Below are 229,872 nucleotides of genomic sequence, written 5' to 3'. Positions count from 1 at the left end.
GTGGACGACCTGGGCATCACCCGGATCGTCGACCTCGACGGTCCGACGGATTCACCGGGTGTATCTGCCGAGCCAGTCCAGTAGCGCATGGCGCAAGGTGATGGTTCCCGCGGTTCCCGTGGATGCCGAGTCGCCCATGCCGTGGTCGAGTGCGGGCAGTTCGATGTAGCGGGAGGGGACCCCGGCAGCCCTCACCTTGTCCGCGAACCGCTTGACCGGGGCGGCGAGGACGAGATGGTCGGCGCCGCCCTGGACGATCAATGTCGGCGGCGACTGCGCCGTGAGGTGATTCGCGGCGTCGACGAAGCGGTAACGGTCCGGATAGGTCTCCGGCGATCCCCCGATGAACTGACGACCCGTGGCCTTGCCGAGAGCCGAATCCGCGTATGCCGCGGTGATGTCCACCGCCGGGTAGCCGCCGACGGTCGCGACGATCCTGGGCAGCTCGTCCGGTGTCCCGCACGTCGGCTTCAGGGTCTTCGCGGCGGTCATGTACGCGGCGTTGATCGCCAGGTTGCCGCCTGACGACTCACCGAACGTCACCACCCGGCTGGTGTCGAGACCGGCGGCCGCGCTGTTGCGCGTCACCCAGGTCAGCGCGCACCCCACGTCGCCGACCTGCGTGTCCCAGTTGTGCACGGTGTCCGAGGCGAGTCGGTAGTCCACGTCGAGCACGGCGTACCCGTGGTCGGCCAGGTAGCGGTTGTACGGGGTCGGGCCGGGCGCACCGGCGACGAAACCCCCGCCATGCGCGAAGACCACCACCGGATGCGGACCCGGGGATGTCGGCTCGTACAGATCGGCGTGGATCGGAGTGCCGTCGGGGCTGCCGACGACGACGCGACGGTCGGCCTTGGCGCCGAGATCGCCGCCCGGGCCGGGCGGGGTGAAGAACGCGAACCCCGCACCACCGTTGGCGACACCGACGCTGATGACGACTGCGGTGACCAGGGAGGCGACGACACCGAAGGTCGCGAACCCCGCTGCGATGGTGCGCCGACGGCTCAGCCCCGACGGACGCCATCGCCGCGGACGAACCGTCCGGAAGATCAGTGCGACCGACACGAGCGCGACGAGCACGTTGTAGATGCCGAGGTTGTCGCGCAGGAGGCCGACCGCCAGCCACAGAGACTGCAGGAAGCCCGCGTTCAACGTCCACGACATCCACGGCACCGGTGTCAGCGCGAGGAGCTGACCGACGACGACGTACAGCACCAGCACGACACCGATCACCGTGGCAAGGACCCTCGAGAACCTACGCATGCCCCCATGATGTCGTCCTCGTGTGTCCGGGCACGACCCGGGAGTCAGCGGACGCGCAGATACTTCTGGACGACCTGCAGGGCGGCGGTACCCGAACGCTCACCGGCGCAATGGACCACGAGGACCTTGCCGCCGTCGATCCCGACAAACCAGCCCGGCCCCTGGGGTCCGTTCGTCCCGACCAGCGCGCGCAGGCCCGGCGCCCCGGTCAGGTCGCTGGCATCGCCGCTCGTCGCCGTCTTGCGCATCGCCGCGGCGATGGCCGAGGCCACCTTCGCGTCGACCGGCCCGAGGTCGCCACCGGTGACGGTCGTGGTGACCCCGCGAACGAAGGTCGGCGCCACCGAACTCATCCTGGCGACCGCGACGCCCAGCGCACCCATCGACACCGGTGACACGGTCAGCGAGCTCGGGTTGTAGGACGCGGCGCTCACCGAGGCCGTCGTGTCGTTGTCCGACAACGGCATCGAGACCCCGGGGATCTTGTAGCCGACGCCGAGTCCGAGGCGGTGCAGCTGCTCCTCGGCCGCACCGCGGTCGCCGCCGGCGGCGGAATCGATGGCCGCGATGACCGGATCGAGCGTGGTGCCCGGCGTCGTCGACGTGGTCAGCGACATCCCGGCGGAGGTCGCCGCGTCGTTGGCCGCAGCGGCGAGGATGGCTCCCGACCGTGCGTCGAGCACCATCATCGTGGCCGGCTGGGCCACCTCGACCACCGAATCGACCAGGGAAAGCTGGATTCCCGAGTTCAGCGTCGTGCGCACGTCGGGTGAGGCCGGCCCCTGCGCACCGGCGAGCCGGTTGGTCGCGCCGTTCGGGGCGACCATCTGTACCGCCCACCCCGCCGTCGCGTCGCGGATGGCCTGCCAGTAGTTCGTCGTCCCCGCCGTCAGCGGCGAGGTGATGCGTCGGTCGGTGACGAGCAGGGCCGAGGTCTTGTCGACGTCGACACCGGCGACGCGATCCGGGTCGCCCGCCAGCACGGTCATGTCCGAGTCGCGCAGTGACACGACGGTCACCGGCTTGCCCGGGGCGGCCGCGAGCCGGTCGGAGATCACCCGGGAGGTGATCAGCGGTGCGATCGGGGCGATGACCCGGGCGAGATCACTTGTCGTGCGCGGGAGATCACGCGTCGTCGACGGGTCGATGACGATGTCGTTGACGGGCTGCAGCGCCATCCAGGGGCGGTTGGCGCCGTCGCGGACCGCCGGGGCGGGGGTGGCGTCGGTGCGGACCGCGGCCAGATGACCACCGGCCTGCATCCCCGAGGCCAGCAGGGTCGGCTCCCACTGGACACGCCATCCGGACGTCAGCTTCCGCGCGGTCCCCGACGTCTGGGTCGTGTACTCGCGGTCCTTGCCCAGGTCGTACCGCGTGGTCAGGTTGTAGGTCGCCGTGTGGTCGGAGTACTCCACCGGGTCGGTGACCTTCACCGACACCGTCGCGGCATGCATCCCGGACAGGGTCGCGCCGATCTGCTCGGCGGCCTGACCCGGCGCCGACGTCAGCTGCGCCGCTCGCGAGGCGTCCTGCGCGCCGAGAGCGGCGGCGAACGTGTCGAGCATGCGCGCCGACTCGGTCTTGGGAGCGTCGGTGAACACCCCGCACGACGCCAGCACGAGAACACCACTGACCACTGAGGCCGCGGCGATACGCGCGCGACCGGACACTGCCACATTCACGTCCCTCATTTCACTCTGGTCACATCACGAATGACACCGTTGGTGTTCCCGATTCGCTTACAGTCCCGTCACGAACGCATAACCAGGGCGAATGCACGTATGGGCGGTGCACGCGCTTGACACCAGATGTAGTGATCGGTCATTCTTCCCTGGTACCCCCGGGGGTATGTTTTTTCCAGCGCGGCGGTCTCGGACCGCCGCCTTTTTCGGCCGTTCCATATACCCCCACCCGTATTGAAGGAGACGCGAGATGACCATTCGAGATGCCCCTCCGTCCGAGGTCGAGCCCCGCGACGCCTCACGACCGGCAGGTCCGCTGGGACGACTCGGGATCACCATGTCCGATCACCGCCGCGTGGTGTTCACGGTGTGGGTGCTGCTGCTCATCGGATTGGGATCGTTGGCACCGTCGGTGTTCTCGTCGTTGGCCGGAGCCGGGTGGCAGGCCAATGGTTCGGAGTCGGTGCAGGTGCGGGAGCTCGCCCGGTCACATCTCGGTGGGAACTCATCGGCTGCGGTTCAGGTGGTCGTCCACTCCGACACCGCCGTCTTCGGCGACCCCGCCATGCTCCGAGCCGTCGACGGCATCGGCGACGTCCTGCGCGGCGACCCCCGCTTCGGCGAGGTCATCGCGCCGCAACCGGGCCAGAGCATCAGCCCCGACCGGCATACCGCGATCGTGATCGCCGGCGCCGCGGCCGACACCGACGCGATGGTCTCGGCCGTCGACGACCACAAGGCTGCGCTCTCGGCATTGTCGAGGGACGGCGTCGAGGTGTACCCGACCGGCGCGTCCGCCCTCTGGTCGGACTTCAACACCGCCAACCACGATGCGATGATCACCGCCGAACTGTTCTCGTGGCCGGTGACGCTGGCCATCATGGTCCTGGCGTTCGGATCGCTGGTCGCGGCCGGTCTGCCCCTGTTGCTCACGATCGCCGGCCTCGTCGCATCCGCGGGTGGACTGGTCCTGCTCAACGAGGTCACACCGATCTCGGTGTGGGCCATGAACTTCGCGATGATGTTCGCTCTCGCCCTGGGAATCGACTACGCGCTGTTCATCGTGTCGCGGTTCCGGGACGCGACCGGCAGAACCGATCCACGCACCGCGGTGCGCGAGACCATGGACACCGCGGGCAAAGCGGTGGTCCTGTCGGGCCTGACCGTGCTGGTCAGTTTGTCGGCGGTCCTGTTGGTGCCGGCACCTGCTGTGCGGACCATGGCGGTCGGGATCATGCTCGCGGTCGGCTTCGTGCTGCTGGCGACGATGACCCTGCTCCCCGCTGCGCTCGGCGGCCTCGGCAGTCGTGTCGATGCGGGGTCGTTGCCGTGGGCGCGCGACCGGGAACTGCGCTCTCCTGCGTTCACCCGGTGGGGAATGCTGATGCACCGCCACCCGTGGCCGTTCGGCCTGGCCGCTCTCGGCATCCTCGTCGCACTCTCGATACCGGTGGTCGGGCTGACGGTGGCGATGCCGTCGATCTCGGTGGTTCCGGAAGACGCTGCGGTCCGCCAGGGCTATTCGGTGGTCGCACAGGAGTTCGGCCCCGGGGCTCCCGGAGCACTGCAGATCGTCACCCCTGCAGCCGACGTCGCCGCCACGGTCGTCGCGGCCCACGGCACGGGCATCGCGTCGGTGACGCCTCCGCAGGCGGCGAGCGACGGTTCCGGATACGTCTTCCTGGAAGCCATACCGGCGGTCGACCCGTCGAGCCCGCGGATGGGGTCGATCCTCGACGGTCTGCGTGAGCGCCTTCCGGCCGACGCCCTCGTCGGAGGGGCCGCCGCGGAGAACCTCGATCTGCAGACCGCCCTCGACGACAACCTCCCGATGGTGGTCGGGATCATCCTGCTGCTCGGCTTCGTGTTGCTGCTCGTCGCTCTCCAGGCCCCGCTGATCGCGGTGCTGGGCACGGTGGTGAGTCTGCTGTCCACCGGGGCCGCGTTCGGCGTCGCTCGACTGATCTTCCAGGACGGCCACGGATCGGGGCTGCTGGGTTTCACACCGCAGGGCTTCCTCGACGGGTGGGGACCGGTGTTCTTCTTCGCGATGATCTTCGCCATCGCCATGGATTACACCGTGTTCCTGCTGGCCACCGCCAAGGAGCACTTCGAACGAACCGGCGATCCGGTGCAGGCGCAGGTCGATGGCCTGGCGCACTCCGGTCGCGTGATCCTCGCGGCCGCAGCCGTCATGGTCGCGGTGTTCCTCACCTTTGCGCTGTCGGATCCGTTGCCACCCAAAGAGATGGGCATCGTCCTCGGTGTCGCGGTCCTGCTGGACGCGACATTGGTTCGACTGATGCTGCTTCCCGTGCTGCTACGCCTCACCGGACGCGCGGCCTGGTGGTCGCCGTCCTGGCTGCGGCGCGTCCTGCCCGACATCCGCTTCGCCCATTGACACACCGGCCAGACCGGAACCGTTCGCCCCGACCATGGAGAAGACATGACCACCATCGCTCTGAGCACCACCATCACCGACACCGATGTCGAGACCGCCGTCGCGCGCACCACCGCGGCGCTCGCCGTGCACGGTTTCGGGATCCTCACCGAGATCGATGTCGCCGCCACGATGAAACGCAAGCTCGACGTCGACATGCCGCCGTATCTGATCCTCGGGGCGTGCAACCCGGCCCTGGCCCATGAGGCCCTCGAGGTGATGGCGCAGGTCGGTTTGTTGCTGCCGTGCAACGTCGTCGTCCGCACCGACCCCGCCGACGAGTCGGGGCGGACCGTCATCGTGGAGGCGATGAACCCGGAAATGATGGTGACCGCCACCGGTGAGGGCGGTCTGCGGTCGGTCGCCGAGCGTGCGGGCACGCTGCTCGCGGCCGCGATCGCCGACCTGGCACCCTGATCACATGCCCCCAGGGGTACTACCCTGAGAGGGACCACATGGAAGGAACCTGCTGATGACCGGTGACGACGAAACCCAGGCACTCGTACTCAACCGCCTCCGCCGGGCGCACGGCCAACTCGCGGGCGTCATCTCGATGATCGAGAACGGCCGCAACTGCAAGGACGTGGTGACCCAGCTCGCCGCGGTCTCGCGGGCATTGGACAAGGCCGGCTTCAAGATCGTGGCCACCGGCCTGCGGGAGTGCATCACCGGCGACGCGGCCGACAACTCCGAACCGCTGACCGAGGCGGAGTTGGAGAAGCTCTTCCTCGCGCTGGCCTGAGACACGTGGACACCGCATCGTCGCGCCTGGTCATCCGCTCGGACGAGCGCGCCCGGACCTCCACGGACTGGCTCGAGTCGCGCCATGGCTTCTCCTTCGGCGACCACTACGACCCCGACAACACCCATCACGGCGTGCTGCTCGCGTTCAACGAGGACGTCGTCGCGCCCGGCGCGGGTTTCGACACCCACCGGCACCGCGACATGGAGGTGCTGACGTGGGTGGTGTCGGGGACGATGGTGCACTCGGACTCCGACGGACACTCCGGCCTCCTTCATCGGGGTCTCGTGCAGCGGATGAGCGCCGGCTCGGGCACCGAGCACACCGAGCGCAACGACACCTGGTCCGATGCACCGGCCGCGGGAACGGCGCCCGCGCACCTCGTGCAGAGCTGGGTGATCCCCGATCGTCCTGGCGGCGAGCCGAGCTACCAGCAGCACGACGTGACCGCCGCGCTCGACGCAGGGGAACTGGTCCTCGTGGCCTCGGGCGATCCGGGACGCGGCGCCGCGATCGGCATCGGCAACCGCGATGCCTCCCTGCACGTCGGACGGCCGGCGGTGGGCGCCACGGTGGCGCTGCCCGTCGCACGGTTCGTGCACCTGTTCGTGGTCGCCGGGGAGGTCCGGCTCGACGACGGGACATCCCTCGCGTCCGGCGACACGGTCCGGTTCACCGACCACGGTGCGGCGTCGGTCACCGCCACCTCGGCCGCGGAGATCATGGTCTGGGAGATGCACCGTGGGCTCACCGATCAGGTGACCGGCACCTGACGGATCGCGAAACCGGTGCCAGGATGGTCGGGTGACCTCAGCGACTGACACTGCCAACGCCTCCGGTTCCACACCGCCCTCGGGCATCGACCTCGAGTGGGTCGACGAATCGGTGCGCGCCCAGGACGACCTGTTCGAGCACGTGAACGGCGTCTGGATCCGCGACCACGCCATCCCCGACGATCGTCCGCTGGACGGATCGTTCCTCGCACTGCGCGACGCCGCCGAGGAGAACGTGCGCGATCTGGTCGTCGAGTGCGCCGAGTCCGACGCGGCCCCGGGCACCGACGCCGCGCGGATCGGTGACCTCTACGCCAGCTTCATGGACTCCGAGCGTGCCGACGCCCTGGGCACCGACCCGATCCGCGCCGACCTCGACCGCATCGCCGCGGTCGACTCGGTCAGCGACCTGGCCGGCGTCATCGGCGGACTCCAGCGCACCGGCACCGGTGGCGCGATCGGCTTCTACGTCGACACCGACTCCAAGAAATCTGACCGCTACGTCGTGCACCTGACGCAGTCGGGCATCGGACTGCCCGACGAGTCGTACTACCACGACGAGAAGCACGCGCAGACCCGCGAGCAGTACGTCGAGCACGTCCGGAAGATGTTCGCACTGGCTGGATTCGACGACGCCGAGCGACGCGCGCAGACCGTCATGGCCCTGGAGACCGCGATCGCCGGACACCACTGGGACGTGGTCCGTCGACGCGACGCCGAGAAGTCCTACAACCTGCGCACCCTGGCCGAGGTGACCTCCGAGGCAGGGGGTTTCGACATCGCCGCGTGGCTGCGCGGACTCGGTGCCGATGATGCCGCGTTCGCCGAGATCGTGGTCGGACAGCCGTCGTTCGTCTCCGGGGTGGGCGCGCTGTTCGCCGAGCGCGACCTGGCCGAGTGGATCGTCTGGGCGCAGTGGCGACTGCTGCATTCGGCTGCGCCGTACCTGTCCGGCGACGTCGTCGAGGAGAACTTCGACTTCTACGGCCGGAACCTGTCGGGGACCCCCGCGATGCGGGAACGCTGGAAGCGCGGTGTCGGCCTCGTCGAGGGCGGACTGGGATTCGCGGTCGGCAAGCTGTACGTGGACAAGCACTTCCCGCCGGCCGCCAAGGCGCGGATGGACGAACTGATCGCCAATCTCGTCGAGGCGTACCGCCGCAACATCTCCGACCTGGACTGGATGAGCCCCGAGACACGGGAGCGGGCCCTGACCAAGCTGGGCAAGTTCACCCCGAAGATCGGTTACCCCGAGACCTGGCGCGACTACGACGGCCTCGAGATCGACCGCGCCGACCTGGTCGGGAACGTCGCGCGTGCCAACGCCTTCGAGCAGGATCGGGAGCTGGCGAAGATCGGTGGGCCGGTCGATCACGACGAGTGGTTCATGACGCCGCAGACGGTCAACGCCTACTACAACCCCGGTATGAACGAGATCGTCTTCCCGGCCGCGATCCTGCAGCCGCCGTTCTTCGACCCGGACGCCGACGACGCCGCCAACTACGGCGGCATCGGTGCGGTGATCGGCCACGAGATCGGTCACGGCTTCGACGACCAGGGCGCCAAGTACGACGGTGACGGCAACCTCGTCGACTGGTGGACCGACTCCGATCGCACCGAGTTCGGCAAGCGGACCCGGGCCCTGATCGAGCAGTACAGCACCTTCACACCCAAGGGTCTGGACGAGAAGTACACGGTCAACGGCGAATTCACCATCGGTGAGAACATCGGCGACCTCGGCGGCCTGTCGATCTCGTTGGCCGCCTACCGGATCGCCACCGAGGACTCCGAGCCGCCGGTGATCGACGGCCTGACCGGCCTGCAGCGGGTGTTCTTCGGATGGGCCCAGGTGTGGCGCACCAAGACCCGCGAGGCCGAGGCCATCCGACGGCTGTCCATCGACCCGCACTCCCCGCCGGAGTTCCGATGCAACGGCGTCATCCGCAACATCGACGCCTTCTACGACGCGTTCGAGGTCTCCCCCGGTGACGCGCTCTACCTCGAGGAGTCCCAGCGCGTCCACATCTGGTGAGACCAGCGGCTCACCGACCCCACGGGGACGCGGTCGTCAGTTCGCGCTGAAGTCGGTGAGCCCGTCGCCGGGGTCGACCCGACCGCCGACGGTGTTGCGCACGATGACCGGCGCACCCGTCGGCGCGTTGTCGTAGAACCACTTCCCGTCATCCATGCTGACGTTCAGGCATCCGTGGCTGGTGTTCGACCGGCCCTGCTGCGCCACCGACCACGGCGCGGCGTGCACGAAGATGCCGCCCGCGGAGATCCGGGTCGCGTACTCGACGTAGGTCCGGTAGCCCTCCGGGGAGTCGACCGGCACGCCGTAGGTCGAGCTGTCCATGAACATGTCCCGGAAACGCTCGCCGACGGTGTAGGTGCCGTTGGGGGTGGGATGGACGTTGCTGCCCATCGACGTCGGCATCGTCCTGACCATCGCACCGTTCACGGTCACGGTCACGGTGTGGGTGTTGTCGTCGGCCGTCGCGACCCATGCGTCACCGATCGTGAACGCGGACTTCGTCTTCCCGGCCTCGACGGTCACCCGGGTGTGCGCGGGCCACAGTCCGCTGTCGGGCTTCCATCGCACCTGCTTGTTGCCTGCCCAGTACAGATGACCCGCCACGGCCGGACGGGTGGTCACCCGGATGGCGCGTTGCGCGGCGTCCCGGTCGTCGATCGCGTCGTCGAAGGTCAGGATGATCGGCTGGGCGATCCCCACGGTCGCACCGTCGGCGGGCGTGAACGTCGGGACCGAGAAGTTGGCGCGTGCGAGCGGGGGCGGGGTCGACGGCGAACCCGGGACGGAAACGCCCGGGATGTCGGGGCCGCCGGGCCACAGGGGATCGGCGGACACCGCCGGAACGGCGACCGCGGTGGCGATCACCACCGCGCCGACGGCCACGAACGCGCGGACCGACCCACGCCACGAACCTGCGATGGTGTTCGGCATGGGGGTCACCTCGGTGTCACAGCCGCTGGCCGGCGAACAATGCAGGTCAGACGGTCGGCCCGCGTTGGCTCGGGGTCGACTCGTGTCGGCAGAACGGTCATTATCCGATCACCCGGCCACCGGCCCGGCACGCTGGCTACACTCTCACCACTGGCTTCGTCGGGAGCGGAGTCGTCGCCGAGCAATGGCCGTGTGCCTGGAACGAACAGTAGATGAGATGGACCAGTTGAGTCAGGAAGTCGCGGAAAAGACCGCAGGGGGAACGATCATGGAGACCATCGCCGAATCCAACGGTGAGATCGTCGACGCCGGTGTCCTGGCGCAGACGCCGCGCGCGGTCGACGTCACGCCGATCGCAGCCCTGCCCGCCCAGATGGCCGACATCGCCCGTCGCCTCCGGTCGGAGAGCAAGGACACCGAGACCATCCTGCGTGCCATCAGCATCTCGGCCGTCGAGTCCATCCCCGGCGCCGAGTACGCCAGCATCACGCTGGTCACCGGCGATGCGACCGTGGAGAGTCCGGTGCTCATCGGCGACCTCGCCCGCGAGTCCGACCGGCTGCAGGCCGAGCTCCGCGAGGGCCCGTGCATCCGGTCCGCACTCGACTCCGACACGGTCTGGATCAGCGACATGCGGTCCGAGGACCGGTGGCCCTCGTTCTCCCGGGCTGCGGCCGACCTGGGGATCCGGTCGATGCTGTGCTTCTGCCTCTACGTGGAGGGCGACAACTTCGGCGCACTGAACCTGCACTCCACGCAGGTCGACGCCTACGACGACGACTCCCGGTCGATCGGCAGCCTGTTCGCCGCACACGCCGCGATCGCCTTCTCCGCGGTGCGGGAGAAGGAACAGATCCGTGCCGCTCTGACCAACCGCGACATCATCGGTCAAGCCAAGGGCATGCTGATGGAGCGTTACACCCTCAGCTCCGACGAGGCGTTCCGACTGCTCGCGCGGCTGTCCCAGGACTCCAACACCAAGCTGGCCGACGTGGCCCTGCAGGTCGTCGACGCCGGTCCCGGCGAGTAACCGCTCAGCGTCGCAGTACGCGGCGGGCGACCCGCTTCAGCGCGGTAACCGCGCGGATCCGTCCGATGGTGATCCCGGTGATGACGGGCAGCACGATGCCCGCGGCCGGGATCGTGTCGGGCACGGCCCAGACGTCGAACGCATCCATCAGTTCGCCGTTCGACCACGCCTTCTTCACCGGTGTGACCCCCCGGCCGTGATGGATCCGATCCACACCGAGCTCGTCGTGGTGATCGACGATCCAGACCATCAGCTGGTGGCCGGGCTGTAGTCGGGCGTGGTCGGGGTCGAAGTGGGTGAGGTAGCGGGCCCAGGTGGTGCCGCACTTCACGGCGATGTCGTGACCGACCCAGACGCCACCGACGGTCACCCCGAGCACCCGCATCCGACCGGCGCGCGCCTCCCCGGCGAGTACCGCACGCACCAGCGTGCCGCGCTCGCCCTCGAGCCACTGATCCCACTTCGGTCGCGACTCGGCCCGTTTCGACGCCACCCCGACCATGACCTCCCACCGGCGGTCCAGGTCGGCCACCGTCTGAAGGAGCTCGAACCGGACATCGTCACCGGCGGTCTCGTATTTCGTGCGCACCGACCGCAGCTGGCTCAGCGTGCGTTTGCTGCGGACGTCGCGGGCGGTCCACCCCGGCTGCAACGCCAGTACGGGGATCTCGCTGACGACCCTCGCGTGCACGCGCCAGCGGGGGTCGTCGCGCAGTGCACCGAGCAGGTCGCTGTCGGCGGCGAGTTGGTCGAGGTGCAGGATCTGGCGGCGCTCGGCCAGCCGGTCCGCGAGTTCTCGGGCCGCCGACGCGTCGGTCGTGAGGGCGTCACCACCCTGCCCCAGTCCGTGGCTCATGAGTTTCGCGATCGACACCGGACCCACGCGGCGGCTCGCGAGCGCCGCCATCGCACGCAGCTCTCCCCGGTCGTGCACCGACACCAGCGTCGGTGTCACCGAACGCATCTCGGCCACCGCGGCGCTGTAGACGGCGCCGTCGGTGAAGCGGGCGCCCAGTGCAGCGGACAGTTGATCCCATTGATCGACAAGGTCGATTTCTTTGTTCCCCCCGGACACGCGTCCAGAGTAGCAATGGCAAAGAGAAGGTAAAGTCGCCGCTGGTCAGCGACCCAGGAACGCCAACACCGCGCTCTCGAACGCGGCCTTCGCCTCGATCATGACCCAGTGCCCGCAGCGAGGGAACACGTGCAGTTCGGCGTCGGGGATGGTCCGCATCGGCAGCAACGCCATGTCCGGCGGGCTGACGCGGTCGTCACGACCCCAGGTGAGCAGCGTGGGACAGGCGACCTTGTGCAGCATCGACCAGTACGGCGGGGTGTCGGACGAGGCCATGAACTGCTGCTGCATCTCGAAGGCCGCCGAGCCGTACATCGATCGGCCGGTCTCGAGGGCGTCGGGGTTGTTGGCCGCCTCCCACCGCTCGGCGATCAGCTCGTCGGTCACCAGCGACTTGTCGAACACCATGCCGCGCAGCCAGCGCACCAGCTTGTCCTCATCCGGCGCATCGGCGAACTCCTGCAGGAGCTGCAGGCCCTCGGTGGGCTGCGGACTGAACAGGTTGGCGCCGACGCCGCCGATGGTCACCAGCTTCGACACCAGCGCCGGCTTGCGGATGGCGAGGTTGACCCCGACGACACCGCCCATCGAGTTGCCGATGAACGCGGCCGATTCGATCCCGAGCGCCTTCATGAAGACGTTGACCGACTTCCCTGCGTCGAGCACCGGCATCCCGCCCCAGGCGTCGCTCACCCCGAACCCGGGGAACTCCAGGACGTAGCAGTGGTGATGGTCGGCGAAGGTGCCGAGGTTGCCGCGGAAGTTGCGCCAGCCGGTGACGCCGGGGCCGGACCCGTGCAGCAGGATCAGCGGCGGCCCCTCGCCGGCCTCGTGATAGCGCAGCACGCCGTAGTCGGTGGTCAGTTCCCGCGCGGTGCCCTCGAATGTCACGTCCACACCGACAGACTAGAACGTGTGTCAGTTCTGCGGTACCGCGGCCGCTCCGTAGGAGTACGCGTCGAGATCGAAACGACGGCTCGCCCACATCGTCTCGAGCGTGGGCGACGGGCGGAACGGGACGTCGCCGTGCACGTCGAAGTAGTAGCTGTTGGCGTTGCCGCAGCCGCCCTGGAAGAACACTTGGTTCTTCCGCCTGCCCAGCACCGACTCGAAATACTCCGCGTTGGCCTTCTCGGTCACCTCCACCCGCGTCGCCGCCTGTCCGCGTGCGTGCCGCAGCACCCGGACGATGTGGTTCGACTGGGTCTCGATGAGGTTGAAGTACGACGAGCCGTTGAAGCCGTAGGGGCCGAGGATGGTGAAGAAGTTGGGGATGCCCGGCACCGACACCCCCTGGAACGCCTGGAAGCGGTTCTCGTCCCACCACGTCTCGAGGTCCCGACCACCCGATCCCTGCACCGGGAACGGCGGCATGTTCCCGTGCTCGAACACCTTGAACCCGGTGGCGAGGATCAGGATGTCGACGTCGTGTTCGGTGCCGTCGACGGTCCGGATCCCGGTCGGGGTCACCGACTCGATGCCCGAGGTCTCCAGGGTCACGTTGTCGCGGTTGAACGCACGCAGATAGGCGTTGGAGAAGCTGGGGCGCTTGCAGCCGAGTGAGTAGTGCGGTGTCAGCTTGGCCCGGGTCTCCGGATCGGTGACCTGGTTGTTCAGGTGTCTACGCCCCATCCGCTCCCCCACCGTCGCGATCGGCACGATGCCGTTGAAGTGCGCCGGTGTCGGGAAGTTCAGCTCGACGAACGCCTGGCTCACCGTGCGCGCGACGCGTTTGAGTCCCGGGATCCGCCGCAGGGCCAGACGCGCCGGCCCGGGCAGGATCGCATCGGGTTTGGGTAGACACCAGATCGCGGTGCGCTGGAAGACCGTCAGGTGCTCGACCTCGGGCGCGATGGAGGGTATGACCTGCACCGCCGACGCACCGGTGCCGACGATCGCCACGCGCTTGCCCGCGAGGTCGACGTCGTGGTCCCACCGCGCGGTGTGCATCACGGTGCCGGCGAAGTCGTCGAGTCCGTCGATGGCGGGCGGCTTCGGCTGGGTCAGCACGCCGGTCGCGCCCACGACATGGCGTGCGGAGATGGTGTCGCCGGTGGCCGTGGTCAGGGTCCAGATGTCGGTCTCGTCGTCGAACACCGCGCCGACGATCCGCGTGTTGAGCCGGGTGTGTGAGTCGACGCCGTACTTGCGGACGCAGTGGTCGGCGTACTGCTTGAGTTCCTCGCCGGGCGCGTAGACCCGCGACCAGTCGGAGATCTGCTCGAAGGAGAACTGGTAGCTGAACGACGGGATGTCCACCCCGACACCGGGGTAGGTGTTCCAGAACCACGCGCCGCCCAGTCCGTCGCCGTCCTCGACCAGCAGGTAGTCGTCGAAACCGGCGCGGGCGAGGATGATGGCCGCGCCGATGCCGGAGAATCCACCACCCACGATCACGACTTCGTGGTCGGGCCCGGACTGTGCAACGTTGCCATTCATGAATGTCACTATTGCTGACCCCGCGTCGAAAGGAAAGCCCGCGGCGTCAGTCTCGGCGGGTACTTCGCGACTGCTGTTGTGCTGACTGTGTGGAAATCGCCGTCGACTGTGCCGGCGACCGCAATGCTGACTGTGTGGAAACCGCCGTCGAGTGTGCTGACATCGCACCGTGACCTGACAGACAAACAACGCACACTCGACGACGGGCTTCCGCACCGTCAGCGGCTCGAGAACCCGAGACACAGACATCACAAGCCGCCGACAGGGCGGAAACGCCGCATCGAGTGTGCGCAGTCCCGAACACACCTCGCCCGTCGCACCCAGCACACTCGATGGTCCTTTCCACCCAGTCAGCACACGCAAACCACAGCTGACTGTGTGGAAACCGCCGTCGAGTGTGCTGACATCGCACCGTGACCTGACATCCAAACAACGCACACTCGACGACGGGCTTCCGCACCGTCAGCGGCTCGAGAACTCAGCAAAACGAGACACAAGCCGCCGACAGGGCGGAAACGCCGCATCGAGTGTGCGCCGTCCCGAGGGCATCTCACCCGCCGCGACAAGCACACTCGATGGCCCGTTCCACCCAGTCAGCACCGCGGTGGCCTTTCCGCCCGGTCAGCACACGACAGCGGCCCGGCTCCTCGTGAGGAACCGGGCCGCTCGTCGAGCATCTGACGTCAGGTCAGATCAGTACTTCTCGCCCTTGGCTGCCTTGTCGACCAGCGACTGCGGCGGCTCGAAGTGCTTGCCGTATTTCGACGCCAGGTCGTTCGCGCGATCGACGAAGCCCTGCAGTCCACCCGGGTACTGGTTGATGTACTGGATGACGCCACCGGTCCACGCCGGGAAGCCGATGCCGAAGATCGAGCCGATGTTGGCGTCGGGGATCGACTCCAGCACGCCCTCGTCGAAACACTTCACGGTCTCGAGCGACTCGGCGAACAGCATCCGGTCGATCAGGTCCTGGAACGGGACCTCCTTGCTGCCCGACTTGAACTCGTCACGCAGGCCCGGCCACAGGCCGGTGCGCTTGCCGTTCTCGTCGTAGTCGTAGAAGCCCTTGCCCGCGGTCTTGCCGTCGCGGCCCTGCTCGAGCAGACGGTCGATGACCTCGTAGGAGCCGTGCTCGGGGAACTCCTTGCCGTCGGCCTTCGCACCCTCCTGCGTCTCCTTGCGGATCTTCTGCATGAGACCGAGCTTGAGCTCGTCCGAGAGCTGCAGCGGCGCTGCGGGGTATCCGGCCTGCTGGCCGGCCTGCTCGATGATCTGCGGCTCGACACCCTCACCGACGGCCGCGATGGCCTCGTTGATGAACGTGCCGATGACGCGCGAGGTGAAGAAGCCACGGCTGTCGTTGACGACGATCGGGGTCTTCTTGATCGCGAGGGTGTAGTCGATGACCTTGGCCAGCACCGCATCCGAGGTCTTCGCGCCCTTGATGATCTCCACCAGCGGCATCTTGTCGACGGGCGAGAAGAAGTGGATGCCGATGAAGTCCTCGGAGCGCTTGACGCCCTCGGCGAGGATGGTGATCGGCAGCGTCGAGGTGTTCGACCCGAGCACGGCGTCGGGCTCGACGATGTCCTCGATCTCCTGGAACACCTTGTGCTTGACGTCCACCGACTCGAAGGCGGCCTCGATCACGAGGTCGACACCCTTGAAATCCGCCGCGTCGACGGTCGGGTGGATGCGGGCGAGCAGCGCGTCGGACTTCTCCTGCGTGGTCTTCCCACGCGAGAGTGCCTTCTCCTCCAGCTTCTCCGAGTAGGCCTTGCCGCGCTTGGCCGCATCGAGATCGATGTCCTTGATCACGACGTCGATGCCGGCCTTGGCCGAGACGTACGCGATGGCCGCGCCCATCATGCCCGCGCCGATGACGCCGACCTTCGAGGCGGTCCACTTGTCGTAACCGTCGGGACGCGAGCCGCCGCCGTTGATGTGGTTGAGGTCGAAGAAGAACGCCTTGATCATGTTCTGCGCGACCTGGCCGGTCACCAGCGACACGAAGTAGCGGGTCTCGATCTCGGTGGCGGTGTCGATGTCGACCAACGCGCCCTCGACCGCGGCCGAGAGGATCGCACGCGGTGCGGGCATCGGGGCGCCCTTGAGCTGACGACGCAGGATGGCAGGCATCGCGGGCAGGAACTGCGCGACCGACGGGCTCGTGGGCGATCCACCGGGGATCTTGAAGCCCTTGACGTCCCACGGCTGCACGGCCTCGGGGTTGGCCTTGAGCCATGCCTTCGCGGCGGGCAGGAGTTCCTCGACGCTGCCGACGACCTCGTGGATCAGGCCGATCTCCTTGGCCTTCTCCGGACGCAGCCGGGGTCCCTGCAGCAGGACACCCATCAGGGCGTTCTGGATGCCGAGCAGTCGCACGGTGCGCGCGACGCCGCCGCCACCGGGCAGCAGACCGAGCGTGACCTCGGGCAGGCCGAGCGAGGCACCCTTGACGTCGGCCGCGATGCGGTGCTGCGTCGCGAGGGTGAGCTCGAGGCCACCGCCGAGAGCGGCGCCGTTGATGGCCGACACGACCGGCTTACCGAAGGTCTCCAGACGACGGAGGTTCTTCTTCATGTCGTTGGTGCGCTTGGTGATCTCGGTGGCGATCTCGACCTTGTCGCGTTCGCCGCGGTCACTGGTCATGTCCTTGAGGTCGCCACCGGCGAAGAAGGTCTTCTTCGCCGAGGTGAGCACGACACCGGTGATGTCGTCCTTCTCGGCCTCGAGGCGATCGACCGTCGCCGCGATCGACGTCATGAACAGGTCGTTCATGGTGTTCGCGCCCTGGTTCGGGTCGTCCATGGTCAGGACGACGACCCCGTCGGCGTCTTTGTCCCAGGCAATCATGTTGTCGCTCATGTGTTTCGAATGTCCTTTATGAGATGCAGTCGTGGAAGGGTGAAGCGCGATCAGACGCGTTCGATGATGGTCGCGACGCCCATGCCGCCACCGATGCACAGGGTGACGAGGCCGTAACGGCCGCCGCTGCGCTCGAGCTCGTCGACGACGGTGCCGAGGATCATCGCGCCGGTCGCACCCAGCGGGTGGCCCATCGCGATGGCGCCGCCGTTGACGTTGGTCTTCTCGTGCGGGATCTTCAGGTCCTTCATCCACTTCATGACCACCGAGGCGAAGGCCTCGTTCAGCTCGAAGACGTCGATGTCCTCGACGGTGAGCCCGGCCTTCTTGAGCACCAGCTCGGTGGCCGGCGTCGGGCCGGTGAGCATGATCGTGGGATCGCTGCCGGTCTGCGCGGTGGCGACGATGCGTGCACGCGGGGTGAGTCCGGCGCGCTTGCCCGCCTCGGCCGAACCGACGAGCACCAGGGCGGCGCCGTCGACGATGCCGGAGCTGTTGCCGCCGGTGTGGACGTGGTTGATCTTCTCCACGGCGTGGTACTTCTGCTTGGCGACCTCGTCGAACCCGGCCATCTCGGCCATGCCCGCGAAGGCCGGCTTGAGCTTGCCCAGCGACTCGACCGACGAGCCCGGGCGACGGTGCTCGTCGTGATCGAGGATCAGGACGCCGTTCATGTCCTTGACCGGGACGACCGACTTGGCGAAGTAGCCGGCCGACCATGCGGCCTCGGCGCGGTTCTGCGACTCCACGGCGTAGGCGTCGACGTCCTCACGGCTGAAACCCTCGAGGGTGGCGATCAGGTCGGCGCCGATGCCCTGCGGTGCGATGTAGAGGTCGTAGGCGGTGGCCGGGTCCTGGAACATGGCGCCACCGTCGGAGCCCATGGGCACGCGCGACATCGACTCGACACCGCCGGCGATCACCAGGTTGTCCCAGCCGGACGCGACCTTCTGGCCTGCGAGGTTGGTGGCCTCGAGGCCCGAGGCGCAGAAGCGGTTGATCTGGGTACCGGGGACCGTGTCGGGCAGGCCGGCGACGAGCGCGGCGGTCCGCGAGATCACGGCGCCCTGCTCACCGACCGGGGAGACGACACCGAGCACGACGTCGTCGATGTCGGCGGGGTCCATGTCCGGGAAACGGGTACGGAGCTCACCGATCAGACCGGCGACCAGGTCGACCGGCTTGGTTCCGTGCAGCGAACCGTTGCGCTGCTTGCCACGCGGCGTGCGGATCGCCTCGTAGATGAATGCGTCACTCATGGTGGGTGTTCCTCTCAGTTCCACTTCGGAACTCTCTACGTTTCCAACCGTGTTCGCCATAGGCTAACGCGCGATAACTTATTTGGCTATACCCGCTCGTCAGATACCTTCGCAGCCGTTCAATTCTGCGCTAGTGTCTGTTCACCATGTCCGCCATCCCAGAGCCCCCGGCCCTCTCGACGGCCCGCCGACCGGCTGATCGCAAGCGTCAGCTGATCGATCGGGCGGCTCAGTTGTTCCTCGAGCGCGGCTATCCCCAGGTGTCGGTGGCCGAGATCGCGCGGGCGGCCGGGGTGACGGGGCCGTCGCTCTACCGGCACTTCGACGACAAACAGGCGCTGTTGACCGCGGCTGTGCTGACCGGGGTCGACGATCTGGAGGCGTGTACCGACCGCGCGCTGTCCTCGACACAGCGATACGAGGCCGACGACCCGCGGCGGCTCGACGTCCTCGTCGACGCGATCTGCAACCTCGGCATCCGACGTCCGGAGGCGGCGGTGCTGTGGCGATGGAACGGCGCGTTCCTGTCCGACGAGCAGAACAGCGAGGTCGCCGCACGGACCACCGCCGTTCTCGAACGCTGGGCGGACGCGTTGTTCCTGGGCCGGGACGAGCTGAGCCCGTGGGAGATCCGGCAGCTTGCGTGGGCGGTGCTCAGCATCACCGGCAGCCTGTCGGTACACACGACGCGCATCCCGGCCGTGCGGGCCCGAGCGCAGCTGCGGACGCTCGTCGGTCGGGCCATCGCCCTGCGTCCGGCGACCGCACCGGAACTAACCGCGGTGACGATGCCCGCGGCCGAAGCCATCGGGCGCCGCGAGGAGATCCTCGATGCGTCGTCGGAGCTGTTCCAGCGCAGGGGTTTCGGCAACGTCGGGGTCGACGAGATCGGCGAGGCCGTGGGGATCACCGGGCCGAGCGTCTACAAGCACTTCCCCAGCAAGATCGCGATCCTGACGAGCATCGGCCGTCGCAGTGCGGCCCGACTCGAAGCCGGCGCGATGGCCGCGGGCACGCTGACCACCTCGCCGAGGCAGTTGTTGGCCGCGTTGGCCGAGTCCTATGTCGCCGTCCTCACAAGTACGCCGGATCTTTCTGTGGCCTTCAACAACGGCGCGGTGCTGCGCAATCTGGATGCGCGCGATCTGCTCGCGGCGCAGCACCATTACGTGGCACGCTGGATCGCGCTGGTCACCGAGATCGAGCCCGGACTCCCCCGGGCCGAGGCGGCGATCACCGTGCACGCGGCGTTGTCCATCGCCAACGACACGGTGCGGATGCGTCGGGGTAGAGAGCGACCCGCCCTTCCGGGGCAGCTCGCCTACCTCATGAAAGGCGTTCTGGGACTGTGACCGGCCCTGAATCCACCTCCGACGACGCCGCAGCACTCGATCGGCTGTCCCCGGCCCCGTCGACCAACCGGGCCGATGTCCCGGACCGACCCGACACCGGGCCGTCCGACGACCAGTTGAGCAAGGTCGAGGAGGTGTTGCTCGGCGGTCCGCGGATGTTCACCCGTGACCAGGCGGTCAGCGAGCTCGACATCGACCGCGAACTGGCGGACGAGATCTGGCGGGCCTTCGGTTTCGCCCACGACTCCCGCGACGAGGCCATCTTCACCGAGGACGACCTCTCCGCGATGGGTCTGGTGATCGTCGCCTACCGGTCCGCACCGCAGGGCTCGGCGGTCGCGGCGGCCCGCACCATCGGACAGACCATGTCGCGGCTGGCCGACTGGCAGGCCTATCGTCTCGACGAACTCGACCGCGACCCCGATTTCGACGCCAGCCTCGCGCAGATGGCGCTCGCGATGGGGCGGGTGCAGACGCTGATCTGGCGGCGACACCTCGCGGCGTCCCTGCGCAACCTCAACGCCGCGCGCAGCGGCGACGAGGGTGAGGGCCATGTGCTGGTGGTCGGGTTCTGCGACATCGTCGGTTACACGAGCCTGTCGCGGAAGATCGGCATGCACGAGCTCAACGGACTGCTGGAGTCGTTCGAGGTCAACGCCAACGACATCATCGCCCGGCACGGCGGTCAGATCGTGAAGACATTGGGCGACGCGGTGATGTTCACCGCCGACGACCCCACCGAGGCAACGCTCATCGGCCTCGAGTTGCACTCGCTGTCCGACCGTGACGAGATCCCGCCGCTGCGAGTCGGTCTCGCCTATGGACGCGTCCTCACCCGTTTCGGCGACGTCTTCGGCGAACCCGTCAACATCGCGGCCCGCCTCACCGGATCCGCGCGGCCCGGGAGCTCGCTGTGCGACGCCACCTTCGCCGACGCGGTCGACGACGACCGCTTCTTCTTCAAGTCGATCGGCTCACTGAGCGTGCGCGGATACCGCCACCTCAAGGCCCGCGTCATCGAGTACAACCGCAAGGCCGACTCGGACGAGTAGACCGACCACGTCGGCGATGTTCAGGCCGACCACGTCGGGGACGACCTCGACGGGTAGACGGTCACCTCGGAGGCCTTGACCGCGAGATGTACGGGTGTCCCCGCGGTCAGCCCGAGGTCGGCGACCGCCGCCCAGGTCAGCTCGGCGGCGATCGTGATCGCCGCACACTCGACGCGGGCCAACGCTCGATCACCGTGCGGGACCACCTGGGCAACGACACCCGCGAACACGTTGCGCGGACTGCCATGCGGCTTCTCCCGGAAGACGGCGACCGACCGCGGGGCGAACGCAGCCAGCACCGGCTCGCCGACCCGCACCCCGTGCGCCGGCTCACCGACGACCGTGACGCCCTCACCCGCAACGTGATCCGACCGCCACAGTCCGCCGACGAGGTTGAGGCCGGCCAGCCGCGCGGCGAAGTCGTTGACCGGATTCGCGAGGACGTCGCGCACAGGGCCGCGGTCGACGATCCGGCCCCCCGACATCACGAACGCGGTGTCGGCGAGACTCACCGCATCGACGATGTCGTGCGTGACGAACAGCGTGATGCGTCGGCGGTCGGTCAGCACCTCCCCGACCAGCGTCCGCAATCTCGCGGCGACATCGACGTCGAGTGCGGCGAACGGCTCATCGAGGAGCAGCACCTCGGGGTCGGCGGCGAGTGCCCGTGCCACCGCGACCCGCTGCGCCTGACCGCCGGAGAGCTGCGCCGGTTTGCGGTCGGCCAGGTCCACCACATCGACCGCCGCCATCCAGTCCTCGGTCCGCCTGCGTACCTCGGTCCGCCCGACGCGAGCGGCCGACGGTGCGAACGCGATGTTCTGACGAACCGTCATGTGCGGGAACAGTCGAGCCTGTTGGGAGAGCAGCGCCACGGACCGTCGGTGCGGGGCGACGAAGGTCGAGTCGTCCACGAGCACCCGATCGCCCACACGCACCGTCGCGGAGTCGGGGCGGAGGAGTCCGGCCAGCAGGTTCAGGACACTGCTCTTGCCCGCACCGTTGGGACCGAGCACCGCGACCGTGGCCCCCGCGGGCGCCTCGAAGTCGACATCGACAGCCGGGACACCGAGCTGCAGAACCGCGCTCAGACCGGTGCTCACACCGCGGCCGTTCGTCGCTGTCCGGGACGCCGTAGGTGGACAGCCACGACGACGACCAACGCGAGGACCACCAGCACGAGCGCGAGCGGCAGCGCCTGCTGCGGGTCGCTGATCTCGTCGACGTAGATCTTCAGCGGCGCGGTCTGCGTCACGCCGGGTGAGTTCCCCGCGAAGGTGATCGTCGCACCGAACTCCCCCATGGCCCGCGCGAAAGCCAGCACCACCCCGGACAGCACGGCCGGGAAGACCAGCGGCAGGGTCACCGTGAGCAGGGTGCGGGTCGGTCCGGCGCCCAGGGTGGCCGCGACCTGCTCGTACGACGAACCCGAGACCCGCAGCGCCCCTTCGACACTGATCACCAGGAACGGCAGGGCGACAAAGGTCTGGGCGAGCACCACCGCGGTGGTCGAGAAGGCGATGTCGATGCCCCAGACGGTGAGGTGCTCACCGATGAGGCCCTTGCGCCCGAACGCGTACAGCAGCGCGATACCGCCGACCACGGGCGGCAGGACCAGCGGCAGCAACACCGCGGACCTGATGACGCGCAACACCATTCCGTCGCTGCGGGCGAAGATTGTCGCCATCGGCACGCCGATGAGGATGCAGGCGATCGTGCTCGCGCCGGCGGTGCGCAGACTCAGCCCGAGGGCCTGCAGCGACGCCTCCGAGGTGATCGAGCCCCAGAAGTCGTCCCACGGCATGCGCTGCGCCAGCGCGATCGGCGGGATGATGATGAGCGCGAACCCGAGGACGGCGGGCACGTAGAGCCACGGTGGTACCGGTCGGAGACCCGACTGCGACGTCAATGCGGGGGCGTCACTTCGCGCCGAACCCCAGACCCTGGAGCACTCCGGTCCCGGTGGTGCCCAGCACTTCCTGGATGAACGTCGCCGCGGCGCCGGTGTTCTTCGAGTCCTTGACGGTCGCGATCGGGTACGAGTTGACCACCGACGCGAACGCGGGGTCGCCGACCGTGGCGACCTTCGACCCCGCCGCTTTCGCGTCGGAGGTGTAGACCAGACCGGCGTCGGCCTGGCCCGAGGTCACCTTGGAGACCACGCCGGTCACGGCGGTCTCCTCGCTGGCCGGTGTGATGTCGACGCCGGCGTTGCGCTCCACCTGGGCGGCGGCGTTGCCGCACGGGACCGCGACCGCGCACAGCACGGTGGTGACGCCCGGCTTCGCCAGGTCGGCCACCGAGGTGATCTTCTTCGGGTTGCCCGGCGCGGTGATGATCGTCAACACGTTCTTCGCGAAGATCTGCGGATCGACGGCCTGGTCGCCGAGGCTCGTCATGGTCTTCTGGTCGGCGGTGGCGATCACGTCGGCGGTCGCGCCCTGCTTGATCTGGGTGACCAGCGACGACGACCCGTCGAAGTTCAGCTTCACCGTGACCTCGGGATGCGCCTTCATGTAGTCGTCGGCGATCTCGGTGAAGCCCTTCTTCAGGGAGGCCGCCGCGAACACCGACAGCGTCGTCGACGACGCGACCGACGAACTCGCACCGGCGGAGCCCGAGGCGCCCGGCGTGCCGTCGGCGCTGTCGGAGTCCGACGAGCACCCGGCGGTCAGTGCGACACCTGCGGCCACGACGCCCACCAGTGCGGCAATCCGGATGAGTGGTGGCGTGGTGAATGACGCTGTCATTGGTCCTCTTTCGTGGATGTGTCCGGTCGTTCGACGATGACGGTGGTGGCCTTGACGACCGCGGTGGCGACGACACCGACCCGCAGGTCCAGATCACCGACGGCGTCGGTGCTCATCAGCGACGTGACCTCGAAGGGTCCGCACTGCATGGTCACCTGCGACATGACGGGGTCGGAGCGGACCGCGGTCACCAGGCCGACGAACCGGTTGCGGGCCGAGCGCTCCACGCCGATGCCGTCTGCGGCCGGCTCGGGCGCCCGATCACGAGCGAGCTCCGCCAGCTGCGCACCGTCCACGACGGCCCTGCCGGACGTGTCGGTTCCGCCGTTCAACTCGCCGCCGGCGACCCAGCGCCGCACGGTGTCGTCGCTGACCCCGAGCAGCTCAGCTGCCCGGCGGATCCTGATCTGGGTCATCTCACCCTCGTTGTCGTCGCATCTGCGGTTGTTCGCGGTCATCGTATCCGCATGCGCGAATCCGCGGGGGTTTCGTCGCCCCGGCCCGTCCCGGCACGACGTCGGGTCGGCGCGGGCGTCGGCTAGCGTCGGGGACCATGAGCCTGCGGATCCTGTTGACCAACGACGACGGGTGGGCCGCCCCCGGTATCCGCGCCCTGGAGGCGGGGCTGCGCGCCGCGGGCCATGAGGTGTTCACCATCGCGCCGGCCGAGAACCAGAGCGGTGCGAGCGCCCGCATCGGCGCCACCGGCAAGCTCACCGTCGTGCCGGCAGAGGGACACGACAACGTCTGGGCCGTGTCGGGCTCACCGGCGGACTCGGTGATCTTCGGGCTGTCCCACGTCCTGTCCGAGACCCCACCCGACATCGTGATCTCCGGCGCCAACGCGGGCGCGAACGCCGGTCAGGCCGTGCACTTCTCGGGCACGGTCGGCGCAGCCGTCTGCGCCACCAGTTTCGGCGTCCCCGCCATCGCGGTCTCCACCGACCTCGCCTGGGACCACACCGCAGAACTCGCCGACTTCGACACCACCACGCGCGTCACGGTGGCCCTCCTCGACTGGGGCACCCCGGCGGATCTCGTCCACGAGGGAACCGTCCTGAACGTGAACGTCCCCGCTCCCGACCACGAGCGGACGCCGGAGTTCGCCGCGACCCACGCCGACCGACTCCCGATGGGCCGCATGGGATACAGCGCCGGGGAGGACGACACCGAGTTCACGCTGACCTTCGCCGTGGGTCCACCCGCCGGGGAGGGCACCGACACGGCGGCGGTCAAGTCCGGACTGATCAGTCTGAGTGCGGTGGCGGTGACCGGTCTGCTCGACGACAGTGTCGCGGCCCACCTCCGACGTGTGGCCGCCGCCGACCTGTCGCTCTGACCCCTTTTTGCCGAAACAGCAAACAAGGTTGCTCTCGCGTGCGCGCGGCGGCACGCTCGGTGCTGTGCATGACTTCGATCAGACCTACTGGGAACGCCACTGGCGCGAGTCCCCGCTGCCCACCGAGCCCTCGCGCGTCCCACCCGCCAACCCGTACGTCGTCGACGAGACCCGCGATCTGACCCCGGGAACGGCGCTCGACGCCGGGTGCGGCGTGGGCGCCGAGGCCATCTGGCTCGCCGGCCAGGGCTGGGAGGTCACCGGCGTCGACATCTCCGCGACCGCTCTCGCGGCAGCCGACGACCGCGCCCGTGCCGCAGCGGTGTCGGAGCGGGTCAGCTGGATCGAGGCCGACGCGAGTGCGTGGGAGCCGTCGCAGCGCTGGGATCTGGTGATGACGAACTACGCCCACCCGGCGACCCCGCAGCTCGAGTTCTACCTCCGCCTGGCGCAGTGGGTGGCCCCCGGCGGCAGCCTTCTCATCGTGGGTCACCGTAGTGGCGACCACGGCCACGGCCACGGTTCACCCGATGGGACCGATCACCCACCGCACGAGGCGACCGCGACGGTCGAGGGCATCACGAGTCGTCTCGACCCGTCGATCTGGCAGGTCGAGACGGCCGCCGACCGCACCCGGACCACCGGTGGTGGTCACGGACACTCCGGGACGCTGCATGACGTGGTCGTGCGGGCGACACGGCGGGTCGGCACCGACGATCACCAGTAGACGCCGGGCACCAATCGCGCGATGCGCTTGGCGGACTTCGGAAGTCCCGCGTTCTGCAGGTTCATCGGCACTGGTGACTTCGACTTCGCCCGGTCGGTCTCGGTGGCCGGATCGGGCGCCTCACCCTTGGCCGCACTGGATTCCGGGAACAGCCGGTAGGCCTGGTGCAGCAGGGCGTTCTTGAACCGCGGCGCGAACAGTCCGGTGAACTCCGCGATGGTGCCCACCGGGGTGTCGATGCGGACCGGACGCTTCTCCATCGCCCGGATCACCATCTGCGCAGCATCATCCGGCGATGACGTCGGCATCGACTGGTAGATCGTGGTCGGTGCGATCATCGGCGTCCGCACGAGCGGCATCTTGATCGAGGTGAATGTGATGCCGTCGTCGTGGACCTCCGAGGCGATGACGTCACTGAACGCATCGAGCGCGGCCTTGCTCGCGACGTAGGCGGAGAAACGCGGGACCTTGGTCTGCACACCGATCGACGAGATGTTGACGATGTGCCCGAACCGTCGCTCCCGCATGCTCGGCAGCAGCGCCAGCACGAGCCGGACGGCACCGAAGTAGTTGACCGACATGGTGCGTTCGAAGTCGTGCATCCGATCGGTGGATCGCACGATCCCGCGTCGGATCGAGCGGCCGGCGTTGTTCACCAGGTAATCGATGTGATCATGTTCGTCCAGAACGGTTTTCACCATCGTGTCGACCGACTCGGTGTCGGTGATGTCGCACGGGTAGCCGTGGGCGTCACCGCCCTCGGCGCGGATCTCCGCCACCGCGGTCTCGAGGTCCTCGACGCCACGCGCCACCAGGATGACGCGCGCGCCTCGTTTGGCCGCCTTGTGGGCGGTGGCCAGTCCGATGCCCGACGAGCCGCCGGTGATCATCACCCGACGACCGGCGAGCTCACCCGCGGGATTGGGGCGCCGCGCACGGTTCGGGTCGAGGTTGTCGTACCAGTACTCCCACAGGACATCGGCGTAATCGGTGAACTCGGGCACCGACAAACCGCTGCCCGCCAACGCCTTCTGCGTCTCCTTCGAGGTGAAGACCGACGGGAAGGTCAGGTGGTCGATGACCACCGGTGGCACACCGAGCTGGTCGAGCACCAGGTCGCGGGCGATCTTCAGTCCGGGCAGTTCGCTCAGCCGCAGGGCCGGACCCGCAATCGCCTCCGGTACCGAACCGACGGCCATCGGGGCGCCTGCCGCGGCCGCGAGCGCGCCGTAGATCTCGCGTGTCGACTGGGGACGCGGGTTGACCAGGTGGAACGCGCGGCCGTCGAGGTCGTCACCGTGGACCAGCTCGACCATCGCCGCGGCGACGTAGTCGACCGGGACCACGTTGGAATTGCCGATCTCGGGGACCAGCGTCGGGAGCAGCGACGGAAGCGCTCCGAGCAGCCGCAGCGCGGTGAAGAAGTAATAGGGTCCGTCGATCTTGTCCATCTCGCCGGTCACCGAGTCGCCGACGACGATCGCCGGGCGGTACACCCGCCACCGCAGGCCGTCGGCCTCGCGGACCATCTTCTCGGCCGTGAACTTGGTGCTGTGGTACGGCGACGGCAACCCCTGCCCGAGGTCGAAATCGTCCTCGGTGAACGGTCCGACGTGGTCGCCGGCCACCGCGACCGACGACACGTGGTGCAGCGTGGCGTCGAGACGCAGCGCGAGGTCGATGACCGCGCGGGTGCCGTTGACGTTGGCGGCCTCGGAATCGGCTGCGCTGGCGGTCATGTCGTAGACCGCGCCCAGGTGGATGATGTGGTCGGCGTCCGGGGTGTCCTCCCCCAGGCCCAGCCCGGGCTGGGTCAGGTCACCCACGAGCGGGGTGACGCGGTCACCGCCGAGCCAGGATGCTGCGAGTCGCTCGATCCGCGGGACCGACGACGCTCGCACGAGCGCGTAGACCTGCGCCGCGGGTTCGCGTTCGAGCAGGCGGGCGACCACTCGGCGACCGAGAAAGCCGGTCGCACCGGTGACGATATAAGTGGACATCAGACCTCCGCGTCGGGATTCGAATTCGCAGTCCATGGTGGCGCATCGACCGCGTTCGCGTCAGCGAGTCGCGATATGCGCCTGTCGGTCGAATCGATCCTGCGCGTCGACGACGGACTCGATGTGTCGGGTGGTCCACCCGTACAGCGCGAGCATCGGTTCGTAGAGAGTGGTGCCCAACGGGGTCAGCCGGTAGGTGACGGCGACCGGCCCACTCGTCGCGACGAGGCGCTCCACCATCCCGTTGCGCTCGAGTGCGCGCAGCGTGCTCGTCAAGACCTTCTGTGAGACCCCGTCCACGCGTCGTCGAAGTTCGTTGAATCTGGTCGGACCCTCGTCGAGAACGCAGATCACCAGAACGGTCCACTTGTCGGCGATCTGGTCGAGGAGAAGCCGCGCCGGACAGTCCCTCTGCAGCGCCGACATGGTCGTCGGCGTCCGCTCCGCGGTCACCTCAGGGACACCTGGTGACGTCATAGTTTCTATTTAACACCACGTCTCCGACAGATACCGTCGATGCATGCCCACCAGAAGCTTCACCCCGTTCACCAGTGCGGTGCACTGGCCCGTCGGCCGTCAGACGTTCACCTCGGTCAGCGACGGCTACTACCAGACCGACCTCACCGTTTTTCCCACGTTCGATCGCGTCGTCGCCGGCGGTCTGCAGCGGGCAGCGAACCGGTCGGCCGAACCCCGCATCTCCCACAACGTGTACGTGGTGCGGGGCCCCGACCACGCACCGATGCTGATCGACACGGGGATGGGCGACGGGTGGGGATCCACCATGGGTCATCTGCCGTGGGCGTTGTCGTCGATCGGTGTCGGCGCCGACGAGGTGGGCACGGTGTTGCTGACCCACCTCCACCTCGACCACTGTGCCGGTCTCATCGATCCCGATGGCACGCCGCGTTTTCCGAACGCCGAGGTGATCGTGCACGCAGCCGAGGTCGACCACTGGCTCGGCGATGACCCCGAGCCACCGTCCGACGACGACCCACCCTGGGCCGCGGCGGTCACCCGGCAGGGCGCAGCTGCCGCGCTGGCGCCCTACCGAGATCGACTGCGCACCTTCGACTGCGAGCAGCTCGTCGCTCCCGGCATCACCGCCGTTCCGTTGACCGGACACACCCCCGGGCACAGCGGGTACCGGGTGGGCACGGGCTCCGACTCGATCCTGGTCGTCGGCGACATCGTGCACGTCCCTGCCGTCCAGGGCCCCCGGCCGGACGCCTCCGTCATCTTCGACGTCGATCCCGACGCCGCAGTGGACGCGCGCAGGACGTTGTTCGACGAGGCCGACCGAGGCGGTTTCCGGATCGCCGGAGCCCACACCGAGTTCCCGGGTGTGAATCTCGTCCGGCGCGTGGACGACGGTTACCGGCTCGTACCCGACCTGTGGGTCGGATCGATCGACGCGTGACGCAGGTAGATCTCAGTTGATGAGCACGCCGCGCAGGGCCACGTCGGCGATGAGGTCGGCCTCGTCGGGATTCAGGGGTGCGTGCCCGGAGACCAGACGAAAGATGATGGGGCCGAACAGGACATCGTTGACGGCCTGGAAATCCAACGTGGGGTCGACATCCCCGCGATCGATGCCCCGATGCCACGTCGCGAGAACCACCTCACGGCGGTGGTCGAGAAAGCGGGTACGCAGCAGATCTGCGGCCACCGGATCGGTGACGGCGGCCGCCAGCAACTCGGCATAGATCCGGCCCTGCGCGGTCGAGTAGAACTCGGCGACCATACGCATGTGGGCACGCAGATCACCTTCCGTGCTGCCGGTGTCAGGGGGCGTGACGGTGTCGGTCATGTGGTGAGCGAATGCCTCGACCGCGAGCGTCAACCTGTTGGGCCAGTGCTTGTAGAGCGTCGTCTTGCTGGCTCCCGACCGTGCACTGACGGCGTCTGTCGTCGCCGCAGCCAACCCTCCCTCGGCGAGCAGTTCGGCCGTTGCCTCGAGTACGGCTTCGTGCACCCGCCGCGACCGCGGGCGGTCGAGCCGCGACGACGGCTGTGGTGTGCCGCTCATGCGAATGCGGTGGCCGTCGCGATGGCACGGGTGGCATCCAGATCCGCCGAGACGGCGGCCATCTTGGCCTCTATCGCCGCCACCGCGTCGGCGCCCAGGGGGAGGCGCAACGGAGGGTCCGGACGCCCTGCGACGTCGACGATCGCAGCCGCTGCTTTGATGGGGTCGCCCTGCTGAGTTCGGTTGCGCGCGACCGCGCCATCTCTGGTGCGTCCCGAGGTGTCGGCGTAATCGGCGATGACCGCGTCCGCCGTGTCCAATGAACTCCCGTCGAGGAAGTCGGTGCGGAACACGCCCGGTTCGACCAGCGTGACCGCGATTCCCAACGGTGACACCTCGTTACGCAACGCCTCACCGAGGCCCTCGACCGCGAACTTCGACGCCCCGTAGATGCCCCAGCCGGCGCCTGGCTGACTGAGACCTCCCATCGAACTCATCATGATCAGGTGCCCCGAACGCTGTCGGCGCAGCACCGGCAGTACCGCACGCGTCACCGTCAACACGCCGAAGACGTTGACCTCGAACAACGCACGAGTCTCACCGTCCGACACCTCCTCCACCGCGCCGACCATGCCACGCCCGGCGTTGTTGACCACCACATCGATTCGGCCGAACCGTTCGACTGCCGACTCCACAGCCGCCGCGACCTGGGCCATATCGGTCACGTCGACCGCTGCGGTCATCAACCGATCGGCAGACCCGGTGACGTCGACGCGTTCGGCGATCTCCTCCGGGCGCCGCGCACACGCGACAACAGCATCACCACCATCCAGCACTTGCCGCACGATCTCGAGGCCGAATCCACGTGACGCACCGGTCACCATCCACACCTTCATGGTCTCCCTCTCGTCGATTGGAATGTACTGTACTGACAGTACGCATAGAGGCGGCTTCTCGACAATTCACATCAGCCATACCCTGCGGGCATCAGGTGCGACCGACGAGGTATTGGACGTCCACGCGACATCGCGGCACGGTGAGGTGGAACCAGTTGCGATGGAAAGGAATTGACATGAAGATCTTTGTCACCGGAGGCTCCGGGTACATCGGGCAGTCGATCATCGGCGAGCTCGTCCAGCAGGGCCACAGCGTGGAGGCCCTTGCCCGGAGCGAGCGCGCCGACACCGCGGTCCAGGCCCTTGGCGCCACCGCGGTTCGCGGCGGTCTCGACGACCTGGACGTCCTCAATCAGGCCGCCGCACGCGCCGAGGCGGTCATCCACCTCGCCCAGGCGTCGGGCGGAGACGAAGATCTGGCCGCCGCGGCGGCGATGCAGGACGGGATCGGCGCAGGGGTCTACATCCACACCGGCGGGAGCTGGGTCTACGGGAACACCGACGGTGTGGTCGACGAGACCGCGCCATGGAACCCGCCGGGGCTGGTCGCCTGGCGACGGCCAGTGGAGGACGCGGTGCTCGCGCGCGCCTCGGCGGGTGGACGGCCGGTCATCATCCAACCCGGTCTGCTCTACGGCGGCGACAACCGGCTGATCGAGGAGTTCTTCGTCCGACCGGGCAGAGACGGCGGCGCCCTCCCCTACATCGGCGACGGAGGCAACCACTGGGCGCTGATCCACGTCGACGACCTGGCTCGGCTCTATGTCGCGGCACTGTCGGCCACAGCGGGATCGGTGTACATCGGTGTCGGCGATGTCACCCCCACCGCGAAGGAGGTCGTCGAGGCCTGCGCGCGGGGAGCGGGACTCACGAACAAGACCGCCTCGATCACCCTCGATCAGGCGCGCACCGACATGGGGCCGGTTGCCGACGCCTTCGTCCTCGACCAGCAACTCACCTCAGCCAAGGCCAAGTCCGATCTCGGTTGGGCGCCCACGCACGGCGATCCGCTGGGAGAGTTCGCCCGCAGTTGAGACAATGGCTTCGGAGAAAGGGGATGGGGTGAGCGATGGACGTCGATCTGCGTAAGCTCCGCTATTTCGTCGCAGTGGCCGATGAACTGCATTTCGGCCGCGCTGCCGACCGACTGCACATCGCGCAGCCGGTGCTGTCCCGCCAGATACGGGCGCTCGAGGACGAGCTGCGTGCACCGCTGTTCGACCGCGATCGTCGCGGGACCACGCTCACACCGGCCGGTCAGCAACTCCTCGACGACGCGCGCCCTCTGCTGATGTCCGCCGATGCACTCACCCGCCGGGTGCGGGCGGCTGCCGACGGTGGCGCCACCTTCACCATCGGTTTCATGCCCGGCATAACGCTGACCTCGGTGGTCCAGGCCCTGCGCGCCAAGCATCCGGACCTGAGTGCCCGATTACTGCGGACGGGATGGGACAACCAGGTGGAGGTCCTGCACGACGGTCGCGCCGACGTCAGCATCGTACGACTGCCGATAGACCAGACCGGGCTCGAACTCCACCCTCTGTTCACCGAGCCGAGAGTTGCGATGGTTGCGACGAATCATCCACTGGCGGATCAGGAGTCCGTGTGCGTCGCCGACCTGGCGAACGACCACCTCCTGCAGGATCCCGATGCCGTCCCCGAGTGGCGAGACGTGGCGGTCGAGATCCGGACCGGTTCGCGGCCCGCGGTACCGGCAATCCACAGCGTGGAGGAAAAACTCGAACTCGTCGCCGACGGCACGGGTATCGCGATACTCCCTGCCTCCACCGCCGGCTTCTACACGCGGCGGGGTGTGGTGGCACTCGCGGTCGACGACCTCGGACCGAACCGCGTGGCGCTCGCCTGTCCGATCGAGAGACACACACCGCTGGTGTACGAGTTCATCGAAACCGCCCAGGCTCTGCTTCCCGAGTGACCGAGTAGCCCTGGGCTGCAACAGCAACCGCGCGACGCCGGCCGTCTCGATCAGCGCGGCGAGCGAGCCCAGGCGAGATCGACCGCGTGCTGCAGATGACCGCGCAGGGCATCGGTCACGTCGGCGACGGTCTCGCCCGCGGAGACCTCGCGTGGGCGCCCGAGCACGACATCGGCTCCGACCCGGGTGCCGTCGCGGTACGCGATGGCCATCGGCAAGATGGCGACCCGCGCCTGCGCGGCGATGCCCACGGCGATCTGCCCGACACCCGACGCAAGTGGCAGCAGCGTCGACGGGTCGATGTCGTTGCGGGTGCCCTCGGGGAAGACGGCGATGCTGTCGCCGCGGACACCGCGTTCGACGCAGACCGCGATCATGCGGCGACTGGCTGCCGCAGCGGTCTCGGGGTGATTGTCACGGGCGCGGAAGACGGGGATGCAGCCCATCATGTCGAGGTTCGCTTTTTGCTTCGGATCGTCGAACAGATCGTTCTTCGCCAACACCCTGATGTGGCCGATCAACCGTCGGATCGGCGAGCGCGCCACGGTGGCGGCGGCGATGTACTGGTCCTTGCTGGACAGGTGATTGATACAGATGATCAGTCGGACCTGTTCGCCGACGAGCTGTTTGATCTCCGATCGCGCGGTGTCGTCGAACGACACCCGGGGACGGAACTTCGCGGCGAGCGCGAAGTAGGCGAACGTCGCCTTCAGCCGTGGCTGCTGGTGATCGGTGTAGAAGTCGTAAACCTCGTCTGCGTTCTCCACCGTCACCTTCACGAAACCTACGGTACCGTAACCGGCTTTCTGCTCCGCGAGCGTCGGATTCTGCGGGCCCGGAGCGACGAGTGTGAGCAGACCGATGAGTTCCGTACACCCGCGTGGTCGGTATCTGCACACCCGCATCCTCGAGGAGAGCCCGATGCCAGCATCTGCCACAGACCACTCCGACCTCGGCGCCGCAGCGCCGAAAAACGATGGCCACATGTCCGACTCTGCCGCTAGGTTTGGCGGCATGTCCGCACCCGGTTCCGCCCCCGCGATCGAAGCCATCGACCTGGTCAAGAAGTTCGACGACAACACCGCGGTCGACGGGGTGAGCTTCACCGTCCCGCAGGGCTCGGTCCTGGGGCTGCTCGGCCCCAACGGCGCCGGCAAGACCACCACCGTCCGCATGATGACCACCCTCACCCCGCCCACCAGCGGAACCGCCCGGGTCGCCGGGTACGACGTCCGCGAGAACCCGGACATGGTCCGACGCAGCATGGGGCTCACCGGACAGGCCGCGACGGTCGATGAACTGCTCACCGGACGCGAGAACATCGCGATGATCGGCGGGCTCTACGGGATCTCCCGCAAGCAGCTCAAGAAGATCAGTGGCGAGCTGCTCGAACAGTTTTCCCTGAGCGACGCCGCCGACCGCACGGTGAAGTCGTACTCCGGTGGCATGCGCCGACGGATCGACCTCGCCGTGAGCCTGCTCGCCGCTCCCCCGGTGTTGTTCCTCGACGAACCCACCACCGGGCTCGATCCGCGCAGCCGATCCGAGCTGTGGGATGTCCTGCGCGGCCTGGTGAAGCAGGGGACCACGTTGCTGCTGACCACGCAGTACCTCGAGGAAGCCGATCAACTCGCCGACAACATCGTCGTCATCGACAAGGGGACGATCATCGCCGAGGGCTCGCCGCTGCAGCTCAAGGAGCAGGCGGGCAAGGCCAGCCTGGTGCTGACCGTCTCGCACGCCGACGACATCGCTCCGGCCGAGGCGTTGCTCCGCAAGACCGGTGGCGAGGTGTTCGTCGACCTCGGCGCACGGCGGCTCACCGCACCCGCCGACGGCCTGGCCGACATGAACCGCATCATCGGCTGGTTCACCGAGAGCGGCATCGAGGTCGACGACATCGGCCTCTCACGGCCCAGCCTCGACGACGTGTTCCTGTCCCTCACGGGTCATCGCACCGAAGACGATTCCCCCACCGACACCCTGGAGACCTCGGCATGACCACCACCGCAGCGGCACCGACCACACCGTCGACCCGACCCGACATCACCTCGACCAATCTCGCGCAGCAGTCGTGGATCATGGTCAAGCGCAACCTCATCCACACCAAACGCCAGCCGGAGATGCTGTCGGACGTCACGGTCCAGCCGATCATGTTCGTCCTGCTGTTCGCGTTCGTGTTCGGCGCCTCGATCACCGACACCGGCGGCGTCTCGTACCGCGAGTTCCTGCTGCCCGGCATCATGGGGCAGACGATCGTCTTCTCGGCGTTCATCGTCGCCGCGGGCATCACGTCCGACCTCGACAAGGGCATCATCGACCGGTTCCGCTCGCTCCCCATCGCACGGTCGTCGGTGTTGATCGGTCGCAGCATCGCCAGTCTGTTGCACTCGTCGATCGGCATCGCGGTGATGGCCGTGACCGGGCTGCTGATCGGGTGGCGCATCCGCAACGGCGTTCTTGACGCCGTCCTCGCGTTCCTGCTGATCCTGCTGTTCGGTTTCGCGATGATCTGGTTCGGCATCCTGGTCGGTTCGCTGATGCGGTCGGTCGAGGCGGTCAACGGCGTCATGTTCACGGCGCTGTTCCCGGTCACGTTCCTGGCCAACACGTTCGTCCCCACCGGCCCGATGCCCACCTGGCTGCGCGTGATCGCCGAGTGGAACCCGATCTCGTCGTTGGTGCAGGCCATGCGCGAACTCTGGGGCAACGGACCAGCCGCCGCACCCGGCGCGCAACTGCCGCTGCATCACCCGGTGCTCTCCACGGTGATCTGGGCGGTGGCACTCACCGTCATCATCGCGCCGTTCGCGCTGCGCGCCTACAACAAGCGCACCGCCGACTGACCGACGCGCCCGATCGATCGACGCCGCACCCCTCGCCTCACGGGGCGTGCGGCGTCGTCGGCGGCGGTAGGCTTCGCGCGTGACCCAGCCGTCGACCTCCGCGGACGAGCGTTCGGCCGTGCGCCTCTTCGCTCTCACCGACGCGGTGTTCGCCATCGCCATGACGCTCCTGGCGATCGACCTCAAGGTCCCCGAACTCGGCAAGGACGCAACCTCCGCGGAGCTGACCCGCGCACTCGGAGAGCAGTGGCCGAGCTACATCGCCTTCGCGTTGAGCTTCTATCTCATCGCGAAATACTGGGTCCGCCACCACCGGGAGATGCGCCACGTCGTCACGTGTACGCCGGCACTCGTCGGCCGCACCATCGCCCTGCTGTTCACCATCACCGCGATGCCGTTCGCGGCCGCCCTGCTCGGCCAGAACGGCGGTGCGGGCGGCATCGCCGTGGTCGTCTACTCCGGGGTGAACGCCGCCGCCCTGCTCGCACTGCTCAGCGTGGATCGCGAGTCACGTCGACTGACGGCCGACGAGGACCGGAGCCCGTCGAGCGCAACCGATCTGGTCTGCGACCTCGTCGCCTACCTGGTCGCCGCGCCCGCCGCCTACATCTTCAGCGGTCACGGCGTCGTGGCGCTGACAGTATGTCTGGTCATCGCCGGACGCACGGCGGGCGTGATGCGTCGTCGCCGGGAGCGGCACTCGGTCACGGCAACCCCGCCCATCGGGCCGACCGAATAGTTCGCAAGTCGGTCAAATCGATCGCACCGCTTGGTGTTTCGGTGTCGCTCAGGTAAGTCCTTAGGGACAGGTACCACCAGCGGCGCGGGACGGATGATTCGACATGGCGACGACGAGCAGCGACAAACTCGACTCCGATCAACGATCGGCGTTCGTCGCCAGTTACCTGGGCTGGACGATGGACGCCTTCGACTACTTCATCCTGGTCCTGGTCTACTCAGAGATCGCCGACGACTTCGGTGTCTCGTTGGAGAAGATGGCCTACCTGACGACGGTCACCCTGGTGATGCGGCCGGTCGGGGCATACCTGTTCGGCATCTGGGCCGACAAGGTCGGCCGCCGCACCCCGCTGATCGTCGACGTCTGCTTCTACTCGGTGGTCGGCTTCTGTTGCGCGTTCGCTCCGAACTACTGGGTCCTGTTCGCTCTGCGACTGCTGTACGGCCTCGGCATGGGCGGCGAATGGGGCCTGGGCGCCGCCCTGTCGATGGAGAAGGTGCCCGCACACCGCAGAGGGTTCTTCTCCGGCATCCTGCAGGGCGGCTACGCGGGCGGCTACCTCCTCGCGTCGGTCGCGTTCCTGCTCGTGCACTCCTGGCTGGGGTTGAGTTGGCGCTGGCTGTTCGCGCTGTCGCTCCTGCCCGCGCTGGTCAGCCTGATCATCCGGATGAACGTGTCGGAGTCGCAGGTCTGGGTGTCGACCAAGGCCACGCTCGAACGCAACAACACCTCGGTGCGCACGGTCTTCCTCAACCCGAAGGTGCTGCGTCGCTTCGTGTTCCTGGTCATCCTGATGGCCGCGTTCAACTTCCTCTCCCACGGCACGCAGGACATCTACCCGACGTTCCTCAAGTCCGACGAGAACCGCGGCGCCGGTCTCGATGCGACGACCGCGACGTGGATCGCCGTTCTCTACAACGTCGGCGCGATCATCGGCGGGTTCATCCTGGGATGGGCGTCGGACCGCATCGGGCGCAAGGGAGCGATCATCGTCGGCGCGGTACTGACGCTGCCGATAATCCCGATCTTCGCCTACTCCACCACCGCCGGGATGCTGTGTCTCGGATCATTTCTCATCCAGGCCGCGACGCAGGGGGCATGGGCGGCGGTACCCGCCCACCTGTCGGAGATGTCACCGAACGCCATCCGCGGCTTCTATCCCGGCGTCACCTATCAGCTCGGCAACGTCATCGCGGCACTCAATCTACCTCTGCAGCAACATCTCTCCGAGAAGTGGGGATACCCGATGGCGCTGTCGGTCACCGTCGCCGCGGCGGCCGTCGTGGTGGCGGTCCTCACCGCCGTCGGCAGTCAGGCCACCGCGGTCGATTTCACCGACGAACCCGATCGGGCCCCCGCTCTCACGCGGTGAGCGCGAGCGCCTCCAGCGGATCGCTGTAGATGGCATCCAGCGACACCGCGCCCGCGGCCTGCTGCTGCACCGACGCACCGGCGCGCGTCACGCGGACGTCGCGGTTCGGGGCGGCGGGGGTGTTGCGGACGGCCTTGGCGACCGCGGGCAATGTCGACGGGGAGTCGGTGAACGCCTGACCACCCAGGATCACGTGGTCGGGGTTGAAGATGTCCGCGACCAGCGACACCGCGCGGCCGAGGACCTCGGCGCGTTCGAGCAGGATCGCCGACGCCGTCGGGTCACCCGCGGTGGCCGCGGCGTGGACATCGTCGATGTTCTCGACGGACATCCCGGCCGCCCGGGCCGCCTCGACGACGCCGGTGTCACTCGCCGACGGCTCGAGCTGTCCGGTGCGGTGCGGGTCGAGCAGCGTTGTGGGCCCGCTGGGGAAGTGACCGATGACCGGCGGGCCTGCGGTCGGGGTGTAGACCGTGCCGCCGACGGTGAAGGCGATGCCCACCATCTCGCGGGCGTAGAAGTACAGGAAGCTGCCGCTCTCGTCCTTGGGGTTGACCAGCAGTTCGGCCGCGGCCATCGCCTCGACGTGCGACGCCACCGACACCGGCAGTCCGAGAGCCTGCGAGAGCACCGGTCCGACCGGGGCGCCGGTCCAGCCCAGGCGCGGATGGTCGACGAGACCGCCCTCCGAGACCCGACCGCCGATGGCGACACCGGTCCACAGCACGCGCTGGGCCGGCCACCGCGAGGCGAAGCGTCGTGCGCTCACGCCGATCGCGGTGAGGGTCTGCTCGGCGGAGTCGCCGGCCGGGGTCGGGATCTGGATCGCCCCGACCACCCGATGCAGCAGGTCATGGGTGGTGATCGAGGTGACCTTGAGTCCGATGTGGATGCCCACCGTCAGGAAGCTGTCGACGTTGAGCTCGAACGGGAGGCGAGGGCGACCGATGGCACCCGCCGGGGCCAGATCGGCGCGTTCACGCAGCAGGCCTGCCTTCAGGAGGGCGCTGACCTGGCGGTTGACCGTCGAGATGCTCAGGCCCGACTGGGCCGCGGCGTCGTCACGGAAGATCGGGCCCTGCAACCGTGCGGTACGCAGCACGACGGCCGACGGCTTCGTCGACAGGTGCAGCTGCGGGGTTGCGATGTGAATTTTCGGCGTCCTCGTGGTGAACGGCCCGGTTGCCGCTCCCGCGTTGAGGGCCCGCGAGCCGCCGTAGGCCAGCGGACCGGTCTGACGTGTGCGTCGCGCAGGCGACCGGGACGGCTGTTCGGTCGGACGGCGAGCGGCAGGCTGTCGCGTGCGATTGGAGAGGTGGTCGAGCGTCGTGGTCATGTCGTCCTCGTTGAATCTGCCACACCGAACGCGGAAAGCGCAGGTACGGGAGCGAATGTCTGAATCGCCGAGAGGCCGGGGATCGGCGGACTCGGGGTCGGGTCAGAACGCTCAACAACAGAAGAGACGCACGAACGGCAAACGGCAGCCCAAAGCGGTGATCACGTAGGTGATCTCCGGGATGTGCGACGTCGAGCTCGGCATGAACGCCAATCTAGCAACATGAACTGTCGGCGGCAAAGGTCAGCGCCGTCGCCGCGGGCTCGACACACCCGCAGGTAGACGCGCTGTGCGCGGATTCTAGCCAGCTCACAGCCCTGCCAACGGGTTGCGATCACGGCGATCCAAAGACCCGGGTCCCGCGTCCCGAGCGGTGAGACTGGTGGGCGACCTCGCCTGAATCACCGTTGTCCCCTCCTCGAGCCCCGTCTCGCGAAAGGTGTCTGTGTGTCTGTTCGTCTCCACTGGTTCCTGCCCACGTACGGGGACTCCCGGAACCTGATGGCCGGCGGCCACGGGTCGTCCATGTCGGGCGATCGCCCCGCCGACCTCCGCTACCTCAAGCAGCTCGCCGGGGCCGCCGAGGTCAACGGATTCGAGTCGGTGCTCACCCCGACCGGGCTGTGGTGTGAGGACGCATGGTTGTCGACGGCGATGCTCGTCGAGACCACCGAGACGCTCAAATTCCTTGTCGCACTTCGCCCCGGCCTGACCAGCCCGACACTGTCGGCGCAGATGGCCGCGACACTGCAGTGGCAGTCGAAGGGACGTCTGCTGCTCAACGTCGTCACCGGCGGCGAGTCGAGCGAGCAACGCGCGTTCGGCGACTTCCTGTCGAAGGACGCCCGCTACGAGCGGTGCGGGGAGTACCTCGACATCATCAACCGGCTGTGGACGTCCGACGAGCCGTTGTCGTTCAACGGCAAGCACCTGCGGGTCGAGGGCGCGTCGCTGGCCCGTCGTCCCGATCCGCTGCCCCCGATCTTCTTCGGCGGGTCGTCGCCAGCCGCGGGCGCTGTCGCGGCGGCGCACGCCGACACCTATCTCACCTGGGGTGAGCCGCCCGCGGCGGTTGCCGAGAAGCTGGATTGGATCCGCGGACTCGCGGCGCCGCTGAACCGGACGCCCGGATTCGGGATCAGGCTGCACGTCATCGCCCGGGAGACCTCCGAGGCGGCGTGGGCCGAGGCCGACCGACTGCTCAGCTCGCTGGACCCGACGGTGATCGAGAACGCCCAGGCGTCGTTGCGCCGATCCGAGTCCGAAGGTCAGCGTCGGATGCGTGACCTGCACGGCGGCGGGGACGCCTACGTCGCCGGTGGCGACGCCCGCACCCTGGAGATCTACCCGAACCTGTGGAGCGGCGTCGGTCTGGTGCGTGGTGGCGCCGGTACCGCTCTGGTCGGGTCGTACGACGAGGTCGCCGAACGCATCTCCGAGTACGCCGACCTCGGCATCGACCACTTCATCCTCTCGGGCTACCCGCACGTCGAGGAGGCGTACCACGTGGGCGAGGGCGTACGCCCGGCGTTGCGTCGGCGAGGCCTGCTCGATTCCGCAGAAGAATCCGTCGAGCCAGTTCGAGGCGCTTTTCTACCCACCCTGGAACCATCCGGCGCGTCGTGAGTCAGAGTGTAGAAGAGCATCAACGATCCATAGTCAACAAGAAAGAGTCGCAATGAGCACCGAGAAGATCGCGGACGAGGTCAAGTTCGCGTATTGGGTCCCCAACGTCAGCGGCGGTCTCGTCACCAGCGAGATCGAGCAGCGCACCAACTGGGAATTCGAGTACAACAAGAAGCTCGCGCAGACCGCCGAGCGCGTCGGCTTCGAGTACGCCCTGTCGCAGGTGCGGTACATGGCGTCCTACGGCGCCGAGTTCCAGCACGAGTCGACGTCGTTCTCGCTCGCGCTGCTGATGGCGACCGAGAAGCTCAAGGTGATCACCGCGATCCACCCCGGCCTGTGGCATCCCGCCGTGCTGGCGAAGTTCGGCGCGACCGCCGACCACCTGTCGAACGGCCGGTTCGCGATCAACGTCGTCTCCGGCTGGTTCTCCGGTGAGTTCAAAGCCCTCGGCGAGCCGTGGCTCGAGCACGACGAGCGTTACCGTCGCAGCGCGGAGTTCCTCGAGGTCATCCGCAAGATCTGGACCGAGGACAACGTCGAGTTCGCCGGCGACTTCTACCGCATCCGCGACTTCACCCTCAAGCCCAAGCCGCTCAACACCCCCGAGCGTCCGAACCCGGAACTGTTCCAGGGTGGCAACTCGTCGGCGGCCCGTCGCAACGGCGGCCAGTTCGCCGACTGGTACTTCTCCAACGGCAAGGACTTCGACGGCGTCACCGAGCAGATCGAGGATCTGCGCACGGTCGCCCAGGCCCACAACCGCGAGACCCGATTCGGTCTGAACGGCTTCATCATCGCCCGCGACACCGAGTCCGAAGCCCGCGACACCCTGCGCGAGATCATCGAGAAGGCCAACAAGCCTGCGGTGGAAGGCTTCCGCGACTCGGTGCAGCAGGCCGGTAAGTCCACCTCGGACGGCAAGGGCATGTGGGCCGACTCGAAGTTCGAGGACCTCGTCCAGTACAACGACGGGTTCAAGACCCAGCTGATCGGTACGCCCGAGCAGATCGCCGAGCGCATCGTCGCCTACAAGAAGCTCGGTGTCGACCTCATCCTCGGTGGCTTCCTGCACTTCCAGGAGGAGATCGAGTACTTCGGCGAGAAGGTCATGCCGCTCGTCCGCGAGCTCGAGGCCGCCGAGAAGGTCTCGGCCTGACAATGACCGCGGTCGCCGCAACCCGGATCGGATCACGCGAGCAGGCACTGGATTCCGCGCGCCTGCTCGCGGCACGATTCGGTCCGGGTGCGGCCGATCGCGATCGCCATCGTCGACTCCCGCACACGGAGATCGCCGAACTCGCCGCCTCGGGACTGCTCGCGATCACGGTCCCGGTGCAGTACGGGGGCGCCGGACTGCCCCCGTCCTCGGTGGCCGAGGTGTTCCGCATCATCGCCGCCGCAGACCCGAACGTGGCGCAGATCCCCCAGAGTCACTTCGTGCAGGCCAACCTACTGAGGCTCGCCGGCACCGCGGATCAGCGGCACAAGTTGTTCACGCACATCCTCTCCGGAGGGCTGCTCGCCAACGCCCACGCTGAACGCGACACGGCGCTGTCCAACCTCATCGAGACCCGGATCTCCCCCGACGGCAACGACTTCCGCCTCGTCGGGACCAAGTTCTACTGCACCGGTTCGCTGCACGCCGACACCCTCGCGGTGCTGGCCCGGCTCGACACCGATGCGGACGAACTACTCGCAGGCGAGTACACCGTTTTCGTCCGATCCGACGCCGACGGTGTCGAGATCATCGACGACTGGGACGGGATCGGGCAACGTACGTCGGGGAGCGGGACGGTCGTGTTCGACGATGTCGCCGTCGCCGCTGCCGATGTCATCGCCCGCGACGCCGCAGTCGACGCCCCCACGGGCTTCGGCGCGTTCTCACAACTCCTCCACGCCGCCATCGACACCGGGATCGCCGCCGGCGCACTGCATTCTGCGGTCGATTGTGTTCGCACCCTGTCGAGGCCGTGGTGGGAGGCCGAGGTCGAGCACGCAGCCGACGACCCTCTACTGATCCAACGCTTCGGTGAGCTCTCCGTGGTGGTCTCCGCTGCCGAGGCGACCCTCGAGGTGGCCGGTCGCGCCGTCGACGCGATGCAGCTCTCCGGCGACGATCCGGTACTGCTCGCCGCCGAGGCATCGGTGGCGGTCGCGACCGCAAAGGTCACCTCCGACCGCGCCGCCAACGAGGTGTCGAGCGCACTGTTCGAGGTGTCGGGCACGCGGAGCGCCGCCAACGACCTCAACCTGCACCACTTCTGGCGCAACGCGCGCACCCACACGCTGCACGATCCGGTCCGTTGGAAGTACCAACACCTGGGCCGCTACGTACTGCACGGAACACCACCGCCGCTGCACACCATCATCTGACCAGCGCACCACGGCTTCGATGACGTGTCGTCGGCGGCTTTCGTCGTCGTGCGTCGTTCGAGTTCACAACCGCTGACGGTGCGGAAGCCCCGCATCGAGTGTGCGTCGTTTTGCGGTCGTCTCACCCCGCGCTGTCAGCACACTCGAAGCGTGTTTCCACACAGTCAGCACCTCGGTCATCAGCACCCCACGGCCGACTGTGTGGAAACGTGCCATCGAGTGTGCTCACGGCACGACGTGACGTGCGAATCGAACAACGCACACTCGATGACGCGGTTCCGCACCGTCGGCGGCTCTCCGTCGTGCGTCGTTCGAGTTCACAACCGCTGACGGTGCGGAAGCCCCGCATCGAGTGTGCGTTGTTTTGCGGTCGTCTCGCCCGGCGCTGTCAGCACACTCGAAGCGTGTTTCCACACAGTCAGCACCCCGGTCGCTCGACGGCTCGCTTCCGCACCGTCGGCGGCTCGCCCTAACATGAGCGCTGTGGACGAACCAGCCCGAGATTCTGTCGTCGGTACCTGGGAGGCGCGGATCGAGGAGTTCTGGCGCACCGTGGATCTCGATAACCGGCAGGACGCGGTCGCACGGATGCAACGACTCGTCTCCGAGCGTGCACCCGACGATCCCGACGCCCGGTTCGAGATGGGTGGCGCGTACGACTCCTGCGGGTACGAGGAGGAGGCCGCCGTCGAGTATGCGGCCGCACGCGCACACGGTCTGGGGGGAGCTCGGCTCGCGCAGCTGAACATCCAACAGGGATCCACCCTTCGCAACATCGGTCGGGTGGACGACGCGGTGGCCATGCTGCGCGCGACCGAGCCCGACCCGTCCATCGGGGACGCGCGTGCAATCTTTCTCGCGTTGGCTCTGCGCGACGCCGGCCGACCGGACGAGGCAGTGCGAACAGCGATCGAGGCCCTGATCCCTCACCTACCCCGCTACCAGCGTTCGGCCGCCGCGTACGCGAGAGCGCTGACCGAACCGGATGATGAGGGGCGTTCACACACCGCTGACGGTGCGGGATTCTGAACGTCCTGACCACCACTTTCCCTGGTCGGATGTCCGGGTTCTGCCGTAATCTCTGCGCATGACCGTGCAGACCACGACGGATGACGATTTTCTCGCGATCACCGAGCCGTATCGCCGGGAGATCATGGCGCACTGCTACCGGATGATGGGGTCGCACCACGACGCCGAGGACCTGGTGCAGGAGACCTACATCCGCGCCTGGCGCGGGTACGCCGGATACGACCAGCGTGCGTCGGTGCGGACATGGCTGCACAAGATCGCCACCAACACGTGCCTCACGGCGTTGCAGACCAAGAAGAAGCGCCCGCTGCCGTCCGGGCTGGGCGGCGACGCCTACGACCCGACCGCCCCGCTCCTGCAGGACCACGAGGTCCCGTGGCTGGAGCCTTTCGCCGATCTCGACTCCGCGTCGCCGGCCGACACCGCCGACCCCGCAGCCGTGGTCGGGTCACGCGAGTCGATCCGATTGGCGTTCATCGCGGCCCTGCAGCATCTGCCGGAACGTCAGCGCGCGATCCTGATCCTGCGTGATGTCCTGCAGTGGCGCGCCGCCGAGGTCGCCGACACCCTCGACCTCACCGTCGCAACGGTGAACAGCTTGCTGCAGCGTGCGCGGACGCAGGTCAAACTGGTTGCTCCTGAGCGCGATTCGGTGTCCGAGCCGGACGAGGCAACCCAGCGAGAAACGTTGGAGCGCTACTGCGCCGCCTTCCAGAACTACGACGTCGACGCCATCGTCTCGATGTTCACCGACAAGTCGATCTGGGAGATGCCGCCGTTCACCGGTTGGTACCAGGGCGGCGAGCAGATCGGCACGCTCATCCGTCGCAACTGCCCGGCGGAGAAGGCGGGCGATCAGATCCTGCTGCCCACCACCGCCAACGGCCAGCCGGCGTTCGGGCTGTACATGCGGGGCGAGGACGGCGTCCATCGGCCGTTCCAACTGCAGGTGCTCGAGCTGTCGGCCGAGGGCAAGGTCGACCATGCGATCGCGTTCTTCTCCGACGACATGGTCGGTGACTTCGCGCGGTTCGGTCTCCCCGAGACCGTCGCTCCGATCGACTGATCTGACTCAGAACACACATCGGCCGCCGGGTGCGAAACCCGGCGGCCGATGTTGTTCGTGCGTGCTACCTAGAGGCAGCGAGAGATCACTTGGTGTTGACGGTGATCGTCGCGACGCCCACCAGCAGACCGGCCTTCACAGCGTCGGTCTTGAAGGTCTGGTTGAGCAGACCGGCGGCGGTCTCCGAGATGTGAACGGTGGTGCCGGTCAGGACCGCGGTGCCGTCGGCCTCGTTGGCCTGCAGCGGCTTCAGGGTACTGCCGTCCAGGTCGAAGACGATCGCCTGGGTGGCGGCGACCTGGCCGTTGACGGCGACGTCGGCCATCAGCTTCGAGGTGCCGGGATCGATGGTCAGGTTGGTGATGTCGACCTTGGTGTCGCCCGCGGTCAGCGAGAAGCCGGCGCCGGCGTGCTCGATCTTGCCCTGCACGTACGGCTGGATGCTGCCGGGCGTGTAGTAGGTCACGTTGCCGCCGGTGATCGGGAAGACCAGCGAGCCGTTCTCCAGCTTGGCTCCACCGACGACGCCGGGGGTGAGCTTGAGGGCGGTGAGGGCATCGGTGAAGCCGGTGTCCAGCGCAACCGCGGTGTCGCGGCCCGTCAGTGCCGGGATGGTCGCGACGGGAGCCGGGGTGCTCTCGGCGGCGGCCGAGGAGGCCGGTGCCGAAGCGGCGGCGCTCGAGGAGCTGCCCGAGTCAGAGGAGTCGTCGCTCGAGCAAGCAGCGGCGGGGAGGATGGCAATCGCGGCGATGGCGGCGGCCATCACGGTCTTGCGGTACTTGATCATCATTGGGTGATTCCTTCTTTTCACTCTGTGCCGCAACGAATCTCGTTGGCGACTGCGTTTCGAGTCATCGAGATCATGACAGCTCTGAAGCCCACCGAACGCAACGGCGCTCGATCGCAACGGAACCGACGCATCAGCACGCAACAATCAAAGAATTGCAACGAAACCGACGCAGGAAGCAGCTCCATGTTCGGTGTTCCACCGTGTACAGGCGGAGCAGCGTCTCCATGTAGGGCATTCGCAGCCGGTGCGGTAGCGGCTTGGTCGGGATACCGAAATAATCTGAGAATCCGCTAGCAAAACACTGAAGGTGCAGGTCAGAGGACATGAATCCGTTCAGGATTCGCCTGAGATCGCCGAAGGATCCATCCACACGACCTCCCAGACGTGCCCGTCGATGTCCCGGAAACTGCGGCCGTACATGAATCCGTGGTCCTGCGGGTCCTTCCACACCGACCCTCCCGCCGCGAGCGCGGTGTCGGTCAACTCGTCGACCTCGTCGCGACGATCCGCCGAGATCGCGAGCAACACCTCGTGGGCCGATGCGGTGTCGCAGATGTCGCCGACGATGAAGTCGATGAAGCGCGGCGTGTTGAGCAACATGATCGTGCACTGGTCGTTGAGCACGAGCGAGACGGTGTTCTCGTCGGAGAAGGCCTCGTTCACCGTCAGCCCGAGTCCGGTGAAGAAGGTGCGGGACGCGGCGACATCGGCGACGGGCAGATTGACGAACAGCATGCGGGACACGGCGAGCTCCTGGGTTCGAAGGGTGTGCGTTCACCGGTACTGACACCGTCGGCCCGGAGAACTCATCGGTACCCGACCCGGCGCCGGTGCGTTCATCCTTTGGCCGGATGCGCGCCACTCGGGACATGGCCCACTATGGACACACCATGGCCCTGATCTCCGACGCACCGGTCCGCCTCGCGACACGTCGTCCGTGGCTGCCCGGTGCCGTCCGCGCAGAGCTCGAGAACGATCCCCGGCCGTTGATCGGGAAGCGATCCCCGCGCGATGTCCTGGTCGATCTGCTGATGATCCTGCTGGCCGTCGGCATCGGACTGCTCGGTGCGGTTCCGCGGCTGCACGGCCACACGCTGAACCTCGTCGCCGACCTGGCGGTGGGAGCGGCGTGCTGCGTCCTGCTCCTCTGGCGCCGACGGTGGCCCGTGCCGGTGGCCGTTCTGATCAACCTGGTCTCGATCCCGTTCGCCGGGGCGGGCGGCGCGGCGTATCTCGCCATCTTCTCCCTGGCGGTGCATCGACCCCCGCGATACTCGATGGCGGTCGGCGCGCTCGGTATCGGCGCCGGGCTCGTCAACTACACGATCGTCGGAGTCGACAACGGGTTCCTCTTCAACGCGTTCTTCCTCGTCCTTCTCATCGCGGGCGCGATCGGCTGGGGCACCTCGATCCGCAATCGGCGTCAGCTGCTGATCTCGTTGGCCGAGCGGGCGCGACGGGCGGAGTCCGAGCAACGTGAGCGCCTCGCGGCGGCCCGAGCGGTCGAACGCGAGCGCCTGGCGCGGGAGATGCACGACGTGCTGGCCCACCGGATGAGTCTGCTGTCGGTGCACGCGGGTGCACTGGAGTACCGCCCGGATGCACCTGCCGCCGACATCGCGCGCGCCGCCGGCGTCATCCGCAGCGGTGTGCACCAGATGCTCGAGGACCTCCGCGACGTCATCACGATGCTCCGCGACGACTCCGAGGACCTCGCCGCACAGACGAACTCGTTGGCCACGGTGGACACCCTGTTCGACGAGGCACGCCAGGCCGGGAGTCCGGTGCACGCCCACGTCGAGGTCGAGCACGGCGACGAGGTCCCCGGTGTCGTGGGGCGTACGGCGTTCCGGGTCGTCCAGGAGGGACTGACCAACGCCCGCAAGCACGCGGGCGCGGTGCCGGTGAGCGTCGACATCATCGGCGGACCCGGCAGCGGCCTGTCGATCACCATCAGCCAGCCGCTCAACCACACCTGCGATCGGGAGAAGATCCCCGGTGCGGGTTCGGGCCTGGCCGGGCTCGACGAGAGGGTCACTCTCGCGGGCGGGACCCTCGAGCACGGCATCGTCGAACACCGTTTCGTCCTGTCGGCGCAGCTGCCCTGGGAGAAGGGAACCGTCGGTGTCTGAGCCGATCCGATTGTTGCTCGTCGACGACGAATGGCTGGTGCGGGCCGGACTGCGGACGATGCTCAGCGGCGAGGCCGACATCGAGATCGTCGGCGAGGCGGCCGACGGTGAGGACGTCCCCGACCTGGCCGTGCAGACGCACGCCGACATCGTCCTCATGGACATCCGCATGCCGCGGGTGAACGGTCTCGTCGCCGCCGAGCGGTTGCGCGCACTCCCCGACCCGCCGCACGTGGTGATGCTGACGACCTTCGACGCCGACGACCTCGTCATGCGTGCCCTACGCGCGGGCGCGAGCGGGTTCCTGCTCAAGGACACCCCACCGCGCGACCTGATCGCGGCGCTGCACTCGGTCGTCGCCGGCGACCCGATCCTCTCGCCGCAGGTGACGCGCCGGCTGATCGAGCAGGTCACCGACCCCGACCCGGACGACCGCAAGGTCCGTGCGACGAGTCAGATCGACGAGTTGACGCCGAGTGAGGTGCGCGTTGCCGTCGCCGTGGCGCAGGGGTCGTCGAACGCGGAGATCGCCCGCGAGCTGTTCGTGTCGATCGCGACGGTCAAAAGTCACATCTCGCACATCCTCGACAAACTGGGTTTCAACAATCGCGTGCAGATCGCCCTGCTCGTGCACGACGCGATGCCCGAGAAGATCGGTTGAACGGCGACGCGCGTCGGTAACGACGTGCGGGTACGCAGCGATACCACGTGATAGTCGGAAAACTTCTCAGCTCCACCTGGAGGTCACCCATGACCGAGTACTCCTACCCCGCCGCGATCGCGGCCATGTTCGCCGCCCTCGCCGCCGACAGCGTCGTCACCGAACCCCCGGCGACGTCCGCCGCCGCCGAACCCGACGTCGGCGGTCTTGGGATCCGCTGACCGCATCAGCCCCTGGCGTCCGTTCTGACCGGTTGTGCGACAACCGATTCGGACATCGTCGAGCCCTGGGCCGCCGGTGTGGTAGTCAGATGCGATGAAGAAGTTGATGCTCGTCCTGGTGATCCTGCTGGCGCCGGCGCTGATCGCCACCGGATGTAAGTCGTCGTCGGACTCCGCGTCGAGCAGCACCGCGCCGTCGGCGAGTGCCACCGCGTCGTCGTCGGACGGCGCGGACTGCCCGACGAGCAACACGACCTCGTTCGCGAAGACGAAGTTCGTGCTGCACAGCGGACTCGCGTTCGGAGCCTTCCACCGCTATCTCTACAAGCCCTACCGGGCGGGAACCTTCTCCAAGGGTGCCGACGGACGGGTGACCGCGTTCGTCAAGGGCGGTGTCGCGGCGCTGTTCATCAAACGCGAGGTCCGCCTGGCCTCGGAAGACGTGAAGGCCAACCCGACGTTGTGCAAGGCCATCGCGGCGCCCCTGGCCAAGATCGGCGACACGGTGCAGGACGCCTTCGACAAGGTCAAGGGTGGCGACGCGTCCGGGGTCGACTCGGTGAACTCCGCGATCAGTTCGATTACCTCGTCGTCGAGCAAGAACGGCGTCGACATAAAAGAGGACGACAACCCGAACATCGGGGGCTGAGCGAGCCGCTCAGGCCACCGCGCGCATCGCAACACCGGTCGGGCGGGCCGGGACTGCACGCGTCGTCATCTCGGTGAGCAGGTCGACCAGCTCACCGCCCAGCGACCGCGTGATCGCGCTGATGACCTCCGACGACGCCTCCTTGTGACCGCGTTCGATCTCCGAGAGGTAGGTCATCGAGACGCCGGCGCGTTCGGCGACGTCCTTCAGGGTCCGTTCCTGGCGACGACGTGCCGAGCGAAGGGTGTCCCCGAGCAGTTCGCGCATCAACGGACCCTCGGTGCGCGCCGGCGTGATCTGCTCGGCGGGAACCACGTGGAGATCTGCCATCGATGCCTCCGGTGTCTGCGATACGGGAATGCCCTCCAACCTAGTGGTGCCCCGCGCACTCGGCCCGTGTCATCCAGGGATTCCGCTCACAGCGGATTAACGCGTCGACCCGGCGGCGACGCGGGCGGTGAGTCCGTCGAGCAGGATCGCGAGACCGAAGTCGAGCTCGTCGTCGTAGAACGTCGAGTCCGCGCCCGAACGAATCTCCCGCGCCGCGGCGAGCAGCGCCGGATAGCGCGCCTCGTCGACGACCGCCTCGATGGTGGCCTCATAGGCGCCGTCGTCGGGTGATGCCGTTCCGTCCGGTCCGATGGCGCCGAGTTGGAGCGACTGCCGGACGTGATTACGGACGAAACCGTCGAGCACCAGCAGGGACGACATCTTCTCCTGCGCCGCGAGTGTGGTGCCGTCGAATGTGCGCACCCCGAGCTCGGTCCAGGCCAGGACGTGCGGGGTCATCGGGGGCTGATGCATGGGAACCGACACCACCCACGGGTGCGCCACGAGCGCGGCCGCGAGCGCACGCGACCACCGATCGGCACGGGTACGCCAATCCTCCCGGTCGGCCCAGCGCACCGCGGGCGGTCCGTACGCCTCGTCGAGCATGACCATCCACAACTCGTCCTTGGAATCGACGTAGCGGTACAGCGACATCGTCGTCATGCCGAGAGCGGCGCCGACCGCCTTCATCGACACCGCCTCGAGACCACTGTGGTCGGCGATCGCCACGCCGGCCGCGCCGATGTCCCGGATCCCGACACCGGGTTTGGGGCCACGGCGCACCTTCGTCTCGCGATCCCACAGCAGCTGGAGATACCGCGGCATGTCGGCGACATCGCTGGTCATGAGGCCATCGTAGCGAACTGCTTGCGCCGTACGCAGATGCGTCCTAACATCCGTGTACAAAATAAACAGATAACGTAATACACAGATAGGAGTTCACGATGTTCTCTCGACGATCGCCGTGGTGGGGCCTGGTCGCGTTGTGCCTGCCGATGCTGCTGGTGTCCATGGACGTCTCGGTCCTGTTCTTCGCCGTCCCCTACATCTCCGCCGACCTCGATCCGAGCCCGGCGCAACAACTCTGGATCTTCGACGTCTACGGGTTCGTCCTCGCCGGGCTGCTGCTGACGATGGGCGCGGTGGCCGATCGCATCGGGCATCGACGCCTGTTGCTGATCGGGGCCGTCGGGTTCAGCGCGGCGTCGATTCTCGCCGCGTACGCCGACAGCGCCACCACACTCATTGCGGCACGAGCGCTGCTCGGTGTCGCGGGAGCGACCCTGATGCCCTCGACGCTCGCGCTCATCCGGCACCTGTTCGACGATCCGCGCCAACGCACCACGGCGATCGCCACGTGGACGGCGGTGATGTCCGGCGGCGTGGCGGTCGGACCGATCATCAGCGGATTCCTGCTGGAGCACTTCTGGTGGGGCTCGGTGTTCCTGATCAACGTGCCGGTGATGATCGCGCTGCTGTTCGTCGGACCGTTCCTTCTGCCGGCGGGCACCGGAGACCCGGGTCGGCGGATCGATCTGCCGAGTTCGGCACTCGCGCTCGCGACCCTGCTGCCCGTGGTGGGCGGGATCAAGGCCACGGCCACCGACGGGTGGAGCCTCACGCACGGTGCGATCATCGCCGCCGGGGTGCTCGCCGGGGTCGGGTTCACCCTGCGGCAGCTGCGGGTCGATCAGCCACTCGTCGACCTCCGGTTGTTCGCCGATCGTCGCTTCTCCACCTCGATCTGGATCAACCTCATCGCGATGTTCGGCGTCATCGGCAACGCGATCCTGATGACGCAGTATCTGCAATCGGTGCTCGGCTACTCCCCGCTGACCGCAGCGCTCTGGAGCCTCGCGCCGACCGTCGCGGTCGGGTTCACCGCACCCGCCTCGACGATGCTCGCCGCGCGGTTCGGCAGGCCCGCGGTGATCAGCGGCGGATTGACGGTCGCCGCATCCGGTTTCGTGGTGCTCGCCACGACGACGGGGGCGTCCTCGTTGCCTGCCCTACTCGTCGGCGCAGGCCTGCTCGCGGCCGGCCTCGTCGCGACGACCGCTCTGGTCGCCGATCACATCGTCGGGGTCGCGCCCGCCGACCGCGCCGGGTCGGTCGCCGGTCTTCTGGAGACGACGAGCGAATTGGGCGGGGCCCTCGGCATCGCCGTCTTGGGCAGTGTCCTGAACATGCTCTACCGCAGCGGTTTCCACAGCGACGCTCCCGGCGTCGACGCATCGGCGCGTGAGAGCCTCGGCGGCGCCGTCGTGACAGCAGGCCGTGTCGGTGGTGAAGCAGGCGATCAAATCCTGCGTGCCGGACGAGACGCCTTCGTCGGGGGATTGCACGGGGCGGCCGTCGCGGGCGCGATCCTGCTCGCGGTCACGGCCGTCGTGGCCGGCCGACTGTTGCGCTCGCAGGTGGGCGGTGACGGTGCCGGATCGGCACCCGATGCGGACCGGGAGACCGCCACCTCGCGATGATGGTGGGCATGGGAGTCCTCTATATGGTCCGGCACGGTCAGGCCCGCGCGCAGGCGTACGGCGCAGGAGCGTGGGCCCAGGCGGAGGGCGGACTCACCGACCTGGGAGCCGAGCAGGCGCGCCGGGCCGGGTCGGCGCTCGCAACGCGGGTCGGTCGGATCGACCGCGTGGTGTCCGGCGACCTCGCCCGTCAGCGAGAGACCCTGGCGCGCATCGTCGCCGAGCTGCCGGACGCGGTGGAGCCGTCGATCGACGCCCGGTGGAACGAGTACGACATCGAGTCCATCCTGGGTGACCGCGAGCGGACGGAGAACGCGACCGAACGCGGGTTCCAGGCCCAACTCGACGGCGCGCTGTCGGACTGGATCGCCCGGATCGCCATCGGGTCGGAGACCTACGAGCAGTACCGGCAGCGTGCCGACGCCGCATTCGAGGAGCTCGCCCGGCACGCCGGGTCGGGTCAGACCGTCCTGGCGGTGTCGTCGGCGGGCACCATCGCCGCGATCATCGCCCGCCTCTGGGGCATCGACGACGACCGGTGGCTCGCCATCGCCCGCACGATGATCAACACGTCGGTCACCAAGATCCTGATCGGATCATCGGGCGCATCGGTCGTCTCGATCAACGACCACGCGCACGTCGATCAGGCCGACGACCGTCGGTTGATGACGTTCCGCTGACGTCGTCGACTAGTCGCGGGACTTGATCGCGGCCAGGCCGGCGGCCATGAACTCCGCGGTCGCCTCGGCGGCGTGCTCGGCACCCTCGCCGGACGACGACCCCTGCAGCGCGCGGTAGGCGATGCCCTCGCCGATGACACCGAGTTTGAAATCGGCCAGCGCGATGTAGAAGTTCCAGTGCGCCATGTCGATCCCGGCGATCTTCGCGTACCGCTCTGCGAGACCGTCGGCGTCGGGATAGCGGTCGCTGGTCCACGCCGCCGACAACCCCAACACCCGATCAAAGATCGGCTGTCGGTAGACGCACATCAGCGCGACGTCGGTGAGCGGGTCACCGAGCGTCGACATCTCCCAGTCCACCACGGCACGAACGACTCCCGGGTCGTCGGCGGCGAGAATGGTGTTGTCGACGCGGAAGTCGCCGTGCACGATCGAGTTCGTGCTGTCGGTCGGGGTGTTTGCCACCAGCGCCTCGGCGAGCCTTTCCACGTCGGGGAGCTCACGTGTCTTGACGAGGTTCCATTGCCGCGTCCAGGTTTTCACCTGTCGGGCGACAAATCCGTCCGGCCGACCGAACTCACCGAGACCGACCGCGCCGTAGTCGACCCGGTGCAGGTCGGCGAGCGCGGTGATCAGCGCGGTGACGTTGCGTTCCACGGTCGGATCATCGACACCGTCGAGGTCGGACGCGGACCGGATCACGGTCCCGTCGATGTATTCGACGACCGTGCACGGCGCCCCGAGGACGGTGCCCTCGGCATCGAACGCGATCGTCTTCGCGACCGGCACCGCGGTGTCCTGCAGCGCACGCGTCACCGTCCACTCGCGGTTCATGTCGTGCGCCGACGGCGTCAGACCGCTGGTCGGCGGACGCCGCACCACCCACTTCGTCGTCCCGTCGGTCGCGATGAACGTGAGATTGGAACGCCCGCCCGCGATCAGTTCGACGTCGAGATCGGCGACGACCTCGACCCCGGAGTCGACGAGGAAGGTCTTCAGTGCCGCGGCGTCCATACCCGGCAATGACGCGGTCATCGCACGTCCTGCGCGTCGATCGCCTTCTTGGCCCGGCCGACCGCCCGTTTGGCGATCGCCCAGCGGTGCACCTCCGACGGCCCGTCGTAGATGCGGAACGGTCGCAACTCCTGCTGCAGGCGGGCCAGCGGCAGGTCATCGGTGACGCCGGTGCCGCCGCACATCTGGATCGACCGGTCGAGCACGCGCGAATATGCCTCGGCGGCAAATGTCTTGGCGATCGAGGTCTCGTCACCCGCGTTGCGGCCGAGGTCGAGTTCGTGGCACGCCTTGATCAGCAGCGCCCTCGACGCCGACAGATCGATGACGTTGTCGGCGACCATCGCCTGGATCATCCCGAGGTCACCGAGTCGAGTACCGAACGCCTCACGGCGCGCGACGTAGTCCACTGCCACCTCGTGCGCCCGCACCGCGACGCCGAGCCACCGCATCACGTGCGTCATACGGGCGGGACCGAGTCGGACCTGCGCGTAGCGAAAGCCCTCGTTGACCTCGCCGAGCACGTTCTCGTCGGGGACGAACAGGTCGTGGAACTTGATCTCGCAGTGCCCGCCGATGCCGGCCTTGTCGATGGTGCCGACGTGCCGCACGATCTCGATGCCCTTGTCAGGTGCGGGTGCGAGGAACATCGTCGCTCCACCGCGCGATCCGGGCTCACCCGACGTGCGCGCCATGATGATGAAGAAACCTGCGCCGTCGGCACCGGTGATGAACCACTTGTGTCCGTTGATCTTCCAGCCACCGTCGACCTTGGTCGCAAGTGTGGCCAGCGCCGAGGGATCCGATCCCGCACCCGGGGACGGCTCGGTCATCGCAAAGGCCGAGCGCACGTCACCCGCCGACAACGGCGCGAGGAACTGCTGCTTCTGGCCCTCGGAGGCGATGTGGTCCAGCATGTGCACGTTGCCCTCGTCGGGCGCGTTGATGTTCAGAGCGAACGGACCGAACACCGACCGACCGCCGGCCTCGAACACCGGCGCGCGATCGGACATGTTCAGGCCGAGCCCGCCGTACTCGACCGGCGCGTGCGGCGCGAAGATCCCCGCGGCCTTGGCCTTGCCCTGCATCTCGATCCGCAGGTCGTCGCCGCCCGCTGCCTCGAGATCACCCTTGAACTCGTCCTCCAGGGGAAGGACGGTGTCTTTGATGAACTGCTCGGTGGCCGAGACGACCTCGGTCACCTCCGCGTTGTAGCGCAGATCGATGGCCATGACGCACCTCCTCGTGCTTCGTGTCGATGAACGGGCGGCCGCCGGTCTCGGCGCCGCCCCGGCAGGTCAGTCTCTCGGTGGGCCGACGTAGCCGGCCGTGTCCCGGGCGATCCGTCGGAAGCGCAGGACTATCTCCTCGGGCGACAATCGGCCGTCGGGCTTGTACCAGGTGGACACCCCGACGCACATCGTGGTGATGGCGCGGCCGGTGTCCTCGGGGACGCCGGTGACGAACACACCTGCCGCCACCCCGGCGCGGACCACCTCGTCGACCATCGTCTGCTGGTGCCTGCGCTGGCCGGTATAGATCCGGCGGTAGTCGGCATCGAGGCTGCGGATCTCGGTGGAGCCGATGAACGCCTGCTCGCGCCGGTGGATGTGGAACTGCAACAGTGCCTCGACGACGGCGTCGAACTGGTCCACCGGGTCGTCACCGGCGGCGGCGATGGCCGACTCGGTGCGCCACAACAGGTCCGACATGGTGCGCTCGAGCAGCCCCTGCAGCATCGACTGTTTGGACGGGTAGTGGTGATACAGGCCGGGGACCGACAGTCCCGCGCGCGCCGCGATCTCGCGGACCGAGGTCCCGTGATAGCCCTGGTCGGCGAACGCCGACAACGCTGCGGCGAGGGGAGCGGGGAGGTTGGCCCGGCCGTAGTCGCGCCAGGCCTCGGTCACGGCGGTGGGCGACTCGTCGGTCATGTGCCCAACTTAATGGTGCGCCGAATCCGCAGGCGAGGCGGCTGGCCCGAACGCTCGGTCGGTAGGCCGTCAGCCGGCGGTCGGACGGAGCGCTCGCACCGCCGTGCGGGTGGCCTCCGCGATCACGTTCGGGTCGGCGTCGAGGGTCGAGTCGTCCGGCCGGATCGTCATCACGGCCACCACGAGCGGCGCCCCACCGCCCGGCGGCCACGCGATCGCCACGTCGTTCGCCGAGCCGTGATCGCCGCCGCCGGTCTTGTCCGCGACGGTCCATCCCGGTAGCGCGGCGCGGATCTTCGCTGCTCCGGTGGTGTTCTGGATCATCCATTCGACGAGCTGGTCACGTTCGGGCTTCGCAGGCGCAACGGTCGCGTCGGGCGCCCCGAGCAGCAGCGTGCGCAGATTCGAGGCCTCGGCATCGGGAGTCGAGGTGTCGCGCGGGTCGCCCGGGATGGCGGTGTTGAGTTCGGTCTCGCGACGGTCGAGGCGGGTCACCGGATCGCCGATCGAGCGGGCGAACGCGGTCACCGCGCTCGGCCCTCCCAGTCGATCGAGCAGCAGATTGCCCGCTGTGTTGTCGCTGTACTGCAGCGCGGCGCGCGCTAGGTCGGCGACGGACATCCCGGTGACGACGCGGGTGCTCGTCACCGGAGAGTTCGAGACGATGTCGGCCGCGGTGAAGCGCACGATCTGGTCGAAGTACCCCGTCGAAAGGGGGTGCGCACGCAGCAGTGCCGCCACCGCGAGCACCTTGAACGTCGACAGCATCGGGAAACGCTCATCGTCCCGGTTGCCGATCGCCCGGCCGGTCCCGGTGTCGAGTGCGACGACCCCGATCCGCGTGCCGAACCGTTGCTCCAGGCCGGCCCAGTCCGGGGCGACGGTGGTCGGGGAAGACGCCGAGGACGAACCCGTCCCGGACGAGGAGTCCGACGGGGTTGCGCATCCACCGACCGCGACCGCGGCGACCACCGCGAGCCCGACGACCGCGACCCGGGGTGAGCAGGTCCACCGCACCGACGACATCACGGTGCGGCCTCCTCGGCGTGGTGGATGGTGGCTCTCGAATGGGCGCGGCACCGACTGCGGTGTTCTCGTCCCACTTCACGGTATAGCGCACGGGGGGCCTTGCGGCAAGACCCATGTGCTGCCGCACAATCATCCGGCCATCGGACATCGACACGGACGGACACCATGACGAACTCACCGAAACCCTTTGTCGTGCACGAATCGGGCGCCTTTCTGCACGGCACCCGCGCCGCCCTCTCACCGGGTGATCTGCTGGTCACCGGTCACGAGTCGAACTACCAGGCGGGACGTCGCCTGAAGCACGTCTACGTCACCCGCACGCTGGACGCGGCGGCGTGGGGCGCCGAGATGGCCACCGGCGACGGACCACCGCGTATCTACCTCGTCGAACCCCAGGGCGACATAGAGGACGACCCGAACGTCACCGACAAGAAGCTGCCCGGCAACCCCACCTGCTCCTACCGCACCGAAGAGCCGGTGCTCATCGTCGGGGAACTCACCGACTGGGAGGGCCACTCACCCGACCAGCTGCAAGCCATGCGTGCGGGTCTCGACGGGCTCCGTCGACGGGGACTCGACGTCATCTACGACTGAGCCGCATGACGTCCGATTCGACACGCGCGGGCGCATCGCGCAGCGTTGACGGCATGGCTTCCACCGACACCGCGACGACCGTCGAGCCCACCGGACACGGCATCAGCCGCGGGCTGGTGGCACTGTTCGCGCTCACCGCGGGCGTCACGGTGTCGGCGATCTACTGCCTGCAGCCGCTGCTCGAGGACATCCGCACCGACTTCGACATCAGCTCGTCGACGACCAGCCTCGTCGTCACCGCACCGCAGCTCGGGTACGCACTGGGCCTGTTGCTGTTGGTCCCGCTCGGCGACCGCCTCAACCGACGCGTCTTCGCGCCGTTGCTGATGCTCGCCTCCGCGGTGGCGCTGTTTCTCTCGGGTATCTCGCCGGGCTTCCCGATGTTGCTGGTCGCCTCGTTCGCGGTGGGTGTCTTCGCGGCCACCGCACAGGTCGTGGTGCCGTGGTCGTCATCGCTGGCGGCGCCGGCCGAGCGTGGTCGGGTCGTGGGAACCGTCATGAGCGGCCTGCTGATCGGCATCCTGCTGGCGCGCGTCGTCAGCGGGTTGATCGCCGGGCTCGGCGGGTGGCGCCTGGTGCTGTTCGTGGCCAGTGGCCTGATGGTGGCGCTGGCGGTCCTGGTGTTCGCGACGACCCCGGCCGACGGGCCGCGCTCGACCCAGCCGTACGGCCGCCTGCTGCTGTCGGTGGCGACTCTGGTCCGCGAGGAGGCGGTGCTGCGGCATCGGATGGCGCTGGGCTTCCTGACGATGTTCGGGTTCAGCGCCATGTGGACCTCGGTCGCGTTCCTGCTGGCGGGCTCGCGCGGCGAGGACTACCACTTCTCCGAGACCGTCATCGGGCTGTTCGGCCTCGCCGGAGCCGCCGGTGCCGCGGGCGCCCCGCTGGTCGGGCGTCTCGCCGATCGAGGTCGTTCGCGACTGGCGACGACGTCGGCGTGGATCGTCATCATCGTCGGGTGGGTCTTCCTGGGATGGTCGGGGGTGTCGCTGATCGCGCTGGTGATCGGACTGCTGGTCTTCGACCTCGGGATCCAGGCGTCACAGCTGTCGAACCAGACCGCGATCTACGCGCTCGCGCCGGACGCCCGCAGTCGGGTGACGACGGCGTACATGGTGACGTACTTCCTCGGAGCGGTCGCCGGATCGGTCTGCTCCGGAGTCGCCTACGAGGCCGGCGGGTGGCTCGCGGTGTGCGGCATCGGGGTCGCCGCCGCGGTGGTCGGGATCTCCCTGTGGGGACTGTTCGACCACCTCGAGCGCCGCACGGCCGCAGTCGCGCCGGAGGGCGTTGTCACCGGTTAACGTGAACGTCGTGCAGACCTTCGACGACATCGTGATCGGCGCCGGTCACAACGGACTCACCACCGCCGCCTACCTGGCACGCGTCGGACGCCGGGTACTCGTGCTCGAACGATCCGATCACGTTGGCGGCGCCTCGATCTCGGCCCGGACGTTCCCCGGGATGGACGCCCGGCTCTCGCGGTACTCCTACCTGGTGTCGCTGATGCCGCGGCAGATCATCACCGACCTCGACCTCGACGTCCGCCTGGTGCGCCGCCGCTATTCGTCGTACACACCGCTGCCCCGTCGCCCCGAGCTCGGCCTGCTGGTGGACAACGGTGACCCCGAGGCCACGCGGGCGTCGTTCGCCTCGACGACCGGATCCGACGCCGATCACGATGCGTGGCAACGGTTCTACGGTCGGATGGAACGGCTGGCGCAGCGGGTCTTCCCCACCGTGACCGAGCCGTTGCGCAGCGCGGACGAGTTACGGACGCTCGTCGACGACGACGAACTGTGGTCCGCGTTGGTCGACGCCCCGATCGGGCAGCTGATCGAGTCGACCTTCGCCGACGACACCGTGCGTGGCGTGGTCGCGACCGACGCGCTGATCGGGACGTTCGCCGATCTGCACGATCCGAGCCTGCGGCAGAACATCTGCCTGCTCTACCACCTGATCGGAGGCGGGACCGGCGACTGGGACGTCCCCATCGGCGGGATGGGTTCGGTCAGTGGCGCTCTCGCGCGATCCGCGGCGGCCGCCGGCGCCGACATCCGGACCGGCGCGCGGGTGGTCGCGGTGGACCCCGACACCGGCGTCGTCGAGTGGGACGGCGGCAGCGCGCAGGGGTCGATGGTGCACGCCGGGTGCGCGCCCACCGTACTGAACTCGATGCTCGACCGGCCGGTGATCACCGAGCCGACGCCGCAGGGTGCGCAGCTGAAGATCAACCTGCTCCTGAACCGACTCCCCCGACTGCGCGACACGACGGTCGATCCGATGGCCGCGTTCGCGGGCACCTTCCACATCAACGAGGACTTCTCCCAGGTGCAGTCGGCGTACGCGGCCGCTGCCGCCGGGCGGATCCCGTCACCGGCGCCGTGCGAGATCTATTGCCACACACTGTCCGACCGCAGCATTCTCGGCCCCGATCTCGACGACATGCAGACCCTGACGCTGTTCGGTCTGCACATGCCGCCGGAGCTGTTCTCCGAGCCGACCGCACTGCAGCAGGCGGTGGATTCCACGCTGGCGTCGCTGGACTCGGTGCTGGCCGAACCCATCGCCGATGTCATCGCGCGCGACGGCAACGGGCAACCGTGCATCGAGGCCCGGTCACCGCTCGACCTGCAGGACTCGGTGGGCCTGCCCGGCGGCAACATCTTCCACCGGTCGCTGCAGTGGCCGTGGGCTGAGACCGCCGACGAGGTGGGGACCTGGGGTGTCGAGACGTTGCACTCTCGGCTCACCATCTGCGGTGCCGGCGCACGACGCGGCGGCGGCGTGAGCGGCATTCCCGGACACAACGCGGCGCAGTTCGCGCTCGGGCGCTAGCTAGCCGGCGACGAGGCGGTCACCGTTGGCTCATGCGGGTGCGGGCGGTGTCGCGGCCCTTGCCCAGCTGCACCGACTCGCCGGCCTCGGCGAGACCCATCACGGGCATGTTGACGTAAACAGACTCGTGGTCGCCTGCGCCGACTCGGAACGTCTCGTGAAATATGCCGACATCACCGTTGTCGCCAATGGCGCGATTGAACGCGCGCCAGCTCTCCAGATGCGGGTCGTCGGCGTTGCGGGCGAACGCCTCCAGCTGCTCGAAACTGCGCCAGTACTGCACCAGCGTGATGGTTCGTCCTCCCATGGACATCCGGACACCGAGCAGGCCCTTCTCCGGGTGCGCCCGGAGGTCGCCCAGCATTCGGGGCATCGCCCGGAACGGTCCGATCCAGGAACGTACCTTCCACAGCTTGTTGAAGCGGATTCCGATCAGGAAGACCACGAAGTCTCCCTCAATGCTGGCGGTTCGTCGCCCGTGGCGTACGGGGTTCTGCGGCATGACAGGCCTCCTGAATCACAACGGATAGCGACGCTATCCGTTTGATAGATAGTGCTACTATCCGTTCTGTGATGTCAAGGCCCGGCCGGTGAAGATCTCTGAGCTGAGTCGTCGCAGCGGCGTGAGCGTGGCGACGATCAAGTACTACCTCCGGGAAGAGGTGCTGCCTGCCGGTGAACCGACATCGAGCAACCAGGCCTCCTACGACGAGGGCCACATCCGTCGACTCCGACTCATTCGGGCACTCATCGACATCGGCGGACTCTCCCTGGCCAGGGTCCGCGACGCCCTGGCCGCGACCGAGAACGACGAACTGCCCCTGCACGACGCGTTCGGCGCGGTGATGCTCGGGCTCGACGACCCGGGCACGATCGCCGCCGCCGACGACACCTTCGGCGAGGTACGTGACTGGCTGGCCGAACGCCGGTGGACGATCGCACCCGATGCACCGGCCACGCGACGACTGGCGGAGTTGATCGACATCCTGCGCGAATTCGGCCTACCGGTGACGGCCGACAGTTTCACCGCGGCCGCCGACAGCGCCGAGGCCACCGCGATCGACGAGGTGCATTACGCGCACGACCAACCCGACCGGATCGCCTCGGTCGAGATGATGCTCATCGGCACGGTCGTCTACGAGCGCGCGATGGCGATGGTCCGCCGTCTGGCGCTCGAGGCCGCCAGCGCCCGAATCGAGAACAGCGCCCGGATCGAGGACAGCGGCCGACGCTAGGTTCCGCAGAAGGTCTGGAAGCCCTCACCGAACTCATCCGGTGCGGGTTGCGCGTAGGCACCGAGAGCGGGGTCGGCGTCGAACGGCCGGGTGATCACGCTCAGCAGCATCTGGAACTTCTCGATATCACCCGCAGTCGCTGCGCGTAACGCGATGTCCACCAGATGGTTTCGCGGGATGTAGATCGGGTTGACGCGATCCATCGCGTCTGCGGTCGCCGACTCGGTGTCGGCGAGGGCCCCGCGCCAGCGCGACAGCCAGGGCGCGATGGCGTCACGTGGGATCAAATCGTCGAGGGGACGCGGATTGCCGCGCAGCTCCTCGGCCAGTGCGCGGAAGGTGCCGGTGAAATCGGCACGGTGCTCGCGCATGACGGCCTGCAGATCGTCGACGAGGCTGTCCTCGTCGACGGCGATCCCGATCTTCGCGCGGAAGTGCTGGACGAGGCGGGCGTCGTGCCGGTCGAGGAAGGTGGAGAGGATGTCGGTGAGTGCGGTGATCGCCGCGTCGGCGTCCCCGGTCTCCGGGTCACCGCCGATCTGCTTGGCGACCAACGGGATGAGCGACTCGGCGAAGCGCGCAAGATTCCATCCGATGACCGGCGGCTGGTTGGTGTACGCGTACCGACCCTGGACGTCGATCGAGCTGAAGACCGTGGCCGGGTCGTAGGCGTCCATGAACGCGCACGGTCCGTAGTCGATGGTCTCGCCCGAGATGGTGGTGTTGTCGGTGTTGAGGACGCCATGGATGAACCCCACCGCCATCCACTGCGCCACGAGCGACGCCTGCCGATCGACGACCGCCTCGAAGAACCGCAGGTAGCTGTCCTCGGCGCCGACGAGCTCGGGGTAGTGGCGCGCGATCGTGTAGTCGGCCAACGGCTGCAGCGGATCTCCCTGACGCAGCGCGAACTCGAAGGTCCCGACGCGAATGTGGCTCGATGCGACGCGGGCGAGCACTGCGCCCGGCTCCATCTCGTCCCGTGGGACGTCGTCGCCGGTCGCGGTGACCGCGAGCGCACGGGTGGTCGGGATCCCCAGCGCATGCATCGCCTCGGAGATCAGGTACTCCCGCAGCATCGGCCCCACGGCCGCTCGACCGTCGCCACCGCGTGAGAACCGGGTGCGGCCCGAGCCTTTGAGGTGCAGATCGCGGCGTTGCCCGGCCGGGTCGATCAGCTCACCGAGCAGCATCGCGCGGCCGTCACCGAGCAGTGGCTGATACCCGCCGAACTGGTGACCGGCGTAGGCCATCGCGATGGTCGTCGCGCCCACCGGCGGCACCGACCCGGACAGGATCTCTGCCGCCTCGGGGGTGTGCAGGGCGTCAGCGTCCAGACCGAGTTCGGTGGCCAGCGCAGTGTTGACGACGAGGACCTCAGGATTCGACGCATGCGTTCCGGTGAACGGCACGTACATGCCCTCGAGATCACGCGCGTAGGTGTTCTCCAGGGTGAACAGGGTCGACGTCGTGGAAGAAGTCATGCAATCCAGGCTAACCGCGTCGGTCACCAGGTCCCGCCGTACGAGCCCGGCGGCATCCCGCCCCACTGGTTCTTCGTGCCGATGTCCAGGGGCTTCCATCGGTAGGCCTCGAGGTAGGCCTCATGCCAGCCCGGCCACTCCATGAACACGTCGCCCGCCCGCGCGCGGTACCGCCGATACTGCCGACGGGCGGTCAGGGTCAGGGTCTCCTGCGCCTCTCTGGCTGCGCGACGGGCCTGTCGAACGGCACTGTCCGTCTCAGAACGGGTCAGGACGACGGCACACGAATCTCGGAAGATGGCTCGATGCGTCAACATGGTGATGAGCCGCTCCTCACTCGCCAGGCCGGGCGATCTCATCAGCAAACGTACGCCGGTACAGGAGCTGCGCCTCGCCATATCGCTCACTGCACCTGCTGGTGCTCGTGTTGCATCGCGGGCACAAGCACGTGATGCGGGCGGTAGCGCGCACGGCCGGTCGCGTCACCCGATCAGAAGCCGCCTGCGACCTTGACCAGCGTGCGACCGGTGCGACCACCGGACTTGATCTCGCCGAGCACGGTCTCGACCTCGGAGACGGGCACCTCGGTGGTCAGCTCGTCGAGGTGGGCGATGCGCAGGTCGTCGCCCAGGCGACGCCAGGTCTCACGACGTGCCGCGATCGGCAGCTCGACGGAGTCGATACCGAGCAGCGCGACCCCGCGCAGGATGAAGGGCATCACGGTGGTCGGCAGCGACACCCCGGCAGTCAGGCCGCTGGCCGCGACCGCACCGCCGTAGCGGACCGTCGACAGCACCCATGCGAGGGTCTTCCCGCCGACGCAGTCGACCGCGCCGGCCCACTGCGCCTTGCCCAGCGGTCGGATCTTCTCGTCGGGGTCCTCGGGGACTCGTCCGATCACCGTCGATGCGCCCAGTGTCGTGAACAGGTCCTGAGCGTCGGACTTGCCGGAGGACGCGATGACCTCGAACCCGGCCGTGGCGAGGAGGTCGACGGCCACCGACCCGACGCCGCCGCTCGCACCGGTCACCAGGATGGGTCCGTCGTCGGGGGTGAGCCCGTGGCGCAGCAACGCCTGCACGGACAGCGCCGCGGTGAAGCCGGCGGTGCCGATCGTCGCGGCCTGTGCGGGGCTCAGACCGCCGTCGAGTGCGACGACCTGCTCGGCGGGGACGCGCGTCCGCTCGGCGTAGCCGCCGTGGCGGGAGACACCGGTCTGGTAGCCGTGGACCACCACCGGGTCACCCACGGCGAAGTCGCTGCTCGACGACTCCCGGACCGTTCCGGCGAGGTCGATGCCGGGGACGATCGGGTAGTTGCGGACCACACCGGCGCCGGGCGTCACGGCGAGGGCGTCCTTGTAGTTCACCGACGACCACGCGACGTCGATGGTCACGTCTCCCTCGGGGAGGAAGGAATCGTCGACGGATTCGGTCGACAGCGTCACCGCACCATCGGATTCGCGGGCGACCAGGGCGGAGAAGTTGCTCATGCCTTGACCCTAGCCACGCCGCAGCCGCCCAGTCGATGTCCGCAGGCGCCCACTCGACGTCCGCAACCGCCCAGTCGACGGTGGGCGACACATCGGAATCGGCGAGATGCACTGCTGTGTCAGTACGGAACCGTAAACTCGCGTCCCGTGATCATCGTGAGTACCGACGGCTCGTGCCTCAAGAATCCCGGCGGCGCGATCGGCTGGGCGTGGGTCGATCACACCGGTCCCACCGCCAGTGGCGGCGCACCCTCGGGCACCAACCAGATCGCCGAGCTGATCGCGATCCGCGAGGCCATCACCGCTCATCCGGGCCCGGATCCACTGATGGTCGAGTCGGACTCGCAGTACGCGATCAAATGCTCGTCGGAGTGGTTGGCCAACTGGAAGCGCCGCGGCTGGCGGACCGCTGCCGGCGCCCCGGTGCGCAACCTCGAGGTCGTCCAGGCCATCGACGCGGCCATCGCCGCCCGATCGGGTCCGGTCCGGTTCCGCTGGGTGCGGGGCCACGTCGGCAACGAGTTCAACGAGATCGCCGATCAGCTGGCCGGTGCCGCCGCCCGCGCGGTCGCCGATGCGCCCGAGTCCGCGTCATCGGGATCTATGTCACCGGGATCAGCCGGCGTCACACAGACGCGTCGCCGGCTCGAGGAATCCGAACCGGCGACGCTGTTCTGACGTGATGCGGGGGTGCTAGTGGCTCCCGGCGAGGCGCTTGTTGACCAGGCGGGTCAGGTAGACCGGCGAGAACCGTGAACCGGCCGCCATGAGACGGGTCTGGTTGCCGACGTTGTAATGCACCTGGTGGATGACCTTGCTGAACAGGTTCGGTTCGGCAGCCTCGAGAATACGATCGGCGACATCCTGCGGGCCCAACTTGATGCCCAACGCGGTGGTGGTGCCGGTCTTGATGTTCTCGGTCATCGCAGTCTGGACGTAGAGCGGCCAGATCGCGACGACGCGGATGCCGTAGTCGCTCCACTCGATGTCGAGGGCCTCGGTGATGGCGCGGACGAAATGCTTCGTCGCGCTGTAGTTCGCCAGCTCGGCCTGACCGTAGATCGCCGACGCCGAGGCGAGGTTGATCGCGACCGACCGCTTGGTGGCCTTGAGGTACGGGAACGCCGCGTGCAGGCCGTTGACCACGCCCTTGGTGTTGATGTCGATCTCCTTGTGCAGCGTGGAGACCTTGAGCTCCTCGAAGCGGCCGGCGATGAGGATGCCCGCGTTGTTGAGCATCACGTCGAGCTTCCCGCCGGTCTTCGCGGTGAACTCCGCGAGACGCTCGGCGAACTCGCCGGCGTCGGTGACGTCGAGGTGCCCGATGACCGGGACCGCACCGAGGTCCTCGATCTCGTCGGACAGGGTCTTGAGACCTGCCTCGTCGATGTCGTACGCACCGACGATGTAGCCCTTGCGGGCAAAGGACAGGGCCGTCTTACGACCGATGCCGGCAGCAGCGCCGGTGATGAACACGCTTTTCGAGGCCATGGACCATTTTGTATCAGGTGATCGACCCCACAGAGAACCTTGTTCCGTTTCCGGAATCTCATTACGGTTACCACCATGACCGATGTCGACCGGCGACGGCGTCGAACGGTGACCGCCGTGAGCACCGCGGCGCGGACTCTGTTCGAGGAGCGCGGCTACCAGGCGGCGACCGTGGCCGACATCGCCGAGCTCGCCGACGTGGCCGTGAGCTCGATCTATTCGAACTTCCCCGGCGGCAAGCAGGACATCTACCTGGCGCTCGCCGAACAGGCTGTCACCGCCAACGAACGCATCATCGACGAGGCCGTCGCGGCCTCGAGCATCGACGACCGGGCCGGCGCGGTGTTCGACGCCTACGTGCGGTTCCACCGTGACGACGACCAACTCGCGTTCCGCCTGATCGCGCTGACCGACGCACTGGAACCGACCGCGAAGTTCGGCGACCTGCGCGTGGCGATCCGCGATCGCATCGCCGGGGTCCTGCTCCGTGCGGTCGGCGCCCACCAGAACATCGACCGCACCATCGCCACCTGGGCGGCGATCAACGGGCTGTTCTCCGCGCGCACCCAGGGCTTCATCGACGACGCGACCCTCGACCGCGCACTCGCCGACACCCGCATGTGGGCGACAGCGCCCTGACGTCGACGGATTCGGACCGCGTCATCGCCGGTCAGAAGCAATCGCGCACGCAGTAGGCTGTCCAGCGATGTCTACAACTGATCTGCCCATCGAAACCCGCAGGCTCGTGGGCTGGAGTCGCACCACGCCGATCGACGGGCACGTGCTCTCCACGCCTGACCTCGACGTCATCGCGGCCGCCGTCGCACGCGTCGCCGACGACAACGCGGACAAGCCGACGTACCTGCAACGCGGCGTCATCGCGCGAGGCCTGGGCCGCTCGTACAACGAGTCGGCGCAGAACGTCGGCGGGTTGACGATCGACATGACCCGCCTCAAGCGGATCCACTCGATCAGCGACGAGACCGCGATCGCCGACGTGGACGCCGGCGTCGACCTGGACACCCTGATGCGGGTCGCGCTCCCCTACGGCCTGTGGGTGCCGGTCCTGCCGGGCACGCGCCAGGTCACCATCGGCGGCGCCATCGCACACGACATCCACGGCAAGAACCACCACAGCGCGGGCAGCTTCGGCAACCACGTCACCGAGATCACGCTGCTGGTCGCCGACGGCCGCATCCTCACCATCACGCCGGACGGCAGCTCGGACGATCCCGACGCGTCGATCTTCTGGGCGACCGTCGGTGGCATCGGCCTCACCGGGTTGATCCTGCGCGCGAAGATCGCGATGACCCGCACGGAGACGGCCTACTTCATCGCCGACGGCGCGACGACCAACAGCCTCGACGAGACCATCGCACTCCACGCGGACGGATTCGAGGAGGGCTACGGCTACAGCTCGGGCTGGTTCGACGCGATCAGCAAGCCGCCGAAGCTGGGGCGGGGCTCTTTCTCGCGCGGCTCGTTGGCCACGCTCGACCAGCTGCCCGACGATCTGGCCAAGAACCCGTTGGCGTTCACCGGCAAGACGCTGATCAAGTTCCCCGACATCTTCCCCAACGGCCTGGCCAACAAGTTCGACTTCGCCATCGTCGGCGAGGCGTACTACCGGATGGGCGGCAACTACACGGGCAAGATCCAGAACCTGACGAAGTTCTATCACCCGCTCGATCTGTTCGGTGACTGGAATCGCGCCTACGGGTCCAAAGGCTTTCTGCAGTACCAGTTCATCGTCCCGGTGGAGGCTGTCGAGGAGTTCAAGCAGATCATCATCGACATCCAGGCGTCGGGCCACGTGAGCTTCCTCAACGTGTTCAAGCTCTTCGGCGAGGGAAACCGTGCGCCGCTGAGCTTCCCGATCGAGGGCTGGAACATCTGCGTCGACTTCCCCATCAAGAACGGGTTGCACGAGTTCGTCACCGAACTCGACCGCCGCGTGCTGTCGATCGGCGGACGGCTCTACACCGCCAAGGATTCCCGCACCACCGCGGAGACGTTCCACGCCATGTACCCGCGGGTCGACGAGTGGATCGCCACGCGTCGCCGCATCGACCCGCACGGGGTCTTCGTCTCCGACATGGCCCGTCGACTCGAACTGGCCTGAGCCCCGTCAAGCCCCTGATCCACACGATCTTTTCCGAACAGAACTGTCCAACGAAGGAACTCTCATGATCAACGCCGTCGGCGTCCCGAAGACCCTGCTGCTGTTCGGTGGCAGCTCCGAGATCGGGCTCGCCATCTGCGCCGAGTACCTCAAGAAGGGCCCGATGCGGGTCATCCTGGCCACGGTGCCCGGTGACCCCGCAGGCGACGCCGCGATCGAGACGATGAAGGCCGCGGGCGCATCGTCGGTCGAGCGCATCGACTTCGACGCACTCAAGCCCGACACCCACCCCGCCGTCGCCGAACAGGCCTTCGCCGCCGGCGATGTCGACGTGGCGATCGTCGCCTTCGGCGTCCAGGGCGTCGACGAAGAGGTGTGGCAGGACCAGCGCAAGGCCGTCTTCACCGCGGACATCAACTACACCGCCGCGGTCTCGGTCGGAGTCCTGCTCGGTGAGCGCATGCGCGCCCAGGGACACGGCCAGATCATCGCGATGAGCTCGGTGGCCGGCGAACGCGTCCGGCGCAGCAACTTCGTCTACGGCTCGACCAAAGCCGGGCTCGACGGCTTCTACCTCGGACTCGGTGAGGCGTTGCGCGAGTTCAACGTCCGCGTCCTGGTGATCCGACCGGGCATGGTGCGCACCCGCCTCTCGGCACACGTCAAGGAAGCACCGATGACGGTGAACAAGGAAGACGTCGCGCAGCTCGCGGTCCGCTCCGCCGACAAGGGCAAAGAGATCGTGTGGGCGCCGCCGCCGTTCCGGTTCGTGATGATCGTGCTGCGGCACATCCCACGGCCGATCTTCCGCAAACTCCCCATCTGAGACGCCCATGAGCGTCGGGATCGAGACAGCGCGTCCACCGTCCGACCGCCCACGTCTGATGCCGGGCCGGCGCCATGTGCTGGCCGGCGCCGAGGTCGTGGTCGCGGTGATCGTGGCGGCGGTCGTCGCATCGGTCGGCCTGTTCGTCATCGCGCAGGTCCAGTGGCCCGCCTTCAACTCCTCGAACGTCAACGGGGCGTTGACGACGGTCGGTCAGGTCGTCTCCATCGCACTGCTCGTCGTCGCCGCGCTGCTCGCACGCGCCGGTCGGGGTGCGCGTCTCGTCACCCCGCTGAGCCTGGTGGGCATCTCGGCGTTCGCGACCGTCACGCTGGCGATGCCGCTCGGTGCCACGAAGCTCTACCTGTTCGGCATCTCGGTGGATCAACAGTTCCGCACCGAGTACCTGACGCGCCTGACCGACACCTCCGGTCTGCACGACATGACCTACTTCAACCTCGCGCCCTACTACCCGGCGGGATGGTTCTGGCTCGGCGGTCGGTACGCCAACGCGGTGGGCCAGCCGGCGTGGGAGGCCTACAAGCCGTGGGCGATCATCTCGATCGCGATCGCGGCGACCATCGCGATGGTGCTGTGGAAGCGCATGCTGCCCACCGACCGCGCCATCGCGATCACCATCGCGACCACCGCGGTGGCCATCATGTACGCGGGACCGGAGCCGTACGCGGCGATCCTGATCCTCGTTGGTCCGCCGATGCTCGTCACCGTGCTGCACGGACTCCGATCGGGGAGTGGCGCAGCGTTGCTCGCCGGCGGGGTCTTCATCGGCGTGAGCGCGACGTTCTACACGCTGTTCACCGGTCTGTTCGCCCTGATCGCTGTGTTGATGACGCTCTACCTCGCGGTCGAGGCGGTCCGCGCGGCCGGGAACAACGCCGTCGACCCGGGCGCGGTCCGCGCCGCCCGTGTCCGCGGGGTGGGGGTGCTCGCCGCCCGCCTGATCGCGATGGGTGTCGTCTCCGGCGTGATCGCCCTCGTCGTGTGGGCGCCGTACCTGCTGGCCCGTCTGCGCAGTCAGCCGGCCAGCGGTGGGACCGCCGAGCACTATCTGCCGAGCAACGGCGCCCGACTGCCCGCCCCGATGTTCGAGTTCTCTCTCGTCGGCGCGCTCTGCCTGGTCGGGCTGATCTGGCTGCTGCTGCGACACCGCACCCGGACCGTCTCACTGGCCCTGGGCATCTCGGTCGTCGCGATCTACGCGTTCTGCCTGCTGTCGATGGCCCTGACCGCCGCGGGCACCACGCTGCTGTCGTTCCGACTCGAGCCGCTGCTGGCGCTGATCCTCTCTGCCGCCGGGGTCCTGGGGCTCGCCGAGGTGGCGATGGCCGCCGTCCGCCGATTCGGCGACATCCGCTTCCTCATCGTGGTCGCGTCCATCATCGGCACCGTCGCGGTCGCACAGAACATCCCCGATCACCTGTCCGCGGAGATCACCGTCGCCTACACCGACACCGACGGCAACGGCGTACGCGCCGACAAGCGTCCGGCCGGCGCGGAGTCGTTTTTCCCGCAGATCGATCAGGCGATCCGGACCGAGACCAAGCGCCCCCGCAACGACACCGTCGTGCTCACCGCCGACTACGGCTTCCTGTCGGTGTACCCGTACTACGGGTTCCAGGGGCTCACCTCGCACTACGCGAACCCGTTGGCGGAGTTCGACAAACGAGCCGCGGCCATCGAGAAGTGGGCGACGCTGCAGACCCCGGACGAGTTGGTGTCCGCGCTCGACTCCACGCCGTGGCGCCCGCCGACGGTGTTCCTGTTCCGCTACAGCGCCGACGGGTACTCACTGCGCCTGGCCGCCGACGTCTACCCGAACGACCCCAACGTGACCCGCTACACCGTCACCTTCCCCACCGCCCTCTTCGACGATCCCCGCTTCACCGTCACCGAGGTCGGTCCCTTCGTCCTGGTGGTCCGCACATGAGCGACGTCGACATCACGACCATCACCGACCCTCGCGGCGGTCGGGCGCACCTCGTGCACACCGACCACGTCAACTGGGTGATCCTGCAGGACGACTCGGGCGTCACCCTGATCGACGGCGGGTATCCCAAGCAGGTCGACGCCGTGCTCGCGTCCATCCGCGAGGTCGGCGCCGACCCGGAGCAGATCCGTGCCGCCCTGGTGACACACGCCCACGTCGACCACATCGGCGGTCTCGGCGTCCTCGCCGAGAGGTACGGATTCGCGGTGTTCATGGACCCCACCGAGGTCCCCCACGGCCGCCGCGAGATCCTGCAGCAGGCAACGCCTCTCGACATCGCGAAGATCTCCTACCGACCACGCGTGCTCCGCTGGCTTTCCGGGGTCATCCGGCTCGGCGTGCTCGACACGACCGGCATCCCGTCGTCGGAGGCGTTCGCCGCGAGCGGCCCGCTCGACCTCCCGGGTCGTCCGGTTCCCGTCGCCATCCCCGGCCACACCGACGGGCACAGCGGCTACCTGGTCGCCGACGGCAGGGTCCTGGTCTCGGGGGACGCGCTGATCACCGCCCACGGCATCTCACCCGTGGCCGGTCCGCAGTGCCTGCACCACGCGTTCCAGCACGATCTCGCCCGCAACCGCGAATCCCTGCTCGCGCTGCGCGATCTCGAGGCCGACACGATCTTCCCGGGCCACGGCCCGGTCCATCACGGGTCGATGGCCGACGCCGTCGACACGGCGTTGTCCCGCTGACGAACTCAGCTACGGGGTATCGCCAGCGACGTGGGTTCCGACCGACCGCGCAACGTCACCTCGTCGACCACCGACCAGTGCTGGGTCTCGTCGACCGCGGCCGCGTCCAGCGCATCGGATGAGGCGACCACCCGGCTGTCACGGTCCTTGGCCAGATCGCTGAGCCGGGCCGCCGCATTCACCGGATCGCCGATCACGGTGTACTCGAACCGATTCGCCGCCCCGACGTTGCCCGCGAGGCACGACCCGAAGCTGACGCCGATGCCCGCGTCGAGCCGACCGTCGAACGGGATCGCCTGCGCGAGGGTCCGCGCGGTCCGGAGCGCGGCACCGGCCGGATCCTCGTGCGGTAGCGGCGCCCCGTAGACCAGCAACGCCGCGTCGCCCTCGAACTTGTTCACGAACCCGTCGTGGCGTGCCGCCGTCTCGACCACGGTGCCGAAGAAGTCGTTGAGGAGGTTGACGATCTCCTCCGGGGAGTGGGTCTGCGCCAGCGACGTCGAGCCGACCAGGTCGATGAACAGCACCGCCACCTCACGGATCTCGCCGCCCAGGGTCGGCTCCTCCTTGAGCGCACGCGCGGCGACCGCGTCGCCGACGTGCATGCCGAACAGCGTGCGGATGTGTTCGCGCTCGCCGACGGTGGCCGCCATCCGGTTGAACCCGACCTGGAGCCGGCCGATCTCGGAGCCGTCGTAGACCGGGACGCGGGTGTCGTAGCTGCCGCGCTCGACACGGTGCATCGCGGCGATGATCTGGGTGACCGGGTCGGCCACCGAGCGTGCGGCCAACAACATCCCGCCCGCCCCGACGGTGAGCGAGATCAATGACAGCGCGAGCACCGCGGCGGCGATGTCGTCGCCGGGCCGGATCACGATCTCGAGCAGCCGCCCGAGCGCGATGAGACCGGCACCCACCAACGGCACCGCGGTCGACAATCCCCACATCGCGACAAGTCGCGACGTCACCCCGGGCGCCGTGTACCGGCCGGGGACCCCGCGGATCATCACCTGCGCGGTGATGGGACGCAGGATCCGTTCGGCGACGACGTAGCCCATCGCGCATGTCGCGGCCCCACCCAGGCCGACCGCGAGCGCGATGACCACCAACAGGTTGACCCCGCCGTCGCCGATCCCGTTGACCGTCACGAACACCAGGAGTCCGGTGATCCACAGCGTGGCGTTGACGGCCACCTGCCGCGCCGGGAGCCGCAGTACCGCCTGATATGCGCGGATGTCGGGGACGCCACCGGCGCCCAGCCATTCGAAAGCCGGTGCGGCCACGCCGATCCCGAGCGCGAAACCGATGACGACCGCAACCGGCAGATAGGCGCCGAACGTGATGAAGTTGCGCGCGGAGAGGACCGCGGCCGGGTCGATGGGGAGCGGGAGGATGAAGCGGATCAGACCGAAGACGATGACTGCCCCGATCACGTTGGCGGTCACCATGCCGACCGCGTAGAGCTGGACCGGTCGATGCTCGAACGCGCCCCTGATCCCGCGCCACCTGCTCCCGACGACCGCATCCGATGTCATTGACGAATGATCACATACCCACCGCGACGAACTGTTTACAAGTGTTCACCCAGCGCGTACCTTGACAATGAACGATGGTGACAACGGTCATAGTCGAATCGTCTGGAGGTGCACGATGACAGCGACGTCGGAAAGCATGGGAGAGACACGGCTCGATCAGGGCCCGCAGGAGGTCTCCGACCGGCTGATCGCCTCGGCGGCCCGCCTGTCTCGCAACGCGATGACCGAGATCGACTGGGACCAGCCGATGGACCCCGATCTCTACGGCTGCAGCCCCGAGTGGTGCACCCTCTACGGCACCGAGCTGTGGGAGGAGATGCCCCTCGAACAGCGCATCGAACTGACCCGCCACGAGTCGGCGTCGGTCGCCACCAACGGCATCTGGTTCGAGATGATCCTGCAGGAGATGGTCATCCGCGATCAGTACCTCGGCAAGTACCACACCCCCGAGTTCCAGTGGTCGCTCATCGAGATCGCTGACGAGGCGCGGCATTCGCTGATGTTCGCCAAGGGTTCCGACAAATTGGTCGGCACCTCCTACCGCCCGTCGAAGTTCGTGGGACTCCTCGGCAAGGGCTTCATGATGTTCGCGCGTGGCGAGGTCGCCTACGGCGGCATCCTCGTCGCCGAGGAGGTCCTCGACGTCCTCCAGCGCGGCTGTATGAGCGACCCCCGCGTCCTGCCGTTCGTCCGCACCATCAACGAGATCCACGTTCTCGAGGAGTCGCGGCACATGAAGTTCGCTCGCGAGGAGGTCCGCGAGTCGATGAAGAACGTGGGCTGGATCCGTCGGCAGATCAGTGCGCTCATCATCGCCATCGCCGGCTTCGTGATCGTCTCGAGCCTGCACTCACCCGACGTCTACGCGAACACCGGACTCGACCGCAAGCGCGCGATGTCGGCGAAGAAGAACAACAAGCACTTCCACTCGATGATGCGCGGCAGCTGCGTGCACCTCATCGAATTCCTCAGCAGCGTGGGGCTTCTCACCCGCCCAGCGGCGTTCTTCTACCGTCGCGCGAACCTCTACTGAGACGGTGGGGGCCGCTGTGAACCAGCCGTCGAGGTCCGGTGACGCCGACCGGAACGCCCATCGGTTGGACACCATCGTCAACAAGTCATGGGCCGACGTGATCGCGTTGATGCGTGGCGAGATCGCCGCGGTGTCCTGCGATTGTCTGCTGACGGGGGCCGGCGCACCGGTGTTCCCGAACTCGCCCGACGAGCCGTTCCGCACCGACGAGGTCGCGTCCCAGCATCTCGTCGCGCTGGGTCGGCTCGACCAGGCCCTGGTCCAGGTCGAGCAGGCGTGGAACGCCGTGTGCCGCACCGTCGAACCGGCCCCACGTGAGCTCGGCCCCTACGGTCGCGCCAGGGTCCGGCCGGCACCCGACGCGCGCACGAAGAGGTCAGCACCCTCGCGCGCCCGAACGGCTCGATGATCTCTGCGCTGACGGATCGGCAGCGTCGGTTGCTCCTGGATCACTCCTGGGCCAACCATGCGCGTGCTGTCGACGACATCGACGAGCGCGGCGGCGATCCGGTCACCGTGGGCGGCTGGTGGTATCTGTTCGACCGGTTACCACCGTGCACGTACGGCCAGGACGCGGCCTGGCGTCGGATGGTCGCGCGCTCGTTCGCCGATCTGGCCACCGATCTCGAGGCCGGAGAGCTCCCGCATCCGCGCACGACGGCGGAGCAACTGGCGCTGCGACTGATCATCGCCGACGCCGCCGAGGCCCACGCCACCGGCGAGATCGGTGACGACGTCGCCCGAATGGATCCCGATCCTCGCGACGGCGAGTGGACCGCGGTCGTCGCCGGACTGATGAACGACCCTGCCGTGGCGGCTTTCTACGATCCGCAGTCGGTCGACGCGTGGCTCAAGCTGATGCCGCTGGACTCGTGGTTCACGCCGGACGATCCGACCTACGCCCGCGGCGGCGATCGGATCTAGCGTTCCAGCGCGAGACGCTCGATACGCGGCAGCGCCAGAGCCATGACGCTCAGGTAGGCCGGCGCCCAGATCGGCACACCGAAACTGAGGACGCAGCCGTCGCGCACCGGGATGACCTCGTGCCGGGTCGCGGGGACCCCGAGCACGCGCCACGCCCACACACGGCCGTCGATGAACTCGGTGATCTCGAACGGCAACGGGACCCCGACCGCGGTGATGACCTTGCCCCGCGTACCGGAGGCGAACGGTCCCGGGGTGTCCAGGGTCGCCCCCGCCACCGTCGGACCCCACACCGGCCAGGCGTCCAGGTCGACCAGGACGTCCCACACCGCGCTCGACGGCGCGGCGATGGCCAGGTCGACGGTGGGCATACGGTGACGGAATCCAAGACGCATACACACGACGCTAGTCAGTCGCGTGCGTCAGTGCGGTCAGCGGCAGCTGGGCGACTGCTCGGCGAGTACGCCGCGGACGCTCAACGGGCCCTCGAGGGTGTAGGTGCCCGGGGTCGGTGCCTGCACGGTGATCCACCCGTCCGGGGTCTGATCGATGCACGCCGTCATCGTCGGATCGGTGATGCTGCGGGCCACGAGGTAGCGGTTGGGACGGATCTGAATCGGGTGCGCGGCGGTGTCGGGGACATCGACCACCATCGTCGACGGGGTGTCGGTGACCAACCGCAACGGGGGCGCGACGATGGTTGCCGGGTTCGCGACCCGATAGAGCGTCCACTCGTCGTTGGACCAGACCTCGCTCAGATACGGCAGCCCCGAATTGACCAGCGCCGCTTCCTTCTTGCCCTGTCGCAGCGGGGTGTCGGAGACGGCGACATAGGACACGGCGTTGTCGCGCAACCAGGTTCGGTACGACGTCGGGGTGAGCGCGTCCTGGTCGTAGAAGATCGGGTTGAACCGGGAGTCCGACTGGTTCTCCCACCCGCGGGCCAGTTTCACCAGCGACCCGAGCTCGTGCGACCCGGCGTGCGTCCCCGCGTCGACCAGCTCCACGCGGTGGTTGACCAACCCTGGCCCACGCAGCAGCGCCAGGCGCAGCGGCTCGTAGTTCTTCTCGGTGTCACCGGCGTCGGCGACGGCCACCTGGTCGGCGACGGCCACGAACCCGGCATAACTGACCGCCGGCACGAGCGCGATCAACACCACCAGCAACGACTTCCGCGAGAAGTACAGACACAGACACGGCAGTATGAGACAGAAGAAGCGGCTCAGGTTGGACCCGACCCCGTTCGGGATGGCGAAGACCACGATCGCGGCGACCATGGCGAGAGGCGCGATCCAGCGCTCGGGCGGCGACGTCAACGCGATGCCTGCCCCGACACCGATGAGCAAAGCCCAGAACAGCGTCGTCCACGGAAAACCCTGTGCACCAGGCGCACCGAACAACGCGAACGGGACGATGACCCCGAGGGCCGCTCCGACGAGAACACTCCACACCGCGCGAGATCGATACGCGCCGAGCAGGAACGGTACGGCGGCGAGACCGACGAACGCCGGGGCGAGGGGGCTGGCCAGACCGGAGACCACCAGGACCACGGCGCACAGGGTCAGTCGTCCGTGCTGCAGGAGCAGGACGGCGGCCAGTGCGATCGCCGCCCCGACGGCGAAGGCCACGCGGCCGGACATCATGTTGAGGACCGCTGCGATGACGATGGCCCAGGTGAGCAGCGTGGGCCGGGTCGCGTTGCGCGACAACGGGTACGCCATGACCGCGATGGCCAGGGTCGCGATGGCCAGCAGCGCCAACGATCCGGTGATCGCGGAGATGGCGGGAACGATCAGCGAATAGCTGCCCGGCGAGACCCCGCCGTACCAGCCGAACCAGTAGCCCAGACCGACGCCGGAACGGGCGGCCTCCTCGCGGGCGATCGCCGCCTGGAGATCACCGAGGGTGGGACTGAGTGCCCAGAGGACGACGGTCGCGACCACCGCCGCCGCCAGTGGGAGTGCCATCCGCCAGCGTCGTTGCTCGGCGGCGACCCCCACGCTCATTCGAGCGTCGCCGCACCCGCACGTCTGCGTCGGACTCGTGCGATCCACAACCATCGGACACCGAACACGATGCTCGCGCCCGCAGCCAATGTGGCCAGGCCTGCGAGGACGTCGAGGATGAAGTGGTTCCCCGAGCCCATCACGACGAAGAACGTGGTGAACGGATAGATGAGGCCGAGGATGCGCACCCACATCCGACGCGCGAGGAAGAACAGCGTCAGTCCGCACCAGGCCGCCCACGCGCAGTGCAGCGACGGCATGGCCGCGTACTGGTTGGAGATCGCGTCGGAGCCGGGGGTGCCCGATTCCGGCCACCATCCCCACGACGCGGTCTGGCTCATGATGTCGACGAAGCCCTCGGTGGTGAGCAGCCGGGGCGGTGCCGTCGGGTACCAGTAGAAGCCGATCAAGGCGAGCACCGTGGTGGTGATCAGCACGGCACTGACCTTGCGGTAGTGCGGCTTTCGGCGGAAGAACAGCCAGATGAGTACGCCCGGGGTCACGATGAAGTGCAACGTCGCGTACTGCAGCGCGACCACGTCGGCGACGATCGGGGTGTGGTGCACCCAGTCGTTGAGCGGGCGCTCCAACGCGATGTGCCAGGCGTCCTCGATGCGCAGGAGCTCATAGCCGTTGGCGAAGGCCTTGTCGGCGACCTCGCCGACACTGTTGCGGATGGCCGAATAGATCGCGTACAGCCCGCCGATGAGGAGCAGCTCGACCCACCATCGCGGCTGCGACATGTACTTCACGACGGTCGACAGCACGTTGAAGCGGGAACGGGCCAGATCGGACTCGAGAGCGCGCAGCCGGGCGTCGTCACCGGTGGACGCGGTGGTCTTCGCAGACTCCGACGAGGGATCCGTCAGATCGCGCGAGGTATCAGCGGTCGACATGACGTGGCTCCCGCATCGGTCCTCCAGATCACCGGTTCACCTGGTCGTCCAGGTGGCGGCCGGTTCGCTCGCACCGCCGCAGAACTGCCCATCTGGACAGCATTGCGAGAAATACTAACGGAGGATGCGGGGTATCCCACCCATCACGCCTCGGCAAACAACGGCTGAACAGGACCGATTGGTGCACATTTCATCCTTGAGGACGAGACGCGTGGCAGGTCAACGGGCCCCGGTCGTTCGCAGCGCTTGTGACTGAGATCACTCGTCGGCGAGCAGCTGCGCGACCCTGCGCAGCGCGAAGTCGTATCCCTGCACCCCGCAGCCGGCGATGACCGCGGCGGCGATGCCCGACACGTACGAGGTGTGGCGGAACTCCTCACGCGCGTGCACATTGCTGATGTGCACCTCGATCACCGGCACGTCGGGGATCACCAACGCATCGCGCAACGCCACCGACGTGTGCGTCCACGCACCCGGGTTGATCACGATCGCGTCGAACTCCCCGCGGGCCGCGTGGATCCAGTCGAGCATCTCGCCCTCGTGGTTGGTCTGCCGCGCCGAGACGGTCAGTCCCAGCTCGGACGCCGTGCGCTCGGCCAGTGCCACGACGTCGGCCAGCGAGGCGGCGCCGTAGACCTCGGGCTGCCGAACCCCGAGCATGTTGAGGTTGGGCCCGTTGAGGAGCAACACCCGATGCGTGGACATGACGCTCACCTTAGGACGAGGACCGCGAGAACAACGGGACCGGACACCCCGCCGGACAGGGTTCGTAGTTAACATCATCGTTTGTGCCCGATGACCCCAGCAGGCCCGTGACGGGCGCATCCGTTCCCACGGACACCCCCGAGCGCGCACCACGGTCGCGGCCGGACCGGATCCGCATCGCCAAGATCGTCGCCATCGTCGCCGGGTTGCTCGGCTTCGTCCTGGCCCTGGCCACCCCGCTGCTGCCCGTGAAGCAGACCACCGCCCAGATCAACTGGCCGCAGGTGACCTCGTCGACGCAGCAGATCGGGTCGGTCTCCGCGCCGCTCATCAGCTACGTCCCCATCGACGTCGAGGTGTCGGTGCCGTGCTCGGCCATCGGTCAGCTCAGCAGCCCCGGGCAGTCCGTCCTGGTGTCCACGACGCCCAAGGACGCCCCCAAGGCCGTCGAACGCGGTCTCTTCATCCGCACGACCGGCCAGGCCACCGATCCGCCGGCCCAGCGGTCGGTGGAGGTCGTGGTCCGCAACGTCCCGCTCGTGAGCGCGTCGCTGGCACAGATCCAGTCGCAGAACTGCAGGAGCATCGACGTCACCGCCACCTCCGACGCGGTCACCGCCACGTTCGTCGGCATGACCGACGAGGACGGCGCGCCGCTGACCGGTGCGACCTCCGACGGTGACCAGCGACCACAGCTCACCGGCATCTACACCGACCTGACCACCACCGCGGGTCAGGTGGACGGCCTCACGGCACACGCGACCATCGATTCGCGTTACTCCACCGGTTCGACGGTCATCAAGTGGACGGCGATCATCGTCGGCGTCATCGCGACCCTGGTGGCGCTGGCGGCGTTGAGCATCCTCGACGGCACCGACGGCCGCCGACACCGCCGGTTCCTGCCCGCCCGCTGGTGGCGGTTCAACCCGCGCGACGCGGTCGTCGTCGGCGGTCTGATCGTCTGGCACTTCGTCGGCGCGAACACCTCCGACGACGGTTACCTGCTGACGATGTCGCGGGTGGCCGAGCACGCGCACTACACGGCCAACTACTACCGCTGGTACGGCGCGCCGGAGGCCCCGTTCGGCTGGTACTACCAGGTCTTCGGCTGGCTGGCCCACGTCACCACCGCCAGCCCGTGGATGCGTCTGCCCGCGCTGCTGTGCGGGATCCTGGTGTGGCTCATCATCTCCCACGAGATCCTCCCCCGCCTCGGCCGCGCGGCCATCACCAACCGCCTCGTCCCGTGGACCGCAGCGTTCGTGTTCATGGCGTCGTGGTTCCCCTTCAACAACGGCCTGCGCCCCGAGCCGATCATCTGCCTCGGCGCGCTGCTGACCTGGTGCTCGGTCGAGCGCGCCATCGCCACCGGGCGCACGTTGCCCGCCGCCATCGCCTGCACCGTGGGCGCGTTCAGCCTCGCCGCCGGTCCGACGGGCCTGATGGCCGTCGCCGCCCTCATCGCGGGCGGGCGGCCGATGGTGATGTCGATCATCAAGCGCAGCAAGGTGATCCAGGGTGACCCGAAGGAATCGGGGGCGTTCTCCCGCGGGAGACTCCTCGCCTATCTGGCGATGATCGCCCCGGTGCTCGCCGCGGGCACGTTCGTCATCTTCGTGGTCTTCTCAAATCTGACGCTCACCGCGTTCGTGCAGGCGTCGAAGATGAAGACCGCGCTGGGACCGTCGCTGAGCTGGTACAACGAGATCAACCGCTACTCCGCGCTGTTCGAGTTCTCGGCCAACGGTTCGGTCGGCCGCCGCTTCGCGGTGCTGATCATGTTCGTCGGTCTGCTCGTCTCGGCCACGATGCTGTTCCGCAAGAACCGGATTCCCGGCACCGCCGTGGGCCCGACCCGCCGCATCGTCGGGATCACGTTCGCGTCGCTGGTGTTCCTGATGTTCACGCCCACCAAGTGGACGCACCACTTCGGTGTGTTCGCCGGACTGGCCGCGGCCCTGGCCGCCATCGCCGTGATCTCGATGAGCGCTCACGCGATGCGGTCGCGGCGCAACCGCACCCTGGTGACCGCTCTCATCTTGTTCGTGACGGGTCTGTCGTTCACCGGCCCGAACGCGTACTTCTACATCTCCAACTACGGCGTGCCCTACGGCTCGCAGCCGGTTCGCCTCGGTGTGGCCCTGGGCAGCCTGCTGCTCTACGCCAGCGTCCTGACGCTGGTCCTCGCCGGGTGGTTCCACCTCCGCGACCCCTACCGCGCACCCGCGGCCGAGCGGCCGGCCCCCGCCGGGTGGCGCAGCGTCCGCGGAGCCCCGCTGTTGGTGATCGGTCTGCTGCTGGTGGTCTTCGAGATCTCCACCGCCGCCGTGTCCGGCATCAACCAGAGCGGTTCGTTCTCCGTGCCGACGTCGAACCTCGACGCGCTCGCGGGCAAGCCGTGCTCGATGGCCGACAAGGTCCTCGTCGAACCGGACCCGAACGCGGGCCTGCTCACGCCGATCGATCGGCGCAGTCCCGACCCCCTCGCCGGACCGGCCCCCGCCGGCACCGAGGAGAGCCCGGCCCTGACCAGTGGGTTCACCCCCAACGGCCTGCCGATGACGCTCGATTCCGCGGCGAGCGCCGACTCGCTGGGCGTGCTGAGCTCGAACGTGGCCGCGTCCCCCGACGTGCTGACCAACAACACCGGCGGAACCGGTGGCGGCGAGAACGACCAGCCGGGCGTCAACGGCAGCACCGCGAAACTGCCGTTCGGCCTCGACCCCGCCACCACCCCGGTCCTCGGCAGCTACTCGTCCACCGACCAGGTGCCGGCGCGACTGACCTCGTCCTGGTACCGACTGCCCGCAAAGACGTCGAACACACCGCTGGTGACGATGGCCGTCGCGGGCAGTTACGACGGCAAGGACCTGAAGCTCGAGTACAGCACCGACCCCGTCCGGTCCGACGGCACCAGCCGCGACACCGACTTCACCTCAGCGGGTGAGGTCGAGATGATCGATCCCGGGCCGAGCCCGTCCTGGAGGAACCTGCGGGTCTACCGCAGCTCGTTCCCGGCCGACACCACGGCCGTGCGCATCGTCGCCAAGGACGAGAACCTGGCCTCGGACCGCTTCATCGTCGTCAGCCCGCCCCGGGTGCCGAAGTTGGAGACCCTGCAGTCACTGGTCGGCGATTCCGCACCGGTCCAGATCGACTGGACCTCCGGGTTGGCGTTCCCGTGCCAGCGGCCGTTCGACCACCGTGACGGCGTGGCCGAGATCCCGCAGTGGCGGATCATGCCCGGCGCCGACCTCTCCGCGGCCGTCTCGGCGTGGCAGGACTCGTTCGGCGGCGGACCGCTGGGCTGGATCGAGGTCGCACTCGACTCGACCACCGTCCCGAGCTATCTGACCAACGACATCGGTCGGGACTGGGGCTCGCTCCTGCGGTACGAGCCGTTCAACGACACGACCCGGCTTGCGCAGCTGGAACTCGGTACCGCCACCCGATCCGGACTGTGGAGTCCGTCGCCGATCCGCTACTGATCACCGGCCGCCGCATCGGGGAGATGCGGCGGTCTCAGGTCCATCGCATAGCATCGTTGCTCGTGCCGATGACTGCCCGACTGTCCAGTGCGACAACCGCTCGCCTGGTGGCCGTGACAGCCGGTTTGGTCGGCATTTTCCTGTGTGCGCTGACCCCGCTGCTGCCGGTGAACCAGACCACGTCCAGCTTCGACTGGCCCTCGGGGCAGTCGTTGTCGCCGGACACCCCGTCGGTGGTCGCACCACTGACCGCCCAGACGCCACAGGCGCTGCAGGCGTCGATCCCGTGTTCGCTGTTCAGTTCGCTGGGCACCGACGGCGGCGTGCTGCTGACGACGATGCCGACGAACGCCGACCGCGCCGCACAGAAGGCGCTGACCATCTCGGCGAACGCGTCGACGGTGACCGTCAGCTTCCGCAACTCGGTCGCCGCGACCGCGACGCGCGAGCAGGTCGCGTCGCCGCAGTGCCGCTCGCTGGACGTCTTCTCGCGCAGCACCGGGCCCGGCGCGCAGTTCGTCGGTCTCGGACCGTCGACGACGCTCGAGCCCGACAAGCGCCCGCAGGTCGCCGGGATCTACAGCACGCTGAGCACCCCGCAGGTGCAGGCGGCGGCCGGGCAGGGCCTGCGGGTGCACGTCGACATCGACAACCGCTTCGCCAGCACCCCGTCGGGCATCAAGCTCGCCGCGATGATCCTGGGCATCCTCGCGATCGTCCTGGCCCTCGCCGCACTCGCCCGCCTCGACTGGCTCGGCGGCTACCACCGCCGGATCGGGGTGCGCTCGTGGGCACGGGTCCTGGCCCCTCGCATCAGCGACATGGCCGTCACCGCCGTCCTCGCGGTCTGGCTGTTCCTCGGCGCGGGCACCCCCGACGACGGCTACATCCTCACGATGGGCCGCGCCGCCGAGTCCAGCGGCTACCTCGCGAACTACTTCCGCTTCTTCAACGCCCCCGAGGCCCCGTTCGACTGGTACTACAGCCTGCTGTCGCACTGGTCGCAGGTCTCGACCGCCGGCGTCTGGATGCACATCCCCGCCCTGGTCGCCGGACTCGTCTCCTGGTTCGTGCTGAGCCGCGTGCTCCTGCCGCGGATGGGCGCGGCGGTCCGACGCAGCGGATGGGCCATCTGGGCGGCCGCCGCGGTCTTCGTCGCCTTCTGGCTGCCGTTCAACAGCGGGCTGCGCAGCGAGCCGATCATCGTCGCCGGATCCCTGCTCACCTGGTGGGGCGTCGAACAGGCCATCGCCACCCGCCGCCTGCTGCCCGCAGCGCTCGCGGCCGGTGCGGCCGGGTTGACCCTCGCGGTCGCACCCCACGGCATCATCGCGGTCGCCCTGCTCGTCGTCGGCGCCCGACCATTGCTCAAGATCCTGCTGGCCCGACGCCGCGAGGCCGGGCTGATCGCACTGCTGGCACCGGTGCTGGCCGCGGCCGCGTTCACCGTGCTGGTGGTGTTCCGGGATCAGACGCTCGCGACCGTGTACGACGCGGTCCGGATCCGCTACACGGTCGGACCGACCATCTCCTGGAACCAGGAGTACCTGCGGTACTACTTCATCACCGTCACCACCGAGGACGGCGCGCTCACGCGCCGCGTCCCGCTGCTCCTGCTGGTGGCCGCACTGTTCGTGGTCCTCGCGGTGATGCTGCGACGCAAGCGGATCCGCGGCGTCGACCCGGGACCGGTGTGGCGTGTCATCGGCGCGAGCCTGCTGACGATGCTGTTGCTGTCGTTCACCCCCAGCAAATGGACCATCCAGTTCGGCATCTTCGCCGGCTTCGGTGCGGCGCTCGCGGCCGCGGCGACCCTGGCCGTCGCCCAGTCGGCCGCCCGATCGTCGCGCAACCTCTCGGTGTTCGTCTCCGGACTGCTGTTCGCGCTGGCCGCGGCGATGGCGGGCAAGAACGCGTGGCCGTGGGCGTACGACTTCGGGATCTCCTGGTTCGACCGGGCGCCGGTCGTCGCCGGACAACAGGTCTCGACCATCTTCCTGATCCTGGCGGTGCTCGCGGGCGCGTTGGCCGTGTGGCAGCACCTGCGTCTGGACTTCTCCGCCAACCGAGGCCTCGCGCACGCCGAGGCGACCGAGGTCAGCGACGCCGAGCACATCACCGACACCGGCGACCGTCGTCGTCTGGTGCTGGCGTCCTCGCCCATCGCGGTCATCGCCGCGCTCATGGTCATCTGCGAGCTCGCGGTGTTCGCCAAGGCCGCGGTCAGTCGCGGTGACGAGTTCACCGTTCTCGGCGCCAACGTCCGCGCGCTGAAGGGTGAGACGTGCGCGATGGCGAACAAGGTCCTCGTCGAACCCGACGCGAACCGCGGCACCCTGCAGCCGGCCGACGGGAAGACCGCCTCGGCCGCCCTCGCCGGCACCGGCGCGGTCGGCTTCACCCCCACCGGCGTCGCCGGCGACCTCTCCCCGGAGCCCGGATCGTCGAAGCCGGGACAGATGAACGTCGCGGGCAGCGTGGCCAAGCCGTTCACGATCAGCGGCGGCTACGCGGGCACGCTCGGCGGCAACGGTCCCCGCACCGTCAACGGCTCGACCGCTGCGCTGCCGTTCGGACTGAACCCCGACACGACCCCGGTCATCGGCTCGTTCGGCTACAACTCCGGCCAGGCGTCGCTGACCACCGACTGGTACACCCTGCCCGCCCGTACCAGCACTCCCCTGCTCGTCATCAGCGCCGCCGGCGCGATCTCGTCGGTGGGCCAAGACGGCGTCAGCGTGTTCGGCCAGAAGCTGAACGTCGAGTTCGGACGGCCCGGTCCCGCAGGCGAATTCGAGCCCGTCGGTGCGTCGTTCATGCCGATCGATCCCGGACCCGAGCAGCCCAACCGGCCGTGGCGCAACCTGCGCGTGCCGATGTCGGTGGTCCCGCCACGCGCCACCGTGATGCGTCTGGTCGCCGTCGACAACAACGTCAACAGCGATCAGTGGCTCGCCGTCACCCCGCCGCGTGCCGCGCAGTTGCAGACGCTGCAGCGCGTGGTCGGGACCAGCGACCCCACCCTGATCGACTTCACCGTCGCGGCGCAGTTCCCGTGCCAGCAGCCGATCACCTCGACCGCGGGCGTGATGTCGGTGCCGCGCTGGCGCATCCTGCCCGACCGCATCACCGCGGTGTCGCAGTCGAAGACATGGCAGGACGCCGACGCCGGCGGTTTGCTGGGGGTCTCCGACGCGACCGCACGCGCGACGACGGTGCCGAGCTACCTCGACAACGACTGGTACCGCGACTGGGGTTCGTTGGAGCGGCTCACGCCGTTGGCGACCGACGCGGCCACCGCGCGGATCTCGACCGGAACAAACGATCGCTGGGGTTGGTCCCGGGAGGGTTCGATAAGGGTGGTCTCGACCGATGACTGAAGCCACGCCCGCGAAACCTGACGGCGACGTCGATTCCACAGCGACGCAACCGCCCTCGCGCGGGAAGAGGATCCAGATGACCCCGGAGCGCTACCGGTACGTCAAGATCGCGTCCGCGGTCACCGGTCTGCTCGGTTTCCTGCTGGCACTGCTCACGCCGCTACTACCGGTCAACCAGACCACCGCGGAGCTGTCCTGGCCGCAGGGTCAGGTCAACAACGTCGCCGCGCCGCTGGTGTCGTTCGTCCCGATCGACATGAACGTGTCGGTGCCCTGCTCGCTCGCCGCGAGCCTGCCCGCCTCGGGCGGCAACCTGCTCTCGACGATCCCCACCGACGGCGCCGACGCCAGCGCACGCGGCCTGTTCGTCCAGGTCTCCTCGGACACCATCCAGGTGACCGACCGCGGCGTGGTGCTGCTGAACACCCCACGTGCTGCGGCGCAGTCGAATTCGTCGTGTGTGATCACGCTGCGCTCCGACGGCGAGCGCACTCGCGGTGAGATCGTGGGGGCGAGTGGCGAGGGCCAGCTGACCTTCGACGTGGCCGACCCGAACCTGCGCCCGCAGATCGTCGGCGTCTACACCGAACTCCCCTCCACCGCGTCGTCGCAGGGGTTGTCGCTGCGGGCCACGATCGACACCCGCTTCGTCACCACCCCGTCGACGCTGAAGTTCCTCGCGATCGTCATCGGCATCGTGATGACGGTGCTGTCGCTGATCGCGCTCGGCATCCTCGACGCCCGCGACGGCCGGGGCAGCAAGCTCCGTAAGTTCCTGCCCGCGAGCTGGTGGCGGGTCCGCCCGATCGACGGCGTGGTGTTCGTCCTGCTGGGACTGTGGTGGTTCCTGGGCACCAACACCTCCGACGACGGCTACAACTTCTCGGTCGGCCGGATCGCCGCGAAGGCCGGATACGCCGACAACTACTACCGGTACTTCGGTGTGCCGCAGGACCCGTTCGGGTGGCACTACCAGGTGATCGGCGCGATGACGCACGTCAGTCTCGCCGCACCGTGGATGCGCCTGCCCGCGTTCCTGCTCGGACTGCTGGGCTGGTGGCTGATCAGCCGCGAGGTCATCCCGCGCCTGGGCCGCACGGTGCGCCACAGCACGCCCGCCCTCTGGACCGCCGCGATGGTGTTCCTCGCCATCTGGCTGCCGCTGAACAACGGGTTGCGGCCCGAGCCGGCCATGGCCGTCGGCGCGCTGCTCACCTGGTGTTCGGTGGACCGATCCATCGCCACCGGCAGGTTCCTACCGCTCGCGATCGCCACCGTCGTCGCCGCGTTCACCCTGGCGCTGGCCCCCGGCGGTCTGATGGCCGTCGCGGCCCTGCTGGCCGGCATCCGGCCGCTCATCACGCGACTGGCCCGACGCCGACATCGGGACGGCATCCTGCCGCTGGTGGCGCCGATCCTCGCCGCGGGTACGGCGGTGCTCTACGAGATATTCGCCGACAACACGCTGTCGGGTGTCATCACCGCGTCGACCGTCAGCAGCAAGGTCGGTCCGACGCTCGAGTGGTGGCAGGAGCCGGTTCGCTTCTACTACCTGATGCTGCCGACCGTCGACGGCTCGCTGACGCGACGCTTCGGTGTGCTGATGATGATCCTGTGCCTCGGCCTCGTGCTGTTGGTCATGCTGCGCAGGCGTCGCCCGGACGGCATCGCCAAGGGCCCGGTGTGGCGACTCATCGCGGTCATGTTCGGGACGATGTTCTTCATGGCGTTCACGCCGACCAAGTGGACGCACCACTTCGGGGTCTACGCGGGCATCGCGGGTGCGGTGGCCGCAGCGGCCGGCGCCATGGCGGCCCCGGCACTGCTGCGCCGACGTCGTAACCGCACGCTGTTCGCCGCCGCCGCGATCTTCGTCGCGGGTATCTCCTTCATGGGTCCCAACGGCTGGTGGTTCGTCGGCAGCTTCGGCATCCCGTGGTGGGACCGCACGCCGGTCATCGCCGGGATCAAGATCGGCTGGTTCATCCTCGCGCTCGCCGTCGTGGTCGCCCTGGTCGGACTCTGGCAGCACTTCCGCGACGACTACGTGAGCGGTGACGTGGTCGTCGGCACCGAGGGCGGACGCTTCGGCTGGTTCCGTGGCGCCACGCTGCCTCTCATCGTCGGACTCGTCGTGCTGTTCCAGGTGCTCTCGTTCGTCAAGGGCGCCTACTCACAACGGGATTCGTTCTCGTGGGCGTCATCCAACGCCCGTGCGCTGAGCGGAAACATCTGCTCGCTCGCCAACGACGTCCTGGTCGAGCCCGATCCGAACCGTGGGCTGCTGCAGCCCGCTGCGGTCGCCGGTCAGCAGAACGTGTCGGCCAGCACCGCGCTGGGTGGTCAGGGATCCTCCGGGTTCACGCCCAACGGCGTCCCCGACGACCTCTCGGTGGACTCCACCGAGGACGACAGCGACACCGCGTCGGCCCAGAACACCGCACAGAACAGCGCCGGTTCCGACGACACCTCCGGCAGCGACTCGGTCGAGGGTGGCACCGGTGGCGGTCAGGGTGCCCGCGGCGTCAACGGATCGACGGTGCGTCTGCCGTTCGGCCTGTCGCCGGCGAACACCCCGGTGCTCGGCAGCTACGGCGGTGGCGGCGGATCGCTGACCTCGGACTGGTACCAGATGCCGAAGCGTTCGGGGGCCGCGCCGCTGCTGTCGGTGTCGGTGGCCGGTGCGGTGGAGGCCATCGACGGCGTCAACGTCGTCCATCCCGGGCAGAAGCTACGCATGCAGTTCGGTCGGGTCGGGGCCAACGGCGTCGTCACCCCCGTCGGTCAGATGTCGCCCATCGACATCGGCGAGGCGCCGACGTGGCGCAACCTGCGGTTCCCGCTGGACGAGTCGCCCGGCGGAGCGTCGGTGGTGCGGATCCTCGCGGAGGACACGTCTGCGGCGTCGGACCAGTGGATCGCCGTCACCCCGCCGCGCATCAGCACGATGCGCACGCTGAACGAGGTCGTCGGGACCACCGATCCGGTCTTCATCGACTGGCTGCCCGCGTTCGTGTTCCCGTGCCAGCAGCCGATGGCGGTGCGTCACGGCGTCGAGGAGGTACCCAAGTGGCGCATCCTGCCCGACGCCAACGCGACCCGTCAGAACAGCCAGACGTGGATGTCGGGCAAGGCCGGCGGACCGCTGGGACTGACCGAGGCGATGCTGCGGCCGACCCTGCTCCCGACCTACCTGCGTAACGATTGGGGCAAGGACTGGGGCTCACTGCAACGGTTCACCCCGATCGATCCCGCGGCCACGGCGAAGCTGACCATCGGCGACGCCACCCGGTCGGGACTGTGGGATCCGGCGCCGATGCGGTCAGTGGGGTACTGACGGACTCGCTGCGCTCGTCCGCCGAGCGTGCCCTAATTACGCGTCGAACGTGCCGTTGCTGACGCCTGCCGGCTCACGTTGGCACGCTATCGGGCCGTTCGCATCGCGCCGGGAGCGTGCGAACAACACCCCACGGTGGGAATGGCTCGAGCGCACGTTCGGCGGGTCGGTTCGGCACAGTCGGCGGGCAGTTTCGGCCCACTCGGCGGGTCGGTTCGGCACGCTCGGCGGGTGGTTTCGACACGGTCGGCGGGTGGTTTCGACACGGTCGGCGGGTGGTGACGTGGCTCGCATCTCCCGCGGGTGCGCGCCGCGCGACGAATCGGACAGGCGGATAGTGGAGTTCAACCGACCGAAGGCCTGACCCATGTCTCCGATGACCCGCCCTGACCTGCTGTCCGACTGGACGATCACCCCTGCCTGGTGGGCGGTCATGGTCGTGACGACGGCGTTGTATCTGATCGGCGTGCGACGTGCGGCACGACAGAGTTCGTCGGCCTGGCCCGTCTACCGCACCCTGAGCTGGTTCGGCGCCATGGTGGTCCTCGTCGTGGCGCTGAACTCCGGCGTCGCCATGTACTCGCACCACCTCTTCTGGGTGCACATGCTGGTGCACCTGATGCTGATCATGGTGATCCCGCTGCTGCTGGTGGTCGCGCAGCCGATCCGCCTCGGACTCGACACCCTCGGTCCGACGGGCGCGCAGCGACTGCGCGGGTTCATGACGCACCGCGTGACCCGGTTCTTCACCTCACCCGCGTTCTCGGTGCCGCTGTACGCCGCAGTCCTGGTCGGCACCCACCTCACCGGGTTCCAGCAGGCCATGAGCGAGAACATGTGGATCCACGAGACCGAGTCGGTGGTCTACCTGGTGAGCGGCTATCTGCTGTTGCTGCCGACGATCGGCGGCGAGTTCAGCGGCCACGACCTGTCGCACCCGGTGCGGTTCGTGACGCTGCTGATCTCCATGGGTCCCGACACCCTCGTCGGCGTCATCCTGATGCTCACCGACCGCCCGATCGCGCCGGCCTACGGTGAGTCCCGGATGGGGTGGGGCCCCGGCGCGCTCGCCGACCAGAACATCGCGGGCGCCATCATGTGGTTCGGCGGCGACGGGCTGATGATGCTGCTGCTCGTCCTGGTCGCGGGGCAGTGGATCCGCGCCGAGACCAACCCCGACCCGGACCGTCCTCGACGTCAGTCGTGGCTCGACAGCGCGCGTCGGTCGGCCACGATGGGCGAGGACGGCGAGTCCGACGACATCGACAGCGACGAAGCCGCACTCGCGGCCTACAACGCCCGTCTGGCCAAGATGTACGGCGACGAACCGGCCCCGCGCAGGCGCTGAACTCGCACCGACGTACCGTTGTTTGTGCAAAGTAGCTGGTCAGGACGCTGCACACCCTGAACTTCCTGCTACTGTTGCGCGACTCGTGTGGGGGTACACGGTCGGGCGCGAGGAGAACCGTGTGAGTGACCAACTCGACTACGAGGCGACCAAAGCGGCTCTGCGCGCCCAGATCACCGCCATCCCCGCCACCACCGCCGGCATCTCGACGCGGGCACGTACCTGTCTCGGTGTGGTGTCATCCCTCGTCGTCGTCGCGTGTGCCGTGGTCCTGACGATGTGGGTCACGAGCGATCCACCCACGGCCTCGGTGACGATGGTCCCCAGCAACGGCCACGTCGGCTCGACCACATCGCGAGCAGCGGCGACCACGGGCGTGATCCCGGGGGCACCCACCCTGCTCGGCCGGACCGCGGTGATCCACGCGGACGGCAGCATCACCGGCCTCGACGCCGCAGGGAACCTCGTCACCATCGCCGCCCCGTCGGCCGAACAGACCGCCGCGGTACTCGCGATCCAGCGCACGCCCGGAACGAACACGGCCGCCCCGGTTCGCCCGGTGACCGCGGCGATCTCCCCGGCGCGCGGCGCGGCGACGCGGTCGACCGCGTCGCAGTCCGGTGGGAGCGGATCGGGCGGGGCTCCAGTCGCGCCCCCGTCGAACCCTCAGCCGACCGATCCGCCCGTCAATCCGCCTCCGGCGACACAGCCGCCGGCGCCGAGCCCGCCCGCGACCACGCAGGAGCCCGCGCCCACGCAAGATCCGACTCCGACCCGGGATCCGTCACCGACCGCCGACGACCCCGCACCGGAGGACCATTCGGGCGGAGATTCCGCAGGCGGCGGCGGCGGCGGCGGCGACAACCCGTGACGCGGACACAGATGTCTCTCGCATCAGCATGCGCGCGCCTCATCGCCCGATCGTTCCGCGTATGCGACACCGGGCTGCACGCTTCAAATGTGTCCGAATACTGACAAACGGCCAGGTCCCATCGTTACACCAAGCCGCACACGCACTCGGTGCGAATATGGGGTGTGACCACAACGCCCCCCGACCGTCCGGACGAGACCCCCGTGGTCCCGCCGCGCGATGACGAGGGCACCGAATCCGCCTCGGACGAGACAGCAGGCGTGAGCGCGCACCCGACGTCCGGCCGAGGCCGCGACCCGGTCGGTGCCGGAACCCGACTCGCCCGCCGGATCATGGGCGTGACCGTCAGCGAGGTCCCCGTCGCGCGGCGTACTGACAACGGCGGACGTATTCGCGAACTCGTCGGTGTACTCCTCGCCATCGGATTCACCGAGGCCCGCACCCCCGACCACGACACCACCTCGCGCAGCCCGCGCATCACCGCACGCGTCGGCCTGATGCTCGGCATCTGCGTCGCCATCTGCTTCGCGACGGGGCTGCTGAGCCACTGGATCCAGCACCCGCCGAGTTGGTTCTACTTCCCGTCGGACCCGCCGTGGCTCTACCGGTTCAGCCAGGGTCTCCACGTGATCACCGGAACCGTCGCCATCCCGCTGCTCCTGATCAAGCTGCAACTCGTCTACCCGAAGCTGTTCGCGCGACCGGTGATCGGCACACCGCTCCGCGCACTGGAGCGCCTGTCCATCGCCGTCCTCGTCAGCTCGATGATCTTCCAGCTGTTCACCGGACTGATGAACACCGCGCAGTTCTATCCGTGGAAATTCTTCTTCACCACAACGCATTACGCGATGTCCTACGTGATCGTCGCCGCGCTGATGGTGCACATCGCGGTCAAGCTGCCGATCATCCAGGCCGCCTTCACGAGCCCTCTGGAATCCACCGACAAGATCCACAACCACCCCGTCGCGAAGGAGACCGAGGCCACCGAGGCCCCCTCCGAGGAGGTGACCGGGTGAGCGACACACCGGCGGACGAGAACGCGCCCACCGAGCGGGCCGTCCCCCGCGATCCACCGCCGCCGGAGTACGCGCCGTTCGTCGATCCCGGCGCTGCGCGGATGCACCGAGGGGTGTCCCGGCGGGCGATCCTGCGAGGCGCATTCGTCGCCGCAGGTCTCGCGGTGTTGGCGTTCGCGGGGCAGACCGTCCCGTTCCTGCGCTGGATCTCCTTCCTCGCCCCGCGCTCCGGGGAGGGGCCGCAGGGGGTCCCGATCAACCGCACGGCTGCGGCGGCCGGCGTCGTCGACAGTGCGAGCGCACCGGACTACACACTCACCCTCGCCGCGAACGGGAAGACCATGGAGCTGACCCTCGACCAGCTGCGGCAGCTACCCCAACACGACAGCGATCTCCCGATCGCCTGTGTCGAGGGATGGAGCGCGCAGGGCACGTGGCGCGGGGTTCGGGTGCGCGACCTGGTCGAGATGGTCGGCGGCGACACCAGCCGTGACGTCCGCTTCGTGTCGCTGGAGCGCGGCCTTTACGGCGTCAGCGTCCTGCCCGCCAATTTCGCGCGGAACCCGTCCTCCCTCGTCGCCCTGGAACTGCACGGCGAGACCCTCACGATCGACCACGGTTTCCCGTGTCGCCTGATCACCCCCAACCGGCCGGGCGTCCTGCAGACCAAGTGGCTGACCCGGATCGAGATCACATGACCGTCCGCGCCATACGTCTCGTCCTGATCCTCGCGGCGCTGCCCATCGGCTGGTACGGGCTGTCGCTGATGTGGGACATGACCACCGCCGACAAGACCTCGATCGTGGTGTGGCTCATCGGCGGACTCATCGCCCACGACGCCATCTTCGCGCCGGCGTGCATCGCCGCAGGCCACGGGGTGAAGACGATCCTCCCGCAGCGATGGTGGCCGCCGGTTCTCGCCGGGGCGTCGGCGACGCTGCTCCTGCTGCTGCTCGCGTTCCCCGTCATGTACCCACGGCCGCAGTCCAAGATGGCGCCCGGCAACGAGGAGAACCAGACCATCATCGACCGCCCCTACGGGCTCGGTCTGACCATCGCCCTGCTCGTGATCTGGGCCCTGGTCATCGTCTTGGTCGTCCGGAACCGCCATGCCCCCACAGCCGACGAGCTCGCCGAGGGGTCGCGGCCGGAGCACTCCGACCACTAGGTTCGAGCCATGTCCGACAACATGATCGACGAGCCGACCCGGGTCTCCGAACTCCTCGACGCCCAGGCCAAGGCCGTCGCCCTGTTCGCCGCGATCGACGAGCGCGGGCTGATCCGTCCCGGCGCCTCCGAGAAGGAGGTCAGCAACGAGGTCCGCGATCTGGCGGCCGAGATGTTCGGCGTGTCGCGCTTCTGGCACAAGCGGATCGTCCGCGGCGGCGTCAACACCCTGCAGCCGTACCAGGAGAACCCCGCCGACCGCCTGCTCTCCGACGACGACATCGTGTTCTGCGATTTCGGTCCGCTGTTCGACGACTGGGAGGCCGACTTCGGTCGCACCTGGGTGCTCGGATCCGATCCGGTCAAACTCCGCCTACGCGAAAGCCTTCCAGCGGTCTTCGACGCCGGCCGCGCGTACTTCGACGCGCACCCCGACATCACCGGGGAGCAGCTCTACGCACACGTCGTCTCGCTCGCCGAGGACGCCGGCTGGGAGTTCGGCGGCGAGATCGCCGGGCACCTCATCGGCGAGTTCCCGCACGAGAAGATCGCCGACGACAAGATCGCCTCGTACGTCGCGCCCGGCAGCGACCAACCGATGCGTCGCCTCGACAGCCTGGGACGACAGTGTCATTGGATCCTCGAGATCCATCTCGTCGACCGGGAGCGGGGCATCAGCGGCTTCCATGAGGAACTGCTCGACCTCGGTCAGCCGAAGGTGAACGAGTAGCCCTTCAGGCCCGGGCTGAACCGGAGATCGAGCGTCGCGGGATCGCTGCTCTGCCCGTCGTGCACCGGGTAGAGCGTGGGCGCACCACCGATCGGGATCTCACGGCTGCGGCCGTTCTCGGTCACGGTGACCGTCCCCTGCCCGCCGACGACCAGGTAGACCTTCCGTGCGTGGTAGTTCAGGACGATCGAACTCTGCGACGTCGTGGCCGTGATGCCCTCGTCGTCGGCATCCCATCGCCCCCGCAACGCGAAGGTGTCGGCGTCCTGACGGTCCGGCACCGTGTAATCGCGCTCACCAGAGCGTAATTCGGGAACACCCTCGTAGTTGGCGGCGCGCGTGGCACCCAGGTAGGTCTCCCGTGTCACCCCCTGCTGCGGCGTGGTGTCGAGGTCGTTCGAGGACTTCGGCAGCGTGACGGCGGGATTCGCCTTCTGCAGCAGCTTGCGGATCAGGCTCTCGGTGACGTTGTAGTCACCCTCGCCGAACTTCACGTGGCGAACCGTCCCGTCGGAATCGATCAGGTACTCGGCGGGCCAGTACTGGTTGGCGAAGTTCGTCCAGGTCGCCAGCTTGTTGTCGAGCGCAACCGGGTAGGTGATGCCGAGGCCTTTCGCCCCCGACATCACGTTGCCGCGCACCTTCTCGAACGCGTACTCCGGGGAGTGCACGCCGATGACCTGCAGCCCGAGGTTTTTGTACTTGTCGTTCCACGTCACGGTGTGCGGGATGGAGCGTTGGCAGTTGATGCAGGAGTACGCCCAGAAGTCGATGAGGACGACTTTGCCGCGCAACGACTTCAGGTCGATACCCCGGTCGCCGGGGGTGTTGAACCAGCTCGAGATCCCCGCGATGTCCGGTGCGGTCCCGCAGCTCTGCAGCTGTTCGGCGCCGTCGGTGCAGTTGGTGATCTCGGCGTCCTGCCCGGTGCCCGCGGTGTCGAGCCGATTCTGGATGTCACCCGGATCGGCGACCTCGTCCTGCAACCCGGTCGTATAGTCGGGGATCGCCCGCTGCAGGACCTGCGGGATGTTGAACACCAACGCGACGGCGAGCAGGATCATCGCGACACCGCTGACGATCCGCACGGCCCGTTGACGTTCACGGAAAGCGCTGATGCGTTGGGATATCTGCTGCCCGGCCAGGGCGAAGATCAACAGCGGGACGGCCGCACCGACCGCGAAGCACACCGTCAACACCACCGTCCGCCACCCGATGTCCCCGGTGGCACCGGCGACCACGATCGCGGCGAGGACCGGACCCGCGCACGGGACGTAGACCACGCCGATAGCGAGACCCAACAGGAATCCGCTGCGGTCACCGCCGACCCGGCGTTGCGGGATGAGGGCGAACGGCCGTTCGAGGATCCGCTCGAAGCGGGGGACGATCAGTCCGACCCCGATGAGGACCAGGGCGACGAGTCCGATCCAGCGCAGCGCATCCTGCGGTAGGCCGAGCAGGGACAGCAACGCCGACCCGATCAGGGTGAACGTCGCGAACGACACCACCAGCCCGGCGATGACGAGGAACGGGCGCAGCGTGAGCCGCGATGCGGTCCGGGGTGGTCGCTCGTCGACGGCCACCCGGCCCGGCGTGCGTGCACCGGTCCCGGCCGGGCCGGGTGCGGCGTCGGGCGCGGTGGTCCCCGAGAAGAAGATGACCGGCAACACCGGCAGGATGCAGGGCGAGATGCCGGTGATCAGCCCACCGAGCAGTCCGATCAGCGCGAGGGTTCCCATGGAGTCCGTTCGTGGTGGGGCGTGGAGCGGTCGGTCATTGTCACCATCATCCGCCGGACACCGATCGACCCCGGATCGATGGCGGCTGATCCGGGGTCGAGGTCGGTGCGGGCCGGTGGCTAGCCGCTGGTGCGCAGCGAACCGTTGACGCCCGCGGGGTAGAAACCGCCGGCAGAGACCTTCTTGGGGTTGAGGTACACGATGTTGAGCACCTGTCCCGGGGTACGTCCGTAGGCGATCGCGTTGCCGTCGGTCGGCACCAGGTTCGCCGCACCGCCCAGCGTGATGCCCTGGTCCAGATCCGAGCCACCGTCGAGGCTGTCACGCGCGTTCGAGATCGCGTTGGCCTCCTTGATCAGACCCTTGTTGTACAGGCTGGAGCGCACGATGCCTGCGTGGTACGCCTCGACCGCGAGGATGCCCGCGGCGGCGGCGAGGTAGGTCTTGTTCTGCACCAGCGGGGCAGCACCCTTGTAGGCCGTGACGCCCACGTCCTCGAAGATGAACGCGCCCAACAGGAAGTTGTTCTCGTTGGCGAACACGTCGAACTTCTGGTTGCCACTGATCAGGCCGGCGGCCTTGGCCGCGGCGGTGAAGCTGGCGTCGAGATCGATGGCCGGGCGGGCGACCGCCGCGCCACCGAGCGCCTTGCGCAGGAAGGCGACGTGGTCGAGTTCGTCGGCCGCGATCTCCTTGGCGTACGCGCGGACGGCCGGCGAGGTGAAGTTGACCTTGCGGCCACCCTTGACGCCACCGGGACGGCCCTTGCCGCCGAGCAGGTTGCCGGGCAGGCCGACGCCGTTGACGGCGCGCTGATAGAACTCGGCCTCGAGGTACTCGAGGTTGAGGGCGAAGTTGAGGATCGCACCGTCGCTGATCGGCGCGGCGTCCGCGGCACCAGCGCCTGCGGCGACAGCCCCGCCGACACCGACACCGACACCGGTGATCGCGGCCGCGCGCATGAAGCGGCGGCGGTCCAGGGCGCTCTCGGAACTACGGGCGATGGCGTTGCTGATGAACGTCTTGTCGAACAAAAGGGACTCCCCGACGTGGCATGATGCAACCGACGCAAATCAAGAATCGCTGGCCACAGGTCGACACTGATTGTCGATCCGAAATCACAGTAGTGCGTCGAACCGCTCACGAACACGCATCGGTGACATCGGTCCCGGTTTCGTAATATCTTCCCGATCGACGCAGGCCCGAGGGCCGCACGCCCCCGACTACACCGGGATCAGCAGGTGCTTGCGCGGGGTGCGGTGGACGTTCTTGTCCCGCAGTTGCGCGAGCGCCTTGCGCAGGTGCAGGCGCGTCGACGACGGCTCGATCACCGCGTCGATGTATCCGCGCTCGGCCGCGAGGTACGGCGTCGCCATCATCGTGTTGTAGAAGTTGATGAAGTCGGTGCGGATCTTGTCCGCCTCCTGCGGTGTTGCGTTCTCGGTCTGCCTGCGGGTCAGCACGGCGGCCGCCGACTCGGCTCCCATCACGGCGATCTTCGCCGTGGGCCAGGCGAAGTTGATGTCGCACCCGAGCTGCTTGCAGCCCATGGTCGCGTACGCGCCGCCGTAGGCCTTACGCAGGACGACGGTCACCTTCGGCACGTCGGCCTCGACGTAGGCGAACAGGAACTTGCCGGACCGCCGGATGGTGCCCTTGGACTCCTCGACGACGCCCGGCAGGATGCCCGGGGTGTCGACCAGGAACACCAGCGGGATGTTGAAGGCGTTGCAGATGCGGACGAACCGGGTCGCCTTCTCCGAGCTGTCGGTGTCGAGCACGCCGGCCATCACGTTGGGCTGGTTGGCGACGACCCCGACGGAGTGACCGTCGACGCGGGCGAAACCGGTGATGATGTTGGGCGCGAAGATCTCCGACACCTCGTGGAACGCGCCGTCGTCGAAGATGTTGATGAGGATGTCGTGCATGTCGTACCCGGCGTTGTCGTTGTCGGGCATGAAGTTGTCGAGCTTGAGGTCGTTGGCGGTGACCTCGGGCTCGAGGCCGGGGTTGATCACCGGCGGCTGCTCGTGACAGGTCGACGGCATGTACTCGAGATAGTCACGGACCCAGGCGAACACGTCGGCCTCGGTGTCGGCGATGTGGTGGATGTTGCCCCAGCGCGCCTGGTTGTGGGCGCCGCCCAGATCCTCGGCGTCGATCTCCTCGCCGGTGGTCTGCTTGATGACGTCGGGACCGGTGACGAACATGTAGCTCGAATCCTTCACCGCCACCAGGATGTCGGTGTTGGCGGGCGTGTACACCGCTCCGCCCGCGCACTTGCCCAGGATGATCGACACCTGCGGGGCGAGGCCGGAGAGCAGGTCGTTGCGCCGACCCATCTCGGCGTACCAGGCCAGTGAGGTGACGGCGTCCTGGATACGGGCGCCCGCCGAGTCGTTGATGCCCACCATCGGGCAGCCGATCTTCCCGGCCCACTCCATGAGCCCGGACACCTTGCGGCCGAACACCTCTCCGACGGTGCCGCCGAAGACCGTCTGGTCGTGGCTGAACGCGGCGACCGGTCGGCCGTTGACGAGGCCGTGTCCGGTCACGACTCCGTCGCCGTACCCGCTGGAGTCGGTGCCGGGCATCTTGGCCAGCGCACCGATCTCGACGAACGTGCCCGGATCGAACAGCATCGCCAACCGCTCACGGGGAGAACAGATCCCCTTCGCGGCACGTTTGGCGATGGCCTTCTCGCCACCGGGTTCCTTGGACGCCTCCAGCCTCTCTCGGAGGTCGGCCAGCTTGCCCGCGGTGGTATTCGTCACTGTGTGCTCATTCCTTCGATGCACCCGCACCGCTGTGCTGTGCGGAGACCAGATCGGTCAGGCGTCGGGTGAGGTCGGCCCCGATCCGCCCGATGTACGGCTCGTCGATCATCGCGAGATGGTCGCCGCCGATGTGGACGATCTCGAGGTCGTCGACGACCTCGCCCCAGCGCCCGTCGCGCGGGATGTCGGCCCAGCGCGGCTCGAGTTCGATGGCGCCGTCCTGCATCTTGTCGGCGCGATAGAGGACCACCTTGCCGTCGTACCGCGTGGGGGTGATGGTCGACAACGCGCGGTTGTCCAGGAACGACGTCCGCTGGTGCTCGATGATGCCGCCGGGGATCTTGGCGTTGCTCATCGACAGCAGCTCCATGATGATCCGGAACTGACCCTCGTCGTCGGCCTCGACCAGACGGTCCATCGGCACCGGGACGTCGTCGACGCCGTAGGTGCGCTTGGCGAACGTCATGTAGCGCTCCAGGCGGGCCCGCTTCTCGTCCTGGCTCTCCTCGGGAGAACCGTTGGGACGGACCGCATCCAGCAGCGCCACCAGGGCGACCTCCTCGCCGGCCGCACGCAGACCCTGCGCGCAGCCGTAGGCCAGCGCACCGCCCAGTGACCACCCGGCCAACAGGTACGGACCGTGCGGGACGACCTCGCGCAGCTTGGGCAGGTACTGCTCGACGCGCTCGGCGATCGTGCCCTCGACGCGGTCGAAACCGATCACCGGCACGTCCTCGGGCAGACGCTTGAGCAGGGCCTCGTAGGCCATCGACGAGCCACCCGCGGGGTGGAACAGCAGCAGCGGCGGACGGGTCGACCCCTCGACCGTGCGCAGGTAGCGGACGAAGCCGTCGACCGCACCGCCCTCGAGCTGGTCGCGCACGTAGCTGGACAGGTCCTCGATGGTCTCCGAGTCCAGGACGTCCTCGATGTCGATCTCGCCACCGGCGCGCTCGGAAAGGCGCTCGGTCAGCTTCTCCGCCATCTCCTCGTCGAGGACCGGCAGCTTGGTGAAGATGCCGCCGGCGGAGCGACCGGTGACCATCGCCCACACACCGAACGTGAGTCGCTCGGCCGCGTCACGCGGCGGCACGTCCGCCCCGGCGGCCGCGGCGACGGCCGCCTGACTGATGAGGTCACCCGCGGCCGCGACGGGCCGGGCCTCCGGCTCGGCGGGCGTCGGTTCGGCGATCTCGGCGACCGGCTCGGGCGGAGCGGTGGGGGTGGCCGGTTCAGCGGGTGCCGGTGCGCTCGGTGCGTCGATCAGTTCCGCGATGGCCGCGGTGTCGATCTCACCGCCACCGGCGGCGTCGGAGGCGAGCGCCGCGACCTCCTCACGATGCTCGACGGCGTAGGTCACGAACTTGGTGACGTCGCGCAGGTCCGCCTCGCGCATCGCCTGCAGCTGGAGCTGCGGGATGTCGAACTCGTACTCGACACGATTCTTGATCCGCATGGCCATCAGGGAGTCGAGACCCAGCTCGATCAGCGGGATCTCCCGCGGCAGGTCCTCTGCCTCGTAGCCCATCGACTCGGCGATGATCAACGCGACGCGGTCGTCGACGCTCTGACCGCTCTCCGCGTCCCATCGGGACCCGATGTCCTCGATGATCTCCGGCTCGACGACGACCTTGGTGTCGACGAACCCGGACGCCTCGGCGGCCTCGGCCGGCGTGGGTGTCGTGATGGGTTCCCAATCGGCGGCGGTGCCGCCCAGCGGGCCGCCCGAGGTCACGACCGCATCGAACAACAGCGTGAAGGTGCCGTCGACGGCCTTGGAATGGACCTGCAGCGATGCGCCACCGGGGTGCGGGTTGAGCGTCGTCGTGACGGTCCCCTCACCGACCACCGGTCCGCGGGCCTCGACCGCACCGACGTGGACCTCGGTGAGGACCTGCGCGGCCGCGGCCGCGACCAACTCTCGCGGGTCGGTGACCACCGACGCGGCCACCTCCCAGGCGTGCCGACCGTCGGGCAACGCGACGTGGGCGCCGGGGATCCGGTTGGTGCCCGAGCCGCCGTTGATCTGCGCGCGCATCCAGAACTCTTTGCGCTCGAAGCGGGTACGCGGGATGTCGGCGAACGCGCCAGGACCGAACAGCGACGAGATGTCGGCGGAATGCCCGTGGACGTAGAGCTTCATCAGGGCCGTCACGACACCGAGGTTCTCGTCCTCCTTGCGACGCAGCGTCTCGATGAGCTCGGCGTCGTGCAGTCCGGCGGCGAAGGTGACCGCAGCGACCGAGATCAGGACGGCCGGGTTGGGCGAGAGCTCGATGAAGGTGCGGTGCCCGTTCTCCACCGACTTGGCGATCGCCTGGGAGAACCAGACGCTGTGACGTAGGCCCTTGGTGAAGTACTCGATGGTGTGGACCGGCTCACTGCCCGGACGGTAGAACGTCTCCCGGTCGATGGAGCTGTAGAAGCCGACCGTGGGGCGCAGCGGCTCGATGCCGGTGAGCTCGTAGGCGAGTTCGCCGAGCAGCGGGTCCATCTGCGCGGTGTGGCTGGCGCCCTTGGTCTGCAGCTTGCGCCCGAGCTTGCCCTCGGATTCGGCGCGGGCGACGATCGCGTCGACCTGCTTCTCCGGGCCACCGATGACCGTGTGGGTCGGCGCGGCGTAGACGCAGATCTCGAGATCGGGGTAGTCGGCCAGGACGCCGGTGATGTCGTCGGCGCTGTACTCGACCAGCGCCATCAGCCGGATGTCGTCACCGACGAGGCTCGCCTCGCCCTCACCCATCAGACGCGAACGCTGACAGATGACCCGCGTGGCGTCCTCGAGCGAGAGTCCGCCGCTGATGTACGCGGCAGAGGCCTCACCCATCGAATGTGGCACCAGCACACCGGGTTCGGCGCCGTGATGGCGCAGCAACTCGGTCAGCCCGACCTGGATCGTGTAGATGCCGACCTGCGCGGTCTCGATGCCGTAGGTCTGCTCGTCGTCGGTGAACATCTCGACGATCGAGTAGCCGAGCTCGTTCTGGACGTAGGTGTCGATCTCGTCCAGCGTCTTCGCGAACACCGGGTTCTCGAGGTAGAGCTGCTTGGCCATCTTGCGGTGCTGCGAGCCGAAACCGGACAGCAACCAGACCGCCGAGGTGGGATCGGGGGTGTCGCAGCTGAAGACGAGCGGGCTGTTCTTGCCCTCGGCCACCGCACGCATGCCGCGCACGGCCTCGTCGTGGTCGTTCGCCATCACCACGGCGCGCGAGCGTCCGTGGTTGCGGTGCGCAAGCGCACGACCGATGTCGGCGAGCGGGGTGGCGCGACCGGCGTCGGAGTCGATCCAGTCGGCGATGTCGGTGGCGCTCTTGCGGCGACGCGACGGCAGGAAGCCGGAGATCACCAGCGGCACGACCATGCCCTCGACGGCGCACGGTGCGTACCCGGCGATCGGGTCGGCCTCGGCGACAACCGGTTCGGCCGCGGCCGGTGCCGCGTGCGCGAACAGTCCCGCGGCCGCCTTCTCGGCGTCGGTCAGGTATTCGTCGTCCTCGTCGGGGTCGAGACCCAGGTCCGCCCGGTCGAGCGACGAGTGCTCCAGATCGGCCCGGTCGAAGTCCGCGGTGGTGTCGTGGGCGTCGCCGACGGGTGCCGCGACCGGCTCGACGAGGTCGGTGGGCAACACCTCGCGGACCACCACGTGGGCGTTGGTGCCACCGAAGCCGTTGCCGGACACACCCGCGACGGCGTGGCCGCTGTAGCGCGGCCAGTCGGCCGACTCTCCGATGACGCGCAGCCGCGTCGCCTCGAACTGGATGTACGGGTTGGGACCGGTGTAGTTCAGCGAGGCGGGCAGCTTGTCGTTCTGCATCGACAGCACGAGCTTGATCAGCCCGGCCGAGCCGGCCGCGGCCTCGAGGTGGCCGAAGTTGGTCTTCGCCGAACCGAGCAGGGCGGGCTTGTCGACCGGCCGTCCGCGACCGACCACACGGCCGAGCGCGTCGGCCTCGATGGGGTCACCGAGGATCGTTCCGGTGCCGTGGGCCTCGATGTAGTCGACGTCCTTCGGGTCGATGGCCGCGTCGCGATAGGCGCTGCGCAGCACCTTGACCTGCGCCTCCGGGTTCGGGGCGGGCAGACCGTTGGACCGGCCGTCGGAGTTCACGGCCGAGCCGGCGATGATCGCCAGCATGGTGTCGCCGTCGCGGCGGGCGTCGGCCACCCGCTTGAGGACGACGAGACCGCCGCCCTCCGAGCGGATCATGCCGTCGGCGTCGGCGGAGAACGCCTTGATGCGACCGTTCTTGGCCTGCACGCCGATGCTGTCGAAGCCGAGCGTCGCCGCGGGGGTGATGAGCATGTTGACGCCGCCGGCGAGGCAGACGTCGGTCTCGCCCGATCGGAGGCTGCGCACCGCCTGGTGCACGGCCACCAGCGACGACGAGCACGCGGTGTCGATCGCGACCGACGGACCGTGGAAGTCGTAGTAGTACGAGACGCGGTTGGCCACGATCGAGGTCGAGGTACCGGTCAGCGCGTAGGCCGCGGTGTCGCCCATCGCCTCGGGATCGGAAACCGCGAGCATCTGGTAGTCGTTGGTGGAGCTGCCGATGAAGACACCGACCTCGCCGCCCTTGAGATCGCTCGGCGGGATGTGCGCGTGTTCGAGCGCCTCCCAGGTCAATTCGAGGGCGAGCCGCTGCTGCGGGTCGACCATCTCGACCTCACGCGGCGACATCTGGAAGAAGTCGGCGTCGAAGCCCTTCACGTCGTCGAGGTATCCGCCGTGCACGTTGGCCTCGGCGATCACCTCGGCCATCCGCGGGACGGCCTTGAACTCGGTCCAGCGGTCCTCGGGCAGGTCGGTGATGCCGTCGCCGCCGTTGATGAGCATGTCCCAGGTCGACTCCGGGGTGTGCCCGGCCTTGGGGAAACGGGTGGACACACCGACGATCGCGATGTCGTCGTCGGCGGCTCGCTCACGCTGATAGAACGTCGCGTCCTCGTCGGTGACGAGTCCCTCGTCGGGGTCGCCCTCGATGATGCGCTTGGCCAGCGACGCGATCGTCGGGTGCTGGTAGGCCACCGTCGCGGTCAGCAGGACACCGGTCTTGTCCTCGATGTCGGCGGCCATGGCCACCGCGTCCCGCGAGGCGAGACCCAGCTCCTCCATCGGGCGGTCGTCGGAGATCTGGTCGACCGGCATCCCGGTCGCCGTCGCGACCCACTGACGCAACCAGTCGCGGAGTTCGGCGACGGTCAGGTCACCCACGGTCTCCCCATCTGAAGCGGTGGGTGTGGTCGTCGGGTCGTGCTCAGACATCGATATCCAGACTGTTACGTGGCATCAGGTGCATCGGGGAACGCGGTCTGCGTGTGACCGCCGCGCAGCGTTCCGTCGATGTAGGCGTTCTTGCATGCGGTGTGGGCGATCTTGCCGCTGGAGGTACGCGGGATGGAGCCGGCCGGGACCAACAGCACGTCTCGGACCATCACACCATGACGCTGTGCGACGGCCGCCCGGACGGTGTCGGAGACCTCCTGCGGATCGGCCCGCTTTCCGGTGTTGCGCTCGGCGACGATCACCAACTGCTCGGAGCTGTCGTGCGCGTCGAACTTCAGGCCGCTCGCCGCCGACTCGAACACCTCGGCGGGCAGCTGGTTGGCGGGCACCGCGAACGCCGCGACGAAGCCCGGGCGCAGTGCCGTGCTCGCCTCCTGCGCGCTGAACTCCAGGTCCTGCGGGTAGTGGTTGCGGCCGTCGACGATGACCAGGTCCTTGACGCGGCCGGTCACGTAGAGCTCGTCCTGGTACCAGACGCCGTAGTCGCCGGTCCGCAGCCAGCGGTCGTTGTCCGGGGCCCCCGCGGAGTGACTGCCCGACTCCAGCGGGTTCACCAGGCTGTTGCGGAAGGTGTTCTTGGTCTCGGCCTCGTTGCCCCAGTAGCCGTGGCCGAGGTTGATGCCGTTGAGCCAGATCTCGCCGACGTGGCCGTCGGGACGTTCGGTGGCGTTCTCGGAGTCGACGATCGCGGCCCACTGGCTCACCGACACCTGGCCGCACGAGACCTGCGCGACGGCGCCCGGGGCGTTCTCGTCGACCTCCTCGAAACGTCCGGCGTTCAGGGCGTCGCGGTCGACGTAGATGACCTTGGCCGGAGTGTCGCGCCTGGAGGTGGAGACGAACAGCGTCGCCTCGGCCATGCCGTAGGACGGTTTGATCGCCGTCTTGGCCAGACCGTACGGCGCGAACGTCTCGTTGAACTTCGTCATGGAGCTGACCGTGACCGGCTCGCTGCCGTTGATCAGCCCGATGACGTTGCTCAGGTCGAGGGTCTCACCCTCACGGGGCAGACCGCGGGCCGCGGCGTGCTCGTAGGCGAAATTCGGCGCGGCGGCGAAGGTGCCCGCGCCGTCGCTGAGTGCGGCGAGCTCGTTGATCCACCGGCCGGGCCTGCGGACGAACGCGGCCGGACTCATGATGGTGATGTACTTGCCGCCGAGCGCCGGGATGATGATGGTCAGCAGGCCCATGTCGTGGAACATCGGGAGCCAGGTGACGCCGCGCGAGGCGTCGGTCAGATTCATCGCCTCGATCATCTGCAGGGCGTTCGCCGAGACGGACTCGTAGGTGATCTCCACGCCTGCCGGGGTCCGGGTGGAGCCGGAGGTGTACTGCAGGTAGGCGATGTCGTGCAGCTTGGTCACCGGCTGCCGCCAGGTCTCGCCGACCGAGTCGGGCACGGCGTCGACCGCGATCACACGGGGACGTTCCTTGGCGGGCAGGTGCTTGAAGAAGTCACGGACGGCCTCGGCCGACTTGGTCGCGGTCAGGATCGCGCTGGGCGTGCAGTCACCGAGTACCGCGTGCAGACGGTCGGTGTGACCCGGCTCGTCCGGGGAGAACAGCGGCACGGCGATGTTGCCCGCGTACAGGGCGCCGAAGAAACCGATGACGTACTCGAGCGACTGCGGGGCCAGGATCGCGACGCGGTCGCCGGGTTTGGTGACCTGCTGCAGGCGCGCGGCGATGGCACGCAGACGCTTGCCGAACTGGGCCCAGGTGAGCTCGATCGCCTCACCGTCGCGCTCACGGCTGTAGTCCATGAAGCGGTAGGCCAACGTGTCGGCCTTCTCGCGGACATTGCGCTCGACGTAATCGACCAGGGTGTCTTCTTCGCTGAAGTGCAGATTCCCGGACTCGTCGAGGAACTCGTCAAACGCGGTCTTCATTCGTACTCCTGTTGGCATTGCTAGCCCCGATCGTCGATTCGCTTCGTCGCTCCGACTGGGCGGCTCGACGACCGTCGTCGACGATCGGGATCCGTCGACCGGATATGTCTACCCGGTCTCGGATCCGCCCCCCAAGCGTGCCTTGCTCGGTACGTCACCTTGCAGAATCCTGCCCTCGACACGTCCGGTTCCCCGCGGCCGCCGTCATCGATGGTGGGACAAACTCTGAGTATCCTAACGGCCCGAAGTGCGGGGCCGGGTGGTTACCTCGGTCAACGATCATTCATTCCCCTCGCAGGATCGGGATGATCGGTGCGAACGCGTCCATCTGGGTCGGGAACACCCCGACATAGGACATCCCGGTCCGCTCGCGCACCGAACGGACCTGCTCGGCGATCTCCTCGAACGTGCCGCACATGATGTACGGCGAGGCCAGGATGTCCTCGACGGTCAGATCGGCGTCCTTGGCCATGTTCGGCGGGAAGCCGCTGTCGATCGCACCGAGCACCATCTCCGCGGTCGAGACGCGGTCGTCGGTGACCAGGATCGTCGCGATGGTCCAGTTGAGTTCGATCTGGTCGAAACGGTCGCCGGCGGCACGACGGACGCGGTCGACGCGGTCGATGGTCTTCTCGATGGTCATGTCCGAGAGCTTCAGCTTGCCGTCGGGGGTGCTGCCGGTGGCGATGGAGATGATGTCGGCGTGCTTCGCCGCGAGCTCGAGCATCCGCGGACCGCCCGCGCCGACCAGGATCGGCGGCCGGGGTCCCTGCCGCGGTCGCGGGGTGCCCACGACACCCTTCACGTCGTAGAACTCGCCGGAGAAGGTGACCTCCTGGCCGCGCATCAGGCCGTCGAGGATGGTCAGGGCCTCGTCGAGCTGGCGCAGGCGCTCGCCGGGGGTGCCGAACGGGATGCCTGCGGCCTCGAAGTCCTCGCGCAGCCAGGACGCGCCGATGCCCAGTTCCAGCCGCCCCTTGGACAGCACGTCGATGGTGGTGGCCTCTTTCGCCAGCACCACGGGGTGTCGCAACCCGGCGGCCAGCGTGGTCGTCGCCAGACGGATGGTGCTCGTGGCCTGGCTCAGCGCACCGAGCGCGGCGAGCGGACCGACCTGGTTCTCCAGGTGATCGGGGATGGCGAAGGTGTCGAAGCCGTACTCCTCGGCCTTCTGCGCCAGGGCCACGAACTTGCGGGCCCCGCCCTCGTCACGGTTGCCCTCACCGCCGGCAGCGAATCGGAACGGGCGCAAAGCCGGCGTCGGCGCGGCTGCGTCGGTCGTCATCTGCTCTCCTCAGGTGTGTCGTCGTGGCTCGAACCTCGGACACGATACGGGCGTCACCTGTACGTACCCAAACCTCTCGTGGCGTGTGACACACCAAGGCCCGTTCAGTTGTGTTCGGGACGGGGCGCCTTCTCGATGGTCGAGCGCGCCCAGCCGTACATCCATCGCGTCGCCGAGGCGCCGTCGTCATCCCAGTACCGGGTGGTGTTGTAGAGCGCGTGTACGGGATTGTTCAGTGCGCCGGCGATCTTGCCGATGGCGTCGAGCGGGTTGAGGATCGTCGGCGAATCGCAGATCAGGTCGCCGGACGCGCAGATCGCGTAGGTGCGGTCCTTGACGTCGCCGAAGCCGCCCGCGCGGGCACCGGTCATCGCGATACCGGGGACCAGCGTGCCGAATCCGCCGAGCGCGATCTCCGCACCGACACCGTCCGGGCTCGGCCCCACGTCGTTGGCCTCCCCCTTCTGCCGACGGCCGTCGGCGATCAGGCCGACCCCGAGGACGAGGTCCTGGGCGACCGGGCCCCGACCGTTGCCGATGTCGGAGGCGATGTCGCCGGCGATCACCGCGCCCTGCGAGAAGCCCATCAGCACGAAGCCGGTCAGCGGGCAGCGCTGGTTGACCTCGGTCATCTTGGCCTTGGCGCGCGCGTTGCCCTGTGCGCGCGACACGTTGTAGTCGACCTGGCGGTCGGCGAGATTCGTCGGGTTACGGAACTGCGCGACGTAGGGGACGGTGTAGACGTCGGCGCGTGACGACGGGAACTGCTCCCCCAGCGGCCGAGACACCTTGAGCATCAGCGAGTTCGGGTTCGCGGTCGGGTTGTACGGGTCGTCGGTGGCCGACGACTCGAGCGTCCCGGGGATCACGATGGTCTGTACGTCGGGGCAGTCCGCCGGCTGTGCCGTCGGACGCTGCGAGGTGCTCGACGGTGCGCCCGGTCCGCGACCGGGGCCCGTCGGTCCCGGCCGCATGATGGTGATCACGAGGATCACGACGAGGATGATCGCCACGATCGCGAGGCCGACGACCCCGAGGATGCCGAAGAGCACGAGTTTGCGTCGGCGGGGCTTGCGCGCCGCGGTCCGACCCCGGGCCGAGCGTCTGTTTCCGGACATGTCCGGTTACTTGCAGTAGGTCGACGACGCGGCGGCGATCACCTTGTCGGCGGTCGCCGCGGCGGCCGTCGGGTCGGTCGTCCCGGAACCGACGATGGCCGTCACGAAAGTCTTGATCTGCGACGCCGGGCTCTTCTTGGCCCGCTCCGAGCAGACGAACTCCGCCGAGCTCAGCGCGATCGAGTTGTCGGGGTCGTTGGGGATCGTCACGTTCTGGCGCTTGAGCTCGGCCAGGTACGCGGCGCCCTTGCTGCCCTGCGGCGCCGGTGCGGCCCCGCCCGGGAAGTTCGACGGCGCGGGGGTGTCCTGCGGCGCGGTGGCGGGCAGGCTCGAGTCACTCGACGACACCGCACCCGACGACGGGGCACTGCTCGACGCGGACGACGACGTGGGCGCACTCGAACTCACCGGCGCGTCGCTGCTCGACGGCGCGCTGACCGTGGAGTCGCTGCTCCCGCACGCGGTCGCCACACCGACGGTCAGCGTCAACCCCGCCGCCGCTGTCACGATCCGTACCCAGAGTCCGCTCACTGTCACTTCCCTCGCCATCGTCGTGAAGAACCGTCATGTGCCCCGACAGGACCTCGGCCACGGTACCGAAGGCCGCCGTTGTCAGTGGATGACGGCGGTGCCGTCGACCACCTCGATGTAGCCCTTCTCGAAGTTGATCCGGTTCCCACCGGTGATCTGGAACTGATCACTGATCGGGTAGCCGAGCCGACCGCCCTCGAACCCCACGGTCGCCCAGGCGTCGAAGATCGGTCCGGACGGGATCGCGAACGCGCCCTTGGCGGCGGTCCAGTAGATGTTGCCGCCGGAGAACCGGTTGAAGCGTCCGCCCCGGGCCGCGCCGATCTCGTTGGAGGTCGGGAACCCGAGGTATCCGCCCTCGTAACCGGTCTTGCCGTACTTGTCGAAGATCCGACCCTGCACGGAGTGCGCCCCGGTGGCCGCCGAGAAGTAGTACGCGCCGAGGGAGAAACCCTGCACGCGGCCCTTGTTGTCGGGGGTGTCGACCTCGTCGCCGGTGGGGTATCCCATCGGGCCGCGCTCGTAGCCGGCCTTGCCCCAGTCGGCGAGGATGGCGCCTGAGACCGCGTGCGCGCCGGTGGCCTGGGTCCAGTAGACGTAGCCGCGCTCGAACTTGTTCAGCCGGCCCTTGCGGTCCGGGGTGCCCAGTTCGTCGCTCACCGGGAAACCGAGGTAGCCGCCGGGACCGCCCGCGGCGACGTAGGCGCCACCGATGGCACCCGCGACCACGTGGGCGCCGGTCTTGCCCGACCAGAGCACGCGTCCGCCGCGGAAGTCCTGTGCGCGTCCGCCCGGGACGCCGTACTCCGGCGTCATGCACTCGCCGAGCTCGGAGTGCTTGGCCGCGACCGGCTTGATCGCGCCCGCCACGCCGCACTTGGGGGTGTCGGCGGCGATGCCCAGGGCGCGGGCGGCCTGCGGCCACGCCTGGTGCATCTCGAACTCCCAGTACTTCCAGGTGTGCGTGCCCGACGGGCGGTAGACGACCTGCGCGGCCACGCCGAGCTGGTTGAGCTTGGTCGCGAACTGGGTCGAGGTCACCCGCGAGAGGACCTCGAGTCCGACGCCGGCGTAGTTGGTGGCCAGGTACGGCAGCGTCGAGGGGGTGTCGTACTGACCGAGCAGACCGTTGCCCGACGACACGTAGAGACTGACGCCCTTGAGCTTGTCGGCGTGCAGGAAGGGATCGTGTTCCTTCCACGCCGGGTCCGACGGCGGCCCGAACATCTTGGCCGAGTCGTAGCCGCCGGCGTCGCGGACCGCGAACTGCACGGCCTGCGGCATGCCGAACGAGCTGAGCTGCAGGATGCCGGAGAACGAGGCCGCGTAGCGGAAGAAGCCCGGGGTGCGCTCGGCGAGCATCATCGCCGCGCTGCCGCCCATCGACAGTCCCTGGATGCCGCGGACGTCGGTCGAGCGCCACTGCCCCTGCAGGACCGGCGGGAGCTCCTTGGTCAGGAACGTCTCCCACTGGTAGTTCTTGCCGTTGTCGGGCTTCTGCCAGTCGGTATAGAAGCTGGACTCGCCGCCCACCGGCAGGATGACGTTGACGTTCTTGTCCTTGTAGAAGTTCTCGACGTCGGTGTTGATGATCCAGCCGTTCTGGTCGTCCTGCGCTCGCAGGCCGTCCAGCATGTACAGCTGCGGGAACCGCTCGTCGGGCGACTGGTTCCAGTCACGCGCCAGCAGGATCTGCACCTGGATGTTGCGGCCCATCGACGGGGAGTAGACCCACACCGCCACGCGCCGATCGGAGTACCACTTGGTGTTGGTCACCTTGACCCCCGACACCGGCGTCACGGCGGGAGCGGGCGATGCCGCCGGGGCGGCCGAGGCGGCCGGAGCCGCCGGCGCGTCCGACGAGTCGGGTGCTGCGACCGCGACCCCGGTGCCGAGCACCATCAGCAGTGCCGCCGCAGGCGCTGTCACCGATAGAACCCCACGCCGCCACTGCCGCATCTGACCGATCTCCTTCGCCACCAACGGTTCTGCCGGTCCCGAAACGTTTGTCCCGGCGAACAGCAGAACGCCCTACGTGTGTGTGTCTACACGTAGGGCGTCCCGATGTGACGTTGCCACACTGTGGCGTGTGTGAATTCGTGTGACTCGTGAGGTTTCTGTGACCACCTACGGTGGTGTGGGTCTCACGAGCGGCGGATCAGCTCAGTCGCGGAACCAGCCCTGGTTCTTCGCACGGAAGACCATGTCCGACCAGTAGCCCCAGTCGTGGATACCGGTGGACGGGAAGTCCGAGGTGATCGCGACGTTGTTGATCAGCGCCTGGACCTGGAACGCCCGCGACTGCGCCAGCGACAAGGCCTCGAGCGGCGAGCCCTGGATCAGACCGATCGGGCTGACCGGGAACCGGCCCTGCAGGCCACTGCCCGCGGCGACGCGCACCTTCTTGCCGCGCATCTTGCCGATCTGGACGAACGGGTCGTTCTCCAACCAGCGGACGCTGGTGGGCGGTCCCCACATGGAGTCGGAGTTGAACGGTCCGACGCCGGCCTCGATACCCGCGTCGAGCAGGGCGATGCGGATGGCCTCACGCATACCGGGAGCCGAGAGGTTCAGGTAGCCCGACATCGAGAACAGGTGCGAGATGCGACGGTTGTTGGCGCCGAGCACCATGGCCGAGTTGCCACCCATGGAGATGCCCATGATCGCGTACTGGCGGCGCGGACCGACGTCGAGTCCACGACGATCGAGCTCGGGGATCAACTTCTGGTCGATCAGGCACTTCCACCGGTAGCGGAACTTCTGGTTGTTGAAGTTGCTGGGGGCGTTCCAGTCGCTGTAGAAGCTGGCGATGCCGCCGACGGGCTCGACCACGTTGACGCCGGAGTCGGCCATGTTCTGGATCTTGGTGTTGTGCTCCCAACCGCTCACGTCGTTGGTGGCACGCAGGCCGTCGAGCGCGATGACGGTCTTGTAGTTGCCCGGGCGGGTCCACATGCGGACCTTCACCGGGGGCATGCCACACGAGTCGGCCAGGGTGATCTGCTGGACGCGGGGCGCGGCCGAGGCGGTTCCGCCGGAACCGACGGCGATGCCCAGGCCCGCGAACGTGGCGGTGGCGAGGAACACGGCGAGGAGCCGCCTTCCGATGGAGACCTGACTCCGGGCCGGGTCGGTCACCCTGGAGCCGGTTCTTCTCGGACTGCTAGCACGCATCGACTGTTGCCTTCTCTCTGTCGGTCGGCCCATGACGGACCTGTAGCGCATCGAAAAGGTCCGTGAGCGCCGAACGGGAGCCTATTGGATGCCGTTCGGTCTGACAAACGTTGAACTGTGATCGTTGACCGTCTGTCGCACGTACGTGACCTGCCGATTTTGCCTCGTCGGACTTTATCGGTCCGCGTCGTCCCTGCGTTACGCAACCGAGATGTTTGCGATCTGCAACCTGGGGCTCAGCGACCGAAGACCGGCGGCGGGATCGGCAGCTTGCACCGCTGCAGTTCGTAGAGCGGGACGCGGTTGATCCGATAGCTGTTGAACGCGAACGACTGTCGGATGTTGTTGCGGAACCGGGAGAAGCTCATCGGCGCCTCGAACGAGGCGATCAGGTCCTGGGTCGGCTTGCAGGTCAGCGCCTCGCGCGACTGCCGGACCCAGTCCGGGTCGAGGTAACCGGGCAGCAGCGGCGGGAACGGCACGGCCCCGGCCTCGGCGATGACCCACTCGGAGTCGAGGTCCTTGTCGTGGCCGATGCGGGCGTCGGGCAGCCGCTCGGTGTGCGAGGCGATCGGGAACGCGAGGCCGACCTGGTCGATCACCCGGACGTCGAGCGACGAGTTCATGCTCGTCATACCGAGGTTGAGGTAGTAGACGGTCAGCTGCCGGGGCACGCCGCGGGGCAGGACGTCGGGCTGCGGATCGAAGTACCACTCGTCGTAGTTCGCCGACGGCAGCAGCACACCACCCTGCGCGGAATGTTCGTTGATCGCGTCGACCATCGCCCGGATACGCGGGTAGTTGAGGTAGTCCTCGGCGGTGATCGGGTGCTCGACCCCGATGTTCTGGATGTAGTAGCGCCGCTCGTCGACGATGCCGCTGCGGCCGATGTCGGTGCCGTTGTTCATCCCCGGCGAGTGCGACGTGGCCACGGCCCACACGACGGTGGTCACGAAGAACGCGGTCGACAGGACGGCGCCGACGATCGGTACCGCCGATGCGCGACCCAGGGCCGACGGCAGCGCGATCGGGATGATCATCACCGGCAGCATCAGGATGAACAGCGGGACCAGGAGCACGCGGGCGTGCATGAAGTCGCCGCCCTGGCGGATCCAGTAGGCCGACTCGATGAACCCGGCGATCACGATGACCACGACGACCGCGCCCGGTGAGCGCAGGCCGTGGCGGAACCGCTCGACGCGGCCGATCGACGCGAGGGCGACCCGGTCGACTGCGCGACGCCGCAGGTACCAGGTGAGCAGGGCCGCGACCGCCGCGACGAGCAGCGGCAGCAGCAGGATGTACGGGCTGAACATGTTGCCCAGGTAGGTGAAGCCCTGCTTCCACTTCGACCCGCTGGCGTCCTTGGCCACCGCGGTGTTCGGCACGAGCAGGCCGTAGTACCCCATCCGGAAGATCTGGTACGCGACCGGCGTGATGGCCGCGACGACGACGAAGACGACGCGCAGGCGCCACGACATGTGGGTGGCGAACACCAGCAGCAGGACCAGACCGCCGAGCAGCGCGAGCTCGGGGCGGATGAGAGGTGAGAGCCCGGCGGTGAACCCGAGCAACAACAGCGACGTCGTGCCGCCGGATCGGTCGGGGTCGCGGCGACTCCACGAGATCACCTGACACCACAGCAGCGCGATCCAGAAGATGCACAGCGAGACCTCGAGACCGCTGGTGGCGAAGTCTCGGGCCGGCGGCAGCGCGATGTAGACCAGGGCGCCGAGCGGCACCAGGATGGTCCAGCCGTCGCGGCCGTGCAGGCCGAGCATGCGGTAGGTGCCGTACATCGCCAGCGGCAGCGCCGTCACCGACAGCACCAGCGCGATCCACAGCACCACGTACTCGGGTTCGGCGTCGGTGATCCAGGTCCAGAACCAGATCAGATAGGTCCACACCGTGGAGGTGTTGGCCTCGACGCGCTCGCCCTTGTTGAACACCGGGCCGTTGCCCGCGAGGAGGTTGCGCACGGTCCGCAGGACGATCAGACCGTCGTCGGCGATCCATCGTCGCTGCCAGGCACCCCCGGCGAAGAGGATGCCCACGACGAGCGCACTGATCGCGAAGGTGGTTGCCGGGAGGCCGGCACGGATCCGTGAGACGCGCGGAACCGCGTGGGAGGACCGATCGGACGTCATCGCTGCGCGATCGGTGGGGTCAGCCTCAGCTGACGAAGTAGACCGCGACACCAACGCATATTAGCCACGCCACCGCGCAGAACTGGAGGACGCGGTCTCCCAGCGCGATCTCCTCGGGCTCACCGGCCTCACCGCCGTCGACGTCGACCGCGTACCGGAGGATCGCGATGGTGAACGGAACCATCGAGATGGCGTACCAGACGTTGGTGTCGTGGTCGCGCGAGAACGCCCACAGTCCGTAGGAGAGCACGACCGCGGTCGCCGAGAGTGTCCACACGAACCGCAGGTAGGTGGCCGTGTAGTACTCCAGCGACTTGCGGATCTTGGCGCCGGTTCGCTCGGCCAACTGCAGCTCGGCGTACCGCTTGCCCGCGGCCATGAACAACGACCCGAACGCCATCACCAGCAGGAACCACTGCGACAGGCCCTTGGGCAGCTCCGCCGCGACGCCGCCGGCGATCGCGCGCAGCAGGAATCCGGACGAGACGATGCAGATGTCGACGACGGCCTGGTGCTTGAGTCCGAAGCAGTACCCCAGCTGGATCACGAGGTAGATGCCGATCACCAGCGCGAGTTGCCAGTTCGCCAGGAACGAGATCGCCAGCGAGGCGACACCGAGCACGATCGCGAGGGCGAAGGCGAGGTTGCGGGGGACGACACCCGCGGCGATCGGCCGGTAGCGCTTGGTGGGGTGCGCGCGGTCGGCCTCGACGTCGAGGGCGTCGTTGACGAGGTAGACACACGACGCGACCAGGCAGAACGCGACGAAGGCGATGGCCGAGCGGGCCAGCACGTCACCGTCGTCGACGGCTCCGGCGGCCAGTGGTGCGGCGAGGACCAGGACGTTCTTGACCCACTGCCGTGGGCGGACGGCCTTGATCAGGCCCGCCGCCAGGTTCTTCGGCGGCCCCTTCACGTCGGTCGCCTCGATCGGTTCCTCGCTCATCGCACTCCTATGTTCAGCACCGACGCCTGCCCGCGACCTCGCAGCGTCGTTCTCGCCCCGCGCGACAATCTGGCCGTCAGGTGCGCGAACAGTCTGTCATCACGGGTGACCGCGACCGCACAGACTGCACCCAACACGGCGCCTGCGGCGACGTCGCTCGGGTAGTGGACGCCCAGGACCAGCCGCGACGCCACCATCGGCGGGACGATCAGGGCCGGTAGGACGCCGTCCGGCAGACCCGCGGCGCGGCCCAGCAGGATCGCCGCTGCGGTGGTCGAGGTGGCGTGTGACGAGGGGAAGCTGAGCCGGCTCGGAGTGGAGACGCCGATCCGGATACGTGGATCGCTGGGCCGCTGCCTGCGCACGATGCGCTTGACGACGACCGACGCCGCGTGGGCACCGAAGGCGCCGACACCGGCCTGCACCCATCGGGTCTGGGCGGGCAGGTCGTCGCGGGCGAAGGCGACGGCCAGGCCGATCGCGGCCGAACCCGTCCACCCCAGAGCGTGCTCGCCGAGGTGCGAGAGACCGCGCGCGGCGGGCAGGACACCGGGCCGGTCGGCGATCGCGTTCTGGATGGCGACCAGGATCGCGGCCTCGCCGCGTCCGTGGTCAGTCGAGTCCGAAGACACGTGCCCAGCTCTCCTTGCTCGTGAGTTCCGCGTGCGCCGCGCGGTACTGCGTGCGCATCTCGGGGAACCGGTTGTTCAGTTCGCGGACGAGGGACGCCGACTCCTTGGCCAGGGCGATCATCTTCGCGCGGTCACGCTGACGGTAGACGACGCCGCGGCCGTCGGCGGTGGTCACGGTGACACCGTCGACCCGCCCGAGGCTGAACCATCTCGCCTGCAGCGGTGGGTAGTTCGCCTGCGGCACCTCGTGGTGACGGGGATCAGCGGGGCGCGCGTTGTTGACGACGGCGCCGGCGAGGGCCCTGAGCTTGCGGATCGGGTTGCGCGGCTCGAACATCCCCAGCGCGGTGGCCTCGCCGCTGGTGCGCGGCAGGACCGTCGCCGACGGCAGGACGACGGCGTCGGGGTACTGCTTGCGCATGCCCGCGATCTTGGGCAGCGCGGTCGGCAGCAGCTCGCGGATGTGGTCCGGCCCGGCGAGGAAGTCGCGGATGGCCTCGTTCTGGATCGCCACCGTCGAGTACTCCAGGCACAGCAGGTGTTTCGCCGTGGCCTTGGCCATCGACTGCACGATCCCGCCAATGGGACCGTCGTGGTGGATGGCTGCGACGACGAGACGGTTGCGCAGATGGAAGTACGCCTGCCAGTCGATGGCGTCGTCCTTGTCGCTCCACGCCATGTGCCAGATCGCGATGCCGGGGATGGTCGCGGTGGGGTACCCGGCCTTCGCCGCGCGCAGCCCGAACTCCCAGTCGTCCCACTTGATGAACAGCGGCATCGGCAGGCCAATGGTCTCGGCGCACTCCCGCGGGATCATGCACATCCACCACCCGTTGCCGTCGACGTCGATGCGACGGTGCAGGTTCTTGGAGTTGTCGCGGTCGGTGAGCGGGTACTTCGCGAAGTCGTGGTCGTACTCGACGTAGGGCGCCGCGGTCCACATGAAGGTGTGCGGGTCGATGACCTCACCCATGCAGTGCAGGTGGCTGCGGTCCTGCAGGTTGAGCATCTGCCCGCCGACGAGCATCGGGGTCTTCGCGTACTGCGACAGCGCCAGCGCGCGCAGGATCGAGTCGGGCTCGATCGCGATGTCGTCGTCCATGTACAGGACGTACGGACTGTCGGTGAGTCGCAGCGCCTCGTACATGATGCGCGCGTATCCACCGGAACCGCCGAGGTTGGGCTGGTCGAAGATGTGCAGCCGGTCACCGAGGGCGTCACGTGCGACGTCGTAACCGGGCTCGTCGACGACCTTGCGGTTGCCCTGATCGGGCATCAGCACCGCGTCGATGACGCCGTCGACCAACGGGTCGGAGGTCAGCGCACGCAGGGCGTCCACCGCGTCGGTCGGTCGGTTGAACGTCGGGATGCCGACGGTGACCCGGGCCTTCTCGCGCCCGCCGGGCGCGGGGATGGGGGCGTACCAACCGGCGCTGACGATCTCGGTGTCGGTGTCGGTGGTGACGTCGAACCAGATCCAGCCGCCGTCCTCGAACGGACCGAGGTCGAGTTCGAACTCGATGACGCCGTGGCCGTCGTCGTCGGTGGGCACCAGGTCGCCGCCGAGCCCGATGCGCGCGCCGTCGACCTTCGAGCGGTAGAGGTCGACACGGCAGGTGCCGATGACCTCGACGCGCAGGATGACCGACTGCAGGATGCTCCACCGCCGCCAGTACGACGCGGCGAACGCGTTGAAGTACGAGCCGAAGCCGGCCTCGGACTCCGCGGTCAGCAGCACCGAGGTCCGGCTCGGCGAATGCGCTCGGCGACTGTTGGTCTCGGCCTCGACGAGGTACAGCGACCGCACGTCGAGCGGCTCGCCCGGACGCGGGAAGATGACCCGCTGCAGCAGGGTGTCGGCGGTGACGGTCATCGTCACTCCGACTCGGCGAGCGGTTTTCCGTCGGCCAGGTGCGGCGCCACGGTGTTCTCGTACATCGTCAGTGCGCTCGCGATGGCCATGTGCATGTCGAGGTACTGGTAGGTCCCCAGCCGCCCGCCGAAGAGCACCTTGCGCGCGGAGGTCTCGGACTTCGCCAGTTCGCGGTAGCGCGCGAGCTTGGTGCGGTCCTCGGGGGTGTTGATCGGGTAGTACGGCTCGTCGCCGGACTCGGCGAAGCGTGAGAACTCGCGCATGATGACCGTCTTGTCGGTCGGGTAGTCCCGCTCGGGGTGGAAGTGGCGGAACTCGTGGATACGGATGAACGGCACGTCGTCGTCGTTGTAGTTCATCACCGGCGTTCCCTGGAAGTCGCCGACCGGGAGCACCTCGGTCTCGAAATCGATGGTGCGCCACCCGAGCTCACCCTCGGCGTAGTCGAAGTAGCGGTCGAGCGGGCCGGTGTAGACGATCGGCGCGTCCGGGTTCTGCGCGATCAGCTCGTCGCGGACGTCGAACCAGTCGGTGTTCAGCCGGACCTCGATCTTCTCGTCTCGCGTCATGTTCTCGAGCCACGCGGTGTAACCGTCGACCGGCAGGCCCTCGTAGGTGTCGTTGAAGTAGCGGTTGTCGAAGGTGTAGCGCACCGGGAGCCGGGTGATGTTGCCCGCGGGCAACTCCTTCGGGTCGGTCTGCCACTGCTTGGCGGTGTAGTCGCGGATGAACGCCTCGTAGAGCGGGCGGCCGATCAGCGAGATCGCCTTCTCCTCGAAGTTCTGCGCATCGCGCGAGTCGAACTCGCCGGACTGCTCCTCGATCAGCGCGCGCGCCTGCTCCGGCGAGAAGAACTTGCCGAAGAACTGCGAGATCAGGCCGAGACCCATCGGGAACTGGTACGACTGCCCCTTGTGCAGCGCGAACACGCGGTGTTGGTAGCCGGTGAAGTCGGTGAACTGGTTGACGTAGTCCCACACCTTGGTGTTCGAGGTGTGGAACAGGTGCGCGCCGTACTTGTGGATCTCGATGCCGGTGGTCGGCTCGGGCTCGGAGTACGCGTTGCCGCCGAGATGGTGCCGCCGGTCGAGGACCAGGACCCGCTTGCCCAGCTGAGAGGCCGCCCGCTCGGCGATGGTGAGTCCGAAGAAACCAGAACCGACGACTATCAGGTCATACCGCGTATCGACTGCCACGGGGGTTCAGGGTAACCGAACCGGACTCACGGTCCGGCGTCGGCGGACGGGAAGCCGAGCGCGCCCTCGGCGCCCTTCGCCACGAAATCCGTCAGTGCCTTGCCCGCCAGCACATGCGCGCCGGTGGTCGGGCTGAAGTAGACGTTGCCACCCGCGAACTTCTGCACGGCGCCGCCCGCGATGGTGATGACCGGGCCCAGGACCTGCCCGAGCAGGCCCGACGGCCCGCCGAGCTCGGCGATCTTCGCGTCGATGGCGGCGATCGCGGCCTTGAGCAGGTCGGCCACCGGACCGGTCAGGGTGCTCGGCAGGGCGCCTTCACCCGGGACGGTCGTGCTCGGGGCCGCGGGGGTACCGGGTGTCGCCGGCGTTCCGGGTGTGCCGCCACCCCCGACCGCCCCGAGGAGCGAGTCGACGAGCGAGGGCAGGACGCCGCCGGGGGTGCCCGCCGCGGCACCGGACGGTGCGGACGGGCCGACACCGGCGGGCGGTGCGACGATCCGCGGCTTGGGCTGACCCTGCACCGTGAACCAGGCCGAGCGCAGCTTGAGCTTCGTGCGGACGTCGTCGCCGGTGGCCTCGACCGTCCGGGACGTACCGCTGATCTTGACCTTGGTCGCGCGTCCGTTGTCCGGGCCGAGTCCGTTGGCCTCGACGACCTGGATACCGGTCAGCGACCCGACGCCGAAGGCGGAGGCGATGCTGCTCGATCCGACCGTGGTGGTCCAGTTGTGGTTCGGGGACTCGGTGTCGCCGTCGTCGACGACGGCCGGGAAGTTGACGCCTGCGGTGTAGCCGCCGGTCGAGGAGGAGAACTCGGTGAACGCGGGCGCACCGTTGACCACGCGGATCTGTCCCGCGGTCGCGTCGGCCGCGGTGTTGGTACGGGGATCCTCGGCGCCGGCACCGCCGTAGACCTGAGACATCATCGTGTCGTCGATCTTCTTGCCCTTGTCGGTCGCGGCGAGTGCGTAGGTGCGCGCGGCCACCGCCTGCGCCTTGAGGGCCTCCGCGCCGCCCTGATCGGCCCAGCGCGCCGGGCTCTCCTTCGGCGTCACGCCCTTCACGTAGTCGTCGACGGCGAGGATGTTGACCGCGCGTCCGCCGTCGAGGCCGATGGAGCCGCGGTAGGCGTCGTTGGACCCGCAGAACTTCAGCCACTCGTTGGCGGGTCGGTTGGGTGCGATGTTGATCGGGTCGATCTTCGGTGGGGTCACCGGGATGGTGCGCACCACGGCGCCGCCACATCCCGCGGTGACGGTGGCGGTGGTCCCGGACAGACGAACCGCCTGTCCGGGGGCCACCGTCTGGCCACCGACCCTCATCCCGGCGTCCGCACGCACATTCGCCGTGGTGTTGCGCGTGAGCGCAACCGTCACGGCCTTGTCCGTCTTCCCCGCGGTCGTGCCGCCGTAGTAATGGCCGAGGATCTGGTCGTACTTCCAGCCCTTCTTCGCGTACCCGAAGGCGCCGTACTGTCCCATCCCGCGCCCGTGGCCGAAGCCGTGGCCGATCAGGGTCACCTGGGCGCCGACCGAGAGCGACACCGGCTCGTCGATGGACGACTCGTGCGCGACGAACGCGCCGACGCCGATGGCGGAGACCACCAGAGCAGGAGCCAACCCCAGCGTGATCGAGGTCAGCGTTCTGCGGTCGGTGGCTCGACGTGCCATCGGCGATCCTTCATGTGGGTTGCGGTCAAGTGACTGGTGGGACTCCAGCGACTGTAGTGACCGAATTGAAGTCACAACAGTGAACTCATGTCACAACAGCATCACGAGTTACACGCCACGCCGTCAGAGGTCGTGGACTTCGCACCCTCCCGCCGACACGATGTGGCGGTCTGTCGGATTTCGGCGGGCCGAACGAGGGAGATCCACAGTGCGCTATCGCCGACCGAGACCGTCGATCGTGTTGGCGGCCGTCGCGGCGGTCGTCGTCGCGAGCCCGGTGGCCGTTCTCGTGGGCGGCAGCGCCCCGGACAACGCCGTCGACCAGCGAACACCGGCGTCCGACGCCATCTCGACCACGATCCGCCAGGTCAGTCTCGACACGGTCCCGTCGACGGTGCTGGACCTCGTCCGATCCGGTCTGGCCGGGGTCGGCGTGACGCTCCCGCCCCTCGACCTGCTCAAGCTCCAGATCCCCGACATCGCGCGGGCGTTGCCGCCCGGCGTGCTGCCCACCGGTCTGATCCCGCCCGAGTTGCTCCCGTCGTCGGCGCCGTCCACCTCGGGCCCGGCCGTGACCACCGATCCCCGCACGCCGGTGTCGGCACCCGTGCCCGCCGGTGCGGTGGTCAAGGAGATCACCCGCAAGGACCCGTTCAGCATGGTCGCCCTGACCTGGGACGGTCTGTCCGACACGACCGCCTACGTCCGCGCCCGTCAGCCCGACGGCTCGTGGGGCAAGTGGTTCTCCGCCGACCCCATCGACGGCGGCCCCGCGGTCCGCACCGGACGCGCGCCGACCAGCCAGGGCACCGAGCCGGTCTGGGTCGGCAACACCAAGGCCGTCCAGGTGGTCGTGACCAAGGACGGCGTCGCCACCCCGGGCGTCGAGGGCGCGAAGCCGGCCCCGTCGGCGGGCGCCACCGCGACCACGACCGTTCCCGAGATGTCGGTGGCACCGGGCGAGATCGCCCCGCGTGCGTTCACCGTCCCCCGCGCCCCGGTGCAGGGCGACCCGATGGCCCCCGCCGCGACACCGGCCCCACCCGGACCGACCACCACCGCGTCGGCCCCGGCCCCGATGACGACACCGTCGACGCCGAACGCGCTGGAGAAGGTCGTCTCGACCCTCAAGGCCGCGCTGATCGACCCCGGCGCCGGTGGCGCACCGGGCGGCCTCGGGCTGCCCGCGGTCCTACCCGGCCAGCAACCGCCGATCATCACCCGCGCGCAGTGGGGTGCCGACGAGTCCAAGCGGTGCCAGCAACCGACCTACGACCCGACCCTCAAGGCCGCGGTCGTCCACCACACCGCGGGCAACAACGACTACACCGCCGAGCAGTCGGCCGAGATCGTGCGCGGCATCTACGCCTATCACGCACAGACGTTGGGCTGGTGCGACATCGGTTACAACGCGCTGGTCGACAAGTACGGCCAGATCTTCGAGGGCGCGTTCGGCGGACTCGACAAGAACGTGCAGGGCACCCACACCGGCGGCTTCAACCGCGACACCGTCGGCGTGGCGATGATCGGCAACTACAACGACATCGCACCCACGCCGGAGGAGATCCGGTCGGTGGGCAGCTTCCTCGGGTGGCGACTCAAGCTCGCCGGACTCGACCCGAAGGCCAACGCGCAGCTGACGTCGATCGGCTTCGACACCGCGAAGTTCGGTGCGGGTGAGACGTCGAACCTGCCGGTCATCAGCGGTCACCGCGACTACGACAACACCGAGTGCCCCGGCACCCTCGGTTACGCGGCCCTGCCGCAGATCCGGGACGTGGCCGCGGGCAACCTCGCCGCCGCGGGGACCCCGAGTGCGGCGCCGACGGCACCCGGTTCCTCGGCCGCCCCGGGTGCGCCGAGCACCTCACCGGGTACCGCGGACGTCCTGTCCACGACCGACGTGGGAGCGATCGCGAAGAAGTGGCTGTCGCTGGGTGGCGCCACCGGCATCCTGGGCCAGGCGCAGTCCCCGGAGATGACGACGCCCGACGGCGCCGCCAAGTACGTGAACTTCTCCGACGGCAAGATCTACTGGTCGAAGGAGACCGGCGCGCAGGTCGTGCAGGGTGCCATCGAGAAGGCGTGGGGCGCAGCCGGCTTCGAGAAGAGTGCGCTGGGCATGCCGGTCTCCGGTGAGACCGACGCCGTCAGCGGCATCATCACCCAGGCGTTCCAGTTCGGTTCGCTGGTGTTCAACAAGACGACCGGCGTCGTGGTGAAGGTGATCAAGGCGTTCGTCGACGAGTTCACCCGCAGCATGCGCGACCAGCTGAGCCCGGCCGCTCGACCGACGACTCCGCCGACCGCGACCACGCCCCCGGCGGCGGCACCGGTTCCGGTGCCCACCACCGGGCCGGTCGGCTGAGGCCTACTGACCGACGGGAGCGGTCGAGCGCGCGGTACCCGCATCCGACAGGCAGGTCGCGGTGATGATCGCGGTCCAGCCGGTCGGTGTGTCGGGCTTGACCACCGGACGGGGCTGCTCGGAGCAGGCCTGGTTGCCGTTGAGGCGTACCGAGTTGAAGAGGTAGAGGTTGATCTGCGCGCCGATGACCGCGCTCTGCGGGGTCGGGTAGTAGCGCGAGACGAACTTCTTGTCGTAGGTGCCCGCGACCGCGGCCGAGGCGCCCGGATCGGTGGTGGTCGGGGCCGCGGACGCGGCGCCTGCTCCCACCATCCCGATGCCGACGACGGCGGCCGAGGCGGTGAGGCCGAGGACGATGGACCGGGATGCGGTGCGGCGACCGTTGAACATGTTCACCCCGCCAGTGTCCCGAAGATCCGACGTCGTGTCCACGCCCCGACCGTCATCCGTACCAGCGCATGAGGATTCGTCCGACACCGTCGTTGTCGTTGCTGGAGGCGATCTCGTCGGCCGCGGCCTTGGCCGCCGGGTGCGCGTTGGCCATGGCGACGCCGCGGTCGGCCCAGCGCAGCATCTCGATGTCGTTGGGCATGTCGCCGAACGCGATCACCGCGTCGGTGGGCAGCGAGGCGATGTCGGCGAGCTTCATCAGCCCCGACGCCTTGTTGATGCCCGGCAGTGCGAGCTCGATGAGCCCGTTGTCGGTGGAGAAGGTCACGGCGGCGAGGTCGCCGACCACCTCGGAGAGTCGGCGGGCCATCTCACCGCTGGGCATCCCCGGTTTGCGTACGAGGAGCTTGACCGCCGGCGCCGAGACGACCTCGTCGTCGCCGACCTCGATGTGGTCGGGGTTGAGCCACGCGTGCTCGTATCCGGTCGACGCGACGAACGGGGCCGTCGCGGCGTCGTCGGCGCTCTCCCCCACCCGCTCGGCGGCGAGACCGCACCCCGGGATCAGCTCCTGGGCGAACCCGGCGAGCCGGACCAGGGCGGCGGGGTCGAGGGTGGCCGTGTGCAGCACCTTGTCCTGCGCGACGTCGTAGACGATCGCGCCGTTGGCGCACACCGCGTAGGTGAGGGTGTCGAGTTGGTCGGCGATCTCGGCGACCCACCGCGGGGGCCGGCCGGTCGCCAGCACGAACGTCGTGCCCACCTTCGCGGCACGGCGGATCGCCTCGCGCGTCAGGGGACGCACGGTGTTGCTGTCGTCGATCAGCGTCCCGTCGACATCGCTGACGATGAGGGTGGGTGGACCGAACCTGGTACGACGCATCGTCAGTGACTTCCCTTGTGTTCGTCGCGGGCCCGCGCGGCGCGGAGTTCCGCCTTGCGTGCGTCGTCCTCGGCCTCGATGACCCGCGCCTGCGCGAGGGTCGGTGCGCCCCCGCCCATCGCGGCGGGCACCCAGTACGCGCCGGGCGGATGTGGTCCGTAGGCGGCACGGACGTCGTCGAGCATCGCGCTCATCACCGACTTCAACCGGGCCGTCTCGGTGACGGGGTCGCCGTCGCAGTCGATCGGGTCGCCGAAGCGGACCGTCACCGGGATGTGGCTGCGACCCATGTCGCGGGTGCTCTCACCGACCTTCTCGCCGGTCTTGGTCCACTGCCGCTGTGCGCCCCACACGATGCACGGGACGATGGGGACCCCGGCGGTCTGCGCCATGCGCACGGCCCCGGTCTTGAAGTCCTTGAGCTCGAAGCTGCGGCTGATCGTCGCCTCCGGGTACACCCCGACGACGTATCCCTGCCGGAGGTTCTCGACCGCCTGCGCATAGGCCTCCGCGCCGGCGGAACGGTCCACCGGGACGGTGTGGGTGTGGGTGATGAGGAAGCGCACCAGCGGGTTGTCCATCATCTCCGACTTGATCATGTACCGACACCGTCGGCCGCCGCGGTAGACGCCGATGGCCGCGGGGACGAAGTCGACGTAGCTCGTGTGGTTGATGGCGATGACCGCGCCGCCCGTCGACGGGATCTTCTCTGCGTTGCCCACGTCGAGACGCATCCCCTGCGCCGTGACCAGCGCGTGTGCCGCGATCTCCAACGTCCGGTAGACGGGTTCCATACCCTGAGCCTAACGACCCGTCCGACAGCGATCGACGGAGTTCCGGTGATGACGGGTCGATGACAGTTGTCGAATCACCGTTGGTGATCGGCGGTAACTGTCACACTCATGTCCGTCCGTCGGGGGCGAGTTCTCACCACAGGGGTCACAGCGTGCGAGCAGGTCGTCCACCGTCGTCGGCCGGACCCGGCGACCCCACACCGTTGTCGGGCTCCGGTTTCCGGTCGTCACTGCGACAGTGGATCTTCGGCGAGCACGACTACGCGTGGATCCTCTACCACCACTCCATGCGACCGCTGCATCTACCGATCCGTTTGGTCTTCGCGGCGAACACCTTCCTGTTCGGGGTGTGCTCGGCGCTGTTGTTGATGAGTCCGTACGGGCCGTCGGGAACGGTCGCGGTGACGTGGGTGCTCATCGTGATGGTGGCCCAGCTCGCCGTCATCGCCTTCATCCTCCGGGTGCGGATACCGGTCGGCGCGCACCGGGCCCGGTACTACTTCGTGGGCTTCGCGATATTCGGCGACGTCGGACTGGCCTCGGTCCTCGTCCTCTACAACCCGCTCGCCGGAGCCTTCGGCTGCGCCCTGTTCGTGCTGAACAGCGCCCTGTGCACGTACTTCATCAGTTCCCGGTGGCTGCTCGCCCACATGGGCTTCGCCGCGGTGATCATCGTCTACACGGTCTGGCGTCTGCAGGAATCCCGCTCGCTCGACACCTACGCGACCGTCGCCGGCGGACTCGTGATGATCGCCGCGGTGTGTGCGGTACCGATCGCCGCACACGTCGCGTGGACGCTGCTGTCGATCGACGCACGGCAGTCGTTGCGCGATCCGCTGACCGGACTGCACAACCGCCGGGGCATCGACGCGTCGCTCGAACCGCTGTGGCGCGCCGCGCGGGCCGGGGGCACCGCGATCGGCGCGGTGGTCATCGACGTCGACAAGTTCAAACGGATCAACGACACCTATGGGCACGACGTCGGTGATCTGGTGCTGCAGCAGATGTCGGCCCGGATGGTCGGGCTCGCGGGCCCGACCGCGGTGGTGGGTCGGACCGGCGGCGAGGAGTTCACGATCGTGTTGACCGGCACGGTGGCCGACGTCGTCGACCGGGTGACGTCGCTGCCCGACCGACTCCGCGACGCCATCGACTCGGCGCCGGTGACCGTCAGTGTCGGTGCGGCGGTCATCGAATCGCCCCGCGATCACCGCGTCGACATCGCGATACGGCACGCGTTGCGCGCGGCCGACGCCCGCATGTACGACGCCAAACGCAGCGGTGGCGGACGGGCCTTCCTCAGCTCGATCTGAGCGGGCGCGGGGTCAGTTCGGCTGGAACTGCGGCGGATCCTTGCTGAGGTCGACGTCGCCGGAGAGATAGTCGGTGGCCGACCGCGTCACCGGTGCGGGACTGCGATTCGACCGGTACGTCGCCTGCCACGGCACCGAGCCGGACACCGCGATGGCGTCGGAGTCGGTGTAACCGGAGTACCGCAGCTTGAGCGAGGACAGCTCCATCGTGCGTGGGTCACTCCAGGTGACCGTGCCCGGCAGCGCGTCGAAGGCGAACACCTCCTGCTCGCAGCCCGGCTTGTCCACCGAGGCGTCGGTCTGTGTGGACTGCGCGCAGTACTGCAGGTAGGCGGTGACCGCGATGGACGCCGCCTTGTTGCCGTCCTTGCTGATGTCGAAGTCGAGCTGGGGGTAGTAGGAGGAGTAGGGGCCGACGGGCCAGTCGTCGGCCTTCCCGTCGGTCGCGGCGATGTACTTGTTCGACGTCCCCCACTCGAGCGGTCCCGGAAAGACGTAGGCCTTCGAATCGCCCGAGACGTCCACGCCGAACAGCGTGGGCTTGTTCTTCTCGATCGAACCCGACGACAGGTCGATCTCGATCGCGCCCTGCTCGACCTTCCAGTCGCCGTCGGTCTCGGTCAGCCGGAAGTCGACGTCGGCGTTGCGCTGACCGAAGTTGTAGGTGGCCTTGACTATCGCGCGCTCGGACGTGGTCATACTCCGCACGACCTTGATGTCCCCGATCTTGGCCTTGGCCTGCTGACGCTTGAGGATGTCGTCGGTCAACAGCTTGGTGTTGCCGGGCTCGTCGATCGTCGACAACGCCTTTTTCGCGTCGCCGTCGGAGAGCGCCTGGAGGTAGGCGGTCACGGTGTCCGACGGGTCGGAGTCGTCGTCGGAGAGCACCAGCAGCGAGACCGTCGTCGCGATCACCAGGATCACCACGATGCCCGCGATGATCGGTCCGATCACCCAGCCGCGTCGCCACCACGGCGCACGGGTGGGTGGCCCGGGCGGCGGGCCCCACGGCGGACCGCCGGTCGGCGGACCGTATCCCGGTGGCGGACCGTACTGGGGTTGGCCGTACGGGGGCTGGCCGGGCGGGAACTGGCCGGGCGGGAAGGGCTGATTCTGCGGGAACTGGGGGTACTGCCCGGGCGGGGGAAACGCCTGCCCCGATGCAGGATCCCATGGCTGCCCTGGCCCCTGCGGACCGTTCCAGCCACCACCCTGATTCGGCGGTTGACTCATGTTCCACCCCGTGTCGTGAGATCGGCGTACGCCCGTTTCGGGCGAATATCCCCGACAGAGTAGCGGCCGCCGTCTCGGGCGTCCGTACGAACCCGACGCGCAGGTCTCAGCCGTCGCGCTCGGCGCGACGAGCGGCCTTCTCGGCGCTCTCCTGAGCGTCCATCGCGTCGGCCTCGGCCAGTGTCGGGGCGCCACCGCCCAGCCGCGACGGCACCCAGTACTCGCCGGCCGGATGGGGACCGTAGGCCTGCTGGACCCGATCGAGGGTGTCGGCCATCGCGCGATGCAGGGTCGCGGTCAGCTCGGCCGGGTCGCCGAGCGGCGCGATCGGGGGCGCGACGCCGATGCTGATCGGGGTGTTGGTGCGCCCCATCCGTCGCGGGTGGCCCTTCGTCCAGACGCGCTGGGCGCCCCAGATGACGGTCGGGACGATGGGGACCCCGGCCTCGAGCGCCATACGGGCGGCGCCGGACTTGAACTCCTTGATCTCGAAGCTGCGGCTGATCGTCGCCTCCGGGTAGACGCCGACGAGTTCACCGGCCTGCAGGTACTCGACGGCGGCGCGGTAGCTGTCGGCGCCGGCGCCACGGTCGACCGGGATGTGCTTCAGTGCGCGCATGATGGGTCCGCTGACCTTCGAGTCGAAGACCTCTTTCTTGGCCATGAAGCGCACTTTGCGACGGCCGTGCAGGAACGCGGGGAGCCCGGCGTAGGTGAAGTCGAGGTACCCGGTGTGGTTGATCGCGATGACCGCGCCGCCGGTCAGGGGCACGTTCTCGGCGCCGGTCACGGTGAACTTGAGTCCCTGCGCTGCCCACATCGAGCGGGCGATCGCGATCACGGTGTCGTAAGCGGGTTCCATGCGGACGACAGTAGCGTCCGCCTCTACCCTGGAGGGGCGGTCGCGTGAGCGACGCATGATCGAGAGGAACGAAACCAGTGCAGGTCACCAGCGTCGGGCACGCCGGATTCCACATCCAGACAGCGGCCGGGTCGATCCTGTGCGACCCGTGGGTCAATCCCGCCTACTTCGCATCGTGGTTCCCGTTCCCGGACAACACCGAGCTCGACTGGCGCACGCTCGGTGACTGCGACTACCTCTACGTCTCGCACCTGCATCGCGATCACTTCGACGCGCGCAACCTGGCCGAGAACGTCAACAAGGACACAACCGTCCTGTTGCCGGACTACCCGGTGCCGGATCTGCGCCGTGAGCTCGAGGCGCTCGGCTTCCACAAGTTCGTCGAGACCGAGGATTCGGTCACGACGACCGTCAGCAACGACAAGGGCAGCCTCGACATCATGATCGTGGCGCTGCGGGCGCCCGCCGACGGTCCGATCGGCGACAGCGGGCTGATCGTCTCCGACGGTGAGACCACCTGCTTCAACATGAACGACGCCCGGCCGGTCGACCTCGACGTGATCTCGGAAGCGTTCGGCCACATAGACATCCATCTGCTGCAGTACTCCGGCGCCATCTGGTATCCGATGGTCTACGACATCCCGCGCAAGTCGAAGGCCAACTTCGCGGCACAGAAGCGGCAGCGCGGCATGGACCGGGCGCGGTCGTACATCGAGCAGGTCGGCGCCACGTGGGTGGTCCCCTCGGCCGGACCGCCGATGTTCCTCGACGACGAGCTCCGCTACCTCAACGATGTCGGCGACGCCGAGGGCAACCCCGATCCAACGAGCATCTTCCCTGATCAGGCCACGTTCCTCGACCAGATGGTCTCCCACGGCACCGACGACGGCACCAAGCACCGCGGGCTGATGATGGTGTCGGGGTCGACGGTGGAGCTGCGCGGTTCCGAGCTCGTCGAGATCGGTCACCCATATCCGCCGGAGCAGGTGTTCGGCGTCAACAAGGCCGCCTACCTCGAGCGGATGGCGGAGAAGTTCGCACCGGTGATCGCCGAAGCGAAGGCGTCGTGGGCGCCCGCCGAGGGGGAGCCCCTGTTGCCTGCGCTGCGGGATCTGTTCGAGCCGATCATGGCGGCCAGCGACCTCATCTGCGATGGGATCGGCTACCCGGTCGGGCTCGTCATGGGCGAGACCACCGTCGTGCTCGACTTCCCGAACCGCACGGTGCGCGAACCCAAGGAGGGCGAGGGCAAGTACCGCTACGGCTTCCGCATCGCGCCCGAGATGGTGCGAACGGTGTTGCGCGACAACGAACCCGACTGGGTCAACACGATCTTCCTGTCGACCCGGTTCACCACGTGGCGCATCGGTGGGTACAACGAGTTCCTGTACACGTTCTTCAAATGCCTGACCCCGGAACGTGTCGCATACGCCGACGGGTGGTTCTCCGAGGCGCACGACGACACGGCGTCGATCGTCAAGGACGGCTGGGAGATCCAGCGTCGGTGTCCGCACCTCAAGGCCGACCTGTCGAAGTTCGGCGTCATCGAGGGCGAGAAACTGACCTGCAACCTGCACGGCTGGTCGTGGGATCTGCCCACCGGACGGTGCCTGACCTCGAAGGGTCACGAACTCCGCTCGGCCAAGATCGAGTCGTGAGCGAACGCGCGACATGAACAGGCCGGGGCGCTCGTACACCTGGGCGGCACCGGGCGCTCGTCGGCGCAGCACCCTGCCCGGACTCGAGCAGATCCGCGCACAGATCGACGGGTCGATGGAGCTGAGCCCGGCCGCGTCCACCCTCGACTACCGGCCGGTCGATGCCGGCGAGGGGTGGGCGGTGATCGAGATGGAGCCACGCGAGTTTCACTGCAATGCAAACGGAACCGTGCAGGGCGGGGTGATCGCGGCGGTCATCGACTCGGCCTTCGGGTCGGCGCTGATGACGGTCAACGTCGACAACCGACGCTTCTCCACCCTCGACCTGAGCTGTCGCTACATCCGCGCCATCAGCCCGGACCGCGGTGCGATCCGGGTGCGCGCGGAGGTCGAGCACCATGGCCGGACCACGGCCACCGTGCGCGCCGAGGTCCACGACGCGCAGGGCCGACTCGTCGCCAGCGCGACGTCGACGCTGTTGATGCTCTCCTAACCCACGGGCGGGCCGTCAGTTCGCGCGAAAGCGCTTGAACTCGGTGTCGGACAGCGTGAACCCGAACCCGTCGGGGTTGACGCAGGCGATGCCGACGGTGGCAGCCGAGCAGACGATGGTGAGGTCCGGACGGGGTCGGAACACGACGCGTTGGCCGTAGGCCAGCGTGTTCGGTGACCGGATCGCGTTGCCCTGGACGATGGTTGCGCACAGCGGCTTGTCGAAGTCGAAGAAGCCGAACTGGTTGGCCCTGCCCTGCTCCTCGCCGGGATAGAAGCCGCACAGCAGCGACGGATCCACGGTGTGCCGGTTGTCCAGGGTCTGGCAGACGAGCGTCTCCGACGTCGTACGGCACTCGATCTTCTTCGACGGTGACGCGAAGGAGTAGCTCGTGCCGTCGGCGAAGTCGGATGCGGGCAGCGCGCCGGCGGTGGGGTCGGCCGGCGTCGTGGTGGTCGTCGTTGTGCTGGCCGTCGACGTGTCGGACGGCGCCGACGAGCCCGCCTGCGGCACGGCCGAATCCGAGACGGTCACCGTGGAGGTTGGCGGCGCAGGATCGGCGGTGTCGTCGGAGCACGCGGTGATCACCAGCAGTAGGGCGAAGACGCCACCGAGACCACGGAGAACACGCATTTCCACCTCTCTAGAGCACTGTGAACGAGTCGACCGACAGGAAGAACCCGGTGGCGCCGACGCCACCGACCTGGGTGCAGGTGAGTCCATCGACCGCGGATGCACAGGTGATCGTACGACCGCCCATGGGCGAGAAGGTGACCCGCTGGCCGTAATCCAGGGTGTGCGGCGAATTGAAGCCCTCACCCTGGATGATCGTCGCGCACGGGGCGGGACCGCTGGGGAACCAGCCGAAGCGGACCGCGCGGCTCTGCTCCAGTCCGGGATAGAAGTTGCACAGGGACGCCGTGGTGACGGTGTGCGGTTTGCCCGACGTCTGACACATGAAATTGCCGTCGATCGCACGGCACTGGATCTGCTTGCTCGGCGAGGCGAACGAGTATCGAGATCCGTCGGCGAAGTCCGAGACGGGCCGTGTAGCAGCGGCCGGGGTCGCGACGTCCCGGGTGTCGGCCACGGGCGTTTCGGTGACAGGTGCGTCAGCGGTGGGTGCCGACCCCGAGCCCGCGTCCGGATCCGAGCCCTGGGTGTGCGGCGCCGACGATCCCGGTGCGGTGACCGTCACCGTCGAGGTGGGCGCCTCCGATCCGGTGTCGGACTCCCCCGACGAGCAGGCTCCCGCCATGAGAACGAGCGCTCCGGCTGCGGCCAGTGCTGCGAGCCTCTTCGGGGCGATTCCGATCATTGGTACTCCTCAGTTCCGGGGTGTACTCGGAAGTCGCTCGGATCGACTCGGCCGTTACTGCGGGTAGCTATGTGTCGATCGGTCAGCCGACGTGGTCTCCGGACAGCGACGAGCCGCCGGTGGCGGATTGCCACCGGCGGCTCGTCTCGAGATCACTACTTGCAGGCGTTGGTGACGGCCGTGGCCGCCGTGCCCGCGCCGCGTATCGCACCGGTGACCGCGGGTGCATCGGCACCCGCTCCGGCGAGGTACTGCGTTGCGACCGTTCGGTACTGCTGTGCCAGCTCGGTCACTGCGCTTCGGAGTTCGTCGCGCGCCGCCGGTGCGGAATCGAGGGCGTCGGTCAAGTTCACCGACGCCGCGAACAACGCCAACCGGGCGTTGGCCGCCGCGGCGGACTCGCCCGCGACACCGCCGGGTGGGGTGCTGCCGGTCTGGGTCGAGACCGCGCGCAGGTTCACCGTGAACGCGTCGCACACCGTCCGGGTGTCGGTGTTCCTCTGCGCGTCGCCGTAAGTCGGCCCGTCATCATCGGAGCCGCCCTGCACGAGGGCGAAGACCGCGATCACCGCGGCGACCAGGGCGAGGACAACCGCAACGACGGCCAACACCGTGGGTGTGCGGTTGACCCGCACCTGGCCGCCGTCGGACGTTGCGTGCTGGCTCACCCGACACCGTTGCCGTTGGCGCCCTTGGTGCCGTTGGTCGACCCGGGGCCGGATCCGGAACCGCCGGCACCACCGGTGCCACCGGTCCCCGTTCCCGCGCCCGGGGCGTTGCCGGTGCCACCGGCACCACCGTTGCCGCCGTTGCCGCCCTGGACGGCCGGCTTGCCGACACCGCCTGCACCACCGACACCGCCTGCGCCGCCGACTGCGTTGCCGTTTGCGTTGTTGGTCGCCGACCCGCCGGTTCCGCCGGCACCGCCGTCGCCCGCTGACAGCAGAGGCGAGGCAGCATTGCCGGTCGTGTTGACCCCGCCCGCACCGCCGGCACCGCCGGCGCCGCCCGTGGCGGGTCCGCTGCCGGTTCCGACAGCCTGACCGCCCGAGCCGCCCGTGGCGCCCGAGTTGCCGCCGAATGCGCTGGTTCCACCGGTGCCACCGGTCCCGCCGGTGCCACCGACCGCGGTGGTCCCGGTTCCGGTTCCGCCTGTCCCACCGGCGCCACTGCTGCTGCCGATGAGTCCGCTGCTCACACCTCCGGTACCACCGTCACCACCCGTACCGGTGCCGGAAGTGGCTGTCCCGCTTCCGCCGTTGCCACCCCTGCCGCCGTTGAAGCCAGTCCCGCCCTGCCCGGCATCACCGCCCTCTGCGTTGCCGGAGTTCGACGTCACGCTTCCGCCGTTACCACCTTGGCCACCGGTGCCGCTGCCGGAAGAGCCTCCGGCGCCTCCGTTGCCGCCCTGGACGTTTCCGCGCGTGCCCGACACCCCACCGCCGTTACCCCCGGTCCCGCCGGACCCGGTGGACGACGCCCCGCCGGTGCCGCCTGTTCCACCGGCTCCGTTGTTCCCCGAGATGCCTGCTGCGCCGGTGCTGCCGGTGCCGGTCGCGCCACCGGTGCCGGCGAGGCCGCCGGTTCCACCGATCCCTCCGGTCGCACCGTTTCCGCCGACGCCGCCGGTGCCGCCGGTGCCGAAGACCGAGAAGCCGCCCGCGCCACCGGTTCCGCCGCTGCCACCGACCGCGCCGATTCCGCCTGCGCCACCGTTGCCGTTTGCGCCGACGGCTCCGCTGACGAGACCCAGGCCGGCCGCGCCACCACCGCCGCCGGTGCCGCCCGCTCCACCGTTACCGCCGGCCGTTCCGGCACCACCGGCGCCACCCGTGCCGCCGTTTTGGAAGGGTTGCAGCGAGGAGCCCGAACCCACGGCTCCCGTCGCACCGTTGGTGCCGGCACGACCCGCGCCACCGCTACCGCCGGTTCCGCCGACTCCTCCGTTGCCGCCGTTGCCCTGGACACCAGCCGAGCCGCCGGTGCCGCCGGTACCGACTGCTCCCGCAGCGCCGCCGTTACCGCCGGCACCACCTGCGGTTCCTGCGGTTCCCGTGCCGCCGTTGACGCTGCCTGCCGTGCCTGCCGCACCGGTTGTGCCGTTCGTACCCGCGGCACCGTTTCCGCCCTGGGCCCCGTTGCCGCCGGTGCCGTTGACGCCGACGGTCCCGTTGGTCGAGCCGGTTCCCGCTGTTCCCGCGTTGCCACCTGCACCGCCCGCGCCACCGTTCTGCGCGGCGCCGTTGTTCATACCGGTGACGCCGTTCGCGCCGACGGCACCGTTCCCGCCGAGGCCGCCATTGCCACCGTTGCCGCCGACACCCTGCGTGCCCGCGACACCGGCTGCTCCTGCTGCCGCATCGGAGCCGCCGGCCGTTCCGGCCGTGCCCGCGGCACCGCCTGCGCCTCCGTTGCCGCCGATTCCGCCTGCGCCACCGGCTGTTCCCGCGGTTCCCGCCTGCGTGGCGTTCGTCCCGTTCGCACCGTTGTTGCCGTTGGAGCCCGCGCCGCCCATGCCGCCGTCGCCGGCCGCACCACCATTGCCGCTCGAGCCGTTCTGTCCCGACGTGGATCCCACGCCGCCGACACCTGCTTGGGCACCGGCACCGCCGTTACCGCCGGCCTGCCCTGCGCTGCCCGTGTTGCCGTTGCCGCCCGGACCCGTCGCCGCAGCGCCGGTGGCGCCCGCAGCACCGGCCGCGCCGGCACCACCGTTGCCGCCGTCACCGCCCGCTCCGCCGACACCCTGGTCACCTCGGGTGCCGTTCGCGCCCGCCACTCCGCCGGTGCCACCGGTTCCGGCCGCTCCCGCGGTGCCCGCCAACCCGCCGATGCCGCCGGCACCGCCGTTGCCGCCCGACGTGGCGTTGCCGCCCTCTCCGCCCGGTGTGGTGGCGTCGGCCCCATCCCGGCCGTCGTTGCCGTCCGAACCGGCACCGCCCATGCCGCCGTTGCCCGCCGCACCGCCGTTGCCGTTCTGCCCGACCGTGCCGATCGTGGTTCCGGCTCCGCCGCCGCCTGCGTTGCCGCCCCGACCGCCGCTGCCGCCGTCCTGGCCCGCACCGCCTGCGTTGCCGCTCGCACTGAACCCGGTGGCAACAGCGCCGGCATCGCCTATGGCACCGTCCGCGCCCGCGCCGCCGTTGCCGCCGTTGGCACCCTTGCCACCGTCGCCCTGGACTCCCGCCACCGCAGAAGCTCCGGCGACGCCGCCTGTCCCGGATCCGGCCGCTCCGGCGATTCCCGCTGCGCCACCTGCTCCGCCGGCTCCACCCGTACCGCCGTCTTCACCGGCCGTACCGTTGCCGCCGGGGGTGGTCGCTGCGATGCCGTCCGCGCCGTCGGTTCCGTCGGACCCGGTGCCGCCCTTGCCTCCGGCACCGGCCGCGCCACCGTCGCCGCTCGAACCCGCTGTTCCTGCCGAGGATCCGGTACCGGCTGCACCGGCTGCACCGCCCTGGCCGCCGTTGCCGCCTGCCTGCCCGGCACCACCCTCGTTACCGTTCGTGCCGGTGCCGACAGCCGCGAGGCCGGTCGAACCGATTCCGCCGGCCGCGCCGGATCCACCGATACCGCCGTTGCCACCGTTGCCGCCGACGCCCTGGATTCCCGCGACGCCGACCGCACCGTTGCCACCGCCGGTTCCGCCGGTCCCCGCGACACCCGCAGCACCTGCGGCGCCACCGGCACCGCCCGTTCCACCCGTTCCGCCGGCCCCGCCGGCCGTTCCCGATCCGCCCGGAGTCGTCGCGTCCGTTCCGTTCGCGCCGTTGTTGCCGTTCGACCCGGTACCGCCCTGGCCGCCGCTGCCCGCCGCGCCACCGGTGCCGTTGACACCGGTCAGACCCGCGGTCGACCCGGCGCCACCGATGCCGGCGTTGCCGCCCGCACCACCATTGCCGCCGGCCTGACCTGTTCCGCCGGTGTTACCGTTCGCACCGTCGCCGGTCGCGGCCGAACCGACGTCGCCCGTCGCGCCGTTCGCGCCGGCTCCGCCGCGGCCACCGTTGCCGCCCGCGGCGCCCGCGCCCTGCGTTCCTGCTGTTCCGGTCGCGCCCGCGATGCCTCCGGTACCGGTACCTGCTGCGCCCGCCACGCCTGATGCGCCGCCCGCGCCGCCCGCGCCGCCCGCGCCACCGGCCTGGCCCGCAGTTCCCGAGCCACCCGGCGTCGCTGCGTCGATGCCGTCCGCGCCATCGGTGCCCTTCGAACCCGCACCGCCCTGGCCGCCGCTACCCGCCGCGCCACCGCTGCCGCTCGATCCGTCCACGCCCGCGACCGTTCCGGTGCCGCCGATACCGGCGTTGCCGCCTCGACCACCGTTGCCGCCGGCCTGACCCGCGTCTCCTGCGTTGCCCGCTGTGCCCGAGCCTGTGACCGCGACACCTGCCGCGCCGGCTCCACCGTCGTTCCCGGCCGCGCCGACTCCACCGTCACCGCCCGCGCCGCCGTTGCCGAGCGCACCGTCGGCGCCTCTGGTGCCGGCCGTTCCGCCGCTGCCACCGGTTCCGGCCAGACCACCGGCTCCCGCTATGCCACCGGTTCCGCCCTTACCGCCCGCGCCGCCGTCCTGGCCATCGCCGCCGTTGCCACCGGCGCCCACCGCCGCAGTCCCGTCGGCGCCATCGACTCCATCGCCGCCCTGGCCACCGGCACCGCCCGAACCGCCTGCGCCGCCGTTTCCGTTGACACCGACGACACCGACCGCGCCGAACAAGCTCGATGCTCCGCCGGCTCCGGCGTTCCCGCCGCGGCCACCCGCGCCACCGGCCACACCCGCACCACCGTCGTCACCGGCGGCTCCGGCTCCCGTACCGCCCGCACCCGCGCTGCCGTCGGAACCGGTGCCGCCCGCGCCACCGAGACCACCGGCACCGCCGGCTCCACCGTTGCCGATCAATCCTCCGCCGATGCCACCGACACCGCCTGCGCCACCGTCGGTTCCCGCGGTACCCGCCGCCCCGGCCGCACCTGCGCCGCCCGCTCCACCGAGTCCGCCGTCGCCGAGGATGAATCCGCCGCGACCGCCCGCACCGCCGCTGCCACCGGCGAGACCTGTTGCGCCGGCCGCACCCGCGCCGCCGGTGCCGCCCGTTCCGATGAAGCCGGCGTTGCCGCCCGCGCCACCCACTCCGCCGACGACGGTCGCGGCTCCGCCTGCGCCACCGTTGCCGAAGAAGCCGCCGTTGCCGCCCGTCCCTCCGTTGGCCCCACGGCCGCCGTTACCGAACAACAGGCCACCGTTGCCGCCGTTGCACGCCGCCGCAACACAATCGGCGGGCGCGTCCGCACCGTCACCGATGAACACCCGGATCAACATGCCGAGGCCGGACTCCGCTGTGGCACCCGGCGCCGGCACGAACGCGTACGCCGTCCCCGACCGCGCACCGCCTGCGGCGGTGTTCAGCGGCGTCCACGTGGTCTGCGTGGGGAACATGCTGAAGGTCGAGACCGAGGCCTGCGACACCGGGCCCGACGCGGTCGTGCCGACGCTCGCCGAGGGAACGAAGAGCTGGACCGCCGACCTGCCGACACCTGACAGCGGTGGCACCGATGAGGATGCCCCTCCCGACGTCGACGTGCTGGTCGACGAGGTCACCGTCTGCGGCTGGTTCGGGACGACCACCGACGACCCGGTCGGCAGCGACGACAACATCTCCAACGTCTTCTGTGTCAGCACCACGCCCTCGACGTGGACCCGACTCAATGCGTTGTCGGTCCGGGCGTTCGCGCCCGCGGCCTCCGTGAGCGACGCGGGATTCGACCCCGTGCCCGACCCCAACAACACCGCGGCCGCTGCCGTGGTCACGACCGCTCCGGCGGCGGTGCCCGCCAGACCCGCCTTACCGACGGTCTTCGACACTCGCGACGCCTTGTTCCTACCCACGACAACCCCCTCGTATGACTGCTTGTAGGGGTGAAGCTAGACGGCACTGACGACAATTGATCCGTGATTGGCGACACTTCGTCGAAACCGCCGCAATTTCATGCGAACGCGGTACAAAAGTAACCATCGCAAAGTAACCAGTTGCGTCAAACAACAACTGACGCAATCAGTTAGGCGTCATGAACCCGATCGCGACGTGGGCGCACCTCGGCCCCTGGGTCGAGTTGTCCACAGGGCCGCAGACAGGTCTGTTCGGTTGTCGAAAGTCGAATGTATGTTCGACTCATGGCCGGCGCGACCACCACCTCCACACACGGGACCGGTGCGCCTCTGGAGTCGCAGTTGGCCGACGATGAGCACCACAACGCGGCCGAACTCATCGAGATCCTGGCGCACTGTCGCGCGGTCCACGCCTCCGCGGACTTCCGGATGTTGCAGGCGGCCAGTCTGATCCACGACGAACGAGAAGAAGACCACCTCAGCGCGGTCGCCGAGGTCGGTGCGGTCCTCAACCTGCCACCAGCTCGTGCCCGCGAGATCGTCACCGCCGGCGCCGATCACCGACGTCGACGCCCATCTCGCGCAGGCGATCTTCGCCCGCCCACCGATGTCACGAACGCGATTCACCGTGATGGTCGACGCGATCATCGCCGACATCGACTCCGACGCACTCCTGCGTCGCCGCGCCCGCGCCGCCGCCGACCGCAACGTCACCGTCCGACCCGACCACCACGCGCCCGGCCAATCACGGCTCAGCGCGTCGCTGCCGATGGAATCCGCCGCCGAGTTCGACGCTCGCCTGGCCGTCATGGCCGACGAGCCCCACACCAGCGATCCCCGCACCCTCGACCGGCGCCGCGCCGACGCACTCCTCGCCCTGTCCCGCGGCCGACTCCACCTGCCCTGCGAATGCGACGACTGCACCTCCGCAACCGAACCCGAGCATCAGGTTCAGCCCGAGACCACGACAGACGCCCCCACAGTCGACGAGGAATCCCGCCCCGAGCACACGGCGACCCACACCTGCGAATGTCGGCCCAGCTCGACCGAGCGACCCACCTTCCACATCGTCGTCAACTTGTCGACACTGCTCGGGCTCGACGACGACCCCGGCTTCCTCGACGGCAACGGCATCATCGACGCGAACACCATGCGCTCGCTCCTGGCCCAGGCCGAACGCGAGTTCATCCGCCCCGAACCACCCGCATCCGACTCAACGAGATACCGGCCCAGCAAAAAGCTCCAGGCCTTGGTCCGCTCGGGCGAATTGTGCTGCACCTTCCCCGGATGCAACGCCCCCGCATGGCACACCGACCTCGACCACACCGACCCATTCGACACAGGCGGCCGGACCACACGCGCAAACCTGAAACCCCTGTGCCGATTTCACCATCGGATCAAGACCTTCACCGCCTGACGCGACCACCAGGACGAGATGGGGACCGTGTTCTTCCAGTCCCCCACCGGCCACATGTTCCTCGGCAACGCCTACACCGGCACCGACCTGTTCACCGCACTGCGCTCGCCGCCATCACCGGCCGCCCCCACCGTTCTGATCGCCACCGTTCTGATCACTGCAACGCGGGCCACTCCGGCAGGAGCCGAACGATGGCGGCCAGTTGCTCGCGGGTGACCCACGACGGGTTGCTGCCCTGCGGGAGCTTCAGCACTTCCATGTCCGCCAACTCCGGGATCTCGCGCAGGTCGGTGGCCAGAACGCGGTCACCCTCGGCGAGCAGGGTGATGTCGGCCGGAGTGACCCACCCGTCGTCGGGGTCCGACCGGGCCTCGTCGGTGATCCAGCCCAGACCCCAGATGCCGCGCGGGCGCGGACCGTCCCCCGGGCCGCTGACCCAGAGCACCACCCGCTGCCCGGGCCGCATCAGATCCTTGCGGTAATTGTCGGCCACGCAGCGGGATCGGATGGCGATCGACTCGTCGAACCGCCGACCGTCGGCCTTGAACACCCACGCCCCGAGAATCTCCTCGGTGATCGCTCGCTTCGCCATCACCCCACCGTGCCACCGACGCGAACCGGCCGCACCTGATCAAGGGTGCGGCCGGTGAGCGGACGAACCGCTGCTCGCAGGAAAGCTGTTCGGTCGGAACTACTTCGCGAGGAACTCGAGGAGCGCCTTGTTGACCTCTTCGTGATGGGTCCACAGCAGGCCGTGGGGAGCACCCTCGATCTCGATGTACTCCGCATCGGGCAACGCCTTGGTGAACTCACGGCCGGTCGAGTCGATCGGCAGGATGTTGTCGGCGGTGCCGTGCACGATCAGCGCCGGGACGTCGATCTTCGGGATGTCCTCCCGGAAGTCGGTGAGCCACGTCGGCTGTGCGGCGACCGAGGCCCACGGCGACGCGTTGTACGCGAGCTGAGTGTTCGCGTCGAGCGCCTCCTGGCTCAGGCGGTTGCCGAGGAAATCATCGGTGTTGAAGAAGTTCTTGAAGAACTCGGTGAAGAACGCGTAGCGATCGCCCTTCACGGCGTCGAGGAGTCCGTCGAACACGTCCTGCGGGACGCCGGCCGGGTTGTCGTCGGTCTTGAGAAGGTACGGCTCCAGCGACCCGAAGAACGCGGCCTTGGCGACGCGCGAGGATCCGTACTTGCCCAGGTAGCGACCCACCTCGCCGGTGCCCATCGAGAAGCCGACGAGGACGACCTGGTTGAGGTCGAGCTGGTCGAGGACTGCCTTGAGGTCGGCGGCGTAGGTGTCGTAGTCGTGGCCGATGGTCGGACGGCTGGAGCGGCCGAACCCGCGGCGGTCGTAGGTGATGACCCGGTAGCCGGCGTCGAGCAGCGCCGAGGTCTGACGCTCCCAGGACGATCCGTCGAGCGGGTATCCGTGGATCAACACGACCGGCTGCCCGGTGCCGTGATCCTCGTAGTACAGCTCGATCGGAGCGGAATTCTCGGTTCCCACGGTGGTGACGTAGCCCATGACTGCCTCCTGAAGAAGTGCGATGTCGGCGAGATGAGAACGTTCGTTCTCTATCTGGCGCCGACACTACAGAACGATCGTTCTCCCGGCAAGTACACTCGGACCATGGACACCACCCGGACCGCAATCCTCGACGCGGCCGACCGGCTGTACTACGAGCGCGGCATCCAGCAGGTCGGCATCGACGAACTACGCAGCGCATCCGGCGTGTCCCTCAAGCGGCTCTACAGCGAGTTCCCCGGCAAGAACGCGATCGTTCTCGCCGTGCTCGAGCGCAGGCACACCATGTGGGTCGACGGCCTCGACGTCGCCGCGCGCGGACAGAGCACGCCGCGGGGCAAGCTGCTCGCGATCTTCGATTTCCTCGCCGACTGGTTCATCACCGACCAGTTCCGTGGCTGCGCGTTCATCAACGCGTTCGGTGAACTCGGCGGCTCGTCGCCGGAGATCGCCACGGCCGCGCGGGTGCACAAGCAGAGTTTCCAGGACTACGTCGACGGCCTCGTCGCCGACGCCGGCGGCACCATCCCGCTGGCGCGCCAACTCGTCCTGCTCGCCGAGGGCGCCCAGACCACCTCGGCGATCAGCGGCCGACCCGAGGCCGCTGTCCACGCCAAAGCGGCTGCGGCTGTGCTGATCTCGGCCGCGCTCGACTGACCTCTACAGATCGCCGGTGAGGAACTGCGCGACGCCGTTGCCGAACGACCAGTCGGCCTGCGTGTTCTCGACAACCGAGACGATGAGATCAGCGCCTGCCACACCGCATTCATCGCGGAGCCGTTCGGCGAGCGCGCGGTAGGTCGCCTGCTTCTGGTCGGAGGTGCGTCCCTGCTGGACGATCTGGATCAGGACGATGTCGTCGGTGCGTTCGAGCCCGAGTCCGGTGTCCTCGGCGATGATGTGGCCCGGCTTGTGCTCGCTGATCAGCTGGTACCGATCGCGCGGCGGTGCGGCGAAGTGCTCACGCAGCACTTCCTGCACGACGTCGGCGATGCGCCGCACGGCGGCCGCGTCGCGGCGATCCTCGATCAGATGGATGTGGACGAGTGGCACGGCGGATCGTCTCCTCGGTTGGGGTCAACCAAGGGCAACTGTGGCCGCGCGGCCGACATTCCACCGCTACCCCGAGGCCGACTGACTCGCCGCCCATTCGGCGACGCGCCTCTCACTCTCCTCCGGAGAGATGTCCTCGACCCGGGTCATCACCGACCACCGGACGCCGAACGGATCGAGGATGGATGCGAAGCGGTCGCCGGAGACGAAGGTGGTCGCCTCCTCGCGGATCGTCGCCCCGGCCGCCATCGCACGTTCGACGAGGGAATCGGTGTCGGTCACGTAGATCGCGAGCGAGTAGACCACCGGCGCACCGGCCTCGGGCGCGACCAATCCGTAGTCGGCCATCGGCTCACCCAGCGTCAGGCGGCCCAGCGGGAATCCGAGCTCGGCATGGGCCACCACCCCACCCATCTCGGTCGCCGAGTCCACCTCGGCCCCGAACACCTCTGAGTAGAATTCGATCGCCGCACGCGCCGGCGTCACGACGATGTGTGGCGTCAGTGAGCTCGACCCGTTCGGGCGACCCTCGACGGTGTGGTGTCCGGTTGCGGCAGCGGTGTTCTCGGTCATGTACCCATCCTCGGCCGCTCGACGGGCGTGGTCTTGAACATTTCCGACAGACGCGGAGGTGACGATGTGACCGACGGCCCTGAACTCGGTGTCGCGAACCGCGGGCACATCAACGCCGGCTCACCGGCCACCGTGTTCGATCGATACCCCATCGGGCTGCCCGATCTCGTACGCCAGGTGTGGACGGTGCGCTACTCCGTCCCGGACGAGCCGCTGCATCAGCGGGTCCTGGGCTACCCGGCGGTCAACGTGGTGTTCGAGCCCACCGTTGCCGCCCTCTACGGGCCGCAGCAGCGGGTCGGCGTACGCACGCTCACCGGTGACGGCTGGGCCGTGGGACTCCTGTTCCGGCCGGCCGCGACCCCGCTGCTCACCGACACCCACGCCGTCGAGTTGATCGGCGCCGAGGAACCGATCTCGATCCCGGATCATCGCCGGATCGCCGCAGAGGTGTCCCGGATCATGGACCGCCCGCGCGATGCCGCTGTCGACCGAGACGAGATCACCGAGATCATGCGGTCGTGGCTGGCGCCGGTGGCCGAGCGGGTCACCGATGCGGGCCACCTCGCCAACCACGCATCTCAGATCGCCGAGATGCGCGACGACATCCTCACCACCTCGGCCCTGGCCGACGAGGTCCACGCGTCGACCCGCACCGTCGAACGCGTGGTCCGCGAGCACACCGGTTTCGGACCGAAGTGGCTGATCGAGTGCCGCCGGATGCAGCGCGCAGCGACCACCCTGTTCGCCCACCCCGACACGGCCCTGGCCGGACTCGCCGCCGATCTCGGCTTCGCCGACCACGCGCACTTCTCCCGGCGCTACCGGTCGATTCTCGGCGAGACCCCCGACGAGACCCGTCGCGCCGGTCGCGCACGGGGTTGACCCGCTCAGCGCCGAGTTCTGCCGCCGATCAGGCCGGGGAGGTCTCGACTGCCTCGGCCTGCGCGGTGGCCTCGACCGCGCCCGACCATGCCACGGTGACCGCACCGACGACCGCCGCGATGAAGCCGACGACCGCCAGCCAGGCGAGTCCCTGCACCGTCTCGTCGCCGAGGAAGATCACGCCGATCACGCCGGGGACGACGGTCTCGCCGACGACGAGCGCCGCGGTCGCACCGTTGACCGACCCCAACTGCAGCGCGACGGTGTGCAGGTAGAAGCCCGCGCCTCCCGAGAGCGCCAGCGCGTACAGCGCGGGGTCGCTCAGCAGCGAGGACACACTGAACGGATCGAGGCCGTCGAGCACACGCACCGAGATGGCGACCGCACCGAACAACGCACCGGCGGCGAGACCGGCCGCGATCGCGGCGCGTGACCCGAGCAGGCGCACCAACGCGACCGACACCACGACCAGCGCGACCGTGGCCGCGAGCAGCACCCAGTGGAACAGCATCGATTCCGTCTCGCGCGGGTTCTCCTTGGCCGACAACCCGAGTGCGCACAGCGCGGCGAGGACGACGCCGATCGCGACCCAGTCGCGCGTGTGCAGCCGGATGCCGAGGACGAAGATGCCCAGGATCGCGGTGATGACGAGGTTCGCGCTGATGATGGTCTGCGAGAGGAACAGCGGAGCGAGACGTGCCGACACCGCGCCGCCGACGAACCCGAGGACGTCGAGCGCGGTGCCGATGATGAAGTACAGGGTCAGCATCGCCAGCACAGTCGAACGCAGTGTGGGAGCGCCGGTCTCGGTGGCCAGCCCGGTCTCACCCCGGGCCAACGCGGCGTCGTGCGAACTGCGCGCACCGTGCGCCTGGAGCACCGACGAGACGCCATAGGCGATCGAGGCGAAGAGAGCGGCGAGAACTCCGGCGATCAGCATCGGACCATCATGGCGCGATCACGGCCGTAGGACGTCGGTTCCGACCAACCCCGCCAACGCCTCGGGCAGCACGACACTGCCGTCAGGCTGCTGGTGGTTCTCCAGGATCGCCACGATCCACCGCGTGGTGGCCAGCGTCCCGTTGAGGGTCGCCGCGGTCTGCGGCTTGCCCGCCTCGTCGCGGTACCGGACGGAGAGTCGCCGCGCCTGGTAGGTGGTGCAGTTCGACGTCGACGTCAGCTCGCGATAGGTGTTCTGCGTGGGAACCCATGCCTCGCAGTCGAATTTGCGCGCCGCCGACGATCCGAGGTCGCCGCCTGCGGTGTCGATGACGCGGTAGGGGACGTCGATCGCGGCGAGCATCTCCTTCTGCCACCCCAGCAGCTTCTGGTGCTCGGCCTCGGCGTCGGAGGGCTTGCAGTAGACGAAGCCCTCGACCTTGTCGAACTGGTGCACGCGGATGATCCCGCGGGTGTCCTTGCCGTAGCTGCCCGCCTCGCGCCGGAAGCAACTCGACCATCCCGCATAGCGTTTCGGCCCCGACGACAGGTCGAGGATCTCGTTCATGTGGTAGCCGGCCATCGGCACCTCGGACGTGCCGACGAGGTAGAGGTCGTCATCCGGGAGGTGATAGATCTCCGAGGAGTGCGCGCCGAGGAACCCGGTGCCCTCCATGACCTCCGGGCGCACCAGCACCGGCGGGATCATCATGGTGAACCCGTTGGCGGTGGCGAGCCGGGCCGCGAGTTGGAGCAACGCCAACTGCAGCAGGGCGCCGTTGCCGGTGAGGAAGTAGAAGCGTGATCCGGAGACCTTGGCGCCGCGCTCCATGTCGATCAGGCCCAGCGACTCACCGATCTCGAGGTGGTCTTTCGGGTCGGCGATCTCGGTGGGCTCACCGACGTGTTCGAGGACCACGTAGTCGTCCTCGCCACCGGCCGGCGCCTCGTCGGCGACGACGTTGCCGATCGCGCGGTGCGCCGCGGTCATCGCGGCCTGCGCGTCAGCTTCGGTGGACGACGCGGCCTTGACCCGGTCGGCGAGCTCCTTGCCCTGGGCGAGCAGCGCGGGGCGGTCGTCGGCGGACGCCTTGCCGACCTGCTTGCCGAGCGTCTTCTGCTCGGACCGCAGGGCATCCGCCTCGGCGATCGCGGCACGACGAGACGTGTCGGCGTCGAGCAGAGTGTCGACGAGTCCGGGGTCCTCTCCGCGCTTGCGCTGAGAGGTGCGTACGAGGTCCGGGTCGTCCCGCAGAATCTTGAGGTCGATCACGCTGAGAACCCTACTGCGGCCGCTCAGGCTCCATCCGGGGCGGCCAGAGGCTCGCGTAGTCCTCGCGACCGAACATGACGGCCGCGTCGCGCGCGGTGGGCGTCCCCGCGTCCGGACTCGCCCCCGCGGAGACCAGCGCCCGGACCACATCGTCGTGCGACTTGAACACCGCGCCGGCCAACGGCGTCTGGTTCTTGTCGTTGGGTCGGTCGACGTCGGCGCCGAGACCCAACAGCGCGACGACCGCCTCGCCGTGGCCGTGATAGGCCGCCAGCATCAACAGGGTGTCGCCGGTCTGGTTGGTCAGGTTCACCGGCACTCCGGCCTGCAGATACGTCACCAACGAGGCGGTGTCGCCGGAGCGGGCCATGTCGAACAGGCGGCCTGCGAGCTCGGCGAGCTCCGGGTCGTCGGCGGCGTCGGGACGGTTGGCGTCGTCGAAGCTCATGACTCCACTATGACGCCCGAGAGCGAACAGGCATCATGGACGTCGATGTCCACACCCCCCGACCCCACAGACGCCGGACCCGCGCATCGCTTCGGATGGCTCCGGGCCCATCCCCTGCGCACGGTCCTCGCGGCCATCGTCCTGGGGGCGATCGTCTGCGGCGGCATCGTGTTGCTCACCAATTCCGACTCCGACACCGGCGCCGTCGCGAAGACCGACATCGGCGCCGACGACCGGGGTCCGGCGAAGAACGCGTTCAACCAGTCCGTGGCCGGCGACTGTCTCACCTGGCCGGCGGGCAACCCGGGCAGGCCCAGCAAGATCGGCTGCGGCGGTGAGCACCTGTTCGAGGTGGCGGGCGCGATCGACACCAGCGTGTACCCCGGCAGCCAGTTCGGAGAGAAGGCCCCCTGGCCCGGTACCCAGCAGTTCGTCACCCTGCGCGACCAGAACTGCCCGGCGCAGGTCCGCTCGTATCTGAACGGCCGGTTCGACCCGAACGGCCGGTTCTCGGTCGGGATGATGTACCCCTCGCAGGCCCAGTGGGACGACGGCGAGCGCACCCTGCGCTGCGGCGTGCAGTACACGAACTCCGCCGGTGAGCTGATGCCGTTCCTCGGCCGCGTCGCCGACCAGGATCAGGCGCTGCAGTGGGCGCCCGGCACCTGCATCGGGATCAACCAGCAGACGCGCCAGCCCACCGACCCGGTCGACTGTGCCGAGCAGCACGCGTTCCAGGTCACCGGCCTGGTGAACCTGGGCACCCGGTTCGGCGCCGCGGGCTCCGGTCGCGCCTGGCCCACCGTCGCCCAGCAGAACGCCTACCTGACCTCGACGTGCCCGGGCATCACGAACACCTTCCTGGGCGGGCGCGCGGCCTTCACCAAGACCACCCTCAACGTCCAGTGGTCGACCGTCAGTCAGGTCAGCTGGCTCACCGGTACGCGCACCGCCGTCTGCTACGTCGGCCTCCCCGACGAGAAGGGCTTCGCGACGCTCGTCGGCGACGCCAAGGGCGGTCTGCTCATCAACGGCAAGGTCCCGGTGCCGCCGCCCGCCGAGCCGCCGGGCCGTCTCAACCCGACCCCGGTCCCGAACGCGCCCGGCCTGCAACCGAATCCCACCGAGCTCCCCGCCCCGGTCGGCTGAGTCGATGCCGGTCTCGATGACCGAGCGCGAGTTCGAGGAGCTCGTGTCGGACGCGCTGGACACCATCCCCACCGAACTCGCCGAGGCGATGAACAACGTCGTCGTGCTCGTCGACGGCCATCATCCCGAGGAGCCCGACCTGCTCGGCCTGTACGAGGGTGTCGCGCTCACCGACCGCGACACCATGTACGCCGGGGCCCTCCCCGACACGATCACCATCTACCGCGACCCGCTGCTGCAGATGTGTTCCGACCGCGACCAGGTGATCGACGAGGTGGCGATCACCGTGGTCCACGAGATCGCGCACCACTTCGGCATCGACGACGCCTGGCTGCACGCGCACGGCTGGGGCTGAGGGCCGAGTCGCTCAGCCCATCGGGTCGCTGGTGCCGGTTCCCTCGGTGGGGCGGGTGGGGACGTCGCCACCCCAGTGCACGCAGTCCCACGACCCGCTGGTGTGGCTGAGCTCGATCGAGCCGGTGTTGGGCAGCGCGTGTTCCAGCGCGTAGTCCTCGTCGACGTTCGCGAGGTGCGCGGCCACCAACCGGATCGCCGCACCGTGGCTCACCACGTAGATGTCCGGGGCCTCCGGATCGGTGAGGTGCGTGGCGCGGAGCCGCTCGATCACCGGCAGATAGCGGTCGAAGAGCGTCTCGAGGGTGTCGCTGTTACCGATCGACACGTCGGTCTTCCCGGCGTACCACTGCTTGATCAGGTCGGCGAAACCGTCGACCGACGGCTTGTCGTTGCGGTCCTCGAGATCGCCGACCTGCACCTCGTGGATGCCCTCGATCGGCTGTGCCTCGACACCCCAGACCGAGCCGATCAGGTCGGCGGTCTCGCGGGCCCGCCGGGCGTACGAGCAGAACAGGGCGGCGGGCGCGGCGTGCGGACGCTCCAGCGCGAACCGCACTGCCTGGCGCGCACCGAAATCGGTGAGCCCGGCGCCCGGCAGTCGGGTGTCCAGGCGCGCCATGACGTTCGAGGTGGTCTGGCCGTGCCGGACCAGGTGCAGGGACCCCATCAGCTCCGCCCGTCCCGCAACGACTCGACCCAGGCCTGCGACGCACTGTGATCGGGGGGAGCCGCACCGTTGCCGCGGGCGGCGGGCCAGGATCCGAGAAAGGTCACGGCTCGAGCGTAGGCATGCAGCGCGGCCAGCGCCTCCGCCATCGCCGGGTCGGCGATGTGGCCGGCCGCGTCGAGGTAGAAGTAGTAGCCCCGCTCGCTGCGCCGCGGGCGCGATTCGATGCGGGTCAGATCGATTCCGCGACCGGCGAATTCGCTCATCGCCCGCATCAACGACCCCGGCTCGTTCGCCAGGTCGAGGACGACCGACGTCCGGTCGTCACCGGAGCGCGGCGGCACCGGCGCGGGCCGACCGAGGAGCACGAAACGGGTTGTCGCATCAGCGGAGTCGGCGACACCGTCGGCCACGACGGTCAGTCCGTGCATCCCGGCGGCCAGGGCGGTGGTCAGCGCGGCGTCGGCCCGCCCCTCGGCGACATCGGCCGCGGCCGCGGCGTTCGACGCCGCCGGGACGATGCGTGCCGACGGGTAGAGCCGTTCGAGGCTTTCGCGGGTCTGTCCCGCGGCGACCGGGTAGGCCGCGATGGTGGTGACGTCTCCGGTGTCGGCGCGGGTCGCGACGGTGAACGCGATGTCGAGAACGGTCTCGGCGAAGATCTGCACCCGGGCGCCCGCAACGAGCGCGTCCATGGTCGCCGGGACGGCGCCCTCCACCGAACTCTCCATCGGCACACATCCGAAATCGACGGCGCCGGTTCGTACCAACTCGATCACCGCGGGCGGGCTGGTCGCCGACCGTCGCGTGGCGTCGGCACCGATCTCGGGGTATCCGATGGCGGGGACGGCCTGGTCGAGCAGTCGGTCCAACGCCATCTCGGTGAACGTCCCGGACGGACCGAAGTAGGCGATGGCGGACACCTCGTCAGACTAATGCACCGTTTGCCAGGCCCCGGATTTCAGTTTAGGTTAGGGTTACCTTAATCGACCTGATCCTCCCGATCGCCCCACACCCGACGAGGCCCGGACCCAAAGGACCCCCATGTACGAAACCGTCACCGCCCGCCCGACCGATGCCGAGTCGATCCGCACGGCGTGTATGCGGGTCACCGCGGCGATGGTCGCGATCGAGGGCGCCGAACCGTCACCGGTGACCATGGTCCACCTGTTCGACGGCCAGGCGTTCCTGCTCATCGGCTCCGACACCGCCGCCATGGCCGCGGCCGCCGACACCAACGAGGGCATAGCCGCGATGATCGAGGTGACCGACTGCGCGCCGATCGAACTCCGCGAACGGGTCCGGTCGCTCATCTGGCTCAACGGCACCCTGCACAAGGTCCCGGCTGACCTCGAGCGCGACCTCGCCATGGAGATCGCCATGGACCACCCGTCCGACGAACTGCTCGACCTGGGCCACGGGTCGTCGATGCTGCGGGTCCAGCTCAGCGGCGCGGTCATCGCCACCGCGGCCGGAGCCGCGTCGGTCAGCGCCGAGGAACTCACCCGTGCCGTCCCCGACCCCTTCTGGGAGAACGAGGCCGACTGGATCTCGCACCTCGACTCCGAGCACTCCGAACTGGTCGTGCAGATGTCGCGTCGACTGCCGCCGGCGATGCGCACCGGTCGCGTCCGCCCGCTGGGCATCGACCGTTTCGGGATCCGCTTCCGCGTCGAGGCCGACTGCGGCGAGGGCGACCGCGACTCCGACGTCCGGCTGTCCTTCGACCGCCCGGTGACCGATGTGGTCGAGCTGTCCAAGGCGTTGCGCGCCCTGGCCGGCTGCCCGTTCCTCAACAGCCTGCCCGCCGAGTAGCTCCCCGCCGCTCGCAGCCGCCTTCACTACGCTGGCCGGGGTGTCGACCTCCGGTATCCGAGCGCTGCTCTCCCCCACGCGCCCGTCCGACATCGCCGTGGTCACCGACCGCGGGCGCCGCCGGGCCATCGGCGTCGAGATCGTCATCGTCCTCGTCCTGACGTTCGGCATGTCCGGGATCTACGCGATCCTGTCGCTGATCGAGGACGAATTGCGCTCCGGCGGTATCGGCAACCAGACCATCGCGCTGAACCAGTCCACGTCGGCGGTCGACCTGATCGACCTCGTCCGGCAGATCCTCGCCGCAACCAGGCTCTTCGCCATCGCCGCGCTCGCGGTGTACCTGCTGTACCGCAGCGGCGTCGCGCTGTCGCGGGCCGGGGTGGACCGGGCCATCACCCGCCGCGACGTCGCATGGGGTGCGGCATTGGCTGCCGGGATCGGACTGCCCGGCCTGGCGCTCTACATCATCGCGCGCGAACTGAACATCAACGCCCAGGTACTGCCCAGCGACCTCACCGAGACGTGGTGGCGACTACCGATCCTGGTGCTGTCGGCGATCGGCAACGCGGCCGCCGAGGAACTGCTCGTCGTCGCCTACCTGATCACGCGGCTGCGCCAGCTGGGGTGGTCGGAGAACCGATCGCTGCTGGCGTCGGCGCTGCTGCGCGGGAGCTATCACCTCTACCAGGGCTTCGGCGGCGGCCTGGGCAACGTGGTCATGGGACTGGTCTACGGGCGCTTCTACCAGGTCACGGCGCGCGCATGGCCGCTGGTGATCGCCCACGGGCTGATCGACAGTGTCGCCTTCGTGGGGTTCGCGCTCCTGCGAGATCGCCTGGGCTTCCTGACCTGACCGCGCCCCGTGCACCGAAAGCGACCGAGGGGTGTCCCACGGCCACCGCGGCCCTTACGATACGAGCATGCTCAAACGATTGCTGGTCACGGTTCTGTGTGGCTTCATGGCCTCAACCGGCCTCGCCCTGGCCACCACCACCTCGCAGGCCTCGGCCGCCCCCGCGTGTTCCGACGTCGCCGCGGTGTTCGCACGCGGCACCGCCGAGCCCGCCGCACCGCTCGGCATCACCGGCGTCTCCTTCGTCGAGGCGTTGCGCTCGCAACTGCCCGGCAGGTCGCTGTCGGTGACCGGCGTGAACTACCCGGCCAGCGCGAACTTCAACAACCGGGTCGCCTTCGGCGCGACCGTCATCAACGGTGTGCGCGCCACCCAGGACAAGATCACATCCATCGCCCGCACCTGCCCGCGCACCCGCATCGTCGTCGGCGGGTACTCGCAGGGCGCCGTCGTCGCGCAGTACGCGGTGAGCCCCGGCATCACCCTGCCCGCCTCCTACGGTCGCTTCGCGCGGGACGTCCCGCCGCCGCTGCCCGCCGCGGTCGCCCGCAACGTCGCCGCCGTCGTGCTCTTCGCCACCCCGTCGGCACGCTTCCTCCGCGACGCCGGCGCCCCGGTCGTCCAGGTGTCGCCGCAGTACCAGGCCAAGACCATCCGCTACTGCATCGCCGGTGACAACATCTGCAACGGTGCCCGTCTCGCCGGTCCCAGCGCGCTGCACGTCCTGTACTCGGTGAACGGCGACACGCTCAACGCGGCGCGCAAGGTCGTCGGGCGCCTCTAGTTCCCGTCTCTTCCCGGGACGCTCCGTACAGTCGTGGCTGTGAACGAGCAGGACGGGCCCTTCATCCGGCGTCCCGGTGGGTCCGGCCCCGCCCCCGGCAATCCACGCGGCCCCGAGCGGCGTCGCGTGGTGCCGGGGCAGCCGTACGACCCGCCGCGGGCGTGGTCACAGTCCCCGGACGACCGCGGCGGACGGTCCGGACCGCCCCCGGCCGGCCGCTATGCACCGCGGCAGGAGCCGGAGCCCTTCCGTCCCGACCGCGGGCCCGTACCTCCGCCCCCGGGTCGCGATCGGCGTCCGGGCGACCCGGGCGGGTTCCGACGCCCACCTCCCCCTCCGCCGCGCCGCCCGGCCGATCAGCCCGGCCCGCCGTCGCGGCGACCGCGTCGACGCCGTCGCATCCCGATCGTCCGCAGCCTGCTGGTGCTGCTCCTGGTCGTCGTCGTCGGCATCGCCGGGCTGACCTTCTACTACGACTCGAAGCTCAACCGGGTCGATGCGCTGAGCAGCTATCCCGGCCGCGTCCGGGACACCCCGGGCACCAATTGGCTTCTGGTGGGCTCGGATTCGCGTGCCGGGCTGTCCGACGAGCAGAAGCAACAGCTCGCCACCGGTGACAGCGACGGCTCGCGCACCGACACGATCATGCTCATCCACATCCCCAGCAGCGGCAAGGCGTTGATCGTCTCCATCCCCCGCGATCTCTACGTCACCATCCCCGGGCAGGGGCCGCACAAGATCAACGCGGCGTTCAGCTTCGGCGGCCCCAAGCTGCTGGTGCAGACCATCGAGACGTTCACCAAGGTGCACATCGACCACTACGCCGAGATCGGGTTCGGCGGGTTCGACACGCTCGTCGACGCGGTGGGCGGCGTCAACATCTGCCTCGACCAGCCGCTGCGCGACCCCAAGGCCGGTCTGCGTCTGCGGGCGGGCTGCCAGGACCTCAACGGGCAACAGGCCCTCGGCCTGGTGCGCACCCGCGCCTTCCCCAACGCCGATCTCGAGCGCGTCGTCAACCAGCGGAAGTTCCTCAGCGCGCTGATGTCGAAGGCGTCCGGGGCGTCGACGGTGCTCAACCCGTTCCGGCTGTTCCCGTTCGTGGGCGGCACCGTCTCGGCGATCACCGTCGACAACGGCGACCACATCTGGAACCTCGGGCTGCTCGCATGGGCGCTGCGGAGTGATCCGCTGACCACCACGACCCCGAACGGCGGGTCGGAGAGCACGGACGACGGGGACGCGCTCGCGGTCGACGACGACACCTCCGCGTTCTTCGACTACATCGCCAAAGATGTGACGGTGCCCGCACAACTCCTCCAGAACGCCGGCGGGGCCATCAGCTGATGGTCGCCGATATCGTTGCGGCGCAACGGTTCCGATGAATCGGACGGTTGATTAGGATTGCCTGTGCGAACCAGGCAAGTTCATCCTTACTAAGGTTCAACTTGGGTGACAAGACATTTCGGGCGTCCTACTGTCGTCCACATGTCCGTCACCACACGCTCAGCAGCGAGCACCATGACCCGTTTCCACCAGCTCCTCCAGGACCAGATCGCGCACGAGTTCGCGGCGTCCCAGCAGTACATCGCCCTCGCGTCGTTCTACGCGAACGAGGATCTCCCGCAGTTGGCGAAGCATTTCTACGCCCAGTCGGTCGAAGAGCGCAATCACGCGATGATGATCATCCAGTACTTCCTCGACCGCGACATCGCCGTGGCGGTGCCCGGCATCGCCGAGCCGCAGAGCCACTTCAGCGAGTTCCGCGAGCCAATCAAGCTGGCCCTGCACCAGGAGCAGACGGTCACCGACCAGATCATCGCGCTGGCCCGCACCGCCCGCGACGAGGGTGACTATCTCGGCGAGCAGTTCATGCAGTGGTTCCTCAAGGAGCAGGTCGAGGAGGTCGCCGTGATGACGACCCTCGAGACCGTCGCCGAGCGCTGCAACGGCAACACCTTCGACCTGGAGAACTTCGTCCAGCGCGAGCTCAGCGTGACCGCGGAGGCCGACGCGACCGCGCCGTCCATCGCCGGCGGAAGCATGTAACAGACCAACTCTGCAGCCCCGACTGAGCCGCCCCACACACCGTGAGGCGGCTCAGTTGTCTCTCGGGTGTCTCGTCGCGGTTCTCAGCGAAGCGTGACCTGACGCCCGCGGATCCCGTCGCGGGATCGTCGCTGCTCACCGGTCAGATCGCCGGTCTCGGCGAGGGCCGCGACGAGGTCGGACTCGAACGTCGCGCAGGGCGTCGTCCACTCGTCGGGGTGCATCTCGTTGTCGAGGTCGAACACCGGCACCAGCAGCCCGTGGGTGCGGAACGACCCGGCGAACTTCGACCCCTCACCGAGGGTGAGCTTGCCCGCCGCGTGCATCCGCGCCAGCGCGCTCATCACGTCGTCCTCCGACTCGGGGCGCACCCACCGCAGGTGTGCGCGCTCACCGGCGTCGACCCACCACGGCGCACCGGACAGACCGCCGGGGATACGGGCGGTCGGCATGATCGACGTGCTGGCCTGCTCGATCATGGCGGCGATCTCGGGGGTGACGTCGGCCTGATCGGCGAACCACCACGTGAAGTCGTCGTGCAGCGTGATGTCGAGTTCGGTGTCGGCGCCCAGCGTGGCTGCCAGATCCGCGATCCCGGCGGCGGTGTCGTCCGTGGCCACGGCCGACGCCACGTACGGGTCCCCGCCATCGGCCTGCGACGCCCAGCGCAGTGCGCTCGCGATCTCGCCTGCGACATCGGCTGCGGTGTCGAACTCGGTCTGCAGCGCGACGAGCCCCTCGGTGGCGCCGTCGACGTCGCGGGTCAGCGCCTGGACCGCGCCGGGCAGGATCGTCGCGAGTGTCACCGAGTTCGCGCCGACGCCGTCACCCTGCACGCTGATCGACGCCGTGGCCGATGCGACGAAGCTGCGCAACGCGACCAGGTCGCACTCCGCCGCGAGGCCGGCGAACGGACGGGTCGGTGCGGCCGATGCCTGCGCCTGCCGGGCCTTGCGGGCGGCGACGCGCTTCGCGCGGTCGCTGCCGGGACGTCCAGTTCCGCGCTTGCTCTTCTTTGCCATGGTGTCGAACCTATTACGCCCGACCGGTGACACCTACCCAGCCCCTGCGGGCGCGGGTCACGACCGCCGCGAGGGTTCCAACCATTCCCGGACCCGGCCCGGGAAGTTGGTGGCCACGAAGTCGACTCCGATTCGCGCGCAATGGAGTACGTCGGCGTGGTCGTCGACGGTCCAGCAGTAGGTCGCACGCCCCGCCGCCGCCGCGCGGTCGACGGCGTCCGGGTGGTCGCGCAGTGTCGCGATGGACGGACCGATCCCGGTGGCGCCGACGGCCGTCGCCGCACCGCCCCCCAGGATGCGGGCGGTGTCGCCGAGCAGCACCGTCGGCAACAGGGGCGCGTTCCGCCGGATCCGCCAGACGCCGGCGGTGGAGAACGAGATGACCGCGGCGCGACTGTGATCGGCCGAGGGCGGCGACGCGATCCCGAACCGGTGCAGTTCGGCGAGCAACAGCTGCTCCACCAGACCGCCGAAGCGCACCGGGTGTTTGGTCTCGATGAACAGCCGCGCCGGGCTGCTCCAATCGAGGGTGAGCGTGATGAGTTCGGCCAGGGTCAGCACCTGCGCGGGCCGACCGAATCGGTGCCAGCTGCCGAAGTCGAACTCGCGCAGTTCGGCCAACGTCATCTCACTGACGACGCCGGTGCCCGAGGAGGTTCGGTCGATGGTGCGGTCGTGCACGCAGACGAGCTGGTGATCGCGCGTGAGGCGGACGTCGCACTCGAGTCCTTCCGCGCCCTGTGCCAGCGCGAGTTCGTAGGCGGCCAGCGTGTGCTCGGGCCGGTCGCCCGACGCACCTCGATGGGCGACGACCGCCGGGCGCCGTTGGCGCTTGATCCGTGCCGCGTCGGGCAACGGGTCCGAGGTGTCGTCGTGCCCCTGCGTCATCAGGCCGCCAGCCACCGGGTGGTGGGTTCGGGTCGGGCCGCCGGATCGAACGCGCGGTGCAGCAGACGGATGGACACCAGCGCGAACACCGCCCCCGCGGCGTCGCACAGCACGGTGAGCAACACCGCGTTGGCGCCCCACTGGATCGAGTCGGCGGTGAACCGGATGGTCAGCGTGATCGCGGCGAGCAGGTTGAGCGCCACCCAGCCCGCCCACCACAGCCGGAGCGTGCGCACCAGGCGGTCGGCGGGGAGCTGGTGGCCACAGCTCGCCAGCTCGTGCACGAAGACCGCGGGCGCCACCAGGTTCAGCACGGGCACGATGGTCCCGACGGTGAGATGCCACCGGGGTCGCGGATCGATGCGGTCGTTGTCGGCGTAGGCCCGCTCGCGGTGGTGTCGGAGCCACGCCACGAACGCCACGAGGCAGGCGATGACCATCGCGACCGACACGACCCCGAGGCCCCACGTGATCGCGTAGGACCATGCGACCAGGGTGCCGTTGAGCGGCTCGCTGCGGTTGACGACGAGGAGCCCGTAGATCCAGGCCTGGGCGATCGCGGTGACCGCCAGCAGCGTCGCCAGCGTCTGCACCATCGGTGTCAGGGCCTGCGCCCAGCGCGCGGTGCGGTCCCGCGTCGGTTCCGGTGCCGCTGCGATCTCGTCGACGAGACCCCATCGGGGGATCCAGGTGTAGCGCGGGGTCGGACCCGCAGACGCGGACCGACGCAGACGCGGCCCGGGCCGCGCCTCGGGTGGGCGGCGGGCCACCCAGCGCACGCGACGATCGGGACGGCGCATCGCCGCACGGGGCGGCGCCACGGGCGGAACGGGGGGTCGCGGGGGCGGCGGTATGCGGGATGGGTCGTCGACGACCATCAGGGGGCCACCGCAGCGCGGGCATCCTGATCTACGCGCGTCGTGCGGTGCCTGGATGCGACAGCGCGGACAGAAGTCCATCACTCGTCCATGGTGGCACGCCGCCCGCCGCGACGTCCCGCGACCGGATTGCTCCACAAGTTATCCACAGGTACGGCGCCGGATCCGTGCTGTGCGGTATGCAAACGACGGTTTGCTTCGCTCAATGAATAAGGCCCAGATGCACGAATTTCAGTGACCAGGCTCACTAAAACGATCGCCTGGCCCCCGTTTGTCCACAGTTTCCACAGCCTCATCCACAGGTTGAGGGTCGGTCGGCATGCCCTGTGCCTGCGGCGCAACCCCGCCCCTGTGGATAGATCTCGAAGGTCACAGCAGTTGCTCACAGACCGACGGAGGACCAGCGAGCCCGCTTCTCCATCGCCGACCAGGCTCCGGTGACCACACCGTCCACCGCGGCCGCCATCTCGAGTTGACCGCCCGTCAGTCGGGCGAGTAGTGGCTTCGTCGGCGCGATCACGTCGACCTCGGCGTCGGGGTACCGCTCGGCGATGACCGATCGCAGCACGCCGACCGCGTCGACGAGCCCGACCTCGACCGCTCGGCGACCGATCCAGACGTCGCCGGAGAACAACGTCTCGTCATCGCCGGACAGTTTGGCGCCCCGTCGCTGGCGCACCCAGGCGATGAACGCCTCGTGCAGATCGGCCTGGATACCCGACAACCATTCGACGTCCTCGGGCTTCTCCTCCGAGAACACGTCGAGCCGTGCCTTGTTGTTGCCTGCGCTGTAGATGCGGCGTTCGAGCCCGATCTTGCCGATCAGCTCGGCCGCACCGAACCCCGACGACACGACGCCGATGGATCCGACCATCGAGGTCCGGGCCGCGAAGATCTCGTCGGCCGCGCACGCGATCCAGTAGCCACCCGAGGCCGCGACGTCCTCGCAGAACGCGAGCACCCGGACACCGTTCTCCGACGCCAGCTGGCGCACGCGCTCGGCGATGTACTCCGATTGCGCCGGCGACCCGCCCGGGGAGTTGATGACCAGGACGACCGCCTTGACCCGCTCGCCGGTGAACGCGCGCTTGAGGACGCCCTCCACCCCGTCGGCCGTCAGACCTCCGCGTCCCACGCCGACCGCACCGATGTGGCCCTCGAGCCGGACCACCGCGACCCGATCGGGACGGGGTGTGCCCAGCGCGTGTCTCAGCCTCGTCAGCGGTCCGTCGCTCATGGGAGTCACTCTAGGCTGGAGGTCATGGAGATCTGTGTTTTCACCGAGCCGCAGCAGGGTGCCACCTACGACGAGTTGTTGGCCGTCGCGCAGACGGCGGAGGCGGCCGGGTACACCGGCTTCTTCCGCTCCGATCACTACCTCGCGATGAACGTCGCCGACGGTGTCGGCCCGTCCGACGCCTGGATCACCCTCGCCGGTCTCGCGCGGGAGACGTCACGGATCCGACTGGGCACCCTCGTCACCTCCGCGACGTTCCGACTGCCCGGACCGCTCGCGATCTCGGTGGCCGGGGTCGACGCGATGTCGAACGGCCGGGTCGAGTTCGGCATCGGTGCCGGCTGGTACGAGTCCGAGCACACCGCCTATGGCATCCCCTTCTCCCGCCTCGGCGAGCGCTTCGACCGCCTCGAGGAGTACCTCGCCGTGGTCACCGGATTGTGGTCGACACCCGCCGGGGACCGGTTCACCTTCGACGGCAGCCACTTCCAGCTCACCGACTCCCCCGCGCTGCCCAAGCCCGTGCAGCAGCCCGGCCCGCCGGTCATCATCGGCGGCGCGGGCAAGAAGCGCACCCCTGCGCTCGCCGCCCGCTACGCCGCGGAGTTCAACACCCCGTTCATGTCGCCGGACGACGCCGCCCCGCTCTACCGGCGGGTCGACGAGGCGTGCGCGCAGGTCGAGCGGTCGGCCCCGATCCGGCACTCCGCCGCGCAGGTCGTGTGCTGCGGCCGCGACGACGCCGAGGTCGCGCGCCGCGCCGAGGCCATCGGACGCAACGTGGCCGACCTCAGGGAGAACGGCCTGACCGGTTCACCCGCGGAGATCGTCGACAAGATCGGCCGATTCGGCGACGTGGGTGCCACCCGCGCCTACCTCCAGGTGCTCGACCTGTCCGATCTCGCGCACGTCGAGCTCATCGGCTCCGAGGTGCTGCCGCAGCTGTAGGCACCGACGCCGACATGTCAGACTGACTCCCATGTCAGCCACGGTGGCCTTCGACGATCACCTGCGTGCGATCGGTGCGGCGACGGGTCGTATGACCGCCGCCGCGCTCGGCGCGGGTCCCGACACCCCGGTGCCGACCTGTCCCGAGTGGACCGTCGCCGATCTCCTCGCGCACCAGGGCATGGTGCACCGATGGGCTCATGCCCACATCACCGCGACCGAGCCGCCGTTCGCCGACGGCGCCGCGGTCCTCGCCGAGGTCGATCCCGACGAGCTCCCGGAGTGGCTCGCCGCGGGATCCGACGAACTCGTCGACGCGCTCTCGGCGGCACCGGCCGATCTCGACGCCTTCGTGTTCATCGAGACCGGACGGACCCCACTCGAGTTCTGGGCGCGTCGCCAGGCCCACGAGACAACGGTCCACGCCCTCGACGCGGTTTGCGCCGCCCGCGGTGAGATCGCGCCGGTCTCCGCGATGGGCGTGACCCCTGCGTTCGCCGCCGATGGTCTCGACGAGCTGGTCGTCAGCTTCTTGGCCCGCGGCCGGTCGAAGCTCTTCGACGGCACCCCGTTCAGCATCGCGATAGCGCCCGACGACACCGACCACGCCTGGACGTTGCACGTCACCGAGTCCGCGCTCACCGCCGAACGCGGGTTCGACGAGGACGCCGACGTCCACTGGACCGGGACCGCGGCCGCGCTGTACTTCGGGCTGTGGAACCGCGGCGGCGACATCGTCTCCTCCCGGGGCGACGCCGCGGTGTTGGAGAACTGGCACAGTCGACACCGCATACGAGGACGATGAGTACTTTCGAGGTTCGTTGGTTGACCGCATTCCTCGACTTCCCCGCCGACGAGTTCGGCAGCGAGGTCACGTTCTGGCGCGCGATCGCAGGCAGCACCGTCTCGCCGCCTCGCGGGGACAAGAGGCAGTTCGCGACGCTCGAGCCGTTCAACGGCGACCCGCATCTCCGCGTCCAACGACTCGAATCCGGCAACGGCGGAGTGCATCTCGACCTCCACGTCGACGATCTCGACGTCGCAGCGAGGGAGGCGGTCCGACTCGGGGCGAGCGAGACACATCGCTACGGCGACGTGGTGACGATGCGCTCGCCGGGCGGTTTCGTCTTCTGCCTCGTGCCCTGGGAGGGGCAGAAGACCCGATCGCGTCCGATCCGTTGGCCCGGCGACACGATCAGCATCATCGACCAGGTCTCCATCGACATCCCGGCCCGCGCGTATGACGCCGAGTGCGAGTTCTGGCAGCGACTGACCGGGTGGGAGCTGACCGACAACGACAGCCCCATGTTCCGTCACCTCGATCGGCCGGACAACATCACCATCCGGATCCTGCTGCAGCGCATCGATTCCGGCGAGATCGGCGGCCATGTCGATCTCGCCAGCACCCACCCCTCCGACGAGGTGTCGCGCCATGAGGACTGGGGCGCAGAGGTTGTCGCCGAGTTCCCGAACTGGACGGTCATGGAGGACCCGACCGGACGCCGCTACTGCATCACCTCACGCAACCCGCGCACGGGCGAACTCCCCACCGCATGACCACCGACGCACTCGAGTACCGGACCGTCGACGTGGACGGGTTCCGATGGCGGATGATCGACCAGGGCGCAGGCCCGGCGGTCCTGCTGTGTCATGGCTTCCCCGGCCTCGCCTACAGCTGGCGACACCAGGTACGGGCGTTGTCCGCCGGCGGATACCGTGCCATCGCCCTGGACATGCCCGGGTACGGCGGCACCGATCGTCCGGATGAGATCGCGGAGTACTCGTTCGCCGCGGTCGCCGGACGGATCGTCGCCCTGCTCGACGAGTTGGGGATCGACGACGTGCTCGCGGTCGGTCACGACTTCGGGTCGCCGGCGGCGTGGACGCTGGCCCGACGCCACCGTGACCGGGTACGCGGGCTGATGTTGATGGCCATGCCGTACGCGCCAGATCGGCTGCCGGTGCCGCCAACGCAGGCGTACGCCCATGTGGCGCAGAAACATTTCTTCCACTTCGACTACTTCCAGGAGCCCGGGGTCGCCGACGCCGAGCTCGACGCGGCACCCGGGAAGTTCCTCGCTTGCGTCTTCCATGCGCTGTCCGGCGATGCGCCCTATCTGCAGACGTGGGACCACCCGAGCGTTCGCGACGGCGTCCGCGTCGGCTACCTCGATGCGCTCGCACCGGCCCCGGCGTTGCCGTGGTCGTGGTTGACCGCCTACGAGTTCGCCGTCTACGAGACCACGTTCGCCGAGACCGGGTTCACCGGCGGGCTGAACTGGTATCGCGTCGCCGACGTCAACTGGGCCGAGATGGCCGACGAGGAACCGGTTCTCGACGTCCCGGCGTATTTCCTCAACGGTGAGAACGACCCGGCGCTGGCCATCGCCGGCGAGAAGACCATGGGTCGCATGCGCGAGACGATGCCGAGTCTGCGCGCGGTGCACACCTACGACGGCGCCGGCCACTTCATCATGGCCGAGTGCGCGCGCGAGGTCAGCGCGGCGCTGATCGGTTTCGCCCGCACCCTCGGCTGAGCAGTCTCAGGTCGCGGGATACGCCCGATGGAACTCGGTGAGGCGTTGCGCCTCATCGACCAACGCCTGTGTGTCCGAGGCGTTCACCGGGGCGAGTGTCTCGACCCGCACCGCTCCGGTGTCGTCGGCCGACCAGCGCGCGACGACCCGACCGCCGACCAGTCCGAGCCCGGGCATGAGCCCGTTCGGGGTGACGAGCTGTGCGTACACCTCGTCGTCGATGATGCGGCGTCGATCCGCCTGGGCGGTGACGACGTTGTCGAACGGGGCGAGCAGTCGTGCCGGGGCGGGTTCGTCGCCGTCGACGATGTCGATGCCGTCGAGGTCGAACAGCAGGACGCCGTCGGGGCCGCGGAAGCGGTTGAGCTCCCAGTCGGCCTCCATCGCCTCCACCAGCGGACGCAGCCGGGTCATGCCCGCCCACGTCTGGATGCCCTTGACCGTCGACGGCCCGAACCCGCGCAGGTACAGCCGGATCAGATCCTTGCGCGCCTCGTCACCGACGACCGCAGGCTCCCCGGGGCCCACCCAGTCGTCGAAGAGTCGGTACGTGGCGCCCGCGTGGCCGTTCCACAGCCCGCGGGGCGGGACCTGCACCAGCGGCAACGTGCACCGTGCCACCGCGGTCAGGGTGGACGGCGGGTCGTCGGGCCACCGGTGACCCAGTTTCCGGCCGAGTTCCTTCGCGGTGAGTTCGTTGCCGGACAGCAGATCTTGGGCATGGGCGGTGATGTCCGGCGCCGCGGCGTCGACCAGCCGCCGTAGGTGGTTGCTGCGGACCTCGCCCTCCATGGCCGCCTGGGCAAGCGGCCGGACCCAGCGCGCGTCCTGCGAGTCCATCAGGAACACGGTGCTGCGCAGCAGCGCCATCCGCACGACCTCGCGGTCGGTCATCAGGTCGTCGAGCTCGCCGGGGTCGAACCCCTCGATCCGCGACCACAACCCGTAGAACGCGGCCCGCGGGTCCTGCGACTGCAGACCGACGCAGCGGTCGAGGACCTCGACGGCGTCCTCGTCGACGCGACTGAGCAGGTGTTGGCGCGAGAGCAACGTCCGGTTCCACTGCGCGAGGGTGACCTCGCCCGCGACCGACGTCTCGGCGGCCATCGCGTCAGCGCCCGCCGGTCGACCGGGCCGAGGCGATCTCGCCGAACGTCGCTGTGCGGGCATCGGATCGGGCGCCGTCGGCATCGACCCGCTTGTCGACGAGGATGACCTGACCGATGAACGGTTCCACGATGCCGGCCATGCGGATGGGTGCGGCGATGATGAGCTGGAAACCGAACTGTTCGAACGCCCGCAACGACTGGCTGGAGAACGTCTCGTCGGATTTGCTGAACGCCTCGTCGAGCATGAGCGGGGCGAAGCCGGGCCGGTGATCATCCGGGCTGCTGAGCGAGAAGCTCAGTGCCGCGGCGAGGCAGAACGCGACCAGCTTCTCCTGCTCACCACCGGAGTTGGTCGCGGTGTTGCGGTAGGTGTGCACCGGCGGGGCATCGGCCCCGTCGGTCACCGACATCTCCTTGCCGTAGAAGAAATAGCTGTTGCGGACATCGAGGACGTTGTCGCACCAGCGCCGGCCCTCGGTGTCGGTGGCGGTGAGCCGGACGATGAGGTTCTTGATCCGATAGAACTGCCGGGCCAGGACCGCGCCGTCACCCGAGCGTGCCGACGGCGCGTCCCGGATCATCGCGTCGACGATGCGGCCGAACTCCATCGCCTCGTCGGTCGGGTTGTGCTGCACCGCGATCTGCAGGTACGTGTCGGTGTTGAAGTCGACGCGGCGCAGACCGGAGTTGACCTCGGCGATGCCGCGGCGGATCCGCTTGTTGGTGTCGCCGATCTCCTTGTAGAGGTTCGACACCGAGTGCGAGATGTCGGTGGTGATGAGCTGCCGGAACCGCTCCTGGGTGGTGGCCAGACCGTGTTCGACGAGCCCGGAGTGGATCGACACCAGGTCGCTCGCACACTCGATGCTCGCAGTGAGGTTGTTCGCCGCCGACGGCCATTCGCGGACGAAGGCCTCCGCGGCTCGGACGATGCGGTTCTCGGCGGTGTCGCGCTCGGCGTTGGCGTCGGCCTGGATCGACTCGAGCGCGTTCCGCAGATCCGAACGCACCTCCCCGTAGGTGGCCAGCGTCAGGTGCTTCTGACCCGTGGCGAGCACCGACTCGAGCACCCGCTCGAGGTATTCGCGGTCCTCGTCGGCGAGGTCGTCGGTCTCGGGGTTCTGCTCCAGCTCGGCGAGCCACCGGTCCCAGTCGGACCCGATGTGGCGGAGCTGGTCGTTGATCGCACCGACCCGCGCGACCGCCTCGCGCCAGTCGGCGCGGGCGATGTCGACCTGCTCCTCGAGCTCGGCGAGATCGACCCGGTTCTCCCGGACCGCGTCGATCCGCCGGTTGAGCTCGTCGGCGTCGCGGCGCGAGGACCACCAGTTCAGCTCGGTCCACGACGAGTACGCGGCCAGCGCGTCGGCCGCCTTGGCGCGTTCGCGGTTGTCCTCCAACAGGTCCCGCATGTCCTGCGAGATCTGGCGGGCCTCGTCGAACCGATGCCGCAGCACGCCCAGCGACTCCTCCAGCGCGGCCCGCTTGCCGTCGGTGTTGGTGCCGAAGATCCAGTGGGTGCGGTCGTCGACGCGGCGCCGGTCGTCCTTGCGGTAGCGGTCGCGACCCGCCTTCACCAGTCCCTGGGGTGTGACCGCGAGGTCGTGACGATCGAGTTCGATCGGGTTGTCGACGCAGGTGTGGTCGGCCGAGCGGGCGACGACCCCGGACAACCAGGCGCCCGCGGGGTGCGCCCGGTCGACGGTCATCTTCTCCGCCAGCGACCCCGGGCGGGGTGCGTCCTGGTTCGCGTTCTCGTCGTAGGCGCGGAACTCGAGGACGCCGCCGAGGTCGGTCCGGTTGACGAACTCCGCGACCTGTCGGCGGTGCTCGTGCGGCACCAGCAGGGTCATGCCGAGTCCGCGCAACACGCGTTCGGCGGCACCGGCCCAGGTGGCGCGATGCTCGTCGGCGACTTCGACCAGCTCCGCCGCGTACGGCAGTTCCTCGGCCGGGATGCCGGTGGCCGTGGCGATGGCGTCGCGCTGGGCGAGTGCCTCGCGCGGCAGCAGGGACCGGCGGGCGGTGAGCGTCGCCAGCTCCTCGGCGACGGCCTCGTGTTCGCGGCGGGCGTCGGTCTCGGCGCTGAACACCGGATGCGCCCGCGCGTTCAGCGACTGCGCCGCCTCCCTGGCCGCCCGTGCCATCTGCGGCGCGCGACCACGCAGGGCCTCGAACTCCTCCCGCGACTCCGGGGTCTGCTCGCCGAGCCGCGACACCACCGCCGAATACCGTTCGTACGCGCGGTTGCGCGCCGTCACCTGCGCCTCGAACGACTTGAGCTCCGACTCCAGCGATGTCAGCTCACCCTTGTCGACGGTGAGCTGGTCGCGCAGCGAGGTGTGGCGGTCCTCGCGCTCGTCGGCGGTGTTCTCCCACGAGGCGACCTCGTTGTCGAGGGCGGTGCGCGCGTCCTCGATGTGGTCGAGCTTCTCGCGCAGCAGCGTCATCCGGTGCTCACGCATGAACGCCCGCATCGGCGGGCCGAGCAACTCACCGGCGCGGGTGGTGGATTCCTCGGCGCCGCAATAGGTCTCCCATGCCTCCGGGATCGGACGGAGCACCTTCTCCTGCGCGTGTGCGCGGGCGGCGGCCTGGTAGGCCTCGTCGAGCTGGGTGAAGTTCTCCACCAGTCGCTCGGCCTTGGCGTAGGTGTCGGGACGGTCAAGCATGTAGGTGCGGATGAAGAGGTTGAGGTCGCCGACGTTCTTCATCGCCTTGGCCTTGCCCATCAGCGACAACGCCGCCGAGGAACTGCCGATGCCCACGCGTCGACGCAGCGCCTCGGAGTAGGCGCTCTGTACGTCGAAACACGCGACGTCGGGATGGCCGGCACGGTAGGCGCGGATGTCGAAACCGCCGGTGGCCCAGTCGTTCAGGCTCAGCAGCTCGACGTCACCGGTGTGCAGCTGGTACCAGGACCGCAAGGTGGCGCCGTCGTTGCCCGAGCCTGGGAACCACTTGATGGCGATGGCCGTGGTCACCGAACCGGCGCCGTTGTCGTAGGTCGCGGCAATCGCCGACCAGGTGGCCCCGGTGCCGCGCAGGTACTGCACCTGCGACTGGTTGTACTCGTCGTCGTTCTCCGCCCAGGCGCCGCGGACGTAGTCGGCCATCGACCGCGCCGCCCGCTTGGCGCCCTTGGCGGTGAGGTCGGCCGAGGCGTTGAACCCCTGGTCGTAGGTGGGCAGCAGGACGACCGAGTGACCGTCCATCATCGACGACTTGCCCGACCCGGACGGGCCGGTCAGCAGCACACCGCGTTCGTCGATCGGGAAGTTCTTGTAGCCGTGGAAGGTTCCCCAGTTGACCAGCTGGATGCGGGTCAACCGGAACTGACCGATGTTGAGCGTCCGCCGGCCCTGCCCGCTCTCCGACGGCAGCGTCGTGGCGATCGGGTCTGCGATGGTGTCGGTCATCGGGCGTCCTCGTTCTCGTCGGCGTCCTCGTTCGGGTCGGCGTCGTCGAGCGCACCGGGATCGGCGTCGGGCTCGTCCAGCTCGGCGAGGTCGGGTCCACCGCCGGCCAGCGTGCGGTAGGCCGTCGTGTAGGCCTGCACCTGCTCCGGCGTCAGCAGCGACGCGATCACCCCGTAGATGGCGTACCGATCGGTCCCGGGCAACGCGCGGATGATCTTCCGGTTCTCCAGGACGTTGATCGCGGCGTCGATGCGACGCACGAAGCCCGCCTCGTCGGTGTCGCGGACCGGCTTGAAGGTGAGCATGTGATCGACCATCTCCGACCGTTCCACCGTGACCGTCTCGTCGACGCCGGTGAGGTACTTCTGCCGGAGGAACAACGCCAGCACCGACGCCGCCAGCGTGAGGGTGGAGGCGCGCAGGATGTTGCGTTGGCGCGGATCGGGTTCGGTGATCTGACGCGTGTACGCGTACCGGTGCTCGGCGTTGATCTCGAGGCCGAGGTTGAGCTCGGACAGGCGCGACCGGATGATCTCCTCGTTGGCCTCGATGGCGCGCCAGTTGCGCGACTTCGCGCTGACGTGCGCGGCGGAGATCAGCTCCTGCAGGGCGTAGCAGACGGGTGCGGGCAGCGCCGAGGTGTCACCGTCGAATCGCGGCGAGACGCGTGACTCCGTGACGTCGCCGACCGGCGCGGACCCGTCGAAACTGAAGTGCGACAGATCGACCGAGGAGTCCGCCTCGGCACCGGGGTGGTCGACGAACAGGTCGTCACCGGTCTGTTCGGGGCGGTCGGTGGTCTCGGTGTCGTCGGTGTCGATGTCGTCGGGAGCGGTCATCGACGACCTCCCTTCGCGTCGTCGAGCAGGTGGACCGCGGTGGGGACCGGCGCCCCGGTGAGTGCGGGCAGTTCGGTCGTGAACGTCATCGCCGGTATGTGGATCTCGCGGATCCCACGCGCGGTGTGGGCTCCCACGACGGTGCGTGCGGCGGCGGTGTCGACCTCCCCGTGGCGCTGGGCCAGCGACCACACCCCGACGATGTCGCCGACACGCGGTGAGCCGACGTGGGCGAGCACCGCGGCGAGGTCGGCGTCACCGGAACGCACCGCCGCGTTGACCGCGTCGGTGAGCAACTGCCAGTCGATGGTCTCCGACCCGACCAGCTCGGCCGGGTCGATCTCGATCTCACCCGCGGTGACCTCGACCCCGTCCGGGATGTCGATGACGCCGTCGTGCATCGACAACGCGCCCACGGAGTTGGTGTCCGCCACGGCCATCGGCACGATGATGCCCACGTCGCGCCCGGCGGTGGTGTGTTCGAACGCGACCGCGGCGGCCCGCTGCGCCTCACCGATCTGCTCGCGCAGTGCCCGGTAGTGCAGGAAGTCGCCGCCCTTGACGAAGGTGTTGATGCGTCGGTACACCTGCCCGCGGATCTCGTCGACGTGCTGCACCTCGTCCCACATCCGGTCGATGAAGCGGGCGAGGGTGTCGGCGAGGTCCGGCGGGAGGTCGGGCAGCCCGGACAGGATGTCCTCGATGTGCCGCTCGAGACCCTCGCGGAGTCGGTGATCGGAGATCAGCGTGTAGAACGCGTCGAATGCGTTGCCCTCGGCCGTCTTTCCCAGTTCGTCGTGCCCGTCGAACATCCGGTTGAGCGCGTCGGCATAGGCCCCGGCCCGCTCGTCGAGCCCCTGGGTGATCAGCGCCCGTGAGTTCTCCCTCAGCTTCTCGCCGTAGCCGATGATGTCGGCGGGCATGCGTTCGGCCAGCGAGGTGACCATGCGGATGTCGTCGAACAGGCGGCGCGCGTCGACCGCGGGCACGGCACCTGCGGCCAGCTCGGTCCGACGCCGGGTCAGCTCGGCGATCTTGGCGTCGAGATCGCGGATGTGTTCTCCCGGATCGGGATTGATCGCGACCGCGATGTTCGACAATCGGCCGATCACCATCTCCATGGCCGTCTCGGTGGCGACCGACCGGTCGTGGCGGACGGCCTGCACCTGGGTGATCGCGGTGGTCGCGCCGCGGGTGAGTTGGTAGCGCTCCACGTGACGGTCGGGGTCGAGGGTGCGTGCGACGAACCCGTCCTTCACCCAGCGGTCGAGCAGCTCGACCGGGGTGGGGACACTCAGCCCGCGGTCGGTCCAGTGTGCGGCGAGGTCGGTGAGGTCGGCGTCGATGCCGTCGGCCAGATGATCGCCGTCGACCTGACCGTCGGCCAGGCGCGCCGCCATCATCGCGAGGTAGACCATGGCGCTGCGTGATCGCAGCAGCCGCAGCGTCACGTCGGCATCGGCGTTCTCGGAGAACGCGGCGTAGAGAGTCGCAGCACCGTCACGCTCATTGCTGCGGACCATCTCACCTCTGTCTCTCGTGTGCTGCGTTTCGACGTCGGGCGCACCGCCGCGGTTCCGTTGAAAGGATAGTGGTTGTCCGGAGACCGTCGGCCGATCACCGGCGCTCGGACGGACATCTGTGACAGACGAGATGCGTGAGGTTTCGCACAGCGTCATCACCCCTCGACAGCGTTAGCGTTGGCCCATGTCAGACACAGTTTCGAGTCCGCGGACTCCGCCGCGAACCGTGGTCATCGCGGGCGGGAACGGCGGGTTGGGGCGGCGGATCGCCGACGACCTGGCCGCACGGGGGATCGACATCACCATCCTCACCCGGTCGATCGACGATCGGTCGCCGCACCGGCAGGTGCACTGGGACGGCCGCAGCCAGGGCGACTGGGTCGCCGCGCTCGACACCGGCGCGCAGACCGCCGTGATCAACCTGGCCGGACGGTTGGTCGACTGCCGACCCACCGCGTCGAACATCGCCGAACTGCGACGATCGCGGGTCGAGCCCACCCGCGCGCTGGTCGAGGCGGCGCGCGGACTGCGCACGCCCCTGGCGCACTGGGTACAGGCCAGTACGACCGCGATCTGGAGCGACGCGGGCGAGACGTGGTGCACCGAGGACACCCCGGTTCCCGACGGCCTGCCGCAGATGACCGGGGTCGCGGCACCCTGGGAGGCCGCGGCCGCCGACGCACCCTGCGACCACGTCGTCGTCCTGCGGACCTCGATTGTCCTCGACTCCGGTTCGCCTGCGCTACAACGCCTCACGCGGCTGGTACGGCTCGGTCTCGGCGGGCGGGTGTCCTCCGGTCGCCAGTGGGTCAGCTGGATCCACATCGACGACTGGCTGGCCGTGGTCCGCGCCGGTCTCGATCTCGACCCCGACGTCACGCTGCCCTCGGGCGTGGTGGTCGTCGCGACCGACAACCCGGTCCGCAACGCGGAGTTGATGGCCACCCTGCGCGCGCAGTTGCGTCGGCCGGCGGCACCACCCACCCCGAAGCCGCTGCTGCAGCTCGGCGCGGTGCTGCTGCGCTCGGATGCGCAACTCGGGCTCACCGGCCGACGGGCGCGATCCACCGTCCTGAAGAACGCCGGCTTCCGATTCGCCCACCCCGACCTCGACGGCGCGTTGGCCGACGTACTCGGCGCGAGCACACCGAACTGACGCGGCGCGTCAGGCCGGGTACTTGAGTCCCGTCGCCGAATGGCAGCGGTATCCGTGCGGGTTCTTGGCGAGGTACTGCTGGTGGTAGTCCTCGGCGTAGTAGAAACGTCCGCCGCCCGCCTGCGCGAGTGGCTTCACCTCGGTGGTGACCTCGCCGATTCCGGCGGCGTGGACGACACCGGCGAACCTCTCCGCCGACGCCCGGGCGACGGCCGCGTCGGCGTCGTCGAAGGTGTAGATCGCCGACCGGTACTGGGTCCCGACGTCGTTGCCCTGGCGCATCCCCTGCGTCGGGTCGTGCGTCTCCCAGAAGATCGTGAGAATGCCCGCGAGATCGATGACCGCGGGATCGAAGACCACCAGCACCGCCTCCGTGTGCCCGGTCCGTGCGCTGCACACCTCGTCGTAGGACGGGTTGGGGGTGAAGCCACCCGCGTAGCCGACGGCGGTGGAGTACACACCCGGCACCTGCCAGAAGATCTCCTCGACACCCCAGAAACACCCGCCGGCGAGGATCACCGTGGAGTACCTCGGGTCGAACGGCCCGCTGATCGGGTGGCCGTTGACGACATGTCGGTCCGCCACCGGGACCGGCTCCGAGCGCCCGGCCAACGCCTTGTCGGCCGAGATCAGTTCCTTCTTGCGGTGTCCGAGAAGCTGATCAAACCAGGTCATGGGAGTCATGCTACGCACGACGTCGGATCGCGATTTGGACCGCGAACACCACGTGCCTATGATGGCGATCACAGCCCAGGTGTGACCGTTCTCACGGCCGCGTCGACGACGACAGGAGAAGTGAGTGGCCACGCAGTCCCACCCCGATCTGATCCGCACCCTCGGTCGACACCACGGTCCCGCCACGCGCGAGGACTTCAACATTCGCGCCCGCTGCATCACCACCGGTGCCAGCGTTCTCGCTCTCGTCGCGCTGCTGATCGCCCTGATCCTGCTCTGAGCCGACCGCTCCGGCGCTCACCAGCCGCGACGCCCTCCGTCGACGCGCTCACTTGACTTCAACCATGGTTGAAGTCCTTATGCTCGGGTCTGTTGCATTACCCCGGCCCCTACGTAGGCTGGGCAAGTACACAGCGACCACAACGGGTAGAGCCCCCGAGGAGAGGAACAACGTGTCTGACTACACCTTGCCGGATCTGGACTACGACTACGCGGCACTGGAGCCGCACATCTCCGGCAGGATCATGGAGCTGCACCACAGCAAGCACCACGCCACCTACGTGAAGGGCGCGAACACCGCACTGGAGAAGGCCGCCGCCGCTCGTGAGGACGGCACCATCGCGGACAAGGTCTTCCAGCTCTCGGCGAACCTCGCGTTCCACCTGGGTGGCCACACCAACCACTCGATCTTCTGGAAGAACCTGTCGCCCAACGGTGGCGACAAGCCCGAGGGTGACCTCGCGGCCGCCATCGACGATCAGTTCGGTGGGTTCGACAAGTTCCAGGCGCACTTCACCGGCGCGGCCACCACGCTGCAGGGCAGCGGCTGGGCGATCCTCGGATACGACACCATCGAGGGCAAGCTGGTCATCCAGCAGCTCACCGACCAGCACGGCAACACCTCGGTGGGCCTCGTGCCGATCGTCATGCTGGACATGTGGGAGCACGCCTTCTACCTCGACTACCAGAACGTCAAGCCGGACTACGTCAAGGCGTGGTGGAACGTCGTGAACTGGGCCGACGCCGGCGAGCGTTTCGCCAAGGCGCAGAGCCAGGGCAAGGGCCTCATCGTCCCCGCCTGATCGTCGTACGAACCGACACCGCCCCCGGACCACAGGTCCGGGGGCGGTGTTTTCTCGTGGCCACGGGGACATACGGACGTAACGCCGCCGTCAAGCGATCGTTTAGCACTCGACTCCCCTTGTGTGCCAGCGGCTCTGACGACCATCATGAGCCATGGACTACACCGCGCGTTCGCTCGTGCCGATCGGGCTCACCCCGTTCCACCGTGACGGTCAGTTGCGCGGGATGTTGATCTCCGGTCGTTGGCCGGACACCACCCTCGAATGGACCCAGACGCTGGTGGCCTCGGTCCGGATCGCGTGCCGCCCGGGATTCCTGCGGACCACCACCGTCTTCGGTGTCATCGAGGACCGACCCGAGCACTGCGACCCCGACACCGTCGGGATGATGCTCGCCATCGGAGACACCTCGAGCGACGACTTCGTCCGCGAGAACCCGTTCCTCGCCCACGCTCCGGCGCTGGTCATGCTGCACCCGCCGTCGCAGACGCGGGCGTCGCTCCCCGAGTGCTCCGACGTCGCGTCGGGCTGCGTCCTGTTACCCGGCGTCCCCGAACTGGGTCTCGAACACCGCGCCGGCTGGGCCGAGGCGGAGGCCGACGGGACCGTGGTCACCCTGCGCAACCAGATCGGTGTCGACCCCAACTCCGACCCCGACACCGCGGTGTTGGCGATGCTGCTGGCCGCCTGACCACGGGCGTCGCCGCAGCGGCGACCCGCGCATCGATGTAAGGGTGCCCAAACTCCTACAAAAAGGGCCTCCGAACTGCGGTTATGCGGGTTCAAGAACTGTTGCACCCGCTCACGATCGCCCGTAGCGTCGCCTTCGTGTTCACCGCCCTGTTGCTCAGTTTCGGCGTGATCTTCGTGGCCGAGCTCGGCGACAAGTCACAGCTGATGGCGATGACCTATGCCATCCGTTATCGCTGGTGGGTCGTCCTGCTCGCCATCACCGTGGCCACGACAGCCGTGCATGCGGTGTCGGTGTTCGTCGGACACTTCCTCGGTCTGTCCATCCCGACCGACCTCATCTCGATCGTCGGCGGACTCGCGATGCTGGTCTTCGGTCTCTGGACCATCCGCGGCGACGAACTCGATGAGTCGGAGTCCGCCCGCGCCCAGCGCACCGGTACCTCGGTCATGTTCGCGGTGATGTCGTCGTTCTTCCTCGCCGAGCTGGGCGACAAGACGATGCTCGCGACGATCACGCTGTCCACGGACAACAACTGGGTCGGCGTGTGGATCGGATCGACGATCGGCATGGTCGCCGCCGATGCGCTCGCGATCATCGTCGGCGCCACGCTGGGCCGGAAGCTCCCGGAGCGCGCGATCTCGATCGGTGCCGCCGTGCTCTTCTTCGTCTTCGCGGCCTGGCTGCTCACCGAGGGCATCGTGGCCGCCGCCAGTACTCCGGTGACCATCGCGGCCATCAGCGCCACCGTGGTGATCCTCGCCCTCGGGACCGCCTACATCGTCGCGGTGCGTCGGGCGCGTGCCGCCCGCGCGGCCTCCGACGTCGTCCTGGTCACGTCGACGTCGAAACGACACCTCTGACCCACATCGTCCCGACACACGGCGGTGCAGCGCTCAGCGCTGCACCATCCGCAGGCCGTTGTGCGTGCCCTCGGCCATGGCCGAGACGAGGTCCGGCGGATCGGCGGGCAGGCCCTGTTGGACCCGCAGGATCTTGATCAGTTCGCTGACGACGAAGACCGAGTCGCTCGACAGCCCCGCCAGCCCGAACGCGGCGATCTGCACAGTGGTGTCGGCCTGCATCCGCATGCGATCGATCTGGTCGCGCGTGCGCTGTGCCGCGTGGTCCTCCAGGAAGTAGTGCACGTCGACGCCGAACGCCGCGGCGATTCCCTCCACCGTCCGGAACGACGGCGACTTGGCCTTACCGGACCGCAACTGGCTCAGGTAGGACTCACCCAGCCGGAACCCACGGTCGGTCGACAGCGCCGCGATGGCCTTGGCGCTGTACGCCCGTCCGTTGGGACCGGGTACGGTTCGGAACAACTCCTCGAGCCGCCGCGCGAACAACCCGGGCTCGACCGATTCCAGGTCTTTGTCGGCCACAGCCGAATCTCGCTCCGCAGACATGTGTGTCTCCACCCCTAGTGACTCCGACGATGTCGATGCCACGCATCTCCTACGACTCACCCCTGAGACACGCGCGGCACGGGCCCGACGATCGCGAGTTTCCCCCACGCGATTGCCAGACTTGGATGCAGCGTATACGACCTGCCACCTGGGCGTTACCGGCGAAGCGTTTTGTCGCAACCGGCTCAGAGGTCGTCGCGGTGGACGATCTGCTCCGCGGCGCCGTCGGTGATCCACTCGCGGAGCACCTTCGTGGCCCACACGTCGTCCTCGTTGTAGGCCAGGATCCGGTCGCGTTGCCCGGCGTCAGGGGTGCCGTCGGCGACGCCGACCGCGACCCGGTACCACTCCATCGACGCCTCGCCCCCGGCCTCGGGATCGCGCCATCCGAAACCGGCGACGGGCGCGATCTTCTTGAGTCCCTTGCCCTGTGGGCAGATGAAGTTGGCACCGACCGCCTCGTAGACGTCCACCCACTGCGGCGACGCGATGAACGCCTTCACCTCCTCGAGGGTCGGCACACCGGGCAGACCGGCGAAACGCGTCGCGGACCCGAGCAGCCATCGGTTCTCGGCGGACTGGGAGTAGCAGTAGGCGGCGAACGTCTTACCGGTCGCGGCGGCGGCCTCGCGTTCGGCGGTCAACCACGCCCAGAACTCGGCGAACGACCGTCCCTCGTCGACGGTCGGCAGCGGATCCCAGGTCACGAACGGGCGGTAGCGAACCGGTCGGGTCGGATCGGTGCGGTCGGTGAGCAGCGTCCCCCACAGGTAGGCGCCGTCCTCGCCGTAGCTCTCCATGTCCACGTCGACCTCGACGTCGGCGCGGGCCACGGTGGGCACCTCGACGCGACGGACCAGCGACACCCCGCGGCGCCACGCGCGGGCCAGCACCACCGCGTCGGCGATGTCACCGCCGGACCAGTCGTCGGGGGCGGGGCCGGTGTAGTCGGCCAGATCGTCGACGGTGAGCAGACCGGCGTCGCGGGCCACCCGGGCCTGGTTGCCGTTGATCACCAGGCTCACGTCGCGGGCGGCGACGAGTTCCGGTCCGCACCGGACCCACCACGGGCAGGTCCGGCATTCACCGATGCGGCTGGGAACGGTGGACAACGCACCCGCGGCGATGGCGTGGCGCCGGGCCAGCGTCTCGTCGTAGCCGGGCATGGCGGGGGTCAGGTCGTGCACCACGATGCAGTCGGCGTCGAGTCCGATCGATCCGCCCAACCCGGTGTCGGTGGCCAGTCCGGCGTGTTCGAGCAACCGGGTCAGGTGCGCCAGCCTCAGGACGTCGCGCCGGTGACTGCGCATCGACCGCGTCGGATCGTCCGCGGGGAGCCAGGTGAACAGCGGACTGGTGCGGATCGTCCCCTCTCCGCCCGGCACGCTGACGCGGTGGTTGACGACGATGACCGGCACGTATCCGTCGCCGACCCTCGCAAGCAGCTCCGATCCGCCCCGGCGACCGGCCCGACGGTCGGTGGGCAGAGCCGCGTTGAACACCCAGCCGGCACCCGCGGCGCAGGCAGACAGCGTCGCGGCCACCCTCTCGGAGATCGGACCCGAGGCGACCTCGACGAACGTCCCCGGCTCGTCAGTGTGGATGCCGGCCAGCACCTGCGCGACCGCGGCGCGGTGGACGGCGGCGGCTTCCTTGCGACGGGTGACCGACGGGTCGTCGGACGCGTCGACGACCTCACGGGCGTTCAGGTGATCGAGGGCGAGGCGGTGTTCGCACCCGGCCAGATCGCGGGCCGTGAGCAGCGGGAGCGTCATCGTCGGGTGCAGCTCATCGATCACGACCATCCCTCGCCTTGTCTGCGGTACCGGTACGACGCCCGAGCCCACGCCCGATCGGGCCTGTGTAATGCTGGTACAGCTACTTCTTCTACCGTAGTGTCCAGACATTTTCGTCATCCGCAGCGACCGGGAGGGTCCCCACCATGGGTCTGTTCACCTCGAGCCGCACCAGCCGTGCGCAGAAGAAAGCCCACGCCAAGGCACTCAAGGCAAAGGCCAAGCTCGAAGCCCGGCTCGATTCGCGCGGCATCGGCAAGGATCGTCGCAAGCGTCGCAAGGTGGAGCGCAAGCTCGGCACGAAGCTCATCAAGGCCGAGAAGAACGCGACCAAGACCGCGGCGAAGACGGTGTCCGACACCAACAAGACCAATCTCAAGATCGCCAAGGCCAACGCGGACGCGGCGGCCAACGGGACCTCACTGACGCCGCGCAAGGTCAAGCGCTACCTGTCGGTGGCCAAGGTGGTCGCCCCCATCGCCGTCCCGCTCGCCTACCGCGCCTCGACGCTGGCCCGCGAGAGCATCACGTCGTACCAGGCCAACCGCGCGGGGGTGCCGATCGATGAGCTGAACAAGTACAGCGGCCACGGCGCCGCGCTGTCGGCGCGCATCGCCGGCGCCGAGCGGTCCCTGCAGACGCTGGCGTCCACCCGCGGCAACGACGCGGAGACGACGAAGTTCGTGTCGACCATGACCGCGCGACTGACCGACCTCACCGCCGCGATCGGCGCCGCCGAGCACATGCCGGCCACCCGTCGTCGTCCCGCACATCAGGCGATCACACGCGAACTCACCGCCATCGACGCCGATCTGTTGGCCCGACTCGGAGTGCGCCCCTGAACCGAGGGTGGCCCGGCGCACTGGTCGGACGTCTCGCGGTCGCGGTCACTGTGCCCACGCTCGCGATCGCCGCACACGGTGTCGCCTCCGGCGCGGTGCCCGGTCTCGGCGGGATCGCGCTCTGCCTGATGATCGGCGTGCTCGCCGGCATGTGCACCGGCCGACGCTGCGGTGCCGTCGTCCTGCTGACCGTTCTGTCCGCCGCGCAGTTCCTGTCCCATCTCGCGCTCGCGGTGAGCATGCCCGCCGCTCACGGCATGGACCACGCGGGGATGGACCACACGGGGATGTCGATGCCCGCGGACACGCAGGGGGGTCCCCTGCGTCTGATCTCGGACCACCTGGCCGAGATGTTCCATCTCGGCGGTGCCGACGGCACGACCATGCTGCTGACCCACCTCATCGCCATCCCGATCTGCGCGCTGCTCATCGCAGCCGCCGTCGCGGTCTTCACCGTCATCACCTCGGTGCTCGCGGCCCTGCGGCGCTCGCCGTCGCCGGTGCTCGGCCACGTCGTCACCGTCGTCGTCCGTGCGGGTGTCGTGCGGTGGCATCGGATCGATCGCGCCGCGGGCGCCGGAGAACGCGGACCACCGCTGCTGATCGCATGACGCATCACCCGTCGGCCCACTGATGGCGCCGACGGGTCCTTCCCGTATCAGCTCAGCTCTCCACAAAGGAAATCCCATGCACAACAGTGTCTTCCGCCATGCACGGATCCCGGTGGCCATCGTCGCCGCCACCGGCGTCGTCGCCCTCGGGTCGGCGCTCGCCCCGGCCGTCGCGTCCGCGCACGTCACGGCCAACGCACCCGGCCTGTCCCAGGGTGGCTACGGCGTCATCACCTTCCGGGTCCCCAACGAGTCGGACACGAACGCCGCCACCACCGAGGTCACGGTCACGCTGCCCGACCTCAAGTCGGCACGCACCGAACCGATGGCGGGGTGGCGGGCCGTCGTCACCAAGGACGCGACCACCGCGGAGGCCACCTCGGTCACCTGGACCGCGACCCCCGGCTCACCCGGTATCGCGGTCGGCGAGTTCGGTCAGTTCGTCCTCAGCGCGGGCCCGCTGCCCAAGGAGGAGTCGGTGAAGTTCCCGGCCGTCCAGAAGTACGCCGACGGCGAGACGGTGGACTGGAACCAGCCGCCCAACGCCGATGGCTCCGAGCCGGATCATCCGGCACCGGAGATCGAGCTCGCCGCCGCCACCGACGACGAAGACGGCGACTCGACGGCGACGACCGCGTCGTCGGACACCTCCGACACCACCGCTCGGTGGCTCGGTGGCGCCGGCCTCGTCGTCGGTGTCCTCGGCATCGCGGCGGCGGGCATCGCCATCCGGCGGAAGCCATGACGTCGAATCGGGGCGCAGCAGGACTGCGCACCGCGTCGACGTTCGTGGCCACGGTGCTGCTGCTCGTCGGGCTGTCGTTCCTCGGCGCCCCGATGGCGTCGGCACACTCGGTCCTCGAGTCGTCGGACCCGGCCAACGGGTCGACGGTGGCGACCGGACCCGGCACCGTCACGCTGACCTTCAACGAGGCGCTGCAGGACTCCTACGACGTGCTCAACGTGGTGGGACCGGACGGCAACTTCTGGCAGCAGGGCGACGCGAGCGTCGTCGGCGCGAAGATCAGCGTCGCACTGCGGTCGTTGGGACCCGCCGGGGTCTACCGGGTGAACTACCGCGTCACCTCGGCCGACGGCCACCCGGTGCGCGGGCAGGTCGAGTTCACCCTGTCGGCGGCAGGCACCGGGACACCGGGACCGTCGGCGACCGCGTCGTCCGATGACGACGACGGCACCCCGGCGTGGCCGTTCATCGTCGGCGCCGTGGTCGTGATCGTCGCCGTCGGTGGCGTGTTCGCACTACGGCGGCGCGCGCGCAGCTGAGAGGGGACCGGCACGGTGTGCGCGACGCACCGTGCCGGTCACCTGTGTGTCGGTCCGCTTCGCCCGGGTCCGACGACAAACGTCGCCGAGCCAGGCATGATGACTTCTCGAACCGCGCACGCGCAGACGAACGCAGAGGAGCTCCGAAGCGATGACCGATCCGGACGCCGGCTCCGGCACCCCGCCCGCGAAGAAGACGCCCGCCAAGCGAGCTCCGGCCAAGAAGACGGCGGCGGCGGCCAAGAAGGTCCCGGCCAAGAAGGCCGCCCCGAAGAAGGGCACCAGCGGCCCGGGCCAGCGGTCGAACGCGAAGAAGGCCGCCTCGTCGGCACCACCGAAGTCGCCGCCGCAGAAGTCCGTCCCGGAACCCGCGCCGCAGGCCCGGGCGTCGCTCGCCGCCGTCCCCGAGGTGCCCACCGCGCACGCGAAGTTCACGCAGCTCCGACGCACGGCACCCACGGCGTTGTCGGATCCCGACCCGATCAACCCGGTGCCCTACGTCGTGGCCGGCGTCGGACTCGGACTCTCCGTGCTGATCGTGCGACGCCGCCGGCGGCATCGGGACTGACTACGCGGGGCAACTGACGGTGTAACCCCACACGGTGTCGGTGCCACCGGTGACGCGTACCAGGACCGAGGTCGCCACCCCACGGGGCAGCCGAACGGTGACCGAACCGGTCCCCTGCCCGGATGCGTTGGCATCGCCCACGAATCCGGTGTCGGCAACTCGCCCACCCTGGTAGAAGACCTCGATCCGATCGGGGACGGTCTGGGTGTCATAGGCCAGCACGAACGCGGTGGGACCGGCCTTGCCGAGCTGGTGGATCGTCTCGGTCACGCCGTCGTTACCCGACTTGGTCGACTCGTTGCACCGCTGGACCGCGGGCGGTCCCGACGGGCCCTCACCCTTGAGGATGGCACTGCCGGTGTTCAGCAGATCGAGGACGTCGCCCTCGCTGCTGCCCGACGAGCTCCCGGTCCCCGGCACCGGTGCCGCACCGGCGATCGCGCCCGTCCCCGTCATCGCCGTGGCCGCCAGAGCCAGTCCGACCACGCCCACCCCGACACGCTGAAATCGTTTGTTTCCCATAACATTTCCTCCGTTGGTCATCGACTGATGCGTACGCACGCTATCGACGACCAGCGGAGGTCAACCATCGTTCATTCGTACTATTCGGCCCTTCGAGGCACGAATTCGGTCGATCGGGGGACGCCGGGAACCGACCCGGCGGCGCCTAGCGTCCGGGCAGGAAGCGCAGCGCCTTCATCGACGTCGGGACGAGCTTGAGGAACACCTTGCGCGGCACACCGCGGATCCCGTCGATGCCGATGACCCGCTGGGTCGCGATGGTCTGCGGCTCGGTGTACTTGAGGATGCCCTCGTTGCCGTGGCGACGGCCGACACCGGAGATGCCCATGCCGCCCATCGGCGCCGCGGTCGATCCCCATGCGGCCGCGTAGCCCTCGTTGATGTTGACCGTGCCGACACGCAGCTGCGCACCGATCTCGCGGGCCTGCGCGCTGTCACCGGCGAACACGCTGGCGTTGAGGCCGTAGTCGGTGTCGTTGGCGAGCTTGATGGCCTCGTCGACCGAGTCCACCTCGTAGATCGACACCAACGGACCGAAGGTCTCGGTGGCGAAGCAGGTCATGTGCTCGTTGACGCCGGACAGCACGGTCGGGGCATAGAAGAACGGTCCGAGCTCGGCGAGCTTCGTGCCGCCCGCGAGGACGGTGGCGCCCTTCGAGGTGGCGTCGGTGACGTGCTCGTCGATGACGTCGACCTGTGCGGCCGAGGCGAGCGAGCCCATGTCGGAACCGAAGTCGTAGGCGGGGGCCACCTTCATGGCCGAGACCTTGGCGGCGAACTTGCGGGAGAACTCGTCGGCGACCGGCTTCTCGACGTAGAGACGCTCGATCGCGATGCACAGCTGACCCGAGTTCGAGTAGCAGGCACGCGCGGCGCCCTCCACGGCACGATCGATGTCGGCGCCCTCGGTGACGATCATCGGGTTCTTGCCACCGAGCTCGGCGGAGAAGCCGATCAGTCGGCGTCCGGCCTGCTCGGCCAGCGTCGCACCGGTCTGCGAGGACCCGGTGAACATCAGGTAGTCGGCGGTCTCGGCGATCGCCTGTCCCACAACCGAGCCCGGCCCGGGGACGACGGCGAACAGCTCCGGCTCGAGACCGGCGGCGTACAGCAGCTCGGCGACCGCGAGCGCGCAGTACGGGGTCTGGCTGTCCGGCTTGATGACGACGGCGTTGCCTGCCATCAGCGCGGCGACGGCGTCCGACGCCGCCAGGGTCACCGGGTAGTTCCACGGCGAGATGATGCCGACGACACCCTTGGGCTGATAGCGCACCCGAACGTCGGTCGCGCCGGGGATCATGCCCTTGACTCGCTTGGCCGACAACACCTTCGGTCCGACCTTGGCGTAGTGGCGGGCGGTCAGCGCGACGTCGAGGACCTCTTCCTGCGCGTACGCGCGGGCCTTGCCGGTCTCCGCCTGCGCCATGTCCATGAGCTCGTCACGGTGGGAGAAGACGAGCGCGGCGAAGCGCACGAGGACGTTCGCCCGCTCCTTCGGCGCCAGCGCGGCCCAGCGGGTCTGCGCCGCCCGGGCACGCTGCACGGCGACGTGCAGGTCGTCGGCGGTACCGATCGGGATGGTCGTCATCTCGGTGCCCGAGAAGGCCTCGAGGACCGGGCGGGTGGGTCGTGCGTCGGCATCGTCGATCGCGACCAGACGCGCGAGTCGTTCGAACGTTGCTGTGGTCGGCTTCGCCATGGAGAACCCTCCTCGGGCAGGCGTGCCGATCTGACACGCGGTTGTTTCAAGAAGTATAAGCGGGGGCATCCACGGTCCCCACCGGCCCGTGGTCGGTCAGGACGCGGTCGTCACCACGATGCCGTCGTCGTCGCTGTGGACGATGTCGCCCACCCGGAACGTCACGCCACCGAATGCGATGTCGACGTCCGCCTCGCCCGCCCCGGTCTTGGTGGACTTGCGCGGGTTGGTGCCCAGCGCCTTGACGCCGATGTCCATCGTGCCGATCACCGCCGAGTCGCGGATCGCCCCGTGCGCGATGATCCCGGCCCAGCCGTTGCTACGGCCGAGTTCGGCGATCAGGTCGCCCACCAGGGCGGTGTGCAGGGAACCCCCGCCGTCGATCACCAGGACCGCGCCGTCACCCGGGGTGCCCAGCACCTTCTTGAGCAGGGCATTGTCCTGATGGCAGCGGACCGTGCGGACGGGCCCGACGAACTCTCGTCGGCCGCCGAACTGTCGGAACTGGGTGTCACAGCTGCGAACGTCCTCGCCGATCTCGTCGACCAGGTCTGCGGTTGCCGTGAAGGTGAGATCACTCATGTGCGCCAGCTTAGGGTCGGTCGTCTCCGACCCGCGCGACCATCCCACCGATCTCGACGACGTCGCCGACCACGAGCTGGCGACCGCGCCGGATCTCGGTCTCGCCGTTGACACTCACCTCGCCGTCGGCGATGACGAGCTTCGCCTCGGCCCCGCTCTCGATGAGGTTGGCCAACTTCAGGAACTGGCCGAGCCGGATCGTGTCGTCTCGGATCGGGACCCCGGGTACCGCACTCATCGTCCGACCTTCTTCCTCCGTGTGGGGACCCCCGCGTCGGCGTTGTGGTCGTGACGGCCGCAGGTGGTCACTACTGTCTACTACCATGGCCGGACTCACCTCGCTCATCCCGACCAGGTCGACCACGTCCGCCGACGACTCGCCCGGCACCCGCCGTGACTCGGTGGAACGGTCGGTGCGGCTGCTCGACCGCATCCGCACGCCGCGCGGGATCGGCGGCCGGGCACCTCATCACGCCGGCCTCGTGGTGGGGACGCTGGCGGCCATCTCGCTCGTCAGCAGCGTCTCGGTGACCTTCCGCCACGTGATCGCCGTCCCGCGCGACTGGGTGGACCGCTATGTCATCTCCGCGCCGGACACCAGCTTCGCCTGGGCGTTCGTGTTGGCACTGCTGGCCGTGGCACTCTCGGCGCGCAAACGCGTCGCGTGGTGGCTGACGGCGCTGTACCTGCTGCTCTTCGCGGGCACCAACGCGTTGTTGCTGGTCCCGGAGATCGGTCGCGAGTACGACGTCACCATGGCCGGACGCGTCAGCCTGGTCATCGGATTGTGTCTCGACGCAGCCGTGTTGGTGTTCCTGGCGATCACCTACCGGCAGTTCTACACACGCGTGCGCCGGGGTGCGCTGCTCAAGGCGCTGGCGGTGCTCGCGGGCGGACTGCTGGCCGCCACCGCGGTCGGTTGGGGTCTCGTCGAGGCGTTCCCCCGCAGTCTCACCTCCGATCAGCGACTCGCCTACTCGTTCAACCGGGTGGTGACGTTCTCCTCGGTGGACAAGGGGACGTTCGACGGCAACCACACGTACACCGTCATCAACTCGCTGCTCGGTCTGCTGGGCGCGCTCGCGTTGATCCTCGCCGCGATCGTGCTGTTCCGTTCACAGCGCCTCGCGGGCCTGCTCACCCCCGCGGACGAACGACTCATCCGTGCCCTCATCGAGGCCTACAACGACGACGACTCGTTGGCGTACTTCTCCACCCGGCGCGACAAGGCGGTCGTCTTCGCCCCGAATGCGCACGCCGCCATCACCTATCGCGTCGAGGTGGGCGTCTGCCTGGCCAGCGGCGACCCCATCGGCGACCCCCGACACTGGCCGGACGCGATCGCCGAGTTCCTCACGCTGTGCGAGCGGTACGGCTGGCATCCCGCGGCGATGGGGGCGAGTGAGCGCGGCGCCACCGCGTTCGCCGCGGCCGGGATGACCGCGCTCAACATCGGCGACGAGGCCATCGTCGACACCCGTTCCTACAGCCTCGCCGGGCCGAACATGCGCGGCGTCCGCCAGGCCGTCACCCGATGCCTGCGCGCCGGCATCACCGTGCGGATACGTCGCCACGGCGATCTCTCCGACGCCGAGATGACCGGGGTGATCGCGCGTGCCGACGCCTGGCGCGACACCGACGAGGAACGCGGGTTCGCGATGGCGTTGAGCCGTCTCGGTGATCGCCTCGACGACGACTGCCTGCTCGTGGAGGCGATCGCGGACGCGGGCACCGACGGCGAGAAGATCGTGGGGATGCTGTCGTTCGTGCCGTGGGGCCGCACCGGGGTGTCCCTGGATCTGATGCGCCGCGACCGCGATTCGATCAACGGGATCGTCGAGACCATGGTCACCGAACTGGCAGGCAACGCGACGAACTTCAACATCACCCGGATCTCGTTGAACTTCGCCGCCTTCCGGGAGGTGTTCGCCTACGGGGAGAAGATCGGCGCCGGACCGGTGATGAAGGGCGCCCACGGCGTCCTCACCTTCGCGTCGCGGTTCGTGCAGATGGAGTCGCTGTACCGATCCAACGACAAGTACCTGCCGACGTGGACCCCACGGTTCCTGTGCTGTGAGGACGCGCGACTGATCCTGCGCGCGGGGATCGCCGCGATCGTGACCGAGGGGTTCGTCACTCTCCCGCAGTTCCGCCGCGACACCCGCGCGCACGTCGGTACGCAGTGCGCCATCCCGGGCGGACTCGACGCCGACACCGTCGTCGCCGAGATCGCCGAGGACGCCCTGACGCGGTCCGAGGGCCTGCGTCGGCCCGAGCAGGTCCGGGTCCGACTCGACAAGTTGGCGGCGATGTCGGCGGCGGGGATCGAGGCCTATCCGCCCGCGCGGGCACCGTCGCATGCGGTCGCCGACGCGTTGACCGAGACGCAGGGCGCCGACGTCCGGATCGCTGGGCGGGTGCTGCGACTGCGCGACTTCGGCAAGGTCGTGTTCGCCGACGTGCGCGACTGGACCGGCTCGGCCCAGGTGGTGCTCGATGCCGCGCTCGTCGCCGACCAGAACGCCTCTGGAACAGCCGATTTCGCGCGCACCGTGGACCTGGGCGACCTGGTCGAGATCACCGGCACGATGGGCCGCAGTCGTAGCGGCGAGTGGTCGGTGCTGGCGTCGGACTGGACGATGATCGGCAAGTGCCTGCACCCGTTGCCCGACAAGTGGAGTGGGCTCACCGACCCGGAGGCACGGGTCCGCCAGCGCTACGTCGACCTCGCGATCGATCCGCGCGCCGGGGACCGGCTGCGTGTCCGCAGTCTGGCGGTCAAGTCCATGCGCGACTTCCTCGCCGAGCGCGGCTTCCTCGAGGTGGAGACGCCGATCCTGCAGCGGATCCACGGCGGCGCCAACGCCGAGCCGTTCCGCACCCACATCAACGCCTACGACCTCGATCTCTACCTGCGGATCGCGCCCGAGCTGTACCTCAAGCGGTTGTGCGTGGGCGGGGTCGAGCGGGTGTTCGAGATCGGGCGGAACTTCCGCAACGAGGGCGTCGACTTCAGCCACAACCCCGAGTTCACCAGCCTCGAGGCCTACCAGGCGCACGGCGACTACGACACGATGCTGCACCTGACCCGCGAGCTGATCCAGAACGCCGCGACCGCGGCGCACGGCAGCCCGGTCGTCATGCGTCCCGGCCCCGACGGACCGGTGCCGGTCGACATCTCCGGCGAATGGCCCGTCACCACCGTCCACGACGCGGTGTCGGCGGCGGCGGGCGAGACGATCGACCCCTCCACCGGGATCGAGCAGCTGCACGCCATCTGTGACAGGCTGGCGATCGTCCATCGACCGGAATGGGATGCCGGCCAGATCGTGCTCGAGCTCTATGAGCACCTCGTCGAGGATCGGACCACCATGCCGACGTTCTACAAGGACTTCCCGACGTCGGTGTCGCCGCTGACGCGGTCGGACCCCGACACCCCCGGGCTCGCGCAGCGCTGGGATCTCGTCGCCTGGGGTGTCGAATTGGGCACCGCCTACAGCGAACTCACCGATCCGGTCGAGCAGCGAGCCCGGCTCACCGCGCAATCCGAGCGGGCGGCCGGTGGCGACGCCGAGGCGATGGAACTCGACGAGGACTTCCTCACCGCACTGGAGTACGCGATGCCGCCGACCGGCGGTCTCGGTATCGGGGTCGATCGCGTCATCATGCTGATCACCGGTCAGTCCATCCGCGAGAGCGTCGCGTTCCCGCTGGCCAAACCCCGATGAGTCGTCGCGAGGCACTCACCGATCCCACCACGCTGCCCGGCCGACTCGTCGAGATCGACGGGTTGACGACCCATGTCGTGGTCCAGGGTTCGGGGCCGCCGGTGCTGCTGCTCGCGGCCCTGGGCAGCAACTGGTTCGACCTCGACCAGCTCACCGACGAACTGGTCGGTCGGTTCACCGTCATCCGGTACGACCGTCCCGGATACGGGGCCAGCGAGTCGCTGCCCCGCGACCGGTTCCCGACGCTGCGCGACGAGATCGACCGCATGGCCGGGGTTCTCGACTCGGTCGGCATCGCCGACCCCGTACTGATCGCCGCCCATTCGTTGTCGTCGCTCTACGCCGAGGCGTTCGCGCGTGACCGGCCCGAGCGCACCGCCGCAGTGATGATGATCGACGGGACGTTCGTGATGTTCCCGTGGCGGATCCTGCCCACGGCGTTCCGGGTCCGCAACTGCCACCGCGCGGTCCGGGTGGTCGACGCGTTGCGGCTCCCACAGTTGATGGGACCCGCGGTACACGACTCGGTGCTGCCCACTCCCCCGGGCGGTTTCACCGCGGTGCAGCAGTTCTGGACGCGGGCGGTGTTCACCACGACCACGATGCTGCGGGCGACGCTGGTGGAGAACGCCGCGTTCCCGTCGGTCAATGCCGACCTCGTCGTGTTGCGCCGGGAGCGGCCGGCCGTCGACGCCGCGGTCACGGTGGTGGCGGCCCTCGCCGAGGCCGGCGGGTGGCGGCGGTTCTGGCGGTGGCGTCAGGAGAAATTCGCCGAGATGCTCGGCGGCGTGTTCGAGGAGATCAGTCCCGCGAACCACTTCGTGGTGACGCAGCACCCGGCCGCGATGGGTCTGATGATCACTCGACTCGCCCGGCGCGCGGGGCTTCTCGACCCCGGCGCCTGAGAAGGGGATCTAGAGGTTCAGAGCACGCAGCTCGGCGGCGGTCGCCATGCGCTCGCCGTCCTCCGGCCACAGGCGCGCGAGCCGGTGCCGGGCGATCACTCCCCCACCGATCGGTCCGAAGACCCGTGTTCGACGATGGCTGTTCGGTCTCACGTTCGTCAGCTTCACGGTGCGATCACATCCTGTGTTCGGTTGGGGTCCGTGTGACGCACGTTACAGGTGTGACTTGCCTGGACCGCCGTACGACACACCCCGTTCGGCGGTTCCGATCGCGCGGGACAGGGTCGTGATCGTGCGGCCGAAGCCCCTCGCGAGGGCGGCTCACTGTGTTTCGATCGGGAGATGAAACCTGACGCCACGGTCGTTCTCGACGGTTACACCTACTTCGAATGCCCACGGTGGCACGACGGCCGGGTGTGGGTGTCGGACTTCTACACCTTCGAGGTGCTCTCGGCGTTGCCCGACGGCTCCGATGTCCGCGTGGAAGCCACCGTCCCGCAACAGCCGTCGGGGCTCGGCTGGCTGCCCGACGGTCGACTGCTGGTGGTGTCGATGCGCGACCACACCATTCTGCGTCGGGAGGTCGACGGGACGCTGGTGGTCCACGCCGATCTCTCCGAACACGTGTCGGCCCACCTCAACGACATGCTCGTCGACGCCGACGGACGCGCCTACGTCGGCAACTTCGGCTTCGACCTGATGAACGGGGGCACCCCGGCCACGGCGACACTGATCCTCGTGGACCCGGACGGGTCGTCGCGGGTCGTCGCCACCGACCTCTGGTTCCCGAACGGCATGGCGCTGACGCCGGACGGCGAACTGCTGGTCGACGAGACGGTCGCCAACCGGATCAGCGTGTTCTCGATCGACGCCGACGGCGGTCTCGGTGAGCGTCGCGACTGGGCGACGTTCGGCGACATCCCCGACATGTCCAGCATCGAGACGGCCATCGGCGGACTCAGCCTGGCACCGGACGGCTGCGCCATCGACACCGACGGATCACTGTGGGTCGCCGACGCGCTCGGTGGCCGCATCGCCCATGTGGTGGCCGGCCAGGGCGTGGTCGACCAACTCGACTTCGACAGCGGCGTCTTCGCCTGTGGCCTCGGCGGCGAGGACGGGCGCACCCTCTTCGTCTGTGCGGCACCCGACTTCGACGAGCACGCCCGGAAGGTCGCCCGCGACGGCAAGCTCCTGGCGGTGCAGCTACCCGCGACGACGTGAACGGCACCCTCATTCGCCTGGCGTAACATCCGTACAGTACGGTCTACCCGACTTGCCAACCGAATCGGGGAGATGTTCATGCGCACGTACTTTCGTTCACTTGTCGCGGCGGCAGCGGTGACCGCTGCCGTCGTCACCGGCGGAATCGCCACCGCTGCACCAGCTGCGGCCGCACCGCGGGAAAAGCCGATTCCTGGGATTGCGCTCTACGGGAACAACTTCGGCACCTTCGGCGACCACGACTTCTGCCGCGGCACGGTCAACTACCGCTTCACGTCTCCCAAGCGAGGGATCGCTCGGTTGACCCTGACCTCGAACGGATTCACCGGTAACGGCAGCGGATGGAAGAAGAATCCGACCTGCCGAGTGTTGTTCATCGCAACGCAGATCAGTCCCGCGTCGTTGTACCGTGAGACCTTCATTCCGGCGGCGTTCGGTTCGAAGCCCGGACAGAAGATCACCCGCGACCTTCGTACAGGGTCCGGCCTTGCCGAAGTCGGGGTTGCCTCGTACGCGTCGAACTCTCCCGTGCGCGTGCTGCAGGGCGCACTCGCCGTTTCCTACTTGACCGTCCCATAGTCGAACGCGCCGGCTGCAATAGAGAAAGCCACCGACAGCGTTGCTGTCGGTGGCTTTCTGTTGTGCTCGTGCCTGTGCGTCAGCTCAACGCTGCGGCGCCATGGTCGGGTGAATGGGCGCGGGGAGGAACGTCTGCTCGGTGAGGTACTTGTCCGCACCGGCGGCCGCAGATCGGCCCTCGGCGATGGCCCACACGATGAGCGACTGTCCGCGGCCGGCGTCACCGGCGACGAACACGCCGGGGACGGTGGTCGCGAAGTTGTCGTCGCGCACCACGTTGCCGCGCTCGTTGTAGTCCACGCCCAGCTTGTCGAGGAAGTCCTCGCGCTCGGGTCCCACGAAGCCCATGGCCAGCAGCACCAGATCGCACTCGAGCTCGAAGTCCGAGTCCTCGACCTTCTCGAACTTGCCACCGCTCATGACGACCTCGTGGGCCGAGAGTCCGGTGACCTTCCCGTCGGCGCCGACGAACTTCTCGGTGTTGACCGAGAACACGCGCTCACCGCCCTCCTCGTGGGCCGAGGAGACACGGAACATCAGCGGGTACGTCGGCCACGGAGTGGCCTCGGCACGCTCCTCCGGCGGGCGGGGCATGATCTCGAACTGGTGCACGATCTCGGCACCCTGCCGCAGCGACGTACCGAGGCAGTCCGCACCGGTGTCACCGCCGCCGATGATGACGACCTTCTTGCCCTTGGCGGTGATGGGCGGCTGACCGTCGGCGTCGGTGACGTCGTCGCCGAGCTGCACCCGGTTGGCCCACGGCAGGAACTCCATGGCCTGGTAGATGCCCTCGAACTCACGGCCCGGGATGGGCAGGTCACGCCAGTTGGTGGCGCCGTTGGCCAACACCACCGCGTCGTAGTCGGCGCGCAGCTGCTCGACGGTGATGTCGACACCGACGTTGACGCCGGTGGTGAACACCGTGCCCTCGGCCTCCATCTGCTCCATCCGCCGATCGATGTGGCGCTTCTCCATCTTGAACTCGGGGATGCCGTAGCGCATCAGGCCACCGATACGGTCGGCCCGCTCGAGCACCGTGACGTCATGGCCCGCCCGCGTGAGCTGCTGTGCCGCAGCCATACCCGCCGGGCCGGACCCGACCACGGCGACGGACTTGCCGGTCTTCACGGTCGGCAGGACGGGACGGACCCAGCCCTGGTCGAACGCGTTGTTGATGAGCTCGACCTCGACCTGCTTGATGGTCACGGCGGGCTGGTTGATGCCCAGCACACACGACGCCTCACACGGGGCCGGGCACAACCGACCGGTGAACTCCGGGAAGTTGTTCGTCGCGTGCAGACGGTCGATGCCGTCCTCCCACTGGTCCTTGTAGACCAGGTCGTTCCACTCCGGGATCAGGTTGCCCAGCGGACACCCCATGTGACAGAACGGGATCCCGCAGTCCATGCAGCGGCTGGCCTGCTCACGGAGGACCGTGCGGTCGAAGTCCTCGTAGACCTCACGCCAGTCCTGCAGTCGCAGGTCGACCGGTCGCCGCTTGGGCAGCTCCCGCTCGGTGTGCTTGAGAAACCCTCGCTGATCAGCCACGTGCAGCCTCCATGATCGCCTCGTCCACGTTCCGGCCGTCGCGCTCTGCCGACTCGATCGCCGCGAGCACCTTCTTGAAGTCGCGCGGCATGACCTTGATGAACTTGTTCTTGGTGTTGTCCCAGTCGGCCAGGATGGCTGCGGCGACAGGTGAATCCGTCTCGTTGCCGTGCTTGTCGATGATCCCGTGCAGGAATTCCAGATCGTCGGAATCCAGCTCGTCGGGATCGACCAGCTCGGTGTTGAGGTTGTCGGGGAGCTTGCCGAACGGGTCGTAGACGAACGCGATGCCGCCGGACATGCCCGCCGCGAAGTTGCGGCCGGTGTCACCGAGCACCACGACGCGACCGCCGGTCATGTACTCACATCCGTGGTCGCCCACGCCCTCGACGACCGCGACCGCACCGGAGTTGCGGACGCAGAAGCGTTCGCCGACCACACCGCGGAGCAGGATCTCCCCGCCGGTGGCGCCGAAGCCGATCACGTTGCCCGCGATGATGTTCTCCTCGGCGACGAACCCCTCGGGTGCGACGCGCGACGGACGGATCACGATGCGGCCACCGGAGAGGCCCTTGCCGACGAAGTCGTTGGCGTCGCCCTCGAGCCGCAGCGTGATGCCCTTGGGCAGGAACGCGCCGAAGCTGTTGCCCGCCGACCCGGTGAAGTCGATGATCACCGTGCCCTCGGGCAGGCCGGTGGCCCCGTAGACCTTCGTCACCTCGTGGCCGAGCATCGTGCCGACGGTGCGGTTGACGTTCGAGATCGCCGACGTGAACGACACCCGTTCGCCCTTGTCGATGGCCGCCCGGCTCTGCGCGATGAGCTGCTGATCGAGCGCCTTGTCCAGCGCGTGATCCTGGCGGCCCGAGCAGTAGAGGTCCTGGTTCATGAACGGCGAGTCCGCCTCGGCCAGGATCGGCGAGAGGTCGAGCTTGCCCGCCTTCGCACCGCTCCAGTGCGCGAGCGCCTTGCCGGTGTCGAGGGCGGCGACCTGGCCGACCGCCTCCTGCAGGGTGCGGAATCCCAGGCGCGCGAGCAACTCCCGCACCTCCTCGGCGATGAACATGAAGAAGTTCTCGACGAACTCCGGCTTGCCGGTGAACCGCTGACGCAACAGCGGGTTCTGCGTGGCGACACCGACGGGGCAGGTGTCGAGGTGGCAGACGCGCATCATGATGCAGCCCGACACCACCAGCGGCGCGGTGGCGAACCCGAACTCCTCGCCGCCGAGCAGCGCGGCCACGACGACATCGCGACCGGTCTTGAGCTGGCCGTCGACCTGCACGACGATGCGGTCGCGGAGTCCGTTGAGCAGCAACGTCTGCTGGGTCTCGGCGAGGCCGAGCTCCCACGGTGCGCCGGCGTGCTTCTCCGACGTCAACGGGGTGGCACCGGTGCCGCCGTCGTGACCGGAGATGAGCACGACGTCGGCGTGCGCCTTGGACACACCCGCGGCGACGGTGCCGACACCGACCTCGGAGACCAGCTTCACGTGGATGCGGGCCGCCGGGTTGGCGTTCTTCAGGTCGTGGATCAGCTGCGCGAGATCCTCGATCGAGTAGATGTCGTGGTGCGGCGGCGGCGAGATCAGGCCGACGCCGGGCGTCGAGCCACGGACCTCGGCGACCCACGGGTAGACCTTGTGCGGCGGGAGCTGGCCGCCCTCACCGGGCTTCGCGCCCTGCGCCATCTTGATCTGGATGTCGGTGCAGTTGGTCAGGTAGTGCGACGTGACGCCGAAACGTCCCGACGCGACCTGCTTGATCGCACTGCGCCGCCAGTCGCCGTTCTCGTCCGGCTCGAAACGGTCGACGCTCTCGCCGCCCTCACCGGAGTTGGAACGACCACCGAGACGGTTCATCGCGATCGCGAGGGTCTCGTGCGCCTCGGCGGAGATCGAGCCGAAGCTCATCGCGCCGGTGGAGAAACGCTTGACGATCTCCGTGGCCGGCTCGACCTTGTCGATCGGGATCGGGTCGCGGTCACCGAAGTTGAACTCGAACAGACCACGCAGCGACGCCATCCGCGTCGACTGGTCGTCGATCAGCTTCGTGTACTCCTTGAACACCTTGTACTGCCCGGTGCGGGTCGCGTGCTGCAGCTTGAACACGGTGTCCGGGTTGAACAGGTGGTACTCGCCCTCACGGCGCCACTGGTACTCGCCGCCGACCTCGAGCTCGCGGTGGGCGCGCTCCTCGGGGCGGGCCTGGAAGGCGAGGGTGTGCCGCGATGCGACGTCCGCGGCGATCTCGTCGAGACCGATGCCGTCGAGGTGGCTCTGCAGTCCGGTGAAGAACTCGTCGACGGTGTCCTGCGAGATGCCGATGACCTGGAACAGCTGTGCGCCGGTGTATGACGCGAGGGTCGAGATGCCCATCTTAGACATCACCTTGAGCACGCCCTTGCCCGCGGCCTTGACGTAGTTGGCCTGGGCGGTGGCGAAGTCGATGTCGCCGAGCACGCCGCGCTCGACCATGTCCTCGATCGACTCGAGCGCCATGTACGGGTTGATCGCGGCGGCACCGAAGCCGACCAGGCACGCCATGTGGTGCACCTCGCGGGCGTCACCCGCCTCGACGAGCAGACCGACCTGGGTGCGCGTCTTCTCCCGCACCAGGTGGTGGTGCACCGCCGAGGTCAGCAGCAGCGACGGGATCGGGGCGAGGGTGTCGTCGGACTCGCGGTCGGACAGCACGATGAGGCGGACCCCGTCGGCGATCGCGGCGGAGACCTGCGAGCGGACGTCGTCGAGCGCCGCGCGCAGACCGGCACCGCCGTCGGCGACCGGGTACAGACCACGGATCTGCACGCTGCGGAAGTCGGGGTAGTTGCCGTCGTCGTTGATGCGGACGAGCTTCGCCAGCGCGTCGTTGTCGAGGATCGGCTGGGCCAGCGCGATCTGACGGCAGGAGTCGGCGGTCGGGTTGAGGAGGTCGCCCTCCTTGCCGATGGTGACGCCGATGCTGGTGACGACCTCTTCGCGGATCGCGTCCAGCGGAGGGTTGGTCACCTGGGCGAACCGCTGCTGGAAGTAGTCGAACAGGGTGCGCGAGCGCTGCGAGAGCACCGCGATCGGGGTGTCGGTGCCCATCGACCCGATCGCCTCGGCGCCGGCCTTGGCCATCGGGGTGACGAGCAGGTTCAGCTCCTCGGTGGTGTACCCGAAGACCTGCTGGCGCAGGCGGACCCGATCGTGCGGCATGTGGGTGTGCGGACGATCCGGCAGGTCGTCGAGCGCGAGGAAACCCTCGTCGAGCCACTGCTGGTACGGGTGCAGCGAGGCGAGCTCGTCCTTGACCTCGGCGTCATCGACGATCCGACCCTGCTCGGTGTCGACCAAAAACATGCGGCCCGGCTGCAGACGCAGCTTCTGCACGACGTCGGCGGGATCGATGTCGAGGACACCGACCTCCGACGCCATGACGACCAGTCCGTCCTTGGTGACCCAGATCCGGCTGGGGCGCAAGCCGTTACGGTCGAGGACCGCACCGACGACGGTGCCGTCGGTGAAGCACACCGACGCCGGTCCGTCCCAGGCCTCCATGAGCGTGGAGTGGTACTGGTAGAACGCCCGGTGCTCGGGCTTCATGCTCTCGTGACGCTCCCAGGCCTCCGGGATCATCATCAGCACGGCGTGCGGCAACGACCGTCCACCCAGGTGCAGCAGCTCGAGGACCTCGTCGAAACGAGCTGTGTCCGAAGCGCCTTCGGTACAGACGGGGAAGATCTTCTCGGACGTGTCGGCGCCGAAGACGGCGGTGTCGATGAGGGCCTCGCGGGCGCGCATCCAGTTCTCGTTGCCGGTGACGGTGTTGATCTCACCGTTGTGCGCGATCCGACGGAACGGATGCGCCAGCGGCCACGACGGGAAGGTGTTGGTGGAGAAGCGCGAGTGGACCAGACCCAGCGCGCTCTCGAGCCGGGAGTCCTGCAGGTCGAGGTAGAACCCACGCAGCTGCGGCGTGGTGAGCATGCCCTTGTAGACGAACGTGCGGCCCGAGAGGCTCGGGAAGTACACGGTCTCGCGACCGGGGCCGTCCTGCCCGGCACCCTTGGTGCCGAGTTCGGTCTCGACGCGCTTGCGCACGACGAACGACCGACGCTCGAGTTCGTCGCCGGAGGCGCCGGTGATGAACAACTGGCGGAAGGTGGGCATCGCGTCGCGGGCGAGGGCACCGAGCGACGAGTCGTCGATCGGGACGTCGCGCCAGCCGATGACCGTCAGGCCCTCGGCCTCGACGATCTTCTCGACCGACTCGCACGCCGTCTTGGCGTCGGTCGATCCCTGCGGCAGGAAGGCGATGCCGGTGGCGTAGGACCCCTCGGGCGGCAGCTCGGTGTCGATGACGGCACGCAGGAAGCTGTCCGGGACCTGGATCATGATGCCGGCGCCGTCACCGGTGTTCGGCTCGGCGCCCGCGGCACCACGGTGCTCGAGGTTGACCAGGGCGGTGATGGCCTTGTCGACGATGTCGCGACTACGCCGTCCGTGCATGTCCACCACGAAGGCCACGCCGCACGAATCGTGCTCGTTGGCCGGGTGGTAGAGACCCTGTGGACTCGGGTAACGCTGCCCTATCGGGCGGGGAGCCTGCTTCATTTTCATCGCCCTTACATCGCGCTGACGCGAACATGCCTCACTGCGGCTGAGATTACGGCACCGACGTGCCGCAAGCCCCAGTTAGGACTGCCTCATTCGGCTCTGACCAGCGCGTACACGCCGATCAGCTGGTGATCGCGCTGTAGTGTCAGCGCCGTTGCTGACATGTGCGGATCCACTCACCTGTGGTCATGACATCCGTTGATAACCGCCGAGGGGTCTCCCCGATCCGAGATCATCGGACAATTTTCTCACGACGGTCCCGCTGAGCTGAAATCGGAGCCAGGAATCGTCGTGGACGAGGTCGAGGTTCGACGCGCCATCTGCTGCGCCGTCTGCTGCAGCGATGAGCCGGTGGAGGCCGAGGTCTCCACGATACTGCGCAGTGCCGCGTGCGGCGAGAGATCGTCCCGTCCGGTGACGACGGCCACCGCGGCGTCGAGGGGGTCCGACAGCCCCGTGCGACCGAGGTCGGAGACCACGTCACCGCGATCTCCGTCGGGAGCGGCCCGCAGGCGCGTCCAGACCCCGGCGGCGTACCCGGCGAGCGCGTGGGCGGCCTCGACCGACGCGGCGTCGAAAGCGCGGTTGCGCGGCGAGTACAGCGTCAGGTAGCCGGTTCCGCTCGGGCCGGTGAAGAGTCGGAAGGACAGGACCGATGCGATCGGCGCGGCGTAGCTGGCCGCGGCCCGGAACGACATCCATCGTCCGTCGGACTCGAACTCGTCGATGTGGATGATCGGATCATGTTGCGTCCCTTCCATGCTCGGCCCCTCGGCGTACCGGTGCTGGAGCAGGTCGAGCAGGAACGGGTACTGGTCGCTGGCCGCGAGGGTCCGCAGACCGCTCGATGTCCGTAAGGCCAGTCCGGCACTCTCGACCCCCGGGACCACCCGGACCATCGTGGCGGCGAGGTCGGAGAGGTCGGAGCGCTCGTCGTCGGGCGCCACCTGGGCGGGGAGGCCGTCGTGCGGGAGCGGCGTGAGGCGGCCGAGGAGGTTGCGGGCCACCTCGATCACCTCGGTGTGGTCCCACGTCAGCACCCACTCGTGGCGCCGCTCGGCGATCGGCCCGTCGTCGCCGAGATCACGGGCCACCACGGCCATGCCGAAGTCGGGATCGAGGCTCACGTAGGCGAAGTGGTCGCGCATGGGCTCCACCCGCGAACTCCGCACGCCCACGGGCAGGTCCTGGCCGACCCCGATGATGCCGACCAGCGAGTTCGTCGCCGCGAGTTCGCCGTAGCGACGCGCCAACCAGGACGTGTAGAACGCCGGATCGTGTAGCGAGAGCAGGACGCATCCACCGACCCGCCGACCCGACCGCGTCGCGTCGAAGGCCGCTCCGATGCGGGCGATCTCGCTCACCGGCGACACCCGGACCCTGCTTCCCTCCAGCAGGGTCGTCGGGTCGGTTCGCGGGGTCGGCACCTGTTCGGGGTCGATGCCCAGCCTGATCCGACCTCCGGTCGCCGCCTCGCTGAGATCCACCGTCGCCAGCTCGCCCGGGCGGCCGAGGTGGTAGCCCTGGACCAGGCTCGCGCCGCATCCGCGGGCTCGGTCGAGATCACGCTCGGTCTCGACCCCCTCGCAGAGGATCCGCGCACCGGTGAGGGCCACGTGATCCCACACCGCCCGTAGCGTTCTGAGCTGTTCGTCGGAGTGCTGATCGGCGAGCATCGAGCGGTCCAGCTTGATGACGTCGGGCCGCACGATGGCCAGCATCGCCACCGAGTCGGGATTGGCGCCCACGTCGTCGAGGGCCACGAGGCACGACTGGGATCGGGCCCAGTCCGTGGCGGCGATGACCGACCGCGGGTCGGTGAACAGGGAGCGTTCGGTCAGCTCGACGACGGTCGGGATGGCTTTGACGATCGCGGCGACCTCGTCGGGGTCGACGGGCCACGGTGGCGGTGTGCCCAGCACGCTCGGTTCGACGTTGACGAACAGGTACAGCGGCGCTCCCAGACCGGCCGTCCCGGCTCCCAGGTACGCGGCCCTGCGGCATTCCCAGTCCAGGTCGGCGACCGCGCCGGCGTCGCGTGCGCGTGCGAACACCTCGAGCGGCCCGAGGTCGGGCACGTCGGGAAACCGGGCGAGTGCCTCGTGCCCCACGACCCGACCGGTGTCGAGTTCGACGATGGGTTGGAACACCGAGCGCACCCGGGCGCGTGGGCCGATGACGGCCTGCAGGGGGCGGTGCGCGGAGACGGACGCCAAGGCAGTGCCCTTCCCCGTGAGTTCCATGCCGACGCCCCCACCCCGGCCCGTGCACTGCACATCGTAGGGGCGATGCGGATCGACCGAAAACGCGGACACGGGCCCGGGCCCGGTCTTACGTTGGGCAAAGGATCCATGGACCCGGTTGACAACGGGCAAAGAGAGAGGCGCCGTCCATGCGCGCACTGCTGACACTGATTGCGACCGTGGCGATCACGGCCCTCGCCCTGACCGGGCTCGCCGGCACGGCATCGGCCCGGCCGCTACCGGTCACCTACTCGCTCGGTGCGGCCACCGCCGTCGCGATCGACCGACCCGACAGCTCACCGCCGGGCGCCAACGACTGGAGCTGCCGACCCACGGCGCGGCACCCGCAGCCGGTCGTCCTGAGCCACGGGACGTTGTTCAACATGACCATCGACTGGCAGGCGCTCTCGCCGCTGCTCCGCAACGCGGGGTACTGCGTCTACGCCTTCAACTTCGGGCAACAGCCCGGGTCGAGCTATCTCGGGTTCCCCGGTGCGGGCAAGGTCGGAGGTACCGGTCCAATCGAGGAGTCGGCCGCCACGCTCGCCCGGTTCGTCGACCGGGTGAAGGCGTCGACGGGTGCGGCGAAGGTCGACATCGTCGGTCACTCGCAGGGCGGCATGATGCCGCGGTACTACCTGCGCAACCTGGGTGGGGCCGCCTCGGTCGACCAGCTCATCGGGCTCGCCCCGTCCAACCACGGGACGACCGTCCTCGGTCTCGCCGCGATCCCGGGTGTCCCCGAGGCGCTGCGCCTGGGGCTCGGTACCGCGATCCGGCAGCAGCTCATCGGATCGGACTTCCTGCGTCGGCTCAACGCCGGCGGCGACACCGTCCCCGGCGTGCGATACACGGTCATCGAGACGCGTTTCGACGAGGTGGTCACGCCGTACACCTCGGCGTTCCTGCGCGGCCCGAACGTGACCAACATCGATCTGCAGCAGTCCTGCGACCGCAACTTCACCGACCATCTGTCGATCACCTACGACCGGCGCGCGCTGAGTTACGTTCTGCACGCTCTGGATCCGGCCGCGCCGATCGCGCCCTGCACGTTCTCGTCGCCGCTGTCGGGCGCCTAGAGCCATCCGCGGCGCTGCGCGGTGGCCGCCGCCTCGGCGCGGGTGTTGGCGCCGGTCTTGCCGATCGCGCTCGACAGATAGTTACGCACGGTCCCGGCCGACAGGTGCACCTGCCCGGCGATCGCGGCCACCGTCGCACCGGACAGCGCAGCGCGCAACACCTCTCGCTCGCGGTCGGTCAGCGGGCTGTCGCCGGCGGTGAGGCTCTCGGTCGCCAGCGTCGGATCGATGACGCGGAGTCCGGCGTGCACCCGGCGCACGGCGTCGGCGAGCTCGGCGGCCGGGGTGTCCTTGACCACGAACCCGGACGCTCCGGCCGCCACCGCGCGGCGGAGGTAACCGGGACGTCCGAAGGTGGTGACGATCAGCGATCGTGTCTGTGGGCGCGCCTGTTTCAGGATCCCCGCGACCTCGATGCCGTCCGCGCCGGGCATCTCGATGTCGAGCAGACAGACATCGGCGGACGACGCGGTGGCCGCGGCGAGGACCTCGTCACCGCGTCCGACCTGCGCCACCACGACGAGGTCGGACTCCAGCCCCAGCAGGGCCGCCAGTGCGCCACGGACCAGCGCCTGGTCGTCGGCGAGCAGCAGCCGGATCGGGGTGGTCATCCGAGCGTCACCCGCACCGCGGTGCCCGTCCCCGTCGCCCGGACGCTCAGCGCCCCGCCCGCCGCGTCGACCCGCTCGGTGAGCCCGCGCAGACCGTTGCCGAAGGCGTGTTCGTCGATGCCGCACCCGTCGTCGACGACCTCGATGTGTCCGTCGGCCACGTCGACCGCGCACCGACGCGCACCGCTGTGACGGACCACGTTGGTCACCGACTCGCGCACGACCCACGCGAACAGTGCGCTGCGCGCAGGCGGGATGTCGGCGAGGTCGGTGGGCAGATCGGCCTCGATCTCGGCTGCTGTGAGGGCCGTCCGCGCCGAGGCCAGTTCGGTCCGCAGATCCGGTGTGCGCAGACCACCGACGGTGGACCGCACCTCGGCCAACGCCTGCCGTGACATCGAGTGGAGCTCCGCCAGTTCAGATTTCGCACGCTCGGGGTCGATGTCGATGAGGCGCCCGGCCAGCTCGGACTTCAGCGTGATCACGGTCAGCGAATGGCCCAGGATGTCGTGGACGTCGCGCGCCACCCGTTCCCGCTCCGCGATGACGGCGAGCTGCTCGTCGAGTTCGCGTTTGCGTTGTTCGGCGGCTTCGCGCTCACGTTCGCGCAGTTGCAGGTTCCGTGCCACCAGCATCGCGCCCCCGGACACCACCAATGCGATCACCGTTCCCGGGTCGAAATCCCACCCGTCGATCACCTCTGGTCCGATCAGTGCGAGCCCGATCACGACCGCGGTGACGACGATCCCGAACGGACGGGAGAGTCCGAACACGGTGATGGCGATCAGGAACGGCCCGAAGGACAGCGACCCGTTGGCGAGCATCGGTGTCGTCGCCGCCGCGATCACCGCCAGAATGATGAAGTAGCGCAGCGCGATCCGAGGATCAGGATTGCTGCGCTGCATCGGGATGACGTGCACGCAGGCAACCACGTAGACCGCGCCGAACGCCGCGATCAGCGCCAGCCCCACCGCCGTCCGGGTGGCGGACTCGTCGGCGTCGAGCAGGCCGATCACGGGATAGGCGAGGAAGATCAGCCAGATGGCCGGGAAGGCCCACCGGATGTCGTCTCGGCCCAGCGAACGCACTCTCACCGGATCGACTGTAGGCGGGGCCGCGGCGGAACTCGCCCCGTCACTGGCGTTCGGTGCTGCGACGGTAGAAGAACATCGCGGCTGCGGTGAAGATCGCCGCCCACACCCCGATGTTGACGATGCTCACCCACAGCGGGATGTGCTCGCCGTAGACGGTGTCGCCGCCGGTCATCGGGTAGTTGGCCAGCGAGTTGATGCCGAACATCGGGGTGAACATCGAGAAGGTGAGCATGCCGCCCTGCAACGGGACGAAGACGTTGCCGCCGAAGGCCAGCAGCGTCAGTACGCCGCCACTGACCTGCATCGCGGCCTCGGACTTCAGGGCACTGCCGATGGCCATGCCGAATGCGGCGAACACCGACGAGCCCAGCCAGCCGAGCAGGATCGACCCGACCCAGACCAGCACGGGCGCGCGGGCCCCGGTGAACACACCGACGACCGACAACAGCAGCAGCGGTAACGCCGCGACGGTCATGGCGACCATGGCCTTGGACGCGACGTAGGCGAGTGGCGTCAACGGCGTCAGCCGCAGCGTGCGCGTCCAGCCGTCCCGCTGTTCGAGTGCCACCGAGGCGGCGTTGGTCGTCGTCGCGAGTATCGAGCCGTAGACGGCCATGTGCACCATGACGTAGGCCGCGGTGTTGGCGTGCCCGATCATGTCCGAGCCGTACTTCTGCGTGGCGCCGAAGACGATGTAGAGCAGCGTCGGCATCGCGAGGGTGAAGATCATGGCCCGGCGGTTGCGTAGGACGCGGCGTACGTCGATGCGCACGTAGGTCGGCGAGAAACCGCGCAGGGCTCCGGTGGGGGTGGCGAGGGTGGTCATCGGGTCTTCTCCGGGGTGGCCGAGGTGAGGGCGACGAAGGCGTCCTCGAGGTTGTGGGCGACGATCTCGAGATCGTGGGCAGCGTCGTGGTGGAACAGGAAGCGCGCGACGGTGTCGGAGTCCTCGCTGGTCAGGTAGACGCGCCCGCCGCGCACCTCCGTGGCGGTGACGTTCGGGGCGTTGGCGACGATCCAGTCGATCCGGTCGGGGTCGGCTGCGGCGGAGACGACACGGCCCGATGCCCGGGCGCGGATCTGTGCGGTCGAGCCGTCGGCGACCACCCGTCCGCCGGCGATCATCACGATGCGGTCGGCGAAGTCGTCGGCCTCCTCGAGGTAGTGGGTCGCGAAGACGATGGTGCGCCCGTTGCCTGCGTCGTCGCGCATCGCGGCCCAGAAGCCCCGACGGGACTCGACGTCCATCCCCGCCGTCGGCTCGTCGAGGACGATGAGGTCGGGGTCTCCCAGCAACGCCAGCGCGAACTTCACCCGCTGTCGTTCCCCACCAGAGCATTTGGAGACCTTCCGCCCGGCGATACCCGCGATGTCTGCGCGGGCCATGACCTCGGCGGGATCCACCGAGCCGCCGTAGGTGGAGGCGACGATGGCGACCGTCTCGCCGACGGTGAAGTCGTCGAGCAGTCCCCCCGTCTGCGTGACGGCCGAGATGCGCCCGGCGGCAACGGCGTCGGCCGGGCTGCGACCGAACAGTTCGACGCGACCCGAGTCCGGTGTGCTCAGGCCCAGGATCATGTCGAGCGTCGTGGTCTTGCCTGCCCCGTTGGGGCCGAGGAACGCGACGACCTCACCCTGACGGATGGCGAGGTCGACACCGTCGACGGCGCGGACGATGCCGCCCCGTCGGTCGGAGAAGGACTTCGTCAGCCCTTCGGCGCGGAGAGCGAGTGGGATGTTCATACCCATGACAGTGCGCCCACGCGGGCACCGTCACCGGGATCAGATGTCACGCATCGCCCATGACGGATGTCATGACACCTGACGTTCGATTCACTTCTATCCCCCGATCGCCCACGCCCGTGGACGCGCGGCGTTACCGTCGAAACGCGGGTCCACCGAACGCGGTCCTGCGCGACGAGGAGGAATTCGTTCGATGGTCTTCACCGCCCGCGGGGCCGAGCCCGACCGGGATCCGATCGGCGAGGACGCCGACATGCCCTGGCACCCGAGCCGCGGATCGCGCCGATCCCGCACCCTCAACACGTCGCTCGGGCTGGCCATACCTGCCCTGAGCTCCGGCTTCGGACTGCGCTCGGTCGATGCCCGCACGGCACCCTCACCCGCGATGATCAGGGCGTATCGCCCGATCGTGAACCAGTCGATGATCCGGTTCAGCCCGGTTCCACGTGGAACATCGGTCTCTCGGGTCCGCGAGCGGCACGGCGTGCGCGGCGAATGGGTGCACGGTCGCGGTGTCACACCGGGCGGGACGATCATCTACTACCTGCACGGCAGCGGTTTCGTCGTCTGCTCTCCCCGCACCCACCGCGGGCTCGTCTCGCGCCTGTCCACGCTGACCGGTCTGCCCGCGTTCAGCCTCGACTACCGCCTCGGGCCCGAGCACCGATTCCCCGCGGCCGGCGACGATGCCATCGCGGGATATCAGTGGTTGCTCGACAAGGGCTACTCGCCGAACCAGATCGTCGTCGCCGGCGACTCGGCCGGCGGGCACATGGCGCTCGATCTGCTCGCCCACAACCATGCCCACGGCATCGGCCAACCCCGCGCGATGGTGCTGTTCTCGCCGCTGTCCGACCCGACCTTCGGGTTGTCGATGGCCCGGCAGAACGGTGGCCACCGCGACCCGATGATCGATGCGCGGCTCGGGGCCAACGTCATCCGCATGTATCTGGGCGACGTCGCCGACGACCATCCGCGGCTGACCATCCCCGTCACACCGGACATGGCGCTGCCGACGACGCTCATCCAGGCCGGGTCGCTCGAGGTGATGGCCGACGACGCCCGCGACATCCATCACCGGCTCACCGCCGCGGGCGGTCGGAGCGAGCTGCAGATCTGGCCCGATCAGACGCACGTCTTCCAGATGTTCCCGCTGTTCGCTCCCGAATCCGCACGCGCGGTGCGGGCTGCGGCAACTTTTGTCACCCGGCAGTTCGAGTCATCACCGGCGCGGTGACCGGCGAGACCGTGGCGGACCGCGTCGCGTCGAACTGCGTGCGCAACGCCCGTGACCGGGCGACGAGACCGGCCAGGCGGCCCGCCACCATGGTCAGCGCCCAGATCACGAAGAACGGCGCGATGGCCTCGGTCGTGAGGTGCATCGACATCATGTGTTCGCCGACCCAGGTCTGGAACGCCGGGATGTCGGACACGGCCCAGACGAACCCGATCCGCGCGACCATGGCGACGAGCCAGACGGCGACGAAGGCCGCGCCGCAGCGGGTCATGATCGAGCCGGTGGTGCGGTCGGCCCACATCGCGGTGGACGCGTAGGCGAGCACCCCGAAGACCAGTCCGATCGCCGCGCCGACGAGATAGAGCATCACCGAGCTGTGGTCGGTGGGCGCGTCCTTGAGGTAGGAGTAGCCGAATCCCGAGACGGCCAGGACCGGTAGCGCGATCTTGTGCCAGCCGAAATGTCTTGTGCCGTACTGGGTCGCCATCATGAGGGCGAAGATTCCGCCGCTGATCTCGACTGCCTGCGTGAGGTCGGACATCGTTACTCCTTGGGTTGTCCCGGTGGGCCGGTGCGACCGGTGTGTCGCTCGAGATCAACTCTGCTGCGGCGAGCGCGGATGCGGATCGACCCCGCAGTGGAGGCCGGGTGGAGAAATGTCTCCACCCCCGGGTGGAGCCGAGACGGCGCTCGCGGTGGCATCGTGGTCAGCTATGCGCTCGCCGAACCTCTCTCGCCTGTCGCCGCCGGTGCCCGCGGACGGGTACACGGGCGCGGGCATCACCGATGCGACGATGATGCGGCTCATGCCGGCGATCAACGCGGTGATCGTGATCTACGCCTGGTTCGCCGTCTCGCCACTCGGTGTGACCGGACGCGGGTTGTACGGGTTGACGCTCATGATCCTGGGGACCCTGGCCATGATGCTGCGCCTGGTGCCGTTCGGCCGGGTGCCCGTCCGGATCTCCTTTGCCGTCACGCTGTTCGGCGGGGTGGTGTGCGGTCTGTTGTTCGGGTTCGACCTCAACAGTCCCGCAACCGCATTCGCCCCCATCCTCGCCGGCACGGCCGGGTTCCGCTTTCCCGCGGTGCCCGCCGTCGTCATCGCCACGGTCACCTCGGTCACCGCGTTCCTGGCGACGCTCGCTCGTCTCGACGGCGCGCTCTACTACTGGCCGCTGCTGGTGGGGCTCGCCGTGTTGATCGGGATGACCCGCCGGGACCGCGCCGCCGCGATGCGCCTGGCCCACGAGAAGGTGGAGCAGACCGAGCGCGCTGTGGCGTCGGAGAGCCGGGCGCAGGTACTCGCCGAGCGGGCGCGGGTCGCCCGCGAGATCCACGATGTGCTCGCCCATTCACTGTCGGGGGTGAACATGCAGCTCAACCTCGCCGACGCACTCCTCGAGGACGGTCGCGCCGACGCAGGGCGGGAGGCGGTGGCCGTCGCCCAGACCCTGGTGACCGACGGACTCGTCGAGGCCCGCAAAGCCGTCTACGCGCTGCGCGACGAACGCCGCGACCTCGTCGCGACCATCGAGGCGATGTCGTTGGGCAGCACCGAGACGGTCACGGTGACCGGCCGACCGCGGGCCGTCGACAGCCAGACCAGCGGGCACCTCGAGCGCATCGTCGGTGAGGCGCTGACCAACGCCCGCAGGCACGCGCCCGGCGCGCCCACCTCGGTGACCGTCGAGTTCGGGGCTGATCTACTGACCATCGAGGTGGTCAACACGACGAGGGGAGATCAGGTGTTCGACGACGGGGCCGGTGTCGGTGTGACGGGGATGCGGGAACGGGCGGCCGAGGTGGGCGCACGGCTCACGGTGGGACCTGACGGTCGCGGCTGGACCGTCCACGTGGAGGTCGACCTGTGACCACCGATCCGATCCGGGTGGTCATCGCCGACGATCAGGCCACCATTCGCGATGCCCTGGCGGCGATGCTCGACCTGGTGCCGGACCTCTCGATCGTCGCCACCGCCCCCGACGGCGCGGCGCTCGTCGACGCGGTGCGGGAACACCGACCCGATGTGGTCCTGACCGACCTGCGGATGCCCGTGATGGACGGCGCCGACGCCACGCGCACGCTGCTGGGCGACAACCCCGAGCTGCCGGTCATCGTGCTCACCACGTTCGACGACGACGAGTCGGTCTTCCGCGCGCTCGACGCCGGCGCGCGCGGTTATCTGACCAAGGACGCCAACCGCCACGAGCTCGCCGCGGCCATCCGTTCCGCAGCGGCCGGACAATCGGTGCTCGATCGCACTGTGCAGCAACGTCTCCTGCGCGGCGCGCGTGCCGGGGCTGACGACCCCTCGACCCCGGCGAGCGGTCCGGGACTCGACTCGTTGACGACCCGGGAGCGAGAGGTGCTGACGCACATGGCCGATGGGTCGACCAACCGCGAGATCGCGGCGACGTTGTTCGTCAGCGAGTCAACCGTCAAGACCCACATCAACAACGTCTTCGCCAAGCTGGCCCTGCGGGATCGTGCGCAGGCCATCGCCTACGCCTACCGGAACGGGCTCGTCGCCGACTGACACCGGCGGTCTCGCCGCGCTCCGCGGAGCGCGGCCGACTCGGATTGTCAGAGGCCCTCGATATCATTGCTGCAGTTCATAACTGCATGTCATCGGGGGAAAACATGACGGTCACAGCCATTGCATCGAAACGCTCCGCGGAGCGCGGGGACGATGCGAACGACATCTTCGATCACGCGAGTCCGGACGCGCTGTCGGATGACGCTCTCACCGAGCGCGTCGTGGGATACGCAAGTCAGATCGCGGCCCTGACCGCCCGATTCCTCGATCTGCTCCGTGAATTCGACACCCGCGGGGTGTGGTCCGGGGAGGGCATCAATTCGTGCGCCCACTGGTTGTCGTGGCGCACCGGGTTGTCGCTGCGCGCGGCACAGGATCATCTGCGCATCGCCCACGCGCTGCATGACCTGCCGCAGATGCACGAAGCGTTCACCGAGGGCCGGCTGTCGTACTCGAAGGTGCGTGCGCTGACGCGGGTGGCGACCCCGGATCGTGAGGAGGAGCTGGTGTCGGTGGCGCTGTCGGCGACCGCGGCGCAGGTCGAGCGGATCGTCCGATCGATCAAGCACATCGACCGGACCGAGGACGAATCATGCAGCGGTCACGTCGAATCGACTGCGCAATGGCGGTGGAACGACGACGGGACACTGGCGGTCACGATGCGTCTCGCGCCCGTGGACGGAGCGCGATTCCTCGCCGGCGTGGTGCGCAGCGAATACGAACGGACCCGCTCCGCCGACGATCCCGACCTCCCTCTCCCTGGCTCCGACGACCCCTCCGGTGACAACGCTCCGCGGAGCGCGAACGGATCGGTCGATCTGTGGCGTCACGTCCCGTCGAACATCGCCGAGGCGGTCGTCGCGATGGCCGACACCGCGCAGACGGTGATCGCGATGCCTGAGTTCGCACCCGGCGCGGAGGTCGTGATCCACAGCGAGACGGACACCGACGCTGATGCCACGCAGTCACACCTCGATGCCGGACCGGCCATTTCCGACGCCGAGGTCGCAGAGGCCTCATGCGGCGGTTCGACCCGGCGGGTCACCCACAGGAAAGGCCGCAAAGGTGTCGCGCTCAAGATGGGTCGCAAACGACGACTGCCCACGCGTGCTCTGCTGCGGGTGGTGTTCGAACGCGATCGTGGATGTCGACATCCGGGGTGCGGTCGGACGCGCCACCTGCATGCACATCACGTCCGGTTCTGGCGCGACGGCGGCACCACCGATCCCGACAACCTCATCATGCTGTGCTCGACGCATCACCGCGCGCTGCACCACGGGAAGTTCTCGATCCGTGCTCTCGGGGTGCAGCGGTTCTCGTTTCATCGGACCGACGGCTCGCTGATCGAGGTCGCCCCGGCCACACAGGTGCCGGCGAACTGGCGACCAGACGCCGACATCGCACCCGATTCGGTCGAACCCGTCGGCGGTGGACGACTCGATCTCGGCTACACCCTCGAAGTGCTCTACGCGGCGTGGGAATGGCGCGACGGGCATCGAACGACTTCTGTCGCCGCGTGATCACGGCGTCAGCCGACACACGACGCCGGAGTGATCGCTGAGCCGGTGATCACCCGAATGACCTGGCCAGGTGCGCATTTCCGTGCAGGTCAGATCGGACGCGATGTGGTCGATCAGGGGGCCGTGCTCGACGTCGCCGGCGGTATGGACAACCCAAGGGTCGAGGACTTCGGCGAGCCGGGTGGCGACATGAGCCGGCTGCTTTCCCCGGGGGACACGCTGATTGAAGTCGCCTGCGACAACGGTCGGGACGTTCCTGTCGAAGTGTGCGTTCAGCGCCTCGAGCTGATCGAGGCAGTCGAGATGTTCCGACCACGCCGTGGCGTCTCGCCTCCCGGTGCTGACATGGGCTCGTGACCACGGAATGCACACGGCAAGAATGCGTATCTGCCCGGTCGGTGCGGCGGTTAATGCGCTGATCACCCGTCCGGCTCCCCCGCCTGTGGTGATGTACTCGATGCCGGTGAGTGGCCACCTCGACCACGCGATCACCTTGCGGCGGTCACGCTGCTGCCCATAGCCCCAGTCGTCGCCACCATCGGCGACGTGTCCGCCGTCCGGGAGCAGGTCGCGTCGTCCTTCGGTGACGACGAGAACATCCGCGTTCGCGGCGGCCAGGCGCTCGCGAACCATCGTCGCCCGGATGCCCTTGCCCGGCGCCCACTCGGTGTTCCAGGTACCCACGGTGATCTCATCGGGACCGACCATCGTTCACGACCTCATCCATTCGATGATCTCGTCGGCGATCTGCTCGCCGCGGTCCTCCTGCAGGAAGTGCGCGGCCCCGGTGATGGTCACCTGGTCCTCGACCGTCGGCATGAGGTCGATGAACGCCTGTCCCGAGCGCGGGTGCGGGAAGACCGGGTCGCTGTCGGAGAAGGCCAGCAACGCCGGCTTGTCCCACCGTGAGAGTTCGTCGGCAACACGGGCCATCACGGCGGCGCCCGCAGCGGACTCGTCGACCGGGACGATCAGCGGGAACTGGGCGGCTCCGGCTTTCGACTCTGCGGTGGGGAACGGTGCGTCGTAGGCGGCGATGACGTCGGCGGGCACGTCGGTCGCGGTGCCCCCTCCCACGATCGTCCCGACCGGCAGATCGGGGTTCTTCTCGGCGAAGTCGCGCCAGGCGAGGAATCCTCGGCTCACCCGCCCGGTGAACAGTCCCGTGTTCATGATGACGATCCGGTCGACGAGATCGGCGTGCTCGACCGCCCACCGCAGACCGATCGGGCCGCCCCAGTCCTGTACGACCACGGTCGCGCGCGTGACCTGCAGCTGGTCGAGCACGTCGTCGGCGATGGCGGAGTGCCGATCGTAGGTGTACCAGTCGCGGTCGGTGGGTTTGTCGGACCGCCCGAAACCCGCGTGGTCGTAGGCGATCACGCGATTGCCTGCGGCGGCCAACGGACCGATCATCTTCCGGTACAGATAGCTCCAGGTCGGTTCGCCGTGGAACAACACGATCGGGTCACCGGACCCCACGTCGACGTGATGGATACGCAGGCCGTCGGACTCGAGGTAGCGGGGCTCGTGATCCCAGCCCGGCAGATTCGCGAAGCGCTCGTCGGGGGTGCGGTAGACATCCATCGCCTCAGCCGATGTTTACGCCGAAGTCACGGGCGATGCCGGCCAACCCGCTGGCGTAGCCCTGGCCGACCGCTCGGAACTTCCATTCAGCGTTGCGCCGGTACAGCTCGCCGAACACCATCGCGGTCTCGGTCGAGGCGTCCTCGCTCAGGTCGTAGCGCGCCAGCTCGCGGCCGTCGTCGCTGTTGACCACGCGAATGAACGCGTTGATGACCTGACCGAAGTTCTGGCCCAGGTTCTCCGCGTCGTGGATGGTCACCGCGAAGACCATCGAGTCGACCCCGGGGTCGACGGCCTTGAGGTCGACGTTGACCGACTCGTCGTCTCCCTCACCCTCGCCGGTGAGGTTGTCACCGGTGTGGACGATCGCGCCGTCGGGCGAGGTCAGGTTGTTGTAGAAGACGAAGTAGTTGTCCGACAACACTTTCCGATTCGTGCCGACGGCGAGGACGCTCGCGTCGAGGTCGAAGTCCGCACCGTTGGTGGAACGGACATCCCATCCGAGTCCGACGCTCACCGCACGGAGGTCGGGCGCCTCCTTGCTCAACGAGACATTCCCACCCTTGGCCAGGGTCACCGACATCGCGTACCTCCTCGAGTCACTGCAACTGATCGCGTTGCCCTCAACGGTACCCACGTGCAGCTCACTCCCGCTGCGAGCGCGCGACCACGAAGTCCCGGAACCGCGCCGCGGCCGGCGACAGGGGCCGGTCGCGTTGCCAGATGATGCCGATCTCGCGCCACGTCCGCGAGCCCGCCAGCGGGATCACCGACACCGACGTCGGGACCTGCGGCGCGTCCTCGATGGGCAGCACCGCGACCCCCAGTCCGGCGCCGACAAGTCCGGCCACCGTCCCGAGCTCACTGGACTCGAAGGTGATGTCGGGGCGGAAATCGGCTTCGGCACAGAGCTCTTCGAGGATCCGACGCATACCGAACCCCTGCGCCATCGACACGAACGGCTCCTCGGACACCTCCCCCAGCGACACCTCGGACCGGCCGGCGAGTCGGTGATCACCCGGGACGGCGAGGCCCAGGCGTTGTCGGAGCAGCGGTGACCACACCACATCGGTACCCGCCGGTCGAGGCGAGACGATCGCGAGGTCGGCGGCGCCCGCTCGCACGTGGTCGACGATCGTCTCGGCCGCGTCCTGGGTCAACGTGAACGCGACCCGGGCCTCGCGGCGGAAGTCGCCGATCAACTCCGGGACCAGGCGGATGCCGAAGGAGTGCAGGAACGACAGGTGGATGGTCCCCTCCACCGGGTCGATGAGGTCGGCGATCTCATGACGTGCGGCCTCGAGCTCGGCACGCGCCCGCCGTGCGTGGGTGAGGAAGATGCGTCCGCGATCGTTGAGCGCGAGGCGCTTGCCGTGCCGGTCGAACAGCGGCGTGCCCAGTTCGCGTTCGAGTCGGGCGAGCATCCGCGACAGCGTCGGCTGGGAGATGTGCAGTCGGCGGGCGGTCGCGGAGACGTTCTCGGACTCCGCGAGGTCCACGAACCATTCGGTGTCGCCCAGCATCGACCCTCCCCGTTATGCAATCAGCGCATAAACATTGCACAAACCATTCATTTCACATCTAAGTCCGCGGGTGGCATCGTTTGCAAGGGAAAGGGGCGAGATGACTGCAACTGCTTCGACGTACCAGGCCACGGGGAACGGTGCCCTCGCGCCGACCGGCCACCAGGCGGGGTCGGTGCCGTTCCGTAAGGCGACGATCGCGCTGTTCGCGGCGGGTATGGCCGCCTTCATGGCGATGTATCACGTGCAGGCGATGCTGCCGGTGTTCTCCGACCACTTCGGGGTCTCGCCCACCACGTCCGCACTCACCGTGTCGTTGACGACCGGCATGCTGGCGTTGGCCATCATCCCGGCGAGCGTGCTGTCGGAGCGCTACGGGCGCATCCGCGTGATGGTCATCTCCGCGATCGCCGCGTCGGTCCTCGGGCTGTTGCTGCCGTGGTCGCCGAGTATCGAGATACTGCTCGGGGGGCGTGCGCTCGTCGGCATCCTGTGTGCCGGTGTCCCCGCCGTCGCGATGGCGTACCTCGCCGAGGAGATCGATGGCCCGTCGCTGGGAAAGGCCATGGGCTACTACGTGTCCGGCACCACGATCGGTGGATTGACCGGACGACTCGTCCCGGGTCTGGCCGCCGATGTCGTCGACTGGCGATGGGCCCTGGAGATCGCGTGCCTGGTCTCGCTGGCGTTCGCGCTGGTGTTCATCAAGCTGGTCCCGGCGTCGAAGAACTTCGCACCCCAACGCGTCACCATCCGGACGACGCTGTCGAACCTGTCCGGGCATCTGCGTGACACCCCGATGCTGTGTCTGTTCGGTTTGGCGTTCGTGCTGATGGGCGGGTTCGTCACGGTCTACAACTTCCTCGCCTACCGACTGCTCGACTCCCCGTTCTCGTTGCCGCAGAGCATCGTCAGCCTGGTGTTCCTCATGTACCTGGCGGGGACCTTCTCCTCCACCTACGCCGGGCGCATGTCGGACCGTCACGGTCGGGGCCGTGTCCTCGGTGTCTCCATCGCCGTGATGGCGGTCGGACTCGTGGTGACCGTGCCCGACTTCCTCCCGAGCACCCTCGTCGGCGTGTTCTTCTTCACCGCAGGCTTTTTCGGTGCGCACTCCGTGGCGAGCAGCTGGGTCGGCGCCCGCGCCAGCGACCACCGCGCCGAGGCCTCGTCGCTGTACCTCTTCGGGTACTACCTCGGCAGTTCGGTCGCCGGCGCCCTCGGGGGTATCGCGTTCTCGGCGTTCGGCTGGGTCGGTGTCGCGGGATACGTCGGCGTCCTGATGGTGGTCGGTGCCGTGCTCGCCGGACTGGTCATCACCAACGTCGCCCGGGAGCCCGTCGAATCCGTGGCCTGAGCGCTTCGCGCGATCTCATTAGTTCGTAAAACGGTCGACTGGGGTACGTACGTGAGATCGTGACGCCATGAGATCTCTGTCGGCTGTGGTGGCTGCCGCGGTCGGAGCGGCGGTCGCCGTCGTCTCGCTCCTCGGTCCCGCCACGTTCCAGGTGTTTGATTCCGCTTTCGTCGGCTCGCGGTGGGGCAGCTTCTTCGACAGCAGCCCGGCATTTTCCGCCGCGGCCGTACTCGCGGCACTGGTGGTCGCGGTCTCGCTGCGCCGCCTCGTGATTGCACTCGTCGGCGCTGCCGTCGGGTTGACAGCGCTGGCGGTTCTCGCCTTCACGATGACGAACGAGCAGGGCATCGGGTATCCGACCGCGATCGCGGGCGGACTGGTGCTGGGGTCACTCGCGGTGGTGACTCAGCCGGACCCGTCAACCGGTGGTCGTGCGGGTCGGATCGGTCTCGCAGCCGGTGTCGTCGCCGGATTCCTACTCGCACAGTCGGTTCAGTCGTCGTTCGGTGGGTTCAGTGGGAACCGCAGGTCTGCCGAGTACGGCGTCAGCACTCTCGTGGCGATGGAATCGAACCCCAGAATCGCGACCCTTGTCGGCGCCGTCGTGGCGTTGATCGCGCTCGTGGTCTACGCCTCTAAGATCAGGGGAACCACATCGGTGGTCATCGGGCGGCCTGACACCACGGTCATCATCACCGGCGTCGGTGTCCCCGTGGCGATCGTTCTCCTGAGCTTCTGGTTGAACGAGTCCAGGTCCACCGGTGGCGGGATCTCGCCGCCCGGATGGGTGTTCGGCAGTATGGCGATCGCCATCGTGCTCGCCGTTGCCCTCGTCATGCCGGGTCGGACCGGGTTGGCGTGGGTCGGCGCCGTGGCCCTGGTGGCGACGGGTGCGGCAGCAGATGTATCCGATGTCGGCGGGGTGATCGCCGTCGTGGTCGCTGTTCTCATCGGCCTCGGGGCCGCGGCCGCGTCCAGTCGGGATCTGCCGCTCGCGGGGATCGCGCTTCTCGTGGTCGTCGTCCTGTTCCAGCTGGTGCACGGCGACTCCTCTGTACTGCTCGCGGCGGCGGGCGCACTGTTCGTCGCACCGATCGCGGCGAGCTACACGGTGGCCGTGTGTGTGTCGGAGCCGTCGTCGTCACCGGCGCTCACGCACCCCGCGGTCATCGCCACCGCGTTGGCCGCATGCGTTCCGCTGAGCGCTCTTCGCGGAGGAGCCGACTTCGGCTGGAGCGCATACACACCCCTCACCGACGCTCCCTCCGACATCGACCATTTCGGGTTCCAATCCGCTACCGAGACCACCGTGGCGACCTCGGTCCTGAGCCTCATCGCGGCCGGCGTCGTCGCGTGGGTCATCACCCGCCGGATTCCGTCCGATCAAGAGATCGGACCGCGATGATCACACCCTCGCTGAAACGCTCGAGCCAGGTGGTGCTCGCCCTGGGCTGTGCATCCAGCGGCGCGGCCGCGGCGCTGACCCTGGTCTCGGCCACCACCGGCACCTACAACGAATCCCCGTCCTGGCACGTGCTCTACGACAGCACCCCCGCGGTACAAGCCGCGGGAGCCGCGGTGGCGGTGCTCATGGCATCGCTTCGCCTCTCCAGCACGACCCGCATCCTCACGGCCCTGATCGCGACGATCGTCCTGGTGTCCACGCTCGCGGGGACCACCGGCGACTCGATCCTGCTCGGGTACGTCACGTCGATCCTGGCCGGCGTGATCCTCGGCGGCGTGGCGGGGTGGTCGCTCGCCGTTGCTCCGCGGTTGGACTGGGCACCGGCGGCCCTGGCCGTCGGCACAGTCATCGGGGTCGTTCTCCGCGAGCCGCTGTCCGACCCGTTCATCCTCTATCCCGGCGGGAACGGACCCATGTCCGCCATTTCCGTCGAGTCGGTGACGACAGCGCTGCTGCTCCTGTCGGTCATGCTGGCCGCGGTACTCAATCCTGCTGTGGGCCAGGCGCTCTCACCCGTATCGGAACCGGTCTCAGAACCCGGCACGGCTTCACGCTCAGGGCGTCTCACCCTTGCGGCGGGATGTGGTCTGGCCATCATGTCGGTCCTGGTCACCTGGTGGTACACGGCAACCGTTCACTCCGATGCGGCCATGGTCGACGAGTGGTACCCCGCCTACGGTCAGGTCGCCCTGATCCTCGTCATCGCAGTGATCGTCGGCTCCAGAGGTGGCGCGCTTCTGGTGGTCGCGGCCGCCTGGACCATCTCGCGCTCAGGCGAGACCAACTGGGTGCCGGACAGTCGCTGGTGGTTGCTACTGGTCGTCGTCGGCGTCATCGCGGGAGCGCTACTCGGGTGGAGACACGGTCGACCCGTCGTCGGTATCACCGTTCTCGCTGTGTGCGCGGCAACCTACCTGCTGATAGACGCGCCATTCATCGAGGTCTATTCAGGCGCGGCGTTGTTCGTCGCACCCGGCGCCACGGCGTTCTCCATGGCAGGCCTGCTGAGGGGAACACGGCCCGCTGCGGCATTGCTGGCGATCGCTCTGGCCGCGCCCGCGGTGTGGATGTTCGCACCCCGGGCGGTTTTCATAGACATCACCACGATCGGTTCAGCCGACCCGGGCCCGCGGAGCATCGACTACGCATTCGTCTCGCCGTCGCTGGAGGTCGCGGCGAAGGTCGCGGTCCCCATGATCGTCGCGATCGCGGCGTGTGTGGCGGTGCTCCTGGTGATACAGAGACGCGGCAACGAACCGAGTCAGTGACCGGACTCGACGACCGCGCCGCTGTCGATGTTGCGGGCGCTGGTTGACCGGCCGAGCGCCGCGACCTCGGCGTCCATCTTGGGGATGATGTGCGGCGCCTGGTCGAGCGAGCCCTTCTCGCCCACCGGCGAGGTGATCACGCCACGCATCCAGCCCAGCGCGCCCACCCAGCCGGGGACGTAGACGCGACGCTTGCGCTTCTCCAGACCGGCGACGAAGGCGTTGACGCACTTGTCGACAGTGGTGGTCTTGCTCAGCGGTCCGGGCAGCCCGGCCAGCATCTCGGCGAATGCGGAGAGGTCCTTCTTCGCGTCCTGGACGAGCGGGGTGTCGATCCACGACATGTGGGCCGAGCCGACGTCGACGCCGAGGTGCTTGACCTCGAGCCGCAGCGCGCTCGCGAAGTTCTCCGCACCCGCCTTGCTGGCGTTGTAGGCGGCGAGGCCCGGTGCCGGCGCGAACGCGGCCAGCGACGACACCACGAGGATGTAGCCCTTGCGCTCGATCACCGACGGCAGCGCGGCGCGGACAGTGTGGAAGACGCCGTTGATGTTGATGTCGACGACCTTGCGGAATGCCGCCGGGTCGACGTTGAGAACTGATCCATAACTGGCGATCCCGGCGTTGGCCAGGACGAGGTCGATGCCACCGAACCTGGCGACACCGGCCGCGACGGCCGCCTCCATCGCCGACAGGTCGGTCACGTCGGCGAGAACGCTCACGCAGTTGTCACCGAGCTCGTCGGCGATCAGGGCCAGCGTCGACTCGTCGACGTCGGTGATCACGACCTTCGCGCCTCGCTTGACCAGCGCACGCGCGGTCTCGGCACCGATGCCGCGCGCCGCACCCGTGATGAGAACGACCTTGCCCTTGACTGACGACATCGCCAACTCCCTCGGTGATCGATGACCGGGGACACGTCGCCGCCGGTCGAGCCGGATCCACCCTAGAGGGCGAGCACGAGCGTGTTAGGAGGTGACCTCGGCTCCTCGTCGTGGCGGGCACGCATCGAGCCAGGTGTTCTCGGCCTCGTCGAACACGCGCGAGCGCGCCAGGAATCGGACACCTTCCGGAGCCTCGAGACTGAAACCGGCACCGCGCCCGGGCACGACATCGAGGATCAGCTGGGTGTGCTTCCAGACCTCGTACTGATCGCCCTGGATCCACACACGCACGGCGGGAATGGGATCCGCCAGTTCGATCTCGCCGAGCAGCACGTCACGCTGACCGACCCGGAACTCCCCGGACGGGTAACACATCGGCGCCGATCCGTCACAACATCCACCGGACTGGTGGATCATGAGGCCGCCGTGGAGCTCCGACAACTTGGTCAGGAGCTCCACGGCGGAGTCAGTTGCGACGACCCTGTCTGTAGCAGTCATCACAGTCTCTTTCTTCGGTCAAATCTGTTGCCGCTCTTGGTCAGACGCTGCTGATCAGAAGAAGCCCTTCGCGTTCTGAGCGTAGCCCACCAGCAGGTTCTTGGTCTGCTGGTAGTGCTCGAGCATCATCAGGTGGTTCTCGCGGCCGATGCCCGATGCCTTGTAGCCGCCGAAGGCCGCGTGTGCCGGGTAGTCGTGGTACGTGTTCGTCCACACGCGACCGGCCTGGATCTCGCGTCCCGCACGGTAGGCGGTGGCGCCGTCACGCGACCAGACACCCGCGCCGAGACCGTAGAGGGTGTCGTTGGCGATCGACATGGCGTCGGCGTAGTCGGAGAACGTCGCGACCGACAGCACGGGCCCGAAGATCTCCTCCTGGAAGATGCGCATCTTGTTGTGGCCCGCGAAGATCGTCGGCTTGATGTAGTAGCCGCCGGCCAGTTCACCCTCGAGCGTGAGCGGCTCGCCACCGGTGAGCACCTTCGCGCCCTCCTCCTGGCCGATGCTCAGGTACGAGGTGATCTTCTCGAACTGGTCGTTCGAGGCCTGCGCGCCCATCATCGTGTCGGTGTCGAGCGGGTTGCCCTGCTTGATCGCCTCGGTGCGCTTGACGGCGAGGTCGATGAACTCGTCGTAGATCGACTCCTGGATCAGCGCGCGGCTGGGGCAGGTGCAGACCTCACCCTGGTTGAGCGCGAACATCGTGAAGCCCTCGAGTGCGCGGTCGCGGAAGCCGTCATCCGACGCCATCACGTCGGCGAAGAAGATGTTCGGGCTCTTACCGCCGAGCTCCAGGGTGACCGGGATGATGTTCTCCGAGGCGTACTGCATGATCAGTCGGCCCGTGGTGGTCTCACCGGTGAAGGCGATCTTGCGGATCCGGTTGCTCGACGCGAGCGGCTTGCCGGCCTCGACGCCGAAGCCGTTGACGATGTTGAGCACGCCGTCGGGCAGCAGGTCGCCGATCAGCGAGATCAAGTACAGGATCGACGCGGGGGTCTGCTCGGCCGGCTTGAGGACGACGGCGTTGCCTGCGGCGAGTGCCGGGGCGAGCTTCCAGACGGCCATCAGGATCGGGAAGTTCCACGGGATGATCTGTCCGACGACGCCGAGGGGCTCGTGGAAGTGGTAGGCGACGGTGTCCTCGTCGACCTGCGACAGCGAACCCTCCTGCGCACGAAGGGCACCCGCGAAGTAGCGGAAGTGGTCGACGGCCAGCGGGATGTCGGCGGCGAGGGTCTCGCGGACGGCCTTGCCGTTGTCCCACGACTCGGCGACCGCGATCTGGGTGAGGTTCTCCTCGATCCGATCGGCGATCTTGAGCAGGATCAGCGACCGCTCGGCGACGGCGGTCTTGCCCCACGCCGGTGCGGCCTTGTGTGCGGCGTCGAGGGCGAGGTCGATGTCCTCGGCGGTCGAGCGGGCGACCTCACAGAAGGTCTTGCCGGTGATCGGCGACGGGTTCTCGAAGTACTGGCCCTTGACCGGCGGGGTCCACTGTCCCCCGATCCAGTTGTCGTAGCGCTGCTCGAAGTTCATGACCGCGCCATCGGTTCCGGGGTTGGCGAAAATCGGCATCAGTGGTCTCCCTCTAAAGTCCACCGGGCGGCAGGGGTCGAGTCACCCGAACCACACCAGCGGGGCGTCTGTGATGTACAGCACAAAGCTACGCCGGGCCACGTTGCAAGGCCGTTGCACGAAGATTTGCGATGCGTAGGTTGGTGTCATGACACAGGCATCAGTTATCCCCGTCGATCAAGGTCCTCAGATCACCGCACGGCAGGTCAACGTCAACGCCTCAGCCGCCGACATCTTCGCGCTGGTCGCCGACCCACACCGCCATCACGAGCTGGACGGCTCCGGCACTGTGCGCGACTCCACGGTGAAGGGTCCCGACCGCCTGAAGAAGGGCGACAAGTTCAGCGTCGGGATGAAGCAGTTCGGTGTTCCGTACAAGATCACCTCGACGGTCACCGAGCTCGCCGACAACAAGGTCGTCGAGTGGCAGCACCCGATGGGCCACAAGTGGCGCTGGGAGATGGTGGAGACCGCACCCGGCAACACCCAGGTCACCGAGTCGTTCAACTACGGCACCGCCAAGCTGCCGGTGATGATCACCGCCTTCGGCTACGACAAGAAGAACGGCGATGGCATCACCAAGACGCTGGAGCAGCTCGCGAAGCGCTTCGCCTGATCGATCACGGTCGACAAATCGGCTCTGAGCGAGTCGGCATGGACGTATGCGTCCCGCCGTGCCGCTCAGGGCCGATTTTTCGACATCGGCTTGCGCAACACAACCGCCCCGGCGATGTGGCCCGGCGGCACGGCCGATGAGTCGACGACCCGGTATCCGGCACGTTCGTAGAGGTCGATGTTGCGGGTGCTCCGCGCACCGGTGAACAGCTCGAACGTCGTCGCCCCGTCCGGCGCGAGCCGTTCGATCTGGGTGAGCAGGCGTCGTCCGATCCCGTGTCCGGCCAGATCCGGTGCCACCATCAGACGACCGACCTCCCAGGTCTCACCGACCAGACGTCCTCGGACCGCGGCCACCAGCCGCGGTCCGTCGCGCATCGTGAGCACCGTCCATGAACCGATCCACGCTCGGACGTCGTCGAGGGTCTCGTGCAGTGGAGGGATGTCGAGGGTGTCGTTGGCGATCGCCTCCGACACCCAGCAACACCGTTGCAGGACCAGTAGCTCGGCGGCGTCGGCAGCCGTGCAGTCGACGACGATCAACTACTCACATCCGGGCGTAGCGGGCCATGACGAACGCGTAGATGCCGTACGTGGCCACCCCGATCGCCGCGATGAACAGCAGGATCTGGCCGGCCGGGGCGGTGCCCAAGGTCTTGACGGCCCCGTCGATGCCAGTCGCCTTGGACGGATCGGCGTTGACCACCGCCACACCGACGAGGATCCCGGCGCCCGCGAGCACGAGGCCCTTGGCGACGTAGCCGATGAGGCCGGTGGTCTGGACCGCTGCGTTGTCGGCGATCGTCAGGTCGTCCATGAAGTTCTTCGAAACACCTTTGTAGACGTGATACGCACCGACACAAAGGATCACGATCCCGACGACCATCAACACGGTCTTGCCGAGACCCGATCCCATGAGGCGGGCGCTGAGTCCGGCGTTCTCCCGGCCGCTCGACGTGCCGTCGCCGATCGCGAACCGGACGGCGGTCCACGCGAATGCGAAGTAGAGGACGGCCAGACTCAGCGCCTTGCCGCGGTCGAGCAGACTCGACGCACCCTCGTCGTCGGGTCCGTTCGGTTCGGTGGCGTGTACCCCGATCGCCGCCTCGGCGAGCCGCCACAACGCCATCGCGACGAACGCGCCCGCTCCCACCCACAGCGCTACGGTCCCGCCGGTGGTGCCCGCGACGGTGGACAGCGCACCGGACTGGTCGGCGTTGCCGCCGTCGCCGACGGCGATCCGCACGATCACGTAAGCGATGAGTATGTGCAGGATCCCGCTGACGGCATGTCCTGCGCGCGCGGCGAACTCGAACCACGAGTTGCCGGTCGCATCGTCGACCGCTCCGAACAGACCGCCGACCCCGGATCCCCGCATCCGCTCACCCTAGGAGAATCGGACAGCGCCCGTGGACCTATCCGCGCGGGTGCGGCTCACCGAGGGTGACGCCGCGATAGCCGATCGTCCCGCCCCGGTAGGTGCCGTCGGGGAACAACCGACGGAGTTCGTCACTGCCCTGAGTGGTCACCGCGATGCGTGTGGTGGCGACGGTGAGTCGCATGTCGGCGACGTTCTGCGCGCCCGTGATCCCCCGCTGACCGGTGGCGTCGACCTGCTCGATGCCGCTGATCGTGGGGGTCGGGATCCGTTTCGCGAACGACGAACCGAAGATCCGCGGGACCGACAACGACCGCTGCCGACCGGTGTCGCCGATCTCCGCGCTCACCGACCACCCGTCCCCGGCCGCCATGAACGACTTCGACGCCACCGGGTCGCCGCTGAACGTGGCGAGCACCTTGGGCAGCGCCCAGTTCTCCCGACCGCCGCGCATCGTCGCCGCGGAGTCGACCGGCAGGAACGGGATGTGGCCGAAGACGCCGTCGGGACGGGCATAGACGATCGCGCCGCCGAGCTCGTTGTACGTGCCGACGGGGGTGTGGCTGTAGCGGACGCCGAATCCGAGTCGCAGCAACGGCCGGGCACGACGAGCGAGGGCGGGCGGCAACAGGTCCAAGTCGGATCTCTTCGCCCGTGCGGAGAAGAAGAATCCTGTGCCCTCGATCAGCCACGGTGCCGGGCTGCCGGTGTCGGGCAGGGCGTCGTTCATCGCGGCGGTGGCGATGGCCTCGGGGATCGCGGACGTCAGTTCGCGCCATCGCGCCTCGGTGCTCATGCGAACACCATGCCAGATGACTGACACAAACCGCCAGCTTTGTTTCTTTGACTGGTCTAACGAATGCCGAACCGCTGGTCCAGCAGCTGGACCCGGCCGATGGCCCGCGAACGGTCCGGGTCGTCGGGACCCAGGAGGGTGGCCAGCAGACGCCAGGCCGCAGCGTCGTCGCGACCGTGTACCGACGCGGTCCACGACCGCAGTGCCGCGCGGTCGGCACCGGCGATGACCGCCGAGCGGATGTCGCTGAGCAGTTCCTCGAACACCTCGACGACGCCGGGCGCGCGCGACTCCGCGAGGAGCCCGCCCCGACCGAGCGCCGAGATCGCCCCGGCTACGTCGCCGCGACGAACGCGGTCGGTGATGCGGTCGACATCGGAGACGACCGGGATCTCCAGGCGGTAGGGCCGCGACTGCAGGACGTGGGCGCCCAGGTCGCGGCGCAGACGGGAGATCTCCGCGCGGACGGTGACCGCGTCGACACCGTCATCGGACAACGCCATGGCGAGCTGCTCGGTGCTCATGCCGTGCGGATGGGTGGACAGCAGCAGGAGGATCTCGGCGTGGCGCGGGGTCAGCCGGTGGTCGGTGCCGTCGTCGGCGGCGAACTGATAGCCGGTGACGTCGAGGACCCGCAGCCCTGCGCCCGAGGCGCGGGAGACGGTCCCGAGATCGACTCCGCCGTAACGGATCTGGAGCTCGATGGCCGCGACCACCGAGCGGACGGTCGACATCGCGAACGGTGCGGCGACCTGCCGTCCCCCGGTGACGTCGAGGACTCCGAGCACGTGGCCGGTCAGCGGGTCGTGCACCGGCGCGGCCGCGCAACTCCACTCCTGCACGGGCTCGGCGTAGTGCTCGGCGCCGACGATCTGCACGCCGCGGCCGACAGCGAGGGCGAGACCGGGGGCGTTGGTGCCCGCGACCTCCTCGGACCACATCGCGCCCTCGACGAAATCGATGGCGGCCGCGCGGTCGCGCGCATCACGATCACCCTCGAGCCACAGCAAGCGACCGACCTCGTCGGTCAGGGCGACGACGACGCCCGCCCCACCGATGTCGTCGAGCATCAACGACTGCACCAGCGGGCGGACGGCGGTCATGGGGTGGGCGGCGCGGTATTCGGCGAAGACGGACGCGCTCATGTCCGAGACGGCGGTCGCGGTCGGATCGACCCCGCCGCGCAGCGATCGCATCCAGGAGTCGCGGACCACCGACCGCACGGAACCGGCGTCGGAGGTCCGACCGTCGCGGAAGCGCTCGTAGGCACTGCGGATGCGCGCGCGGTCGACGTCTGCGTCATCGATCCCCGACGTCTGCGACATTGCTCCTCCACACTCACGCTCGATGGAGGCCATTGTGCCGTAAAAGTGCGTCCCGATGTGGCGTGGCCCACTTCCCGGGCGCGAGGGGCCTAGACGGCGTTACGGGAGATGAGCACGTCGGCGGCGTCCACCGACACCGCCCCGACCCGACGCATGAACTTCGCGACGCGGGGCAGGACCTCGGCCTCGCGATGCACCGCGGCGTAGATCAGCCACCGCGCGGCCTCGGTCGCGGTCAGCGCGGGCGCCTCGGTGTACTCGTCGGTGGGTGAGATCATCGGGGTCCGGACCAGCGGGAAGTAGACGGTGCTCACGGCGATGCCGACACCGCGGAGTTCGGCGTTGATGCTGCGCCCGAACACCGTGATCGCCGCCTTCGACCCCGCGTAGGCGGAGAACTTCGGCATGGCGCCCATCGGGATTCCCCAGGTGGAGACGTTGATGATCTGGCCTCGACCGCGGGCCCGCATCCCGGGCAGAAACCCCAGCGTCAGCTGCACCGGGCCGAAGTAGTTGATCGCCATCGTGCGCTGGTAGTCGTGCAGCCGGTCGACGGAGTCGAGGACGTCGCGGCGGATCGAGCGGCCCGCGTTGTTGACCAGGATGTCCGGGCAGCCGTGCTCGGCCAGCACGTGGTCGATCAATCGCGCGATGTCGTCGGTGTCGGAGAGGTCGGCCGGGGCGGTGTGGGCGATGCCGCCTCCGGCACGGATACGAGCCGCCACCGAGTCGAGTTCGTCGATCCGACGGGCCACCAGGATCACCTGGGCGCCGGCCTGCGCGTACATCTCGGCGGCCTCCGCCCCGATGCCCGAGGACGACCCGGTCACGAGGATGAGCTTTCCCTTCAGCTCCGCCTCGGCGTCACGGGTGAGGTCGACGAGATCGCGTGCCGTCCGGGGACGTTGCATCGCCGTCCGCACCACACGGTTCGTCAGCGAGGTCACTGGATTTGCCATGCGCCGACGGTAGAACACCGGCTCGATCCGACCCCGTCACACCCGCACGCACCCGCTCGTACGGCGGTACAGTGATCCTCCGCCGCGCAGCGCCGCTGACCAGACCCGGGAGCGTCTCGATGAGTCCTGACGACACCACCGCGCAGATCCGCGTCTCCGTCGACGGTCCGTACCTCGTGACGGGCGACGTCGAGATCATCGGAGCCGACGACCGCCCGGTCCGTACGCACGGCCCGGTCACCCACCTCTGCCGCTGCGGCGGATCGCGCAACGCCCCGCTGTGCGACGCGACGCACGGGTTGAAGGACTTCGACGGCACCGAGACGTGTGGGCCGTCGGGTGCGGGCGACGCGGACCGCACTGCTCGCTCCGGCGACGCGGCCTGCGTCCGAGCACTCGCCGACGGACCGCTGCAGCTCGTCGGCGACATCGACGTCGTCGGATCGGACGGCCACGTGCACGACACCGCCGGGCGCCGAACACTGTGTCGCTGTGGGCGCTCGCGAACCAAGCCGTTCTGCGACGGGACGCACCTGCAGGTCGGGTTCCGTGATCCGGTACCGGCGGGAGAGGGTCGCGAGCCGCCGACGATGTACGAGTGGGCGGGCGGGATGGACGCGCTCGAAGGTCTCACCGCGCGCTTCTACGGCGATCTGTTGAGCGAACCGGACCCCATCCTGGAGCCGGTGTTCCGCGGGATGGATCCGGGGCATCCCCGACACGTGGCCGCGTGGCTGGGCGAGACGTTCGGTGGGCCGCCGGCGTTCAGTGTCGAGCACGGTGGATACGAGCACATGGTGTCCCGGCATCGCGGTCTCGCGCTCACCGAGGTGCAGCGGCAGCGCTGGGTCGAGCGCATGTGCACGACCGCCGACCTCGTCGGGCTGCCTTCCGATCCCGATTTCCGCGCGAACTTCGTCGGCTACCTCGAATGGGGAACGCGCATAGCGGTCTTCAACAGCGCACCTGGCGCGACGGTCATCTCCCACGCCCCGGTGCCGCAGTGGGGCTGGGGTCAGAGTCCGCCGTACACACCGCAGCCGTGGGAAGAAGGGACACTGGACTGATGAAGACGATCCTCAACATCATCTGGCTGGTGCTCTGCGGTTTCTGGATGGCGGTGGGTTACGTGCTGGCCGGCATCGTCTGCTGCATCCTCATCATCACCATCCCGTTCGGCATCGCGTCGTTCCGCATCGCGAACTACGCGCTGTGGCCGTTCGGCCGGACCGTCGTCCGCGATCCCCGCGCCGGTGCGGCATCAACGATCGGGAACATCATCTGGCTGATCTTCGCCGGCATCTGGCTGGCGATCGGGCACGTCGTCACCGGGATCGCGCTGTGCATCACCATCATCGGCATCCCCCTGGGTATCGCCAGCTTCAAGATGGTTCCGGTGTCGTTGCTCCCTCTCGGCGCGCAGATCATCCCGTCGGACGCACGCCTCGAACCACCGGTGCGGCGTACTCTTTAGGTATGCGTACAAATGATGATCAGTGGTCCATCACCGACAGCGTCGGACGTACCGCGCTCCTCGTCGCACTCGGTCGAGCCCTGGAGACCCGCAGCGACACGGCGCTGATCTCCGACCCCTACGCGGCGCAGTTCGTCGCCGACTCGGGTGAGACCGACCTCGCGCCCGAGCGCATCGAGGCACTGCTCGACGCCGACGACGACCCGGACCTGACGCGCGCGATCGATCTGCTGCGCAACATGATGGCGGCCCGCACGCAGCGTATCGACGCGGCACTGACCGCGGCGAACGACAACGGCTGCCTGCAGGTGGTGATCCTGGCCTCGGGCCTCGACGCCCGCGCGTACCGACTCCCGTGGGCTCCGGGAACCACCGTGTTCGAGGTGGACCAGCCCGCCGTCCTGGAGTTCAAGAACCAGACCCTCGACCGACTCGACGCCACCACGGCGGCCACCCGCATCACCGTCGCCTGCGATCTGCGCGAGGACTGGTTGTCGGCGCTGACCGGGGCCGGGTTCCGATCCGAACGACCGACGGTCTGGCTGTGCGAGGGGCTGCTGCCGTATCTGACCTCCGCCGACCAGGAGCGGCTGCTGACCACGATCGGCACGGCGGCCCCAGCGGGCAGCGCGTTGGTCTTCGACGTGCCGCGTGCGTCGTTCGACCTGAGTCAGATGGACTTTCAGGCGCAGGCCTTCGGCGTCGAGATCGATGAACTGATGCTCGACGTCGGCGAGTTCGCGGCACAGGACTGGCTCGAGGGCAACGGGTGGACCACCGGCTCCGACTCGATCGGTGCCCTGCTCACGTCGTACGGACGGTCCAGCGAGGTGTTCACCGAAGCCACCGGCGACACCGACGCGGCGGCCGGCACCGTCGGTGACTCCATCGATCTGGTTGTCGCACAGCGCCGCTGAGCGTCACCCACCGTTCACGCGCAGGCCGCACCAGGGACACCGGCGTGGGACATAATTTCTCAATGCTAACGAACTTGTGGGCGCGCCCCGCCTCGTCCCGGACCCCCGTCTCCCGCCTCGGAGTGCTCGCCGGACTCGTCGCCGCCGGTGCGATCGCGGTCTCCACCCCCGGAGCGGCCGACGCCGCCATCTCCTCGTGCGCTCTCTCGTCCCTGCCCGCGCAGGCAACGCAGACGGTGAACCTGATCCACAAGGGCGGACCGTTCCCCTACCCCAACAACGACGGCGTGGTCTTCACCAACCGCGAGGGCATCCTGCCAGCGCAGTCGTCGAGCTACTACCACGAGTACACCGTGCCCACCCCGGGCGCGAGCAACCGCGGAACCCGTCGGATCGTCACCGGCGGAACGCCTCTCACCTCTCCCCCGCACTACTACTACACCGGCGATCACTACGACTCGTTCTGCTCCGTCACCGGCGCGTGATGCAGGCGGGCGTGACGCTGCGGGATACTCCCGGTCATGACTGCTGACCCCGTGCGCTACGAGATCGACGGCTCGGCCATCTCCTCGGCCGCCGACTTCTACGCCGAGATCGGCCGGGCGGTGAACGGACCGGGCGGCTACTTCGGCTCGAACCTCGACGCACTGGCCGACTGTTTGCGCGGCGGGTTCGGGACCCCGGAGTCCGGTGAGTTCGAGTTCGTCTGGCGTGACAGCGCCGCCGCGCGCGCACAACTGGGCGTATCCGCGGCCGACGAACCGCCGATGATCGACCGGATCGTCGAGGTCTTCTCCGACGTCGGCGTACCGCTCGTCCTCAGCTAGACGCAGGACCGCCGGCGCGGAGCTCGCGCACACTGTCGATCGTGTCCGCGTCGGCGGCGGTCTTGTCGGGGCGATAACGCAACACGCGCGCGAAACGCAGTGCGACACCGCCCGGATAGCGGGAACTGGTCTGCACACCGTCGAGCTCGATCTCCACCACGATCTCCGGGTGGAGGAAGACGGTGTGCTGGTCACGGTCGCGTTCGTGGCGCGGGAACTCCTCGGTCTGCCATCGCAGCAGCTCGTCGGTCAGCCCCTTGAAGGTCTTGCCGACCATGATCGGGGGCCCGCCGTCGGGGTCGCGGGCGCCGAGGTGCAGGTTCGACAGCCACCCGGTCCGCCTGCCGTAACCCCACTCCGCGGCCAGCACGACCAGATCCAGCGTGTGCTCCGGTTTGATCTTCAACCAGCTCTTGCCCCGCCGGCCCGCCGCGTAGACGGAGTCGAGCGCCTTCGCCATCGCCCCCTCGTGCCCGGCGTCGATGGCCGCCTCGAAGTGGGCCTGGGCCTGCTCGGCGCTCGGGCGGATGATCGCGGGGATGCGGTGCTCACCGGCGACCGCGTCCAACGCGGCGATCCGCCGCTCGAGGGGTTCGTCGAGCAGGTCGACGCCGTCGAGGTGCAGGCAGTCGAAGAAGTAGGGACGCAGCAGGAGTTCGCCCTCGGCCGAGCCGAAGCGGCTCATGGTCTCCTGGAACGGTCGCGGTCGGCCGGAGTCGTTGAGCGCCAGCGTCTCCCCGTCCAGGACGACCAAGGTGCAGGGCAGTGCGCGCACCAATTCGACGAGTTCGGGCACCGACGAGGTGATGTCGCGCAGGGTGCGGGTGACGATGGTGACGTCGTCGCCGTCGCGGTGCACCTGGATCCGGGCACCGTCGAGTTTGTGCTCCACGACGAGGTCGGGTCCGAGCTGGGCGTGGGCGGCGGCCATGGATTCGCCGGGTGAGGCGAGCATCGGGCGGATGGGGCGACCCACGGTGAGACGGAAGGCCTCGAGGGCGTCGGCCCCGTCGATCATCGCCGCGCGTGCCGTCGCCCCGAGATCGCCGGAGAGCATCACCGCGCGACGGACCACGGTCTGCGGGACATCCGACGCCAGGGCGATGGCGTCGGTCGCGACCCCTTCGAGCGCACCCTGCCGGAGTTCACCGGTGATGAGCCGGACGAGGAAGTCCTGTTCGTCGGCCGTCGCGGCACCGAGCAGCGACACCAACGCGTCGCGGCGGCGCGCGGTCGACCCGCTGCCGGAGATCGTCGTGAGCCCGGTCAGCGCGGCATCGACATCGCCCACCGACAGCGACGTCTGGTCGGCCGGTTCCGGTCGGGCCGCCGCCAACGTCCGCCACCCGATCCCGATCCGGCCCTGCCGTGGTTCGCCAGACAACCAGCCCACGACCGGGTGGATCTCGTCGGGCCCGGCAGTGCGGATCAGTTCCGCGACCGCGGCGATCTTCGCCTTGCGGCCGGGTGTCGAACCGACCGCACGAGACGTCTCGATCACATCGGCCAGGCGCATGTACCCGTTCTACCCGGCGCTAGAAGTGCAGGCCGACACCGGCGCCGCCGGACCGTTTCACCTCGTACATCATCCGGTCCGCCTGACGGTGCGCCTCGCGGGCCGCGTCCGGGCCCGAGACCTCGAGCAACGGGTTCGCGATGACGGCACCCACACTCATCGTCACGGTCGGATGGGTGTCGCCGCCGTCGACCGTGGTCGGCAGTGAGGCGACGATGCCGCGGATCTGATCGAGCGGCCCGGCGATGACCGCGGTGAACTCTTCCCCACCGCTGCGGGCGACGAACCCGGCCGACCCGACGTGATCGGCGAGTCGATGTGCCACCTCGACCAGCACCTGATCGCCCACGTCGTGACCGTGTGCGTCGTTGACGGATTTGAACCCGTCGATGTCGGCGACCGCGACCACCACGGCGTCACCGAGGGCGTCGGCCTCGACGAGCATCGGGACCGCGTCGTGCCACATGCCCCGGACGTTGCGGACCCCGGTCAGGGCGTCGGTGCCCGCCATCCGGGCGCGACGGCGCATCGTCGTCCAGGCGAGGTGGGTCGTCGTCGCGGTACCGACCACCGCGGCGAGCACGACATCGGCGCGCACCACCATCTCCCAGAAGCCCGCGCCCTCGACGATTGCGTGCACCGCGAAGGCGACCGTGACGGTCCCGGCGAACGCCACGTGCGTCAACAGCCAGCGTCGGGACAGGTAGAACATGAAGAAGACACCGGTCACGGCGAACAACACGCATCCGACGACGGCGTCGCTGCTGGGCCCGATGGTCAGGAGTACGCAGAGGGTGCCGACGTCGGCGAAGACGCCGAAGATCCGCGCGCCGACGCCGCGGACCCAGAACCGCGTCGTGAACCAGACCACCGCGGAGGCGACGGCCAGGCCGGCGAAACCGACGGCCACGACATCCGACAGGGTGGAGCTGTCGAGATAGATCCGGGTGAGGACGGCGACCAGGCCGAAGTTGGCCGCACCGATGCCGATGGCGCGACGGGCGACCTTCTCCAGTCGCGCCTCACGCTCGGGCGCGACTGGATGAACGGGTCTCGACGGCAGCGAAAAGGGAACCCTCATGCCTGCGCCACTCCCCCGATACGACTGCCGTGCGGTTCCGTGTGGGCTGTTCACCCGTACGGTCCGTGGACACGGTAACCCGGCGGACCCGATGCTGTCCGGTCGTCGTCGGCCTCGGCGTCAGAGCTTCTCGACGACCTCGGTGATCTGCTTGACGGTCTTGCCCGCGATCTGCTGGAACACCAGCCACATGATCGGCTCGGCGATCTTTCCCGCCCCGTTCAACGACACGTTCGCGCGGTAGGTGATCTCGGTAACGCCGCCCTTCGCGTCGGCGAACGAGAGGTCGTCGCTGGTCACGGCGGTCTTGTTCTTCCCCTCGAACCGCAGGCGGTCGGCGTCGTCGCAGACCAGCGTGTAGTCGAGTTCGGTCGTGACACCGACGAGCTTGGAGGTGTTGTGCCAGACCGTCCCGAGCGCCACGGGCCCGGGGGTGGTCTGGACGTTGTCCTGGCTGCCCGGATCCCACTGCGTCGCGTTGGTGAAGTCGCGGAGGAACCCGACCACCGTCGCGCGGTCTTTCGCCACCGTGAACGTGCGTGCTACCTGGACCATCGGTCTCCTCGGGTCGGTGTCGTGCTCAGCGGTCGCCGGATTCGGCGACCTGCGATCGGACGTCGGATTCACTCGCACCGCCGCCGACGACGAAGATCCGCTCGCCTGCGTGCGCACCGTTGACCCAGGGACCGTCGTCGGTCTCCTGCCAGTCGATCAGCTTCCCGTCGGCGTCGAACGCCAGGGCCGACCGCTGCGGGTACTCGCCCGCGATCTGGGCGATCGTGTGGGCGACGGCCTCGACATCTCGTGCCATGTGTCTGGTCCTCTCGACGCGTGTGTCGTCGACAGTACCCACCGAGGGCCGACCCCGAACGGACTCGAGGGCTCAGAAGTCGCGGATGCTGCGATCGCTCGCCGGCTCGAAGTCCGGGATCCGACGCGCGGTGTCGACCACGGAGTAGCCGGACGCATCGCCGTTGAGCGACACCGACGGTCGACCGTCGACGCCCACCGGGATGTCGCCGGCCAGCGTGACCCGGTTGACCTTGCGGTAGGCCGAACCGAAGTCGGCGACGCCGTAGTGCTGCGTGGAGCGGTTGTCCCAGATCGCCAGGTCGCCCGCGTTCCAGTTCCACCGGAAGGTGTTGTCGGGGCGCTCGATCCGCGCCTGCAGCAGACGCAGGATGTCGGCGGTCTCCGAGGTCTTCAGTCCCACGAAGGACTCCACGAAATGACCGAGGGTCAGTGCGCGCTCGCCGGTCTCGGGATGTACGCGGACGACCGGGTGCTCCGTCCGGAAGATGGTCTTGTGGAACTCCGCGCGGTACTCGGGGTCGCTGCTGTCACCCACGGTCAGGTGTTCGGCGTAGTCGTAGTCGTTGGTGTGCACGGCTCGGAGGTTGTCGGCGAGCAGGCGCAGCGGCTCCGGCAGAGCCGCGTAACCGGCGACCGTCGAGGCCCACATCGTCGCTCCGCCGTACTCCGGCTGAACCACCGCGCGCAGGATCGACATCTTCGGGATGCGGTCGACGAAGGTGACGTCGGTGTGCCACGAGTTGGCCGCGCCCTCGAGGGGCAGCAGGTCCTCCCCACGGGACAGGACCGTCGGGTGTGCCTTGGTCGGGACGCCGAGGCGCTGCCCGAACGCGTACTGCGCGTCGTCGTCGATGTGGTGCTGGCCGGTGATGATCACGGCCTTGTGAACGGCGACGACGCGGGCGATCGCGGCGACGGTCGCGGCGTCGAGATCGGCATGGATGTGGAGTCCGTCGATCCGTGCACCCAGGTTGTGACCCAGCTTGGTCACGCGAAACGGGGTGTGCGAGGAGGAATGGACTCCGGGGGTCTCGAGTATCGCTGTCATGGTCGGCCTTTCACATAGCTATCCAGCCAGTTTCGCCGTGGGACGCACCATCTCGAAAGGTTTGGCGCATACTGATCGCAACCCGGTCGGCCGAAGGATCCTTTGCGCCCGACCACCTGCGGTCCACGTCGAGAACCCGGCGGATCACCGCCCATCGTGCTCGCATGATTCGACGTTTCCACCCCATTCAGGGGCATCAGCAGTGAGGATCGACTCGTGGATTCAGTGTGGACATACTTCACTGATCATCGCCGACAGCTGCTTTTCGACTCATATCAGCACGTCAGCGCGGTGGTTCAGAGCGTCATTCTCGCGACCCTGATCGCATTGATCATCAGCATCGCGTCCTACCGCAGCGCCACCGCATCCGCGCTGGCCAACTCGCTGTCGTCGGTGATCCTAACAATTCCGTCATTTGCGCTCCTGGGCCTGCTGATCCCGATCTTCCATCTCGGCGTCACGCCCAGTGTCATTGCGCTGGTCCTTTATTCGCTCTTGCCGATCATCCGCAACACGATCGTCGCTCTCTCGTCGATCGATCCCGCCCTGATCGATGCCGCCCGGGGTACCGGGATGTCGCGAGTACAGACGCTGTACCGCATCGAACTCCGACTGGCCTGGCCGGCCGTCCTGTCCGGGATGCGCGTCAGCTCGCAGCTGGCGATGGGCATCCTGGCCATCGCGGCGTACGCGAAGGGGCCGGGCCTGGGCAACCTCATCTTCTCCGCGCTCGCCCGCATCGGCAGCCCCACCGCCATCCCGATGGCGTTGACCGGAACCATCCTCATCGTCGTCCTGGCGCTGATTCTCGACGCCATCTACATCCTCATCGGCCGCCTCACGACGTCGAAAGGACTACGTGACTGACATGACCACCTCCCAGAAGGCAGTTCCCCAACGCGCGGAAAACGCGGCCGGGGTCGACATCGTCCTCGATTCGGTGACCAAGCGGTACCCGGGCCAGAAGGCCGCGGCGGTCGACGACTTCTCGCTCACCATCAACGCCGGCGAGATCGTCGTGTTCGTCGGCCCCTCCGGATGCGGCAAGACCACCACGATGCGGATGATCAACCGACTGATCGAACCCACGTCGGGGTCGATCTTCATCGGCGGCAAGGACGCACTGTCCATCCCGGCCAACGAGTTACGCCGCTCGATCGGCTACTCCATCCAGCAGGCCGGTCTGTTCCCGCACATGACGATCGCGCAGAACGTCAGCATGGTGCCGAGTCTTCTCAAGTGGGACAAGAAGAAGACCGCGGCCCGCACCGAGGAGATGCTGCACCTCGTCGGCCTCGACCCGGCCATCTACCTCAACCGGTTCCCGCGCCAGCTCTCCGGTGGTCAGCAACAGCGTGTCGGTGTCGCCAGGGCGTTGGCCGCCGATCCCCCGGTGCTGCTGATGGACGAGCCGTTCGGTGCTGTCGACCCCATCACGCGAGCGTCGTTGCAGGACGAGCTGATCCGGCTGCACGCCGAGATCGGCACCACGATCGTGTTCGTCACCCACGACTTCAGTGAGGCCGTCAAGCTCGGTGACAAGATCGCCGTACTCGGTGATCGGTCCACCGTCGAGCAGTACGACACCCCCGAGGCGATCCTGGCCAACCCGGCCACCGAGATGGTCGCCGGATTCGTCG

Annotated in this window: 211 protein-coding genes (2 of these 211 only partly in view); 100 read left to right on the top strand and 111 right to left on the bottom strand. The window is 68.6% G+C overall.

Translation table 11 applies throughout. The annotated features are described in order from the left end of the window. Window positions 1-84: the end of an ABC-F family ATP-binding cassette domain-containing protein gene (locus LX13_RS10985; RefSeq protein ID WP_253661361.1), read on the top strand. 1,521 nt of this gene lie to the left of the window's left edge; the window shows 84 of its 1,605 coding nt (coding positions 1,522-1,605); its start codon lies off the left edge, out of view; the stop codon is at window positions 82-84. Here LX13_RS10985 and LX13_RS10980 read toward each other — a convergent pair. Together LX13_RS10980 and LX13_RS10975 are read right to left on the bottom strand one after the other, a co-directional pair. After that, on the bottom strand, window positions 52-1,263 hold the full coding sequence (locus tag LX13_RS10980; RefSeq protein WP_253661360.1) for an alpha/beta hydrolase: 1,212 nt from the start codon (window positions 1,261-1,263) through the stop codon (window positions 52-54). The two genes, LX13_RS10985 and LX13_RS10980, sit on opposite strands and share 33 nt — an antisense overlap. 44 nt (window positions 1,264-1,307) lie before the next feature. Then, on the bottom strand, window positions 1,308-2,954 hold the full coding sequence (locus tag LX13_RS10975) for an NTF2-like N-terminal transpeptidase domain-containing protein (RefSeq protein WP_372499872.1): 1,647 nt from the start codon (window positions 2,952-2,954) through the stop codon (window positions 1,308-1,310). A gap of 241 nt (window positions 2,955-3,195) precedes the next feature. On the opposite strand from LX13_RS10975, the gene LX13_RS10970 reads away from it, so the two are divergent. The 5 genes from LX13_RS10970 to LX13_RS10950 are packed head-to-tail and all read left to right on the top strand — an operon-like array spanning window position 3,196 to window position 8,932. Continuing rightward, on the top strand, window positions 3,196-5,346 hold the full coding sequence (locus tag LX13_RS10970) for an MMPL family transporter (RefSeq protein WP_253661358.1): 2,151 nt from the start codon (window positions 3,196-3,198) through the stop codon (window positions 5,344-5,346). Between the two features lie 45 nt (window positions 5,347-5,391). Continuing rightward, window positions 5,392-5,802, top strand: a complete 411-nt coding sequence (locus LX13_RS10965) for a DUF302 domain-containing protein (protein ID WP_253661357.1) — start codon at window positions 5,392-5,394, stop codon at window positions 5,800-5,802. 55 nt (window positions 5,803-5,857) lie between these two features. Next, on the top strand, window positions 5,858-6,127 hold the full coding sequence (locus LX13_RS10960; protein ID WP_253661356.1) for a metal-sensitive transcriptional regulator: 270 nt from the start codon (window positions 5,858-5,860) through the stop codon (window positions 6,125-6,127). A gap of 5 nt (window positions 6,128-6,132) precedes the next feature. Continuing rightward, entirely contained in the window at window positions 6,133-6,900 is a 768-nt protein-coding gene (locus LX13_RS10955; protein WP_253661355.1) for a pirin family protein, read from the top strand. A gap of 31 nt (window positions 6,901-6,931) precedes the next feature. Beyond that, a complete protein-coding gene (locus tag LX13_RS10950; protein WP_253661354.1) occupies window positions 6,932-8,932 on the top strand; it encodes a M13 family metallopeptidase in 2,001 nt (666 codons plus the stop codon). 36 nt (window positions 8,933-8,968) lie between these two features. On the opposite strand, the gene LX13_RS10945 is transcribed toward LX13_RS10950, so the two are convergent. Then, entirely contained in the window at window positions 8,969-9,865 is an 897-nt protein-coding gene (locus tag LX13_RS10945; RefSeq protein ID WP_253661353.1) for a L,D-transpeptidase, read from the bottom strand. Window positions 9,866-10,238: 373 nt separating this feature from the next. Between LX13_RS10945 and LX13_RS10940 the strand changes: the two genes are divergently transcribed. Then, window positions 10,239-10,895, top strand: a complete 657-nt coding sequence (locus tag LX13_RS10940) for a GAF and ANTAR domain-containing protein (RefSeq protein ID WP_253661812.1) — start codon at window positions 10,239-10,241, stop codon at window positions 10,893-10,895. A gap of 4 nt (window positions 10,896-10,899) precedes the next feature. Here the strand turns inward: LX13_RS10940 and LX13_RS10935 are convergent, their stop codons facing one another. From LX13_RS10935 to LX13_RS10915, 5 genes are all read right to left on the bottom strand, one after another. After that, complete coding sequence (locus LX13_RS10935) at window positions 10,900-11,970, bottom strand: GNAT family N-acetyltransferase (RefSeq protein WP_253661352.1); 1,071 nt, start codon at window positions 11,968-11,970, stop codon at window positions 10,900-10,902. Window positions 11,971-12,015: 45 nt separating this feature from the next. Then, the gene (locus tag LX13_RS10930) at window positions 12,016-12,867 is read right to left on the bottom strand and encodes an alpha/beta fold hydrolase (protein WP_253661351.1); all 852 of its coding nucleotides are present in this window, start codon (window positions 12,865-12,867) and stop codon (window positions 12,016-12,018) included. Between the two features lie 21 nt (window positions 12,868-12,888). Further along, window positions 12,889-14,409, bottom strand: a complete 1,521-nt coding sequence (locus LX13_RS10925) for a flavin-containing monooxygenase (protein WP_253661350.1) — start codon at window positions 14,407-14,409, stop codon at window positions 12,889-12,891. Window positions 14,410-15,102: 693 nt separating this feature from the next. Further along, window positions 15,103-17,277 carry a 3-hydroxyacyl-CoA dehydrogenase NAD-binding domain-containing protein gene (locus LX13_RS10920; RefSeq protein ID WP_253661349.1) on the bottom strand — a complete coding sequence of 725 codons (2,175 nt, stop codon included), beginning with the start codon at window positions 17,275-17,277 and terminating at the stop codon, window positions 15,103-15,105. A gap of 50 nt (window positions 17,278-17,327) precedes the next feature. After that, window positions 17,328-18,536 (bottom strand): acetyl-CoA C-acetyltransferase, encoded by a 1,209-nt coding sequence (locus LX13_RS10915; protein WP_188487064.1) that lies wholly within the window; start codon window positions 18,534-18,536, stop codon window positions 17,328-17,330. A gap of 146 nt (window positions 18,537-18,682) precedes the next feature. On the opposite strand from LX13_RS10915, the gene LX13_RS10910 reads away from it, so the two are divergent. Then, window positions 18,683-19,888, top strand: coding sequence for a TetR/AcrR family transcriptional regulator (locus LX13_RS10910; RefSeq protein WP_253661348.1), 1,206 nt, complete (start codon window positions 18,683-18,685; stop codon window positions 19,886-19,888). Continuing rightward, entirely contained in the window at window positions 19,885-20,940 is a 1,056-nt protein-coding gene (locus LX13_RS10905) for an adenylate/guanylate cyclase domain-containing protein (protein WP_253661347.1), read from the top strand. Before LX13_RS10910 ends, LX13_RS10905 begins: the two co-directional genes overlap by 4 nt. Before the next feature lie 20 nt (window positions 20,941-20,960). Here the strand turns inward: LX13_RS10905 and LX13_RS10900 are convergent, their stop codons facing one another. The 4 genes from LX13_RS10900 to LX13_RS10885 are packed head-to-tail and all read right to left on the bottom strand — an operon-like array spanning window position 20,961 to window position 24,106. Then, window positions 20,961-22,043 carry a sulfate/molybdate ABC transporter ATP-binding protein gene (locus LX13_RS10900; protein WP_253661346.1) on the bottom strand — a complete coding sequence of 361 codons (1,083 nt, stop codon included), beginning with the start codon at window positions 22,041-22,043 and terminating at the stop codon, window positions 20,961-20,963. After that, the gene (locus LX13_RS10895; RefSeq protein WP_253661345.1) at window positions 22,040-22,804 is read right to left on the bottom strand and encodes an ABC transporter permease; all 765 of its coding nucleotides are present in this window, start codon (window positions 22,802-22,804) and stop codon (window positions 22,040-22,042) included. Before LX13_RS10895 ends, LX13_RS10900 begins: the two co-directional genes overlap by 4 nt. Window positions 22,805-22,859: 55 nt before the next feature. Continuing rightward, complete coding sequence (gene modA, locus LX13_RS10890) at window positions 22,860-23,690, bottom strand: molybdate ABC transporter substrate-binding protein (protein WP_253661344.1); 831 nt, start codon at window positions 23,688-23,690, stop codon at window positions 22,860-22,862. Further along, window positions 23,687-24,106 carry a TOBE domain-containing protein gene (locus LX13_RS10885; RefSeq protein WP_253661343.1) on the bottom strand — a complete coding sequence of 140 codons (420 nt, stop codon included), beginning with the start codon at window positions 24,104-24,106 and terminating at the stop codon, window positions 23,687-23,689. The genes modA and LX13_RS10885 overlap by 4 nt, the downstream gene beginning before the upstream one ends. A gap of 137 nt (window positions 24,107-24,243) precedes the next feature. Here LX13_RS10885 and surE point away from each other — a divergent pair, with 137 nt between their 5' ends. Together surE and LX13_RS10875 are read left to right on the top strand one after the other, a co-directional pair. Next, entirely contained in the window at window positions 24,244-25,029 is a 786-nt protein-coding gene (gene surE / locus LX13_RS10880; protein WP_253661342.1) for a 5'/3'-nucleotidase SurE, read from the top strand. 64 nt (window positions 25,030-25,093) lie between these two features. Continuing rightward, window positions 25,094-25,756, top strand: coding sequence for a class I SAM-dependent methyltransferase (locus LX13_RS10875; RefSeq protein ID WP_253661341.1), 663 nt, complete (start codon window positions 25,094-25,096; stop codon window positions 25,754-25,756). Here LX13_RS10875 and LX13_RS10870 read toward each other — a convergent pair. Beyond that, the gene (locus LX13_RS10870; protein WP_253661340.1) at window positions 25,747-27,756 is read right to left on the bottom strand and encodes an SDR family oxidoreductase; all 2,010 of its coding nucleotides are present in this window, start codon (window positions 27,754-27,756) and stop codon (window positions 25,747-25,749) included. The two genes, LX13_RS10875 and LX13_RS10870, sit on opposite strands and share 10 nt — an antisense overlap. A gap of 60 nt (window positions 27,757-27,816) precedes the next feature. Further along, window positions 27,817-28,209 carry a winged helix-turn-helix transcriptional regulator gene (locus LX13_RS10865; RefSeq protein WP_253661339.1) on the bottom strand — a complete coding sequence of 131 codons (393 nt, stop codon included), beginning with the start codon at window positions 28,207-28,209 and terminating at the stop codon, window positions 27,817-27,819. Between the two features lie 67 nt (window positions 28,210-28,276). On the opposite strand from LX13_RS10865, the gene LX13_RS10860 reads away from it, so the two are divergent. After that, window positions 28,277-29,176 carry an MBL fold metallo-hydrolase gene (locus LX13_RS10860; protein ID WP_253661338.1) on the top strand — a complete coding sequence of 300 codons (900 nt, stop codon included), beginning with the start codon at window positions 28,277-28,279 and terminating at the stop codon, window positions 29,174-29,176. A gap of 12 nt (window positions 29,177-29,188) precedes the next feature. On the opposite strand, the gene LX13_RS10855 is transcribed toward LX13_RS10860, so the two are convergent. Next, window positions 29,189-29,785 carry a TetR/AcrR family transcriptional regulator gene (locus tag LX13_RS10855; protein WP_253661337.1) on the bottom strand — a complete coding sequence of 199 codons (597 nt, stop codon included), beginning with the start codon at window positions 29,783-29,785 and terminating at the stop codon, window positions 29,189-29,191. Further along, complete coding sequence (locus LX13_RS10850; protein WP_253661811.1) at window positions 29,782-30,609, bottom strand: SDR family NAD(P)-dependent oxidoreductase; 828 nt, start codon at window positions 30,607-30,609, stop codon at window positions 29,782-29,784. Before LX13_RS10850 ends, LX13_RS10855 begins: the two co-directional genes overlap by 4 nt. Window positions 30,610-30,797: 188 nt before the next feature. Between LX13_RS10850 and LX13_RS10845 the strand changes: the two genes are divergently transcribed. Continuing rightward, the gene (locus LX13_RS10845) at window positions 30,798-31,655 is read left to right on the top strand and encodes an NAD-dependent epimerase/dehydratase family protein (RefSeq protein WP_253661336.1); all 858 of its coding nucleotides are present in this window, start codon (window positions 30,798-30,800) and stop codon (window positions 31,653-31,655) included. Between the two features lie 35 nt (window positions 31,656-31,690). Beyond that, entirely contained in the window at window positions 31,691-32,557 is an 867-nt protein-coding gene (locus tag LX13_RS10840; protein WP_253661335.1) for a LysR family transcriptional regulator, read from the top strand. Window positions 32,558-32,607: 50 nt separating this feature from the next. Here the strand turns inward: LX13_RS10840 and LX13_RS10835 are convergent, their stop codons facing one another. After that, window positions 32,608-33,336 (bottom strand): lysophospholipid acyltransferase family protein, encoded by a 729-nt coding sequence (locus LX13_RS10835; protein WP_253661334.1) that lies wholly within the window; start codon window positions 33,334-33,336, stop codon window positions 32,608-32,610. A gap of 235 nt (window positions 33,337-33,571) precedes the next feature. Between LX13_RS10835 and LX13_RS10830 the strand changes: the two genes are divergently transcribed. The 4 genes from LX13_RS10830 to LX13_RS10815 all read left to right on the top strand — a co-directional run bounded on the left by LX13_RS10830 (window position 33,572) and on the right by LX13_RS10815 (window position 37,514). Next, window positions 33,572-34,558: an ATP-binding cassette domain-containing protein gene (locus tag LX13_RS10830; protein ID WP_253661333.1), complete on the top strand. Its 987-nt coding sequence runs from the start codon at window positions 33,572-33,574 to the stop codon at window positions 34,556-34,558. Further along, a complete protein-coding gene (locus tag LX13_RS10825) occupies window positions 34,555-35,403 on the top strand; it encodes an ABC transporter permease (RefSeq protein WP_253661332.1) in 849 nt (282 codons plus the stop codon). The genes LX13_RS10830 and LX13_RS10825 overlap by 4 nt, the downstream gene beginning before the upstream one ends. A 79-nt stretch (window positions 35,404-35,482) precedes the next feature. After that, complete coding sequence (locus LX13_RS10820) at window positions 35,483-36,142, top strand: TMEM175 family protein (RefSeq protein WP_253661331.1); 660 nt, start codon at window positions 35,483-35,485, stop codon at window positions 36,140-36,142. A 103-nt stretch (window positions 36,143-36,245) separates the two neighbouring features. Beyond that, a complete protein-coding gene (locus tag LX13_RS10815) occupies window positions 36,246-37,514 on the top strand; it encodes an MFS transporter (RefSeq protein ID WP_253661330.1) in 1,269 nt (422 codons plus the stop codon). Here the strand turns inward: LX13_RS10815 and LX13_RS10810 are convergent. Further along, window positions 37,504-38,667: an ROK family transcriptional regulator gene (locus tag LX13_RS10810; protein ID WP_308214744.1), complete on the bottom strand. Its 1,164-nt coding sequence runs from the start codon at window positions 38,665-38,667 to the stop codon at window positions 37,504-37,506. The two genes, LX13_RS10815 and LX13_RS10810, sit on opposite strands and share 11 nt — an antisense overlap. Window positions 38,668-39,297: 630 nt before the next feature. Here LX13_RS10810 and LX13_RS10805 point away from each other — a divergent pair. The 5 genes from LX13_RS10805 (at window position 39,298) to LX13_RS10785 (ending at window position 44,947) form a co-directional block, all read left to right on the top strand. Continuing rightward, window positions 39,298-40,476: an LLM class flavin-dependent oxidoreductase gene (locus LX13_RS10805; protein ID WP_253661328.1), complete on the top strand. Its 1,179-nt coding sequence runs from the start codon at window positions 39,298-39,300 to the stop codon at window positions 40,474-40,476. Between the two features lie 52 nt (window positions 40,477-40,528). Then, window positions 40,529-41,635 (top strand): dimethylsulfone monooxygenase SfnG, encoded by a 1,107-nt coding sequence (sfnG, locus tag LX13_RS10800; RefSeq protein WP_253661327.1) that lies wholly within the window; start codon window positions 40,529-40,531, stop codon window positions 41,633-41,635. A gap of 2 nt (window positions 41,636-41,637) precedes the next feature. Continuing rightward, window positions 41,638-42,852 (top strand): SfnB family sulfur acquisition oxidoreductase, encoded by a 1,215-nt coding sequence (locus LX13_RS10795; RefSeq protein ID WP_253661326.1) that lies wholly within the window; start codon window positions 41,638-41,640, stop codon window positions 42,850-42,852. Window positions 42,853-43,335: 483 nt separating this feature from the next. Then, complete coding sequence (locus tag LX13_RS10790; RefSeq protein WP_253661325.1) at window positions 43,336-43,881, top strand: tetratricopeptide repeat protein; 546 nt, start codon at window positions 43,336-43,338, stop codon at window positions 43,879-43,881. Window positions 43,882-43,939: 58 nt separating this feature from the next. Further along, on the top strand, window positions 43,940-44,947 hold the full coding sequence (locus tag LX13_RS10785) for a sigma-70 family RNA polymerase sigma factor (protein ID WP_253661324.1): 1,008 nt from the start codon (window positions 43,940-43,942) through the stop codon (window positions 44,945-44,947). An 85-nt stretch (window positions 44,948-45,032) separates the two neighbouring features. Here LX13_RS10785 and LX13_RS10780 read toward each other — a convergent pair whose 3' ends face one another. Beyond that, entirely contained in the window at window positions 45,033-45,737 is a 705-nt protein-coding gene (locus LX13_RS10780) for a hypothetical protein (RefSeq protein ID WP_253661323.1), read from the bottom strand. A gap of 333 nt (window positions 45,738-46,070) precedes the next feature. Continuing rightward, window positions 46,071-46,481, bottom strand: coding sequence for a VOC family protein (locus LX13_RS10775; protein ID WP_253661322.1), 411 nt, complete (start codon window positions 46,479-46,481; stop codon window positions 46,071-46,073). Between the two features lie 107 nt (window positions 46,482-46,588). On the opposite strand from LX13_RS10775, the gene LX13_RS10770 reads away from it, so the two are divergent. The 4 genes from LX13_RS10770 (at window position 46,589) to LX13_RS10760 (ending at window position 49,400) form a co-directional block, all read left to right on the top strand. After that, on the top strand, window positions 46,589-47,869 hold the full coding sequence (locus LX13_RS10770) for a sensor histidine kinase (protein ID WP_253661321.1): 1,281 nt from the start codon (window positions 46,589-46,591) through the stop codon (window positions 47,867-47,869). After that, complete coding sequence (locus LX13_RS10765) at window positions 47,862-48,530, top strand: response regulator (RefSeq protein ID WP_308214731.1); 669 nt, start codon at window positions 47,862-47,864, stop codon at window positions 48,528-48,530. Before LX13_RS10770 ends, LX13_RS10765 begins: the two co-directional genes overlap by 8 nt. A gap of 89 nt (window positions 48,531-48,619) precedes the next feature. Next, window positions 48,620-48,751, top strand: a complete 132-nt coding sequence (locus tag LX13_RS23250; protein WP_301300862.1) for a hypothetical protein — start codon at window positions 48,620-48,622, stop codon at window positions 48,749-48,751. A 94-nt stretch (window positions 48,752-48,845) separates the two neighbouring features. Next, window positions 48,846-49,400 carry a hypothetical protein gene (locus LX13_RS10760; protein ID WP_253661320.1) on the top strand — a complete coding sequence of 185 codons (555 nt, stop codon included), beginning with the start codon at window positions 48,846-48,848 and terminating at the stop codon, window positions 49,398-49,400. 9 nt (window positions 49,401-49,409) lie between these two features. On the opposite strand, the gene LX13_RS10755 is transcribed toward LX13_RS10760, so the two are convergent. Both LX13_RS10755 and LX13_RS10750 read right to left on the bottom strand, forming a co-directional pair. After that, a complete protein-coding gene (locus LX13_RS10755) occupies window positions 49,410-49,730 on the bottom strand; it encodes a helix-turn-helix domain-containing protein (RefSeq protein ID WP_253661319.1) in 321 nt (106 codons plus the stop codon). 96 nt (window positions 49,731-49,826) lie between these two features. Continuing rightward, window positions 49,827-50,576, bottom strand: a complete 750-nt coding sequence (locus tag LX13_RS10750) for a TetR/AcrR family transcriptional regulator (protein WP_253661318.1) — start codon at window positions 50,574-50,576, stop codon at window positions 49,827-49,829. Between the two features lie 98 nt (window positions 50,577-50,674). On the opposite strand from LX13_RS10750, the gene LX13_RS10745 reads away from it, so the two are divergent. Together LX13_RS10745 and LX13_RS10740 are read left to right on the top strand one after the other, a co-directional pair. Next, a complete protein-coding gene (locus LX13_RS10745; RefSeq protein ID WP_253661317.1) occupies window positions 50,675-52,210 on the top strand; it encodes an MFS transporter in 1,536 nt (511 codons plus the stop codon). Window positions 52,211-52,218: 8 nt separating this feature from the next. Then, window positions 52,219-52,890: a histidine phosphatase family protein gene (locus LX13_RS10740; RefSeq protein ID WP_253661316.1), complete on the top strand. Its 672-nt coding sequence runs from the start codon at window positions 52,219-52,221 to the stop codon at window positions 52,888-52,890. 9 nt (window positions 52,891-52,899) lie between these two features. On the opposite strand, the gene LX13_RS10735 is transcribed toward LX13_RS10740, so the two are convergent. From LX13_RS10735 to bla, 4 genes are all read right to left on the bottom strand, one after another. Beyond that, window positions 52,900-53,925 carry a phosphotransferase family protein gene (locus tag LX13_RS10735; RefSeq protein ID WP_253661315.1) on the bottom strand — a complete coding sequence of 342 codons (1,026 nt, stop codon included), beginning with the start codon at window positions 53,923-53,925 and terminating at the stop codon, window positions 52,900-52,902. After that, complete coding sequence (locus tag LX13_RS10730; RefSeq protein ID WP_253661314.1) at window positions 53,922-55,136, bottom strand: acyl-CoA dehydrogenase family protein; 1,215 nt, start codon at window positions 55,134-55,136, stop codon at window positions 53,922-53,924. Before LX13_RS10730 ends, LX13_RS10735 begins: the two co-directional genes overlap by 4 nt. 66 nt (window positions 55,137-55,202) lie before the next feature. After that, window positions 55,203-55,838 carry a TetR/AcrR family transcriptional regulator gene (locus LX13_RS10725; RefSeq protein ID WP_253661313.1) on the bottom strand — a complete coding sequence of 212 codons (636 nt, stop codon included), beginning with the start codon at window positions 55,836-55,838 and terminating at the stop codon, window positions 55,203-55,205. Window positions 55,839-55,907: 69 nt separating this feature from the next. Then, the gene (bla, locus tag LX13_RS10720) at window positions 55,908-56,864 is read right to left on the bottom strand and encodes a class A beta-lactamase (protein WP_253661312.1); all 957 of its coding nucleotides are present in this window, start codon (window positions 56,862-56,864) and stop codon (window positions 55,908-55,910) included. A 168-nt stretch (window positions 56,865-57,032) separates the two neighbouring features. Here bla and arr point away from each other — a divergent pair, with 168 nt between their 5' ends. From arr to LX13_RS10705, 3 genes are read left to right on the top strand one after another with little or no spacing between them, the layout of a single operon-like run. Next, a complete protein-coding gene (gene arr / locus LX13_RS10715) occupies window positions 57,033-57,461 on the top strand; it encodes an NAD(+)--rifampin ADP-ribosyltransferase (RefSeq protein ID WP_253661311.1) in 429 nt (142 codons plus the stop codon). 53 nt (window positions 57,462-57,514) lie between these two features. Then, window positions 57,515-58,765 (top strand): MFS transporter, encoded by a 1,251-nt coding sequence (locus LX13_RS10710; protein ID WP_253661310.1) that lies wholly within the window; start codon window positions 57,515-57,517, stop codon window positions 58,763-58,765. Window position 58,766: 1 nt separating this feature from the next. Further along, window positions 58,767-60,299, top strand: a complete 1,533-nt coding sequence (locus LX13_RS10705) for a phytoene desaturase family protein (protein WP_372499871.1) — start codon at window positions 58,767-58,769, stop codon at window positions 60,297-60,299. A gap of 19 nt (window positions 60,300-60,318) precedes the next feature. On the opposite strand, the gene LX13_RS10700 is transcribed toward LX13_RS10705, so the two are convergent. Beyond that, entirely contained in the window at window positions 60,319-60,744 is a 426-nt protein-coding gene (locus tag LX13_RS10700; RefSeq protein WP_253661308.1) for a DUF4188 domain-containing protein, read from the bottom strand. Window positions 60,745-60,889: 145 nt separating this feature from the next. On the opposite strand from LX13_RS10700, the gene LX13_RS10695 reads away from it, so the two are divergent. Beyond that, complete coding sequence (locus LX13_RS10695; protein WP_253661307.1) at window positions 60,890-61,534, top strand: MerR family transcriptional regulator; 645 nt, start codon at window positions 60,890-60,892, stop codon at window positions 61,532-61,534. On the opposite strand, the gene LX13_RS10690 is transcribed toward LX13_RS10695, so the two are convergent. From LX13_RS10690 to LX13_RS10680, 3 genes are all read right to left on the bottom strand, one after another. Beyond that, window positions 61,531-63,018, bottom strand: coding sequence for a protein adenylyltransferase SelO (locus LX13_RS10690; RefSeq protein ID WP_253661306.1), 1,488 nt, complete (start codon window positions 63,016-63,018; stop codon window positions 61,531-61,533). The genes LX13_RS10695 and LX13_RS10690 overlap by 4 nt on opposite strands. 23 nt (window positions 63,019-63,041) lie before the next feature. Continuing rightward, window positions 63,042-63,377: a hypothetical protein gene (locus LX13_RS10685; RefSeq protein WP_253661305.1), complete on the bottom strand. Its 336-nt coding sequence runs from the start codon at window positions 63,375-63,377 to the stop codon at window positions 63,042-63,044. Between the two features lie 131 nt (window positions 63,378-63,508). After that, a complete protein-coding gene (locus LX13_RS10680) occupies window positions 63,509-64,510 on the bottom strand; it encodes an oxidoreductase (protein ID WP_253661304.1) in 1,002 nt (333 codons plus the stop codon). 147 nt (window positions 64,511-64,657) lie between these two features. Here LX13_RS10680 and LX13_RS10675 point away from each other — a divergent pair, with 147 nt between their 5' ends. Then, on the top strand, window positions 64,658-65,188 hold the full coding sequence (locus LX13_RS10675) for a ribonuclease H family protein (RefSeq protein WP_253661303.1): 531 nt from the start codon (window positions 64,658-64,660) through the stop codon (window positions 65,186-65,188). 15 nt (window positions 65,189-65,203) lie between these two features. On the opposite strand, the gene LX13_RS10670 is transcribed toward LX13_RS10675, so the two are convergent. Continuing rightward, complete coding sequence (locus LX13_RS10670) at window positions 65,204-66,001, bottom strand: SDR family oxidoreductase (protein WP_253661302.1); 798 nt, start codon at window positions 65,999-66,001, stop codon at window positions 65,204-65,206. Window positions 66,002-66,076: 75 nt separating this feature from the next. On the opposite strand from LX13_RS10670, the gene LX13_RS10665 reads away from it, so the two are divergent. The 5 genes from LX13_RS10665 (at window position 66,077) to LX13_RS10645 (ending at window position 71,649) form a co-directional block, all read left to right on the top strand. Next, window positions 66,077-66,640, top strand: a complete 564-nt coding sequence (locus LX13_RS10665) for a TetR/AcrR family transcriptional regulator (RefSeq protein ID WP_253661301.1) — start codon at window positions 66,077-66,079, stop codon at window positions 66,638-66,640. Between the two features lie 67 nt (window positions 66,641-66,707). Beyond that, window positions 66,708-68,123, top strand: coding sequence for a decaprenylphosphoryl-beta-D-ribose oxidase (gene dprE1, locus LX13_RS10660; protein ID WP_253661300.1), 1,416 nt, complete (start codon window positions 66,708-66,710; stop codon window positions 68,121-68,123). A 64-nt stretch (window positions 68,124-68,187) separates the two neighbouring features. After that, window positions 68,188-68,949 carry a decaprenylphospho-beta-D-erythro-pentofuranosid-2-ulose 2-reductase gene (gene dprE2 / locus LX13_RS10655; RefSeq protein ID WP_253661299.1) on the top strand — a complete coding sequence of 254 codons (762 nt, stop codon included), beginning with the start codon at window positions 68,188-68,190 and terminating at the stop codon, window positions 68,947-68,949. Window positions 68,950-68,956: 7 nt separating this feature from the next. Next, on the top strand, window positions 68,957-70,897 hold the full coding sequence (locus LX13_RS10650) for an arabinofuranosyltransferase (RefSeq protein ID WP_372499870.1): 1,941 nt from the start codon (window positions 68,957-68,959) through the stop codon (window positions 70,895-70,897). Beyond that, window positions 70,894-71,649 (top strand): MBL fold metallo-hydrolase, encoded by a 756-nt coding sequence (locus LX13_RS10645; protein WP_253661298.1) that lies wholly within the window; start codon window positions 70,894-70,896, stop codon window positions 71,647-71,649. The genes LX13_RS10650 and LX13_RS10645 overlap by 4 nt, the downstream gene beginning before the upstream one ends. A 5-nt stretch (window positions 71,650-71,654) precedes the next feature. On the opposite strand, the gene LX13_RS10640 is transcribed toward LX13_RS10645, so the two are convergent. Then, a complete protein-coding gene (locus LX13_RS10640; protein ID WP_253661297.1) occupies window positions 71,655-73,184 on the bottom strand; it encodes an adenylate/guanylate cyclase domain-containing protein in 1,530 nt (509 codons plus the stop codon). Between the two features lie 136 nt (window positions 73,185-73,320). Between LX13_RS10640 and LX13_RS10635 the strand changes: the two genes are divergently transcribed. From LX13_RS10635 to LX13_RS10625, 3 genes are read left to right on the top strand one after another with little or no spacing between them, the layout of a single operon-like run. Next, complete coding sequence (locus LX13_RS10635; RefSeq protein ID WP_372499869.1) at window positions 73,321-74,217, top strand: AurF N-oxygenase family protein; 897 nt, start codon at window positions 73,321-73,323, stop codon at window positions 74,215-74,217. A 4-nt stretch (window positions 74,218-74,221) separates the two neighbouring features. Then, complete coding sequence (locus LX13_RS10630; protein ID WP_253661295.1) at window positions 74,222-74,626, top strand: hypothetical protein; 405 nt, start codon at window positions 74,222-74,224, stop codon at window positions 74,624-74,626. Continuing rightward, window positions 74,623-75,141, top strand: a complete 519-nt coding sequence (locus tag LX13_RS10625; protein WP_253661294.1) for a hypothetical protein — start codon at window positions 74,623-74,625, stop codon at window positions 75,139-75,141. Before LX13_RS10630 ends, LX13_RS10625 begins: the two co-directional genes overlap by 4 nt. Here LX13_RS10625 and LX13_RS10620 read toward each other — a convergent pair. The 4 genes from LX13_RS10620 to aroQ form a co-directional block, all read right to left on the bottom strand. Continuing rightward, window positions 75,138-75,512 carry an SRPBCC family protein gene (locus tag LX13_RS10620; RefSeq protein ID WP_253661293.1) on the bottom strand — a complete coding sequence of 125 codons (375 nt, stop codon included), beginning with the start codon at window positions 75,510-75,512 and terminating at the stop codon, window positions 75,138-75,140. The genes LX13_RS10625 and LX13_RS10620 overlap by 4 nt on opposite strands. A 60-nt stretch (window positions 75,513-75,572) precedes the next feature. After that, entirely contained in the window at window positions 75,573-77,147 is a 1,575-nt protein-coding gene (locus LX13_RS10615) for a hypothetical protein (protein ID WP_253661292.1), read from the bottom strand. Beyond that, window positions 77,144-78,043 carry a phosphatase PAP2 family protein gene (locus tag LX13_RS10610; RefSeq protein WP_253661291.1) on the bottom strand — a complete coding sequence of 300 codons (900 nt, stop codon included), beginning with the start codon at window positions 78,041-78,043 and terminating at the stop codon, window positions 77,144-77,146. The genes LX13_RS10615 and LX13_RS10610 overlap by 4 nt, the downstream gene beginning before the upstream one ends. A 258-nt stretch (window positions 78,044-78,301) precedes the next feature. Next, window positions 78,302-78,748: a type II 3-dehydroquinate dehydratase gene (aroQ, locus tag LX13_RS10605; RefSeq protein ID WP_253661290.1), complete on the bottom strand. Its 447-nt coding sequence runs from the start codon at window positions 78,746-78,748 to the stop codon at window positions 78,302-78,304. 170 nt (window positions 78,749-78,918) lie between these two features. On the opposite strand from aroQ, the gene LX13_RS10600 reads away from it, so the two are divergent. From LX13_RS10600 to LX13_RS10560, 9 genes are all read left to right on the top strand, one after another. Further along, window positions 78,919-82,236 (top strand): arabinosyltransferase domain-containing protein, encoded by a 3,318-nt coding sequence (locus tag LX13_RS10600; protein ID WP_253661808.1) that lies wholly within the window; start codon window positions 78,919-78,921, stop codon window positions 82,234-82,236. Between the two features lie 68 nt (window positions 82,237-82,304). Continuing rightward, window positions 82,305-85,616 carry an arabinosyltransferase domain-containing protein gene (locus LX13_RS10595; protein ID WP_253661807.1) on the top strand — a complete coding sequence of 1,104 codons (3,312 nt, stop codon included), beginning with the start codon at window positions 82,305-82,307 and terminating at the stop codon, window positions 85,614-85,616. A 76-nt stretch (window positions 85,617-85,692) separates the two neighbouring features. After that, window positions 85,693-88,953 (top strand): arabinosyltransferase domain-containing protein, encoded by a 3,261-nt coding sequence (locus LX13_RS10590; protein WP_253661289.1) that lies wholly within the window; start codon window positions 85,693-85,695, stop codon window positions 88,951-88,953. A gap of 376 nt (window positions 88,954-89,329) precedes the next feature. After that, on the top strand, window positions 89,330-90,301 hold the full coding sequence (locus LX13_RS10585; protein ID WP_253661288.1) for a cytochrome c oxidase assembly protein: 972 nt from the start codon (window positions 89,330-89,332) through the stop codon (window positions 90,299-90,301). 121 nt (window positions 90,302-90,422) lie between these two features. Next, window positions 90,423-91,172, top strand: a complete 750-nt coding sequence (locus LX13_RS10580; RefSeq protein WP_253661287.1) for a hypothetical protein — start codon at window positions 90,423-90,425, stop codon at window positions 91,170-91,172. A 164-nt stretch (window positions 91,173-91,336) separates the two neighbouring features. Next, window positions 91,337-92,188, top strand: a complete 852-nt coding sequence (locus tag LX13_RS23470; protein ID WP_308214730.1) for a cytochrome b/b6 domain-containing protein — start codon at window positions 91,337-91,339, stop codon at window positions 92,186-92,188. Continuing rightward, window positions 92,185-92,886, top strand: a complete 702-nt coding sequence (locus LX13_RS23465; RefSeq protein WP_253661286.1) for a molybdopterin-dependent oxidoreductase — start codon at window positions 92,185-92,187, stop codon at window positions 92,884-92,886. The genes LX13_RS23470 and LX13_RS23465 overlap by 4 nt, the downstream gene beginning before the upstream one ends. Then, on the top strand, window positions 92,883-93,356 hold the full coding sequence (locus LX13_RS10565; protein WP_253661285.1) for a hypothetical protein: 474 nt from the start codon (window positions 92,883-92,885) through the stop codon (window positions 93,354-93,356). The genes LX13_RS23465 and LX13_RS10565 overlap by 4 nt, the downstream gene beginning before the upstream one ends. Before the next feature lie 9 nt (window positions 93,357-93,365). Next, entirely contained in the window at window positions 93,366-94,085 is a 720-nt protein-coding gene (locus tag LX13_RS10560) for a M24 family metallopeptidase (protein WP_253661284.1), read from the top strand. On the opposite strand, the gene LX13_RS10555 is transcribed toward LX13_RS10560, so the two are convergent. The 8 genes from LX13_RS10555 to LX13_RS23460 form a co-directional block, all read right to left on the bottom strand. After that, window positions 94,064-95,824, bottom strand: a complete 1,761-nt coding sequence (locus LX13_RS10555; RefSeq protein WP_253661283.1) for a cytochrome c biogenesis protein CcdA — start codon at window positions 95,822-95,824, stop codon at window positions 94,064-94,066. The genes LX13_RS10560 and LX13_RS10555 overlap by 22 nt on opposite strands. Before the next feature lie 119 nt (window positions 95,825-95,943). Next, window positions 95,944-96,858 (bottom strand): ferritin-like domain-containing protein, encoded by a 915-nt coding sequence (locus LX13_RS10550; protein WP_253661282.1) that lies wholly within the window; start codon window positions 96,856-96,858, stop codon window positions 95,944-95,946. A 189-nt stretch (window positions 96,859-97,047) separates the two neighbouring features. After that, window positions 97,048-98,598 (bottom strand): acyl-CoA carboxylase subunit beta, encoded by a 1,551-nt coding sequence (locus LX13_RS10545; RefSeq protein ID WP_253661281.1) that lies wholly within the window; start codon window positions 98,596-98,598, stop codon window positions 97,048-97,050. 7 nt (window positions 98,599-98,605) lie between these two features. Then, entirely contained in the window at window positions 98,606-103,870 is a 5,265-nt protein-coding gene (pks13, locus tag LX13_RS10540; RefSeq protein WP_253661280.1) for a polyketide synthase Pks13, read from the bottom strand. 14 nt (window positions 103,871-103,884) lie between these two features. Beyond that, a complete protein-coding gene (gene fadD32 / locus LX13_RS10535) occupies window positions 103,885-105,780 on the bottom strand; it encodes a long-chain-fatty-acid--AMP ligase FadD32 (protein ID WP_253661279.1) in 1,896 nt (631 codons plus the stop codon). A gap of 283 nt (window positions 105,781-106,063) precedes the next feature. After that, complete coding sequence (locus LX13_RS10530) at window positions 106,064-107,065, bottom strand: LLM class F420-dependent oxidoreductase (RefSeq protein WP_253661278.1); 1,002 nt, start codon at window positions 107,063-107,065, stop codon at window positions 106,064-106,066. A gap of 104 nt (window positions 107,066-107,169) precedes the next feature. After that, complete coding sequence (locus LX13_RS10525; RefSeq protein WP_253661277.1) at window positions 107,170-108,183, bottom strand: cutinase family protein; 1,014 nt, start codon at window positions 108,181-108,183, stop codon at window positions 107,170-107,172. Window positions 108,184-108,189: 6 nt separating this feature from the next. Continuing rightward, on the bottom strand, window positions 108,190-108,531 hold the full coding sequence (locus tag LX13_RS23460; RefSeq protein ID WP_253661276.1) for a DUF732 domain-containing protein: 342 nt from the start codon (window positions 108,529-108,531) through the stop codon (window positions 108,190-108,192). Here LX13_RS23460 and LX13_RS23455 point away from each other — a divergent pair. Then, window positions 108,500-108,835, top strand: coding sequence for a hypothetical protein (locus tag LX13_RS23455; RefSeq protein ID WP_253661275.1), 336 nt, complete (start codon window positions 108,500-108,502; stop codon window positions 108,833-108,835). The two genes, LX13_RS23460 and LX13_RS23455, sit on opposite strands and share 32 nt — an antisense overlap. Here the strand turns inward: LX13_RS23455 and LX13_RS10510 are convergent. The 8 genes from LX13_RS10510 to LX13_RS10475 all read right to left on the bottom strand — a co-directional run bounded on the left by LX13_RS10510 (window position 108,796) and on the right by LX13_RS10475 (window position 120,355). Beyond that, window positions 108,796-110,673 carry an alpha/beta hydrolase-fold protein gene (locus LX13_RS10510; protein ID WP_372499868.1) on the bottom strand — a complete coding sequence of 626 codons (1,878 nt, stop codon included), beginning with the start codon at window positions 110,671-110,673 and terminating at the stop codon, window positions 108,796-108,798. The genes LX13_RS23455 and LX13_RS10510 overlap by 40 nt on opposite strands. Window positions 110,674-110,877: 204 nt before the next feature. Continuing rightward, a complete protein-coding gene (locus tag LX13_RS10505; protein ID WP_253661274.1) occupies window positions 110,878-111,888 on the bottom strand; it encodes an alpha/beta hydrolase in 1,011 nt (336 codons plus the stop codon). Between the two features lie 236 nt (window positions 111,889-112,124). Further along, entirely contained in the window at window positions 112,125-114,035 is a 1,911-nt protein-coding gene (locus LX13_RS10500; RefSeq protein WP_253661273.1) for an arabinofuranosyltransferase AftB family protein, read from the bottom strand. Window positions 114,036-114,060: 25 nt separating this feature from the next. After that, window positions 114,061-114,981, bottom strand: coding sequence for a decaprenyl-phosphate phosphoribosyltransferase (locus tag LX13_RS10495; protein ID WP_253661272.1), 921 nt, complete (start codon window positions 114,979-114,981; stop codon window positions 114,061-114,063). After that, window positions 114,978-115,613, bottom strand: coding sequence for a phosphatase PAP2 family protein (locus LX13_RS10490; RefSeq protein WP_253661271.1), 636 nt, complete (start codon window positions 115,611-115,613; stop codon window positions 114,978-114,980). Before LX13_RS10490 ends, LX13_RS10495 begins: the two co-directional genes overlap by 4 nt. Beyond that, entirely contained in the window at window positions 115,594-117,486 is a 1,893-nt protein-coding gene (locus LX13_RS10485; RefSeq protein ID WP_253661270.1) for a glycosyltransferase, read from the bottom strand. The genes LX13_RS10490 and LX13_RS10485 overlap by 20 nt, the downstream gene beginning before the upstream one ends. 2 nt (window positions 117,487-117,488) lie before the next feature. Continuing rightward, window positions 117,489-118,682 (bottom strand): UDP-galactopyranose mutase, encoded by a 1,194-nt coding sequence (gene glf / locus LX13_RS10480; protein ID WP_253661269.1) that lies wholly within the window; start codon window positions 118,680-118,682, stop codon window positions 117,489-117,491. Window positions 118,683-118,708: 26 nt separating this feature from the next. Then, window positions 118,709-120,355 carry a SpoIID/LytB domain-containing protein gene (locus LX13_RS10475; protein WP_253661268.1) on the bottom strand — a complete coding sequence of 549 codons (1,647 nt, stop codon included), beginning with the start codon at window positions 120,353-120,355 and terminating at the stop codon, window positions 118,709-118,711. A 208-nt stretch (window positions 120,356-120,563) separates the two neighbouring features. Between LX13_RS10475 and LX13_RS23450 the strand changes: the two genes are divergently transcribed. Next, window positions 120,564-122,723 carry an N-acetylmuramoyl-L-alanine amidase gene (locus LX13_RS23450; RefSeq protein ID WP_253661267.1) on the top strand — a complete coding sequence of 720 codons (2,160 nt, stop codon included), beginning with the start codon at window positions 120,564-120,566 and terminating at the stop codon, window positions 122,721-122,723. A gap of 3 nt (window positions 122,724-122,726) precedes the next feature. On the opposite strand, the gene LX13_RS10465 is transcribed toward LX13_RS23450, so the two are convergent. From LX13_RS10465 to LX13_RS10455, 3 genes are read right to left on the bottom strand one after another with little or no spacing between them, the layout of a single operon-like run. Next, complete coding sequence (locus tag LX13_RS10465; RefSeq protein ID WP_253661266.1) at window positions 122,727-123,119, bottom strand: hypothetical protein; 393 nt, start codon at window positions 123,117-123,119, stop codon at window positions 122,727-122,729. Window positions 123,120-123,165: 46 nt separating this feature from the next. Beyond that, window positions 123,166-123,996 (bottom strand): HAD family hydrolase, encoded by an 831-nt coding sequence (locus LX13_RS10460; RefSeq protein WP_253661265.1) that lies wholly within the window; start codon window positions 123,994-123,996, stop codon window positions 123,166-123,168. Window positions 123,997-123,998: 2 nt separating this feature from the next. Further along, window positions 123,999-124,790, bottom strand: coding sequence for a lysophospholipid acyltransferase family protein (locus tag LX13_RS10455; RefSeq protein ID WP_253661264.1), 792 nt, complete (start codon window positions 124,788-124,790; stop codon window positions 123,999-124,001). Window positions 124,791-124,942: 152 nt separating this feature from the next. Here LX13_RS10455 and LX13_RS23445 point away from each other — a divergent pair, with 152 nt between their 5' ends. Then, window positions 124,943-126,103, top strand: coding sequence for a GGDEF domain-containing protein (locus tag LX13_RS23445; RefSeq protein WP_253661263.1), 1,161 nt, complete (start codon window positions 124,943-124,945; stop codon window positions 126,101-126,103). 12 nt (window positions 126,104-126,115) lie between these two features. On the opposite strand, the gene LX13_RS10445 is transcribed toward LX13_RS23445, so the two are convergent. Beyond that, complete coding sequence (locus LX13_RS10445; RefSeq protein WP_253661262.1) at window positions 126,116-127,336, bottom strand: hypothetical protein; 1,221 nt, start codon at window positions 127,334-127,336, stop codon at window positions 126,116-126,118. Window positions 127,337-127,442: 106 nt separating this feature from the next. Beyond that, window positions 127,443-128,198, bottom strand: coding sequence for a lysophospholipid acyltransferase family protein (locus LX13_RS10440; RefSeq protein WP_253661261.1), 756 nt, complete (start codon window positions 128,196-128,198; stop codon window positions 127,443-127,445). Window positions 128,199-128,275: 77 nt separating this feature from the next. On the opposite strand from LX13_RS10440, the gene LX13_RS10435 reads away from it, so the two are divergent. Together LX13_RS10435 and LX13_RS10430 are read left to right on the top strand one after the other, a co-directional pair. Continuing rightward, entirely contained in the window at window positions 128,276-129,856 is a 1,581-nt protein-coding gene (locus LX13_RS10435; RefSeq protein ID WP_253661260.1) for a Rieske 2Fe-2S domain-containing protein, read from the top strand. Between the two features lie 13 nt (window positions 129,857-129,869). Beyond that, complete coding sequence (locus LX13_RS10430; RefSeq protein ID WP_253661259.1) at window positions 129,870-130,349, top strand: PaaI family thioesterase; 480 nt, start codon at window positions 129,870-129,872, stop codon at window positions 130,347-130,349. A 15-nt stretch (window positions 130,350-130,364) separates the two neighbouring features. Here the strand turns inward: LX13_RS10430 and LX13_RS10425 are convergent, their stop codons facing one another. The 4 genes from LX13_RS10425 to LX13_RS23225 all read right to left on the bottom strand — a co-directional run bounded on the left by LX13_RS10425 (window position 130,365) and on the right by LX13_RS23225 (window position 137,530). Next, the gene (locus LX13_RS10425) at window positions 130,365-130,982 is read right to left on the bottom strand and encodes a hypothetical protein (RefSeq protein WP_253661258.1); all 618 of its coding nucleotides are present in this window, start codon (window positions 130,980-130,982) and stop codon (window positions 130,365-130,367) included. Window positions 130,983-130,992: 10 nt separating this feature from the next. Beyond that, window positions 130,993-131,667 carry a hypothetical protein gene (locus LX13_RS10420; RefSeq protein ID WP_253661257.1) on the bottom strand — a complete coding sequence of 225 codons (675 nt, stop codon included), beginning with the start codon at window positions 131,665-131,667 and terminating at the stop codon, window positions 130,993-130,995. A gap of 155 nt (window positions 131,668-131,822) precedes the next feature. Further along, window positions 131,823-132,335 (bottom strand): hypothetical protein, encoded by a 513-nt coding sequence (locus tag LX13_RS10415; RefSeq protein WP_253661256.1) that lies wholly within the window; start codon window positions 132,333-132,335, stop codon window positions 131,823-131,825. Then, window positions 132,332-137,530, bottom strand: a complete 5,199-nt coding sequence (locus tag LX13_RS23225) for a PE family protein (RefSeq protein WP_308214729.1) — start codon at window positions 137,528-137,530, stop codon at window positions 132,332-132,334. The genes LX13_RS10415 and LX13_RS23225 overlap by 4 nt, the downstream gene beginning before the upstream one ends. Window positions 137,531-138,080: 550 nt before the next feature. Here LX13_RS23225 and LX13_RS10400 point away from each other — a divergent pair. Beyond that, entirely contained in the window at window positions 138,081-138,971 is an 891-nt protein-coding gene (locus tag LX13_RS10400) for an HNH endonuclease signature motif containing protein (protein ID WP_253661255.1), read from the top strand. A gap of 154 nt (window positions 138,972-139,125) precedes the next feature. Here the strand turns inward: LX13_RS10400 and LX13_RS10395 are convergent, their stop codons facing one another. Together LX13_RS10395 and LX13_RS10390 are read right to left on the bottom strand one after the other, a co-directional pair. Then, entirely contained in the window at window positions 139,126-139,563 is a 438-nt protein-coding gene (locus LX13_RS10395; protein ID WP_253661254.1) for an EVE domain-containing protein, read from the bottom strand. A 99-nt stretch (window positions 139,564-139,662) separates the two neighbouring features. Next, on the bottom strand, window positions 139,663-140,499 hold the full coding sequence (locus LX13_RS10390; protein WP_253661253.1) for an alpha/beta fold hydrolase: 837 nt from the start codon (window positions 140,497-140,499) through the stop codon (window positions 139,663-139,665). A 105-nt stretch (window positions 140,500-140,604) separates the two neighbouring features. Between LX13_RS10390 and LX13_RS10385 the strand changes: the two genes are divergently transcribed. Beyond that, complete coding sequence (locus LX13_RS10385; protein ID WP_253661252.1) at window positions 140,605-141,156, top strand: TetR/AcrR family transcriptional regulator; 552 nt, start codon at window positions 140,605-140,607, stop codon at window positions 141,154-141,156. 3 nt (window positions 141,157-141,159) lie between these two features. On the opposite strand, the gene LX13_RS10380 is transcribed toward LX13_RS10385, so the two are convergent. Beyond that, window positions 141,160-141,552, bottom strand: a complete 393-nt coding sequence (locus tag LX13_RS10380) for a tautomerase family protein (protein WP_253661251.1) — start codon at window positions 141,550-141,552, stop codon at window positions 141,160-141,162. A gap of 66 nt (window positions 141,553-141,618) precedes the next feature. Beyond that, the gene (locus LX13_RS10375; protein WP_253661250.1) at window positions 141,619-142,125 is read right to left on the bottom strand and encodes a VOC family protein; all 507 of its coding nucleotides are present in this window, start codon (window positions 142,123-142,125) and stop codon (window positions 141,619-141,621) included. Between the two features lie 66 nt (window positions 142,126-142,191). Here LX13_RS10375 and LX13_RS23440 point away from each other — a divergent pair, with 66 nt between their 5' ends. Continuing rightward, a complete protein-coding gene (locus LX13_RS23440; RefSeq protein WP_253661249.1) occupies window positions 142,192-143,010 on the top strand; it encodes an AraC family transcriptional regulator in 819 nt (272 codons plus the stop codon). A 28-nt stretch (window positions 143,011-143,038) separates the two neighbouring features. Here LX13_RS23440 and LX13_RS10365 read toward each other — a convergent pair whose 3' ends face one another. Genes LX13_RS10365 through LX13_RS10355 form a run of 3 tightly spaced genes read right to left on the bottom strand, consistent with a single transcriptional unit; the run spans window position 143,039 to window position 145,670 of the window. Next, the gene (locus tag LX13_RS10365; RefSeq protein ID WP_308214728.1) at window positions 143,039-143,950 is read right to left on the bottom strand and encodes a hypothetical protein; all 912 of its coding nucleotides are present in this window, start codon (window positions 143,948-143,950) and stop codon (window positions 143,039-143,041) included. Window positions 143,951-143,968: 18 nt separating this feature from the next. Beyond that, window positions 143,969-145,222 carry a serine--tRNA ligase gene (gene serS, locus LX13_RS10360; protein WP_253661248.1) on the bottom strand — a complete coding sequence of 418 codons (1,254 nt, stop codon included), beginning with the start codon at window positions 145,220-145,222 and terminating at the stop codon, window positions 143,969-143,971. A gap of 10 nt (window positions 145,223-145,232) precedes the next feature. Then, a complete protein-coding gene (locus LX13_RS10355) occupies window positions 145,233-145,670 on the bottom strand; it encodes an ankyrin repeat domain-containing protein (RefSeq protein ID WP_253661247.1) in 438 nt (145 codons plus the stop codon). Between the two features lie 45 nt (window positions 145,671-145,715). Between LX13_RS10355 and LX13_RS10350 the strand changes: the two genes are divergently transcribed. Together LX13_RS10350 and LX13_RS10345 are read left to right on the top strand one after the other, a co-directional pair. Then, the gene (locus tag LX13_RS10350) at window positions 145,716-146,819 is read left to right on the top strand and encodes a septum formation family protein (RefSeq protein ID WP_253661246.1); all 1,104 of its coding nucleotides are present in this window, start codon (window positions 145,716-145,718) and stop codon (window positions 146,817-146,819) included. A 4-nt stretch (window positions 146,820-146,823) separates the two neighbouring features. Continuing rightward, on the top strand, window positions 146,824-147,174 hold the full coding sequence (locus LX13_RS10345; RefSeq protein WP_253661245.1) for a metallopeptidase family protein: 351 nt from the start codon (window positions 146,824-146,826) through the stop codon (window positions 147,172-147,174). 12 nt (window positions 147,175-147,186) lie between these two features. Here the strand turns inward: LX13_RS10345 and LX13_RS10340 are convergent, their stop codons facing one another. After that, window positions 147,187-147,843, bottom strand: coding sequence for a histidine phosphatase family protein (locus LX13_RS10340; protein ID WP_253661244.1), 657 nt, complete (start codon window positions 147,841-147,843; stop codon window positions 147,187-147,189). Further along, window positions 147,843-148,766 carry a prephenate dehydratase gene (gene pheA / locus LX13_RS10335; protein ID WP_253661243.1) on the bottom strand — a complete coding sequence of 308 codons (924 nt, stop codon included), beginning with the start codon at window positions 148,764-148,766 and terminating at the stop codon, window positions 147,843-147,845. Before pheA ends, LX13_RS10340 begins: the two co-directional genes overlap by 1 nt. Window positions 148,767-148,887: 121 nt before the next feature. Here pheA and LX13_RS10330 point away from each other — a divergent pair, with 121 nt between their 5' ends. From LX13_RS10330 to LX13_RS10310, 5 genes are all read left to right on the top strand, one after another. Then, window positions 148,888-149,658, top strand: a complete 771-nt coding sequence (locus LX13_RS10330; RefSeq protein ID WP_253661242.1) for a DUF2470 domain-containing protein — start codon at window positions 148,888-148,890, stop codon at window positions 149,656-149,658. A 40-nt stretch (window positions 149,659-149,698) separates the two neighbouring features. Further along, on the top strand, window positions 149,699-150,514 hold the full coding sequence (locus LX13_RS10325; protein WP_253661241.1) for a CPBP family intramembrane glutamic endopeptidase: 816 nt from the start codon (window positions 149,699-149,701) through the stop codon (window positions 150,512-150,514). Window positions 150,515-150,581: 67 nt separating this feature from the next. Beyond that, window positions 150,582-151,298: a cutinase family protein gene (locus LX13_RS10320; protein ID WP_253661240.1), complete on the top strand. Its 717-nt coding sequence runs from the start codon at window positions 150,582-150,584 to the stop codon at window positions 151,296-151,298. 39 nt (window positions 151,299-151,337) lie between these two features. Then, entirely contained in the window at window positions 151,338-152,645 is a 1,308-nt protein-coding gene (locus LX13_RS10315; protein ID WP_253661239.1) for an LCP family glycopolymer transferase, read from the top strand. Between the two features lie 141 nt (window positions 152,646-152,786). Continuing rightward, window positions 152,787-153,347 (top strand): ferritin, encoded by a 561-nt coding sequence (locus LX13_RS10310; RefSeq protein WP_253661238.1) that lies wholly within the window; start codon window positions 152,787-152,789, stop codon window positions 153,345-153,347. A gap of 83 nt (window positions 153,348-153,430) precedes the next feature. Here LX13_RS10310 and LX13_RS10305 read toward each other — a convergent pair whose 3' ends face one another. The 4 genes from LX13_RS10305 to LX13_RS10290 form a co-directional block, all read right to left on the bottom strand. Further along, entirely contained in the window at window positions 153,431-154,369 is a 939-nt protein-coding gene (locus LX13_RS10305) for a DUF5926 family protein (protein ID WP_253661237.1), read from the bottom strand. A gap of 57 nt (window positions 154,370-154,426) precedes the next feature. Further along, window positions 154,427-155,257: a glycerophosphodiester phosphodiesterase gene (locus tag LX13_RS10300; protein WP_253661236.1), complete on the bottom strand. Its 831-nt coding sequence runs from the start codon at window positions 155,255-155,257 to the stop codon at window positions 154,427-154,429. Beyond that, window positions 155,257-156,078: a DUF4328 domain-containing protein gene (locus LX13_RS10295; protein ID WP_253661235.1), complete on the bottom strand. Its 822-nt coding sequence runs from the start codon at window positions 156,076-156,078 to the stop codon at window positions 155,257-155,259. Before LX13_RS10295 ends, LX13_RS10300 begins: the two co-directional genes overlap by 1 nt. 439 nt (window positions 156,079-156,517) lie before the next feature. Continuing rightward, on the bottom strand, window positions 156,518-157,372 hold the full coding sequence (locus tag LX13_RS10290; protein ID WP_253661234.1) for a S49 family peptidase: 855 nt from the start codon (window positions 157,370-157,372) through the stop codon (window positions 156,518-156,520). 24 nt (window positions 157,373-157,396) lie between these two features. Here LX13_RS10290 and LX13_RS10285 point away from each other — a divergent pair, with 24 nt between their 5' ends. Genes LX13_RS10285 through LX13_RS10270 form a run of 4 tightly spaced genes read left to right on the top strand, consistent with a single transcriptional unit; the run spans window position 157,397 to window position 160,857 of the window. Then, window positions 157,397-158,320, top strand: coding sequence for an LLM class F420-dependent oxidoreductase (locus LX13_RS10285; RefSeq protein ID WP_253661233.1), 924 nt, complete (start codon window positions 157,397-157,399; stop codon window positions 158,318-158,320). 31 nt (window positions 158,321-158,351) lie between these two features. Further along, the gene (locus LX13_RS10280) at window positions 158,352-159,125 is read left to right on the top strand and encodes a maleylpyruvate isomerase N-terminal domain-containing protein (RefSeq protein ID WP_253661232.1); all 774 of its coding nucleotides are present in this window, start codon (window positions 158,352-158,354) and stop codon (window positions 159,123-159,125) included. After that, window positions 159,122-159,877: a VOC family protein gene (locus LX13_RS10275; protein WP_253661231.1), complete on the top strand. Its 756-nt coding sequence runs from the start codon at window positions 159,122-159,124 to the stop codon at window positions 159,875-159,877. Before LX13_RS10280 ends, LX13_RS10275 begins: the two co-directional genes overlap by 4 nt. Further along, window positions 159,874-160,857 (top strand): alpha/beta fold hydrolase, encoded by a 984-nt coding sequence (locus LX13_RS10270; RefSeq protein ID WP_253661230.1) that lies wholly within the window; start codon window positions 159,874-159,876, stop codon window positions 160,855-160,857. The genes LX13_RS10275 and LX13_RS10270 overlap by 4 nt, the downstream gene beginning before the upstream one ends. Before the next feature lie 6 nt (window positions 160,858-160,863). Here the strand turns inward: LX13_RS10270 and LX13_RS10265 are convergent, their stop codons facing one another. The 4 genes from LX13_RS10265 to LX13_RS10250 are packed head-to-tail and all read right to left on the bottom strand — an operon-like array spanning window position 160,864 to window position 167,747. After that, window positions 160,864-161,964: a winged helix DNA-binding domain-containing protein gene (locus tag LX13_RS10265; RefSeq protein ID WP_253661229.1), complete on the bottom strand. Its 1,101-nt coding sequence runs from the start codon at window positions 161,962-161,964 to the stop codon at window positions 160,864-160,866. Window positions 161,965-161,968: 4 nt separating this feature from the next. Next, window positions 161,969-165,385 carry an ATP-binding protein gene (locus LX13_RS10260; protein WP_253661228.1) on the bottom strand — a complete coding sequence of 1,139 codons (3,417 nt, stop codon included), beginning with the start codon at window positions 165,383-165,385 and terminating at the stop codon, window positions 161,969-161,971. Then, on the bottom strand, window positions 165,382-166,224 hold the full coding sequence (locus LX13_RS10255) for a DUF4194 domain-containing protein (RefSeq protein WP_253661227.1): 843 nt from the start codon (window positions 166,222-166,224) through the stop codon (window positions 165,382-165,384). The genes LX13_RS10260 and LX13_RS10255 overlap by 4 nt, the downstream gene beginning before the upstream one ends. Then, window positions 166,221-167,747: a DUF3375 domain-containing protein gene (locus LX13_RS10250; RefSeq protein ID WP_253661226.1), complete on the bottom strand. Its 1,527-nt coding sequence runs from the start codon at window positions 167,745-167,747 to the stop codon at window positions 166,221-166,223. Before LX13_RS10250 ends, LX13_RS10255 begins: the two co-directional genes overlap by 4 nt. Window positions 167,748-167,931: 184 nt before the next feature. Here LX13_RS10250 and LX13_RS10245 point away from each other — a divergent pair, with 184 nt between their 5' ends. After that, the gene (locus LX13_RS10245; RefSeq protein ID WP_253661225.1) at window positions 167,932-168,903 is read left to right on the top strand and encodes an epimerase; all 972 of its coding nucleotides are present in this window, start codon (window positions 167,932-167,934) and stop codon (window positions 168,901-168,903) included. Between the two features lie 9 nt (window positions 168,904-168,912). Here the strand turns inward: LX13_RS10245 and msrA are convergent, their stop codons facing one another. After that, window positions 168,913-169,578, bottom strand: coding sequence for a peptide-methionine (S)-S-oxide reductase MsrA (gene msrA / locus LX13_RS10240; RefSeq protein WP_253661224.1), 666 nt, complete (start codon window positions 169,576-169,578; stop codon window positions 168,913-168,915). 124 nt (window positions 169,579-169,702) lie between these two features. Here msrA and LX13_RS10235 point away from each other — a divergent pair, with 124 nt between their 5' ends. The 4 genes from LX13_RS10235 to LX13_RS10220 all read left to right on the top strand — a co-directional run bounded on the left by LX13_RS10235 (window position 169,703) and on the right by LX13_RS10220 (window position 172,214). Beyond that, complete coding sequence (locus LX13_RS10235) at window positions 169,703-169,858, top strand: hypothetical protein (protein WP_253661223.1); 156 nt, start codon at window positions 169,703-169,705, stop codon at window positions 169,856-169,858. Between the two features lie 172 nt (window positions 169,859-170,030). Next, window positions 170,031-170,660 (top strand): superoxide dismutase, encoded by a 630-nt coding sequence (locus LX13_RS10230; RefSeq protein ID WP_253661222.1) that lies wholly within the window; start codon window positions 170,031-170,033, stop codon window positions 170,658-170,660. A 154-nt stretch (window positions 170,661-170,814) separates the two neighbouring features. Beyond that, window positions 170,815-171,351: a peptidase gene (locus LX13_RS10225; protein WP_253661221.1), complete on the top strand. Its 537-nt coding sequence runs from the start codon at window positions 170,815-170,817 to the stop codon at window positions 171,349-171,351. A gap of 137 nt (window positions 171,352-171,488) precedes the next feature. Beyond that, window positions 171,489-172,214, top strand: a complete 726-nt coding sequence (locus LX13_RS10220; RefSeq protein ID WP_253661220.1) for a TMEM165/GDT1 family protein — start codon at window positions 171,489-171,491, stop codon at window positions 172,212-172,214. Window positions 172,215-172,247: 33 nt separating this feature from the next. Here the strand turns inward: LX13_RS10220 and LX13_RS10215 are convergent, their stop codons facing one another. After that, window positions 172,248-172,763 (bottom strand): XRE family transcriptional regulator, encoded by a 516-nt coding sequence (locus LX13_RS10215; protein WP_253661219.1) that lies wholly within the window; start codon window positions 172,761-172,763, stop codon window positions 172,248-172,250. Window positions 172,764-172,948: 185 nt separating this feature from the next. Continuing rightward, window positions 172,949-174,538, bottom strand: coding sequence for a TM0106 family RecB-like putative nuclease (locus LX13_RS10210; protein ID WP_253661804.1), 1,590 nt, complete (start codon window positions 174,536-174,538; stop codon window positions 172,949-172,951). Between the two features lie 167 nt (window positions 174,539-174,705). Here LX13_RS10210 and LX13_RS10205 point away from each other — a divergent pair, with 167 nt between their 5' ends. The 5 genes from LX13_RS10205 (at window position 174,706) to LX13_RS10185 (ending at window position 177,864) form a co-directional block, all read left to right on the top strand. Further along, window positions 174,706-175,401: a DUF6474 family protein gene (locus tag LX13_RS10205; RefSeq protein ID WP_253661218.1), complete on the top strand. Its 696-nt coding sequence runs from the start codon at window positions 174,706-174,708 to the stop codon at window positions 175,399-175,401. Between the two features lie 50 nt (window positions 175,402-175,451). Continuing rightward, the gene (locus tag LX13_RS10200; RefSeq protein ID WP_253661217.1) at window positions 175,452-176,012 is read left to right on the top strand and encodes a hypothetical protein; all 561 of its coding nucleotides are present in this window, start codon (window positions 175,452-175,454) and stop codon (window positions 176,010-176,012) included. Between the two features lie 76 nt (window positions 176,013-176,088). Further along, entirely contained in the window at window positions 176,089-176,757 is a 669-nt protein-coding gene (locus LX13_RS10195) for a YcnI family copper-binding membrane protein (protein ID WP_253661216.1), read from the top strand. After that, window positions 176,754-177,296, top strand: a complete 543-nt coding sequence (locus LX13_RS10190) for a copper resistance CopC family protein (protein WP_253661215.1) — start codon at window positions 176,754-176,756, stop codon at window positions 177,294-177,296. Before LX13_RS10195 ends, LX13_RS10190 begins: the two co-directional genes overlap by 4 nt. A gap of 151 nt (window positions 177,297-177,447) precedes the next feature. Further along, the gene (locus LX13_RS10185; RefSeq protein ID WP_253661214.1) at window positions 177,448-177,864 is read left to right on the top strand and encodes a hypothetical protein; all 417 of its coding nucleotides are present in this window, start codon (window positions 177,448-177,450) and stop codon (window positions 177,862-177,864) included. On the opposite strand, the gene LX13_RS10180 is transcribed toward LX13_RS10185, so the two are convergent. The 4 genes from LX13_RS10180 to LX13_RS10165 all read right to left on the bottom strand — a co-directional run bounded on the left by LX13_RS10180 (window position 177,865) and on the right by LX13_RS10165 (window position 180,905). After that, window positions 177,865-178,386 (bottom strand): hypothetical protein, encoded by a 522-nt coding sequence (locus LX13_RS10180; protein WP_253661213.1) that lies wholly within the window; start codon window positions 178,384-178,386, stop codon window positions 177,865-177,867. Window positions 178,387-178,531: 145 nt separating this feature from the next. Continuing rightward, window positions 178,532-180,085: a succinic semialdehyde dehydrogenase gene (locus LX13_RS10175; protein WP_253661212.1), complete on the bottom strand. Its 1,554-nt coding sequence runs from the start codon at window positions 180,083-180,085 to the stop codon at window positions 178,532-178,534. Between the two features lie 96 nt (window positions 180,086-180,181). Continuing rightward, entirely contained in the window at window positions 180,182-180,667 is a 486-nt protein-coding gene (gene rraA / locus LX13_RS10170) for a ribonuclease E activity regulator RraA (RefSeq protein WP_253661211.1), read from the bottom strand. 10 nt (window positions 180,668-180,677) lie between these two features. Further along, window positions 180,678-180,905, bottom strand: a complete 228-nt coding sequence (locus tag LX13_RS10165) for an RNA-binding S4 domain-containing protein (protein ID WP_253661210.1) — start codon at window positions 180,903-180,905, stop codon at window positions 180,678-180,680. A gap of 85 nt (window positions 180,906-180,990) precedes the next feature. On the opposite strand from LX13_RS10165, the gene lysX reads away from it, so the two are divergent. Together lysX and LX13_RS10155 are read left to right on the top strand one after the other, a co-directional pair. Beyond that, window positions 180,991-184,395, top strand: coding sequence for a bifunctional lysylphosphatidylglycerol synthetase/lysine--tRNA ligase LysX (gene lysX / locus LX13_RS10160; RefSeq protein ID WP_253661209.1), 3,405 nt, complete (start codon window positions 180,991-180,993; stop codon window positions 184,393-184,395). After that, window positions 184,392-185,300, top strand: coding sequence for an alpha/beta fold hydrolase (locus tag LX13_RS10155; protein WP_253661208.1), 909 nt, complete (start codon window positions 184,392-184,394; stop codon window positions 185,298-185,300). Before lysX ends, LX13_RS10155 begins: the two co-directional genes overlap by 4 nt. A 9-nt stretch (window positions 185,301-185,309) precedes the next feature. On the opposite strand, the gene LX13_RS10150 is transcribed toward LX13_RS10155, so the two are convergent. Beyond that, window positions 185,310-185,453: a hypothetical protein gene (locus tag LX13_RS10150; RefSeq protein ID WP_253661207.1), complete on the bottom strand. Its 144-nt coding sequence runs from the start codon at window positions 185,451-185,453 to the stop codon at window positions 185,310-185,312. 189 nt (window positions 185,454-185,642) lie between these two features. Between LX13_RS10150 and LX13_RS10145 the strand changes: the two genes are divergently transcribed. After that, window positions 185,643-186,524, top strand: a complete 882-nt coding sequence (locus LX13_RS10145; protein ID WP_253661206.1) for an SMP-30/gluconolactonase/LRE family protein — start codon at window positions 185,643-185,645, stop codon at window positions 186,522-186,524. 78 nt (window positions 186,525-186,602) lie between these two features. Further along, on the top strand, window positions 186,603-187,103 hold the full coding sequence (locus LX13_RS10140; protein ID WP_253661205.1) for an enoyl-CoA hydratase: 501 nt from the start codon (window positions 186,603-186,605) through the stop codon (window positions 187,101-187,103). A gap of 84 nt (window positions 187,104-187,187) precedes the next feature. Here LX13_RS10140 and LX13_RS10135 read toward each other — a convergent pair whose 3' ends face one another. The 3 genes from LX13_RS10135 to LX13_RS10125 all read right to left on the bottom strand — a co-directional run bounded on the left by LX13_RS10135 (window position 187,188) and on the right by LX13_RS10125 (window position 195,500). After that, a complete protein-coding gene (locus tag LX13_RS10135) occupies window positions 187,188-188,654 on the bottom strand; it encodes a glutamate synthase subunit beta (protein WP_253661204.1) in 1,467 nt (488 codons plus the stop codon). Continuing rightward, a complete protein-coding gene (gene gltB, locus LX13_RS10130) occupies window positions 188,647-193,254 on the bottom strand; it encodes a glutamate synthase large subunit (RefSeq protein WP_253661803.1) in 4,608 nt (1,535 codons plus the stop codon). Before gltB ends, LX13_RS10135 begins: the two co-directional genes overlap by 8 nt. 251 nt (window positions 193,255-193,505) lie before the next feature. Further along, window positions 193,506-195,500 carry an EAL domain-containing protein gene (locus LX13_RS10125; RefSeq protein ID WP_253661203.1) on the bottom strand — a complete coding sequence of 665 codons (1,995 nt, stop codon included), beginning with the start codon at window positions 195,498-195,500 and terminating at the stop codon, window positions 193,506-193,508. Between the two features lie 149 nt (window positions 195,501-195,649). Here LX13_RS10125 and LX13_RS10120 point away from each other — a divergent pair, with 149 nt between their 5' ends. Continuing rightward, window positions 195,650-196,579, top strand: a complete 930-nt coding sequence (locus tag LX13_RS10120; RefSeq protein WP_301300842.1) for an esterase/lipase family protein — start codon at window positions 195,650-195,652, stop codon at window positions 196,577-196,579. On the opposite strand, the gene LX13_RS10115 is transcribed toward LX13_RS10120, so the two are convergent. The 4 genes from LX13_RS10115 to LX13_RS10100 are packed head-to-tail and all read right to left on the bottom strand — an operon-like array spanning window position 196,576 to window position 200,027. Then, window positions 196,576-197,190: a response regulator transcription factor gene (locus LX13_RS10115; RefSeq protein ID WP_253661202.1), complete on the bottom strand. Its 615-nt coding sequence runs from the start codon at window positions 197,188-197,190 to the stop codon at window positions 196,576-196,578. The genes LX13_RS10120 and LX13_RS10115 overlap by 4 nt on opposite strands. Continuing rightward, window positions 197,187-198,284 (bottom strand): sensor histidine kinase, encoded by a 1,098-nt coding sequence (locus tag LX13_RS10110; protein ID WP_253661201.1) that lies wholly within the window; start codon window positions 198,282-198,284, stop codon window positions 197,187-197,189. Before LX13_RS10110 ends, LX13_RS10115 begins: the two co-directional genes overlap by 4 nt. Before the next feature lie 40 nt (window positions 198,285-198,324). Further along, entirely contained in the window at window positions 198,325-199,110 is a 786-nt protein-coding gene (locus LX13_RS10105) for an ABC transporter permease (protein ID WP_253661200.1), read from the bottom strand. Next, complete coding sequence (locus tag LX13_RS10100; protein ID WP_253661199.1) at window positions 199,107-200,027, bottom strand: ABC transporter ATP-binding protein; 921 nt, start codon at window positions 200,025-200,027, stop codon at window positions 199,107-199,109. Before LX13_RS10100 ends, LX13_RS10105 begins: the two co-directional genes overlap by 4 nt. Window positions 200,028-200,220: 193 nt before the next feature. On the opposite strand from LX13_RS10100, the gene LX13_RS10095 reads away from it, so the two are divergent. Further along, window positions 200,221-201,264 carry an alpha/beta hydrolase gene (locus LX13_RS10095; protein WP_253661198.1) on the top strand — a complete coding sequence of 348 codons (1,044 nt, stop codon included), beginning with the start codon at window positions 200,221-200,223 and terminating at the stop codon, window positions 201,262-201,264. Here LX13_RS10095 and LX13_RS10090 read toward each other — a convergent pair. Continuing rightward, window positions 201,230-201,805, bottom strand: a complete 576-nt coding sequence (locus tag LX13_RS10090; RefSeq protein ID WP_253661197.1) for a hypothetical protein — start codon at window positions 201,803-201,805, stop codon at window positions 201,230-201,232. The two genes, LX13_RS10095 and LX13_RS10090, sit on opposite strands and share 35 nt — an antisense overlap. A 172-nt stretch (window positions 201,806-201,977) precedes the next feature. Between LX13_RS10090 and LX13_RS10085 the strand changes: the two genes are divergently transcribed. The 3 genes from LX13_RS10085 to LX13_RS10075 all read left to right on the top strand — a co-directional run bounded on the left by LX13_RS10085 (window position 201,978) and on the right by LX13_RS10075 (window position 205,323). Next, window positions 201,978-203,138 carry a sensor histidine kinase gene (locus tag LX13_RS10085; RefSeq protein ID WP_253661196.1) on the top strand — a complete coding sequence of 387 codons (1,161 nt, stop codon included), beginning with the start codon at window positions 201,978-201,980 and terminating at the stop codon, window positions 203,136-203,138. Further along, complete coding sequence (locus tag LX13_RS10080) at window positions 203,135-203,803, top strand: response regulator (RefSeq protein WP_253661195.1); 669 nt, start codon at window positions 203,135-203,137, stop codon at window positions 203,801-203,803. Before LX13_RS10085 ends, LX13_RS10080 begins: the two co-directional genes overlap by 4 nt. Window positions 203,804-203,907: 104 nt before the next feature. Continuing rightward, window positions 203,908-205,323: an HNH endonuclease gene (locus LX13_RS10075; protein WP_253661194.1), complete on the top strand. Its 1,416-nt coding sequence runs from the start codon at window positions 203,908-203,910 to the stop codon at window positions 205,321-205,323. Here LX13_RS10075 and LX13_RS10070 read toward each other — a convergent pair whose 3' ends face one another. From LX13_RS10070 to LX13_RS10055, 4 genes are all read right to left on the bottom strand, one after another. Then, a complete protein-coding gene (locus LX13_RS10070; protein WP_253661193.1) occupies window positions 205,324-206,031 on the bottom strand; it encodes an endonuclease/exonuclease/phosphatase family protein in 708 nt (235 codons plus the stop codon). 3 nt (window positions 206,032-206,034) lie between these two features. After that, window positions 206,035-206,910: a haloalkane dehalogenase gene (locus LX13_RS10065; RefSeq protein ID WP_253661192.1), complete on the bottom strand. Its 876-nt coding sequence runs from the start codon at window positions 206,908-206,910 to the stop codon at window positions 206,035-206,037. 4 nt (window positions 206,911-206,914) lie between these two features. Further along, on the bottom strand, window positions 206,915-207,493 hold the full coding sequence (locus LX13_RS10060; protein WP_253661191.1) for a TerD family protein: 579 nt from the start codon (window positions 207,491-207,493) through the stop codon (window positions 206,915-206,917). A 61-nt stretch (window positions 207,494-207,554) separates the two neighbouring features. After that, window positions 207,555-208,433, bottom strand: coding sequence for a LysR family transcriptional regulator (locus tag LX13_RS10055; protein WP_253661190.1), 879 nt, complete (start codon window positions 208,431-208,433; stop codon window positions 207,555-207,557). Window positions 208,434-208,533: 100 nt separating this feature from the next. On the opposite strand from LX13_RS10055, the gene LX13_RS10050 reads away from it, so the two are divergent. The 3 genes from LX13_RS10050 (at window position 208,534) to LX13_RS10040 (ending at window position 212,523) form a co-directional block, all read left to right on the top strand. Beyond that, window positions 208,534-209,790 (top strand): MFS transporter, encoded by a 1,257-nt coding sequence (locus tag LX13_RS10050; protein WP_253661189.1) that lies wholly within the window; start codon window positions 208,534-208,536, stop codon window positions 209,788-209,790. A gap of 67 nt (window positions 209,791-209,857) precedes the next feature. Continuing rightward, window positions 209,858-211,195 carry a hypothetical protein gene (locus tag LX13_RS10045; RefSeq protein ID WP_253661188.1) on the top strand — a complete coding sequence of 446 codons (1,338 nt, stop codon included), beginning with the start codon at window positions 209,858-209,860 and terminating at the stop codon, window positions 211,193-211,195. Beyond that, the gene (locus LX13_RS10040; RefSeq protein ID WP_253661187.1) at window positions 211,192-212,523 is read left to right on the top strand and encodes a hypothetical protein; all 1,332 of its coding nucleotides are present in this window, start codon (window positions 211,192-211,194) and stop codon (window positions 212,521-212,523) included. Before LX13_RS10045 ends, LX13_RS10040 begins: the two co-directional genes overlap by 4 nt. Here the strand turns inward: LX13_RS10040 and LX13_RS10035 are convergent. The 3 genes from LX13_RS10035 to adh all read right to left on the bottom strand — a co-directional run bounded on the left by LX13_RS10035 (window position 212,517) and on the right by adh (window position 215,483). Continuing rightward, entirely contained in the window at window positions 212,517-213,407 is an 891-nt protein-coding gene (locus LX13_RS10035) for an SDR family oxidoreductase (RefSeq protein ID WP_253661186.1), read from the bottom strand. The two genes, LX13_RS10040 and LX13_RS10035, sit on opposite strands and share 7 nt — an antisense overlap. An 84-nt stretch (window positions 213,408-213,491) precedes the next feature. Then, complete coding sequence (locus tag LX13_RS10030; RefSeq protein WP_188487418.1) at window positions 213,492-213,905, bottom strand: DUF779 domain-containing protein; 414 nt, start codon at window positions 213,903-213,905, stop codon at window positions 213,492-213,494. 54 nt (window positions 213,906-213,959) lie between these two features. Next, entirely contained in the window at window positions 213,960-215,483 is a 1,524-nt protein-coding gene (gene adh / locus LX13_RS10025; RefSeq protein WP_253661185.1) for an aldehyde dehydrogenase, read from the bottom strand. Window positions 215,484-215,631: 148 nt separating this feature from the next. Here adh and LX13_RS10020 point away from each other — a divergent pair, with 148 nt between their 5' ends. After that, window positions 215,632-216,099 carry an SRPBCC family protein gene (locus tag LX13_RS10020; RefSeq protein ID WP_253661184.1) on the top strand — a complete coding sequence of 156 codons (468 nt, stop codon included), beginning with the start codon at window positions 215,632-215,634 and terminating at the stop codon, window positions 216,097-216,099. A 65-nt stretch (window positions 216,100-216,164) separates the two neighbouring features. On the opposite strand, the gene LX13_RS10015 is transcribed toward LX13_RS10020, so the two are convergent. From LX13_RS10015 to LX13_RS09995, 5 genes are all read right to left on the bottom strand, one after another. Beyond that, on the bottom strand, window positions 216,165-216,641 hold the full coding sequence (locus tag LX13_RS10015) for a GNAT family N-acetyltransferase (protein WP_253661183.1): 477 nt from the start codon (window positions 216,639-216,641) through the stop codon (window positions 216,165-216,167). 4 nt (window positions 216,642-216,645) lie between these two features. Beyond that, window positions 216,646-217,476 (bottom strand): DUF1206 domain-containing protein, encoded by an 831-nt coding sequence (locus LX13_RS10010; protein ID WP_253661182.1) that lies wholly within the window; start codon window positions 217,474-217,476, stop codon window positions 216,646-216,648. 37 nt (window positions 217,477-217,513) lie between these two features. Then, window positions 217,514-218,272 carry an acetoacetate decarboxylase family protein gene (locus LX13_RS10005; protein ID WP_253661181.1) on the bottom strand — a complete coding sequence of 253 codons (759 nt, stop codon included), beginning with the start codon at window positions 218,270-218,272 and terminating at the stop codon, window positions 217,514-217,516. Between the two features lie 56 nt (window positions 218,273-218,328). Beyond that, window positions 218,329-219,579, bottom strand: coding sequence for a GAF domain-containing protein (locus LX13_RS10000; RefSeq protein WP_372499901.1), 1,251 nt, complete (start codon window positions 219,577-219,579; stop codon window positions 218,329-218,331). Window positions 219,580-219,686: 107 nt separating this feature from the next. Next, window positions 219,687-220,556: an SDR family NAD(P)-dependent oxidoreductase gene (locus LX13_RS09995; protein WP_253661179.1), complete on the bottom strand. Its 870-nt coding sequence runs from the start codon at window positions 220,554-220,556 to the stop codon at window positions 219,687-219,689. Between the two features lie 119 nt (window positions 220,557-220,675). Here LX13_RS09995 and LX13_RS09990 point away from each other — a divergent pair, with 119 nt between their 5' ends. The 5 genes from LX13_RS09990 to LX13_RS09970 all read left to right on the top strand — a co-directional run bounded on the left by LX13_RS09990 (window position 220,676) and on the right by LX13_RS09970 (window position 223,774). Beyond that, window positions 220,676-221,623: a CDGSH iron-sulfur domain-containing protein gene (locus tag LX13_RS09990; protein WP_253661178.1), complete on the top strand. Its 948-nt coding sequence runs from the start codon at window positions 220,676-220,678 to the stop codon at window positions 221,621-221,623. Beyond that, the gene (locus tag LX13_RS09985; protein WP_253661177.1) at window positions 221,623-222,030 is read left to right on the top strand and encodes a YccF domain-containing protein; all 408 of its coding nucleotides are present in this window, start codon (window positions 221,623-221,625) and stop codon (window positions 222,028-222,030) included. Before LX13_RS09990 ends, LX13_RS09985 begins: the two co-directional genes overlap by 1 nt. A gap of 2 nt (window positions 222,031-222,032) precedes the next feature. Next, window positions 222,033-222,947 carry an SAM-dependent methyltransferase gene (locus tag LX13_RS09980; RefSeq protein WP_253661176.1) on the top strand — a complete coding sequence of 305 codons (915 nt, stop codon included), beginning with the start codon at window positions 222,033-222,035 and terminating at the stop codon, window positions 222,945-222,947. A 62-nt stretch (window positions 222,948-223,009) separates the two neighbouring features. Further along, window positions 223,010-223,432 carry a guanyl-specific ribonuclease gene (locus LX13_RS09975; RefSeq protein WP_253661175.1) on the top strand — a complete coding sequence of 141 codons (423 nt, stop codon included), beginning with the start codon at window positions 223,010-223,012 and terminating at the stop codon, window positions 223,430-223,432. A gap of 36 nt (window positions 223,433-223,468) precedes the next feature. Beyond that, a complete protein-coding gene (locus tag LX13_RS09970; RefSeq protein WP_253661174.1) occupies window positions 223,469-223,774 on the top strand; it encodes a barstar family protein in 306 nt (101 codons plus the stop codon). On the opposite strand, the gene LX13_RS09965 is transcribed toward LX13_RS09970, so the two are convergent. From LX13_RS09965 to LX13_RS09945, 5 genes are all read right to left on the bottom strand, one after another. Then, on the bottom strand, window positions 223,767-225,290 hold the full coding sequence (locus tag LX13_RS09965; protein ID WP_253661173.1) for an ATP-dependent DNA ligase: 1,524 nt from the start codon (window positions 225,288-225,290) through the stop codon (window positions 223,767-223,769). The genes LX13_RS09970 and LX13_RS09965 overlap by 8 nt on opposite strands. 19 nt (window positions 225,291-225,309) lie before the next feature. Beyond that, window positions 225,310-226,371, bottom strand: a complete 1,062-nt coding sequence (locus LX13_RS09960; RefSeq protein ID WP_253661172.1) for a GGDEF domain-containing protein — start codon at window positions 226,369-226,371, stop codon at window positions 225,310-225,312. Window positions 226,372-226,491: 120 nt separating this feature from the next. Then, window positions 226,492-226,926, bottom strand: coding sequence for an SRPBCC family protein (locus LX13_RS09955; protein ID WP_253661171.1), 435 nt, complete (start codon window positions 226,924-226,926; stop codon window positions 226,492-226,494). Between the two features lie 25 nt (window positions 226,927-226,951). Continuing rightward, window positions 226,952-227,182 carry a hypothetical protein gene (locus tag LX13_RS09950; protein ID WP_253661170.1) on the bottom strand — a complete coding sequence of 77 codons (231 nt, stop codon included), beginning with the start codon at window positions 227,180-227,182 and terminating at the stop codon, window positions 226,952-226,954. Window positions 227,183-227,254: 72 nt separating this feature from the next. After that, entirely contained in the window at window positions 227,255-228,232 is a 978-nt protein-coding gene (locus LX13_RS09945; protein WP_253661169.1) for a TauD/TfdA dioxygenase family protein, read from the bottom strand. Between the two features lie 216 nt (window positions 228,233-228,448). On the opposite strand from LX13_RS09945, the gene LX13_RS09940 reads away from it, so the two are divergent. Together LX13_RS09940 and LX13_RS09935 are read left to right on the top strand one after the other, a co-directional pair. Further along, on the top strand, window positions 228,449-229,099 hold the full coding sequence (locus LX13_RS09940) for an ABC transporter permease (RefSeq protein ID WP_188487450.1): 651 nt from the start codon (window positions 228,449-228,451) through the stop codon (window positions 229,097-229,099). 1 nt (window position 229,100) lies between these two features. Further along, window positions 229,101-229,872 carry the 5' portion of an ABC transporter ATP-binding protein gene (locus tag LX13_RS09935; protein WP_188487452.1) on the top strand. Its footprint extends 422 nt past the window's final position, so only the first 772 of its 1,194 coding nucleotides appear in the window; its start codon is at window positions 229,101-229,103; its stop codon lies off the right edge, out of view.

The sequence above is a fragment of the Williamsia maris genome (assembly GCF_024171815.1).
Taxonomy (GTDB): domain Bacteria; phylum Actinomycetota; class Actinomycetes; order Mycobacteriales; family Mycobacteriaceae; genus Williamsia_A; species Williamsia_A maris.
Note: the sequence above shows the minus strand (reverse complement) of the source record. Positions and strands in the feature narration are given on the sequence as shown.

What these genes read in the sequence shown, in the direction of transcription:
- LX13_RS10980 (WP_253661360.1), bottom strand. Translation starts at nt 1,263, where the DNA reads ATGCGTAGGTTCTCGAGGGTCCTTGCCACGGTGATCGGTGTCGTGCTG.
- LX13_RS10975 (WP_372499872.1), bottom strand. Translation starts at nt 2,954, where the DNA reads ATGAGGGACGTGAATGTGGCAGTGTCCGGTCGCGCGCGTATCGCCGCG.
- LX13_RS10970 (WP_253661358.1), top strand. Translation starts at nt 3,196, where the DNA reads ATGACCATTCGAGATGCCCCTCCGTCCGAGGTCGAGCCCCGCGACGCC.
- LX13_RS10965 (WP_253661357.1), top strand. Translation starts at nt 5,392, where the DNA reads ATGACCACCATCGCTCTGAGCACCACCATCACCGACACCGATGTCGAG.
- LX13_RS10960 (WP_253661356.1), top strand. Translation starts at nt 5,858, where the DNA reads ATGACCGGTGACGACGAAACCCAGGCACTCGTACTCAACCGCCTCCGC.
- LX13_RS10945 (WP_253661353.1), bottom strand. Translation starts at nt 9,865, where the DNA reads ATGCCGAACACCATCGCAGGTTCGTGGCGTGGGTCGGTCCGCGCGTTC.
- LX13_RS10940 (WP_253661812.1), top strand. Translation starts at nt 10,239, where the DNA reads ATGGCCGACATCGCCCGTCGCCTCCGGTCGGAGAGCAAGGACACCGAG.
- LX13_RS10925 (WP_253661350.1), bottom strand. Translation starts at nt 14,409, where the DNA reads ATGAATGGCAACGTTGCACAGTCCGGGCCCGACCACGAAGTCGTGATC.
- LX13_RS10920 (WP_253661349.1), bottom strand. Translation starts at nt 17,277, where the DNA reads ATGAGCGACAACATGATTGCCTGGGACAAAGACGCCGACGGGGTCGTC.
- LX13_RS10915 (WP_188487064.1), bottom strand. Translation starts at nt 18,536, where the DNA reads ATGAGTGACGCATTCATCTACGAGGCGATCCGCACGCCGCGTGGCAAG.
- LX13_RS10910 (WP_253661348.1), top strand. Translation starts at nt 18,683, where the DNA reads ATGTCCGCCATCCCAGAGCCCCCGGCCCTCTCGACGGCCCGCCGACCG.
- modA (WP_253661344.1), bottom strand. Translation starts at nt 23,690, where the DNA reads ATGACAGCGTCATTCACCACGCCACCACTCATCCGGATTGCCGCACTG.
- LX13_RS10885 (WP_253661343.1), bottom strand. Translation starts at nt 24,106, where the DNA reads ATGACCCAGATCAGGATCCGCCGGGCAGCTGAGCTGCTCGGGGTCAGC.
- surE (WP_253661342.1), top strand. Translation starts at nt 24,244, where the DNA reads ATGAGCCTGCGGATCCTGTTGACCAACGACGACGGGTGGGCCGCCCCC.
- LX13_RS10870 (WP_253661340.1), bottom strand. Translation starts at nt 27,756, where the DNA reads ATGTCCACTTATATCGTCACCGGTGCGACCGGCTTTCTCGGTCGCCGA.
- LX13_RS10860 (WP_253661338.1), top strand. Translation starts at nt 28,277, where the DNA reads ATGCCCACCAGAAGCTTCACCCCGTTCACCAGTGCGGTGCACTGGCCC.
- LX13_RS10855 (WP_253661337.1), bottom strand. Translation starts at nt 29,785, where the DNA reads ATGAGCGGCACACCACAGCCGTCGTCGCGGCTCGACCGCCCGCGGTCG.
- LX13_RS10850 (WP_253661811.1), bottom strand. Translation starts at nt 30,609, where the DNA reads ATGGTGACCGGTGCGTCACGTGGATTCGGCCTCGAGATCGTGCGGCAA.
- LX13_RS10845 (WP_253661336.1), top strand. Translation starts at nt 30,798, where the DNA reads ATGAAGATCTTTGTCACCGGAGGCTCCGGGTACATCGGGCAGTCGATC.
- LX13_RS10840 (WP_253661335.1), top strand. Translation starts at nt 31,691, where the DNA reads ATGGACGTCGATCTGCGTAAGCTCCGCTATTTCGTCGCAGTGGCCGAT.
- LX13_RS10830 (WP_253661333.1), top strand. Translation starts at nt 33,572, where the DNA reads ATGTCCGCACCCGGTTCCGCCCCCGCGATCGAAGCCATCGACCTGGTC.
- LX13_RS10825 (WP_253661332.1), top strand. Translation starts at nt 34,555, where the DNA reads ATGACCACCACCGCAGCGGCACCGACCACACCGTCGACCCGACCCGAC.
- LX13_RS10815 (WP_253661330.1), top strand. Translation starts at nt 36,246, where the DNA reads ATGGCGACGACGAGCAGCGACAAACTCGACTCCGATCAACGATCGGCG.
- sfnG (WP_253661327.1), top strand. Translation starts at nt 40,529, where the DNA reads ATGAGCACCGAGAAGATCGCGGACGAGGTCAAGTTCGCGTATTGGGTC.
- LX13_RS10795 (WP_253661326.1), top strand. Translation starts at nt 41,638, where the DNA reads ATGACCGCGGTCGCCGCAACCCGGATCGGATCACGCGAGCAGGCACTG.
- LX13_RS10785 (WP_253661324.1), top strand. Translation starts at nt 43,940, where the DNA reads ATGACCGTGCAGACCACGACGGATGACGATTTTCTCGCGATCACCGAG.
- LX13_RS10780 (WP_253661323.1), bottom strand. Translation starts at nt 45,737, where the DNA reads ATGATGATCAAGTACCGCAAGACCGTGATGGCCGCCGCCATCGCCGCG.
- LX13_RS10770 (WP_253661321.1), top strand. Translation starts at nt 46,589, where the DNA reads ATGCGCGCCACTCGGGACATGGCCCACTATGGACACACCATGGCCCTG.
- LX13_RS23250 (WP_301300862.1), top strand. Translation starts at nt 48,620, where the DNA reads ATGACCGAGTACTCCTACCCCGCCGCGATCGCGGCCATGTTCGCCGCC.
- LX13_RS10760 (WP_253661320.1), top strand. Translation starts at nt 48,846, where the DNA reads ATGAAGAAGTTGATGCTCGTCCTGGTGATCCTGCTGGCGCCGGCGCTG.
- LX13_RS10755 (WP_253661319.1), bottom strand. Translation starts at nt 49,730, where the DNA reads ATGGCAGATCTCCACGTGGTTCCCGCCGAGCAGATCACGCCGGCGCGC.
- LX13_RS10750 (WP_253661318.1), bottom strand. Translation starts at nt 50,576, where the DNA reads ATGACCAGCGATGTCGCCGACATGCCGCGGTATCTCCAGCTGCTGTGG.
- LX13_RS10745 (WP_253661317.1), top strand. Translation starts at nt 50,675, where the DNA reads ATGTTCTCTCGACGATCGCCGTGGTGGGGCCTGGTCGCGTTGTGCCTG.
- LX13_RS10740 (WP_253661316.1), top strand. Translation starts at nt 52,219, where the DNA reads ATGGGAGTCCTCTATATGGTCCGGCACGGTCAGGCCCGCGCGCAGGCG.
- LX13_RS10735 (WP_253661315.1), bottom strand. Translation starts at nt 53,925, where the DNA reads ATGACCGCGTCATTGCCGGGTATGGACGCCGCGGCACTGAAGACCTTC.
- LX13_RS10730 (WP_253661314.1), bottom strand. Translation starts at nt 55,136, where the DNA reads ATGGCCATCGATCTGCGCTACAACGCGGAGGTGACCGAGGTCGTCTCG.
- LX13_RS10725 (WP_253661313.1), bottom strand. Translation starts at nt 55,838, where the DNA reads ATGACCGACGAGTCGCCCACCGCCGTGACCGAGGCCTGGCGCGACTAC.
- bla (WP_253661312.1), bottom strand. Translation starts at nt 56,864, where the DNA reads ATGTCGTCGGTGCGGTGGACCTGCTCACCCCGGGTCGCGGTCGTCGGG.
- arr (WP_253661311.1), top strand. Translation starts at nt 57,033, where the DNA reads ATGACGAACTCACCGAAACCCTTTGTCGTGCACGAATCGGGCGCCTTT.
- LX13_RS10710 (WP_253661310.1), top strand. Translation starts at nt 57,515, where the DNA reads ATGGCTTCCACCGACACCGCGACGACCGTCGAGCCCACCGGACACGGC.
- LX13_RS10690 (WP_253661306.1), bottom strand. Translation starts at nt 63,018, where the DNA reads ATGACTTCTTCCACGACGTCGACCCTGTTCACCCTGGAGAACACCTAC.
- LX13_RS10685 (WP_253661305.1), bottom strand. Translation starts at nt 63,377, where the DNA reads ATGAGATCGCCCGGCCTGGCGAGTGAGGAGCGGCTCATCACCATGTTG.
- LX13_RS10680 (WP_253661304.1), bottom strand. Translation starts at nt 64,510, where the DNA reads ATGAGCAACTTCTCCGCCCTGGTCGCCCGCGAATCCGATGGTGCGGTG.
- LX13_RS10670 (WP_253661302.1), bottom strand. Translation starts at nt 66,001, where the DNA reads ATGGCCTCGAAAAGCGTGTTCATCACCGGCGCTGCTGCCGGCATCGGT.
- LX13_RS10665 (WP_253661301.1), top strand. Translation starts at nt 66,077, where the DNA reads ATGACCGATGTCGACCGGCGACGGCGTCGAACGGTGACCGCCGTGAGC.
- dprE1 (WP_253661300.1), top strand. Translation starts at nt 66,708, where the DNA reads ATGTCTACAACTGATCTGCCCATCGAAACCCGCAGGCTCGTGGGCTGG.
- dprE2 (WP_253661299.1), top strand. Translation starts at nt 68,188, where the DNA reads ATGATCAACGCCGTCGGCGTCCCGAAGACCCTGCTGCTGTTCGGTGGC.
- LX13_RS10650 (WP_372499870.1), top strand. Translation starts at nt 68,957, where the DNA reads ATGAGCGTCGGGATCGAGACAGCGCGTCCACCGTCCGACCGCCCACGT.
- LX13_RS10645 (WP_253661298.1), top strand. Translation starts at nt 70,894, where the DNA reads ATGAGCGACGTCGACATCACGACCATCACCGACCCTCGCGGCGGTCGG.
- LX13_RS10640 (WP_253661297.1), bottom strand. Translation starts at nt 73,184, where the DNA reads ATGACATCGGATGCGGTCGTCGGGAGCAGGTGGCGCGGGATCAGGGGC.
- LX13_RS10635 (WP_372499869.1), top strand. Translation starts at nt 73,321, where the DNA reads ATGGGAGAGACACGGCTCGATCAGGGCCCGCAGGAGGTCTCCGACCGG.
- LX13_RS10625 (WP_253661294.1), top strand. Translation starts at nt 74,623, where the DNA reads ATGATCTCTGCGCTGACGGATCGGCAGCGTCGGTTGCTCCTGGATCAC.
- LX13_RS10620 (WP_253661293.1), bottom strand. Translation starts at nt 75,512, where the DNA reads ATGCCCACCGTCGACCTGGCCATCGCCGCGCCGTCGAGCGCGGTGTGG.
- LX13_RS10615 (WP_253661292.1), bottom strand. Translation starts at nt 77,147, where the DNA reads ATGAGCGTGGGGGTCGCCGCCGAGCAACGACGCTGGCGGATGGCACTC.
- LX13_RS10610 (WP_253661291.1), bottom strand. Translation starts at nt 78,043, where the DNA reads ATGTCGACCGCTGATACCTCGCGCGATCTGACGGATCCCTCGTCGGAG.
- aroQ (WP_253661290.1), bottom strand. Translation starts at nt 78,748, where the DNA reads ATGTCCACGCATCGGGTGTTGCTCCTCAACGGGCCCAACCTCAACATG.
- LX13_RS10595 (WP_253661807.1), top strand. Translation starts at nt 82,305, where the DNA reads ATGACTGCCCGACTGTCCAGTGCGACAACCGCTCGCCTGGTGGCCGTG.
- LX13_RS10590 (WP_253661289.1), top strand. Translation starts at nt 85,693, where the DNA reads ATGACCCCGGAGCGCTACCGGTACGTCAAGATCGCGTCCGCGGTCACC.
- LX13_RS10585 (WP_253661288.1), top strand. Translation starts at nt 89,330, where the DNA reads ATGACCCGCCCTGACCTGCTGTCCGACTGGACGATCACCCCTGCCTGG.
- LX13_RS10565 (WP_253661285.1), top strand. Translation starts at nt 92,883, where the DNA reads ATGACCGTCCGCGCCATACGTCTCGTCCTGATCCTCGCGGCGCTGCCC.
- LX13_RS10560 (WP_253661284.1), top strand. Translation starts at nt 93,366, where the DNA reads ATGTCCGACAACATGATCGACGAGCCGACCCGGGTCTCCGAACTCCTC.
- LX13_RS10555 (WP_253661283.1), bottom strand. Translation starts at nt 95,824, where the DNA reads ATGGGAACCCTCGCGCTGATCGGACTGCTCGGTGGGCTGATCACCGGC.
- pks13 (WP_253661280.1), bottom strand. Translation starts at nt 103,870, where the DNA reads ATGTCTGAGCACGACCCGACGACCACACCCACCGCTTCAGATGGGGAG.
- fadD32 (WP_253661279.1), bottom strand. Translation starts at nt 105,780, where the DNA reads ATGAAGACCGCGTTTGACGAGTTCCTCGACGAGTCCGGGAATCTGCAC.
- LX13_RS10530 (WP_253661278.1), bottom strand. Translation starts at nt 107,065, where the DNA reads ATGACGACCGACGCAGCCGCGCCGACGCCGGCTTTGCGCCCGTTCCGA.
- LX13_RS10525 (WP_253661277.1), bottom strand. Translation starts at nt 108,183, where the DNA reads ATGTCCGGAAACAGACGCTCGGCCCGGGGTCGGACCGCGGCGCGCAAG.
- LX13_RS10510 (WP_372499868.1), bottom strand. Translation starts at nt 110,673, where the DNA reads ATGCGGCAGTGGCGGCGTGGGGTTCTATCGGTGACAGCGCCTGCGGCG.
- LX13_RS10505 (WP_253661274.1), bottom strand. Translation starts at nt 111,888, where the DNA reads ATGCGTGCTAGCAGTCCGAGAAGAACCGGCTCCAGGGTGACCGACCCG.
- LX13_RS10500 (WP_253661273.1), bottom strand. Translation starts at nt 114,035, where the DNA reads ATGACGTCCGATCGGTCCTCCCACGCGGTTCCGCGCGTCTCACGGATC.
- LX13_RS10495 (WP_253661272.1), bottom strand. Translation starts at nt 114,981, where the DNA reads ATGAGCGAGGAACCGATCGAGGCGACCGACGTGAAGGGGCCGCCGAAG.
- LX13_RS10485 (WP_253661270.1), bottom strand. Translation starts at nt 117,486, where the DNA reads ATGACCGTCACCGCCGACACCCTGCTGCAGCGGGTCATCTTCCCGCGT.
- LX13_RS10475 (WP_253661268.1), bottom strand. Translation starts at nt 120,355, where the DNA reads ATGGCACGTCGAGCCACCGACCGCAGAACGCTGACCTCGATCACGCTG.
- LX13_RS10460 (WP_253661265.1), bottom strand. Translation starts at nt 123,996, where the DNA reads ATGCGTCGTACCAGGTTCGGTCCACCCACCCTCATCGTCAGCGATGTC.
- LX13_RS10455 (WP_253661264.1), bottom strand. Translation starts at nt 124,790, where the DNA reads ATGGAACCCGTCTACCGGACGTTGGAGATCGCGGCACACGCGCTGGTC.
- LX13_RS10445 (WP_253661262.1), bottom strand. Translation starts at nt 127,336, where the DNA reads ATGAGTCAACCGCCGAATCAGGGTGGTGGCTGGAACGGTCCGCAGGGG.
- LX13_RS10440 (WP_253661261.1), bottom strand. Translation starts at nt 128,198, where the DNA reads ATGGAACCCGCTTACGACACCGTGATCGCGATCGCCCGCTCGATGTGG.
- LX13_RS10430 (WP_253661259.1), top strand. Translation starts at nt 129,870, where the DNA reads ATGAACAGGCCGGGGCGCTCGTACACCTGGGCGGCACCGGGCGCTCGT.
- LX13_RS10425 (WP_253661258.1), bottom strand. Translation starts at nt 130,982, where the DNA reads ATGCGTGTTCTCCGTGGTCTCGGTGGCGTCTTCGCCCTACTGCTGGTG.
- LX13_RS10420 (WP_253661257.1), bottom strand. Translation starts at nt 131,667, where the DNA reads ATGATCGGAATCGCCCCGAAGAGGCTCGCAGCACTGGCCGCAGCCGGA.
- LX13_RS10395 (WP_253661254.1), bottom strand. Translation starts at nt 139,563, where the DNA reads ATGGCGAAGCGAGCGATCACCGAGGAGATTCTCGGGGCGTGGGTGTTC.
- LX13_RS10390 (WP_253661253.1), bottom strand. Translation starts at nt 140,499, where the DNA reads ATGGGCTACGTCACCACCGTGGGAACCGAGAATTCCGCTCCGATCGAG.
- LX13_RS10385 (WP_253661252.1), top strand. Translation starts at nt 140,605, where the DNA reads ATGGACACCACCCGGACCGCAATCCTCGACGCGGCCGACCGGCTGTAC.
- LX13_RS10375 (WP_253661250.1), bottom strand. Translation starts at nt 142,125, where the DNA reads ATGACCGAGAACACCGCTGCCGCAACCGGACACCACACCGTCGAGGGT.
- LX13_RS10365 (WP_308214728.1), bottom strand. Translation starts at nt 143,950, where the DNA reads ATGCTGATCGCCGGAGTTCTCGCCGCTCTCTTCGCCTCGATCGCCTAT.
- LX13_RS10355 (WP_253661247.1), bottom strand. Translation starts at nt 145,670, where the DNA reads ATGAGCTTCGACGACGCCAACCGTCCCGACGCCGCCGACGACCCGGAG.
- LX13_RS10350 (WP_253661246.1), top strand. Translation starts at nt 145,716, where the DNA reads ATGTCCACACCCCCCGACCCCACAGACGCCGGACCCGCGCATCGCTTC.
- LX13_RS10345 (WP_253661245.1), top strand. Translation starts at nt 146,824, where the DNA reads ATGCCGGTCTCGATGACCGAGCGCGAGTTCGAGGAGCTCGTGTCGGAC.
- LX13_RS10340 (WP_253661244.1), bottom strand. Translation starts at nt 147,843, where the DNA reads ATGGGGTCCCTGCACCTGGTCCGGCACGGCCAGACCACCTCGAACGTC.
- LX13_RS10330 (WP_253661242.1), top strand. Translation starts at nt 148,888, where the DNA reads ATGTACGAAACCGTCACCGCCCGCCCGACCGATGCCGAGTCGATCCGC.
- LX13_RS10320 (WP_253661240.1), top strand. Translation starts at nt 150,582, where the DNA reads ATGCTCAAACGATTGCTGGTCACGGTTCTGTGTGGCTTCATGGCCTCA.
- LX13_RS10310 (WP_253661238.1), top strand. Translation starts at nt 152,787, where the DNA reads ATGTCCGTCACCACACGCTCAGCAGCGAGCACCATGACCCGTTTCCAC.
- LX13_RS10305 (WP_253661237.1), bottom strand. Translation starts at nt 154,369, where the DNA reads ATGGCAAAGAAGAGCAAGCGCGGAACTGGACGTCCCGGCAGCGACCGC.
- LX13_RS10300 (WP_253661236.1), bottom strand. Translation starts at nt 155,257, where the DNA reads ATGACGCAGGGGCACGACGACACCTCGGACCCGTTGCCCGACGCGGCA.
- LX13_RS10290 (WP_253661234.1), bottom strand. Translation starts at nt 157,372, where the DNA reads ATGAGCGACGGACCGCTGACGAGGCTGAGACACGCGCTGGGCACACCC.
- LX13_RS10285 (WP_253661233.1), top strand. Translation starts at nt 157,397, where the DNA reads ATGGAGATCTGTGTTTTCACCGAGCCGCAGCAGGGTGCCACCTACGAC.
- LX13_RS10280 (WP_253661232.1), top strand. Translation starts at nt 158,352, where the DNA reads ATGTCAGCCACGGTGGCCTTCGACGATCACCTGCGTGCGATCGGTGCG.
- LX13_RS10275 (WP_253661231.1), top strand. Translation starts at nt 159,122, where the DNA reads ATGAGTACTTTCGAGGTTCGTTGGTTGACCGCATTCCTCGACTTCCCC.
- LX13_RS10270 (WP_253661230.1), top strand. Translation starts at nt 159,874, where the DNA reads ATGACCACCGACGCACTCGAGTACCGGACCGTCGACGTGGACGGGTTC.
- LX13_RS10265 (WP_253661229.1), bottom strand. Translation starts at nt 161,964, where the DNA reads ATGGCCGCCGAGACGTCGGTCGCGGGCGAGGTCACCCTCGCGCAGTGG.
- LX13_RS10260 (WP_253661228.1), bottom strand. Translation starts at nt 165,385, where the DNA reads ATGACCGACACCATCGCAGACCCGATCGCCACGACGCTGCCGTCGGAG.
- LX13_RS10255 (WP_253661227.1), bottom strand. Translation starts at nt 166,224, where the DNA reads ATGACCGCTCCCGACGACATCGACACCGACGACACCGAGACCACCGAC.
- LX13_RS10250 (WP_253661226.1), bottom strand. Translation starts at nt 167,747, where the DNA reads ATGGTCCGCAGCAATGAGCGTGACGGTGCTGCGACTCTCTACGCCGCG.
- LX13_RS10245 (WP_253661225.1), top strand. Translation starts at nt 167,932, where the DNA reads ATGTCAGACACAGTTTCGAGTCCGCGGACTCCGCCGCGAACCGTGGTC.
- msrA (WP_253661224.1), bottom strand. Translation starts at nt 169,578, where the DNA reads ATGACCTGGTTTGATCAGCTTCTCGGACACCGCAAGAAGGAACTGATC.
- LX13_RS10225 (WP_253661221.1), top strand. Translation starts at nt 170,815, where the DNA reads ATGGACTACACCGCGCGTTCGCTCGTGCCGATCGGGCTCACCCCGTTC.
- LX13_RS10215 (WP_253661219.1), bottom strand. Translation starts at nt 172,763, where the DNA reads ATGTCTGCGGAGCGAGATTCGGCTGTGGCCGACAAAGACCTGGAATCG.
- LX13_RS10210 (WP_253661804.1), bottom strand. Translation starts at nt 174,538, where the DNA reads ATGACGCTCCCGCTGCTCACGGCCCGCGATCTGGCCGGGTGCGAACAC.
- LX13_RS10205 (WP_253661218.1), top strand. Translation starts at nt 174,706, where the DNA reads ATGGGTCTGTTCACCTCGAGCCGCACCAGCCGTGCGCAGAAGAAAGCC.
- LX13_RS10195 (WP_253661216.1), top strand. Translation starts at nt 176,089, where the DNA reads ATGCACAACAGTGTCTTCCGCCATGCACGGATCCCGGTGGCCATCGTC.
- LX13_RS10190 (WP_253661215.1), top strand. Translation starts at nt 176,754, where the DNA reads ATGACGTCGAATCGGGGCGCAGCAGGACTGCGCACCGCGTCGACGTTC.
- LX13_RS10185 (WP_253661214.1), top strand. Translation starts at nt 177,448, where the DNA reads ATGACCGATCCGGACGCCGGCTCCGGCACCCCGCCCGCGAAGAAGACG.
- LX13_RS10180 (WP_253661213.1), bottom strand. Translation starts at nt 178,386, where the DNA reads ATGGGAAACAAACGATTTCAGCGTGTCGGGGTGGGCGTGGTCGGACTG.
- LX13_RS10175 (WP_253661212.1), bottom strand. Translation starts at nt 180,085, where the DNA reads ATGGCGAAGCCGACCACAGCAACGTTCGAACGACTCGCGCGTCTGGTC.
- rraA (WP_253661211.1), bottom strand. Translation starts at nt 180,667, where the DNA reads ATGAGTGATCTCACCTTCACGGCAACCGCAGACCTGGTCGACGAGATC.
- LX13_RS10165 (WP_253661210.1), bottom strand. Translation starts at nt 180,905, where the DNA reads ATGAGTGCGGTACCCGGGGTCCCGATCCGAGACGACACGATCCGGCTC.
- lysX (WP_253661209.1), top strand. Translation starts at nt 180,991, where the DNA reads ATGGCCGGACTCACCTCGCTCATCCCGACCAGGTCGACCACGTCCGCC.
- LX13_RS10155 (WP_253661208.1), top strand. Translation starts at nt 184,392, where the DNA reads ATGAGTCGTCGCGAGGCACTCACCGATCCCACCACGCTGCCCGGCCGA.
- LX13_RS10145 (WP_253661206.1), top strand. Translation starts at nt 185,643, where the DNA reads ATGAAACCTGACGCCACGGTCGTTCTCGACGGTTACACCTACTTCGAA.
- LX13_RS10140 (WP_253661205.1), top strand. Translation starts at nt 186,603, where the DNA reads ATGCGCACGTACTTTCGTTCACTTGTCGCGGCGGCAGCGGTGACCGCT.
- gltB (WP_253661803.1), bottom strand. Translation starts at nt 193,254, where the DNA reads ATGAAGCAGGCTCCCCGCCCGATAGGGCAGCGTTACCCGAGTCCACAG.
- LX13_RS10125 (WP_253661203.1), bottom strand. Translation starts at nt 195,500, where the DNA reads ATGGAACTCACGGGGAAGGGCACTGCCTTGGCGTCCGTCTCCGCGCAC.
- LX13_RS10120 (WP_301300842.1), top strand. Translation starts at nt 195,650, where the DNA reads ATGCGCGCACTGCTGACACTGATTGCGACCGTGGCGATCACGGCCCTC.
- LX13_RS10115 (WP_253661202.1), bottom strand. Translation starts at nt 197,190, where the DNA reads ATGACCACCCCGATCCGGCTGCTGCTCGCCGACGACCAGGCGCTGGTC.
- LX13_RS10105 (WP_253661200.1), bottom strand. Translation starts at nt 199,110, where the DNA reads ATGACCACCCTCGCCACCCCCACCGGAGCCCTGCGCGGTTTCTCGCCG.
- LX13_RS10100 (WP_253661199.1), bottom strand. Translation starts at nt 200,027, where the DNA reads ATGAACATCCCACTCGCTCTCCGCGCCGAAGGGCTGACGAAGTCCTTC.
- LX13_RS10095 (WP_253661198.1), top strand. Translation starts at nt 200,221, where the DNA reads ATGGTCTTCACCGCCCGCGGGGCCGAGCCCGACCGGGATCCGATCGGC.
- LX13_RS10090 (WP_253661197.1), bottom strand. Translation starts at nt 201,805, where the DNA reads ATGTCCGACCTCACGCAGGCAGTCGAGATCAGCGGCGGAATCTTCGCC.
- LX13_RS10085 (WP_253661196.1), top strand. Translation starts at nt 201,978, where the DNA reads ATGCGCTCGCCGAACCTCTCTCGCCTGTCGCCGCCGGTGCCCGCGGAC.
- LX13_RS10075 (WP_253661194.1), top strand. Translation starts at nt 203,908, where the DNA reads ATGACGGTCACAGCCATTGCATCGAAACGCTCCGCGGAGCGCGGGGAC.
- LX13_RS10070 (WP_253661193.1), bottom strand. Translation starts at nt 206,031, where the DNA reads ATGGTCGGTCCCGATGAGATCACCGTGGGTACCTGGAACACCGAGTGG.
- LX13_RS10065 (WP_253661192.1), bottom strand. Translation starts at nt 206,910, where the DNA reads ATGGATGTCTACCGCACCCCCGACGAGCGCTTCGCGAATCTGCCGGGC.
- LX13_RS10060 (WP_253661191.1), bottom strand. Translation starts at nt 207,493, where the DNA reads ATGTCGGTGACCCTGGCCAAGGGTGGGAATGTCTCGTTGAGCAAGGAG.
- LX13_RS10055 (WP_253661190.1), bottom strand. Translation starts at nt 208,433, where the DNA reads ATGCTGGGCGACACCGAATGGTTCGTGGACCTCGCGGAGTCCGAGAAC.
- LX13_RS10050 (WP_253661189.1), top strand. Translation starts at nt 208,534, where the DNA reads ATGACTGCAACTGCTTCGACGTACCAGGCCACGGGGAACGGTGCCCTC.
- LX13_RS10045 (WP_253661188.1), top strand. Translation starts at nt 209,858, where the DNA reads ATGAGATCTCTGTCGGCTGTGGTGGCTGCCGCGGTCGGAGCGGCGGTC.
- LX13_RS10040 (WP_253661187.1), top strand. Translation starts at nt 211,192, where the DNA reads ATGATCACACCCTCGCTGAAACGCTCGAGCCAGGTGGTGCTCGCCCTG.
- LX13_RS10035 (WP_253661186.1), bottom strand. Translation starts at nt 213,407, where the DNA reads ATGTCGTCAGTCAAGGGCAAGGTCGTTCTCATCACGGGTGCGGCGCGC.
- LX13_RS10030 (WP_188487418.1), bottom strand. Translation starts at nt 213,905, where the DNA reads ATGACTGCTACAGACAGGGTCGTCGCAACTGACTCCGCCGTGGAGCTC.
- adh (WP_253661185.1), bottom strand. Translation starts at nt 215,483, where the DNA reads ATGCCGATTTTCGCCAACCCCGGAACCGATGGCGCGGTCATGAACTTC.
- LX13_RS10020 (WP_253661184.1), top strand. Translation starts at nt 215,632, where the DNA reads ATGACACAGGCATCAGTTATCCCCGTCGATCAAGGTCCTCAGATCACC.
- LX13_RS10010 (WP_253661182.1), bottom strand. Translation starts at nt 217,476, where the DNA reads ATGCGGGGATCCGGGGTCGGCGGTCTGTTCGGAGCGGTCGACGATGCG.
- LX13_RS10005 (WP_253661181.1), bottom strand. Translation starts at nt 218,272, where the DNA reads ATGAGCACCGAGGCGCGATGGCGCGAACTGACGTCCGCGATCCCCGAG.
- LX13_RS09995 (WP_253661179.1), bottom strand. Translation starts at nt 220,556, where the DNA reads ATGGCAAATCCAGTGACCTCGCTGACGAACCGTGTGGTGCGGACGGCG.
- LX13_RS09990 (WP_253661178.1), top strand. Translation starts at nt 220,676, where the DNA reads ATGAGTCCTGACGACACCACCGCGCAGATCCGCGTCTCCGTCGACGGT.
- LX13_RS09985 (WP_253661177.1), top strand. Translation starts at nt 221,623, where the DNA reads ATGAAGACGATCCTCAACATCATCTGGCTGGTGCTCTGCGGTTTCTGG.
- LX13_RS09980 (WP_253661176.1), top strand. Translation starts at nt 222,033, where the DNA reads ATGCGTACAAATGATGATCAGTGGTCCATCACCGACAGCGTCGGACGT.
- LX13_RS09975 (WP_253661175.1), top strand. Translation starts at nt 223,010, where the DNA reads ATGCTAACGAACTTGTGGGCGCGCCCCGCCTCGTCCCGGACCCCCGTC.
- LX13_RS09970 (WP_253661174.1), top strand. Translation starts at nt 223,469, where the DNA reads ATGACTGCTGACCCCGTGCGCTACGAGATCGACGGCTCGGCCATCTCC.
- LX13_RS09965 (WP_253661173.1), bottom strand. Translation starts at nt 225,290, where the DNA reads ATGCGCCTGGCCGATGTGATCGAGACGTCTCGTGCGGTCGGTTCGACA.
- LX13_RS09960 (WP_253661172.1), bottom strand. Translation starts at nt 226,371, where the DNA reads ATGAGGGTTCCCTTTTCGCTGCCGTCGAGACCCGTTCATCCAGTCGCG.
- LX13_RS09955 (WP_253661171.1), bottom strand. Translation starts at nt 226,926, where the DNA reads ATGGTCCAGGTAGCACGCACGTTCACGGTGGCGAAAGACCGCGCGACG.
- LX13_RS09950 (WP_253661170.1), bottom strand. Translation starts at nt 227,182, where the DNA reads ATGGCACGAGATGTCGAGGCCGTCGCCCACACGATCGCCCAGATCGCG.
- LX13_RS09945 (WP_253661169.1), bottom strand. Translation starts at nt 228,232, where the DNA reads ATGACAGCGATACTCGAGACCCCCGGAGTCCATTCCTCCTCGCACACC.